The 207,515-nt window shown below is 52.9% G+C and carries 191 protein-coding genes and 5 pseudogenes; 105 read left to right on the forward strand and 91 right to left on the reverse strand.

Going from position 1 to position 207,515, the window contains the following annotated elements; genetic code table 11:
* Nucleotides 1-193 precede the first annotated feature (193 nt).
* Entirely contained in the window at nucleotides 194-838 is a 645-nt protein-coding gene (locus KQI10_RS07525) for a hemolysin III family protein (RefSeq protein WP_253285203.1), read from the reverse strand.
* A 359-nt stretch (nucleotides 839-1,197) separates the two neighbouring features.
* Between KQI10_RS07525 and KQI10_RS07530 the strand changes: the two genes are divergently transcribed.
* Together KQI10_RS07530 and KQI10_RS07535 are read left to right on the forward strand one after the other, a co-directional pair.
* Nucleotides 1,198-2,460 carry a diaminopimelate decarboxylase gene (locus tag KQI10_RS07530; RefSeq protein WP_216566796.1) on the forward strand — a complete coding sequence of 421 codons (1,263 nt, stop codon included), beginning with the start codon at nucleotides 1,198-1,200 and terminating at the stop codon, nucleotides 2,458-2,460.
* 154 nt (nucleotides 2,461-2,614) lie between these two features.
* The gene (locus KQI10_RS07535; protein WP_216566797.1) at nucleotides 2,615-3,028 is read left to right on the forward strand and encodes a CBS domain-containing protein; all 414 of its coding nucleotides are present in this window, start codon (nucleotides 2,615-2,617) and stop codon (nucleotides 3,026-3,028) included.
* Between the two features lie 67 nt (nucleotides 3,029-3,095).
* On the opposite strand, the gene KQI10_RS07540 is transcribed toward KQI10_RS07535, so the two are convergent.
* From KQI10_RS07540 to KQI10_RS07560, 5 genes are read right to left on the reverse strand one after another with little or no spacing between them, the layout of a single operon-like run.
* Nucleotides 3,096-4,862 carry a hypothetical protein gene (locus KQI10_RS07540; protein ID WP_216566798.1) on the reverse strand — a complete coding sequence of 589 codons (1,767 nt, stop codon included), beginning with the start codon at nucleotides 4,860-4,862 and terminating at the stop codon, nucleotides 3,096-3,098.
* Between the two features lie 4 nt (nucleotides 4,863-4,866).
* Entirely contained in the window at nucleotides 4,867-5,043 is a 177-nt protein-coding gene (locus KQI10_RS07545; protein ID WP_216566799.1) for a DUF6472 family protein, read from the reverse strand.
* Nucleotides 5,044-5,045: 2 nt separating this feature from the next.
* Nucleotides 5,046-5,561, reverse strand: coding sequence for a phosphodiesterase (yfcE, locus tag KQI10_RS07550; protein ID WP_216566800.1), 516 nt, complete (start codon nucleotides 5,559-5,561; stop codon nucleotides 5,046-5,048).
* Between the two features lie 15 nt (nucleotides 5,562-5,576).
* A complete protein-coding gene (locus KQI10_RS07555; protein WP_253285204.1) occupies nucleotides 5,577-6,578 on the reverse strand; it encodes a sensor histidine kinase in 1,002 nt (333 codons plus the stop codon).
* The gene (locus KQI10_RS07560) at nucleotides 6,568-7,242 is read right to left on the reverse strand and encodes a response regulator transcription factor (RefSeq protein ID WP_216566801.1); all 675 of its coding nucleotides are present in this window, start codon (nucleotides 7,240-7,242) and stop codon (nucleotides 6,568-6,570) included. Before KQI10_RS07560 ends, KQI10_RS07555 begins: the two co-directional genes overlap by 11 nt.
* A gap of 237 nt (nucleotides 7,243-7,479) precedes the next feature.
* Between KQI10_RS07560 and KQI10_RS07565 the strand changes: the two genes are divergently transcribed.
* From KQI10_RS07565 to citF, 7 genes are all read left to right on the forward strand, one after another.
* Complete coding sequence (locus tag KQI10_RS07565; protein ID WP_216566802.1) at nucleotides 7,480-9,072, forward strand: peptide chain release factor 3; 1,593 nt, start codon at nucleotides 7,480-7,482, stop codon at nucleotides 9,070-9,072.
* A 5-nt stretch (nucleotides 9,073-9,077) separates the two neighbouring features.
* Nucleotides 9,078-9,644, forward strand: coding sequence for a DUF5662 family protein (locus KQI10_RS07570; RefSeq protein WP_216566803.1), 567 nt, complete (start codon nucleotides 9,078-9,080; stop codon nucleotides 9,642-9,644).
* The gene (locus KQI10_RS07575) at nucleotides 9,641-11,449 is read left to right on the forward strand and encodes a DUF6020 family protein (protein WP_216566804.1); all 1,809 of its coding nucleotides are present in this window, start codon (nucleotides 9,641-9,643) and stop codon (nucleotides 11,447-11,449) included. Before KQI10_RS07570 ends, KQI10_RS07575 begins: the two co-directional genes overlap by 4 nt.
* Nucleotides 11,446-12,561 carry an acyltransferase family protein gene (locus KQI10_RS07580; protein ID WP_216566805.1) on the forward strand — a complete coding sequence of 372 codons (1,116 nt, stop codon included), beginning with the start codon at nucleotides 11,446-11,448 and terminating at the stop codon, nucleotides 12,559-12,561. Before KQI10_RS07575 ends, KQI10_RS07580 begins: the two co-directional genes overlap by 4 nt.
* A gap of 186 nt (nucleotides 12,562-12,747) precedes the next feature.
* Nucleotides 12,748-13,026: a citrate lyase acyl carrier protein gene (gene citD / locus KQI10_RS07585; RefSeq protein WP_216566806.1), complete on the forward strand. Its 279-nt coding sequence runs from the start codon at nucleotides 12,748-12,750 to the stop codon at nucleotides 13,024-13,026.
* Complete coding sequence (locus KQI10_RS07590) at nucleotides 13,023-13,910, forward strand: CoA ester lyase (protein WP_216566807.1); 888 nt, start codon at nucleotides 13,023-13,025, stop codon at nucleotides 13,908-13,910. Before citD ends, KQI10_RS07590 begins: the two co-directional genes overlap by 4 nt.
* Nucleotides 13,894-15,300, forward strand: coding sequence for a citrate lyase subunit alpha (gene citF, locus KQI10_RS07595; RefSeq protein WP_216566808.1), 1,407 nt, complete (start codon nucleotides 13,894-13,896; stop codon nucleotides 15,298-15,300). The genes KQI10_RS07590 and citF overlap by 17 nt, the downstream gene beginning before the upstream one ends.
* A gap of 136 nt (nucleotides 15,301-15,436) precedes the next feature.
* Here citF and KQI10_RS07600 read toward each other — a convergent pair whose 3' ends face one another.
* Nucleotides 15,437-16,126: a phosphatase PAP2 family protein gene (locus KQI10_RS07600; RefSeq protein WP_216566809.1), complete on the reverse strand. Its 690-nt coding sequence runs from the start codon at nucleotides 16,124-16,126 to the stop codon at nucleotides 15,437-15,439.
* The gene (locus tag KQI10_RS07605; protein ID WP_216566810.1) at nucleotides 16,123-16,881 is read right to left on the reverse strand and encodes a 1-acyl-sn-glycerol-3-phosphate acyltransferase; all 759 of its coding nucleotides are present in this window, start codon (nucleotides 16,879-16,881) and stop codon (nucleotides 16,123-16,125) included. Before KQI10_RS07605 ends, KQI10_RS07600 begins: the two co-directional genes overlap by 4 nt.
* Before the next feature lie 181 nt (nucleotides 16,882-17,062).
* Here KQI10_RS07605 and KQI10_RS07610 point away from each other — a divergent pair, with 181 nt between their 5' ends.
* Together KQI10_RS07610 and KQI10_RS07615 are read left to right on the forward strand one after the other, a co-directional pair.
* The gene (locus KQI10_RS07610) at nucleotides 17,063-17,737 is read left to right on the forward strand and encodes a response regulator transcription factor (protein WP_216566811.1); all 675 of its coding nucleotides are present in this window, start codon (nucleotides 17,063-17,065) and stop codon (nucleotides 17,735-17,737) included.
* Complete coding sequence (locus KQI10_RS07615) at nucleotides 17,734-18,795, forward strand: HAMP domain-containing sensor histidine kinase (protein ID WP_216566812.1); 1,062 nt, start codon at nucleotides 17,734-17,736, stop codon at nucleotides 18,793-18,795. The genes KQI10_RS07610 and KQI10_RS07615 overlap by 4 nt, the downstream gene beginning before the upstream one ends.
* 925 nt (nucleotides 18,796-19,720) lie before the next feature.
* On the opposite strand, the gene KQI10_RS07620 is transcribed toward KQI10_RS07615, so the two are convergent.
* Nucleotides 19,721-19,939: a hypothetical protein gene (locus KQI10_RS07620; protein ID WP_216566813.1), complete on the reverse strand. Its 219-nt coding sequence runs from the start codon at nucleotides 19,937-19,939 to the stop codon at nucleotides 19,721-19,723.
* Nucleotides 19,940-20,637: 698 nt separating this feature from the next.
* Here KQI10_RS07620 and KQI10_RS07625 point away from each other — a divergent pair.
* Nucleotides 20,638-20,877 (forward strand): annotated as a pseudogene (locus tag KQI10_RS07625) (ATP-binding protein); the annotation flags it as partial.
* A gap of 22 nt (nucleotides 20,878-20,899) precedes the next feature.
* A pseudogene (locus tag KQI10_RS07630) lies at nucleotides 20,900-21,004 on the forward strand (hypothetical protein); the annotation flags it as partial.
* Between the two features lie 78 nt (nucleotides 21,005-21,082).
* Here KQI10_RS07630 and gdhA read toward each other — a convergent pair.
* The 9 genes from gdhA to KQI10_RS07675 form a co-directional block, all read right to left on the reverse strand.
* A complete protein-coding gene (gene gdhA, locus KQI10_RS07635; protein WP_216566814.1) occupies nucleotides 21,083-22,417 on the reverse strand; it encodes an NADP-specific glutamate dehydrogenase in 1,335 nt (444 codons plus the stop codon).
* Nucleotides 22,418-22,588: 171 nt separating this feature from the next.
* Nucleotides 22,589-23,713, reverse strand: a complete 1,125-nt coding sequence (locus KQI10_RS07640; protein ID WP_216566815.1) for a cysteine desulfurase family protein — start codon at nucleotides 23,711-23,713, stop codon at nucleotides 22,589-22,591.
* Between the two features lie 7 nt (nucleotides 23,714-23,720).
* On the reverse strand, nucleotides 23,721-25,070 hold the full coding sequence (mnmE, locus tag KQI10_RS07645) for a tRNA uridine-5-carboxymethylaminomethyl(34) synthesis GTPase MnmE (RefSeq protein WP_216566816.1): 1,350 nt from the start codon (nucleotides 25,068-25,070) through the stop codon (nucleotides 23,721-23,723).
* 3 nt (nucleotides 25,071-25,073) lie between these two features.
* Nucleotides 25,074-25,670 carry an NUDIX hydrolase gene (locus tag KQI10_RS07650; RefSeq protein ID WP_216566817.1) on the reverse strand — a complete coding sequence of 199 codons (597 nt, stop codon included), beginning with the start codon at nucleotides 25,668-25,670 and terminating at the stop codon, nucleotides 25,074-25,076.
* Nucleotides 25,671-25,802: 132 nt separating this feature from the next.
* A complete protein-coding gene (locus tag KQI10_RS07655; protein ID WP_216566818.1) occupies nucleotides 25,803-29,588 on the reverse strand; it encodes a S8 family serine peptidase in 3,786 nt (1,261 codons plus the stop codon).
* Between the two features lie 72 nt (nucleotides 29,589-29,660).
* Nucleotides 29,661-29,861, reverse strand: a complete 201-nt coding sequence (locus tag KQI10_RS07660; protein ID WP_216566819.1) for a hypothetical protein — start codon at nucleotides 29,859-29,861, stop codon at nucleotides 29,661-29,663.
* A 301-nt stretch (nucleotides 29,862-30,162) separates the two neighbouring features.
* Nucleotides 30,163-31,185, reverse strand: a complete 1,023-nt coding sequence (locus tag KQI10_RS07665; protein WP_216566820.1) for a prolipoprotein diacylglyceryl transferase family protein — start codon at nucleotides 31,183-31,185, stop codon at nucleotides 30,163-30,165.
* 2 nt (nucleotides 31,186-31,187) lie between these two features.
* Nucleotides 31,188-32,306, reverse strand: coding sequence for a phosphodiester glycosidase family protein (locus tag KQI10_RS07670; RefSeq protein ID WP_216566821.1), 1,119 nt, complete (start codon nucleotides 32,304-32,306; stop codon nucleotides 31,188-31,190).
* Nucleotides 32,306-32,950, reverse strand: a complete 645-nt coding sequence (locus KQI10_RS07675; RefSeq protein WP_216566822.1) for a hypothetical protein — start codon at nucleotides 32,948-32,950, stop codon at nucleotides 32,306-32,308. Before KQI10_RS07675 ends, KQI10_RS07670 begins: the two co-directional genes overlap by 1 nt.
* A 417-nt stretch (nucleotides 32,951-33,367) precedes the next feature.
* On the opposite strand from KQI10_RS07675, the gene KQI10_RS07680 reads away from it, so the two are divergent.
* Complete coding sequence (locus tag KQI10_RS07680) at nucleotides 33,368-34,183, forward strand: IS982 family transposase (protein ID WP_216566823.1); 816 nt, start codon at nucleotides 33,368-33,370, stop codon at nucleotides 34,181-34,183.
* A 137-nt stretch (nucleotides 34,184-34,320) separates the two neighbouring features.
* Here KQI10_RS07680 and KQI10_RS07685 read toward each other — a convergent pair whose 3' ends face one another.
* From KQI10_RS07685 to KQI10_RS07710, 6 genes are read right to left on the reverse strand one after another with little or no spacing between them, the layout of a single operon-like run.
* A complete protein-coding gene (locus KQI10_RS07685) occupies nucleotides 34,321-35,079 on the reverse strand; it encodes a protein phosphatase 2C domain-containing protein (protein ID WP_253285206.1) in 759 nt (252 codons plus the stop codon).
* Nucleotides 35,076-35,504: a protein phosphatase 2C domain-containing protein gene (locus KQI10_RS07690; RefSeq protein ID WP_216566824.1), complete on the reverse strand. Its 429-nt coding sequence runs from the start codon at nucleotides 35,502-35,504 to the stop codon at nucleotides 35,076-35,078. Before KQI10_RS07690 ends, KQI10_RS07685 begins: the two co-directional genes overlap by 4 nt.
* Nucleotides 35,505-35,527: 23 nt before the next feature.
* Nucleotides 35,528-36,283: a VWA domain-containing protein gene (locus KQI10_RS07695; protein WP_253285207.1), complete on the reverse strand. Its 756-nt coding sequence runs from the start codon at nucleotides 36,281-36,283 to the stop codon at nucleotides 35,528-35,530.
* A gap of 17 nt (nucleotides 36,284-36,300) precedes the next feature.
* Entirely contained in the window at nucleotides 36,301-37,620 is a 1,320-nt protein-coding gene (locus tag KQI10_RS07700) for a protein kinase (protein WP_216566825.1), read from the reverse strand.
* Between the two features lie 48 nt (nucleotides 37,621-37,668).
* Nucleotides 37,669-38,871 carry a leucine-rich repeat domain-containing protein gene (locus KQI10_RS07705; RefSeq protein WP_216566826.1) on the reverse strand — a complete coding sequence of 401 codons (1,203 nt, stop codon included), beginning with the start codon at nucleotides 38,869-38,871 and terminating at the stop codon, nucleotides 37,669-37,671.
* Nucleotides 38,872-38,912: 41 nt separating this feature from the next.
* Entirely contained in the window at nucleotides 38,913-39,422 is a 510-nt protein-coding gene (locus KQI10_RS07710) for a hypothetical protein (RefSeq protein WP_216566827.1), read from the reverse strand.
* Nucleotides 39,423-39,820: 398 nt separating this feature from the next.
* Between KQI10_RS07710 and KQI10_RS07715 the strand changes: the two genes are divergently transcribed.
* Entirely contained in the window at nucleotides 39,821-40,165 is a 345-nt protein-coding gene (locus KQI10_RS07715; protein ID WP_216566828.1) for a TnpV protein, read from the forward strand.
* A gap of 166 nt (nucleotides 40,166-40,331) precedes the next feature.
* Here the strand turns inward: KQI10_RS07715 and KQI10_RS07720 are convergent, their stop codons facing one another.
* The 4 genes from KQI10_RS07720 to KQI10_RS07735 all read right to left on the reverse strand — a co-directional run bounded on the left by KQI10_RS07720 (nucleotide 40,332) and on the right by KQI10_RS07735 (nucleotide 43,525).
* Entirely contained in the window at nucleotides 40,332-40,475 is a 144-nt protein-coding gene (locus KQI10_RS07720; protein ID WP_216566829.1) for a FeoB-associated Cys-rich membrane protein, read from the reverse strand.
* A 67-nt stretch (nucleotides 40,476-40,542) separates the two neighbouring features.
* The gene (locus KQI10_RS07725) at nucleotides 40,543-43,020 is read right to left on the reverse strand and encodes a ferrous iron transporter B (RefSeq protein ID WP_216566830.1); all 2,478 of its coding nucleotides are present in this window, start codon (nucleotides 43,018-43,020) and stop codon (nucleotides 40,543-40,545) included.
* A 17-nt stretch (nucleotides 43,021-43,037) separates the two neighbouring features.
* Entirely contained in the window at nucleotides 43,038-43,259 is a 222-nt protein-coding gene (locus KQI10_RS07730) for a FeoA family protein (protein ID WP_216566831.1), read from the reverse strand.
* A 53-nt stretch (nucleotides 43,260-43,312) separates the two neighbouring features.
* Nucleotides 43,313-43,525, reverse strand: a complete 213-nt coding sequence (locus tag KQI10_RS07735; RefSeq protein WP_216566832.1) for a FeoA family protein — start codon at nucleotides 43,523-43,525, stop codon at nucleotides 43,313-43,315.
* A gap of 387 nt (nucleotides 43,526-43,912) precedes the next feature.
* Here KQI10_RS07735 and KQI10_RS07740 point away from each other — a divergent pair, with 387 nt between their 5' ends.
* Nucleotides 43,913-44,476, forward strand: a complete 564-nt coding sequence (locus tag KQI10_RS07740) for a hypothetical protein (protein ID WP_216566833.1) — start codon at nucleotides 43,913-43,915, stop codon at nucleotides 44,474-44,476.
* Between the two features lie 44 nt (nucleotides 44,477-44,520).
* Here KQI10_RS07740 and KQI10_RS07745 read toward each other — a convergent pair whose 3' ends face one another.
* The 3 genes from KQI10_RS07745 to murC are packed head-to-tail and all read right to left on the reverse strand — an operon-like array spanning nucleotide 44,521 to nucleotide 47,386.
* Nucleotides 44,521-44,946, reverse strand: coding sequence for a DUF1934 domain-containing protein (locus KQI10_RS07745; RefSeq protein WP_216566834.1), 426 nt, complete (start codon nucleotides 44,944-44,946; stop codon nucleotides 44,521-44,523).
* A gap of 2 nt (nucleotides 44,947-44,948) precedes the next feature.
* Nucleotides 44,949-46,010 (reverse strand): D-alanine--D-alanine ligase family protein, encoded by a 1,062-nt coding sequence (locus KQI10_RS07750; protein WP_216566835.1) that lies wholly within the window; start codon nucleotides 46,008-46,010, stop codon nucleotides 44,949-44,951.
* The gene (gene murC, locus KQI10_RS07755; RefSeq protein WP_216566836.1) at nucleotides 46,007-47,386 is read right to left on the reverse strand and encodes a UDP-N-acetylmuramate--L-alanine ligase; all 1,380 of its coding nucleotides are present in this window, start codon (nucleotides 47,384-47,386) and stop codon (nucleotides 46,007-46,009) included. Before murC ends, KQI10_RS07750 begins: the two co-directional genes overlap by 4 nt.
* A gap of 383 nt (nucleotides 47,387-47,769) precedes the next feature.
* Between murC and KQI10_RS07760 the strand changes: the two genes are divergently transcribed.
* On the forward strand, nucleotides 47,770-48,330 hold the full coding sequence (locus KQI10_RS07760; protein WP_216566837.1) for a zinc dependent phospholipase C family protein: 561 nt from the start codon (nucleotides 47,770-47,772) through the stop codon (nucleotides 48,328-48,330).
* 39 nt (nucleotides 48,331-48,369) lie between these two features.
* Here KQI10_RS07760 and KQI10_RS07765 read toward each other — a convergent pair whose 3' ends face one another.
* The 6 genes from KQI10_RS07765 to KQI10_RS07790 all read right to left on the reverse strand — a co-directional run bounded on the left by KQI10_RS07765 (nucleotide 48,370) and on the right by KQI10_RS07790 (nucleotide 58,004).
* On the reverse strand, nucleotides 48,370-49,356 hold the full coding sequence (locus KQI10_RS07765) for a hypothetical protein (RefSeq protein WP_216566838.1): 987 nt from the start codon (nucleotides 49,354-49,356) through the stop codon (nucleotides 48,370-48,372).
* The gene (locus KQI10_RS07770; protein WP_216566839.1) at nucleotides 49,353-49,847 is read right to left on the reverse strand and encodes a dihydrofolate reductase; all 495 of its coding nucleotides are present in this window, start codon (nucleotides 49,845-49,847) and stop codon (nucleotides 49,353-49,355) included. Before KQI10_RS07770 ends, KQI10_RS07765 begins: the two co-directional genes overlap by 4 nt.
* 8 nt (nucleotides 49,848-49,855) lie before the next feature.
* Complete coding sequence (thyA, locus tag KQI10_RS07775) at nucleotides 49,856-50,686, reverse strand: thymidylate synthase (RefSeq protein WP_216566840.1); 831 nt, start codon at nucleotides 50,684-50,686, stop codon at nucleotides 49,856-49,858.
* Nucleotides 50,683-52,329 (reverse strand): beta-galactosidase trimerization domain-containing protein, encoded by a 1,647-nt coding sequence (locus tag KQI10_RS07780; protein ID WP_216566841.1) that lies wholly within the window; start codon nucleotides 52,327-52,329, stop codon nucleotides 50,683-50,685. Before KQI10_RS07780 ends, thyA begins: the two co-directional genes overlap by 4 nt.
* A gap of 166 nt (nucleotides 52,330-52,495) precedes the next feature.
* Nucleotides 52,496-56,215, reverse strand: coding sequence for an SH3 domain-containing protein (locus KQI10_RS07785; RefSeq protein ID WP_216566842.1), 3,720 nt, complete (start codon nucleotides 56,213-56,215; stop codon nucleotides 52,496-52,498).
* Nucleotides 56,216-56,276: 61 nt separating this feature from the next.
* Complete coding sequence (locus KQI10_RS07790; RefSeq protein WP_216566843.1) at nucleotides 56,277-58,004, reverse strand: SH3 domain-containing protein; 1,728 nt, start codon at nucleotides 58,002-58,004, stop codon at nucleotides 56,277-56,279.
* A 292-nt stretch (nucleotides 58,005-58,296) separates the two neighbouring features.
* On the opposite strand from KQI10_RS07790, the gene mnmA reads away from it, so the two are divergent.
* On the forward strand, nucleotides 58,297-59,379 hold the full coding sequence (mnmA, locus tag KQI10_RS07795; RefSeq protein ID WP_216566844.1) for a tRNA 2-thiouridine(34) synthase MnmA: 1,083 nt from the start codon (nucleotides 58,297-58,299) through the stop codon (nucleotides 59,377-59,379).
* A 188-nt stretch (nucleotides 59,380-59,567) separates the two neighbouring features.
* On the forward strand, nucleotides 59,568-59,663 hold the full coding sequence (locus tag KQI10_RS11960) for a putative holin-like toxin (RefSeq protein ID WP_371818387.1): 96 nt from the start codon (nucleotides 59,568-59,570) through the stop codon (nucleotides 59,661-59,663).
* Nucleotides 59,664-59,870: 207 nt separating this feature from the next.
* Here the strand turns inward: KQI10_RS11960 and KQI10_RS07800 are convergent, their stop codons facing one another.
* The 15 genes and pseudogenes from KQI10_RS07800 to KQI10_RS07865 form a co-directional block, all read right to left on the reverse strand.
* On the reverse strand, nucleotides 59,871-60,422 hold the full coding sequence (locus KQI10_RS07800) for a DUF4368 domain-containing protein (RefSeq protein WP_253285208.1): 552 nt from the start codon (nucleotides 60,420-60,422) through the stop codon (nucleotides 59,871-59,873).
* Between the two features lie 9 nt (nucleotides 60,423-60,431).
* Nucleotides 60,432-60,506: pseudogene (locus KQI10_RS11825) on the reverse strand (hypothetical protein); the annotation flags it as partial.
* A 41-nt stretch (nucleotides 60,507-60,547) separates the two neighbouring features.
* On the reverse strand, nucleotides 60,548-60,859 hold the full coding sequence (locus tag KQI10_RS07805) for a hypothetical protein (protein WP_216566845.1): 312 nt from the start codon (nucleotides 60,857-60,859) through the stop codon (nucleotides 60,548-60,550).
* 772 nt (nucleotides 60,860-61,631) lie between these two features.
* On the reverse strand, nucleotides 61,632-61,829 hold the full coding sequence (locus tag KQI10_RS07810) for a hypothetical protein (RefSeq protein ID WP_216566846.1): 198 nt from the start codon (nucleotides 61,827-61,829) through the stop codon (nucleotides 61,632-61,634).
* A 43-nt stretch (nucleotides 61,830-61,872) separates the two neighbouring features.
* Nucleotides 61,873-62,076, reverse strand: coding sequence for a DUF4177 domain-containing protein (locus KQI10_RS07815; protein ID WP_216566847.1), 204 nt, complete (start codon nucleotides 62,074-62,076; stop codon nucleotides 61,873-61,875).
* 32 nt (nucleotides 62,077-62,108) lie between these two features.
* On the reverse strand, nucleotides 62,109-62,654 hold the full coding sequence (locus tag KQI10_RS07820) for a helix-turn-helix domain-containing protein (protein ID WP_216566848.1): 546 nt from the start codon (nucleotides 62,652-62,654) through the stop codon (nucleotides 62,109-62,111).
* A gap of 320 nt (nucleotides 62,655-62,974) precedes the next feature.
* Nucleotides 62,975-63,331, reverse strand: coding sequence for a hypothetical protein (locus tag KQI10_RS07825; RefSeq protein ID WP_216566849.1), 357 nt, complete (start codon nucleotides 63,329-63,331; stop codon nucleotides 62,975-62,977).
* A 23-nt stretch (nucleotides 63,332-63,354) separates the two neighbouring features.
* Nucleotides 63,355-64,158 (reverse strand): DUF3169 family protein, encoded by an 804-nt coding sequence (locus KQI10_RS07830; RefSeq protein ID WP_216566850.1) that lies wholly within the window; start codon nucleotides 64,156-64,158, stop codon nucleotides 63,355-63,357.
* Nucleotides 64,148-64,366, reverse strand: a complete 219-nt coding sequence (locus KQI10_RS07835; protein ID WP_046433092.1) for a helix-turn-helix transcriptional regulator — start codon at nucleotides 64,364-64,366, stop codon at nucleotides 64,148-64,150. The genes KQI10_RS07830 and KQI10_RS07835 overlap by 11 nt, the downstream gene beginning before the upstream one ends.
* 144 nt (nucleotides 64,367-64,510) lie before the next feature.
* Nucleotides 64,511-64,888, reverse strand: a complete 378-nt coding sequence (locus KQI10_RS07840) for a TnpV protein (protein WP_216566851.1) — start codon at nucleotides 64,886-64,888, stop codon at nucleotides 64,511-64,513.
* Nucleotides 64,889-64,999: 111 nt separating this feature from the next.
* On the reverse strand, nucleotides 65,000-65,251 hold the full coding sequence (locus KQI10_RS07845) for a kinase to dihydroxyacetone kinase (protein ID WP_216566852.1): 252 nt from the start codon (nucleotides 65,249-65,251) through the stop codon (nucleotides 65,000-65,002).
* Nucleotides 65,248-65,685 carry a nickel insertion protein gene (gene larC / locus KQI10_RS07850; protein WP_216566853.1) on the reverse strand — a complete coding sequence of 146 codons (438 nt, stop codon included), beginning with the start codon at nucleotides 65,683-65,685 and terminating at the stop codon, nucleotides 65,248-65,250. Before larC ends, KQI10_RS07845 begins: the two co-directional genes overlap by 4 nt.
* Nucleotides 65,682-66,437, reverse strand: coding sequence for a nickel pincer cofactor biosynthesis protein LarB (gene larB / locus KQI10_RS07855; RefSeq protein WP_216566854.1), 756 nt, complete (start codon nucleotides 66,435-66,437; stop codon nucleotides 65,682-65,684). Before larB ends, larC begins: the two co-directional genes overlap by 4 nt.
* The gene (gene larE, locus KQI10_RS07860) at nucleotides 66,427-67,179 is read right to left on the reverse strand and encodes an ATP-dependent sacrificial sulfur transferase LarE (protein ID WP_216566855.1); all 753 of its coding nucleotides are present in this window, start codon (nucleotides 67,177-67,179) and stop codon (nucleotides 66,427-66,429) included. The genes larB and larE overlap by 11 nt, the downstream gene beginning before the upstream one ends.
* A gap of 27 nt (nucleotides 67,180-67,206) precedes the next feature.
* The gene (locus tag KQI10_RS07865; RefSeq protein ID WP_216566979.1) at nucleotides 67,207-67,545 is read right to left on the reverse strand and encodes a metal-sensing transcriptional repressor; all 339 of its coding nucleotides are present in this window, start codon (nucleotides 67,543-67,545) and stop codon (nucleotides 67,207-67,209) included.
* Nucleotides 67,546-67,949: 404 nt separating this feature from the next.
* On the opposite strand from KQI10_RS07865, the gene KQI10_RS07870 reads away from it, so the two are divergent.
* From KQI10_RS07870 to KQI10_RS07900, 7 genes are all read left to right on the forward strand, one after another.
* Nucleotides 67,950-69,053 carry an ABC transporter ATP-binding protein gene (locus tag KQI10_RS07870; protein WP_216566856.1) on the forward strand — a complete coding sequence of 368 codons (1,104 nt, stop codon included), beginning with the start codon at nucleotides 67,950-67,952 and terminating at the stop codon, nucleotides 69,051-69,053.
* Nucleotide 69,054: 1 nt separating this feature from the next.
* Entirely contained in the window at nucleotides 69,055-69,948 is an 894-nt protein-coding gene (locus tag KQI10_RS07875) for a carbohydrate ABC transporter permease (RefSeq protein WP_216566857.1), read from the forward strand.
* A gap of 9 nt (nucleotides 69,949-69,957) precedes the next feature.
* A complete protein-coding gene (locus tag KQI10_RS07880; protein ID WP_216566858.1) occupies nucleotides 69,958-70,821 on the forward strand; it encodes a carbohydrate ABC transporter permease in 864 nt (287 codons plus the stop codon).
* The gene (locus KQI10_RS07885; RefSeq protein WP_216566859.1) at nucleotides 70,818-72,416 is read left to right on the forward strand and encodes an ABC transporter substrate-binding protein; all 1,599 of its coding nucleotides are present in this window, start codon (nucleotides 70,818-70,820) and stop codon (nucleotides 72,414-72,416) included. Before KQI10_RS07880 ends, KQI10_RS07885 begins: the two co-directional genes overlap by 4 nt.
* 85 nt (nucleotides 72,417-72,501) lie before the next feature.
* Nucleotides 72,502-73,296, forward strand: coding sequence for a hypothetical protein (locus tag KQI10_RS07890; protein WP_253285210.1), 795 nt, complete (start codon nucleotides 72,502-72,504; stop codon nucleotides 73,294-73,296).
* A gap of 60 nt (nucleotides 73,297-73,356) precedes the next feature.
* The gene (locus tag KQI10_RS07895; RefSeq protein ID WP_216566860.1) at nucleotides 73,357-73,758 is read left to right on the forward strand and encodes a GtrA family protein; all 402 of its coding nucleotides are present in this window, start codon (nucleotides 73,357-73,359) and stop codon (nucleotides 73,756-73,758) included.
* A 172-nt stretch (nucleotides 73,759-73,930) separates the two neighbouring features.
* Nucleotides 73,931-74,956 carry a DUF5692 family protein gene (locus KQI10_RS07900; RefSeq protein WP_216566861.1) on the forward strand — a complete coding sequence of 342 codons (1,026 nt, stop codon included), beginning with the start codon at nucleotides 73,931-73,933 and terminating at the stop codon, nucleotides 74,954-74,956.
* A 57-nt stretch (nucleotides 74,957-75,013) separates the two neighbouring features.
* On the opposite strand, the gene KQI10_RS07905 is transcribed toward KQI10_RS07900, so the two are convergent.
* A complete protein-coding gene (locus tag KQI10_RS07905; protein WP_216566862.1) occupies nucleotides 75,014-75,670 on the reverse strand; it encodes a GDSL-type esterase/lipase family protein in 657 nt (218 codons plus the stop codon).
* 123 nt (nucleotides 75,671-75,793) lie between these two features.
* On the opposite strand from KQI10_RS07905, the gene KQI10_RS07910 reads away from it, so the two are divergent.
* The 7 genes from KQI10_RS07910 to KQI10_RS07940 all read left to right on the forward strand — a co-directional run bounded on the left by KQI10_RS07910 (nucleotide 75,794) and on the right by KQI10_RS07940 (nucleotide 82,451).
* Entirely contained in the window at nucleotides 75,794-76,153 is a 360-nt protein-coding gene (locus tag KQI10_RS07910; protein WP_216566863.1) for a NusG domain II-containing protein, read from the forward strand.
* A gap of 420 nt (nucleotides 76,154-76,573) precedes the next feature.
* The gene (locus KQI10_RS07915; RefSeq protein WP_216566864.1) at nucleotides 76,574-77,548 is read left to right on the forward strand and encodes a biotin--[acetyl-CoA-carboxylase] ligase; all 975 of its coding nucleotides are present in this window, start codon (nucleotides 76,574-76,576) and stop codon (nucleotides 77,546-77,548) included.
* A gap of 6 nt (nucleotides 77,549-77,554) precedes the next feature.
* On the forward strand, nucleotides 77,555-78,097 hold the full coding sequence (locus tag KQI10_RS07920) for a biotin transporter BioY (RefSeq protein WP_253285211.1): 543 nt from the start codon (nucleotides 77,555-77,557) through the stop codon (nucleotides 78,095-78,097).
* A gap of 105 nt (nucleotides 78,098-78,202) precedes the next feature.
* The gene (locus tag KQI10_RS07925; RefSeq protein WP_216566865.1) at nucleotides 78,203-79,258 is read left to right on the forward strand and encodes a glycosyltransferase; all 1,056 of its coding nucleotides are present in this window, start codon (nucleotides 78,203-78,205) and stop codon (nucleotides 79,256-79,258) included.
* Nucleotides 79,255-80,334: a glycosyltransferase gene (locus KQI10_RS07930; protein WP_216566866.1), complete on the forward strand. Its 1,080-nt coding sequence runs from the start codon at nucleotides 79,255-79,257 to the stop codon at nucleotides 80,332-80,334. Before KQI10_RS07925 ends, KQI10_RS07930 begins: the two co-directional genes overlap by 4 nt.
* Entirely contained in the window at nucleotides 80,331-81,425 is a 1,095-nt protein-coding gene (locus KQI10_RS07935) for a glycosyltransferase family A protein (RefSeq protein WP_216566867.1), read from the forward strand. Before KQI10_RS07930 ends, KQI10_RS07935 begins: the two co-directional genes overlap by 4 nt.
* Nucleotides 81,426-81,428: 3 nt before the next feature.
* The gene (locus KQI10_RS07940; protein WP_216566868.1) at nucleotides 81,429-82,451 is read left to right on the forward strand and encodes a glycosyltransferase family 2 protein; all 1,023 of its coding nucleotides are present in this window, start codon (nucleotides 81,429-81,431) and stop codon (nucleotides 82,449-82,451) included.
* A gap of 76 nt (nucleotides 82,452-82,527) precedes the next feature.
* Here the strand turns inward: KQI10_RS07940 and KQI10_RS07945 are convergent, their stop codons facing one another.
* The 25 genes from KQI10_RS07945 to KQI10_RS08065 form a co-directional block, all read right to left on the reverse strand.
* Nucleotides 82,528-83,580, reverse strand: a complete 1,053-nt coding sequence (locus KQI10_RS07945) for a zinc-binding dehydrogenase (RefSeq protein ID WP_216566983.1) — start codon at nucleotides 83,578-83,580, stop codon at nucleotides 82,528-82,530.
* 24 nt (nucleotides 83,581-83,604) lie between these two features.
* Nucleotides 83,605-85,218 (reverse strand): mannitol dehydrogenase family protein, encoded by a 1,614-nt coding sequence (locus tag KQI10_RS07950; protein WP_216566869.1) that lies wholly within the window; start codon nucleotides 85,216-85,218, stop codon nucleotides 83,605-83,607.
* Nucleotides 85,219-85,255: 37 nt separating this feature from the next.
* The gene (locus KQI10_RS07955) at nucleotides 85,256-85,648 is read right to left on the reverse strand and encodes a hypothetical protein (RefSeq protein ID WP_216566870.1); all 393 of its coding nucleotides are present in this window, start codon (nucleotides 85,646-85,648) and stop codon (nucleotides 85,256-85,258) included.
* A gap of 66 nt (nucleotides 85,649-85,714) precedes the next feature.
* Nucleotides 85,715-86,692, reverse strand: a complete 978-nt coding sequence (locus tag KQI10_RS07960; protein WP_216566871.1) for an ABC transporter permease — start codon at nucleotides 86,690-86,692, stop codon at nucleotides 85,715-85,717.
* Nucleotides 86,689-88,194 carry a sugar ABC transporter ATP-binding protein gene (locus tag KQI10_RS07965; RefSeq protein WP_216566872.1) on the reverse strand — a complete coding sequence of 502 codons (1,506 nt, stop codon included), beginning with the start codon at nucleotides 88,192-88,194 and terminating at the stop codon, nucleotides 86,689-86,691. The genes KQI10_RS07960 and KQI10_RS07965 overlap by 4 nt, the downstream gene beginning before the upstream one ends.
* A 74-nt stretch (nucleotides 88,195-88,268) precedes the next feature.
* Complete coding sequence (locus KQI10_RS07970; protein WP_216566873.1) at nucleotides 88,269-89,300, reverse strand: sugar ABC transporter substrate-binding protein; 1,032 nt, start codon at nucleotides 89,298-89,300, stop codon at nucleotides 88,269-88,271.
* Nucleotides 89,301-89,344: 44 nt separating this feature from the next.
* A complete protein-coding gene (locus KQI10_RS07975; protein WP_216566874.1) occupies nucleotides 89,345-90,190 on the reverse strand; it encodes an alpha/beta hydrolase in 846 nt (281 codons plus the stop codon).
* 313 nt (nucleotides 90,191-90,503) lie between these two features.
* Nucleotides 90,504-90,923 (reverse strand): hypothetical protein, encoded by a 420-nt coding sequence (locus KQI10_RS07980; protein WP_216566875.1) that lies wholly within the window; start codon nucleotides 90,921-90,923, stop codon nucleotides 90,504-90,506.
* 37 nt (nucleotides 90,924-90,960) lie between these two features.
* Nucleotides 90,961-92,085, reverse strand: a complete 1,125-nt coding sequence (locus KQI10_RS07985) for an ROK family transcriptional regulator (protein ID WP_216566876.1) — start codon at nucleotides 92,083-92,085, stop codon at nucleotides 90,961-90,963.
* 245 nt (nucleotides 92,086-92,330) lie between these two features.
* On the reverse strand, nucleotides 92,331-93,692 hold the full coding sequence (gene mgtE, locus KQI10_RS07990; protein ID WP_216566877.1) for a magnesium transporter: 1,362 nt from the start codon (nucleotides 93,690-93,692) through the stop codon (nucleotides 92,331-92,333).
* Nucleotides 93,693-93,998: 306 nt separating this feature from the next.
* The gene (locus KQI10_RS07995; RefSeq protein WP_216566878.1) at nucleotides 93,999-94,238 is read right to left on the reverse strand and encodes a hypothetical protein; all 240 of its coding nucleotides are present in this window, start codon (nucleotides 94,236-94,238) and stop codon (nucleotides 93,999-94,001) included.
* Between the two features lie 13 nt (nucleotides 94,239-94,251).
* A complete protein-coding gene (locus KQI10_RS08000; protein WP_216566879.1) occupies nucleotides 94,252-94,611 on the reverse strand; it encodes an arsenate reductase family protein in 360 nt (119 codons plus the stop codon).
* 142 nt (nucleotides 94,612-94,753) lie between these two features.
* Nucleotides 94,754-95,272: an NUDIX hydrolase gene (locus KQI10_RS08005; protein WP_216566880.1), complete on the reverse strand. Its 519-nt coding sequence runs from the start codon at nucleotides 95,270-95,272 to the stop codon at nucleotides 94,754-94,756.
* A gap of 63 nt (nucleotides 95,273-95,335) precedes the next feature.
* Nucleotides 95,336-98,197, reverse strand: coding sequence for a pyruvate, phosphate dikinase (gene ppdK / locus KQI10_RS08010; protein ID WP_216566881.1), 2,862 nt, complete (start codon nucleotides 98,195-98,197; stop codon nucleotides 95,336-95,338).
* A gap of 247 nt (nucleotides 98,198-98,444) precedes the next feature.
* Entirely contained in the window at nucleotides 98,445-98,990 is a 546-nt protein-coding gene (locus KQI10_RS08015) for a DUF2284 domain-containing protein (RefSeq protein ID WP_216566882.1), read from the reverse strand.
* Nucleotides 98,987-99,418 carry a low molecular weight protein-tyrosine-phosphatase gene (locus KQI10_RS08020; RefSeq protein ID WP_216566883.1) on the reverse strand — a complete coding sequence of 144 codons (432 nt, stop codon included), beginning with the start codon at nucleotides 99,416-99,418 and terminating at the stop codon, nucleotides 98,987-98,989. The genes KQI10_RS08015 and KQI10_RS08020 overlap by 4 nt, the downstream gene beginning before the upstream one ends.
* A gap of 161 nt (nucleotides 99,419-99,579) precedes the next feature.
* Nucleotides 99,580-100,779, reverse strand: coding sequence for a tyrosine-type recombinase/integrase (locus KQI10_RS08025; protein ID WP_216566884.1), 1,200 nt, complete (start codon nucleotides 100,777-100,779; stop codon nucleotides 99,580-99,582).
* Between the two features lie 85 nt (nucleotides 100,780-100,864).
* On the reverse strand, nucleotides 100,865-101,296 hold the full coding sequence (locus KQI10_RS11965) for an excisionase (RefSeq protein WP_371818388.1): 432 nt from the start codon (nucleotides 101,294-101,296) through the stop codon (nucleotides 100,865-100,867).
* A 3-nt stretch (nucleotides 101,297-101,299) separates the two neighbouring features.
* On the reverse strand, nucleotides 101,300-102,631 hold the full coding sequence (locus KQI10_RS08035; protein ID WP_371818392.1) for a VapE domain-containing protein: 1,332 nt from the start codon (nucleotides 102,629-102,631) through the stop codon (nucleotides 101,300-101,302).
* Nucleotides 102,609-103,244, reverse strand: coding sequence for a CHC2 zinc finger domain-containing protein (locus KQI10_RS08040; RefSeq protein ID WP_216566885.1), 636 nt, complete (start codon nucleotides 103,242-103,244; stop codon nucleotides 102,609-102,611). Before KQI10_RS08040 ends, KQI10_RS08035 begins: the two co-directional genes overlap by 23 nt.
* A 15-nt stretch (nucleotides 103,245-103,259) precedes the next feature.
* Nucleotides 103,260-104,735, reverse strand: a complete 1,476-nt coding sequence (gene mobQ / locus KQI10_RS08045; protein ID WP_216566985.1) for a MobQ family relaxase — start codon at nucleotides 104,733-104,735, stop codon at nucleotides 103,260-103,262.
* A gap of 2 nt (nucleotides 104,736-104,737) precedes the next feature.
* The gene (locus KQI10_RS08050) at nucleotides 104,738-105,037 is read right to left on the reverse strand and encodes a DUF3847 domain-containing protein (protein ID WP_021632987.1); all 300 of its coding nucleotides are present in this window, start codon (nucleotides 105,035-105,037) and stop codon (nucleotides 104,738-104,740) included.
* A gap of 304 nt (nucleotides 105,038-105,341) precedes the next feature.
* Complete coding sequence (locus tag KQI10_RS08055; protein ID WP_216566886.1) at nucleotides 105,342-105,653, reverse strand: hypothetical protein; 312 nt, start codon at nucleotides 105,651-105,653, stop codon at nucleotides 105,342-105,344.
* 345 nt (nucleotides 105,654-105,998) lie between these two features.
* The gene (locus KQI10_RS08060) at nucleotides 105,999-106,742 is read right to left on the reverse strand and encodes a DUF2089 domain-containing protein (protein ID WP_154040654.1); all 744 of its coding nucleotides are present in this window, start codon (nucleotides 106,740-106,742) and stop codon (nucleotides 105,999-106,001) included.
* Nucleotides 106,743-106,840: 98 nt separating this feature from the next.
* Nucleotides 106,841-107,059 carry an LLM class flavin-dependent oxidoreductase gene (locus KQI10_RS08065; protein ID WP_118586058.1) on the reverse strand — a complete coding sequence of 73 codons (219 nt, stop codon included), beginning with the start codon at nucleotides 107,057-107,059 and terminating at the stop codon, nucleotides 106,841-106,843.
* 35 nt (nucleotides 107,060-107,094) lie between these two features.
* On the opposite strand from KQI10_RS08065, the gene KQI10_RS08070 reads away from it, so the two are divergent.
* The 16 genes from KQI10_RS08070 to KQI10_RS08145 all read left to right on the forward strand — a co-directional run bounded on the left by KQI10_RS08070 (nucleotide 107,095) and on the right by KQI10_RS08145 (nucleotide 124,706).
* Nucleotides 107,095-107,646, forward strand: a complete 552-nt coding sequence (locus tag KQI10_RS08070; protein WP_216566887.1) for a hypothetical protein — start codon at nucleotides 107,095-107,097, stop codon at nucleotides 107,644-107,646.
* 15 nt (nucleotides 107,647-107,661) lie between these two features.
* Nucleotides 107,662-108,510 carry a helix-turn-helix domain-containing protein gene (locus KQI10_RS08075; RefSeq protein WP_216566888.1) on the forward strand — a complete coding sequence of 283 codons (849 nt, stop codon included), beginning with the start codon at nucleotides 107,662-107,664 and terminating at the stop codon, nucleotides 108,508-108,510.
* Between the two features lie 456 nt (nucleotides 108,511-108,966).
* The gene (locus KQI10_RS08080; protein ID WP_216566890.1) at nucleotides 108,967-109,230 is read left to right on the forward strand and encodes an autorepressor SdpR family transcription factor; all 264 of its coding nucleotides are present in this window, start codon (nucleotides 108,967-108,969) and stop codon (nucleotides 109,228-109,230) included.
* A gap of 3 nt (nucleotides 109,231-109,233) precedes the next feature.
* Nucleotides 109,234-110,055: a YhfC family glutamic-type intramembrane protease gene (locus KQI10_RS08085; RefSeq protein ID WP_216566891.1), complete on the forward strand. Its 822-nt coding sequence runs from the start codon at nucleotides 109,234-109,236 to the stop codon at nucleotides 110,053-110,055.
* The gene (locus KQI10_RS08090) at nucleotides 110,045-111,076 is read left to right on the forward strand and encodes an SdpI family protein (RefSeq protein WP_216566892.1); all 1,032 of its coding nucleotides are present in this window, start codon (nucleotides 110,045-110,047) and stop codon (nucleotides 111,074-111,076) included. Before KQI10_RS08085 ends, KQI10_RS08090 begins: the two co-directional genes overlap by 11 nt.
* 111 nt (nucleotides 111,077-111,187) lie before the next feature.
* A complete protein-coding gene (gene greA / locus KQI10_RS08095) occupies nucleotides 111,188-111,664 on the forward strand; it encodes a transcription elongation factor GreA (protein ID WP_216566894.1) in 477 nt (158 codons plus the stop codon).
* A gap of 3 nt (nucleotides 111,665-111,667) precedes the next feature.
* On the forward strand, nucleotides 111,668-113,605 hold the full coding sequence (gene lysS, locus KQI10_RS08100; protein WP_216566895.1) for a lysine--tRNA ligase: 1,938 nt from the start codon (nucleotides 111,668-111,670) through the stop codon (nucleotides 113,603-113,605).
* Nucleotides 113,606-114,336: 731 nt separating this feature from the next.
* Nucleotides 114,337-115,161, forward strand: a complete 825-nt coding sequence (locus tag KQI10_RS08105) for a ParA family protein (protein WP_216566896.1) — start codon at nucleotides 114,337-114,339, stop codon at nucleotides 115,159-115,161.
* Nucleotides 115,162-115,168: 7 nt separating this feature from the next.
* Nucleotides 115,169-116,068: a ParB/RepB/Spo0J family partition protein gene (locus KQI10_RS08110; protein WP_216566986.1), complete on the forward strand. Its 900-nt coding sequence runs from the start codon at nucleotides 115,169-115,171 to the stop codon at nucleotides 116,066-116,068.
* A 182-nt stretch (nucleotides 116,069-116,250) separates the two neighbouring features.
* Nucleotides 116,251-116,910 carry a hypothetical protein gene (locus KQI10_RS08115; protein ID WP_216566897.1) on the forward strand — a complete coding sequence of 220 codons (660 nt, stop codon included), beginning with the start codon at nucleotides 116,251-116,253 and terminating at the stop codon, nucleotides 116,908-116,910.
* Between the two features lie 79 nt (nucleotides 116,911-116,989).
* A complete protein-coding gene (locus KQI10_RS08120; protein ID WP_216566898.1) occupies nucleotides 116,990-121,210 on the forward strand; it encodes a SpaA isopeptide-forming pilin-related protein in 4,221 nt (1,406 codons plus the stop codon).
* A gap of 133 nt (nucleotides 121,211-121,343) precedes the next feature.
* Entirely contained in the window at nucleotides 121,344-121,964 is a 621-nt protein-coding gene (locus KQI10_RS08125) for a hypothetical protein (protein ID WP_216566899.1), read from the forward strand.
* On the forward strand, nucleotides 121,961-122,899 hold the full coding sequence (locus tag KQI10_RS08130; protein WP_216566900.1) for a hypothetical protein: 939 nt from the start codon (nucleotides 121,961-121,963) through the stop codon (nucleotides 122,897-122,899). Before KQI10_RS08125 ends, KQI10_RS08130 begins: the two co-directional genes overlap by 4 nt.
* On the forward strand, nucleotides 122,896-123,441 hold the full coding sequence (locus tag KQI10_RS08135) for a hypothetical protein (protein WP_216566901.1): 546 nt from the start codon (nucleotides 122,896-122,898) through the stop codon (nucleotides 123,439-123,441). Before KQI10_RS08130 ends, KQI10_RS08135 begins: the two co-directional genes overlap by 4 nt.
* Nucleotides 123,442-123,467: 26 nt before the next feature.
* A complete protein-coding gene (locus KQI10_RS08140; RefSeq protein WP_216566902.1) occupies nucleotides 123,468-124,367 on the forward strand; it encodes a hypothetical protein in 900 nt (299 codons plus the stop codon).
* 9 nt (nucleotides 124,368-124,376) lie between these two features.
* A complete protein-coding gene (locus tag KQI10_RS08145) occupies nucleotides 124,377-124,706 on the forward strand; it encodes a hypothetical protein (RefSeq protein WP_216566903.1) in 330 nt (109 codons plus the stop codon).
* Here KQI10_RS08145 and KQI10_RS11715 read toward each other — a convergent pair.
* Nucleotides 124,693-124,992, reverse strand: coding sequence for a hypothetical protein (locus KQI10_RS11715; protein ID WP_253285213.1), 300 nt, complete (start codon nucleotides 124,990-124,992; stop codon nucleotides 124,693-124,695). The genes KQI10_RS08145 and KQI10_RS11715 overlap by 14 nt on opposite strands.
* 562 nt (nucleotides 124,993-125,554) lie before the next feature.
* Here KQI10_RS11715 and KQI10_RS11720 point away from each other — a divergent pair.
* From KQI10_RS11720 to KQI10_RS08310, 34 genes and pseudogenes are all read left to right on the forward strand, one after another.
* The gene (locus KQI10_RS11720; protein WP_253285214.1) at nucleotides 125,555-125,899 is read left to right on the forward strand and encodes a TnpV protein; all 345 of its coding nucleotides are present in this window, start codon (nucleotides 125,555-125,557) and stop codon (nucleotides 125,897-125,899) included.
* On the forward strand, nucleotides 125,827-132,282 hold the full coding sequence (locus KQI10_RS08150; protein WP_371818389.1) for a DEAD/DEAH box helicase family protein: 6,456 nt from the start codon (nucleotides 125,827-125,829) through the stop codon (nucleotides 132,280-132,282). The genes KQI10_RS11720 and KQI10_RS08150 overlap by 73 nt, the downstream gene beginning before the upstream one ends.
* A 74-nt stretch (nucleotides 132,283-132,356) precedes the next feature.
* Nucleotides 132,357-132,512 (forward strand): hypothetical protein, encoded by a 156-nt coding sequence (locus KQI10_RS08155; RefSeq protein ID WP_216566905.1) that lies wholly within the window; start codon nucleotides 132,357-132,359, stop codon nucleotides 132,510-132,512.
* 9 nt (nucleotides 132,513-132,521) lie between these two features.
* A complete protein-coding gene (locus KQI10_RS08160) occupies nucleotides 132,522-133,121 on the forward strand; it encodes a metallophosphoesterase family protein (protein ID WP_216566906.1) in 600 nt (199 codons plus the stop codon).
* A gap of 156 nt (nucleotides 133,122-133,277) precedes the next feature.
* Nucleotides 133,278-133,583: pseudogene (locus KQI10_RS08165) on the forward strand (DUF3848 domain-containing protein); the annotation flags it as partial.
* 39 nt (nucleotides 133,584-133,622) lie between these two features.
* Complete coding sequence (locus KQI10_RS08170; protein ID WP_216566908.1) at nucleotides 133,623-134,567, forward strand: DUF3991 domain-containing protein; 945 nt, start codon at nucleotides 133,623-133,625, stop codon at nucleotides 134,565-134,567.
* On the forward strand, nucleotides 134,564-135,286 hold the full coding sequence (locus KQI10_RS08175) for a YodL domain-containing protein (protein WP_216566909.1): 723 nt from the start codon (nucleotides 134,564-134,566) through the stop codon (nucleotides 135,284-135,286). Before KQI10_RS08170 ends, KQI10_RS08175 begins: the two co-directional genes overlap by 4 nt.
* Nucleotides 135,287-135,299: 13 nt before the next feature.
* Nucleotides 135,300-136,223: a ParM/StbA family protein gene (locus KQI10_RS08180; protein WP_216566910.1), complete on the forward strand. Its 924-nt coding sequence runs from the start codon at nucleotides 135,300-135,302 to the stop codon at nucleotides 136,221-136,223.
* Nucleotides 136,224-136,240: 17 nt separating this feature from the next.
* Nucleotides 136,241-136,498, forward strand: coding sequence for a hypothetical protein (locus tag KQI10_RS08185; RefSeq protein ID WP_216566911.1), 258 nt, complete (start codon nucleotides 136,241-136,243; stop codon nucleotides 136,496-136,498).
* A gap of 86 nt (nucleotides 136,499-136,584) precedes the next feature.
* Nucleotides 136,585-136,890, forward strand: a complete 306-nt coding sequence (locus KQI10_RS08190) for a hypothetical protein (protein WP_216566912.1) — start codon at nucleotides 136,585-136,587, stop codon at nucleotides 136,888-136,890.
* Nucleotides 136,891-136,996: 106 nt separating this feature from the next.
* Nucleotides 136,997-137,320, forward strand: coding sequence for a hypothetical protein (locus KQI10_RS08195; protein ID WP_216566914.1), 324 nt, complete (start codon nucleotides 136,997-136,999; stop codon nucleotides 137,318-137,320).
* Complete coding sequence (locus KQI10_RS08200) at nucleotides 137,320-138,741, forward strand: relaxase/mobilization nuclease domain-containing protein (protein WP_216566915.1); 1,422 nt, start codon at nucleotides 137,320-137,322, stop codon at nucleotides 138,739-138,741. Before KQI10_RS08195 ends, KQI10_RS08200 begins: the two co-directional genes overlap by 1 nt.
* Nucleotides 138,680-139,462: a PcfB family protein gene (locus tag KQI10_RS08205; protein WP_216566916.1), complete on the forward strand. Its 783-nt coding sequence runs from the start codon at nucleotides 138,680-138,682 to the stop codon at nucleotides 139,460-139,462. The genes KQI10_RS08200 and KQI10_RS08205 overlap by 62 nt, the downstream gene beginning before the upstream one ends.
* Nucleotides 139,463-139,464: 2 nt before the next feature.
* Entirely contained in the window at nucleotides 139,465-140,364 is a 900-nt protein-coding gene (locus KQI10_RS08210; protein WP_216566917.1) for a hypothetical protein, read from the forward strand.
* Nucleotides 140,365-140,378: 14 nt separating this feature from the next.
* Complete coding sequence (locus tag KQI10_RS08215) at nucleotides 140,379-140,570, forward strand: hypothetical protein (RefSeq protein ID WP_134106819.1); 192 nt, start codon at nucleotides 140,379-140,381, stop codon at nucleotides 140,568-140,570.
* Entirely contained in the window at nucleotides 140,557-142,383 is a 1,827-nt protein-coding gene (locus KQI10_RS08220; RefSeq protein WP_371818390.1) for a VirD4-like conjugal transfer protein, CD1115 family, read from the forward strand. Before KQI10_RS08215 ends, KQI10_RS08220 begins: the two co-directional genes overlap by 14 nt.
* Nucleotides 142,370-142,720 carry a glutamyl-tRNA amidotransferase gene (locus KQI10_RS08225; RefSeq protein ID WP_216566919.1) on the forward strand — a complete coding sequence of 117 codons (351 nt, stop codon included), beginning with the start codon at nucleotides 142,370-142,372 and terminating at the stop codon, nucleotides 142,718-142,720. Before KQI10_RS08220 ends, KQI10_RS08225 begins: the two co-directional genes overlap by 14 nt.
* A 56-nt stretch (nucleotides 142,721-142,776) precedes the next feature.
* Nucleotides 142,777-143,613 (forward strand): hypothetical protein, encoded by an 837-nt coding sequence (locus KQI10_RS08230; protein ID WP_216566920.1) that lies wholly within the window; start codon nucleotides 142,777-142,779, stop codon nucleotides 143,611-143,613.
* Between the two features lie 171 nt (nucleotides 143,614-143,784).
* Nucleotides 143,785-144,150 (forward strand): PrgI family protein, encoded by a 366-nt coding sequence (locus tag KQI10_RS08235; protein ID WP_216566921.1) that lies wholly within the window; start codon nucleotides 143,785-143,787, stop codon nucleotides 144,148-144,150.
* Entirely contained in the window at nucleotides 144,143-146,482 is a 2,340-nt protein-coding gene (locus KQI10_RS08240; protein WP_216566922.1) for a VirB4-like conjugal transfer ATPase, CD1110 family, read from the forward strand. Before KQI10_RS08235 ends, KQI10_RS08240 begins: the two co-directional genes overlap by 8 nt.
* Nucleotides 146,483-146,515: 33 nt before the next feature.
* Complete coding sequence (locus tag KQI10_RS08245) at nucleotides 146,516-147,301, forward strand: class B sortase (RefSeq protein WP_216566923.1); 786 nt, start codon at nucleotides 146,516-146,518, stop codon at nucleotides 147,299-147,301.
* Between the two features lie 29 nt (nucleotides 147,302-147,330).
* Entirely contained in the window at nucleotides 147,331-149,142 is a 1,812-nt protein-coding gene (locus tag KQI10_RS08250; protein WP_253285215.1) for a CHAP domain-containing protein, read from the forward strand.
* A 222-nt stretch (nucleotides 149,143-149,364) separates the two neighbouring features.
* Nucleotides 149,365-149,568 carry a helix-turn-helix transcriptional regulator gene (locus KQI10_RS08255; RefSeq protein WP_216566925.1) on the forward strand — a complete coding sequence of 68 codons (204 nt, stop codon included), beginning with the start codon at nucleotides 149,365-149,367 and terminating at the stop codon, nucleotides 149,566-149,568.
* A 5-nt stretch (nucleotides 149,569-149,573) separates the two neighbouring features.
* Nucleotides 149,574-152,684 (forward strand): hypothetical protein, encoded by a 3,111-nt coding sequence (locus tag KQI10_RS08260; RefSeq protein ID WP_216566927.1) that lies wholly within the window; start codon nucleotides 149,574-149,576, stop codon nucleotides 152,682-152,684.
* A 5-nt stretch (nucleotides 152,685-152,689) separates the two neighbouring features.
* The gene (locus KQI10_RS08265; protein WP_216566928.1) at nucleotides 152,690-155,122 is read left to right on the forward strand and encodes a phosphoadenosine phosphosulfate reductase family protein; all 2,433 of its coding nucleotides are present in this window, start codon (nucleotides 152,690-152,692) and stop codon (nucleotides 155,120-155,122) included.
* 13 nt (nucleotides 155,123-155,135) lie between these two features.
* On the forward strand, nucleotides 155,136-159,320 hold the full coding sequence (locus KQI10_RS08270) for a hypothetical protein (protein WP_216566930.1): 4,185 nt from the start codon (nucleotides 155,136-155,138) through the stop codon (nucleotides 159,318-159,320).
* 15 nt (nucleotides 159,321-159,335) lie between these two features.
* Entirely contained in the window at nucleotides 159,336-161,627 is a 2,292-nt protein-coding gene (gene pglZ, locus KQI10_RS08275) for a BREX-4 system phosphatase PglZ (protein WP_216566932.1), read from the forward strand.
* A 17-nt stretch (nucleotides 161,628-161,644) separates the two neighbouring features.
* Nucleotides 161,645-163,078 carry a BREX system Lon protease-like protein BrxL gene (gene brxL, locus KQI10_RS08280; RefSeq protein ID WP_371818391.1) on the forward strand — a complete coding sequence of 478 codons (1,434 nt, stop codon included), beginning with the start codon at nucleotides 161,645-161,647 and terminating at the stop codon, nucleotides 163,076-163,078.
* 1 nt (nucleotide 163,079) lies between these two features.
* Nucleotides 163,080-163,277 (forward strand): hypothetical protein, encoded by a 198-nt coding sequence (locus KQI10_RS08285; RefSeq protein WP_253285216.1) that lies wholly within the window; start codon nucleotides 163,080-163,082, stop codon nucleotides 163,275-163,277.
* 10 nt (nucleotides 163,278-163,287) lie between these two features.
* Nucleotides 163,288-164,415 carry a cysteine desulfurase family protein gene (locus KQI10_RS08290; RefSeq protein ID WP_216566935.1) on the forward strand — a complete coding sequence of 376 codons (1,128 nt, stop codon included), beginning with the start codon at nucleotides 163,288-163,290 and terminating at the stop codon, nucleotides 164,413-164,415.
* Between the two features lie 10 nt (nucleotides 164,416-164,425).
* Nucleotides 164,426-165,403, forward strand: a complete 978-nt coding sequence (locus tag KQI10_RS08295; RefSeq protein WP_253285217.1) for a YafY family protein — start codon at nucleotides 164,426-164,428, stop codon at nucleotides 165,401-165,403.
* A gap of 206 nt (nucleotides 165,404-165,609) precedes the next feature.
* Nucleotides 165,610-166,224 (forward strand): LexA family transcriptional regulator, encoded by a 615-nt coding sequence (locus KQI10_RS08300; RefSeq protein ID WP_216566936.1) that lies wholly within the window; start codon nucleotides 165,610-165,612, stop codon nucleotides 166,222-166,224.
* Nucleotides 166,225-166,683: 459 nt separating this feature from the next.
* Nucleotides 166,684-166,926 carry a hypothetical protein gene (locus KQI10_RS08305; RefSeq protein WP_216566937.1) on the forward strand — a complete coding sequence of 81 codons (243 nt, stop codon included), beginning with the start codon at nucleotides 166,684-166,686 and terminating at the stop codon, nucleotides 166,924-166,926.
* A 542-nt stretch (nucleotides 166,927-167,468) separates the two neighbouring features.
* Nucleotides 167,469-168,032, forward strand: a complete 564-nt coding sequence (locus tag KQI10_RS08310) for a hypothetical protein (protein ID WP_216566938.1) — start codon at nucleotides 167,469-167,471, stop codon at nucleotides 168,030-168,032.
* 69 nt (nucleotides 168,033-168,101) lie between these two features.
* On the opposite strand, the gene KQI10_RS08315 is transcribed toward KQI10_RS08310, so the two are convergent.
* Together KQI10_RS08315 and KQI10_RS08320 are read right to left on the reverse strand one after the other, a co-directional pair.
* Nucleotides 168,102-168,749, reverse strand: a complete 648-nt coding sequence (locus KQI10_RS08315; RefSeq protein ID WP_178846433.1) for a helix-turn-helix domain-containing protein — start codon at nucleotides 168,747-168,749, stop codon at nucleotides 168,102-168,104.
* A complete protein-coding gene (locus KQI10_RS08320; RefSeq protein ID WP_216566939.1) occupies nucleotides 168,715-169,413 on the reverse strand; it encodes a DUF3990 domain-containing protein in 699 nt (232 codons plus the stop codon). Before KQI10_RS08320 ends, KQI10_RS08315 begins: the two co-directional genes overlap by 35 nt.
* Nucleotides 169,414-169,647: 234 nt before the next feature.
* Here KQI10_RS08320 and KQI10_RS08325 point away from each other — a divergent pair, with 234 nt between their 5' ends.
* The 4 genes from KQI10_RS08325 to KQI10_RS08340 all read left to right on the forward strand — a co-directional run bounded on the left by KQI10_RS08325 (nucleotide 169,648) and on the right by KQI10_RS08340 (nucleotide 173,244).
* A complete protein-coding gene (locus tag KQI10_RS08325; protein WP_016413784.1) occupies nucleotides 169,648-170,124 on the forward strand; it encodes a hypothetical protein in 477 nt (158 codons plus the stop codon).
* The gene (locus KQI10_RS08330; protein ID WP_016413785.1) at nucleotides 170,125-170,337 is read left to right on the forward strand and encodes an excisionase; all 213 of its coding nucleotides are present in this window, start codon (nucleotides 170,125-170,127) and stop codon (nucleotides 170,335-170,337) included.
* A 112-nt stretch (nucleotides 170,338-170,449) separates the two neighbouring features.
* Entirely contained in the window at nucleotides 170,450-171,727 is a 1,278-nt protein-coding gene (locus tag KQI10_RS08335) for a tyrosine-type recombinase/integrase (RefSeq protein WP_216566940.1), read from the forward strand.
* Nucleotides 171,728-171,852: 125 nt separating this feature from the next.
* Complete coding sequence (locus tag KQI10_RS08340) at nucleotides 171,853-173,244, forward strand: zinc-ribbon domain-containing protein (protein WP_216566941.1); 1,392 nt, start codon at nucleotides 171,853-171,855, stop codon at nucleotides 173,242-173,244.
* A gap of 28 nt (nucleotides 173,245-173,272) precedes the next feature.
* On the opposite strand, the gene KQI10_RS08345 is transcribed toward KQI10_RS08340, so the two are convergent.
* Nucleotides 173,273-173,590 carry a helix-turn-helix domain-containing protein gene (locus KQI10_RS08345; protein WP_294614683.1) on the reverse strand — a complete coding sequence of 106 codons (318 nt, stop codon included), beginning with the start codon at nucleotides 173,588-173,590 and terminating at the stop codon, nucleotides 173,273-173,275.
* Nucleotides 173,591-173,762: 172 nt separating this feature from the next.
* Between KQI10_RS08345 and KQI10_RS08350 the strand changes: the two genes are divergently transcribed.
* The 11 genes and pseudogenes from KQI10_RS08350 to KQI10_RS08400 all read left to right on the forward strand — a co-directional run bounded on the left by KQI10_RS08350 (nucleotide 173,763) and on the right by KQI10_RS08400 (nucleotide 182,268).
* Nucleotides 173,763-174,074, forward strand: coding sequence for a helix-turn-helix domain-containing protein (locus KQI10_RS08350; RefSeq protein ID WP_216566943.1), 312 nt, complete (start codon nucleotides 173,763-173,765; stop codon nucleotides 174,072-174,074).
* A gap of 286 nt (nucleotides 174,075-174,360) precedes the next feature.
* Nucleotides 174,361-175,323 carry an AAA family ATPase gene (locus tag KQI10_RS08355; protein WP_216566944.1) on the forward strand — a complete coding sequence of 321 codons (963 nt, stop codon included), beginning with the start codon at nucleotides 174,361-174,363 and terminating at the stop codon, nucleotides 175,321-175,323.
* Between the two features lie 28 nt (nucleotides 175,324-175,351).
* On the forward strand, nucleotides 175,352-175,678 hold the full coding sequence (locus KQI10_RS08360) for a hypothetical protein (protein ID WP_216566945.1): 327 nt from the start codon (nucleotides 175,352-175,354) through the stop codon (nucleotides 175,676-175,678).
* Complete coding sequence (locus KQI10_RS08365; protein WP_216566946.1) at nucleotides 175,675-176,187, forward strand: recombinase family protein; 513 nt, start codon at nucleotides 175,675-175,677, stop codon at nucleotides 176,185-176,187. The genes KQI10_RS08360 and KQI10_RS08365 overlap by 4 nt, the downstream gene beginning before the upstream one ends.
* A gap of 4 nt (nucleotides 176,188-176,191) precedes the next feature.
* Entirely contained in the window at nucleotides 176,192-178,144 is a 1,953-nt protein-coding gene (locus KQI10_RS08370; RefSeq protein ID WP_216566947.1) for a recombinase family protein, read from the forward strand.
* A gap of 12 nt (nucleotides 178,145-178,156) precedes the next feature.
* Nucleotides 178,157-178,999, forward strand: coding sequence for a hypothetical protein (locus KQI10_RS08375; RefSeq protein WP_216566948.1), 843 nt, complete (start codon nucleotides 178,157-178,159; stop codon nucleotides 178,997-178,999).
* Nucleotides 179,000-179,006: 7 nt separating this feature from the next.
* Entirely contained in the window at nucleotides 179,007-179,381 is a 375-nt protein-coding gene (locus tag KQI10_RS08380; protein WP_216566949.1) for a hypothetical protein, read from the forward strand.
* On the forward strand, nucleotides 179,378-179,641 hold the full coding sequence (locus KQI10_RS08385; RefSeq protein WP_216566950.1) for a hypothetical protein: 264 nt from the start codon (nucleotides 179,378-179,380) through the stop codon (nucleotides 179,639-179,641). The genes KQI10_RS08380 and KQI10_RS08385 overlap by 4 nt, the downstream gene beginning before the upstream one ends.
* 6 nt (nucleotides 179,642-179,647) lie before the next feature.
* Nucleotides 179,648-180,397, forward strand: a complete 750-nt coding sequence (locus KQI10_RS08390) for a metallophosphoesterase (protein WP_216566951.1) — start codon at nucleotides 179,648-179,650, stop codon at nucleotides 180,395-180,397.
* Nucleotides 180,398-180,735: 338 nt separating this feature from the next.
* Nucleotides 180,736-181,224: pseudogene (gene metG, locus KQI10_RS08395) on the forward strand (methionine--tRNA ligase subunit beta); the annotation flags it as partial.
* 309 nt (nucleotides 181,225-181,533) lie between these two features.
* Nucleotides 181,534-182,268, forward strand: coding sequence for a VTT domain-containing protein (locus tag KQI10_RS08400; protein WP_216566953.1), 735 nt, complete (start codon nucleotides 181,534-181,536; stop codon nucleotides 182,266-182,268).
* A gap of 117 nt (nucleotides 182,269-182,385) precedes the next feature.
* Here the strand turns inward: KQI10_RS08400 and KQI10_RS08405 are convergent, their stop codons facing one another.
* Together KQI10_RS08405 and KQI10_RS08410 are read right to left on the reverse strand one after the other, a co-directional pair.
* Nucleotides 182,386-183,387: an ATPase P gene (locus tag KQI10_RS08405; RefSeq protein WP_216566954.1), complete on the reverse strand. Its 1,002-nt coding sequence runs from the start codon at nucleotides 183,385-183,387 to the stop codon at nucleotides 182,386-182,388.
* A gap of 243 nt (nucleotides 183,388-183,630) precedes the next feature.
* A complete protein-coding gene (locus tag KQI10_RS08410; RefSeq protein WP_216566956.1) occupies nucleotides 183,631-185,106 on the reverse strand; it encodes a carbon starvation protein A in 1,476 nt (491 codons plus the stop codon).
* A gap of 598 nt (nucleotides 185,107-185,704) precedes the next feature.
* Here KQI10_RS08410 and KQI10_RS08415 point away from each other — a divergent pair.
* The 3 genes from KQI10_RS08415 to KQI10_RS08425 all read left to right on the forward strand — a co-directional run bounded on the left by KQI10_RS08415 (nucleotide 185,705) and on the right by KQI10_RS08425 (nucleotide 190,945).
* Entirely contained in the window at nucleotides 185,705-188,302 is a 2,598-nt protein-coding gene (locus KQI10_RS08415; protein ID WP_216566957.1) for a hypothetical protein, read from the forward strand.
* A 157-nt stretch (nucleotides 188,303-188,459) separates the two neighbouring features.
* Entirely contained in the window at nucleotides 188,460-189,806 is a 1,347-nt protein-coding gene (locus KQI10_RS08420; RefSeq protein ID WP_216566958.1) for an MATE family efflux transporter, read from the forward strand.
* Nucleotides 189,803-190,945 carry a glycoside hydrolase family 3 N-terminal domain-containing protein gene (locus KQI10_RS08425; protein WP_216566959.1) on the forward strand — a complete coding sequence of 381 codons (1,143 nt, stop codon included), beginning with the start codon at nucleotides 189,803-189,805 and terminating at the stop codon, nucleotides 190,943-190,945. Before KQI10_RS08420 ends, KQI10_RS08425 begins: the two co-directional genes overlap by 4 nt.
* Before the next feature lie 107 nt (nucleotides 190,946-191,052).
* Here the strand turns inward: KQI10_RS08425 and sfsA are convergent, their stop codons facing one another.
* From sfsA to KQI10_RS08455, 6 genes are all read right to left on the reverse strand, one after another.
* Nucleotides 191,053-191,730: a DNA/RNA nuclease SfsA gene (gene sfsA / locus KQI10_RS08430; RefSeq protein WP_216566960.1), complete on the reverse strand. Its 678-nt coding sequence runs from the start codon at nucleotides 191,728-191,730 to the stop codon at nucleotides 191,053-191,055.
* Between the two features lie 12 nt (nucleotides 191,731-191,742).
* Nucleotides 191,743-192,300: a chromate transporter gene (locus KQI10_RS08435; RefSeq protein WP_216566961.1), complete on the reverse strand. Its 558-nt coding sequence runs from the start codon at nucleotides 192,298-192,300 to the stop codon at nucleotides 191,743-191,745.
* Nucleotides 192,297-192,857 (reverse strand): chromate transporter, encoded by a 561-nt coding sequence (locus tag KQI10_RS08440; RefSeq protein WP_216566962.1) that lies wholly within the window; start codon nucleotides 192,855-192,857, stop codon nucleotides 192,297-192,299. The genes KQI10_RS08435 and KQI10_RS08440 overlap by 4 nt, the downstream gene beginning before the upstream one ends.
* Nucleotides 192,858-192,936: 79 nt before the next feature.
* Nucleotides 192,937-194,550 carry a CTP synthase gene (locus tag KQI10_RS08445; protein ID WP_216566964.1) on the reverse strand — a complete coding sequence of 538 codons (1,614 nt, stop codon included), beginning with the start codon at nucleotides 194,548-194,550 and terminating at the stop codon, nucleotides 192,937-192,939.
* 181 nt (nucleotides 194,551-194,731) lie between these two features.
* Nucleotides 194,732-195,316, reverse strand: coding sequence for an ANTAR domain-containing response regulator (locus KQI10_RS08450; protein ID WP_216566965.1), 585 nt, complete (start codon nucleotides 195,314-195,316; stop codon nucleotides 194,732-194,734).
* Between the two features lie 25 nt (nucleotides 195,317-195,341).
* Complete coding sequence (locus KQI10_RS08455) at nucleotides 195,342-196,538, reverse strand: glutamine synthetase family protein (protein ID WP_216566966.1); 1,197 nt, start codon at nucleotides 196,536-196,538, stop codon at nucleotides 195,342-195,344.
* A 415-nt stretch (nucleotides 196,539-196,953) separates the two neighbouring features.
* On the opposite strand from KQI10_RS08455, the gene KQI10_RS08460 reads away from it, so the two are divergent.
* The 4 genes from KQI10_RS08460 to KQI10_RS08475 all read left to right on the forward strand — a co-directional run bounded on the left by KQI10_RS08460 (nucleotide 196,954) and on the right by KQI10_RS08475 (nucleotide 206,847).
* Nucleotides 196,954-199,041: a glutamine synthetase III gene (locus KQI10_RS08460; protein ID WP_216566967.1), complete on the forward strand. Its 2,088-nt coding sequence runs from the start codon at nucleotides 196,954-196,956 to the stop codon at nucleotides 199,039-199,041.
* A gap of 229 nt (nucleotides 199,042-199,270) precedes the next feature.
* Nucleotides 199,271-200,845: an asparagine synthase B gene (gene asnB, locus KQI10_RS08465; RefSeq protein ID WP_216566968.1), complete on the forward strand. Its 1,575-nt coding sequence runs from the start codon at nucleotides 199,271-199,273 to the stop codon at nucleotides 200,843-200,845.
* Nucleotides 200,846-200,877: 32 nt separating this feature from the next.
* On the forward strand, nucleotides 200,878-205,371 hold the full coding sequence (gltB, locus tag KQI10_RS08470) for a glutamate synthase large subunit (protein WP_216566969.1): 4,494 nt from the start codon (nucleotides 200,878-200,880) through the stop codon (nucleotides 205,369-205,371).
* 6 nt (nucleotides 205,372-205,377) lie between these two features.
* A complete protein-coding gene (locus tag KQI10_RS08475; RefSeq protein ID WP_216566970.1) occupies nucleotides 205,378-206,847 on the forward strand; it encodes a glutamate synthase subunit beta in 1,470 nt (489 codons plus the stop codon).
* A 90-nt stretch (nucleotides 206,848-206,937) separates the two neighbouring features.
* Here KQI10_RS08475 and KQI10_RS08480 read toward each other — a convergent pair whose 3' ends face one another.
* Nucleotides 206,938-207,282 (reverse strand): hypothetical protein, encoded by a 345-nt coding sequence (locus KQI10_RS08480; RefSeq protein ID WP_216566971.1) that lies wholly within the window; start codon nucleotides 207,280-207,282, stop codon nucleotides 206,938-206,940.
* Between the last annotated feature and the right edge of the window lie 233 nt (nucleotides 207,283-207,515).

Here is a 207,515-nt window from a genome sequence, read left to right on the forward strand (position 1 = left end):
CGCAGCGAATCTTATCTGACGATTGCCAGTGGCAATCGCTCTATGAAATCATCGGCTTTGCCGACAGCGCCTCCCTTAGGCCGCATTCTTTCCCCCTTTCTTGGCGGGACAAGAAAGGGGCCCCGGAGGCACCCAGCCAATGGGTGCCTCCGGGGCCTCTGTTTGAAGCAGGAATGTTAAGTCCCAACACTCTTCACACCGCGTACAGCAGCACGCACAGAAAATGCAGCAAACTGCCGATGTCCACGAAAATATGAAACACGGAGTGCATCCATTTTTTCTTGCTGCCCACCCCATAGAGTACCGCGCCGATGGTATAGGCGATGCCGCCGGAGAGCAGCAGCCAGAAGCCCGCCGGGGTAAGCACCTGCCAGATAACTCTCACGAAAGGAATGATTGCCCAGCCCATGCCGATGTAGCAGATCATGGAAAACACCCGGTAGGCCCGCAGGTCGATGGCCGTCAGCACCGTTGCCACAACGGCCATGGCCCACTCAAAAACGGACAGCCACCAGCCCAGCTTCGGGTATACCGGCCGGATGGCGGACAGCGCAATGACCGTATAGGTGCCGCAGATCAGAAAATAAATGGTACAGTGGTCAATGACCTGCATGACCTTCTTGCCCATGCCGGGTCTCAAGCCGTGGTAAACGCTGGACACGCTGTAAAGGGCGATCATGCAGAATCCATAAATGGCGGAGCAGACCACGCCGTAGATATTGTTGTGCAGGGCCGCGAAGGTCACGCACAGGCTCAGCGCCGAAACGCCCATGGCCCCGCCTACAATGTGTGTCACGGTGTTCATGATTTCCTCGCCCATGGAATAGTTGGGCAACATACGGTCTGCCAATTTTGTTCTTTTGAATATCATCATACAACCCATCGGAAACGGCCGGGCGTTTCCGTCCTTTCTTCGTTTTCTACAGTATAGCATATCGGCGTTCAAAATGTGCCTACGCCCTCCATTTCTACCCTCTACACCCCGGAGAGGTCCGATTCTCCCGGCGGTAGAGTACCGTATTCCCGCCCGTGCGGGACATTTCGGCGCTTTGAAAACTTTTCCCGCCCACAGAGACTTCCGGACTGTTCATTTCTCCAAAAAGCGTTCCGGCCTGGGGTTGTTTGTTGACAAACCGGAATAGATTGTATAAAATTCGAATAGTCGAACATAAAAATACATTTTTGGAGCGCACGCATATGAAGAAAACCCCGTTTATCACCCTGGAGAAGGCCCGGGAGATCATCCATCAGATCCCCACTCCCTTTCACCTGTACGATGAGGCCGGCATTCGGGCCAATGCCCGGGCGCTGAAGGCCGCCTTTGCCTGGAACAAGGGTTTCCGGGAGTACTTTGCCGTAAAGGCGACACCCAACCCCTATATTCTGAAGCTTCTCCACGAGGAGGGCTGCGGCTGCGACTGCGCCACCTACACGGAGCTTCTGCTGGCCGAGGCCGTGGGCATTACGGGGCATGACGTCATGTTCTCCTCCAATGTGACCCCGGAGAAGGATATGCGCAAGGCACTGGAAATGGGCGCTTATGTAAATCTGGACGATGCTACCTATGTGGATTTTCTGGAAAAGCTGGGTCCCATTCCGGAAACGGTCTGTCTGCGCTACAACCCCGGGGGCTCCTTCAGCCTTGGCAACACCATCATGGACATGCCGAGAGACGCCAAATACGGCATGACCGAAGATCAGATGGCCGGTGCCATCAACCGGCTTATGAAGCTGGGTGCCAGGCACTTCGGCATCCATGCCTTTCTTGCCTCCAACACCACCACCAATGAATACTATCCGGAGCTTGCCAGCCAGCTGTTCCGGCTGGCCGTCCGGCTGAAGAACGCCACCGGAGCGGACTTTCGGTTCATCAATCTCTCCGGCGGCATCGGCGTGGATTACCGTCCGGAACAGCCAAGCTGCAATATTCAGGTCATCGGCGACGGCGTCCGGAACCGGTTTGAGCAGATCATGGTTCCCGCAGGCATGGGGGATGTGGCTATTTTTACGGAGTTGGGCCGGTATATGCTGGCGCCCTACGGCCACCTGGTCTCCACGGTGCTGCACCAGAAGCACATCTATCGGGAGTACATCGGTCTGGACGCCTGCGCTACCGACCTGATCCGTCCCGCCATGTATGGCGCCTACCACCATATTACGGTGCTGGGTAAGGAAGACGCCATTTTGGACCATGTGTACGATGTCACCGGCGGTCTGTGCGAAAACAACGACAAGTTCGCCATTGAGCGCAGCCTGCCCGCCATTGAACGGGGCGATATCGTCGTCATCCATGACACCGGCGCCCACTGTCACTCCATGGGCTACAACTACAACGGCAAACTCCGCTCCGCTGAGGTGCTGCTCCGCGAGGACGGCTCCTTCAAGCTGATCCGCCGGGCAGAGACCCCCATGGATTACTTCGCCACCTTGGACTGCACGGAGTTTACCTTCCACAATTAACAGCTCATTTTTGTTGATACTGCACAATTGTTAAGAAAATAATATCCCATTTCCATAGGCACTTTGTCAACAATTGTTCATACTTTTTCGGTTCCGGTGTGCTATAATGGTAACGATGGCGGGAGGGAAAACCGCCCTGGAAAAGGAGATCGGAATGAACAATATCTTGTTTTTTTTGCTGCCGAAGGCCATGTGCGCGTTTCTGGATGAAGACAGCACCATCCGTCAGGCCATGGAAAAAATGGAATCCGCGGGCTATTCCTCCATCCCCATTCTCAACAAACGGGGCGAATACCGTGGTACCCTCACCGAGGGCGATCTGCTGTGGGCGCTGAAATACCTGTGCTTTATGGATATGCGCCAGGCGGAAATCCACCGCATTTCAGAGATCTCCCGCCGGAAGGACAACGTCCCCGTCCGGGTCACCACCTCCATGCACGACCTCATTGACCGGGCCTCCACCCAGAATTTCGTCCCCGTTGTAGATGACAAGGACGCTTTCATCGGCATCGTCACCCGCCGCTCCATTATCCAGTACTGCAAGCAGACCCTTTTCCCGGAGGACTGAATACGCAAAATCGGCCCGCTGCAAAATGCAGCGGGCCAATCGTATACATGCGACCGTTCTCCAAACCCTAGGTCAGGTACTGCTCCCACAGCAGCACTTCCTCCGTGTTTTTCATGCTGAAGGCCTCCCGGATGCCGGTACATATCCGGCGGAGCTTGGCCTGCATGATGGGGGAATCAAAGATCTCCCGGCTGCCGGCGGTGCAGGCGCACTCGAAAATTCTGGCCCGATCCTCGGCGGGGAAGGTCATGGCGTAGTCATCCACAAAGGCCCGGTCCGGACCGGTGAGCAGGGCCTTGTAGGGGGTCATGTCCGCGTTCACGTCCAGACTGTAGGCAAAATCCTGGGGATTCAGATCGTTCCAGTTGTCATAGGCGCTGGAACGGTTCATGACCTGGGTATCGATCAGGTGACTGAACTCATGGAACAGGGTATGTATCAGACTATCCTCGTCCTGAGGGGCCAGAGCGATGTAATAATGGGTGCCGTTCTGGAACTGGAGGCCCTCAGCACTGTCCAGGCTGCCGGATTCGGCGGTGCCCCGGATGGAATCCACGATGCAGACTGTCAAATCATCCCAGTCCTGCTTCAGTGCCTCCAGGAAGCCATCCGGAAAAGCGGCCAGGGTGCTTTCCAGATCGGCAAGCGCCCACCGGGTCTTGTCCACCCGGTAGGCCGGGGTGAAATCATAGTCCCAGGGAGCTGCCTCCGCCGCCTCATCGAAGACAAGTACCGTAATTCCGTAACGCCTGCCCAGAGTCTGTGCCTGGGCGCGGCAGGCTGCCTGTCCCGCATCGTCCGGGTCATCCCGGGTGTAGTAGGGCTCCAGGCAGCTTTCCTCGCTCTCCGGCGGGAATGCCGTGTAGTTCCATTTCAGGATCCACCAGCCATTTTCAGAGGCACTGTGGGCCGTCAGATAGACATTTCCATCAGACGTGACCCGGCACTGTCCTGTCAGGTCAATGTCCGGCAGCAAAACGCTGCTGCGCAGCACCCCGGCAGACAGGTCATACAGTCCCACCGTGACCCCCGTACTCCCGGAAATGGCGGTATACAGGCCGTTGATCTCCGGCAGAAAACCCAGCACCTGCTCTCCTTCCCGCAGCAGCACACGGCTGGCCTCCCCGCCTTCCGGCAGAAGCACCATCTGTCCATCCACCAAAAGAACGCCCAGACCGTCTCCCATGGCGCAGGCATCGGAAACGGCCAGCTCAGGATACAGCGTACTGCCGTCGGCGGCGGACAGGAGCAGCGTGCTGCCCGCGCCCTCCTCGTCCGTCAGGCGCAGCATGAGCGTCTTACCAAGATCGGAAACGGAGCCATCGGCAAAGTCCATATTCTCCCGCAGCAGAGAGGCCAGACCGGAAGCAAGATCCAGCTTTTTCAGGCAGCCATCCGTCAAATAGTACAGTGCCCTGCCGCTTTCATCCATTCCGGGCACACCGATGACCGGGTCCGGAACGGAAATGGTCTGCAGCAGCGTGAAATTCTCGTCCAGTACGGAAACCGCGCTGCCATCAAAGAGCCACACGCCGTCCCCGCCGGAGCGAAGCACCGTCTGGGCGTCCATCTTGGCCTGGGGCGTCAGGTTTGGGCCGGAAAGCCGGGTCAGGACACCGCCGCTTTGCAGCAGCAGGTCCTCCCCCATGGCCCAGAGTTGGCAAAAGCTCTCGGCTTCCGTAGGAAACACCTGCATAATGCCGCTGGTCTGGGTCTCCAGGCTGTGGCCCGGCACGTGCAGAGCATCTTCCCCGGTAGCCTGTGTGGTTTCCGCGGGCTGACTGGCGCAGCCCGTCAGCAGCAGAACGGCAAGCAAAGCGGCAAGAAATTTCATAAAATCACTGTCTCCTGGCAAGGGTGTAGTCGTCGCCCTGACGGTAGTAAGGGCAGCGCTGGGACTGGGATGAGAGGATCCGGTAAACCTCGTCCTCGTCCAGATCCATCATACAGTAGTACTCGTCGTACTCCTCATCATAATCATAATACCAGCAGCTGTCGCATTGGGTCGAATCCATGGTCATCCCTCCAAAACACGGAAAGAAAAGTTTCCGTCCTCATAAATGAGATAGCTGTGGCTGCCGTCCTTGGGGATGGACACGCTGCCGGGGTTCAGGCAGCGAATGCCGCCTGCCTCCTCATCCAGCTTCACATGGGTGTGGCCGGAGAGGAATACACTGTCTCTGGGCAGCGGCGGCAGATTCTGCGGGTTGGCATGGTGGCCATGGGTCAGATAGAAGGTCTTTCCATCCACCAGCAGCTGGGAAAAGTCCGCCATGCAGGGGAAGGGCAGCACCATCTGGTCCACCTCCGCCTCGCAGTTGCCCCGGACAGCGATGATTTTCTCCGCCAGTGCGCTGAGCATGGGAATCACCTTTTTCGGGGCATAGTCTCTGGGCAGATCATTTCTGGGGCCATGGTACAGCAGGTCTCCCAGCAGAATCACCTTATCGGGGTTTTCCTTCTCGATCTCCTCGCACAGTCTGCCGCACCAATAGGCGCTGCCGTGAATGTCGGACGCAATTAAAATCTTCATTGTTTTTATCTCCTTTTATTCAATTCCAATTTCCCGCCTGTCCAGCTTCAGGAACACCGCCGTGCCCTTTCCGGGTTCGGACTTCACAGACAGTTCGTGGCCCAGGCGGTCGCAGACCCGTTTGCACAGGTACAGGCCGATGCCGCTGGCCTTTTTGTCCGAGCGGCCGTTATAGCCCGTAAATCCCTTTTCAAAAATTCTCGGCAGGTCCTCCGGAGCAATGCCGATGCCCGTATCCCGGATCACCAGGGTGTCCGGCGTCTGGGTATATATGGAAATTTCCCCGGCAGGGGTGTATTTCAGAGCGTTGGACAGCAGCTGCTCCACTATGAAGCTCAGCCATTTTTCATCGGTCAGGACGATATACTCCATAGGCTCCAGCCGCAGCCCCAGTTTCCGGTCAATAAACTCTCCGGCGAATTTCCGCACGGCGCCCCGGACGATAGGCTCCAGTGGCTGCCGCTTGAAAACATAGTCCCCGGTTTCGGCATCCAGCCGCAGATAGGTCATGGCCATATCCACGTACTGTTCAATGCGGTTCAGGTCCCCCCGCAGCCGCCGGGACAAAGCGGAATCCTCCTTCTGAAGCTTCAGCCCCATAGAAGCGATGGGCGTCTTGATCTGGTGGGCCCAGGCGGAAAAATAGTCCGTCTGGGTGGCCATCCGCCGGGCATCCTCCGTCCGCAATTGGGTGAGCCTGTCCATTTGTATCTCCAAAAGCCGGGTGTAGTCCCGGGCCTGCCGGTTTTCCGGCTCCGGGAGTTGATCCGGCGTCAGCTCTTCCATCTCCGCCAGCCGCCGGAGCGCCTCATGTCTCCGCCGAAACCGGCGGTAGTCCCGCAGGAAAGCCAGCGCTTCCAGACACAGGCACAGCGTTGCGGGATAGGCCGCCGCCCGCCAGGGCACATGGTACAGAGCAAACAGGCCCAGAAAAATACCGCCAAAAAGGGCAATGCGGGCAAAGGCGCCGGCCCGCTCCCGCAGGTATGGGGCAATCAGGTTTTTTTCAGTCTCCAAGCTGATACCCCACGCCGAATTTCGTGACGATAAAGCCCGGCAGCCCCGCGCCGTCCAGCTTTTTGCGCAGACGGTTCACATTCACCGTCAGGGTGTTTTCGTCCACAAAGCTGTCCGACTCCCAGAGCCGCTCCATGAGTTTTTCCCGACTGACCACCGCTCCTTTGTTTTCCAACAGGCATAGAAGGATCTTGTACTCATTCCTGGTCAGCTCGATCTTCTGCCCGCCGAAGCGCAGCGTGCTGTCCAGAGTATTCAGTTCCGCTCCCCGGTGCCGCAAAGCCGGAGCCGCGGGGCGGAAATCGTAGCACCGGCGCAGGATAGCCTGAACCTTGGCAACCAGAACATTTCTGTCAAAGGGCTTGGACACAAAGTCATCCCCGCCCATGTTCATGGCCATGACGATGTTCATGTTCTCTGAGGCCGAAGACAGGAACACAATGGGCACATTGGAGGTCTTTCGGATCTCGTTGCACCAGTGGTAGCCGTTGAAAAAGGGCAGCATGATATCCAGCAGCACCAGATGGGGCTGGAACGCCTCAAATTCCCCCAGCACATTTCGAAAATCCCGGGCGCAGCGGGTCTCCAGTCCCCATTGGGTCAGTTCTTCCGCCACAGCCTGGGCAATGGCGTCCTCGTCCTCCACGATCAGAACACGGTACATTTTCTCCGCCTCCTTTGGGGGTATCTTACCGCAAAAATGTGAAAAAAGCAAGGCTGCCGCTGTATTAGCATAAAAACTTTAGGATTCCTCTTGTATCTGTGGAAAACCTGTGGTAAAATAAAGTGATTTACTATGAAAAAACGAACCTATGGAGGCAATTATGTATTCGGGAATCCCCCATTAGCCCTCTGCGGTGTTGAAGAATGAAAAATTGAATGAAACGTGGAGGAAAAACCAATGTCAAGCTTACAAGAAGAAATCAGCCGCCGCCGAACCTTTGCCATTATCTCGCACCCCGACGCCGGTAAAACCACCCTGACCGAAAAATTTCTGCTCTACGGCGGAGCCATTGCCCAGGCGGGTGTCGTCAAAGGCAAGAAAAATTCCCGGGCCGCCACCTCCGACTGGATGGAAATTGAGAAGCAGCGCGGTATATCCGTGACCTCTTCCGTCATGCAGTTCCAGTATGAGGGCTTCTGCATCAACATTCTGGACACCCCGGGCCACCAGGACTTCTCCGAGGATACCTATCGGACCCTTATGGCCGCGGACTCCGCCGTCATGGTCATTGACGGTGCCAAGGGTGTGGAGCCCCAGACACGGAAGCTGTTCAAGGTCTGCGCCATGCGGCACATTCCCATTTTCACCTTTGTCAACAAAATGGATCGGGAAACCCGGGACCCCTTTGACCTGCTGGATGAATTGGAGCGGGAACTGGGCATCGAGACCTACGCCATGAACTGGCCCATTGGCTCCGGCAAGGATTTTCAGGGCGTTTATGACCGGGGGAAGAGTGAGCTGCTGTTCTTCTCCGGCGTTTCCGGCAAGAACAAAGCAGGCACGCACGCCGTAGACCTGTACAGCCCTGAGGTAGCCCAGCTGCTGGACAGCGAGGCCAAGCATCAGCAGCTCATTGACGATGTGGAGCTGCTGTCCGCCGGACGGGAACTGGATTTGGAAGAAGTGCGCCAGGGTCAGCTAAGCCCGGTATTCTTCGGCTCCGCCCTGACCAACTTCGGCATTGAGCCCTTCCTGGAGTCCTTCCTGAAACTGACCCCGCCCCCTCTGGCGAGAGTTGCCGACTGCGGCACCATTGACCCCTTCAGCCCGGATTTCTCCGCTTTCGTCTTCAAAATTCAGGCCAACATGAACAAGGCCCACCGGGACCGGCTGGCCTTTATGCGCATCTGCTCCGGCAAGTTCCAGCGGGACGCGGAATACTTCCACGTCCAGGGCAACCGGAAAATGCGTCTTTCCCAGCCCCAGCAGATGATGGCCGCCGAGCGGGAAATTGTGGAGGAGGCCTACGCCGGTGACGTGATCGGCGTATTTGACCCCGGCATCTTCTCCATCGGCGACACCATTACCGTTCCGGGGAAGAAATTCTCCTATTCCGGCATCCCCACCTTTGCCCCGGAGCACTTCGCCCGGGTCTCCGCCAAGGACTCCATGAAGCGCAAGCAGTTCGTGAAGGGCACGGAGCAGATTGCCCAGGAAGGCGCCATTCAGATCTTCAAGGTGCCCAATTCCGGCATGGAGGAGGTCATCGTCGGTGTGGTCGGCACGCTGCAGTTTGACGTGTTCCAGTACCGGATGAAGAACGAGTACGGCGTAGACCTGCGCATGGAGGGTCTGCCCTATGAGGAGATCCGCCTGATTGACAGCTATCCCGGGGACCTGACGGACCTGAATCTGGGCTCCGACGCCGAGCTGCTGGAGGACTACAGGGGCAGAAATCTGCTGGTCTTTACCAGCTTCTGGGCAATTGACTTCACCTGCCGGAGAAATCCGGGGCTTCAGGTGTCTGAGATCGTGGTATCGGAAGGATAAGCGCTATGGACTTCTGGGGGCATTTGAAAACCATATCCCACCACCGCTGGCTGGTCTGCAAGGGCTGCTTCCGGGTGGGGCTGTACCGTCAGGGACTGACCCATGACCTGAGCAAGTTTTCTCCCACGGAATTCTGGCAGGGGGTCAGATACTACCAGGGCTACCGCAGCCCCAATGCCGCCGAGCGGGAAGACAAGGGCTACAGTGAGGCCTGGATGCACCACAAGGGCCGCAACAGGCATCACTATGAATACTGGACGGATCTGAGTCCTGTCACAAAATGCTACGCGCCGGTGCCCATGCCCCGAAAATACCTGGTGGAGATGGTCATGGACCGCCGGGCGGCCTGCATGACCTACGAAGGCAAAAAATACACCCCCGCCTCTCCTTACAACTATTTCGCCAAAAGCCGGGAACGCCTGCTGATGCACCCGGAAACGGAGCGTCAGCTCAGCTATCTGCTGGAAATGCTTCGGGACCAGGGGGAAGACGCGGCCTTCCGGTACATAAGGTCATCTGTGCTGAAGGGAACGCCCTTCCCATGGGAGGCGGAGCAAGGAGCGATTACATGAAGCGATTTGACCGTAAACAAATCAAACCGGCCCTGTTTCTTCTTTTCTGGGCCTGCCTGATGTTTGCCGAAGAGCTGGCGCGGCTGGCGCTGGCCCGGGGAGCCGCGCCGGAGGACGGCGTATTCCGCCATATAGCCTACTCTCTGCTGTATGGCGGCAGATGGGCCAAAGTCGGGCTTCTTGTCCGTTTTTTGATTTTGCTGGCTCTGGCAGCCCTTCAACTGCGGGGCATTCAGAGGGCTGAGAAAAGGTTCTGGGCTCCGGCACTGATTCTGGCCCTGTTCTTCACCCAGAACACCCTGATCTACCTGTCCCCCACCCAAAAGCTGCAAAGCCTTTTGATCGTGCCTCAGATCGGGCTGCCGGAAAATGTTCTCTTCTGGGCAACCATGACCGCAAGCTACTACAGCCTGACCCTGCTGTTCTGCGGCTGGATGCGAAAGCCTTTCGGAGTGCGAACGCTCTTTCAGCCGAAACGGCAGCTTCTTTGGGCAGGCATCATTCTGCTGTGCTGGCTGCCCCTGCTGATTCTGCGCGCCCCCGGCTCCATCTATCTGGACACCACCGTGCAGATTATGCAGTATCAGGGCTATATGCCCATTCAGGCCTCCTCTCCGGTACTGCTGACCTTTGTCTACGGCTTTCTCATGACCTTGGGTCAGCACCTTGGCGGCAACAATCTGGGACTTTTCTTCTGCGTTCTCTTTCAGGTCGCACTCGGCTTGTACGCCCTGAGCTTCGGCTGCGAGGAAGCCGCTTCCCGTTCCGGAAAAAAGTACATTGGCCTGATTCTCAGCCTGTTCTTCGGTCTGGCCATGGTGTATCCGTCTCTGGCCCAGGGTGCTTTGAAGGACGCCGTTTACAGCCCGCTGTTTTTGCTGCTGGTGATCTTCTACTGCCGCGCCCTGGAGGACGGATCCAAAAAGAATCTGATCCCGCTGGTCATCCTTGCCCTTTTGTGCGGCGCCACCAGAAAGGGCGGCATGTACCTTTCCGCTCTGATTCTGCTGTGCCTGGCCTGTCAGAAAAATCTCCGCCGGTTTGCGGTCATCTCCTGCCTGACGCTGGTGGCCGTGCACGGTGTGGTCAACTGGGCCATCTACCCGGCGGTTGGCATTGAAAGCCCGGATGAGAAAGAAAACTACAGCTTCTTCTACCAGCTGACGGGCTACTATTGCAGCAATCACCCGGATTGGGTCACCGAGGAGGAAAAGCGGATCATCTCTCAGGTTCTGGACTATGATACCGTGGTCACAAAATACAATTCCAAAGTCGTAGACGAGATTAAATCCACATACCATGCGGATAATGCCGCCCGGGTGCGCAGCTATCTGCTGCTCCAGGGAAAGCTCTTCCTGAAGCATCCGCTGACCATGCTGGAGGCGGTGGTATACGCCAGAAACTGGTCCTTCTGTCCCTTTATATGGGAAGTGGAAAAGTTCATCGGTGAAGTTCAAATTGGGTTTGACTATGTTGACCCCCAGCTCACGGGCTTTTCCAGGTGGCTGGAAAGCGATACCATGCACCGCATTGAGGCCGATCTCTGGGAGTACGAGCATGCTTATCCCGCACGGCTCTTCCTGCTCTCCGGCCTTTACAACTGGCTGGCGCTGATGCTGGGCCTGGCCGCCTGGTATTCCGGCAGCAGGGAACGCAAGGTAATGGTGTTGCCCACTCTGCTGGCCCTGGCCGGGCTTCTGCTGACCCACGTCAACGGCTCTGTCCGCTATGCGGGGCCTGTGATTTACTCTGTTCCGTTTCTGCTGATCCTCCTGAAAACCAGAGGCAAAGAGGCCCAGACATGAAAAAAAGAGATGTTGGGCTGGATATTACCAGAATCTTCGCCTTTTTCAGCGTGGTATGCATCCACTCTCTGCTGTACACCGGATTTTATGAAACACCGGTTGCCGGGAAACGGATGTATCTTCTGATCATGCTCCGAGGAATCTTCAATACCTGTATTCCCCTGTTCCTGATGCTCAGCGGTTGGCTGCTCAGCGGACGTGTCATTGATCTGGAGCCGAAAGGCAGTCTTCGGCGCTATGTTTCCGGCTGCAAAGGTCTTGTCTGCACCTACCTTCTCTCAGGATGCGCCCTGCTGCTCTTTATGCGCGGCTTTCTGCGCATGCCCCTCCCCTTCCGGGAAGCCGCGGCCTATATTCTGCGCTATGACGAGTACGCCTGGTACGTCAATATGTATTTGGGGCTCTACCTGCTGATGCCGTTTCTGAATACTCTCTGGCGAGGGCTTTCCGGCAAATCGGCACGAAAAAAATGCGTTCTCTGTCTGCTCCTATTGACTGCCCTGCCGGGCCTTGCAAATGTCTATGATCTCCGCACCCCTGGCGTTCTGCTGCAGCCCTGGAATTACACCGGGCAGACCCAGCTCGTGCCCAACTGGTGGACAGCCCTTTACCCCGTAACCTTCTATTTCCTTGGGGCCTACCTTCGGGAACACGGAAATGTCCGCCAGATGCACACCGGAAAAGCACTGTTGGTATTGCTGCTCAGCATAATCGTTTGCGGCGCTTATAATATCTGGCGCTCCTGGAACGGCAGCTTCGTTCGAAGTCTCTGGAACTGCGAAGGCAGCTGGCAGACGATCCTGTGCGGCGTGCCCGTGTTTCTGTGCATCAATTCCATCCGCTTTCCAGAACCCGGGAAACAGCTTGGGAGACTTCTCGGGCTTCTGTCCGAGTTGACCTTCAGCGCATACCTGTTGTCCTGGGCCAGCGATCAGGCCGTTTATCAGGCGCTCTATCCCAGACTGCTGAGCGCCTTCGGTGTTCTCGCCCGCCCCATATCCATTGCCGCTTCCGCCGCTCTGGCTCTTTTGGGCGCGTTCCTGATCCGGCTTGTGCAAAAGATGCTTTTTGCCCTGCTCCGCGGAATTCGGAAAGCCCCTGCTAATGTATGACCCTCCGCGGAAGAAAACAGCATCGATTCTCTTCATACTTGTCTTTTTCCCAACATCCCCATTCTTCTGTGCAATAGAAGAACGGGGATGTTGCTTTCCACAAAAAGTTGGTATTCGCCCTTTTCTTTTTCATGGAAATGTGCTAAAATATCCGGGATAGCACAACAATGGAAAGGAGCTTTTACAATGGATATCAAACGGGAAGCCATGGCCGGAACACTGGAATCCAGTGACATCTGCGTTACCGTGCAGCCGGCTGCGGAAGGAATCCGGATTGATCTGAATTCCACCGTGGAAAATTATTACGGCGACTCTATCCGCGAAACCATCGGTGCTGTTCTTCAGGAGTTGGGGGTCCGAAACGCGCTTGTCAGCGCTGTGGATCACGGTGCTCTGGACTGCACCATCCGTGCCCGGGCGACCACCGCCGTCAAACGTGCCAGCAGGGAGGAACCGCAAAAATGAGAAGAACCATGTTGTTTCTGCCGTCCAACAATCCCAATATGATCTGCAACGGCGGCCTGCTGGGTGCGGACAGCCTGATTTTTGACCTGGAAGACGCCGTTGCGCCGGACCAGAAGGACGCCGCCCGGGAGCTGCTGAAAAACGCTCTGGGCAGCCTGAACTTTGGAAAGTGCGAGATTATTGTCCGGATCAACGGCCTGGATACTCCCTATTGGGAAGAGGATTTGGAGTATATCCTGCCCTTGAAGCCGGATATGATTATGCCCCCCAAGGTCAGCGGCGGGGATTACATCCGCACTTTGGATCAGAAGCTGACGGAGCTGGAAGCGAAGTTCGGCATTCCCGCGGGCAGCACCAGAATCCTGGCTCTGCTGGAAACGGCACAGGGTGTGGAGAATGCCTATGAGATTGCCCGGGCCAGCAAGCGGATGATGGGCCTGTTTCTGGGTGCCGAAGACCTGTCCGCAGACCTGCGCTGCAAGCGGACCAAGGAAGGCTCTGAGATTCTCTATGCCCGGGGTCGTCTGGTCTGCGCCGCCAGAGCCGCCGGAATTGAAGTCTACGATACGCCCTTTACGGACGTCCAGGATCTGGATGGCCTTGAGAAGGACGCCGAGTTTGCCAAGGGTCTGGGCTTCTCCGGCAAAGCCTGCATCAGCCCCGCCCATGTGGATACGGTGAATCGGGTTTTCTCCCCCACCCCAGCTGATATTCAGTACGCCAAGGATGTATTTGCGGTGATTGCCGAAGCCAAGCGGCTGGGCAAGGGTGCCATTTCCCTGCGGGGCAAAATGATCGATGCCCCCATTGTGCAGCGGGCCAGACTGGTGCTGGAAGCCGCGTCTGAAATCGAAGGAGTTGATTACTTTGCGGAAACTGTGTAATTCTCTGAAAGAGGCCATTGAAAAGTCCGGCCTTCGGGACGGCATGACCATCTCCTTCCACCACCATCTGCGCAACGGCGACTATGTGCTCAACATGGTTCTGGAGGAGATCGCGGCGCTGGGCATCAAGGATCTGACAGTAAACGCCAGTTCCCTGTTCGACTGCCATGAGCCTCTGCTCGGACATATCGAAAACGGAGTCGTCACCGGTCTGGAAACGGACTATATGTCCTCCGGAATCGGCGGGCCCATCAGCAAGGGCGTTCTGGCAAAGCCCGTGGTATTCCGTTCCCACGGTGCCCGGCCTGCCCAGATTCTGGACGGCACCAGCCATATTGACGTAGCCTTTGTGGCCGCGCCCGCCTCGGATCCCATGGGCAACTGCTCCGGCAAATACGGCCCCTCCGCCTGCGGCAGCCTGGGCTATGCTTTTGCCGATGCCATGAAGGCCGACAAAGTCGTCGTCGTAACGGACGATTTGATGGACTATCCTCTGACGGACGCATCCATTACAGAAGATTATGTTGACTACGTTGTAAAGGTCGATGCCATCGGAAACCCCAAAGGCATCGTCTCCGGCACCACCCGGATGCCCAAGGACCCCATCGCCTTGAAGATAGCCGAACTGGCCGCTCAGGCCATTGACGCTTCCGGCCTGCTGAAGGACGGCTTCTCCTTCCAGACCGGCGCCGGCGGCGCTTCTCTGGCTGTGGCGGATTACGTCAAACGGATCATGCTGAAGCGGAATATCAAGGGCAGCTTCGCCCTGGGCGGCATCACAGGCTATATGGTGGACATGCTGGAAGCCGGCTGCTTCCAGGCCATCCAGGATGTACAGTGCTTTGACCTGCAGGCCGTGCAGTCCATCCGGGAGGATCCCCGGCATATGGAAATCACCGCCGCGCAGTACGCCAGTCCCAAGGCAAAGAGCTCCGCTGCCTCCAATCTGGATGTGGTCGTTCTGGGCGCTACGGAGATCGACACGAACTTCAACGTCAATGTCCATACGGATTCCAACGGCTGCATCATCGGCGGCTCCGGCGGCCACACGGATGTAGCGGAGGAAGCCAAGCTGACGGTGATCGTCGCGCCCCTGAGCCGGGCGAGAATGTCCATTGTGGTGGACAAGGTTCTGACCGTCTCCACCCCCGGCTCCAGCGTGGATATGCTGGTGACCCAGTACGGCATCGCCGTAAATCCCGCCCGTCCGGATCTGGAAGCCGCTATGAAGGCCGCCAGGCTCCCCGTAAAGGACATCCGCCAGCTGCGGGACATGGCCGTGGCCCTCAACGGCCCCGCCAAGCCCTACGCCCGCACCTCTGACCGGGTCGTTGCCAACGTTCTGGCAAGAGACGGCAGTCTGCAGGACGTCATTTATCAGGTCAAGTAAAAATCATGTGGCTGCCGCATTCCTGCGGCAGCCACATAATTGTTCCCCCGGATATCCAAAAAGGGCTGCTGCTAAATGGAGACCCTGTAGGGGCGGTTCACGTCCCTACAGGGTCTTTTGCAACAGTCCTTTGAATCTATGCCGTCTTCTTCGTGCTTCCGGTAAACTTCGCTTTCCAATACTTGCCGAAGACCAATACTTCCGCCAGCAGTCCCACAGGCAAAGCGCAGAGAACATCAATGGCAGAGTGCTGTTTGACAAACATTGTGGAAACGCTGATAAGAATGACACTGAAAACAGCAAATGCCTTCCAGAGCTTTCCGGCGCTCTTTTCCTTCAGCCAGCAGGAGCCGATGCCCAGCGAATAGGCCACATGCAGCGACGGGCAGACCCCGGTGGGTGTATCGAACTGATAGATACAGGCCGCCAGGTGGGTAAAGATATTATCCCGGACAAATTCCGTGGGCCGCAGGTCCTGGATGCTGGGATAGACGATATAGACCGTCATAGCCACCACCTGAGTGATGATGATAAACTTCTGCAGATTGCAGAAATTCTCAATATCATACAGCAGAAAATACCCCAGGGAAATGACAATCAGCAGATACCAGAAACAATAAGGAATGAAGAAAAATTCATTGAAGGGGATCAGATCATCCAGCCGGCTGTGGATCAGGTGGCAGGAGCTGTAGGGAATGAAGTTCTCGGTCAGATAATAGAAAATGAAATAAACGATCCAGCCGCCCAGCAGCTTCAGGTGGGAAAACTCCGGATCGTTCAGCTTGGAAAAGCGGAATTTCCGGTAGTCAACAACAGGTTTTCTCATAAAATCGCCTCAGCAGAATGATTGGTTTTGTAGTCCTTCTTGGGGATATTGGGATAGGGAACCACGATGTGCTCCGGCAGGCTCTCCGCCTGGGCGGTGATGCTGTCCATCAGGGCCTGGCAGATGCGGCGGCGCTCGTCGGCAATGGGGGCCGTGGGGTCGAACTGAATGGGCTTGCAGAAATAGACCTTGCGGAGCTTCGGGGCCAGATACATGGGCACGAAATTCAGGGCCTTGCCCGTGCGCTTATAGTAGAGCTTGGCCACATCCACGAAATTCTCCTGGAAGGCGCAGAGGATCTGATTGTATCCCTTTTTGCACTCCGGGAAAATAATGATATGCTGCCCCGCCTGGAGCTTTTTCACAGTGTCCCGGAAGGTATTGATGACCCGGGTGTCGTGGTACACGGCGATGGTATCGCCGCAGCGCATGACGCAGGCGGCAAAGGGGGCAATGATATAGCTGATGACACGGAACAGGGGCTTCAGGGCCTTGGGTTTGTCATCCCAGAAGTCGTGGTAGGCGTAGTCCGGCACTTCCTTTGTCTTCATCATCTGCCCGGCGCACCAGATGGAGCGCTTGCCCGGAAAATACAGCTCCGCAACGATAGGCCCGTTGGCCTGGGAGTGATTGCCCACCACGATGGACGGCTCCTCCGGCAGGTTCTCCACCCCTTCAAGGGTGGTTTTGGGGTAGAATACCCAGATAATCTTCCAGCAGATCCAATAAAAAGCCTTTTCGATCCAGTTTTTCAAGGCCATACCTCCGCATACTATTTTTCTGCGGAAATTGTACAGCGGAAAGCTAAACTGCGCCTAAACTTGAAAAGTTTACAAAGAATGGGTATACTGTATTTGTTTCGTTTCGGTTTAGAATGATACCATATGCTTAGTAAAAAAGCAAGCGCAGTAAGGAATACTTAAGGGAGGAATTGCCGTGTTTCATATTCTAGTGGTGGATGATGACAAGAATACCCGCCGTTTGATGCAGGCGGTTCTGGAGGGCGACGGCTATACGGTCACCACCGCCTGCGACGGTGAGGAGGCTCTGGCCGTTATGGACCGGGAGCATGTGGATCTGGCGGTGCTGGATATCATGATGCCAAATATGGACGGCTATGAATTTACAAGAACGCTGCGTGCCGCCAATAATGAACTGCCCATTCTGATGGTCTCCGCCAAGCAGCTTTCCGAGGACCGGAAAAAGGGGTTTCTGGTGGGCACCGACGACTATATGACGAAGCCAGTGGATACGGATGAAATGCTGCTGCGCATCAAGGCTCTCCTGCGGCGGGCCAAGATTGTCTCCGAGCGGAAAATTGAGATCGGCGACGTGGTGCTGGACTACGATTCTCTCACAGTCTCCCGGGGCAAGGAGCGCCAGGAGCTGCCCCAAAAAGAGTTTCTGCTGCTGTACAAGCTGCTGTCCTACCCCGGCAAGATCTTCACGCGGATTCAGCTCATGGACGAGATCTGGGGCATGGATTCCGATACGGGCTGGGAGACGGTAACGGTGCACATCGGCCGTCTGCGCAAGCGCTTTGAAAGCTGGCCGGAATTCGAGATCATCTCCGTCCGGGGTCTGGGCTATAAGGCGGTGAAGAAAATATGAAACGAAAGCAGCCGGGCCGCATGACCCTGACGCTGATCCTCTCCGCCTGCGTTTTTGTGGTGATCCTTGTAACGCTTCTGATCATCGGCATTACCCTGGTGATCGTTGACCGCTCGGGCCTGCTGAGCCGATGGATGGAGCATTCCAGCCTGCTCTCCTTCTTTCTCATCATCGGGGCCATGAGTCTGGTAGGCGGCACGTTGATGGCGCTTCTGCTGGGCACCTTTCCCCTGCGCTCCGTCAGCCGGATGACCCAGGGACTGCACCGACTGGCCTCCGGAGACTACAAGGTCCGCATTGAGCCAACGGGAATCATATGCAGCATCCCCCCGATCCGGGACATGGTAGACTCCTTCAACGCCACAGCAGCGGAACTGGAGGGCACGGAAATGCTGCGCTCCGATTTTATCAACAACTTTTCCCACGAATTCAAAACTCCCATCGTCTCCATTGCGGGCTTTGCCAGTCTGCTGAAGCAGGGAGACCTGCCCCGGGCAGAGCAGCTGGAATACCTGGACATCATTGAAAGCGAAAGCAAGCGGCTGGCGGATATGGCCACCAATGTGCTGAACATGACCAAGGTGGAAAACCAGACCATTCTGACAGACGTGACGGAATTCAACCTCTCCGAGCAGCTGCGTACCTGTGTATTGCTTCTGGAACGGAAATGGGAGAAGAAGAATCTGGAAATGAATCTGGAGCTGGAGGAGCACACTATTTCGGGCAATCAGGAGCTGCTGCGGCAGGTCTGGGTAAATCTTCTGGACAACGCCATCAAGTTCTCCCCCGAGGGTCAGTCCGTGGAGATTTCCGCCGCGGAAGAAGAAAACGCAGTGGCGGTCTCCATCTGCAACACCGGCTCCTACATCCCCCAGAATCAGCAGGAAGCCATCTTTCGAAAATTCTACCAGGCAGACCACTCCCACAGCACCGAGGGAAACGGCATCGGTCTGGCAGTGGTCAAGCGGGTGGTGGAGCTCCACGAAGGCACCATCCGGGTAGAGAGCAACCCATCCTTCACAAAATTCACCGTCACCCTGCCGAAGGCTGCGATATAAAGCAAAAACCCCAAGCCTTCCACTGGAAGGGAAAAGTGGCCCGCTGGCCGGATGAGAAAGATATTGGGAGAGCAAGATATGAACAGGAATGAGTTTATCGCACATCTAAAAGAAAATGGGATACAACCGGAAATCGTTTCTTTCGATAGCAGTACGAGCGATGGTTATAACATTCGAAGAAACAAATTCCGCTGGGAAACGTTCATAAGAGAGAGGGGGAAAGAGTATAATTGCATTGGATTTCCTTCGGAAAGCGATGCATTGCAGCATGTGTTGGATGAACTTGTAGCTATATACGCCAAAGACATAGTAAACCACAAAAGATTTTAGGACTATTCCCAACAAAGCACCGTGGCAACACAAAGGTGCTTTTCGACGGGACTGAAACGGCGTGCCGCGTTTTTTGCGGCACGCCGTTTCTAGCTGTCTGAGAGCTTATCATTGTGGGGTAATGCGCACTACTCCGTGCAGTGCTGTGGTACTTGTCAGAAGCACTCCTGAAACCTATAAGGAATTGGAGGAATCCCAATAAACCTGGCTTAGGGATTAAAGCGCATACTATTTCCTTTTAAAAATCAATGACGTAATTGAAAAAAATATCGCGTTAATTATTATCAGGCAGATATGGAACATAAACAAAATACCAGCAATGGGCTTATCACAGCCTACTACAATAAAGATTGCTGTATTAAATAGCCCAAGAATTAAAAAGAAAACAGATACCAACAGTTCAAAGTAAAGGTACCGTGGAATAGTACGTTGGTTTATGTGAAAAAATTTCCTCATCCACCTTTTGGGAATGATGTAATGCTTTGGATAATATCGAGATTGAGAATTTATTCCGATTTCCTTTATCATTCCAACTGTCGAATTTCTACAATTAAAAAAAGACAGAACCGTAACGCCTAGGTAAAAAAAGATGAATTCAGATTCCACCATTGATCCTCACATCCTTACCAAGTTTTCCATATAGGTGCATCTGGAAACCATCCTTTTGATTTTCCTTGCGCGTTTCGCATGCGATTGTCTGCTTTGCGCTTTTTGCAGCGTTGCTAAGAACCATTTTTTCGTTTGCACCAGAATCACCGATTCGTCCAGAAATAACACCCATACCTACAGATAACACAGCTTCATCCAATTTCATAGCTTTGTCATTTACATAGCGATCTTCAACATAGGATGAAAACGCCCCTGCTTCTTCTATTATACCAGAAACGAAAGCGGTTTTGAAGTCCTTTGGCAGCCCAAAACGGCGTGCCGCGTTTTTGCGGCACGCCGTTGGTATTAGGTGCTATTGGATCAGAACGCCGGGTAAACCAGGCCGACGAAGACAACATAGACCACACAGGCAAGCCTCTCCCGTTTTGGCACCCTTTCGCAAAATCGATCATGCAATAACTTTTTGGATCACACATTTTCACGGGATCTCCGGGCGTCACAGCTCCAAAAATAATTGGTTTTCAAAAATTTTTGTTGCTGTGGCAACGCTGTCAGGAACGCTTTCGGACTATACTGTTGGCGTGATGAGGCACCGCACCAAAGCCTTCTCCTTGGAGAAGGTGGCTCGCCGCAGGCGAGACGGATGAGGGGCGGTACAACCTTCCCTGAGGAACAACCACACATTCCCGCCCACAGGGGGTGCCGACGGTATGCGCGCGTCCATTTTTCCCGACCGCTCTGGCGTCATACCCCGCGGGGCGATGTGGGCATCGCCCCCTACGGTGCAAACGGTGATTTTTTGATTATAGTGCCGTGCCCTCTTGCTCCGAAAGCCCATAAAATTTCTTTATTTATCCCGAATCTTCAACACCCAACATTCAGAAACAAGCGGAGGAACCAACCATGATTCGTCAGATCATTCACATTAATCAGGAAAAATGCAACGGCTGCGGCCTGTGCGTCACTGCCTGCCATGAAGGGGCTATCGCCCTCATTGGCGGCAAGGCTTACCTTGCCCGGGAGCACTACTGTGATGGACTGGGGGACTGCCTGCCCGGCTGCCCCACCGGGGCCATTACCTTTGAGACTCGGGAAGCTCCGGCCTATGACGAAGCGGCCGTGCTGAGGGCCAAGGCAGAAAAGGCTGCCGCCTGCCTGACCGGGGAAGGGGTCCTTCATTGTGGTCAGCGGCCACGATCTGTACGATCTCAGGAGTCTGCCGGGACAGATGAAGGACAAGGGTATCAACGTCTATACCCATGGCGAAATATGACATGTACCCCTGATGCCGGATGTCCAGCATCAGGGGTACAAATCATTTCCCGGGGAATACCCTATTCATTGAGAATTACACAATGCCCTGTGCGTTCATGGCGTCGGCAACCTTCAGGAAACCGGCGATATTGGCACCGGCCACATAGTTGCCCTCCATGCCGTATTCTCTGGCGGCATTGTCCACATTGTGGAAGATGTTCACCATGATGTCCTTCAGTTTGGCGTCCACTTCCTCAAAGGTCCAGCTGAGGCGCTGAGAGTTCTGGGTCATTTCCAGAGCGGAGGTAGCCACGCCGCCGGCGTTGGAGGCCTTGCCCGGGCAGAACAGAACGCCCTGAGACTGCAAATACTTGGTGGCATCCAGAGAGGTGGGCATATTGGCGCCCTCACAGACGGCGAAGCAGCCGTTTGCCACCAGAGCCTTGGCATCGTCCAGCAGCAGCTCATTCTGGGTGGCGCAGGGCAGCGCCACGTCGCACCTGGTAGTCCAGACGCCCTTTCCCTCGTGGTACACAGAGTTGGGACGGGCCTTGGCGTACTCCGTCAGGCGGGCGCGCTTGACCTGCTTCACGTCGATCAGGGTTGCCACGTCAATGCCGTCAGGATCGTAGATCCAGCCGGTGGAGTCGGAACAGGTGACGGGCTTTGCCCCCAGCTGCCAGGCTTTCTCGATGGCATAGGTTGCCACGTTGCCCGCGCCGGAAACCGCAACGGTCTTGCCCTTCAGCTCCTTGCCGTTGCACCGCAGCAGCTCATCCGTCAGGTACAGCAGGCCATAACCGGTGGCCTGGGTCCGGGCCAGACTGCCGCCGAAGCTCAGGCCCTTGCCGGTGAGCACACCCTCGTACTGGCCGGTCAGACGCTTGTACTGACCGTACAGATAGCCGATTTCCCGGCCGCCCACGCCAATATCACCGGCGGGCACGTCCTCATTTTCGCCGATATACTTGTACAGCTCCGTCATGAAGCTCTGGCAGAAGGCCATGACCTCCCGGTCGGACTTGCCCTTGGGGTCAAAGTCCGCGCCGCCCTTGCCGCCGCCAATGGGCAGACCGGTCAGGGAATTCTTAAAGGTCTGCTCAAAGCCCAGAAACTTCAGAATGCCCTGATTTACACTGGGATGGAACCGCAGTCCGCCCTTGTAGGGGCCGATGGCACTGTTGAACTGCACCCGGTAGCCGTTGTTCACCTGGACCTGCCCCTTATCATCCACCCAGGGGACACGGAACATGATGATCCGCTCAGGGGTAACCAGCCGCTCCAGGAAGGCGTTCTTCCGATAGGCGTCCTCATTCTTTTCAATAACTACCTGCAGGGATTCCAGGACTTCTGTAACGGCCTGCAAAAATTCCGGCTGCCCAGGGTTCTGAGCGGCAAGCCGCTCCAGGATCTCATTTACATAGCTCATTGACAAATGTACTCCTCTCATAGCTTTTTCTGGAGGTCATTGTAGCAGATTGCAAGTCGGATTTCAACCATTTTTGCAATAAACTTTTTATGAATCTGCAAAAATGCCGCATTGCACGGACTGATTCCCGGAATGCGGCTTTTGAGGTGGAATTATTAATCCAGCATTCTGTCATATCCGCGGCAGAATGTTCTCCCGGATAGTCCATACCAAGGCATCGATGTCCTCCTGGGTGGTCTCCCGGCTCAGGGATACCCGGAAAGCGGAATCGATGGCTTTCTCACTGACGCCCATGGCGGTGAGCACATGGCTCCTGTGGCCCTTGGCGCAGGCGGAACCGGCGGAGACGCAGATGCCCGCATCCTGCAAAATGTTGATGGAATTCTGGGTAGGCACCCCGGGAATGGAGACGCTGAGGATATGGGGTGCGTCATGGGCGCCGTTCAGCTGCACGCCGGGCAGGGCTTCCAGCTGGGCGCAAAGATTTTCCAGCAGCCCCCGCTCCCGGGCGATGTCCTCCCGGAAGGTCTTGCCGCCCGCTTCTGCCGCGGCAGCGAAACCGAAGAGGGCCGGCGTGCCCTCGGTGCCGCTGCGGTAGCCCCCCTCCTGACCGCCGCCCTGAATAAGGGGTGGGAAGGACTTGAGCCTTGGGGAGATGTATAAAGCCCCCGCCCCCTTGGGGCCGTGGATCTTGTGGCTGGAAACGGAGATCAGGTCCGCCCCCAGAGTCTTCGCCTGAAAGGGGATCTTCAGAAAGCCCTGGACGGCGTCCGTGTGGAAGATGGCGTCCGGGCACAGCCTGTGGGTGAGCTTTGCCATCTGGGCAATGGGCATGACGGAACCGGCCTCGTTATTGACCATCATAACGGACACCAGAATGGTGTCCTTCCGCAGCGCCGCTTTCAGGGCGTCCGCAGAGATGTTTCCAAGCGCGTCCGGCTGCAGATAGGTCACCTCAAAGCCCTGGGCTTCCAGATCCTTCATGCAGTTTAAGATGGCGTGGTGCTCCATGGCGGTGGTAACGATATGTTTCCCCCGCTTGCCGAAGCGCTTTGCCGTACCGTAGACCGCCCAGTTGTCTGCCTCAGTGCCGCAGGAGGTGAAGAACACCCGGTCCGGTTCCGCTCCCATAGCGGCAGCTACGGCGTGCCGGGCGGTGCGAAGCTGCCGGGCGGCGCTGATGCCGAAATCATACAGTGCGGAGGGGTTGCCCCAATCCCGGGTCAGTGCCCCCGCAACAGCCTCCACAGCTTCGGCACAGGGTTTTGTGGTGGCGGAATTATCGAGATAGATCATGTTTTCCTTACTTTCCAACGCAGAAGCGTTCAAAAATTCTTGCGGTGATGTCCTCCCGGACGGTGGCGCCGGTGACCTCGCCGATTGACTCCATGGCGGCCTCCACATCCAGCAGCAAAGCGTCAGGGGTCACCCCCAATTTCAGCCCCCGCAAGGCGGAGAGCAGGCTTTCGTAGGCCCTCCGGCAGGCGTCATACTGCCGGGGATTGGTAAGAATGGAGCCGTCACAGGGCACTTCCCCGGCAAAGAGGTCGTCAATGCAGTTTCGCAGCAGATCCAATCCCTCGCCAGTGCCGGCGCTGATGGGGATCACCTGCATGAAAGGCAGCTCGGCAGGTTCGACAACGCTGCCAAGATCCGTCTTGTTGATGAGCGCAATGGCCTGAGGCGCTTCCAAACACAGGTCAATGATCTCCCGGTCTTCCCGGTCCAATGGCTGGCTGCCGTCGCAGACAAAAAGGGCGAGGTCCGCCTCTTCCAGCGCCTTCCGGGAGCGGTCCACTCCCATGGCCTCCACGGTATCGGCGGTCTGTCGGATGCCTGCGGTATCGATGAGCCGCAGCCGGGTGGAACCTGCCAGTACCGTCTCCTCCACCGTATCCCGGGTAGTGCCGGGAATATCGGTAACAATGGCCCGGTCAAAGCCTGCCAGAGCGTTCAGCAAGCTGGATTTGCCCACGTTGGGCCTGCCAACAATGGCGGTCTTCACGCCCTGCCGCAGAATGCGGCCCTGGCCGTAGGTCTGCAAAAGCGCGTAAAGGGCCTTGGCGTCACTCCGCAGGGACGCGGCGTAGTTGGAAAGGCCGAAGTCCTCAATGTCCTCGTCCGGGTAATCCAGAACGGCGTGGAAATGGCTGCACAAATCCGTCAGGCGGTCATATACCGGCAGCAGCACCTTTTGCAGTCTGCCCCCAACCTGCCCCGCGGCGTTGGCGGCGGCGTCGGCGGTCTCCGCCTCGATCAGATCGATGACTGCCTCCGCCTGGGTCAGATCCAGTTTTCCATTCAAAAAGGCCCGCTTTGTAAATTCTCCCCGGCGGGCAGGCCTGGCCCCGGCGGCATAGAGACTTTGCAGTCCCGCCGCCAGCACGGCAGGAGATCCGTGACAGTGAAACTCCACGGTGTTCTCGCCGGTATAGCTGTGGGGCGCCCTGGAAACCACGGCCATACACTGGTCAATGGCCCGGCTCTGGATATCAAACAGTTCCCCCAGGATCAGCTTCCGGTCCGGGACGCTTTGCAAAGGGCGGGAAAAGACCTTTTCCGCAATTTCAATACAGTCGTCTCCCGACAGCCGCAGAATGCCGATGGCGGCCACCTGATTTCCCGTGGAGACGGCAGCAATGGTATGTGACATGCTTTATTCCTCCAAAAATGACAGGGAATCCCCTGACACATAGCGCATGAGCTGGTAGGCGCACATAATGGCCAGGTTTTCTTCCCGCAGGATCCGGGCTGCCTCGGCCCGGTCCGCCAGAATTACCTGAATTTCCTCGCTGGCCTCCTGATGGCAGCTGGTAGGGTTCCCCTCGCAGCGGCCGAAAACTGTGGCGCAGCTCTCGTCGGTCATTCCCGCGGTGGTGTAAAAGGGCCGGCCAAATCCGTGGTCCTCTGCGGGATGAAGCGTCATGCCGGTTTCCTCAAACAGCTCCCGGACGGCAGCCTCCCGAATGTCTTCCCCCGGCTCCACCAGCCCGGCAGGCAGCTCATAGATGTAATCTCCGATGGGATACCGGTACTGCCGGATCAGCACCACCCGATCCTCAGGGTCTACCGCGAAAATCACCACACCGTCCGCCCGGTTCTCATGGGTGACGGCCTTCAGCTTCTCCGTTTCTCCGGTGCGGGAGGCCATATAGTAGTCAAAATGTCCTCCGTTCCGCCGAACGGCATCCAGCTGATAAAGGGATAGAAATTTGCTCCCCGCGAGCTTGTGAACAGACCCAATCTGTGACATACAGGGGCCTCCTTTGCACTTTCTAAATTAATATGATAACAGTTTTAGAAGGAAAAAGCAAATATTTTTCACCAAAGCGTAAGAAAGCACCGGCCAGAGCTTCCCTTCGGAGCTCCGGCCGGCCTTAATCGCCTAATTTACAGTAACCGTAAACTTTGCAGTCTTATTGGTGCCATCAGTGGTTTTGACCGTTATCGTAGCTTTTCCCGTGTGCATATCACTGCTGATGACCAGCCAGTGGACATAGCCGCCATAGTAGCTGTTATAGCTGCTGGAAGTAGACACCTCGATAGGATTGACCACTCTGGAATTGCTGCTGGTGACTACGAAATCACCGAACTTATAGCCGGAAGAACTTGATGACACCACCTGATCAGAGACAAAAGTCAGATAATAGTTACCACTGTTGTCCCTCCGCAGACCATTGATGAACTTCACAAAGGTGGCACCTCTGACCAAGTTGTAAGTTCTGAGCGCCACAACTCCCGATCCATCCAGTGCTTCTGCATAAATTGTTGCCTGCAGATTCCCGTAACGGCTCAATACGGATGTCACACCGGACCTCACACTCAGCTTGCCACTGTTGCAGCTAACCATACCGTTGACCGCACTGGACACATTCACCAGCTGTCCATTACGAATGGTGGTCACAATCCAACTCCACTGAACCTTGCGGTTTGTCGGCGCACCATAAAGACTGCCGAAGGAAACCGTATGGCTATACGTCTTTCCGACGGCCATAGTGTCCAACCCAACGGTACCTTTCTCAGCAGAGGAAGTCAACGACATACTAGACACGGGCACTGTCACCTTCACAGCAATAGTTGCCTTTTTTCCGGAACCGTCCTGGGCAGCTGCCGTAATCGTTGCGGAGCCCGCCTTATGCGCCGTCACCAGGCCGTTATCAACAGATGCAATCGCAGGGTTGCTGCTAGTCCAAAGAATGGGCACGCTATTGCCCTCCGCATATGCATTCAGAGAAACCTGATTCTCCACGCCATCTGTATTCTGCAAATCCACATTGAACATTCCAACGCCAGTCAAAATTCCCTGCCTATTATAAACAAGACCAGGGGCATTGCCTGGAGCATTACTTGCATATACACCAACACTGGTGCACTTAGGTGCAATCATAACGCTAAATCTTCTGGAAATGCCGCTGCCATCCTTTGCCAGAGCTTGCACAAGGAAATGATCAACACCTTCCTCTACCATCTTCGGCAGTGTTACCTTGCCGCTGGCAGAGATTGTCGTCCCCTTAGGCGCATCGACTACGCTCCAATACACGCCTTTCTCACTGGCAGTTGCTGGATAGGCATTGGCCTTATAGGTTGCGGAGGTACCCGGTGCCATTCCCTCCTGACCGGAGATTACCAGTTCCTCTACTTGCTGTTTCACCGTAACGGTGCATTTCACAGTTTTTCCACTACCATCCAGAACCTTGCAGATGATCGTTGCGGTTCCCTTCGCAACAGCCACAACTCTCCCGTCTGCATCCACAGTTGCAACCTTCTGATTGCTACTGGACCAAATGAACTCTAGGTTGCTGACCGCCACGCGATCATTGTTTGTATTCACCGCTGTAGTGACACGCAGAGCTGCTGAATCGCCCACAAACATCGTGTGCTTGTAAGTATCCAAAGTCAGTGTCTTCACCGGAAAGCATCGCTCAACGCGGAACGTAAATTCCGCATATTTGCTCGGATCCGTCGTGCTGGTTGCTCGAATCTGCACACGTCCGTCAGAGGTTGTCTTTGTGCTGACAGCACCTGTCTTAGCATTGATGGTCACACCGGCAGCCATAGAAGACACAATGGACCAGGTCACGCTCTGGCTTGCCTTGTCCACAGGATACACCGTTGCTCGGAACTCACCTTTCTTTCCAGCCACCACCCGGTCTGGGCCGGTAATCTCCATGCCCGTGATTTTCCAGGTATTACTCACCTTGATTTTTTGGGTCAGCACCTTCCCCGCCATGCCCAGGCCATTGACCTGCATAGTCTTAAGTGTGATGGTCTGCCCCGCATACCGTGACAGGTCAATTGGTTCAACATACACCTCACCAACAGCTACAGAGCCATTTTTGACCGCAGGTGTTTTCCCATCCAGCGTGAAAACAAAGAAATGGTTAACATCCTCAATGGTCGATACGATAGCAAGTTTACTTTCGCAGGGAACCATATTCTTTAATGTACCATCCTGAGAACTCGCAATCAATTCATTGTTTTCGTCCAGTACCCAAGCAATGGGGGCCGCGGGCTGTTCAGACAGCATCTTCGCGACATTGACAATGCCGACCCCCAGGTCCTTCCCCCCCCTAGTTGCCGTAGCCTTCATCCGGGATTCGATCTGCTTCGGTGTTGCGTCATAATGTACGCTCTTGTACAGCGCCACAGCACCCGAAACTGCAGGCGCTGCCATAGATGTGCCGTCCTTCAGGCCAAATGAGCCATCGTAAGTGGAAGAATAGATGGCAGTGCCAGGTGCGGCGATATCCGCCCAGGGACCGAAGTTGGAATACTGCGCACGAGTGTTGTTGGCGTCACTGGCCACAACACCAATAACGCCATCAAAGGCCGCCGGATAGGACACCTGGTTCATACCATCGTTACCCATAGCAGCAACAACACAAACTCCTTTGTTTATCGCCTGAGTAACAGCTCGCTTCAGATCTTGGGAGAAACCAGGACCGCCCAGGCTCAGGTTAATAACTTGAGCCCCGGCAGCAACCGCCTTATCAATGCCCTTCGCTACATAGTAATCACTGGTTTTCCCATTTCCATTGAAAACGCGGACACTGATAATCTCTGCGCCAGGCGCAATACCCGCACCGCCAAGACCGTTATTGACGGAAGCGGCAATAATACCTGCAACGTGGGTACCATGCCCCGCACCATCACCGGTTCCATATCCGATATCATATTCCGTTACCTTGCCTGACAAATCCGGGTGATTCGCCATAACGCCGGTATCGACCACAGCGACTTTCACGCCATGGCCCATTGTAACGCCCCAGGCACCATAAGTGTCCATAGTATCATGCATGTACTGATAGTTATCATTCCACCAGGAATGACTGCCGTTTTTGTCCGCAGGCTGCAGCAGTGCTGGGTCAGGCTGATCAAAGACCTCATTAATCCAAGTGTTCCAGTCCATGTGCTGGGGAGTACTGCTTTGGATACTGATGCCATCTTGAGAAAGGCCAATAGAATACTGTTCGTTGGGATCCAAGCTGATGATATAGTTGGGGTTGGCTGCGGGCAGCGGCAGTTCCATATCCTGGGCCGCCTCTACAGCCTCCGCCACTGTGGCCGTGGTCAGACGGATCAGGCCCGTGCCGTCAAAGTAATCCACCAATTCCGCACTGTAGGCCGCGGCATAGATTTCCGCAATTTCTCGGGTTTCTGCATGGATGGTCATGGTGTCCGTCTCGTAGTCTGTTCCGGCAGCCATCACCGTCAGTTCATCCAAAACCGCCTCGTCGATCAGTACCTGCTTCTCCGCCAGAGCACTTTCGGATAACACATAGCCATCCGGCAAGCCCTGAAATCCGAAGGGAAGTTCAACAGTCTCATCTTCCTCCGGTTCTTCAGTTTCCTCAGGCTCTGTCTCTTCGGTGGTTTCCTCGGTCTCCCCCGTGGGGTCTTCAGAGGGCGCTTCTGTAGGCTCCTGTACCTCGGTGGGCTCGGAAGTTTCCTCCGGCTCCGTTTCCTCTTCCGGTTCCGTTGTCTCTTCCGTTGGGTCCACAGATTCCTCAGAAGGCTCTGTAGTCTCCTCTGTAGGTGCTGTCGTTTCCTCCGAAACTGTGGTTTCCGGCTCTGTGCCGACTGTTCCTTCCGCGGAAGTCAGCGGTGTACAGCTCAGCAGAAGAGCAGCTGCCAGAACCAATGACAGCAGTTTCTTTGTCCATTTGTTCATGCTCTTTTCCTTCCTTCTATCGTTTTTCAGCCCCCGGATGTCGTGTGATCAAGGAGGCCAATAAGATACACTTTAATACAGCTCTTTCGTGTGGTTGATCTCCAACAGCGGCCATCCGTTGTCCATCCCCCTCTGGATCACTGTCTGGGGATCCTCCTCTGTAGCATACAGCGCCGCGGGAGCGGCAAAATCCACCAACTCAATACCATAAAGCGCAGCAATCTTCTCCGCTTCCTCCCGAGTCTGGACAGACGCGATCAGCTGGCCATCCATAGGCTCCGTTTCCCTCTCAGTATTCATCGATGCCGACGGTTTCGCAGCATCCAAGGTAATTGTCGCCGACGGTGTTTTCTCCTGGCACCCGGTCAACCCGATCGTTGTCAGAACACACAACAGCGCCGCTGCTATTCGTTTGAACATTGCATTGCCTCCTTTACACGGTCGTCCGTTATGCATTTATCCTACTATTTCTTCGTCAAAAAATCAACATTTATTTTCAAAAAACAAAATAAGAATCCCGCAGAGCGTTTTTCACTCCCGAGATTCTTATGATATGCCGTTTTCTTGCATAATTTCAGCGGAAATCTCCCTGTGTGAGGCTTTCATATACCGTCGGCATACTTCTGGGAATCTCACGACTGCGGGCAGCGGACCAGAGGATGGTGCCCAGTACCAGAACCAGCGCCATACAGATTCCCATGCCTGTATAGGCAAACATGGCCTCGCTTCCGTGACGCTGGACATAATACTCCATATAGCCCGCACCCCCCAGAAACAGCAGCCCGGTGACCCACAGTGCCAGAGTTCCCAGTTTGCTGCCCCGGGCCTTCAGGTAGCGCACCGTGAAGCAGACAAGGGCCAGCACCACCGCGCACAGGCCAAGCACCTGCACCACGCTGACAAAACCGTTGGCCCGGAAGAAGTACGAATCCGTCCGGGTAGAATCCAGCACCGCCTGGCTCCCGCCATAGTACAGGCAGAACAGCCAGAAGATATCCCCGGGGCGGCGGTGATACTCCCGTTTCCGTGCGAAATAAACCACGAGCAGAATTAGGAAGATCACCCCGGCGGCGGCAGATTGCAGCACAAAGGTGTTCAGTCGGTATTCCGCCGCGCCGGTGGCCGCGCTGATCACCTCGCTGCCCAGCAGCGCGCCTTTCGGCAGAATGCCGCCCCGGTCCGCGCTGTTCGTAAAGCAAGCCAGTCGTCCCAGGGCAATGGCTCCGGCACCTGCCAGGCTCATGGCATCCAGCATGGCCCCCAGATGCCGCCCGCGGCGAAGCGCCGCCAGCAGCAGCGCCGCCAGAAAAATGCCCGCAAAGGCTCCGGCCAACAGGAAACCGCCCCGGCTGTAGTCCGTCAGAGCCTGGCGAAGACTTTCAAAGCTGCCGGGCCGGAAATACCAGTAGGCAAGTCTGGAAAACACCATGCCGAACCCCAGACTCAGGGGCACCGCACAGAAGCCGCCTACGGTATCGGCCTCGTCCCAGAGATAGAGGAACAGAAACAGCAGCAGCCCCACGGCACAGGCCATGGTCAGAATTGCCGTGCTCCAATAAACCATATAAGGGCCCCAGATAAACGCGATTTGCTCCATGGTCACTTCTCCTTCGGCTTGGCCGTTCCGAAATAAATGATGTCACTGATGAGCCGCTGATTTCCGTAGCTGACATTGTTGAGGACTTCATTGTTCATGACAACCGTAGAGGTCTGGCCGCCATCCAGGTTATAGGCCCGGATGCAGCCCGTTTCCTGACAGATCTTTACCAGTTCCTTACCCGTTGGCATATGTGTGTGGGTTCCCTCGTAATTGCATACCACCACCAGATAGTGCAGCCGGTCCATTTGGCACAGCGCCTCCCGGGCGTAATTGCCGGTCAGTTCGCCTACCATGTACACCGGCAGTTCCTGGGCCTCATAATTCTCCACCAGAATGGGGCCGAAGGCCAGGGAGAAGGAGATCTTGTTCTCATCCACATACGTCTGTGCTTCCTGAGCATTGGCAAATTCCTGCCTGCGCTTCAGGATCAGGTCGCCGTTCTCGTCCACATAGCACACATCCGTAATGCCGTTGTTCATCCGGCAGACTTTCCCGTTGGCCACAACATTGCCGGTAATGCGGTAATTATAGAAGTCGCCGGAGAATGCCATAACGGCATTGACCTGTTCCGCCATTTCCGAAGTAAGGGAAAGTCTGCCCGAGCAGTAACCGTCCCCGGAGAAATGCCGCCGGAACTGAGAGGGATCCATGATCTTGACCTCGGAATAGGTCACCGCCGTATTGTTTACAACTTCTTTCCAGCTGACAGCAAAAATGGTATCGTCCAGATAGTAGTGGATGGTGCTGCCCTCCATGATCTGCCGATCGGTAGAGAAAAACAGCTTCTGCCCCTCCAGCACATCCGCTGCCCTGTCAAGAACGCCCCGCAATTCCTCAGGGTCCGATGCCTCGCCGAAGCAGCTCTGTTCCGGTTCCGGTGCCACCGCAGCGTCTTTCTCGATCCAGTAGTGTTTTTTCATCTGGGTAACGTTTGCCAACGCATCGCTGAGCCGATTGTTCACTTCCATCCGGAAGGTATCGCCCACACGGAGTTCCTTGGCAGGGGCATCTGTCTGCTGCTCTCCCGGCACCAGCAGCAGTGTCCATAGGATCGGCGCCGTCAGCGTCAGGGCCGCAAGGCAGAGCAGCGTTCCGGAAAAAAACTTCAATGCTTTCATTATCCCTGCCCTCCGTCCAAATCTCCGGAAAGCAGACTCCGCAGCTCCTTACCTGGAATGATCTTCCAGTCTTCCCCGTCATAAGCCAGCTTCAGTGCAATGCTTTTTTCACAGACCGCCGTGGTCTGCTCCGCAGCCGTTCTGGCCGCCTGGACAAGGACCTCGTCCAATATCTCCTGGCGGTAACCGCCATCCGTATTATACACCTCGGAAACATTCTCGGCCTCGTCCACCCGCTGCCGCAGGCACGTCTGGGTCAGCTCCCCCATCTGCCGGATGACCGCATCCATATCCGGATAGGTGATCCGTGCGTTCACGGTCAAAAAGCTGCCCTGGGCATAGGGTTTTCCCTCCAGGGTCGCTTCCAGTCCGCCCCAATACCTGTCCCAAAGGATCTTCTTCGCCCCGTCCTGATCTGAAACCATATTCAGTTCCGGCGCTCCCAGAAGCTCCACGGAAGCCCCCTCCAGATCCATACCGCACAGCTTATCCAGAAAGTTCTGCGCGCAGGCCATGACCCTGGGGTCCTCCTTCAGCATCATCGTCTGCCGCCCCCGGGCCGTCAGGGCCAGCATCAGCGTCACCGCCGCCCCGGCCGCCGCCAGGATGCCGAAAAATGCCGCAAGTATTCTTCTCTTTCTCATAGTCTCTCCCACCGTGTCCCAGCTTTTCCGCCCGGCAGTCTCAGACGGTTCAAGGCACACTCCTTGGGTTATTATACACGGCCAATTGCGTTACGTCAACCGAATTCCGGGGGATTTGAAAAAGGTTTTCTCTGCTGGCCTGTACAGGATCAAAACCCGGCTGCAAAGTCTGAGAATGTAAGGTGTGAAACAAGCCAAACTCATTACGCTATATCGCACCGTTTGTGACAATCCAGGGAAGCTCTGATTTAATCGGCAAGAGCTGGCAGCGAGAGATTTTGTTTCCGGACAATGTACGGAAAACGTGGGAATACTGTATGTATTTCCCGTTTTTCGTACCGCAGACTGGGGACAGAAAATCCACTGTCCAGCCGCTGACGATTTATTCAGAGATTCCCTAACATAATCGAAGAAAGAATGCAACGCCTTAGCAACAATCGTTTCCCCAAATTTTCGGATGAGGAGTGTATCACGGCATACCTGTGGGGCAAATTGGAAGGACGGTTGACGCAGAAAGACGCTTATAACTTTATCCGTGATTACTGGCATGACTGGTTTCCAGACTTGCCCAGTTATCAGGCATTTTGCAGGCGGCTGAATAATCTTGCCCCAGCATTTCAGGCATTGTCTGAAGTTTGGTCAGGGATACTTTGCGCAAATTTCGAGAAATCTGTACAGTATATCGTGGATTCCTGCCCAATTATTCTTGCGAAACAGGCACGGTCCGGTGCGGCCAAGGTAGCCAAGGATTATTGTGATAAAAGTTATAATTCGTCCAGAAAAGAGTATTACTATGGGGTAAAACTCCACGCATTTGTCATCCGAAGACCGGGGGCCTTGCCCGTTGCGGAAACGCTTATGATCTCAAAGGCTTCTGTCTTTGACTTGACTGCCGCAAAAGCGATGTTTCTGAATGCCACACCAACCCACAGCGGTTGGCTGCTGGCGGATAAGGCGTACTGCGATTCTGAATGGGCAGATTTGCTGAAAACACAATATGGAATTAAAGTCATAACACCAAGAAAGCAGAAGAAAGGTGATACCTTGAAGTCCGGTGATGCATATTCAACTGCAGTCAGCTCACGCCGGCAGCCCATTGAATCTTTCTTTCATTGGATGAATTCCAGGTTTCACATCCAAACGGCTTCTTTTGTACGTTCCAGCGCGGGCCTTTTGTTCCATGTGTTCGCTACCATTGCCACAGCTATGGTTTTCAAACTTTTTAACTCTTGATTCGCATTGATAATTATGGAAATAAAGCTAAGAAATGAATTGTGGCTTTTTGTTCCTGGATGATGGCTTTAAATGCCAAGGTAATTGCCAGAAACCAGGATTATCGGCTGAGCTGTAAATCTTATTGTAGCACTTTGTTATCCATCTTTACCCTCTATTGAAATAGAAATGGCGTAAGGTTGCTGAGAACCGTCTTCAGCTGAATCATGTTCATGGGAATAAAGTTGAACTGCCTGCTTTAAAGTTTCCTGCGCAGCTATATACCGCTCACCAGCTGATATTTGCGTTTCCTTAGCCTGCTCAACCGCATTCCGAGCTTCAGCTTCTTTTTGATTGCAGTTTTCAAATGTCTTCTTCGCTTTTTGCAGCGCATCACAAACATAAACATATCGCTCGGCTGCGAGTGTAACCTCGTGCTCCGCTTTCTCTTTTTGCGCCAACGCATTTTTATATTCGCACTGTGCCTTTAGGAGTGCCACAAACCCGATTGACAACTTGGCAGATACAATTCCCGCAATGGAAACATCATCACCGCTGCCTCTCCTAGACAACCCTGGCAGGAATCCGCTAACTTCATTCTCTCCAACTTGCCGACCATGTTCCGCAAAAATCGATAGGATCGAGCGGTATAGAACGTATAACTCCTCCTCGTCAGCATAGGAGTCATCAATTCCATCCGTTCCCATCAATGTTGCGGCAGGGCATTTTGTTTTGAATGCATAGCGGAATTCATTAATTGCATCCGAATCACAGATAGATGTTGTAATATTTGACTGGCAGTTTTCATCCCACGGAATCGGTTCTTCAATGGTTCCATCTGTAGAAATAGTTACACATTTTCCATCGCCAATTTGAATTCCGAACCAGAACGATTCCGTTTGGCAAGCCGCTATCAACGTTGTACCATAGGCTTTTTCGGATTTGCGGCCAGATAAATACCTTTTTGATAGCGATCTGATGCATTATCCATCTCAGCCTGAGTAAACGGGTGCTCAGCCACATCTGCATACACAGCAGCATACCATTTAGAAAGGATACTTTTTGCAAGCTGCTCTAAATAGGCTTCTGGGCTTTCCGCAATACCAACATTGCAGTCAACTACTGTTTCAACAAATTCTTTAATCGAGCCAATCGCCGCCTCAACGGCATAACGGGAGCCTTTGTCTGTGCGGGGATAATCATCGCTGCCATGGCCGTCTGCAACAACAACAATGGACATACAGTCATCAGTATAGTGCCCAGATGAATCCTGACAAACTTTATTAGCCTTGATGTGATTATACCCCTGGGCAGAAAAAGCAAAATCATATATAGAGTTCATAATCGGGTCCTCCCGCTTATACCTTACCACTGTCCCCAATCACTGTCGTCAACTGTAATCGGTGCTGCTGCGGTATCGCTTGTCAAATCATTTTTCACTTCATTTACAATCTTTGCGGAGTCTTCCTCGGCTGTTGTATCAACATCGGATGTTTGTTTGCTATGACTCTGGAACTCAGACGCACGAACGCTAACCTTTCGAATCAGTGCCTTCAATGTGTGCTTGTCATTTACAGGAATTACAGATTCAGGCGTACCTGTAAAAGCTGCAAGAACAGATTTATCTGCATCATCGCCAATTGCAATAGCAATTTTAATGGCATGTTTGAACCAGTTGTTTTGCTTCAGCTGCTGCAGTCCCTTCTCCCAATTATCAGTTGGGCCGCCGTCGCTCACCAACAGAATAACGGGGGCATACGCCCCTGTCTGGGATTCCAGGAAAGCGTTTCTTGACAGTTTCTTGTCCAGTTCTTGACATGCGGCACCCAGATCAGTCAATCCGCCAGTCTGTAAATCGTTCCAGATTACATCCCCAATGCCAATGGGGCCAGAGGCAGGGGTAATCCACGAACAGCCGCTGGCAAACTGCATAATTGCAATTCTAATTTCCGCATCATCATTTGCAGAAGAAATTTCAGGCAAATCTACCGCAATCGCCTCCTCCATCGCTGAGTTGACAGCACCAATTTTTTCACCATACATGCTTCCAGAAGTATCAACTACATAGAAGAGCGTCATAATCTTTCGGGGGGACGGAGTAACCTGATCAAGCAGTGACATAATTCATTACCTCTCTATCAAAACTTTATTGCTGCGGCAACCTGTCCATTGCCGTGGAAATCAAATTGGAAGCCATCTTTGAGCGGAACAACGTTGCCAGGTGAAAGCGGTCTTTGCGTGTTATCTGGAAGTGTAATAATCCACGTTGTCTGCGAAGTATTGCGAATGCCCGTTAATCTGGGATCTTTCGGATTAGAAACGACCTCGCCAACAACGGTTTCAATATCTTCCAGCGTCGAATCAATATGCCATAAGTACAGCTTCATCCCAACATGAAGCGGAAGCTGGTAGTTCTTCAAAAGCAGAGTAGGCACCTGAGGAATCATTTTCTTGCACTCGATACATTTGCTGGGAGCAGCCACCTGATAAAAAGTCTCTTCCTTGCAAATCGGACATGTGCCAATTTCTGCACGGAGTCTGAAAAATGCGTCAAGCCATTCCTTTTCCAGCACTCTGGGCTTCCGCTTGTGCATGACATCCTGGCTAAATGCCCGAATGAATAAATCTTTGATGTACTGCGGATATACGCTCCAAAATAGTTTCAAATTGCAATCTGTACCTGGGATTGGTCGATTTCTCTTATCCACTGGATCATAAACAAAAATCGGTTCAGTACCGTAGTATTTCTTTTCCAATGCCTTTGTCATACACGGAGGGGTGGAGTAGCCCCCTTCCAGGGGATGATTGATGAACAGCAGACGGAACAGTACCACAGCCAGAGAAAACCTATCAGACTGCTTATCGGGATCAGACTCCAATGTTACAATTTCGGGAGCCATCCAACGCTGCTTGCCCATAATCCCCATATTGGTTCCGTATGGGGAAACATTGTCATTATCACAAATCAGGACATCACCCGTTATAGGGTTTATGAAAAAGTTGCCGTTGTTGATATCCTGATAACTGTATCCTCTGTTATGTAATTCCCGAAAGCCCTGTATAATATTGATGGCGGCAGCTGTGACGGCGTGAAATGATTTAAAGGAGACCTGCTTTTGCTTTCGAGAGCCAACAAAGAAATTGGTCAGCTCTTCATAACCATTGGGCCGGATATCCATGATATAGCCAAAGGTTCCATTATAAACTTCTGTAATTCCTTGGGGCCAAAGAAATGCTTTTGTCGGTGCGCCTTTCAAAATGTTGTTTTCCAGGTTCTTGTAAAAGGCCGCTTCGTTTCCCTTGAACACACCGTTGTGATACCATTTTAGTGCATACTCTTTTCCGTTATAGCTAACCTTGTATACGGTGCCTTGCCCGCCTGAACCAAATTCTGCCAGAACGGTAGCTGTGTCACCGTTTTTCATTTTTATGGTATCACCAACTTTTAGTGTTGCCATTTTCTGTATTTCCTTTCTTCTCCCAGATTTTAAGAACTGAATTGGTTATCAAGCTCTGACAACAGTTAGTCCTTCTTTTCGTGCGTATTCTACTGCTTTTGAGCCAGCATAGCAGGCAGCAGTAACTGTACCACTTGAACGCCCAAAGACTCTCCATCCAAATTCTTCAACTGTTGATGGAATTCTAATATTGGTAAATTTACACCCAGAAAAGGCGAAATTACCTAATTCTCGCAAGCCTTCATTAAGGACAACGTTGGTAATCTTACAATTACAGAATGCACCCTCCCCTACCACCTTCATTGAAGGTGGTAATATAATACTTTCCAATTCTGCGCAGCCCTCAAATGCATGTGCAGAAATCTCTGTTAAATTATCTGGCAGCATTACCGTTTTAAGGTGCCAGCAATTCATAAATGCATCTACCGGAATTGTTGTAATACCATTGGGCAAATCAATTGACTCTAAGCCAGACTCAGAGAATACACCTGTAACGCTCTCCCATGAGTACTCTTTGTGCCTTCCTTGTTTTATCGTAGTCAATGTTGTTGGCAGTGAAACCTTTTTTAACAGAGGGCATTTACAAAAAGCCCCTATTTCCAGCACTTTCGTTCCCTCACCAATAATTGCTTCTTGTAAATTGTCACAATTCTGGAACGCATGCACTCCAATCGTTTTAATGCCAGGTGCTATCACCAGCCTCTTTATCCCCTTGCAGGAATCAAATGCATTCGCGCCGATACATACAATTTGCTTTCCGTCAATAACATTGGGTACAAGCATGTCTTCCTGCTCAAAGCCAACAAACTTTGTAAGCTCTGCTTTCCCATTCCCCAAATCTTTTACTTCATAATCGCTTACGTTCCCTTTGATAACAGATGGCGTAGTTATTGGTTTATGCGTATGTCCTGTAACACTTGGATAATGAACACTTGTCGGCGTAAAGTGCATCGACTGTGATACACCCTTTCCGAGACAGACATCAATCCATGCATTCAGTCCATCAATAATACATGATTCCTGAAGTCCGTAATCACGCTCAATCTTCTGCACATACTGTACATACTGCGTATCAGAAATCGTACCCTTGGATTTTATTGTCAGGGGTACGCCACTTTCGTAGATATCCAGAAGGACGTTCATCTCTCTTGTCTTTCCTGGATACAGGTCCAATATAATTGAACGCATCAATGCTCTGCTTTGAAGACTATCCTTGGAATAGCTTAGCACCCTTTGCAAATCTATTTCCATACAAGGTCCCTTTCTCTATACTGATGTCTAACTTCTTAATCTTAGGACTTCCTGGTAATCAAACGCAAGACACCGAACACAAGGTTCCCATCAGGCACAAACACTTTCAGCGTTTCCTTTCCAAACTGGAATTCAACACAATTTGCGTATGGATTCACTGAAATCAGGTCATCCACTTTTTTATCAAATCCCTCAGAAGAACTTGTAAAGATAATTCTCCTGTTTGTGATATACAGAACGCCCTTTAGGGCGGTGTACTGTACATCGTCCACACTTGTAGTATCTCCACTGCCAAAATAGATACGGTTTCCTCGGAACAACCCTGGTGTGCTGACACCTGCATTCTTCCGAATCTTCCGTTGCTTTACAGTTCTTTTTTCATATAGAGCCTGATCCGCATAATGGCAGTATTCTTGATTCTTTAAAAAGAGATTTGACATTTGGAGAATTGGTAATTTTCCGCAGAGAATTTGATTCTTAGCAGCATCAGGCAAAACACTGGGGACTGCAGGAGTAGTTACTTTTGGTTGAAAAAAATCTGTGAAGCTCATGGAGGATTACCCCTTTGATAATCGATTCTATGCAGTTAGGTATAGCTATTCGAAAATATCAACCGATTGACTATATCCATACATAGCCGTCTATACCCAGTTATTCAAGTATAACTACATTGTAATATAAAATTTGGAAAAAGCAACAAAAATATGCACTGATACATCTCCTGCTGTTTTACTTTTTTATAAAAGTCAGGGCAATTTGATATATCCTTCTAAACGTACAATAACGTTACTGTTGTATTCTAACGGGTGCCGTGAGGGGGATTCTAAGAAAGCGATGCTTGCATTTGTCCATAGCCAGTCGGATTTGTTTTATGGCTTGTAGTACATTTGCTGGTTTCAAAAAATGAAGTCACAATATGTATACCATCAAAAATAATGGAGGGACAAATATGGAAATCACCTATACGCTTATCGGGGACTATTATCGCCCCAATCCGGTCGCACCGGAAAGCCCAAAGGTAGGCCGTTGGGGAATGTTGCGTTTCAACTATTTAAGGAAACACCGTGAGGCACTTTATACCATCATGCTTATGGAGAACACGCTGAACTCCCATCTGGAAGAAGTTGATCGTCAGGCGCGGGAAATGGAACAACTGCTTATTTCTCAGCTGGCACAGCAGGAGGGTATTACCGAGCAGTTGAAAGTGGAAAATCAAATGGAATGGATTGCCCGGATGAACAGCATTCGGAATCGGTCAGATGAAATTGTCTTGAACGATCTCATCTATGCCTAAAAAAAGTGAATCACGAAAACCGCCATGGTGCGCACTGATTCTGTCAGTTGCACCGTGGCGGCTTTTGTCATTTCTCACATAAATAAAAAATTATCAGAATTCATATTAAAAAACAGCCCGCTTCACAAAATGTAAAGTGAAGTGCTCAGCCGGGTTTGTTTTTCTTTCAGCACTTATGACTGCATCCGCCGTGGCAGGAGGCGCAGTCGCCGCCGCAGGAGGATTTGCCCTGCCTGCGGTCCTTGACCATGCCTCTGATGATCAGGCCGACCACAGCCAGCAGGACGGCAAGAACCAGAACAGTTCCCATAAAAATCAAACCTTTCTAAAAATAGAACCACTGGGGACGGCGAGCCGTCCCCAGCATTTGTAAGGATTTACACCTTAGCGGTCAGCTTATCGGCTTCCTTGTAAGGACGGACCAGCATGTAGACCATGAAGGCCAGCACTGCCAGCGCGGCGATCAGACCGATGACATTGACATTGCCGGTGAACAGGCCGCCGAACTGATTGATCATCAGGCTGATGCAGTAGGCAAAGCCGCACTGATAACCGATGGCGAACCAGGTCCACTTGGTGTTGTTCATCTCGCGCTTGATAGCGCCGATGGCCGCGAAGCAGGGGGCGCACAGCAGGTTGAACACCAGGAAGGACATACCGGAAACAGAGGTGAAGGTAGCGGCCAGGGTCTCATAGACATTGCCGGCAGCGCCGTACAGGATGCCCATAGTACCGACGATATTTTCCTTAGCGACCAGGCCGGTGATGGAAGCCACAGCGGCCTGCCAGTTGCCCCAGCCGAGAGGCGCGAAGATCCAGGCAATCAGGCTGCCGATCCGGGCCAGGATGGACAGGTCCATCTCCTCCTCAGTCAGCATCCGGAAGCCGTCGGCGGTAAAGCCAAAGTAAGTGGTGAACCACACCAGAATGGTGGACAGCAGGATAATGGTACCGGCCTTCTTGATAAAGGACCAGCCACGCTCCCAGGTGGAGCGGAGAACGTTGCCCAGAGTGGGAATGTGATACGGAGGCAGCTCCATAACGAAGGGTGCGGGATCGCCTGCGAACATTCTGGTCTTCTTCAGGATGATACCGGAGATGACAATGGCGGCCATTCCGATGAAGTAAGCGCCGGTGGAGACCCAGGGGCTGCCGCCGAAGATAGCGCCGGCAATCATGGCGATGAAAGGAACCTTTGCGCCGCAGGGGATGAAGGTTGTGGTCATAATGGTCATACGGCGGTCACGCTCGTTCTCAATGGTACGGGAAGCCATGATACCGGGCACGCCGCAGCCAACGCCCACCAGCATGGGGATAAAGGACTTGCCGGACAGGCCGAAGCGGCGGAAGATCCGGTCCAGAACGAAGGCGATACGGGACATATAGCCGCAGGCCTCCAGAATCGCCAGCAGGAAGAACAGGACCAGCATCTGAGGAACAAAGCCCAGGACAGCGCCCACACCGGCAATGATACCGTCATTGATCAGGCCGGAAAGCCAGTCGGCACAGTTCAGGCTGTCCAGCAGGTTGCCCACCAGCACAGGCACGCCGGGGACCCACACGCCGTAGTCGGCGGGATCAGGCTCGGTGCCGTAGGCATCCAGAGCATGTTCAATATCCTTATAAGAAGCGGTCTCGGTGGAAACGGCCAGAGTCTCCTCGTCTTCGACCTCGTAGTCGATGGAGGAACCGGCAGGAACAGCGGCACGCAGAGTATCGATAGCCTCAGCGGCAGCGGCCTCATCGTAATCCTCGCTCTCGGAATCCAAAGCGGCTTCAGTCGTCTCGTCACCGTACTCGGCAGCCAGGGCAGCGATGATCTCGTTGGTGTCGCCGTACTCATCGGCCGCTTCCTCATAGGCGGAGGTGCCGATGCCAAGCAGGTGATAGCCGTCGCCGAACAGGCCGTCATTTGCCCAGTTGGTAGCGGAGGCACCCACGGTGACCATGGCGATGTAGTAAACAAGGAACATAACCAGGGCGAAGATGGGCAGGCCCAGCCAGCGGTTTGTCACGATCTTATCGATCTTATCGGAGGTCGTCAGGCTGCCTGCCGCGCTCTTTTTCTTATAGCAGGACTTGATGATATCCGCGATGTACACATAGCGTTCGCCGGTGATGATGGACTCGGCATCGTCATCGGACTCCTTCTCGGCGGCCTGGATGTCGGTCTCGATGTGATCCAGAGTTTCCTTGGGAATGTTCAGCTGAGCCAGAACCTTGTCGTCGCGCTCGAAGATCTTGATGGCGTACCAGCGCTGCTGTTCCTCGGGCATAGCATGCAGGACAGCCTCCTCGATGTGGGCAATGGCGTGCTCCACAGGGCCGGAGAAGGTGTGCATGGGAACGGTTTTGGGGCCGGAGGAAGCCTTGATTGCGGCCTCCGCAGCCTCCTGAATGCCGGTGCCCTTCAGCGCGGAGATCTCAACGACCTGACAGCCCAGCTGACGGCTCAGCTCCTGGACGTTGATCTTGTCACCGGCCTTCTTGACCAGGTCCATCATGTTGATGGCCACCACAACAGGGATGCCCAGCTCGGTCAGCTGGGTGGTCAGGTACAGGTTCCGCTCCAGGTTGGTGCCGTCGATGATGTTCAGGATGGCATCGGGGCGCTCGCCGATCAGGTAATTACGGGCGACCACTTCCTCCAGAGTGTAGGGGGACAGGGAGTAAATGCCGGGCAGGTCGGTGATGATCACATCATCGTGCTTTTTCAGCTTGCCTTCTTTTTTCTCAACGGTAACGCCGGGCCAGTTGCCGACGAACTGATTGGAGCCGGTCAGGGCATTGAACAGTGTGGTCTTGCCACAGTTGGGGTTGCCCGCCAGAGCAATCCGAATGGTCTTGTTTTCCATTTAAGTTGTGAACCTCCTTACTCTACTTCCACCATTTCGGCGTCAGCCTTCCGGATGGACAGCTCGTAGCCACGAACGTTCAGCTGGATGGGGTCACCCAGGGGAGCGACCTTACGGACGGTAACTTCCACGCCCTTTGTCAGGCCCATGTCCATGATACGGCGGCGCACAGCGCCCTCGCCATGGATCTTGACCACCCTGGTCGTGGATCCGATGGGAACTTCTCTCAAAGTTTTCATTCTATTTCCTCCTAACTGCTTATTTACATACCATAAGAAGTTATCAAAAACGGTCAGATCATGATTTTTCTGGCCATTTCTTCACTGATAGCAATGCGGGATTCCTTCACATTGACGATCACATTCCCGCCCAGACGGCTGATGACCTGCACATTTCCGCCTACCACAAAGCCAAGGTTTTCCAGGTGCTTCTTCACTTCCGGAGTTCCTCCCACACGGCGGATGATATTTACGGCGTCATTGTCCGCAAAAGTCAGCGGCATCATATTGTCCCCTTCTTTCTTTGCATCGACTTACATTTCGATTAGCGCAGGCTAATCGAAGGGCCATAAATTAATTAGCTCTCGCTAACTGTCATAGATGATACAACGGAATCCCCCAGTTGTCAACCGGTTTGATAGGGAGAAGGAAAAGTTTGGCGGAAACCTCCAAAAAAGAAGTTAGCTTACGCAAACTATTTTGTATATAATTGGAAAGCGTGAACAAACGGGTGAATTGGACTTCTACCGGTCAAAAAAGTTTACCATCCATAATCGTGTTCCATAATTCGACTGACTTCGCCCTCCATCTTCCTGTATAGTATGGATTCACCAGGATCGGCTGTTATTCGCTGCAGTTCCCTCCTGAATTATCCTAAGGAAAGAGGCATTTGTATGTCGACCGAAAAATTTGATTTTAACGGCACCGCGCTTATCAGGAAGCTGAAAAGCACCCTGGAGCGTCTCGACCCCGGCTATGCCGAGGAATACCAACTCTATACGCAGGCGAAGCTCCGGTTATCCGACAGCGCCTTCACAGAAGCACTGGACAGCCGGCTTGCGGCCAAGCTGCTTTATGTTGCCTGGCAAGGAACCTGCTGGAATCTGGAATGCAGCAGGAATCCTGCGAACAAGCTCCGGATCCAAGCTGATTATGAGGAGCTTCACGGAGAAAGCCGTTTGGCAGTTCTCCCGGGGGTGCGTCTTGCCGAAAGGGCCATCTGCACCGCCATCCGGCAGTTCTCGCCGGAGCAGCAGGCGCTTGCCATGCAGGTTCAGGATTTCTACGCATACCTGGAAACCGTAGGCTTTAAGCTGGCGCACCTTTGGGGCTTCCAATGGGGCAACGTTTTCTTTCCGGAGGTCATCCCCGGATATGTGCCGGACATCCACTTCACGTTCAAATACAGGCATATGGTGGAACAGGATCTGGACATGATTTTGGCAGACCCGGCATAAAAAAAGCCCTGCCGGGCACAAACGTGCCTGACAGGGTGGCAAAATTATTCTTTACTCCGGATATCCAGATGGTAGTCGATCACGCCGGCCTCGGTGTTCTCAATGCATATCTCATAGACCAGATCTACCATACCGCCGTCCGGCACCAAATCGTAAAAGACCCTTGTGGCTTTGACCGTCATCAGCAAAGCGCCAAATTCCAGCTGGTACAGGGAATCATGGGGCACATTTTCCTGAAAGACCATGGCGGAGGACAGTTTCCCGGACCGCAGCAGCGTCACCTTTCCGGGTTCCACCCGGAAGGTGGTCGTCACGCCTTCCATACCGGTCAGCGCGCTTTCCTCATAGGAAATGTCCCAACCCCCGTTCCGGAATTCCATGGTGCCGTCTGTGACCAGTTCGATGACCTCCGGCTCCTGATTCCCATAGGTCTGCCGTCCCTGAATGCGCAGGACAACATTCTGCTTCATGCTCAGGCCTCCAGCGCCAGCTTCAGCAGCTGATCGATCAGAGCGCCATAGGGAATGCCGCTGGCCCCGAAGAGTTTGGGGTACATGGAGATGGAAGTGAAGCCGGGAATGGTGTTGATCTCATTGAAGACCACTCTCCCCTCCTCCGTCACGAAGAAGTCCACCCGGCTCATGCCCTGACAGCCGATGGCGCGGTAGACCTTTACGGCCATATCCCGCACCTGCTCGGAGGACTCCTCAGAAATGCGGCCGGGGATATAGGCAATGGAGGTATCCGTAATGTATTTGGCATCGTAATCATAGAAGTCCGCGCCGGAATCGATCTCACCGCAGACAGAGGCCATAGGACTCTCGTTGCCCATAACGGCAACTTCGATTTCCTTACCCTGAATGTACTCCTCCACCAGCACCTTATCATCAAACCCGGCGGCCGCCTCCAGTGCCGCCGCCAGAGCCTGACGGTCTCTGGCCTTGGAAACGCCTACGGAGGAGCCGGTACCGGCAGGCTTCACGAACATGGGATACCGGAACTTCACTTCCAGACTGTCCAGAGTTCCCTCCAGTCTGGTCCCCAGGTCCCGGCGGCGCACCAGTGCCCAGGCAGCCTGTGGGATTCCCGCGTTATCCGCCACCAGCTTGGTCAGGGTCTTATCCATGGAAACCGCAGAGGCCGCAACGTGGGGGCCAACATAGGGAATGCCCGCCAGCTGCAGCAGGCCCTGAATGGCGCCGTCCTCACCATTTTCGCCATGCAGCACAGGGAACACCACATCAATGCGCTCCCGCACCACGCAATCGCCCTCAAAATTCAGCAGACCCTGACCCCGGATGGGGGAAATGGCCGCCTGCCGGTTCTCCGGGCAATGCTCCCACTCGCCGCTGGGCAGCTTGGAATAGTCCCGGCTGCCATAGAGCATCCAGCTGCCGGACTTGGTAATGCCCACAGGGAAAATGTTGTATTTCTCCGGATCCATATTGTTGAGTACCGATTCGGCGCTGCGTAGAGACACCTCATGCTCCGGGCTTCTGCCGCCGAACAGCACGCATACGCTGAGCTTTTTCATACCTTTTCCTCACTTTCCGCTCCTGCCAGCAACGCTTCACCGGCCCGGAAAATATCACCCGCGCCCATGGTCAGCACAATATCGCCGGGCTGAATGATGCTCCGCAGGCAGGCGGTCACATCCTGCAGCGTCTCGCAGTAGACACTGCCCGGAATCCGGGCTGCCAGATCCGCGGAGGAAATGCCAATGGTATTGCTCTCCCGGGCGGCATAGATCTCCGCCAGAACCACCACATCCGCTTTTTTCAGCTCCCGGATGAAATCATCCATCAGGAGCTTGGTGCGGGTATAGGTATGGGGCTGGAACGCCAGAACCACCCGGTGATCTCCCAGACTCCGGACAGCTTCCAGCGTGGCCCGCAGCTCATCAGGATGGTGGGCGTAGTCGTCATAGACCTTGGCGCCGTTATACTCGCCCTTGTATTCCATCCGGCGGCCCGCGCCGTGGAAAGCCTTCACACCGTCGGTCACCTGCTGTCCGGGGATGCCCATATACCAGGCAGTCGCCGCCACAGCCAGAGCGTTCATGGTGTTGTGCTTGCCCAGTACGCCCAGATCCATATGGCAGTAGGGCTTGCCGTCGCAGAGCACGTCAAAGTGTCTCCAGTCCGCGCTGATGTTTGCCGCACGAACCCGGTTCGTCTCTCCCAGGCCAAAGGACACATAGGGGATGCCCTCCAGAGCCTGAACTGTATGCGGGTCGTCGCCGTTGGCAATGACCCCGTCGGAGGCCATTCCGGCAAATTTATGGAAGGACTTCTGGATGTCCGCCAGATCCTTGAAGTAATCCAAGTGATCCGCCTCCACATTCAGCACAACAGCCAGTGTGGGGTAGAAATTCAGGAAGGAATCGCAATACTCGCAGCTTTCCAGCACAATGGTATCGCCCTTGCCTACCCGGTGGCCCGCATGGAGCAGCGGCAGGTAGCCGCCGATCATGACTGTGGGGTCCCTTCCCGCCTCCATAAGGATATGCGTCATCATGGAAGTGGTAGTGGTCTTGCCGTGGGTTCCGGAAATGCAGATGGCGTTTTTATAGGACTTCATAATCTCGCCCCATGCCTGAGCCCGCTCAAAAACGGGAATGCCCGCGGCACGGGCAGCGGCGATCTCCGGATTATCGTTATGGGCGGCGGCAGTGCGGATGATGCAGTCTGCCCCCTCTATATTCTTGGCACTGTGACCGATATCCACATGGATGCCATGGGCGATCAGCTCATCCGTAGACACGGAGGAACTCATATCCGAGCCGGAAACCGTCATTCCCATGCCCTTCAGCACCAGTCCCAGCGGCCGCATGGATACACCGCCGATACCAACCAGATGCACATGGCATCCGGGCTTTAAGTAGGCGGATATCTCCTTATTCTTGTTCATGTATCTATCCCCCGAACGAGAAAAATTACTGACTTTTCCTATTATACTACGTCCGGGGGATTATTACAACCACAATTTTTTCCGATTACCGTACAAACACCGTGCTGATCCACACAAGCCATGCCGCCTGAACCGTTGCCAGCAGAAGCGTCGCAAATTCATACAGGAACTCTTTCATATCGGTTTTTCTCCCCTCTTTTTTCGCTTGCAGGGCTATTATAGTTCCCCTGTTCTGTCGAATAAACGCAAAGAAGGGCATTGCTTCCAAAAATTCCGTGAAATTTACCGAGGACTTAAGAAAAAGATAATACTTTGTTGTTCACACTTTTTTCCGGGTCTGTGCTATAATGGGCGGCAGAAACAATGAGCAAAGGAGGCACCCCATGCGCGGAAAAAGCCACCGTCAGATAGGCGCTTATCTTGCAGGCGTCTATTTTCCTCATATTCCCCCCGTGTACCGCCGGGCTTTTCTGCTGGGCTGTATTGAGCCGGACCGAAACTTCGCCACCTACTTCAAAGGCTCCATCCGTGCCCAGTGGCTCCGGGGACACAACTATGAGAACGCCAAAAAATACATGTCCCGGATCGCACGGCACCTGGAAAACAAGCCCAGTTGGAACTGCCTGGACTACTACACTGCCGGAAAGCTGATCCACTACACCGTTGACGCTTTCACCTATGCCCATAATGCCAGCTTTCCCACAGATCTGCGCGAGCACAAGGTCTACGAGGCCGCCCTGCAGGATTATTTTCTGGAGTTCCTGAAATCTCACAACACGTCCCCCCGGAAGCCCTATCATTCCGTGATGGACACCATTCAGAAGAATCACTGCGAATACCTGCGCACCACTCCCAACATCCTCCGGGACGCGGCCTACGCCTTCTCCGTCAGCTGCTGCGTCGCCCAGATGCTCTCCCGCCGTCCGGCGGCGGCAATGGCATAAATAATATCCCTGCCCTCAAGATGGGAGCAGGGAATTTCTTTATTCCTCAATGGGATTATAGTCTGTATTTCCATAAGCTGCGTAGGCCTGGGCCATGAAGGTATCATGATCCGTGTTCCACTGTTCAAAGGCAGGATCCTGGCGATGATCCGTCAGTAGCTTCAGGTCTTCCAGATAAGTCCCCAGGTACTTCGTCGCCTTTTTAGCACCCCAGAAGTTCAGGTGATCACCCTTGTCTGCCGTATCGATGGACCAGTCAATGCCAATTTCTTCGGTATGCAAATCCATATCCAGATAGGGCAGTCCGTTTTCCTCGGCGAATGCCGCCAGAGCCTTGCTGCGGGGCATATCCATATTTTCAGTGCTCGGTATGCTGAACAGCACCAGCTGGCTGTCTTTTTCCCGGCAAAGCTCCATGATTTTACGGACATACGGAAAGGTCGACGGATTGAGCTGTATGCTCTCATCCGAAGGCACCATATAATGCGACGCATCCGCCGGCTCGATCAGCTTACATAGATAGTACCCCTTCTCCGGTGTAGTGCAGGTATAGTCTACCCGGTGAAGCATCTGCTTTAGTGAAACATCCTTCCAATTGCTGTGATACCGCAGCAGCGGGAATATCCGTTCCAGCCTCAGCTGTGCGTCATAGTTGGGATCCACCGGACGGAAAAACAGGTGCGTCTCCAGCAGCACCACCTTGGGAGACTGTCGTTCCATAAACTGTTCCATCAGTTCCAGCGCCTTGGGCAGGGATTTTCCCGCCGTAGCGCAGACGTAAGAGGTATAGCCGCACTCGTTCCAAAGCACCGCTGGAATCATACCGAATTTGGGCACGCTGTCCCCCAGGACCAGCACATCCAGACTTTGCTCCGGTTCTCCTAAAAAGGCATTGCTGATAAAATCCTCAACCCCCGCCTCCCGGGTATTGTCCTTTGGCAGAAAAACCCAAGAGAAAGCCTCGATGAGCAGCACCAGTATCACACAAAAGAGCACCGCAGAGCCAAAATGCCGAAAGCGCTTCACTGATTGCCCACCTCAATTCTCTCGTACAGGCAGAATTCAAAGCCTATGCCGTTCTCTTCCCCGCTGTCCAGGGTTTCCGCCAGTCTCCACTCCGGGCTTTCGTCCAGATCAGGAAACCAGGTATCGCATTCCACATGGGTTTTCAGCTTTGTAACATAGGCTCTGTCACAATAGGGCAGCAGCTGCCGGTATACGCTCCCCCCGCCGATAACCATGGCCCGGGGGGCTTTTTGCGCCAGCTCCAGAACTTTTTCCACATTTTCGCACAGGGTAAAGCCCGGATAGTCCCCGCCCTGCCTTGTGAGAAGCACATTTTCCCTGCCGGGCAGGGGCTTTTTCCCGGGGAAATCCTCCACCGTCCGGCGTCCCGCGATGACCATGCAGCCCCTTGTGGTCTCCCGGAAAAATTTCCGGTCGGCGCTGAGGGCGATGGGCTGGGTACCGTCCTTCCCGATGCCCCAGTCTTCATAAACCGCTACAATCAGTTCCATAGGCCGCCTCAGATCGCCATGGGGATCTCAAAATTGAATGGATGATACCGATAGTTTTCCAGGCGGAAAGAATCCTTGGTAAAGGCATAGAAATCCGTAACGCTTTCATCCATGGAGAACTTCGGCGCCTCAAAACCGTCCAGTTCCAGCATGGCCTTGACGGTGGGAATGTGCCGGTCGTAGATATGGCAGTCGGCGATCACATGGACCAGCTCGCCCACCTTCAAGCCGGATACCTGGGCCATCATATGGGTCAGCACGGCGTACTGCACCACATTCCAGTTGTTGGCCGTCAGCATATCCTGGGAGCGCTGGTTCAGAATGGCGTTCAGCGTGTCCCCCGTCACGTTGAAGGTCATGGAATAGGCGCAGGGGTACAGGTTCATTTCGTGCAGATCTTCAAAATTATAGATATTGGTCAGAATTCGCCGGGATGCCGGGTTGTGCTTCAGATCATACAGCACCCGATCCACCTGGTCGAACATTCCCTCTTTATACCGGTGCTTCAGCCCCAGCTGGTAACCATAGGCTTTGCCGATGGTACCGTCTTCTCCTGCCCACTCATCCCAGACGTGGCTGCCCAGATCCGCAATGCGGTTGGACTTTTTCTGCCAGATCCACAGCAGCTCATCCACGGCGCTTTTCCAGTAGGTCCGGCGCAGAGTCATAATGGGGAATTCCTCCGCCAGATTATACCGGTTCACCACGCCGAACTTTTTAATCGTATGGGCCGGGGTGCCGTCTGCCCAATGGGGACGGACTTCCAGCTTCTCATCGGAAAAGCCGTTTTCCAGAATGTCCCGGCATGTGGCCTTGTAGAGTTCATCTGCTCTGCTCATAGGTCTCCCTCCAAAATCTTTACATCCCAGCCCTTCAGTTCCAGCGGCTCCCCCTCGTCCAGATGCTTTCCGGAGAACAGCTCCGTCCCCGTGGCCGGACTGGGCACCACCCGGGACGCCGGACTGTAATGCAGCAAAAAAGTAACGCTTTTTCCGTCCTTATTTGTGCCGCGCTTCTGGACCACAGGCCATGCGCTTTCCGGCACGGGAATATGCCACATGGCCAGAAGCCGCAGCAGCACCGGCTCAAAGCCATCCTCGCTGTAGCAGCCGAAATAGGCCGCCTGTCCTCTGCCAAATCGGCTGCAGCAGGCCGCGGGTATGCCCCGCCAGGCAGGGCTGTCATAAATTGCCAGACCCATGGCGTCCTCCGGCTCCAGCAGCTCCATATAATCCGACACCTCGGAAACATACTCCGGCAGGCAAACCTCCTCCGGAATGGTAAACTCCGAACAGGACATGCTGAAGACATCTGTCATTCCGTAGGGCCGCCGTGCAGTGCGTACACGCCCCTTTTCATCCGCGAAAAAACTGCGGAAGGTGGAGAGCAGACAGCCCCCCTGGGTCACAAAGTCCCGCAGGGCCCCGATCAGCGCTTCCGAGGCGCAGTACAGGCAGGGCGTCACCACCAGGGCATATCCCGAAAAGTCCCGCAGGCTATCCGGGATCAGGTCCACCTCTATATTCAGGCGGTAAAAGCTGTCGCACACCCATTGCAGGTAGTCGTCGTAGCTCTTTTCCCCCAGTTTGGGCATACGTCTGGCGCTTTCCGGGCTGACCAGCACCGCCACACGGCTGCGCTTGCGCAGCCGCGTAATATGGCTGCCCAGCCGCGCAAACTCCCGGCCGACCCTTTCGATTTCATTGTATATTCTTCCCGGAACACCATCGTAGCCGATGATTCCCTGACAGTCGCTGTCCGGGGTTGAATGCCATGGCCGGTAGCACACCCCGTCCGCGCCGGAGGCCACATGGTGAAACGCCGCCAGCCGCAGCTGGCCCGGGTAGGGCAGCTGTCCCAGGCTGCCCCGACTCTGGGTCTGTGCCACCAGAAAATTTCCGCCCCGGGCGCATCTTGCCATGTCGCCCTGAAAATTCAGGGAAGAACCCGTATTTTTCAGACCTGCCGGGTGGAAAATACCGCAGCCAAAGTGCTGGGCACCGGTCTGAAGAAAGGGATCCGCCGCGCTTTCCAGCGGCGAAAGGGCCGTCACGGAACAGCCGCGCTCCTGCAAATACGCCGTCTGGAACCTGGCGAGCGCGCTTCCAGACGGCTGTCTGCCGTCCACCTGGAAGGCCGTCGCCTCATACTCTGCCCCAAGGGCCTTCAGCTTTTCCAGCAGTCCCAGATTGGAAGAAAAGATTTCTTCCTCGGATGCGCCCTTCAAGCGTTCCGGCACCGGCCATCCGGGCACGGCAATAACAGCCTCCAGCGCCGTTTCCCGGCACAGCCGCAGCACCGTTTCCAATTGTTCCAACGCAAAGCGGCCCGCTTCCGGCTCCCAGCTCTGCCAGCCGGCGCCCTCAAAGCAGACAACATTCATCTCCGCCGCCTCCATGGCGGCCAGGTCCTCCCGGATCTGTTCCGGCGGGACGTTTTCTATATGATATACCGCACCGTAATACAGTCCGGAATGCTCCATGTCCTCAGCTCCCGCGTGCGCTCCTGCGCGCATAGAATTCTGCGCTACATTCTAGCACAGTTTTCACAGCTTTTCCACAGTTTTTTTCACAAAATATCCGTCCGCATAAAAAATGGTGCCGACGCGCCCGAAGGCGCGCCGGCAAATGGAATGGAATGGAGTGGTATCAAGGAGTAGGAATGGTGCCGTCTGCCAGCACATACTGCATGGCGATCCAGCCCAGGCTGGTACGGCCCCAGGTTTCGCCGCTGTATTGCTTCTGCTCCAGGATCTCGACCCGGGAGTTTACCATGACCTTGCCGACCAGGGCGTTGCCCACGCCGGGAGCGGAACGGACATTGGCAGTGTAGAAGCAGCGGGCAATGGTACCGGCAGTGCCGGAACCGGTGACGCTGGTACCGGTGTAGGTCACATAGCTGGTGCAGATCCAGCCCTGATCGCAGCGGCCCCAAATCATGCCGCCTTTCAGAACGTGCTCATAGATGACCACATTGGTGTACAGGGGCAAGGTCGCGGTCTGGGTATAGCCCTGACCCGCGCCGTTGCGGACGGCCAGATTCTTGGTGTTGACGAAACCTACGCCGATGGCGCCGGTGGGTACGGTGGTCAGGATGGAGTTGCCGGACAGGCTGCCGCTGGGAACCGTGCTGGTGGTGCCGTTATTGGCCTTGGAGCTCAGATCCACATACTGCATGGCGACCCAGCCCTGGTCGATGCGGCCCCACAGGGCGTTGTCCACAGTCTTCTGCTCATAAACAGTGACCGGGGTGCCCCGCTTCAGGGTCGTGACCTTGGCATTGGCAACGCCGGCGGCGGAACGGACATTGACCTCGTCCGCATTGACAATGGTGCCGGTAGCAGCGGTGGTCGTGCCGCCGTTGTTGGTGCTTCCGCCATTGTTGGTATTGTTATTGCCGTTATTATTGTTATTGCTGTTATTATTGTTGCTGCCGTTGTTGTTATTGACGCTGGCAGTCAGGCTGGTGCCCGCCAGGTTGATCCAGTAGTAGTTGGGCATACCGGAGGCGGACTTTACGGAGATCTGGCCCCAGGCGGTCTTGCCGTCAACCAGAGTCCGCTCGATTACGGAGATCTTCTCATTCTGCCGCTTAGACAGGGTAGACTTGGTGGTCAAATCGCCGGCCGTAGTGTACAGGTAGATAATATCTTCGCTGACGGTGGCCTCCACGGCATTCTGGTCGATGTTTGCCAGATCAATCCAGCCCACGATGCTGCCGTCGGTAATCTTGCCTCTCAGGGTGGCCCCGTTCTTGTACCAATCGGTGACTGTGACGGTCCGGTTCTTAGCCAGCTTCAGCAGAATGGTGTTGTTATTGGCCGCAGAGTAGACAGGGGTCTCCGCCTTGGTCGTGCCGGTAATGGGGGTATTGCCCACAGAGACGCCGGTGACGACATTGGATTCAGGCACATCCAGCTTCAGGTTGTGCATCTGGACCCAGCCCTGATTGCTGCTGAGCTTGCCCCAGACGTAGACACCGTCGGTCCACTGGGCATCCACCTTCACAGCGGTATTGACGCCCAGCACATCCTTCACAGTGCTGTCAGCGGAGTGATTCGTGTAAACGTTCAGCGTTGTAACGGAGACGGTGCCGCTGAGGGTAGGCAGGGTCACGTTTGCAGGCTTCTGGGTACCGTCGTCGAAAGCGCCGCCCTGGGCCCAACCGGTGACGGAGCCAACCGTGGTCTTGAACCAGATCTCATTGTTGATAATGGTACGGTCGGAGATGACGAAGGTGTTGCCCCTTACCAGCTTCAGCAGCTCGGTGCCGGGCTTTGCCACAGCTTCCTTGTAGACGGTCATGGTCTCAGCCGTGACCTCGCCCAGAGCGCTGACGCCTGTATAAGTCTTTACAGGGTTGTTGGAACCGCTGCTGCCGTTGTTGGTGCCGTTCTTGATCTCATTCTCGGCGCCGGCATCCAGCTTGACATAGTCCATGTATACCCAGCCTTTGCCGTCCACCAGGCCCCAGCCGTTTTCCAGCTTGGTAATGGCCACGCGCTTGCCCACGCCGATGGTGGTCACCAGGCGGCCCTGGATCTTGGCGGCGTCACGGACGTTGACGGCCACGGAGCAGTTGACAACAGTGCCGTTTTCCTTGGCTGCGGCGGTACTGTTATTGGAGCCGCTATTGGTATTGTTCTTCTGAATCTGGACATAGGTCATGCAGATCCAGCCGGTCTTACCCTTGTAATTGATCCGGCCCCAGCTTGCGCCGTTGTAATCGCCGATCTCCAGCAGCTCCACATTGGTGCCGGTGGGCAGGGAGCCGATCTGATTCAGGACGCTGATCTTGGGTTCGCTGCGGACCCGCAGGTTGATGGAACTGGTGACGATGCCGGTGGCAATTACGCCGGGATTGTCGCTGGGCGCGGGGTTGGGATCGGAGGCCAGATGGATGGTTTTCAGATCCACATAGCCGGCGTCGGACAGACCCAGGCGCTTGGCCTCGTCCTTATCCAGATAGCCCCAGGCCACGCCGTTCTTCTCGGAAAAAGGAGAGACTTCCTTGCCCGCGGTATCCGTCTGGTAGTAGAAGGTGACTTTGGTTTTCTTAGGCAGCGTGCCAACGGTGCCCTTGCTGGTGTCCGTATCCTTGTAGACGATAATGGTGGAAGCGCTGACCACCGTACCGGTGTCCGCGATTTTCTTCGCTACGGGGTCCGCACTGTCCAGAGCGGACAGCTGGCTGCCGAAGCCGAAAGCGGTGGTCTCGCTCAGGTAGCTCTGATTCAGCAGAATCCACTCATTGGCGGTTCTGCTGACCCGGCCCCAGCGCTCTGTACCCACCGTCTCCACACGGTAGACCTCCAGAGTCGTGCCGTTGGCGACGGAGTACTTCACGGCGCTGGTGCTGCTCGTACCGGCCCGGACATTAACCTGACCGTCCGTCAGGATCTTCACGATTTCCTGCAGGCCGCCATAAGCGGTGGTCAGAGGCACGGAACCGGGATTCACTTCCACGTCCGCGGGGTTCACATAGTATGTACCGGTATTCGTGCTGCCGCTGTTGACGTCCTTCAGATTGGTAACACGGTAGCGGCCGTTTTCCAGTTCATTGGCATAGTCAAAGGTCGTGCCCTTGGCCAGCAGCAGCGCTACGGTGTCGCCGGTGGAGGCGGAATAGGCATTGACCAGGTCCTTATTGATCCGGCCGACCTTCGCCTGAGCGGTCTGCATGGGGGTCAGGACCTTCTCCGTAAAGCCGCAGGTGGTGCAGCTATGCTCGGCGACGCCGTTCTTCTTCTCGGTGGGATCGGTCACATACCGCCAGGGGCCAAACGTATGAGACGCATAGCTGTGGTGGTTTTCAGCAGCAGTGGCCACATACATAACCTGCTTATAGCCGCAGCCATTACCGGCGACACCGTTGGCGTCCTCCAGGCTGCATGTGTATTCGCTCACCACATAGGTGATGCCGGGAACCGGAGAGACGGACTTCGTAGAGGAAACCTTGGTATTATCCACAGTTCCATCATGACTGTGGCCGTTTCCCTCGGTCTCCGTCAGCAGGGTATAGCTGGCATCGCCCTTGACGCAGGCAAAGGTCTTGGTTCCGTTGCTGTTCACGGTGACCTTGCTGTAGTCGTGGCCGGTAGGGGCCTGGAAATTGTCATAGACAACCTGGCCGCACTTGGTGCAGGTATACTTGGTATAGCCCGCCGCAGTGCAGGTGGGCGCCGTTACGGACGCCTTGCTCAAATTCAGCGTCGTACCGGCATGGGTGTAGTCATGATCGCAGAGCGGGGAAACGCTCACGGGATTCACGACGGTGCTGCCGCCGTCCGCCATCGCGGCTACAGGCATGGCAATGAGCATTGCCAAAACCAGCAGTCCCGAAAGGGCGCGTTCAAAACTTTTTTTCATGATGTTTGTCCTCCAATCCATTTTGCTGTTATTCCATTATTCCATTTAATTCCATTGGGCTTCAGCCCATTTTGACGTAGCTCATACAGACCCAGCCCTGGGCTGTCTTACCCCAGGAGGTCCCGGAGACCTTTGTCTGCTCTGTAATCTCGATCTTTGTGCCGGGCGTCAGCTGGCCCACTCTTGCGTAATTCGTTCCGGGTCCGGAACGGACATTCAGGTTCGTGCTGCTGGTGACGGTCCCCGTTCCCGTCCAGTTCTCCTCGCCGGAGGCCTGTGCGGAAAGGGACACGTAGGTCATGCAGACCCATTGGCTTGTCTGAATTCGGCCCCATTTCACACCGTCCACGGTTCGGTACTCATAGATGGACACCGCCGTACCGGGGCTCAGGGTCTTGATCCTCGCGTAGCCGGTGCCGGGGCCGCTGCGGACATTCAGTCCGGTGGTGGTTTTCACTGTTCCGGTGTTCTGCACCGCCGTGGTGCCGTCGCCGCTGACGGAGGAATTGGATTCGCTGCCGGGCTGCGGGGTTTCCGTTCCGCTGCTTTCCAGCCGGACATAGGCCAGGCAGATCCATTGGCCGTCCCCGATCCGGCCCCAATTCAGGCCGCCGGAGGTTTTTCGTTCATAGACCGTTACGGTCTCGCCGGAATTCTTCCGGCCCACAATACCGTATCCCGTTCCCGCGCCGCTGCGGACATTCACATTGCTGCCCGTTACGGTACCGGAGGTCTTCTCGGAACTTCCGGTATTGGAACCGGAGTTCAGCGTCACATAGTCCATGCAAATCCAGCCATTGGACATCCGCCCCCATTGGGATGCGCCTACCCATTTGGTCTGGTATATCTCCGCCTTGGTTCCGGCTGTGGCCCGGGCCAGAATGGTGTAGTTCGTGCCGGGTCCCTTGCGGACATTCACATAGGAGGTGCACTTGACGGTGCCTTCGGCAATGACGGTGTTCGTTCCATCGCTGCCCTCCGGATCCGAGCCGCTGACCCAGCCGGAAGAACCATTGGAAGAATACTGGGCATAAAGGGTAACGCCCGCGGTGGAGCTGTCCAGGGCCGTTACTCTGGTGCCGCCGCTGCGCTGGGTGTACCAGCCTGCGAAGGTGTAGCCGCTGAGACTTGGATCCGCCACCAGAATCTGGGTGGATCCGTTTCTGCGGTAGCCCTGCATCTTATCCTCGCCCCCACTTCCCGGGGTGCCGCCGTTGGCATCGAAGATGGTGTATGTATAGGTGCCGCTCTTCTTGCCGTAGACGCCGTTCAAATAGATGTCCGCCTCTGCCATGCGTCTCTGGAGCAGGCCCGGATCCGGGGAAGCTCCATTGTTGGCCCAAAGGCTCATGCCGAAGAGGAATTTCTCTTCGGCGGCGCCGCTTGTAATGGCGTCCCGCAGCCGTCCGGAGGAATTCATCCAGCCGGTACCCACATTATAAGAGAAGCTCGCCAGCGCGTCGAATTGCTGCTGGGAAAAGCTCAGGTTCCACTTTGCGGCGAAGGTGTTGATTTTCGTCTCCACCGTTTCCAGATGGGCACGCAGGGCCTTGTCTGCCTCTGCTTCCGTAATGGTCTGGCCGGGACTGCCTGCCGTACCGTAGCCGATGCTCCACTGGCCGCCGCTGACATAGGCGCTGGCCCGGAAGCCCTCCAGCTGTTTCAGTACGGTGATCAGGTTTTCGCTGACCGTCTGCTTTGCGTCTGCGGAGGCGCTTGTTACCGTGGCCGGAAGCATCACCACCAGCAAACAAACCGCCAGCAAACCGCAGAGGAATCGATTCTTCATGGGACACTTCCCCTCATGGTTTCTAAATTTACTGGTATTATAACAGAGATGATTACAAATTGCAACCCCTAATTTCAAAATAATTACATATTTGTAACCCTTTTGTTTCTTCGTTTTTCTTTTCGATGTCTTTTTTCGAGGATTCCGTCCATTATCTTCCAATTTCCGCCAAAACAATAACAATTTTGTAATTTTCAAATTGCATCGCGGCGCCGATCCGCCTTGACTTTTCCTCCCCCGCTTGCTATACTCCGAAAAAAAGCTATGTACAGCACCGGGAGATCTTTATATTATGGAGAAAGCACTGATTGGCATGAGCGGCGGCGTAGACAGCTCCGTGGCCGCATTTCTGACCCAGCAGGCGGGCTACGACTGCGTTGGAGCCACCATGCGGCTGTTCAGCAATGATGTTCTGGGGGAGGATCAGCAGAGCACCTGCTGTTCCCTGGACGATGTGGAAGACGCGAAAAGCGTGGCCCGCCGGATGGGGATGCCCCACTATACCTTTAATTTTCAGGATACCTTCCGGGAGACGGTCATGGATAAATTCGTCCGCTGCTATGAGCGGGGCGACACCCCCAGTCCCTGCATTGACTGCAACCGCTATCTGAAATTCGGCGCTCTGCTGCGCCGTGCCCGGGAACTGGGCTGCCAGTACGTGGTCACCGGCCACTACGCCCAGATCCATCAGGACCCGGAGAGCGGCCGGTATCTATTGTATAAGGCCGCGGACAGAACCAAAGATCAGACCTACTTTCTCTACTGTCTGACCCAGGATATGCTTGCCCATACCCTGTTTCCTCTGGGCAGTCTGACCAAGCCGGAGGTCCGGGCCATTGCTGCGGAGCATGGCTTCGTCACAGCCCGGAAGCATGACAGTCAGGATATCTGTTTCGTACCGGGCGGAGACTACATCGCCTTTCTGGAGCGCTACACCTGCAAGCACTATGCTCCCGGCGATTTTCTGGACGAAGCCGGCCATGTTGTGGGGCAACACCGGGGGGCTGTCCGCTATACCATTGGGCAGCGCAAGGGCTTAGGGCTTGCCATGGGGGAACCGGTCTATGTGTGCCGGAAAGATATGCAGGCCAATACCGTTACGGTAGGCCCCAACAGCGCCCTGTTTTCCCGGGGGCTCCGGGCAAATGACTGGAACTGGTTCCCCTTCCCGGAACTGACCGCCCCTGCGGACGTTACCGTCAAAATCCGCCACAGTCAGTTTGAGCAGCCCGCCCGGGTCATTCCGGAAGCGGACGGCTTTGCCCGGGTGGAGTTCACCGAACCCATGCGGGCCGTGACCCCCGGTCAGGCGGTGGTCCTCTACCAGGGCGACATGGTTCTGGGCGGCGGCACCATTACGGAGGCCATTCGATAAAATGAAAAACCGGGACACGACCGCCTTTGCAGCACGCCGTGCCCCGGTTTGTGTTTATTTCCCCTTGCAATCTGTCAAATCCTGTGTTACTCTGTCTGTGGTGCTGTCAGTACCCCGATAGGCGGTTCCCCCATTCGGGGGTAATCCACTTCTTTTGCCCCCTTGAAATAGGAAGGGGGTGCGCACACATGGTTTCATGGCCGAGTCTCATTGAGTTCTGTACATTCCTTGTGGCTTTGATCTCCCTGATAATTGGGATTATTGATCATAATGACAAGAAGTAACCGCCCTCTCCAAAGCAACGGTTACTTCTTAGCCTGAATCTTTGGGGAGCCGTCTACTGGCAGCACCCTTTGTGCCTATACTATACCCCACATCCGTGGTTTTGTCAACATCCCCGCCCATCGGGGCACCCTCCGTAAGGAAGGTGCCCCAAGGTGGCTCTTGTATCTCAGTTTAATAAGTTTTCGGAAACGGTGTAACCCTTGCGGCTATGCCGTTTTCTCTTTGTTGCGCTGGGTGAGGTGCTGCTGGAAGGCTTCTTCCATTTCCTCTGGGGTTAGCTCGTGGAGGATACCCACGCCGCCGTAATAGATGTCCAAAAGCTGCACCCGCTTGCTGTCAAGGTATCTGGGCGCATACACCACGATTTTGTCCACGAACTCGTGGATCAGCTCCGGGGTCAGGGTCTTCAGCTCTGTGACCTGTTTGACTTTCTGGATGAACCGCTGCAAGCTCTCGGTCTTATCCGTTTCGATTTCCAGATACGCCTGCATCTCCGGGACGGCAGCCTTCAGCGTTTTCTGCTCCTCCTCATAGGACAGGGACAGAGTGGCGTAGCGCTCGTCAGATAGCTTTCCGCTGGCGTTGTCCTCGTAGATTTTCTGGATCAGGGCATCAATCTCCGCAATGCACTTCTTCGCCTTGATCAGTTCCCGGCGCTTGGCGGCAAGCAGCTTCTTCTTGTCCTCCGTGTAGCAGTCCATCTGCTTGCGGGCGAACTCCTTCTCAAAGGCCTGCACATTCAAGAGAATACGCTGCATACTCTCCAGAACGATCTGCTCCACGACTTTTTCACGGATATAGTGGGCGGTGCAGACCTCGGAGTTCTTGCGGTAGGAGGAGCAGAAGAAATATGCTTGTTATTCCTGTGGACAGCACCTCTCGGTCATAGCGACTTCTTGAAATTGTCATTTTGTCTCCGCTGATTAACGGCGGTCATCGTCTCCTTGGCTTCGCTGCGCCTGTCCTCGGAATAGGGAGCGGTCAGCCGGACGGAGAATCGTCGGCGGTCTATCTCGAAGGTCAGGCAGCCGCACTCGTCATCGTCCGTCAGGCGACAGTGGGAGGGATATTTTGCCGCATACGCCGCCAATCGATTTTTCAGGTCGGTGTTGTAAGTACGGATGGTGACAGCGCTGCCGGTTTCGTCAAACCATATCTCGGTCAGCTTGTTTTTCTTCTTGATTCCTGTAATCATTTTGAATTTCACCTCATTTCGGATCGCATTTGTAGAAGGCCCGTTTTTACCGGAAAAAGGCCCGTTCAAGACCGGCAGAATTTAAGGATTTTCTAATGGAAACGCCGTAGACGATGCCGGGGCCGTCCAGCGTTTCTGCAAAAGGAACTCTGCGAAAATCTGCGGTCTTGACCGTAAAACAGCTTTCCCCATAAATAGGAGAAATCACGGGTGTAAAACGGAACTGTTTCTTGAAAAATTTGCAGATTGTTTGCCGTTTTCTCCGAATGTCGTTTTTCTATTCCTGCCCCGGAATCTCACCGCAGCGTTGCCTCGCTCACTCCCTGCCGGAGAGGTCATCGCAAGGTCATATCCCATTCGGACGGTCATTCAGTTTTCAATTTGCCCCTCAATAGGTAGGCAGCAAGAAGGCTCATTTATTAACCCCCTCAATAATAATCAACTGGGAACTTTTTTGCCGTTTGCACGAAAAAATTTTGTAAACTTTTTGTGAACGGCGGCTATAACGACAAAAAGAGCCGGTACACAGCACATCAAATCAGCGGGAGATGATCTCTCGCCATATCTTTGATGAAACTATGTACCGGCTCTGTTATTCAGAAACCTTCATTGTCTGCTTTTTCCGCCCCGCTGGCAGACTCAGCAACAGGAGCGGCGCAGCCGCAATCTCTTTTACGGCGGCTGCCTTGTGTTTCATTTCAGATATTCAGTTGTGGACTCTGCTATGAGAGCAGAATATAGTATAGCATATAGAACGCTTGTTCGTCAATGGCTATTTCAAGATTGCTGTTTTTTCTGCACGGATATTTTCAATGCTCCCGCACTCAACACAGGTATCGCAAAGCACTTTTAAGTGCCTGCGTTTTAATTTCTTTTCGTCGCACAGCGGAGTAAATTCGGCAAGCCAAGTTCCTGCCATCAAGTAACCTGTCACCATTTTTCCGCCGCATTTGCTGCAACAGTTATCCATTTTCTCGCCTCCATAGATTTTCTCTCGTCATATAACTTAACAGTTATGCCTTTTCTTTTCTGAAAGTAATGACAAACGCACCTTTTATCCGTGTGGATGTTGCCATATAATCGTATGTTACAAGCTCCCAGCCGTCAGAAGCTCTCTCGTTTATCATCTTATCCAGCATCAAAATGTCCTCTGCATTCGCTTTGTCCGAAAACCATTTTGTGCTGACCGTTAAAATCTCTGTTTTGTAAGTATACATAATTATCTTCTCCTTTTGAAACTGTTGTGATGTTAGGTATTTTTCGTTTCGTTTTCCTTGTCCGGCGTTGCCCGATATGCGTGATCCTCCACATATATCATCATGCGGTTGCGCAGTACCACATAGAAAAGTATGGCAAGCATACTGCCGATTGCACCTAGAAGCTGATATGCATCGCTTCCTCGCAATTTTTGCACTGTCCATACGATAATGCCAATCCACGCCACAACGCGCAGTGCAATCGTTGCAATATGTTCTTTCAGCCATTTTTTCTTGAAAAACGCTATCTTTTCTTTCAGCGTAAATGTACTGTTATCCAGTGCAGTCACAAGATTACTGTCGGCAGCTTTCTTGAAGTCCTCTGTGGCAAGCCGTTCTCCGCTTACAAGTTCGTTGATGCTGACACCGAATTCTTTTGACAGCAGCGACAGCATTTCCACATTGGGCATATAGTTACCGTTCTCCCAACGGGAAATGGTTTTGTTGGTCACGCCAAGATTTTCTCCGAGCTGCTCCTGCGTCAAGCATTTCTCTTTCCGCAGAGCAGCTATAAATTTTCCTATCTTAATTTGATCCATTTTTATGTACCTCCGAAGAAAAGTATAGCGCATTTTCCGTAAGAATTCTTCCCCACAAACAGCGAATGTGTTGCCCACAAGTAGTGCGGGGTAAGAAATGCAACTATTTTTTCCTCCCGACACAAACAAAAGTCACGGCAAAGCATATTCCTATGCTCAAACCGAACAGAAGCCCCACAACTATGTTGTGCATAGCCACGCCAAAGCAAGCGCCTACACCAATCCCTACGCATAAGCCGCTTATGATTTTCAAAATCTTATCTTTCGTCATTTTTTCGCCTTTTCTAAAGCTCATCACTATTGCAACGATGGCAAGCTGCTCAGTCCAATACGATGCCCTTTTTCTTTCCGTTCTTCTTTCTCGGATACTGCCGAATACGGGTGACGAAATCCAGATTGATAATCTCCAGTTCGCCTGTTTTCTTCTCTATGACCATACCGCCGTCATCAATTTCTTTTATCAATCCTTGTACGCTACCGTCATTTGAAGTAATCGTATAAATAATGCATTCTTCTCCGATAAACCGTTTTGCCAATTCTTTCATTTCAATGTTCTCCTTGTTCTGCAATTTTTGGTTCAAAATATGTCTGATTGCTGCCAATCTCCTTCGCTGCATTATCCGTGGGATAATCACAAGAAGGAACAGGGCAAGCAAAATGAGGTAAAGACTGTTCATTTGCGTATTCCTCCCAATTATATTTAGGAGATTTTATTCCCAGCTTTGGAGTAGCGCATTGCCTCCTTGCAGTACACTGATATATTAACGACCCAGACAAGGCATACCATAAGCGAAGGCAAAAATCCTATATCGAACAAGAGCGCACAGACCGCAAGCACAATCGCCAAAACCGTGCAGACCACATTTGTTGCGGAGTATGCTTTGAACGCACATTTGCCAATCATAATTTTCTCGGCTTCATCGCAGTCGTCAATCCACTTTTTTTGAAACCGCATATCATAGACGGATGCTTTCTTTTCGGGATTTGTCTGCTTTGCGGTGTCCACACACTTTTGCTGAATAATAATCGCTTCAGCCATAATTCCGAAAAAAGCTGCAATGCCAATAAAAAATATAATGGTTCTTTTTTTGTCGTCGAATATTGCAAAACCTCCCGAATAGGACGCCGCAATCAGAAAATAGGAGACAATAAGGGCTGCGCTTGTAATCCAAATCACTAAAGACAGTTTTCTGTCAACCGTGTCCGAGATGTCCTCATCCTCACCATCCCACGCAGCAACCAGTTTCTTTGCGCTTCGATAAATAGGGATGCAGACCACAGGCACGATAAGCGCCAGCACCAGCATTAGCCACGGGGCGAGGTATGTTCCGAAAAACGCTCCCGTTTCATTTATAATGCCGACCAATTTATCTATCCCGCCTTTTGCTGCACCATAACCAGAGTAATAGCCGATTACGCCGCCGATAACCGTACATACGACCGCAAAGAGTAAAAATTTAGGCAGAGCTTTTCGATTTGCTTGCCTGATTTCGTCATTTTTCATTTTCAGTTTCCTCCTGTAAATAGAAGACTTCTTCTACCGTAACGCCGCAGACCTTTGCAATCGTCAGAGCAAGGGTGACCGACGGCGAATAATCGCCCCGTTCAATCAGGCTGATCGTTTGCCGTGATACGCCGCATAAGCGTCCCATTTCCTGCTGATTGACATTCAGTGCAGCTCTGCGTTCCTTCAAACGATTTCGCAGTATCATACAGTACCTCCGTCCGACAATTTTCTTTGTCTTTTTGACAAACATCATTGTCAAAATGCATTATACTATTGTCATTTGGATTTGTCAAGCGGCTTTGAAAAATCGGAGGATAAAGCTCGTTGCCTTACCCTCCGATTACAGTTTTTACTTATAGATAATCTCTTCGCTTACGACTTCCGCTGCCCGGTTTCTGACATTGTTCATCTTGCCTATCCACGCCGTTGTATCAGTAGCCTTTAGCTCCTCGTTAATATTCTCGGATTCTGCTATCTGCTTTACCAGCCGAGAGAATAGTTCCTCCGCCTGCCGGTTAATGTCAGCAAGATAGCTGTTCAACTTACCGCTGGTGAGCAGGGAGGTATATAGTGCCCTGCGGTGGCTTTTGAGATAACGCCGGTGCCGCTGCCCCCAGATACCGATGTGTACCTCCGGTTCCTCCGGCAGTTTCAGACAGGGCAGATAGTAGTCCCCTTGCAGTTCAAACCAAAGCCCATTCTGTTCGTTATAAATATACTTCTCCATTTTGTAATCCTCCAATATGATTGATTTACCTACAATTCAATCATTCCGGCTGATTACAAAAGCCAAAGGAGGCACTTCCTTACGAAGTGCCTCCTTCGGCGGGGGTGTTTTTTACCCATGCAGGTTCCGTGCCTGGCGGTCCATATCCTCTACAACGATGTCGTAAATCTCCCCCAGAGAGGCGCAGTATTCCAGCACCTTCCAGGGCTCATTGGTGTGGTAGTGGATCTTGATGGTGTCCTCGTCTCCTACAGCCAGCAGGCAGTCGCCCTTGAAGTTCTCCACAAAGTAGTCGTTGATGGCGTCCTCGTCCAGGTCCTCACCATCGATGAGCAGTTGGGTGTCATAGCGGTATTCAATCATTTTTGTTCATCCTTTCCTGATAGCATTTCCCGGGCCTGGCGCAGGGATATCCCCTGTTCCAGAGCGATCCGGCGAAGGTCTTCGTATTCCGGCTTTTCCCGCCGGACGCCGTACCCCTCCACGGCCTTGCCCCGAACGGGGCCATAGGGGGTCTGTCTGGTCTCCTCCTCCCGGCGGAGGATGTAGCGGTCGTGCCGGGTCTCCCGGACGCCGATGGTCGTGGTGTGCAGAAACAGCAGCTTCACCATTTTCTCCCGGCTCTCCGGGCGGCACAGCACATTCAGCATGACCCCGGGGCGGTTTTTCTTCATGCCGATGGGAATGGTATACACATCCAGGGCACCGGCATTCAGAAGCACCTCACTGGCAAAGCCCAGCTCCTCCCCGGTCATATCGTCCAGGTTGCAGCTCAGTTCAAAAATCTCGTCCGTCATTGGCGCTTCTCCATATGGTTCATCATGGAGGCCAGATATCCGGCCCCAAAGCCGTTATCGATGTTCACAACGGACACGCCGCTGGCACAGGAATTGAGCATGCTCAGCAGCGCAGCCACGCCGCCGAAAGCCGCGCCATAGCCCACGCTGGTGGGCACGGCGATCACCGGGCAGTCGCACAGCCCGCCGACTACGCTGGCCAGGGCGCCCTCCATACCCGCAATGGCAATGACCACGGCGGCATCCATCAGCACCTCACTGTTGCTGAGCAGACGGTGGATGCCGGAAACGCCCACATCATAGAGCCGGACCACCTCATTGCCCAGAAATTCCGCCGTCCGGGCCGCCTCCTCAGCCACCCGCTGGTCGCTGGTGCCGCCGGTGGCGATGACAATCTTTCCCATGCCCCAGGGTCTGGCGTTTTCGCCCAGAATGCCGATGCCGCAGTCTTCATAATAGGTAATGGGCAGCTTTTCTTTCACAAAGGCCGCCTTTTCGGCGTCCATCCGGGTAATCAGCATATTTTTCTGTCCATTCTCCCGGAAGCCGGCCAGAATGCCCGCAATCTGCTGAGCCGTCTTTCCCGCGCCGTAAATCACCTCTCCGGCCCCCTGGCGCAGCTTGCGGTGCAGATCCACCTTAGCGTAGCCCAGATCCTCAAACGGCTTTTGCTTCAGGTGCAGCAGCGCCTGGTCTACCGATACCGTTCCCTGCTGAACGCCCAGCAGAATATCCCGAATCTCACCGTCCATCGCGCGCCTCCATATCCAGAAGCACGCCGCTGTAGCGGGTCTTCAGCACAGCAAGGATCTCCTCCCGCCGGTCCAGAAACGCCTCCTGCTGTTCCTTCGGCAGCTGAACCCGGGCGCAGGAGCCCAGCAGCCGCACCCGCAGGTCCGAAAAGCCCAGACCCATCAGATAGCTTTCGGCCCACTCGGTCCGCGTCAGCTTCTCCTCCGTAATGGTCTCGCCGGTGGGAATTCGGGTGGCCAGGCAGGCATAGGCAGGCTTGTCCCAGGTAAAGAGTCCGGCCAGCCGGGATTTCTCCCGGATCATTGCCTTGGTCAGCCCCGCCTCCCGCAGGGGAGAACGGACCTTCAGCTCCCGCAGGGCCTTCATGCCCGGCCGGTCATCCGCCTGGTCGGACGCGTTGGTACCGTCCAGCAACACGGAGAAGCCGTCTGCCCGGGCGGCGCGCCAGATGCTGCCAAAAATGTTCTGCTTGCAGTAATAGCAGCGGTTGGCGGGGTTGACCGCCACCTGAGGGTCGCAAAGGGCATCCAGCCGCAGCACCGTAACCTCGACCCCCAGCTGCTTTGCCAGGCGCATGGCATCCTCGTATTCGAATTCCGGCTGAAAGGCCGTCTTGACATAATATGCCCGCACCTCTGCCCCGGCCTGCATGGCCGCGCAGAGCAGATAGGAAGAATCCACCCCGCCGGAAAAGGCCAGGGCGGTTTTGGGGTTCTCTTTGAAAAATGCTTCCAGTGTCATTGCCTTGTCCTCGCTTGGAGCGTTTGTTTATTTCATGAATTTATCAATGGCCACGCACAGGTCGTCAATGGCCTCTTGGTCTCCGGCGGCTACGGCGTCTACCATGCAGTGGCGCATATGGTCCTTCAGAATGACCTTGCCTGTGTTGTCCAGAGCCGAACGGACCGCCGCCAGCTGCACCAGCACCTCGGAACAGTCGTAGCCCTCCTCCACCATGCGCTTCACCTTTTCCAGATGGCCGATGGCTCTGGAAAGCCGGTTGATAACGGCCTTCTGGTTCTCATGGACGTGGCTGTGGCTGTGGGGAATGCCGTGGGCATGGAGATATTCATGGTCGTGCTCGTGATCGTGGTCATGATCGTGCATATGCTCATGGTCATGGGAATGCAGCTCAGACATAGACGGTTCCTCTTTCCTCATGTTTCGAACATTATACCCCCTTTTGTTCAATTGCGCAAGGGGAAGAATTTTAGGGCGGTGCGGTTCGGCACCGTCCCAAGGGACGTTGGCAGTTCAGCCGCACAATATTGGCGCGCAGGCGCTTTGTCTGTGCAATTGTGGCGGCTTTTGCTTTTTTTCCTTGCAATAGGACAGGGTGAGGGGTATAATGGGAGCATCGTTGAATTGACAATGGACAATTGACAGTTGAGAAGGTTTCGTGTGGGAACCGCGCAAAACCTGTTTGAATCCGTTCCGCTTATGACACCATCGTTGTCAATTTGTATTCCGGCCAAACCCGAATGAATCTGTACCGATAAGGATGGACTGCTATGAACGTTACGTTACAGCACCTGACCAAGCGATTCCCCAACCGAAACAAAAAACAGGGCGGCGAGGTGGTCGCCGTGGACGACTTTACTTACGAGATCCCGGATGGGAAGCTGGTGGGACTGCTGGGGCCCTCCGGCTGCGGCAAGAGCACGACCCTTTACATGATCTGCGGACTGCAGGCCCCCACCGCCGGAAAAATCTTCTTCGGAGACAAGGACGTGACGGATCTGCCCACAGAGAACCGGGGGGTCGGCCTGGTGTTCCAGAACTACGCCCTGTACCCCCATATGACGGTTTTGCAGAACATTCTCTTTCCTCTTGAAAACCTGAAGGGCAAGGACCGGCCCGGCAAAGCGGAGATGGTCCGCCGGGCCACGGAGGCCGCCAGGCTGGTGCAGATTGAGGGCCTTCTGGACCGGAAGCCCAGTGAGATGTCCGGCGGCCAGCAGCAGCGGGTGGCCATTGCCCGCGCGCTGGTAAAGATGCCCTCCGTACTGCTGCTGGACGAACCCCTTTCCAATCTGGACGCCCGTCTGCGTTTGCAGACCCGGGAGGAGATCCGCAGAATCCAGCGGGAGACCGGCATCACCACCGTCTTCGTCACCCACGACCAGGAGGAGGCCATGAGCATCTCCGATGAGATCGTGGTCATGAAGGAGGGCGTGGTCCAGCAGACCGGCAAGCCCCAGGCGGTCTATGACGATCCCGCCAACCTGTTCGTGGCGAAATTTCTGGGAACGCCCCCCATCAACCTGTTTGACGGACGGGTCGAGGGCGAATGGCTGTATCTGGGTACGGACAAGGTTCTGCCCGTGCCGGGCCTTTCTGACGGTTCCGTCACCGTTGGCATCCGTCCCGAGGGCTTTGTGCCGGAGGAAAACGGCCCCCTCTGCTGCGGCCTGAACCGGCTGGAGGTCATGGGCCGGGACGTGAGCTTCCTGTGTACCCACGCGGGCTGCCAGACGGATACTTTCCGGGCCATCCGTCAGTCCGACGGCACCGAGGGTACCCACGGGAATGCCGTCCGCTTCCGTCTGAAGAGTGCCAAGGTGCTGCTTTTCGACCCGGAAACCGGCGCGCGGCTGCGGCCCCGGGAGGCATAACATGGAGAAGAACAACCCAAAGGGCTTTTTGTATCTGCTGCCCGCCTTTCTGTTTCTGGGCTTCTTTCTGGTATACCCCCTTATTGACGTGTTCGTCTATTCCTTTCAGGAAAACTACAACTTTGCCTCCCAGACCTATACGGGAGTGGGGCTTTACAACTACGCCTATGTGCTCCACGACCCCTACTTTCTGCAGGCGCTGAAAAACACCTTCCTGCTGGTGCTGATTACCGTACCGCTGTCCACCGGGCTGGCTCTGCTGATCTCCCTGTGCCTGAGTTCCATTCAGAAGCTGCGGGAGCTGTTTCAGACCATTTTCTTTCTGCCCTACGTCACCAACACCCTGGCGGTGGGCCTGGTGTTCATGATTCTCTTCCGGAAGACTGCCTACTCCGACGGCTTTGTAAACCTGATTCTGAACGCTCTGGGCTTTGCCAGCGTGGATTTTCTCTCCGGCCCCTACTGGGCGAAGATGCTGGTGCTGTGCCTGTACACCGTCTGGATCGTCATGCCCTTCAAAATTCTGATTCTGACCTCGGCTCTGGCCTCCGTGGACCAGACCTACCGCAACGCCGCCCGGGTGGACGGGGCCTCCAAGGGCCGCATCTTCTGGCGCATCACCCTGCCCATGATCTCCCCCAGCCTGTTCTATCTGGTAATCACGGGCTTTATCGGAGCATTCAAGGCCTATTCCGACGCCGTAGCCCTCTTCGGTACGGATCTGAATGCCGCGGGTATGAACACCATCGTGGGCTACGTCTATGATATGCTCTATGGCAATGCCGGCGGCTACCCCTCCTACGCCTCCGCCGCGGCCATTTTGCTGTTTGCCATTGTGCTGACCATTACCTGCATCAACCTGCTGGTAAGCAAAAAGCACGTCCACTATGTCTGAGGTGCCGCCATGGATTACGCTTTGATTGAAAAAAACGCGAAGCGGCGGCAGATTGCCTACCTTGCCGCCATCGGACTGGTGCTGGTGCTGTGGGCGATTCTCGTGCTGTTCCCCTTTTACTGGATGCTGCTGACCTCCGTCAAAAGCTACGGCAGCTACAGCAGCGAGTTTGTGCCCAAGCTCTTCACCCTGCACCCCACTCTTGAAAATTTCGCCAGCGCCTTTTCCCAGGTGCCCCTTTCCGGGTACTTTCTGAATACGGTCATTTTCACGGTGATCACCACGGCGCTGATGCTGTTTGTCACCATTCTGGCCGCCTTTGCCTTTTCCCGGCTGCGGTTCCCCGGACGGGATCTGATTTTCGTGGCCTTTCTGGCGCTGATGATGATTCCCTCGGAGCTGGTAGTCATTACGAACTTTGTGACCATTACCCAGTGGGGCCTGCGGAACACCTTTCTGGGACTGATCCTGCCCTCGGTAACGTCCGTGTTCTATATCTATCTTCTGAAGGAGAACTTCTCCCAGGTGCCGGACGAGCTGTACTACGCCGCCAAGGTGGACGGCACCTCGGACTTCAAGTACCTGTGGAAGGTGCTGCTGCCCATCTGCCAGCCCACCGTGGTCACCATCGCCATTCTGAAGATCATCGAGTGCTGGAACAGCTATGTCTGGCCCCGGCTCATTACGGACAAGCAGGACTATTTTCTGGTGTCCGTGGGTATTCAGGAGATCCGGGAAAACGGCTTTGGCCGGGAGAACATCCCCGCCATGATGGCCGCCGTCACGGTGATTTCCCTGCCGCTGATCGTTCTGTTCCTGATTTTCCGGAAAAAGATCATGGCCGGAGTGGCCAGAGGAGGTACCAAGGGATGAAAAAAACACTTGCCCTGGTGCTGCTTTTTGCCCTTTTGCTCACCGGCTGCCATGGCCATCTGGTTACCGATTCCGGCGAGACTACCCGGCAGTATACTCTGCCGGAGAGCTTTGATACCTCCCGGAATTATGAGCTGGTTTTCTGGTGCAAAAGTGATACCAATAAGTACCAGACGGCCACCTATCAGCAGGCTATCGAGGATTTTCAGGCCCTTTACCCCAATATCCACATCACGCTGCGGATTTATACAGACTATGCCAGAATCTATACCGATGTGATTACCAATATTGCCACGGAGACGACCCCCAACATCTGCATTACCTATCCGGACCACATTGCGACCTATCTGACAGGCGAGGATACTGTGGTTCCTCTAGATGCGCTGATAGAGGACCCTCGCTATGGTCTGGGGGAAAGTGAGCTGCGCTTTGACGGCCCTACGAAGGAAGAGCTGGTGCCTCAATTTCTTTCTGAGTGCGCCATCTCCGGCACTACCTACGCACTGCCCTTCATGCGCTCTACAGAGGCGTGTTACGTAAACAAGGACTATGTAGAAAAGCTGGGCTTTACGCTGCCGGAGGTGCTGACCTGGGACTTTGTCTGGCAGGTCAGCGAGGCAGCTATGGCGAAAAATGCCGATGGGACCTTCAAGCTCAACGGCCAGAAGGTTCTGATCCCCTTTATCTATAAGTCTTCGGACAATATGATGATTCAGATGCTCCATCAGTTGTCCGCACCCTATGCCCGGGCGGACGGTACCGTGGAGCTGTGGAACAGTCAGAGCAAGGGAATCCTGGAGCAGGTCCGGGACCACACCACGACTGGTGCGTTTTCTACCTTCAAGATCAGCTCTTACCCGGCGGACTATCTGAATGCGGGCCAGTGTATTTTCGCGATAGACTCCACGGCCGGCGCAACCTGGATGGGCTGTGACGCCCCCCTGCTGGATATCAGCGAGGAGGCATTGGTGCAGTTTGAGACCGGAGTGTACCCAGTTCCCCAGTACGACACGGAGAATATCAGCATGATTTCCCAAGGGCCTTCTGTCTGCGTGTTTTACAAGGATGACCCGCAGGAGGTGCTGGCCTCCTGGCTGTTTACCCAGTTCCTGCTGACCAACGATGTACAGATTCGCTATGCCCAGACGGAAGGCTATGTGCCCGTTACGGAAAAGGCGCGGCAGGATAGCCTCTATCAGGACTACCTGAATCGGGCGGGCGAGGATACGAACACCCATTACAGTGTCAAGATCAATGCCACGAGGCTGCTGTTGGAAAACAGTGAGAACACCTTTGTGACCCCGGTGTTCAACGGTTCGGCATCTGTACGGCAGGCCTCCGGACAACTCATTGACGAGACGGTCCGGGCGGTGCTGCGCAAGCTTCCTACAGATGACGAGGGGCTGGATGCCATTTATGAACGTGTCGCCTCTCTGAATCATCTGGATCAGATTCAGCGGGTGGAGGGCACGGCGGACCTGGGTCCGCTGCCTGCCCAGGCGCGGCTGCTGCTGATTGGTTTGGGGCTGTGCTGGGTCGGCATTGGGGTGGCTTTTCTGCGGGAAAAGCGGAAAAAGAGCACCTCTAACCATTGATTTTTCCCGGCGTAGCCGTTATAATGGGTGCAGGTCCGGTCGGAAACCGCCGCCGGACACCACATCATCCGATAAGGAGAAATGAATGAAAATGAAAAAGCTCATTGCCCTGCTGCTCGCTGTCAGCATGATCGCTGTGTTTGTCGGCTGCGCCAAAAGCGACGCCCCTGCCGCAACCACCGAGGCGGCTACCACTGCCGAGACCACCGAGGAGGTGACCGCTCCCGCGGAGGCGGAGGCTGACGTTATGACCCATGCTGAATTCCTGGCCGCTCCTGAGGAGTCCCCTGTCTGCTTCGAGACCTATGTGCAGGCCCATCAGTCCTGGTGGGACAATGCCATCACCGTCTATGCCCAGAGCGAGGACGGTGCTTACTTCCTGTACAAGATGGAGTGCTCCGAGGAGGACGCTGCCAAGCTGGTTCCCGGTACCAAGATCCGCGTCAACGGCTATAAGACCAGCTACCACGGGGAGATTGAGGTCGCCGAAGGCGCTACCTTTGAGATCCTAGAGGGCTCCTACATTGCCCCCGCCCACGACATCACCGGCGGTCTGGCTGCTTCCAACCTGATCGACTGGCAAAACGAGAAGATCGCCGTTAACGGTCTGACCGTGGTTGCCGCCAACGACGATGGCGCCGCTTTCCTGTACAACTGGGACGGCTCCGGCGCCGCGGGCAGCAACAGCGACCTGTACTTCAACGTATCCGACGGCACCAACACCTACACCTTCACCGTTGAGAGCTATCTGTGCGGCGAGGGCACCGATGTGTACACTACCGTCACCAACCTGAAGGTGGGCGATGTCATCGATGTAGAGGGCTTCCTGTACTGGTACGATGTCGCACAGCCCCATGTTACCTCCGTCACTGTGAAGTAATTTCCGCAAAAAACTGCCCCGGATTATCCGGGGCAGAAATTTTTCCAGGGAGGAATCTCTATGAAAGAATTCATCCGTGTCCTGAAATTTGCCTTTTTCTCCGTCAGCGCCGGTCTGATCGAAATGGGCACTTTTGCCTTGCTCAACGAATTCACGCACTTTCCCTACTGGCCCTGCTACCTGATCGCGCTGTGTCTGAGTGTGCTGTGGAACTTCACGCTGAATCGGAAGTTCACCTTCCAGTCTGCCGCCAACGTGCCCGTGGCCATGGCAAAGGTGGCCGCCTATTACGCGGTATTCACGCCCCTTTCCACCCTTCTGGGCAGCTGCCTGACGGACGGTCTGGGCTGGAACGAATATCTTGTGACCATTGTCAACATGCTGCTGAATTTCTCCACAGAGTTCCTCTATCAGCGGTTCTTCGTCTTTGGCAAGTCTCTGGACAGTGCGAAGCAGAAGTAACGAGGCTTCCCCTCCGGGGGAGTCTTTTTTACGTTTTTCACAAATCGTTCTCAAATTATCGATTTAGAATTGACAATCTATTCAATACCTGTTATACTGATTTCGAAAGGCCCCTTCCATTTGCGTCACGGCTTCGGCGGGAGGGGAAAATAGAAAAACAGGAGGCAAACGTATGTTATTCCAAATCTATGGGGACAAAGCGGGCTGCCAGCTTCTGGGCTGGCTGCTGGTGTTCCTGGGGCTGATCCTCACCAACGAGATTGCCCGGCGCACCAAAAAAGGCGGTATTTTCTTCTTTCTGGCACTTCCCGGCGCACTGACTGTGTACTTCATCGCCGTAGCCATCGGCGCTTCCATGGGCGCGGGTTGGGCTCTGAACAACCCCACCTACCTCTACATGAACAGCTGGTTCCACTACGCCAAACTCTATGCCGCAACCATTGGCTGCATCGGCTTTATGGTGATCAAATATCAGTGGGGCATCGGCAAAAAAAACTGGTTCAAGCCCTTCCCCTTTGTCATCGTTGCCATCAATATTCTCATTGCCGTAGGCAGTGACTTTGAGTCCGCCATCAAGGGTGCGCTCAGCGCAGACGGCTGGTGGCTGTCCAGTGAAAACGTGTGGCTGTACGGCGGCTGGTGGAACTGGCTCAACGGCTTCGCCGGTTTGCTGAACATCTTCTGCATGACCGGCTGGTGGGGCATCTACTCCTCCAAGAAGAAGGACGATATGCTCTGGCCCGACATGATCTGGCTGTACATTCTGGCCTATGACGTCTGGAACTTCCAGTACACCTATCTGAATCTGCCCACCCACGCCTGGTACTGCGGCCTGGCTCTGCTGCTGGCCCCCACCGTGGCCGCCTCCCTGTGGAACAAGGGCGGCTGGATCCAAAACCGTGCCAACACCCTGGCCATCTGGTGTATGTTCGCCCAGGTATTCCCTCTGTTCCAGGACCGCAGCGTGTTCACCACCATCCCCTTGCTGTACGCTGACGGCTTCATGGATGCCGCTGTCCGCCCCACCGCCGCAAATCCCACGGCTCAGGGTGTGATTTCCGTACTGTCTCTGGCCATTAACGCACTGGCCCTCGCCATCATCATCCGCCGGGCCATTCAGCAGAAGAAGAATCCCTATAAGAACGAGATCTTCACCGACACCCGCGATTTCCAGCTCGCCATGGAGCGTGCCGAATAATCGTCCAAATGTAAAAAATCCCGGATTTCCGTCTGGAAATCCGGGATTTCTGCCTGTTTACTTCACGTATTCCGGCACCAGCTGAGCCAGCTTTTCGGCCAGCTGGGCATGGCCCCTGCGGGTCAGGTGCATGAAATCCACGGAGTTGAACTCGCAGAATGCCGCATCCAGGAAGTGAACACCCAGCAGCTCCGCCGTGGCCGCATAGTACCTCGCCAACTCCTGAGAAGTCTCCACAGCGCCCTTGCCCATTTCGTCCGCCACATCAGAGGACTCCATGCCCCTGCCAATGGGGGGCGGGGCGATGATCAGCACATTGGGCTTCTTGCCGGGAGCCCAGCAGTCCACGGTCATGGCCTTGCGCACCAGCCGCTCCATGCCCTTGGCGACCACGAAGGGTGTGGTATTCATGCGCTGCTTGGAATCGTTGGTGCCCAGCATGATAACAAGCAGGTCCACATACTCGTGGCTCTTCAGCAGGGCATATACGTAGGGCAGCACCGCCATGTTCTCATTGATAGGATCCTCAAAAGAAGTCGTCCGGCCGGACAGCCCCTCCTCCGTCACAAGGTAATCGTCTCCCAAAGCCTTCTGCAGACGGCAGGTCCAGCGCTCGTCCTCGTTAAAACGGATGCCGCCATCGGCGCAGTCCCCTGGGTCCGCACAGTAGCCGTGGGTATTGGAGTCGCCAATGCAGAGAATGTGTTTCTTCACGGAAAATACCTCCCTGATATTTTTCTTCCAGTATAGTCAAATTCGATCAAAAAAGCAAGACAATTCCCATTGCCTTTTGCCCCGGAACTTGCTATAGTAGAGAAAACATGCAAGGAGAACACCATGAAGACCAAATACTGGATCATTCTGCTGGCCCTGGTGCTGGTTCTGAGTCTTGGCCTGAGTTTCTGGCTGCTGCGGCCCAAAGCGCCGGAGAAAACCGTCACTGTCGTACAGGACGGCATCGTTACCCAGGTGCTGGAGCTTTCCGAAAATCAGATACTGGAACTGACCGGGGCCAACGGCGGCACCAACACCGTTGAAATTCGGGATGGCAGGGTAGCCGTCACCCACGCCAGCTGTCCCGACCACGTCTGCATGGCCATGGGCTGGTGCGACAGCGGCCTGCCCATCGCCTGTCTGCCCAACGGCCTGATTCTGTCCTTTGCCTCTGACAGCGGTACCGACGCCGCGGCGGGCTGAGGATTTCCAGAATTTACAGCTTGCTTTTTGATTACAAATAAGTTACAATTCCTTCGTCCTCGCGAGACAGAATCTAAACAGGGAGGCTGGAAGAATGCGTTTTAATTTCTGCTCTATCTGGCAGATTCTTTGCCAGATCGGCGGCTTTGGCTGCTGAAAATTGATATTTCGCGCCCCGGGAAACCGGGGCGTTTTTCTCTTTTCTAATTGTAAACCACATAAAATTTCAGGTTGACAGGAACTGTGCGGTGTGGTAACGTAAGCGGGAAAGTCATTGTACGAATTGACAATAGACAATGAACAATTGACAATTATGGAGTCCCTTCGGGACAGTATTGAAATTTCTGGCATCTCCGTCGAAACAGCTGCCTAATTGTCAATTGTCAACTGTCAATTGTCAATTGATTCCGGAGGTGTCCCATGGCAACGAAAGATCAGATTCTCTCCCTGCTGCTGTCCTGCCGGGGGAGCTTTCTCTCCGGCGAGGAGTTGGCCCAGAGTCTGGGCGTAAGCCGGGCGGCGGTCTGGAAGGGCGTAAAGGCGCTGAAAGAAGCGGGCTTTCCCATTGACGCCCAGCAAAACCGGGGCTACCGTCTGGAACCGGGGCTGGATATTCTCTCGGCTCCCGGAATTCTCGGACAACTGGACAAGGGACATCCCTATAAGATTGATCTGCGTCCTGCGGTGACCTCCACCAATGCCCTTTTACGGGAGCAGGCGGCCCTGGGGGCTGCCGAGGGCACGGTGCTGATCTCCGGCTCCCAGAGTCAGGGCCGGGGACGGCTGGGCAGAAGCTTTTTCTCCCCGGCGGATACCGGAGTCTATCTCAGCGTTCTGCTGCGGCCCGGCCTTGAAGACCCTTCCGGCGCTGCCCGATTGACCACTATGGCCGCTTTGGCCGCCTGCGAGGCCGTTTCTGAAATCGCGGGACAGCAGGCCCAGATCAAATGGGTCAACGATGTGTTTCTGGACGGCCGCAAGGTAGCCGGAATTTTGACGGAAGCCTCCGTATCCCTGGAGGACGGAAGCCTTGACTATGTGGTTCTGGGCGTGGGCTTCAACCTGTATGCCCCCGCGGACGGCTTTCCCGCTGAAATTGCCCATACCGCCGGGGCCATTCTCTCCGCTCCTCTGGACAACGGCAAAAACGCGCTCTCCGCCGCGTTTCTGAACCGTTTCTGGGCACTGTACAGGTCTCCCGAGGGCTACGAGGAACGTTACCGGCAGCACTGTATGGTGTTGGGCCGGGATATCTGGGTTATTTCGCCCAGGGGGCAGCACCCCGCCAGGGCTTTGGATCTGGATAAAAACTGCGGACTGATTATAGAATACCCGGATGGCACCCGGCAGACCTTAAGGGCCGGTGAAGTCCGTATTCGGGAAAAGAAAGGATAGATCAAAATGCAAACAAAGAAAATGAAGACTCTGGACATGGTGTATATCGCCCTGTTTGCCTGCCTGATGGCCATCTGCTCCTGGATCTCCATTCCCGGAGAAGTTCCCTTCACTCTGCAGACCATGGGCGTGTTTTTGGCAATCGGTCTGCTGGGCGGCAAGCGGGGTACGCTGGCCGTGCTGGTGTACATCCTCATGGGCGTCGTCGGACTTCCCGTGTTCTCCGGCTTTTCCGGCGGCATCGGCAAACTGGTCGGCGTGACTGGCGGCTATATCGTGGGGTTCCTGGCCTCCGCCCTGGTGATGTGGGCCATGGAAGCACTGCTTGGTAAGAAAAAATGGGCACTGGCTCTCTCCATGGTGATCGGACTGCTGGTCTGCTACGCTTTCGGAACCGCCTGGTTTATGGTGCTCTACACCAGCTCCAAAGGCGCCATCACCCTGGGCGCCGTGCTGGGTATGTGCGTCATTCCCTACATCATCCCGGACGTTATCAAGATTGCCGTTGCCCTGCTGCTGACAAACATTCTGAAGCGGTTTGTCAAGTGATCTTTTTTCTCCTGAACCGTGCCGTTTTTCGGCACGGTTTTCTCTTTCTTTTTCACTTCTTTTGTGGTATAATCAGGAAAATGTTGGTTTAGAAAGGGAAAAGTTATGGAAACCCAGAAGAAAATTCTGCATTTTCTGCCCCGAAACACCTTCAGCGGAGCAGAGAATGTGGTCTGCCAGATCATTGCCATGTTCCGGGGCGAGATCAACATGGTCTACTGCTGCCCCGACGGTCCCATCCGGGAGGCCCTGCGGGAGCGGGACATTCCCTTTCTTCCCATGAAGACCTTTTCCGTCAGCGAGGTCCGGCGGCTGATCCGGCAGGAGAAGCCAGATCTCATTCAGGCCCACGATATGCTCTCCTCCGTGGTCTGCGCGGCGGCCTGCGGGAAAACACCCCTTGTGTGTCACATCCACAACAATAATTTCAATTCCCGTGGCCTGACCCCGAAAACCGCCCTGTTCCTTCCTGCCGCAAAAAAGGCGAAGCACATCTTCTGGGTCTCCCCTTCCGCCATGGAGAGCTTCTATTTCCGCAAGGCTGTGGCCGCAAAAAGCTCCGTGCTGCGCAACACCATCGACCCCCAGACCCTGCGGCAGCGGGCCGAGGCAGCGCCGGATCAGAGGAAAAGCCATGTAGTCTTTATCGGGCGGATGTCCGAGCCGAAGAACCCTCTGCGGATGCTGAAGGTTCTGGAAAAGCTATCCATCCTTGTGCCGGATCTGGACGCAAAGGTCATCGGCAGCGGAGAGCTGGAGCAGCAGGTCCGCGCCGCATGGGAACAGAGTCCAGCCAAAGCCCACATTCAGCTTCTGGGATTCCAGTCCAACCCCTATGGGCTTCTGCGAAACGCCGGGCTGATGCTCATGACCTCTCTCTGGGAGGGGACGCCCATGTGCGCTTTGGAAGCCATGGCCCTTGGGATCCCCATTGTCAGCACCCCGGTGGATGGATTGTGCGACCTGGTGGAGCCGGGAAAGACCGGTTTTCTGGAATCCGCCGACGATGCTCTGGCCCAGAGCTGCGCCCGCATTCTGCGGGATCCCGCTCTGCGGCAAACCCTTTCCGGGAACACGCGCGCCAAGGCAGAACAGCTTCTGGATCTGGAGCGATACAAACAGCCCTTGCGGGCTGTATATGAGTCAGGAGGCACCCTATGAGAATTGTGCAGATTATCCCCACCTTCGGCGTGGGCGGCGCGGAAACCATGTGTGAAGGATTGTGCCGTCAGCTGCAAAAGGACGGCCATGAGGTCTTTGCCGTCAGCCTTTCCGGGGACAGGACCATGATCACGGACCGCATGGAACAGGCCGGGATTCCCCTTTTCTATCTGGGCAAAACCCTTGGTTCCGGTTTTCAGTGCGTGGGCCAGTTGAAGAAGCTGCTGCGGGAGCTGCATCCCCAGGTGATCCACACCCACCTGCACGCTCTGAAATACGCGGCGCTGGCCTCCCGCAATATTCCCATTGTCCATACCGTCCACAACCAGGCGGCGCAGGAAGCCGTGTTTCTGGATCAGCAGATCGGCAAATACCTCTTCCGCCGGGGCAAGGCCCAGCCCGTGGCCCTGACCCGGGAGGTGCAGCACTCCGTTGCGGAACTCTATGGTCTGCCGGAGGCAAAGATTCCCGTCATCACCAACGGCATCGACCTGTCCCGCTGCGGCGAAAAAAGCGACTACGCCCTCCACTATCCCGTAGAACTGCTGCATGTGGGCCGGTTCTTCCCCCAGAAAAACCATGAAGTGCTGGTTCAGGCAGCGGCCATTCTGAAAAAACGGGGCTGCAATGTACGCATCCGCTGCTGCGGCGATGGTCCCCTGCTGGAAAGCATTCAAAAGCAGGTACTTGAGGCGGGGCTTTCCGGGCATATCGTCTTTGAGGGCGTCTGCGGCGATATTCCGGACCGCATGACCCAGACGGACATTTTCCTGCTGCCATCCAAATGGGAAGGCATGCCTATGACCATCATCGAGGCAATGGGCACGGGGCTTCCCGTGGTCGCCTCCAGAGTCGGCGGCGTGCCGGATATCATCACAGACGGGGAAAGCGGTCTTCTGATCCCGCCTACGGCGGAAGCCCTGGCTCAGGCCATTGAGCGGCTCGTCAAGGACGAAACTCTGCGGGAGCACCTGGGCACACAGGCCCGGCAGGAGGCCCGGCGGTTTTCCATCGAAGCCATGGCCCAGGGGTATGAGGCCCTTTACGCCCATCTGACGGAGGGCGCTGCCCTATGAAGCCCCGGAAGCTGATCACAGAGGGCTGCCGTTCCCTTGGAAAACTTTTCAGCCCTGCTCCCGCGGGTGCGGACAAGGCTCTGGAAGCCATCTGGCCGGATTCCGGCGGCGGCTGTCTTTTGGACCGGGGGACAGATTGGCTGGATGCCCAGGTGGATCTGAGCATCATCATTCCCTGCTACAATAACGCGCCCTATCTGAAAGCCTGTATGGACTCCGTTCTGGGGCAGGAGACTTCTTACAGCTTTGAGGCTGTAGTCGTTGACGACGGGTCCACAGATGAAACACCGGCCATTCTGGCCCCTTACCGGGAAGACCCCCGGGTCAAGCTGCTGCGTCAGGAAAATAAAGGCCACTCCGGGGCCAGAAACGCGGGTCTCTCCCTCTGCCGGGGCCGCTACATTCTCTTCCACGACAGCGACGATACCCTGCTGCCCGGCAGCATTGACGCACTGCTGCGCTGCGCTTTTGAAAATAACGCGGATATCGCTCTGGGCGGCTACGTCCGCAAGGATCCTTCCGGCAATATCACCCCCGGAAAAGCCTTCCCCGCCGGAGCTGTCACCGACCGGGAAACCGTCCCCGGCATGACCTGCGGCAAGGCATTTCGCCGCAGTTTGTGGGGAAATCTCCAATTCCCCACGGGCTACTGGTATGAGGACTCCGTAATCTCTCAGATTCTGCTGCCTATGGCAAAGCGTATTTACGCCATCGATACCCCGGTTTTTGCCTACCTTCTGAACCCGCAAGGGGTTTCCGCCGCCTCTCAGGGGCGGCCCAAGGCCTTGGAAAGCCTGTATATCACCCGGCGGCTGCTGAAGGAGCGGGCGGCCTTTGGCTTAAACTATGACGCGGATGCCTATACCCACTTTCTGCACATGGTCCTGCTGACCTACCACCGGACGCGGCTTCTGGGTAAAAATGTTCCCTATGGGGTCTATCTCTGCCAGCGGCAGCTGCAAAAGCAGTATTTTTCCGGCCTGACCGCCCACCGATACGCTTCTCTTGCCCAGGCTCTGGAAAAAGGGAAGTTCCGGCGGTATCTTTGGCTGTGTGAAACGCTCTGGCTGCGAAACCGGATGGGAGGGTAAGCCATGAACTTTTACATTGCGGTGCCCGTGTATAACGCGGAAGCCTTTCTTGCGGACTGTGTGAACTCCGTGCTGGCCCAGACCGTGCAGGATTTTGAAATTGTCCTGGTGGACGACGGCTCCCCGGACGGCTCCGGGGCCCTGTGCGATACCTTCGCGGCCCAGGACGGGCGTGTGCATGTCATTCATCAAAAAAATACAGGCCCCTACGGGGCACGCCGGACGGCGATCCGCTTTCTGCTGGAGCATGGCAGCCCTGAGGACCGGGTGGTCTTTCTGGATGCGGACGACAGTCTGAAGCCAAACGCTCTGGAAGTGATCCGGCGCTGCGTTGAAGAAACCGGTGCCGATCTGGTGTTTCTGGGAGAAGATCAGGTTTTTGAAGGCCAAATTCTGCGGCCGTTTCCGGTGGATTCCGCCTATACCGGCACAGTCACGGACCGGCGGCTGCTCTATAAGATTGTCTTTCAGGACGGCTGGTACAATCCCCTTTGGAAAAAGGTTCCGGCCCTTTCTCTGCTGCCCCGGGAGGATCACCCGGAATTCTACCCCGTTCGCTTCGGAGAAGACCTGCTGCAAAGCATTCCACTGTATCGGGACTGTCAAAAGGCCGTTTTTCTGCCGGACAGCCTGTACAATTACACCCAGAATCCCAACTCCGCCACCAACGGCCTTGGCTACGAAAAATACAAGGTCACCTCTCTGGTGCTGGAAACCTGCTGGAATTTTCTGCGGGGACAAAATGTCTGGACCGAAGCGGACTTTATCGAATATATGACCTGGCTCCGCAGGCTGACACGGTTTCAGGTCTGGCTGGTGGCAAAATTCTCCACAACCATACCCAACCGCTGTAAACTTCTGCGGCAAATCGCCGAGGACGCTTTCTACGCCAAAATCATTGCCACAGCCCCCGGAAAGGATCTCTGCCTGCGCCTGATGCAGAAAAAACACTTCCGCACCCTGTGCCTGCTGGGTACAGGAATGCGGAAGGCGGGAGATCTGCGGAGAAAGGCGAGGAAAGATTGACAATCTCCCCCCGGCCCAGGGTTACATAGGAAATCCCTTCCTTTTCCAGTATACTGGAAAAGGAAGGGATACTTTTTTATTCCTGTGTCGGATCCACGTCGATCAGGACCTTCATGGTCGTCTCCCGGTTGGCTTCGATGTACTTATAGGCGTCCAGATATTTTTCGAAGGGAAAATGGGCGCTCTGCAAAGGCTTCAGCTGGACCTTTCCCTCCTCCACAAGGCGGATGGCCTCCACATAGTCCTCATGCCGGTACATCATGGTGGTGTCCAGATCCAGCTCGTGGTCGTTCAGCGTGAACAGATCCGCACTGGCCATACCCGCAAATACCGCCACCAGAATGAGCTTGCTGCCCTTCCGGGCACACCGGATGGCCTGATTGATGGTCACATTGTTGCCCGCACAGTCGTAGATCACGTCTGCCTTATCCGGGCCAAAGGCATCTGCCAGAGCCTTGCCGAATTCCACGTTTTTCGTGTTGACCGCGTGGTCCACACCGCACTGCTTTGCCAGCGCCAGACGATGGTCGGAAACATCCGTAATCAGGACGCTTTCCGCGCCCATGGCCTTGCAGGTCTGGGCCAGCAGGATGCCGATGGGGCCGCAGCCCAGGATGGCCACCCTGGCCCCCTGCAGCTCCGCAAATCGCCGGGCCGCATGGACCGTCACCGCCAGAGGCTCAATCATGGCGCCGTCATCATAGGACATTTCCTTGGGCAGCGGAGTCACCTTGCCCTGATCCACACAGAAGTACTCGCTGGCGGTGCCGGTGGTCTGGAAGCCCATGACCTTCAGTTCCTCGCACAGGTTATACTTTCCATGGCGGCAGGGGTAACACTTCCCGCAGACCACCTGGGGTTCAATGGTCACCTTCTGGCCGGGGACAAAAGCGGCCACGCCCTCGCCCACCGCCGCCACCTGGCCGGACACCTCGTGCCCCTGGGTCACAGGATAAGAAGTGCCGCTGTGCTCGCCGTAGTACACATGAATATCGCTGCCGCAGATACCGATGCGTTTGATCTTCACCAAAACCTGCCCGGGCCCGGGCGCAGGGATCTCAATATCCCGAAAAATAATCTCCGCTTCCTGCCCATCCCTGGCGGGACGAGTCATAACCTGTTGCTTCATGGTTGCCATATACTCAGCTCCTTTTCAGTCGATATGTTTCTCGATCGTCTTTAAGGCAGCCCCGGGAGCGGCAATCATTTCCGTAAAATAGCCCTCTATCTTTTCACCCAGTCCGGCCTTATAGAGATCAATTCCGAAGATGCTCTCGTTGGAAAGGTAGGGCCTCAGCTCCCCGTGATAGCTTCCGGGGCTGCCCAGCTTTACCTGCCGGAGCGCTTCGTGAATCTCCGGAACCAGAGGATCCGGAGCCAGCTCAAAGGGCTTTCCCTGATCGTCCAAACCCATAGCATAGCGGAAGAAGCCCGCAATGCCCAGTGGAATCGCTACCAGAGCGGACGCCGTGCCGTCTTTTGCAACATAGGACTTGATGGTCTCGCCGAATCGGACGGAGAGGCCCTGAGAGGCGTCCGTTGCCAGCCGGAGGTTGGTGTCGCCCAGATAGAGGTTCTGGAAACGCTCGAATACCTCATCCGCAAAGGCCTTCGGCGACAGGATCCCCGGATCCGGAACCACCGGCATTCCCTCATCAAAGACCACGCGTCTTGCCATTTTCAGCGTCACAGGCAGATCCCGCAGCATATCCGCAAAACGCTCCTGTCCCAAAACGACCCCCAGAGGCCCAACCGCCGTATGGGCGGGGTTCAGGCAGACCGTTACCTTCATGCGCTCAGACTTGCGGACCGTCTCAAAGTCGCCCAAGTACACGCCGAAGCCCTTCTCCAAAGCCGGGCGTCCGTTGGGGAACCGGTCCTCAATGACCAGGTACTGGGGCCGCTCGGCGTTGGCAAAGGGGGCTATATAGGTCCGCTTGCCCGTGACCACCGGCTGCATATCCGCAATGCCCATGTTCTCCAGATCCCGGGCAATCTCCTCGGAGGGGCGGGGGGTGATCTTGTCGATCATCGTCGAGTCAAAGGCCACGTTTTCTTCCCGTTCCAGCCAATCCAGAAACGCCTGCTCTACAAATCCGCCAGACTTCCAGGCCCGTGCCATGGTCAGGACGGATTCCCGCAGCAGCTTACCGTTTCCGGCGCAGTTGTCCATGGACACCAGCGCCACCGGCGTACCGCCCGCCCGGAAGCGCTCGTGCAGCATGGCCGTCAGGACGCCCATGGCACCGACCGCCCTGTCCGGACCGCCCGCAATATCCGCCGCCACATAGCCAAGCCAGCTGCTGTCCGGATTTTTCAGGGCATAGCCCTTTTCCGTAATGGTGAAGGATACCAGCTGCAATGAGGGAGCCCGAAAGATCTCCTTCAGCCGCGCCCACTGGGCGGCATCCGTACACTGGGCCTTGACTGCCTCCGCAAAGGCCCCCAGCACCCGCACATCCCTTGTGCCGTCCGGATTCAGGATGACCTGCAAGCCCAGATTGTCGTAGGGACGGTAGATTTTGTCCACCACGTCATAGTCAAAGGTCTCCACGCAGGTAATGCCTCTGTCCAGCAGCCCCTGCTCCAGCAGCCCGTCCGCAATACCGCCGATGAACACCCGGAAAATATTGCCGATGCCGAAGTGTACCCATTTGGGGGCCTCTACGGCTTTTTTCTGGGCAGCGGGGACATCGTAAGAAGGGAACAAAATACCGGCAGATCTCCACACTGCAGCATTTTGAATTCCTTCAAGTGTTAATTTCATTGCCATTCTCCTCTCCGTTATCAACGAAAGGCTTTTCTCATGGCCAAAATTCTCGGTACGCCCGGTTCAGGCGCAGGTTAAACACAACCAAAACCACCAAAATCGGAGCAATGCCAACCAGCCCAAGCCAATACGGCATAGCACGTTTCACCACGATCACCGGCCATAGAAAATTAAAGATTCCCAATATGATCAGCAACGGGCCGATCAATATCAATCGCGGAATCAGGAATTCAAAATACTGTTCCGGCGCTATGCAGTCCTCTGCGGTGCGTTCCTTGGGAATCAGAAGACCGTTCTTAAAAAAACACCGTCTGCTTTTCAGACAGCCCCCGGTATAAACCGCATAGGCTCCATAGCCTAAGGTACACAGTAGTACAAAGACGTCCAGCCAGGAAAATGAATAGCCCAATACTGTAAATGATTCCATAACAACTCCAATAAGTTCAAAGAACACAGCCGGGCCGGAAAGCCCGGCATTTGTCCAACGTATATCTTACAAACTCTTAGCGTTCGCCCGCATAACCTGTTTCGCTCGGTCGAGCATAATAGCAAACAGCAGCACCAAGCCCTTTACAACCATCTGATGGTACTCACCTAGACTGACCATGACCATACCATTGTTCAGGAAACCAATGGTGACCACACCAATAATAGCGCCGAAAATACCGCCCGTGCCGCCTTCTGCGGAAATTCCGCCCAGCACCAAACCGCAGATAACGTCAAATTCAAAGCCAGTACCGGTACTGGGCTGTCCGGAACCGATACGGGACAGCCAGATAACGGAAGCAATACCGGTAAAGAAGCCGTTAAGCGTGTAGGAAAGGATGCGCACGGCCTTTGTATTGATACCGGAGAGCTTTGCGGCCTCTTCATTACCGCCCAGATAATAGAAATACCGGCCAATATAAGTTCTCTTCAAAATAATTCCTGTGATGACTGCAATTACAATCATGATGATCACAGGGACGGGAATCCCCGCAAGATATCCCTGACCAAGGAACTTGAAGCCATCCGTGAGACCATGAACCGCCTGACTACCGGTCATAATATAGGCAGCACCTTTCAGAACATACTGCATACACAACGTTGTAATAAACGGCATCAAACCAAAGAAGGAGATCAGCCCGCCATTGATCGCGCCAAACAGCGTTCCCGCCGCAACAGTGATCAGGCACGCCGGTACAACGCCCACACCCCACTTGACCATCATCATGGCGCAGAAGCAGTTCAGGAACGTAACCATGGAACCGATGGACAGATCAATGCCGCCGGAAAGCATGACCGTAATACATCCGCAGGCTGCAATTCCGATCATAGAGACCTGCCGGAAGATGTTCAGCACATTGCTGACCGTCATAAAATAGGGAGACATACAGGAGAAAAACACCAGAATGATGACAAGCAGTGTAGCGATAGGCGCAATACTGCTCGTTAAGTAGAATCTCCCAAGTCTTTCAACAGATTTTTTCATGATGCAACCTCCACTTTTTCTCCGGACGCCAGCGCCAGAACATTTTCCTGGGTAAACTGCTCCCTTTGTAATTCTCCGGAAAGCTTTCCTTCATACAGAACAACAATCCGGTCAGACACACCCAGCAGCTCTTCCATATCCGAAGAGATCATAATGATGCATTTCCCTTCCGCAGCCAGCTGTCGGATCAGCTTGTATATTTCCTGCTTTGCCCCAACATCAATGCCCCGCGTAGGTTCATCAAAAATCAGGGTATTGCATTCCGCCGCCAGCCATTTTGCCAGAACGACTTTCTGCTGATTGCCGCCGGACAGATTTTTGGCAAGCTGCTTCATGGTCGGTGTTTTGATCCGCAGCGCCTGTCGCTGATCCTCCGCCATTTGCTTTGCCTTTCTGCGGTTGATAAAGGTCAATTTTGAAATTGCCGGAAGAGACGGCAGAGCAATGTTCGATTCCAAGTCAAAAGACAGCAGCAAGCCTTTCCCCTTCCGGTCCTCCGGGATCAGGCCGATTCGGTTACGCACCGCATCCTTGGGTTCCCGAATCTTTACAAGCTTTCCATCCAGGAAGAGTTCCCCTGATTCCAGCTTCCGGTAGCCATAGATCAACTCCGTCAGTTCCGTGCGCCCCGCGCCCACGAGGCCGCCGATGCCAAGGATCTCGCCATGACGAACCTGGAAGGAGATATTCTCGTCCCCGCTGCCTGTGAAGCCTTTTATTTCAAAGCCGACGTCTCCGAGATGGCTTTCTCTGGGTGGGAAAGTCTCCTTCAATTCACGCCCCACCATATAATGGATTAATTCGGCCTTATTTGTCGATTTCGTATCCAGGTCTGTAATATACTGACCGTCCCGCATAATGGAAATACGCTGAGATATCTGAAATACTTCTTCAATTCGGTGAGAGATGTAAATAATTGTGACTCCCTGCCTGCGCAGATTTTCGATGATCTTAAACATCGTCTGCACCTCGTCCTCCGTCAGCATCGCGGAGGGCTCGTCCATAATCAAAATCTTCGCGTTCTTTGCCAGCGCTCTGGCAATCTCGATCATCTGCTGATAGGCAACAGAGAGGTAACGGACCTGCTGCGTCGGATCAATATTAACACCCAGCTGGTCAAAAAGCGCCTTGGCCCTTTTCCGCATCTGCTTATGACTCACCAGGCCATTTTCCAGGACCTGCGTCCCCAGGAATACATTTTCGGCAGCTGTCATTCCGGGAATCATCATCAGCTCCTGATAAATGACAGCGATTCCCAGTTCCTTGGAAAGCTTCGTGTTCATCGCCGGGATCAGCTTTCCGTCCACATAAATCTCACCGGAATCCGGCGTTACAGACCCGGCAATCGTTTTGATCAGCGTGGATTTTCCCGCGCCGTTCTCGCCCATGATCGCATGGACCTCTCCCTTTCGGAAGGCCATGGAGACACCGTCAAGCGCTTTGACACCAGGGTAGGTCTTTACGATATTCTTTACTTCCAAAGAAATTTCATTTTCTTGCATGGTTACCCTCCTTTGCATGGAATGGGGCAGATCACCTGCCCCATTCCCGCAGTATTAAAACACTTGATCCTTCATTAACCCGCGGAGCTGTCCAAAAACTCCTCTACGTTTTCTCTGGTAACGGACAGGTTGGGGGAATAATAGGTCTTGTCCTCAGGCAGGTTGTCGTTCACCAGGTCCAGCAGAATCTTGACCATATCCGCGCCCTGCTCGGTGGGGCCGCCCAGAGAGGTGGACTGAATAATTGCCGAACCGGCCGCGATTTCCCGGCACAGCTCAACCGTACCATCGATGGAGATGATGGCGAACTTGCTTTCGTCAATGCCCATGCCTCTGGCAGCCTCCAGGCAGCCCAGGGCCATGGAGTCACCCCAGTTCAGAATGGCTTCAATATCGGGATGGGCAGACAGCATATTCTCCGTCTCGGTCATGGTATCGGCTGCGGTAAAGACATCCGCCCACGCGACGACTTCATAGTTGGGATGTACGGATTCCAGGCCCTCGATCTGGCCCTTGGTACGTCCGCCTCTGATAAGACTGTCCTCGGTACCATAGGTCATAGCGCCGATGATTGCCTTGTGATCCTCGCCGTAAACCTCATTGAACCACTCGCCCAGAGCAACGCCGCCCAAATAACCGGCACCGTAGTTGTCATTCACATACAGAACATCTTCATGCACGCCTTCAATGGGGGACGCATCCAGGACGATCTTCACACCTGCAGCCTGGGCAGCGGCCACGGCGTCTTCAACACCGCCGGTGGTACAGCCATTGATAATGATAATGTCGCAATTGCTGTTGACGAAGTTCTCAATCTGAGTTGTTGCCTTGACCGGGTCCTCATCATGAACAACGCAGGTGAAGCCCCAGCCCAGCTCTTTCAGCTCGGATTCGATTTCCGCAACCTGTGCGGCCCAGGTAACGTTGGACAGGGAAGAAATCGTCATGCCAACATTGTGTGTCGTACCGGAGGCGGTGCCCGCATCCGCTGCGGCTGCCGTGGTGTCCTTGGGTGCTTCCGTCGCCGCCGGGGTTCCGGAGCTGCCGCATGCCGCCAGGCAGAATACCATAGTCAATGCGAGAATGAGTGCCAATGCCTTTTTCATAATGTTTCCTCCTAATTTTTATATTGGTGGGGTCTCCCCAATATTTACTTGCAAATAGAATCCGCGAATTTCAGGATTATTTCCTTGATTTCTTCCTGAACGAAGTGTGCGTCTGCATGCTCTGCACCGTGAATGAGATAATACTCATTGCGCACACCGTTTTTCTCCAAAGCCTCATAGAGCAGCTCTGCCTGGGAATAATGCACCTGGGTATCGGCATCGCCCTGCAGGATCATCATCGGGGGAGAATCCGGCGTAACCATATTCTGCAAAGCAGGATACATACCAACATCTCTTGGCAGGAAGTCCTTCGCAGGATCTCGGTTTTCCGGGGAATCATTCGCCGGGTTTTTCGTCATATCCACGCCGGGATAATAACACACACCGCCCTGAACCGCACTGGACACACCCAGATTTTCGCCCACATCCCACTCGGTATGTTTTCCGGAAAGTGTGATCAAGCCGCTCAGGTAGCCGCCAGCGGATTCCCCCATCACCACAATTTTGTCGGCGTTGATTCCAAATTCTTCTGCATGGGCTCTCAAATAGCGAATGGCCGCCTTGACATCCTCCGCCTGCATTGGGAAGCGGGTCCTGGCTGTAACGCTGTAATCCACACTTGCCACCGCATAGCCATGCTTTGCAAACCATGTCAGCTCCGGAATCCAGACCGATCTGTCCATCTCTGTCCAGCCTCCGCCGCAGATGAAGACCAGCAGCGGGTAGACCTCCGTCAGCGGATCATAGTAAAAATGTCTGCGGGGACGAAGCAGGCTCAGCTTCAGCGGCGTGTAATGGGAGCTGCACCAGTCCCAGCGATGACCGTATTCGATCTCTGTCGCCAGGCCGATGATCCGCTCTGTCACATGTACGTCAATTTCCTTTTTCATTCATTTTCCTCCTTTTCTGTTTCGCAATCAGTTAGTTAAAGTGTTTTACTAACTATTATATTAAGTATGGTCACCAGAAAAGTCAACAACTATTTTTCTATTTTCCCAGTATTTTTATATATTTGTACAAGTAGTGCAAAATATTTCCTATTCAAGTCCATCAAATTCCGCTATAATTAGATATTTTGCCTAAATATCATAGCATCCTTTTCTCCTGTTCCAAAGTTATCACTTCACAAAAAATAGAGGCGGTCAAGAAACCGCCTCCACTTGGAATAGCAATTATTAAGAAATCGGCGCACCGTGCGCATATTTACAGTCGAATCGCCAAAAAGCTTCTCTGGAAAGAGTCTGAAATCGTCTCGTAGGATGCATAGCCTATCTTCCCCCGGCGAAATGTTTTCTCCCACACAGCACATATCGCATCGATCAGCTCAGAATGCAAAGGTTTTTCCGTCAGAGCCAGCGCCGGCATTACATAATAAACCGTAAAAACATTCAGATCTGCCTGGACATAAGCAGGAATTTTCCCTTTTGTTGAAAAAGCCTCCTGCACACTCTCCACCAATTGCGCAGCCGTGGCTCTGGGACCATCTCGTTCCGCAGCATCCAGCAGCATATCCAATACCGGTCCATAGGTCTCGCGGAAATACTTCATCTGTGCGACATAACTCTTCTTATTGATTCCTTTCAGCATGGCATTTACGTCTGTGTACATTTCAGCAAACCGCATATGGGCTCTCCTGTTCTGTCTGTTCCCGATTTTATGCTTACAGTTCCCGGATGAATTGCTCTACGAAATACAGCCCGCACCCCACCGCGGCGGCCTCGATTTTCATGCGGCAGAGTCTGATATGCCCTACGCTGGAGAACTCCAGATTGTCCCGCAGGGCGACTTTTTCCTTCAGGCGGTCCAGGTACGGAGGCAGGAAACTGCCCACATAGCCGCCGATGACCACAGGCATATCCAGGAACATCACGATGTTCTCCACCAGGATGGACAGGTTGTCCAGATATTCATCCAGCGCGCGGACCATTTCCGGATCGCCCTGCTCTACCCGGGCAAAGAAGGTTTCCAAGGTGTTGTCCACCTTTTCCGCCAGAAGTTTTGCCGAACCGTAGGCGTCAAAATGCCCCCGCTTGCCGCAGTAGCACATCCGTGCCTGGGGGCCGGGATCAATGCAGACATGGCCAAGCTCACCGCATCGGCCCATAAGGCCCCGGGTGATGTTCCGGTTCACCACCAGCGCGCCGCCGACGGTATTGCTCAGGGACAGGAAGACGAAGGTCTCCAGCCCGTTCTGGGTATAGCACTCCACCATGCACGCGGCGTCCGCATCGTTGAAGCAAAGCAACTGACAGGACATATCCGACTGGAATGAAAATGGTTTTTCCGGCGTCACCTTCAGAATGTGGGATATCCGCAGGCTCTTCCTGTCCGCGCTGACTATGCCCGGCATGGAACAACCGATGCCGATCAGGCATGCCGGGTCGATCCGGTTCTCCTCCAAAAAGCTGTGGATCTGTGCATTGACGCGATCGTTGTATCCGGGTTCATTGGCAAAAACCAGCTTCGTCCGCTTATGGGCCACCACCTGACCGCTGAGGTCCACCAGGGCCAGGCTCACATGATTCTGGGTAATGTCCACACCCAGGGCCAGCTTATCCAACACCGGCACATAATACAGCGCTCTTCTTCCGCCCAAAGACTCCGCAGCGCCATCCTCTGCTACCAGCCCGGCCTCCATAAGCTCCGTAATGATTTGCCCGACTGTGGGCAGGCTCAGCCGCAACTGGGCCGACAGCTCCGGCTTTGTGATCCGCCCGACCCGAAGTACCTGCCGATATACCGCAATTTTATTCTGCCGCTTTACTTCCGCATTGCTTAATTTCACATGGGTCACCTCTCCATCGTTCCTGCTTTGAAAAACTGTTTTTTAAAGTAATTTAATTATAAGCCATACAAGCCGAAATTGCGAGAACTTTTTTTGATAAACATATAAGAATTTCTTGCATATTTGCATACATGTATCTTAGCTGCCGCTTCAACAGAATATCCCTCTCCCATAAACGCAGCCCCGGCACACAAAAATACACCGGGCCCGGGGCTTAGGCCTTCCGGGTCCGGCGTGTTCCGTTCTCACAGGTGCAGCAGTGCTTTCGCGATGTTAAAGTAAATCAGCAGCGTGGTAGTATCCACGATGGTGGTAATCAGTGGGGAGGCCATAACCGCCGGGTCCATTTTCAGCTTCTTGGCAATCACCGGCAGGACGCCGCCGATGAGCTGGGAAAGAAGCACCGTGCACACCAGCGTCAGGCAGACAACCATAGCCACTCCGAAGCCCACGCGGTCCAGCAGCATGAGCTTGGCAAAGTTGCAGACTGCCAGAGTTCCGCCGCAGAGCAGTCCCACTCTCCATTCCCGCCAGAGAATGCGGGGCAGATCCCTGGGCCTGATATCACCCACGGCCATGCCGCAGATGATGGTGGAGGTACTCTGGCTTCCGGCATTGCCGCCGGCGTCCGTCAGCATGGGGATATACGCAGTCAGAACTGCCACCGCTGCCAGGGCACTTTCAAAGCTGCGGATGACCATGCTGGAAAAGGTGGCACTGATCATCAGAAACAGCAGCCAGGGGGCACGGTTCTTATAAAGGTCCCACATGCTCTGCTTGAAATAGGGCTTCTCAGAGGGCCCCATAGCGTTCATGATCGCCATATCCTCATTGTTTTCCGAGCGAAGGATCGTAATGGCGTCATCCACGGTCACAATGCCCACGAGCCTTCCCTCCCCGTCCGCCACAGGCAGCGCCAGGAATCCGTATTTCTCAAACAGACGGGAGACGTTCTCCTGGTCTTCCGTAGTCTGCACAGAAATAACAGGACTTTTCATCAGCTGAGATACCGGCGTTTCCGAATCCTTCGCAAGCACCAGTGCCCGCAGGGACACTGCCCCCAGCAGCCTGTGATCCTGAGTCGTGACATAGCAGTTGTTGATGGTCGCCTTATCGATGCCGCTTTCCCGGATGGACTCCAACGCATCAGAAACGGTCATATCCGGCTTCAGTTCCATAAACTCCGTGGTCATGACGCCGCCGGCGGAATCCTCAGGGTATTTCAGCAGTTCGTTGATCATCCGCCGGGTATCCGGCTCTGCCTGGGCAAGGATCCGCTGTACCACACCCGCAGGCATTTCCTCCACCAGATCCACCGCGTCATCCGTAAAAAGAGCCTCGATTACGTCCTTCAGCTCCGTGTCACCCAGACCGTCGATCAGCTTTTTCTGGATCTCCGGAGGCAACTCCGCAAACAGATCCGCGGCTTGATCCTTCCGGCAGAGCCGGAACAAAATGGGCATCTTCTCCTCAGGGAGCTCCTCGAATACCTCTGCCAGATCCGCGGCCGGGATGTTCCGCAGGATCTCCCGCAGGCTCTGGTATTTCCGGGCATCGTCCAGGTTCTCCAGAATGTTCTTCAGGGGGGTGTTTTCGTTTTTTACCATATGTGTGCCTCCTTTTTCAGGCGGCAGGCGCTTCTCAGGCTCTACGGTCAGGCACTTCCGGAAGCGGCTGCCGAAGTTGTTTTCTTTTGGGCATAAACGTTTCTTTTTCGACTATACGGATCCACGGCAACCACCTCTTTACATCGTTATAGTGAAAAGCCAAAATCTTTCCCGTGCATTCTAACATCCAGCTTTTTCCTTGTCAACACGGCACAGAAATTTTACATTTTACAAATCCTCGCCTTACAAAAAAGGAGCAGCCCGTCTTTTTTCGTGGCTGCTCCCTCGTTTCTATTCAAGAAAAAATCACGCTCTGGAAGGATCGTTTTCGCTCTGCCAGGACAGGAATTCCGGTCTGGGGTTCTTTGCCCGCTTTTTCAGCTGGTGCAGATGGATCTCGTACAGCTCCCATTCCCCTCCGGCGGCATCCGACCGCAGTCTTTCCGTCACGTCCCAGCAATCAGAGCAGAGGTCAATCTTTCCGTCCCCCACCGAGTAGAACATATCAAACAGCTTTTTCTTCACGCCGCAGCAGGCACAGACCATAGAAACGCTCCTTTCATTTTGTCACTTTCAGCCGTTCCGCCCAATCAGCCTCCTTGAAGCCGGTCAGAACAAAGTCCCTGCCGATCAGCAGCGGACGCTTAACCAACATGCCGTCTGTGGCCAGCAAACGCAGCATCTCCTCTTCGGTCATCCCGGGCAGCTTGTCCTTCAGTTCCAGAGACTTATAGAGCAGTCCGCTGGTATTGAAGAACTTCTTCAGGGGCAGGCCGTTGCGCTTATGCCACTGGTCCAGCTCCTCGTAAGTCGGGTTCTCGGTTTTGATGTCCCGCAGCTCGTAGGGAATCCCGTTTTCATCCAACCATTTCCGAGCCTTCTGGCAGGTGGAACACTTAGGATAGCAGACAAAAAGCATGGCTTTCACACTCCCGTGGTTTTTTGTTTTATTGTACCACAGAATGGATGCCATGGCAATGATCGATGCGTGCTGTATTTCTCTTATTTTGCAACGGAATTACGCCATGTACTGCTTGCGCACAGCGGAGCCCATGAAAAAATCAGGGTGCGTCCCAATAGAAGGACAGCATCTCCAGTATCCGTGCCTCCCGCTCCAGCATCCGCTGATCCTTGGGGCCGTGATTCTTTTCCCGATTGGTGCGGATGGCGGTATCCGGGTCTACATATTCCAGCGTAAAGCGTTCTTCCGCCTCGTAATCGTCCAGCTTTTGGGGCTCCGTCTCAGGCAATACCTCGCAGAGATAATAGTAGTTGTCCTGTATAAAAAACTCCACATCTTCCTGGTCAGACTTCTGTACCCGGTGAACCAGGCCGTATTCCCGGATGGAGTCCGGAATAACCCGCAGCCCGGATTCCTCCGCTACCTCCCGGCACAGCGCCGCCACCGGAGTCTCTCCGGGTTCAATACCGCCGCCGGGGAACTTGTAATAGTCGTATTTCAGGCTGTGGACCATGGCGACCTTCCCACCCCGCAGAATAATACCCCGGGCGGAGGGCCGCACAAAAGCACGGCCATTAGGGTCATAATCCCTGGTATCCATTTCAAACAAAAGTCGCATACATTCCTCCAGACGCGCAAATCGGGCGGTCCGAAAAGGGGACCGCCCGAAGAAAATCAGGGTTTACTTATTCCGGTTCTCCAGATAGGCCTTCTTGGCGGCAGCCAGACCAGCCTTGGCGCCGGCGAGACCGGCCTTGGCGGCATCGGCTACGTCAGCAGCTACAACCGCGGCGGCTTCCTTGGCGTTCTCGGCGAATTCCTTGGCAGCCTCCTTGGCGGCTTCCTTTGCCTTTTCCCGCTCGGCAGCCTTGCTCTCCTCGGCCGCCTTGTCAGCAGCGGCCTGAGCGGCCTCCTGCTTGATGGCAGCCTGGGCGGCGGCCAGACGGGCGATGGGCACACGGAAGGGGCTGCAGGACACATAGTCCAGACCCAGAGTATTGCAGAACTCCACGGAAGCGGGGTCGCCGCCGTGCTCGCCGCAGATGCCGCAGTGCAGGCTCGGACGGGTCTTCTTGCCCAGGTCCATGGCAATCTTCATCAGTTTGCCGACACCGTTCTGGTCCAGCTTGGCAAAGGGGTCGTTTTCGTAGATCTTGGCCTCGTAGTAGGCGTTCAGGAACTTGCCCGCGTCGTCACGGGAGAAGCCAAAGGTCATCTGGGTCAGATCGTTGGTGCCGAAGCAGAAGAACTCGGCTTCCTTGGCGATCTCGTCGGCAGTCAGGGCCGCACGGGGAATCTCGATCATGGTGCCGACCTCATAGCTCAGCTCCATCCCGGCAACCGCAATCTCCGCGTCAGCGGTCTCCACAACGACCTTCTTCACATAGGCCAGCTCCTTGGTTTCACCGACCAGAGGGATCATGATCTCAGGCTTGATATCCCAGTCAGGATGAGCCTTCTTGACATTGATGGCGGCCCGGATGATGGCCTTGGTCTGCATCCTGGCGATCTCGGGGTAGGTGACGGTCAGACGGCAGCCACGGTGACCCATCATGGGGTTGAACTCGTGCAGAGAAGCAATGATTGCCTTAATCTGCTCCACACTCTTGCCCTGCGCGGCAGCCAGCTGCTCAATCTCGGGCTGGGTAGTGGGAACGAACTCGTGCAGAGGGGGATCCAGGAAACGGATGCACACAGGGCTTCCCTCCAGGGCCTCATACAGCTTCTCGAAGTCGCCCTGCTGATAGGGCAGAATCTTTTCCAGCGCGGTCTCCCGCTCTGCAACGGTATCGGAGCAGATCATCTCCCGGAAGGCGGCAATACGCTCGGGGTCAAAGAACATATGCTCGGTACGGCACAGGCCAATGCCTTCCGCGCCCAGCTCCCGGGCCTTTCTGGCATCGGCGGGGGTATCGGCATTGGTGCGGACCTTCATGGTGCGGTACTTGTCGGCCAGAGCCATGATGCGGCCGAACTCGCCGGCGATCTCGGCATCAACCGTGGGGATAACGCCCTCATAGATATTGCCGGTGGAGCCGTCGATGGAGATAAAGTCACCCTCATGGTAGATCTTGCCACCCAGAGTGAACTGCTTGCGCTCCTCATCCATGTTGATGTCGCCGCAGCCGGAGACACAGCAGGAACCCATACCACGGGCAACAACGGCAGCGTGAGAGGTCATGCCGCCACGGACGGTCAGGATGCCCTGGGCGACCTTCATGCCGGTAATATCCTCAGGAGAGGTTTCCAGACGGACCAGAACCACCTTTTCGCCTCTGGTGGCCCACTCCTCGGCATCCTCCGCGGAGAACACCACCTTGCCGCAAGCGGCTCCGGGAGAAGCGCCCAGACCGCGGCCAATGGGGGTAGCGGCCTTCAGGGCGTTGGTATCAAACTGGGGATGGAGCAGGGTATCCAGGTTCCGGGGCTCGATCATAGCCACGGCCTTCTTCTCATCGATCATGCCCTCGTCCAGCAGGTCGCAGGCGATTTTCAGAGCGGCCTTGGCGGTACGCTTGCCGTTACGGGTCTGGAGCATATAGAGCTTGCCGTTTTCCACGGTGAACTCCATGTCCTGCATATCCCGGTAGTGGTCTTCCAGCAGGGCGCAGACCTTGGTGAACTGCTCAAAAGCGGCGGGGAACTTGTCCGCCATCTGGGCAATGGGCATGGGGGTACGGACGCCGGCCACCACATCTTCGCCCTGGGCATTGGTCAGGAACTCGCCCATGAGCTTCTTCTCACCGGTGGCGGGGTCACGGGTAAAGGCAACGCCGGTACCGGAATTCTCGTTCAGGTTGCCAAAGACCATGGGCATGACGTTGACAGCAGTACCCCAGGAGTAGGGAATGTCGTTGTCACGGCGGTAAACATTGGCGCGGGGGTTATCCCAGGAGCGGAACACGGCACGGATGGCCTCGTACAGCTGGACCTTGGGGTCGGAGGGGAAGTCCACACCCAGCTTGGCCTTATACTCGGCCTTGAACTGGCCGGCCAGTTCCTTCAGGTCCTCAGCGGTCAGCTCCACGTCATAGGTAACGCCCTTCTTCTGCTTCATCTCATCAATGAGCTGCTCAAAGTACTTCTTGCCGACTTCCATAACGACGTCGGAGAACATCTGGATGAAACGGCGGTAGGAGTCATAGACAAACCGGGCGAAGGCGGGATCGGGATTGCCCTTGATCATGGCATCGACAACATCATCGTTCAGGCCCAGATTCAGAATGGTATCCATCATGCCGGGCATGGAGGCACGGGCGCCGGAACGGACGGAGACCAACAGAGGATTGGTGAGATCGCCGAACTTCTTGCCGTTGATCTGCTCCATCTTATCCACGTACTCCATGATCTGGGCCATGATCTCATCATTGATTTTCTGGCCGTCCTCGTAGTACTTGGTGCAGGCCTCCGTAGAAATAGTAAAGCCCTGGGGAACCGGCAGTCCGATTCTGGTCATTTCCGCCAGATTCGCACCCTTGCCACCCAGAAGCTCTCGCATGGAACCGTCACCCTCGGTGAACAAATAAACATACTTATGAGACATACAATACCCCTTTCAAAATACACGGGCGGCATCGCAATTCGATACTTTTTGCCCGATATTTACACATTTGAATTCTCTAAGTGCCAAAACAGTATATCACGGTATGGCGGGATTTTCAATAGAATTTCCAAATTCCCGGAAGATTTCACGGTTTGTACAAATTTGATAAATTATTTTGTCAATACCGCCGATTTTTTATACATATAAGAGCCCCTTCGGTCTCAGAAGGGGCTTTCAAAGCCGATATTCATTCCGCGTCCCGGAACAGAAGCAGGGAGACCCACGTAACGATATTCTGCCCGTACTGAAATTCCAGCCCGTTTTCCTCCAGCGTGGGGATGATGTTGATGCCCTGGCTCTCCACGCAGGGGTGCATTTTTTCAGGATGGCGGCAGGGCTTCCCATCCAGAATGGCACAGCGGCCGCAAATAGCGCAGGCCTCGGTGGACAGGATATAGGGTTCAAGGCCGTGGGTGCGGAGAATATCCCCGACCTGATCCGTCAATTCCTCATGGCCGCGCCGTGTGGCCAGCGTGGCCTGCATATCAGCAATGTCCGCCACCTCCGTCAGGCTGGAAATCAGCAGCGCCTTATTGTAGCGCAGGCACTTTTCCCTGCATTCCGCCACGGTCCCCACGCCGGGGGGACAGGCCCAGCTTTTGCCGTACATGGTACACTCCGTCTGACAGATGTGCCGCACCCGGTCCGAGAATTCCAGTTTTTTCGGGTCGATCCAGGCATAGACGTACAGCGGCAGCTCCGCCAATGCCTGCTCTATGGCCTCATAATTCATGTAAAATCCTCCAGTATGTTCCGACAGCCCTCCGTAAGGTCCGTATATGTCTTCTCAAAGTCCCCGGTGTACCAGGGGTCCGCCACATCGTGAGAAAGCAGGGGCCGGATCTTCTCCGGATCCCGGGGCAGGAGTCTTTCCAGATAATCCCAGTTGCTGCGGTCCATGTAATAAATGTGGTCAAAGTGCCGGTAATCCTCCATGGTCACCTGCCGTGCCCGATGTTCCCCCACCGGAACGTCCCGTTTCCGCAGTTCCCGCCGGGCAGGCCCATAGATGGGATTGCCAATCTCCTCCCGACTCACCGCCGCCGAGTCGATCTCAAAGTTCCCGGACAGCCCCGCTTTGTTGACCATATCTTGCAGAATGTACTGCCCCATAACACTGCGGCAGATGTTGCCGTGGCAGATGAATAAGATTTTTGTCATTGCTTATATATCCCTTCAAAAGCCTCCAAGCCTTGATATTTCAAGGTTTTTGGCGCTTCTTTCATTTTTGCTGTCATGCCGGAAACCTACGCATATTCCCGTAACTCTACGCAGATTTTCGGGCAAATGGTGTAGTAATTGGTGTAATGGCTGCGATTGCTTCAACCTGATTTTCTCTGCGGCTCCGGTGCGGCAAACCCTCTAAAATCAATGATCTTTGCCATCTGCTCGGCGGCGCGGTCATAGCTCGCATGGGTGTAAACATTCAGTGTGACGCCCACATCGGAATGTCCCATGACATACTGCAAGGTCTTGATGTCCATGCCAGCGTTCGCCATGTTTGTACAGAACGTGTGCCGGAATACATGGGGCGTGATGTGCGGCAGAGGCTTGTCCGGGTGCAGCTTTTGATATTTCTTCATCGCCCAGCGCATTTCATTCTCGATGTGCAGGGCAACCTTCGGACTGTCGTTCTTGTCCAGCAGAAGAAAACCGCTGTACCCGTCGATGATCGTCTCCGTTTTCACGCGCTTGCGGCGGGAGAGGATATTTTGCAGGCTTCGGTAAACCTCGTCTGTCATGGGAATGTAGCGGCAGCCGCACTCGGTTTTGGTTTTCTCCACATAATACTTGCCGCCGCGCTCCCGGACGAGCTGGTGATCTACCCGGATTTTCCGCCCGGTAAAGTCCAGATCAGCCTTTGTCAGCCCGCAGAACTCGCTGACGCGCATCCCGGTTCCCAGCAGCACCACAAACTCGTCGTAATACTTGCAGTAGGTCTTGTCCTCCCGGATGAAATCCATCCAAAGCGTCTGCTGTTCCTCTGTCATGGCAATGCGCTTCTGTGAATCATTGGAAACTACATCGACCAGCTTGAAGTCAAAGGGATTCCGACGGATCACATCCTCATTGTACGCCATCTGGAAAGCCGGTTTGACAACGCCCCGAACGCTGGTGAGGGTGCTGTATCCCTTTCCGTCCTCGTGTAGCTTCATGATCCATTTCTGCGCGTCCGAAACCTTGATGTCTCGGATGGAACGGTAGCCAAAATCTTCTTTCTTCACCAGATTCAGCACGAAGTTATAGCCAACCTTGGTATTGTAGCGCACGCCCTGTTTGATGCTGATGTAGCGTTCCAGCAGTTGAATGACGTTGATTTTGCCAGCCGCATAATCAATGCCATCGTCGAGCTGCTTCTGGATTTCCTTTTCTTTTTCCCGCAGTTCTTTCAGATCGGAGGAATACACTGTCTGCCGTTTGCCGCGAATGTCTGTGTACCGATATTGATAAATCAGGTCTTTTCTCTGGCTCTCTCCTGTCCGCAGGATGCGTCCCTTGTTGTCTTTTCTCTTTTCGGACATTGTCAAACTCCTTTCCGTGATGGAAAGAGCCTTGATATGACACACTTATTGTATCATATCAAGGCTCCGATTTACACCACAAATTTCAAATAGAATACGCCTGCTCGATGAACTGATCGAACAGGCGGCGTTTAATCAGGCGCTTGTTGCCCACCCAGAGGACGAATTTGCACCGGTCCTCGTTGGTGATCTCGCGCAGTTTGTTAATACCAATGCCGGAGTAAGCCGCGGCTTCCTCCAAGCTCAGATTGCTCTTTTCCCAAATCGGGATTTCCTTCATAGGCAGTTTACCCTCCATGCAAAAATAGCCAGACAGGGTGAGGCGGCAACGAAGTCCGGCAACGGACTTCCAAAAACCTCGAAACATACCCGGTCTGACGGTTGATTTACGATTATCCTTTTCTTCTATTTTTCTGTTGTTTTGGTTGTCAAAGGCAGAAAAAGCCTGACAGAGCAGGGATTGCCTCGGCAACCAGCCTGACAACGGAGTAACAACAGGATTTGCAACCAGCCGCACTTTTCAGAACGGCAGCTCCATCTGCTCTGTGATCTCCACAAAGCCGTCCGGGATTTCTGTATTTTGGTTGCCGCTGCCCGTTGCAGTCTTTTCTCGCTCCCAGCCTTTTTGCCTGCCGTACCCGGCAAAGCTGCGAGGATTGGAGAAATACGTCCAGCCGGTCACACACTGGTTCATAATCTCGTTGATCTCGCGGATCTCCCATTGCTTCGGCTCATCAAAAGCATGGTTCAGCGCCTCCTTGTAAAGCTGCTTGGAACAGACGGTATCGCCCGTGTAGCTGTCCAGAAACGCCTGAATCATGCCCGCTTTCGTGTCCTCCGGCATGAAGTCCTTCTGATGTTCCTTGAGATAACGTACCATTTCCGGGCTGAACGTCAGCTTCCAGCCGCCTGCCCGGTAGATGGTCATTGCCTCCGCCCACACCTGCTGCAAGTAGGATCTGGATGCGGCTTCATCCTCCAAAATGTGAACCTCTGCCTGTTCCGGGCAGACCTGCACGGGCAGGAAACGCCGGTTGCCGGAGCGGTCGAGGGGCAGGAAGTCCATTGCGTTTGACGTGCCACCGAATACGCATTGCCGCAATCGGTCTGCCGGATGGGTTTCATATGGGATTTTGTAGACCTCCTTCTGACGGCTCAGAAACGACTTGATTTCCTCAATGCTCTTGGCATTGGCGGTAGCAATCATCTCGGACATTTCAATGATCCAGTGCCCTTGCAGCTTGCGGTACACATTTTCATCGTCCAGCTTCCGCAGATCGTCGGAGAACCACTCGTCCTTTCCTGCCAGCAGACGGAAGAATGTGGACTTTCCCGCACCCTGACCGCCCACCAGACAGAGCATGACTTCAAATTTGCAGCCGGGATGAAATGCCCGATGAATCGCGCCCAGCAGGAACAGTCGTAATGCTTGAAAGGTGTATTCGTCTGCTTCCGCACCGAGAAAATGGTGCAAACAATAGCGGATGCGCTCCGTGCCATCCCATGTAAGGCTGTTCAGAAAGTCCCTGACAGGGTGATAGCTGTTCTGATGGGCGGCAAGATCGGCGGCATCTATGATTTTCTTCTCACTTGTCAGGTCGTAATTCTCTTCCAGATACAGCCGGATGTACTTCATATCCGTGTCGGTCATGGAGGCGCTGGGGCTTCGGTCGTAGCCGATGGGCTTGACAACGTCGGTGCGGTCGGTCAGCAGATTGTAGGCAATCGCGCCGGAGAGCAGCGGATCGTGCTGAAACACCGTCAGGCAATTCTTGATACTGTTGCGGACACCGCCTTTTTCCGTGGTGTCTAACATGGCTTTGACTTCTTCAACGCTCATCGGCTGTGCCATGCTGCCTGCCTGCATTTTGAGCTGCTGCTTCATCTGCGGCGGCAAGCTCTGCCATTCGCTGCTCAATTTTCCTCACTTCCTCTCCATATTCGATCACAACGGATGCCCGCGCCTGTATATCCCCGCACAGCAGCTCGTCCAGCAGATATTCAACCAGCGAGAGCTTCTGCAATGCCTCCACAAAGCGCGGGTGATAGCCGTTCTCTGGCGTTTGCGGGGCATAATCCTCTTTCCAGCGGCATAACAGCTGGTAATAGTCCAACAGCACACGGGAGCAATAGCGTTCCATGTGCTGATAATTTTGCTCGTCGGTATTCTGTTGTCGTGGCCTATTTGTCTTGCCCGCGCTATCCTCATACGGAATGGCAAAATCCTGTGCCAGCAGAATTGCTGCCTCCTTGCTGCCGATCCCGCGAAGCTGGGAAACGAAGTCGATTACATCCCCGGTAGCCCCGCAGCCAAAGCAGTAATACCGGCGATCCAGCTTCATGCTGGGCGTACTGTCATCGTGGAATGGGCAGCGGCACATTCCGTTTCGCTCCACCCGGATGCCGTATCGCTCCGCAGCCTGCCGGGTGGTCACAGACTGCTTGACGGTTTCAAAAATATTCAATAGGCAATGCCCTCCTTAGCGTTCCATTTCCTGCTTTTTCTGCCGCATCGCGGTGTTCTGGCGTTCCTGCTCATGCTGAACCTCGTAGATGTTGTAATGGATCGCCCAGAGCTTTTTTGCGTCGGCATGGAGCGGCGAAAGCTCCGTCTGAATGTCTTTGTATTCCTGCTCCAACTGCTCCCGTTCTCTGCGCCATGCGGTGATGGGCAGCTTGCCATCCTTGAAATACGACTTTAATTTGCGCTCTGCCATGTAGAACGTCCGCAGTTCATCGTCGTGTTCGGATTTGTATTTCTGCCGGGATTTCTCAAATCGGATGGATTTCAGCTTGTCCGCAGCGGGCTTGCCGGACTTGTAGTAGTCCACCATCCGCAGCAGTTCGTCCAGTTCCTTAATACGGGATTGCTTTGCCGATGCCGACTTTTTCAGCGCGTCGATCTTATCCTGCATGGCGTGAAGTGCGTTATCCAGATCGTCCACAGTGTAAAGGTTTTTGGATTGCAGAAAGCTAAACGCCTCGGCGTAACGCTGCAAGTTGGCGTTCTTCGCTTTATTGCTGTACGCGCCCTTGTTGCGATTGGCGCAATGCAGTGCCAGCAGATCGTTCAGCGTGGGCGGCTGGGGCTTGGCAAGCTCGGCTTTTACGTCCTTCAGCCAGCCGATCAGCGCGGCGATTTTCTCTTTGGCTTCCCGCAGCAGCGCGTTGGTTTTCCGAATGAAGCGGTTGAGATCGCCCTTGTCGGTGCGGATGCCCTTTGCCTCCATCGCCCGGACGGTGGGACCTTCGTGCTGGGTGGGGATCTGCTCCACACCCTGACGGGCAAAGCTGCGGTGATCAATGCGGCAGTCTAAGCCCTTTTCGGCAAACTTGGCGTTGCAAAGGTCAGCCCATGCCTGCCGCCATGCTTCCAGCGTTTCGGGCTTTCCCCAATCTGTCGTGGGAACAGCGTTGAACACATAATTGCCTGCCTCGTCCAGAACACGCTCGCCGTGTTCGTCCAGCACATATTCCCGCCGCTGCTTATTGCCCCACCTACCGTCCGGCTCAATGGGACGGATGGGACACATGACATGAAAATGCGGATTGGAAATGCCGCCATCCTCTTTGTCGGGAGAATGAACGGCGAAGTCCACCACCATGCCCCGGCCCACAAACTGCTCCAACAAAAATTGCCTTGCAAGTTCGATGTTCTCCTGCATGGAAAACTCGTTCTGCAAAGCAATGTCAAAGCTGTATGCAAGCTGCGCTTTCTTTCCCCGTTCCACTTTCTCCACCTCGTTCCATAGGGTTTCCCGATCAGAGAAAGAGGGTGGGGCATGGGGCGGCAGCAGGATTTCCGAACAGATCACGCCGCCCTTTTTGGTGTAGTCGCTGTCCTCGCCGTAGTACGCGCTGTGCAGCTTTTCCCCAGCGCGGTAGGCGGCAGCAGCCACAGCGGATTGCCCCACGCTGCGCTTGATCTGCGTCACATGAAAATGAAATAGTGCGATACTCAGTCACCTCCTGCATAGTTGCTGACAGCTTCCGTGAGAAGCCTTTGCACATCTGGCAGAGCAAAGACCTGTTCGGCAAGGGCGTAAAACCCGGTTTCGCCCAACTCTTTCGTCTGCGGTGCGACACTCTCGATGGCTGCGCCACGGGTGATGAGCCGGTGCGCCCGCTTGCGCCGATCTCCTTTTTCATAGTAGGCGGCTCGGTTTTCAAGGCGCTGAATTTTGTGCTGTTCCTGCGCAAGTTGCCGCTCCACCTTTTCTTTCTCGGCTTGCAGCTTTTCGATTTCTTTTTCTTGCATGATTTTGACCTCCTGACGGTTAAAGATGGATGCAAAAAGACCGCCTACGTTTTCAGTAGACGGTCTGCGTGATGATATGGAATTTTCAGGCTTTGCGGTGGAAATAGACTGCGCCAGCAGACTGTTTCCGCTGCAAAGTGTGCTGGGATAGACGCGCAAGCGTCGCAAGGGGTGCAGCCCCTTGTTCGGAACAAAGTGACGCAAAACAGCCCGGACATTTGGCTGTCCGGGCTGTCTGCCTCGCAGAGCGCACATACTCCCATCAGGAGAGTATAGAAGTGCGCCCTTGTTACCAAGGGATTTTTTAGCATCCCAATTCTCTAAGAATGTTCTTGCAATACATGATTTCTGTTTCAGAAAAAAGTGCCGCGTACTCCGGCTTGCATACCGATTCTTCCATTGATAAGTCCAAGCGCCCGCAAGACCACAGTGTAGATAGCCCTTCTGATAAATTCCCCGTTTTTTGCGCACTTGCAATCAGCCGCCGTGCGGTTTCGACACCTCCGTATTGCGCTAACATCTGGTTGAACCGTGTAGGGTTATATTTACACTCTTTCTTTGCTTGTATCATTTTTTCACGCAGTTCTTCTTCAAATGTTCTTGTCAATACCTCCATGTGATAACCGCTCCCATTTTATATTTTTCGCTCAAAAACTTTTCCGCAATCCTGACATAGAAATTTAGTCTTTCCCCTTTTTCCGTTTATTCCGCTGGCTGCACCGATTATCGTGCCAAGAGGGTTAAACAAACTCCCCACAGTTCCACCGACAACAGCTCTTCCAACGGAAAATTTTGTTTTGGTTGACACTGGAACAATGTTTGTGCTTCTGCAAAAAATATTCGGGCAGCAAATCCTTCGCGCCATTTTCGCGTCCTCCCAATAGGCACAGTATGATTTAGTACTTGTTCTTAAATAAGAGGTTGTACCAGAAACTAACAAAAGCAATGAGTAAGAATTGTATCATAAATCGTTATGCTCCTCAGTTAGAATTAACTCGCCACGTCCATTCTTAGCAATCCCCGCCCACTCTAAAATTGCAGCCATTACAAACACGGGATCAAAAACCGATTCTCCGATTGTTCGACCGCGGTGAAGCGCTATTGTACCGACAACGGTATTTTCCTCACAACCGGGTTCACCGAGCTTATAGTTTCTTCCATTGCCTTTCTTTGCTCTGCCGCCTTGTTTTATAAGGAGTTCTACAATATCGTCAAACACCTTATAGTCGTAGGCTGGCTTAACAGGCAACTTATCACTTGTAAAAGTTGTTCCGTCTGACTCTGCGTAGATCTCACAAGGAAGACCTCTGGCTGTGTATACGGTGATGTGACCACCGTGCGCTTTCAGCTTTGCTTTGATGATTTCGGACGCGAGTGTGCTTGTATAGTCCACATCCATGCGGCTTACATCAATTTCCTTTGGCATTACCTTCTCCGTTCCACCGCCAAGATTTAAGGCGGCAAGCAATTCATCCAGTTTCTTTTTTGCAGTTGGATAAGATATTTGCATATCAGACTGTACCTCCTTCAGGTTTCCTCTGTCTTTCAAAAAAGTAATCAAGAACTCGAATTGCTCCTTGTCGAGCCGATCAAAAGGGCTAAGGTCGAACGTGTTTCTTAGCTCCATGCCACAATCAGGGCATTGTAGCGTGCTAACTCGCAGTGTCCCATGACAGGCGGGACATTTTGAAATAAGCCGGTTCATGTAAATCACCTCTTCGCTTACATGATACAATTAGAAAACGATTTTGTCAATATAGTGCTTAATTATTTTTATTACTATATTGCTTTTTGGAATGTGTCTCACCGCTTCTGCCACACAATGTCATACCCCAGCGCGTCCGCCAGCTCTACCGCTTCGCCGTAGCGGAGCGAGCCGCGCTTGAGCTTACCGGAGAGATTGGGGACGCTGCGGCTCCAGCCGTATTCATCGGAGAGATAGTCCACCACCTCGGTCATGGTCATGCCGGTGCGGACGATGTAGGACTTGATCTCATTGCGATAGGTTTCAGATTTTCTCATATTCAAACTTTCCTCCTGTTTTTTCGATGCGCTCTATGGTAAAATGGGTTTGTCAAACCGTGACATCCGTTCGCCATAGGGCGCTGGTTTTTAATACATGGCTTTTCGCTGGAAATGCCGCCGATGATACGTTGGTCACAGGCGGCACCTTCCGCTTTTGTCGTTTGATGTGTCTTTGCGTGAAACGGCGAAATATCATGTTGAACGACAAACGTCGTTCACTGCTGAATAGCGCTCTATTCCGTGCGGATAACCACACAGAGCAGAAAACTATTTCGCTGTTTTCACTTGCTTTGATTTTTATATTCGATTTTGCCGCTCTTTCCGAACGTCGTTCCTGCCCGGAGGATCGCTCCCGGCGTTTCGTCCCCGTTGGTACGCTCACGCTTTCGCGGTCATGGCGGTTACTTCGCTGGGGGACATATCCTGTTCGGACGGTCATGCAATTTTCAAGGTTCAGGTGCGATTGCAAGACCATTTTAGCGAAAAATATAGCCCTCTCCCGTATATCCAAGAGGTCGGAAAACGCGCCGAAAAACGCAGATTTCCACGCTTATGGACAAAACCGGAAAAGGGCAGAAATTTGAAGAGAGGACACCGCTATGCAGCCAAAACTCACCATTCAGGAACGGCTCAAAGACCTGCGCGTGGAGCGCAGTCTGACGCTGGAACAACTATCTGCGGAAACAGGTATTTCAAAGTCCGCGCTGGGAAAATACGAAGCCGACGATTTCAAGGATATCAGCCCGTTCAGCATGGTGGAGCTGGCGAAGTTCTACGGCGTGTCCACCGATTACCTGCTGGGGCTGACAGAACAAAAAAATCACCCAAACACAGAACTGGACGCTCTGCATTTGGGTGATGATGCAATCGAAGTCTTGAAAACGGGCAAATTCAACCACCGGCTGTTGTCGGAGCTGATCTGCCACAAGGATTTCCAGCGGTTTTTGCTGGATGCTGAGATTTACGTTGACCGGATCGCGGATATGCGAGTCAACGATATGAATGCCGTGCTGGAAGCTGTTCGGCAGATGGCATTGATGAAAAATGGTGGCGATGCAAACGACCTGTACCTGCGGACGTTAGAAGTGGCGCAGATTCGGGAGGACGAGTATTTCGGAAGTCTGATTGCGGACGATCTAAAAGGTATTCTCCGCGACATTCGGAACGAACATCGTCCCGACACCATGACTGCGGATGAAGTCTCCCTCGCAGCAACCGTACAGGGGCAGTTGCAGGATGCGATGAATTTTGAGGGCAGTTCCGAGGAAAAGCAAGTCCGTTCGTTCCTCGCTACCTTTGGCATTGATTATGACAAGCTCACCAAAGAGCAATTCGTCTCGCTGATTGAAATACTCAAGCTGTCCAAATACTTGAAAAGTCCAATCAACCAGCGAGGGAAAGCACGACCACAGTTGCAGCACGGGAAAGGCAAAAAGAAACGCAGATAAAAATGAAGAGGACATATCCGGCACCGTGGATATGTCCTCTTCATTTTATTCAGAATGTGTAATTTGGGATTGTCACATCAAAGCTCTTTCGCAAATGGTGTAATTGTGGTGTAGTAAGCGCCATTCGAGCGACGAAAACCGTTGATATAACAGGCTTTTTCGAGGCTTCTTAGGATACTCCCGTGGCAGATAAATAAGATTTTTACCATTGTTTGTTTCCTTATATATTACCTGTAATCGCAAAAGTGTTGTGCTCGTTTCGTTTTGGACTCAGTATAACATTTTAACGGAACAATATCAACCGTTCGGAACAGTGCTTTGTGATTTTTCGGAATAATATTCTGTCTGTTTGCTATTCTCAGATTCCTTCACAGCCCCTTGACAATTCTATCATTCCATGCTATCATTTATTTAACAATTAAGTTAATTGTTAAATAAGTTTCAGGAGGTGTGCTTATGGGGCTGCAGCAAACTCTGAAAGCCCTGGCGGACCCGACTCGGCGGGAAATTCTGAATCTGTTAAAATCCGGAAAGAAAAGCGCCGGAGAAATTGCGGAGCATTTCGATATTTCCGGAGCGGCCATCTCCCGGCACCTGTCCGTGCTGAAGGATGCGGACCTGGTTTATGACAGCCGGGAGGGAAAATTCATCTATTACACGCTGAATACATCGGTGCTGGAAGAAACACTGCTGTGGATCGCGGACCTGAAAGGGGAGTAAATCATGGAACACTACGCTACCAAAATCATTGCCTGCTGCATCACGCTGGGCATCTGTCTGATTCTGCCCATCGGAGGCCTGATCTTCTACGCGCAAAAGCACAGGGGGGAGGGTATCGTCTCTGCCTGGATTGTGGGCGCATTGGGCTTTTTCGTGCCCCAGATGCTCATCCGGTTGCCCATTCTCACAGCCCTGTCCGCAAATGCCGGATTCCTGAGTTGGACGCAGAAGCATCTGCTTCTCTATACCCTGGGGCTTGCCCTGACCGCGGGGCTTTTCGAGCTGGCAGGCCGCTGCGCCGGTGCGGGGCTGCTGCGAAAAAATCTGACCTTTCCCCGCGCCCTGGCCGCAGGCCTGGGCCACGGTGGAATAGAGGCGATTCTGCTCATCGGGCTGACCTACATCAATAACCTGGTATATCTGTTTCTGCTGCAAAGCGGCGGCTTCGATGCTTTGGCTGCGCAGGCAGCCGCCGCCGGGGCAGATACCGCCCAGCTGACCGCTGCTGCCGCAGCCCTGAAGAGCACCTCTGCCGGGCTCTTCCTGTTGGCCGGGCTGGAGCGGGTCCTGACCATGGTCTGCCAGACCTGCATGACCGCCATGGTCTTCTACGGTTTCCGGAAAAAGGATTCCCGGTGGATCCTGGGCCGCCTGGGCATTCATTTTCTGCTGGACAGCCTCACTGGTATCCCTCAGTTTCTTTCATCCCAGGCCCTGACCTATTCCCTTGTCTACCTGGTTCTTGCCGTCATGGCAGCTCTTTGCCTGTGGATTCTGAAAAAAATCTCGCTTGCCTGGAGAGAGGAGCCCAACCATGTACAGTAAGAAAACCCGCGTACACTGCTACGCCTTTACCCTGCTTCCCGCACTCATCGGGCTTGTGCTATGGAGCACAAATCCCCAGACTGTCTTTCCGTTGGCTGTGCTGTTCACCCCCGTGCTTCTGGCACTGACACTGGCTCTGTGCCTGCATCTGACCGAAAAGCTGGAAAAGGACCGGGAGAAAAACAAAAAGGTCAACAGCATTGTTATCTGGATCATCCCTGTGCTGTCCAACATCACCTTCTGGATTTCCTATGCCATTATGGTCCGGCACATGGATCTGCCCATCATGCGCATTATGGCTTGGCTGCTCGCTGCCATGTATCTGGTGCTGGGCAACTATATGCCCAAATGCCGACCCAACAATACCGTCGGCATCCGGGTAAAATGGACCTTTTCCAGCGAGGAAAATTGGAACGCCACCCACCGTCTGGCAGGTCCCAGCTATATGATCTGCGGTTTTTTGATGATCCCCGTAAGCTTTCTGCCGGAAAAGACGGCCATGCCTCTGCTCCTTATTCTGCTGCTCCTCGGCAGTATCATCCCCCTGGTCTACTCCTATATCTTTTACAAAAAGCAGCAGCGTCAGGGCGTGACTTTCCGGCCCCGGCCCAGGTGGGAGAGGAAGGTCAATCAGTCGGCAATCACCATTGGGGCAGTGATATTGGTGTTTGTAGCCGTGATGCTCTTTACCGGCTCCGTGAAATATCAATTTCTGGACACCGCAATGCAGGTGGACGTGACCTACTACGGCTCCACCTCCATTCCCTATTCCGAAATTTCTGACGCCCAGCTGCGCAGTGAAAATGTTCCCGGCTCCCGCACCTGGGGCCTGGGCTCTTTCCGGCTGCTGGCGGGTCTCTTTGAAAACGAGGAATTGGGGAGCTTCACCCGCATGACCTACTATAACCCCCGCAGCGCCATTGTCCTGAAAATGGAGTCAGGCAAGACCTATGTCCTCAGCGGCAGGGACCCGGCGGAAACCGCCGCCCTTTATCAGCAAATATTGGAGCATATCGGATAAAATATAGCCTATATTTTTGCGAAACCCCCGGGAATCTTCTTGACTACCCGGGGGTTTTCCTCTATAATATTCGAAGCTATGGAAATTTTCAGCTAAGAAAGGATTTTGAATATGGCTAAGGAATATAAAATCACAAGCCTGCGTCTGGCAGACCTGGAAAAGGAACTGAACTACCTGAAGACTACCCGTGAACGGGAAGTGGCCGCCATGATCGCCGAGGCCCGGTCCTACGGCGACTTGTCCGAAAACTCCGAGTATGATGCCGCCAAGAACGAGCAGGCCAAGCTGTACGGCCGGATTGCCGAGATCGAGGACGTGCTGTCCCACGCCGTCATCATCGAGGACGAGAACGAGGCCACCGGCCGCGTGGGTCTGGGCTGCACCGTGGTCGTAGAGGACGAGAACGGCAAGCGCTTCGAGTACCGCATCACCGGCTCTCAGGAAGCCAACCCCATGGAAAACAAGCTCTCTGACGACTCTCCCTTCGGCCGCGGCATTGTGGGCAAGGCTGCCGGGGAGGACTTTACCGTTAACGCCCCTGCCGGTTCCTTCCGCATGAAGGTCATCAGCGTTTCTCGTGAGGGCTAAGCCATGGCAAAGTTTGTACCACAGGCAGAAATGCCCCTGTCCGACCAGGTGAAGGTTCGCCGGGACAAGCTGGAAGCCCTCCGGGCCGAAGGCCGGGACCCCTATGTGCAGACCAAGTATGAAGTGACCTCCTCCGCCAAGGAGATCAAGGAAAACTATGAGGCCCTGGAGGGCAAGACCGTAACTCTGGCGGGCCGCCTGATGAGCAAGCGGGGCATGGGCAAGGTGTCTTTCTGCGATTTGCAGGACAACACCGGCAGAATTCAGCTTTATGTCCGGTTTGACGCCATGGACGAGGCGGATTTTGCCCGTTTTAAGAAAAATGACATTGGCGACATCGTGGGCGTAGAGGGTGACGTGTTCAAGACCGAGCGGGGGGAAATCTCCCTGCGGGTCCACAAGGCCACTCTGCTCAGCAAGAGTCTGCTGCCCCTGCCTGAAAAGTTCCACGGCCTGACCGACCGGGAGACCCGCTACCGTCAGCGTTATGTGGATTTGATTGTCAACCCCGAGGTCAAGGATACCTTTGTCAAGCGCAGCCTCATCTTGCGGGAACTGCGGCACTTCCTGGACAGCAAGGGCTTCCTGGAAGTGGATACCCCCATCCTGACTCCCTTTGAAATCGGCGCCTCCGCCCGGCCCTTCTATACCCACCACAATACTCTGGACATTGACATGGTGCTGCGCATCGAGACCGAGCTGTACCTGAAGCGGCTGATTGTGGGCGGCATGGACCGGGTGTATGAAGTGGGCCGTATCTTCCGGAACGAGGGCATGGACCCCACCCATAACCCGGAATTCACCTCTATCGAACTGTATCAGGCCTATACCGATTTCCGGGGCATGATGGATCTGGTGGAAGAGATGATGAAGACCGTTGCCATGAAGGTCTGCGGCACCTTGCAGATCACCTATCAGGGCAAGGAGATTGACCTGTCCCATTGGGAGAGAATGACCATGGTAGAGGCGGTCAAGAAGTATTCCGGCGTAGACTTTGCCGCCGTGTCCTCTGACGAGGAGGCCATCGCTCTGTCCAAGGCCCACAAGGTGGAGCTGCCGGAGATTCCCACCAAGGGTGCGATTCTTGCGGAGTTCTTCGATGCCTTCGTAGAGGAGAACCTGATCCAGCCCACCTTTATTTACGATTACCCTGTGGAAAACAGCCCCCTGGCCAAGCGGAAGGCCGACGACCCCGCCTTTACCGAGCGTTTTGAGTATTTCATCAACGCCACGGAGTTCGGCAACGCCTTCTCTGAGCTGAACGACCCCATCGACCAGAAGGGCCGGTTTGAAAAGCAGGTGGCAGAGCGGCTGAAGCTGGACCCCGCCTCCAAGGCTCAGGTGGACTACGATTACGTCACCGCTCTGGAATACGGTCTGCCTCCCACGGGCGGTCTGGGCTTCGGCGTAGACCGTCTGGTCATGCTGCTGACCGACTCCGCTTCCATCCGGGATGTGCTGCTGTTCCCGACAATGAAGCCGTTGGACTCTGACAAGAAGGTTTCCAAGGAAGTTTCTGCTCCTGCGGAGGCTACTCAGACTGCTCCTGTTGTGGAGGAAAAAATTGATTTTTCCAATGTTCAGATCGAGCCTCTGTTCCAAGATCAGGTCGATTTTGACACCTTCTCCAAGAGCGATTTCCGTGCCGTAAAGGTCAAGGAATGCGAAGCCGTGAAGAAGTCCAAAAAGCTCTTAAAGTTCGTTTTGGACGACGGAACCGGCGTAGATAGGGTCATTTTGAGTGGAATTCACGAATATTATGAGCCGGAAGAACTGGTTGGTAAGACCTGCATTGCAATCACCAATCTGCCTCCAAGAGCGATGATGGGTATCGACTCCTGCGGTATGCTCATCTCCGCCGTGCATCACGAAAACGGCGAAGAAAAGCTCCATCTGCTGATGGTCGATCCTCACATTCCGGCAGGCGCAAAGCTCTATTGATTGCCCCCTGATCGAGCTAAAAAAGCCTCTCGTACACCAATCCGTACACCAATTTACACCAAGGGTGCACCACGGATGCCGAGAAAAATGTGCGATTGAATTTCAGCCTCGCAGAAGTGATTCTGCGGGGCTGTTTTTTTGAAAACTATATATTCAGATATGAGACTCGGTGAGAAATCACCGGGTCTTATTTTTTGCGCTCACTACGCCTACTAAACAGGTGCAGTGGGCGCTTTTTTGTTTTCTGGAACCGGCACAAAAAATTTTTTTGAAAAAGTGTGGGAATCTCGCAAAAAAATTCGGCAAAGAGAAAGTGAGAAGGCGATGAGCCTTCCGTGGACCTTGAAAACCGAATACACATTCATCAGATACATTCCTGCGCGGAGGCGAAAACCTCAGCCGAATGAAGGTGCGCCATGACCCTCCTGTCCATCCGGGTGATAACGGAAAGCAAGGAGACGAGCGTTTCCGAGCCATTCAGAAATATCCGACAGCTACGGATACGGCCATAAAACGCAGCAGGGATAATGATACTTCTCTACGGAGCTGGCGGAGAACCCGGCAGGGGTGAGATTCCCATGGACCCGATTCGCTATCGGGCGTCTGATGACTTCCTTTTCTGCATTTTGGGTTCGAGGAAAAATGAAATGCAGCGACGAAAGCCCCAAAAGGTATTTTGAGGCTTTCGTGGATCAGAAATGATTCAAATAAAGAGAAAGGAGGAAAACCCCATGGAAAACTGTAAGGTGATCGCCATCACGAATCAGAAGGGCGGCGTTGGCAAAACGACGACCACAGTCAATCTCGGTGTGGGACTTGCAAGCTCCGGGAAACGGGTCCTGCTGGTGGATGCTGATCCGCAGGGCAGCTTAACCGTGAGCCTCGGCATAAAGAACCCCGACGAGCTGGATGTATCGCTGTCGTCCCTTATGCAGTCGGTCATTGATGATGAGCCGCTTGCGGAGGGTGCAATTATCCGGCACCAGGAGGGTGTGGACTTGCTTCCCTCGAACATTGAGCTTTCCGGTATGGAAACGGGCCTGTTCAATGTTATGAGCCGCGAGTATGTTCTGAAGAATGCCATCGACGGCATGAGAAAAAGCTACGACTACATTCTGATTGACTGCATGCCCTCGCTGGGTATGATGACGGTCAATGCGCTGGTTGCGGCAGACAGTGTGATTATCCCGTCTCAGCCGAACTTCCTGTCAACCAAAGGTCTTAACCTGCTTCTGCGCTCCATTTCAAAGATCAAGCGGCAGATCAATCCAAGACTGAAGATTGACGGCATTTTGCTGACGATGGTGGATAACCGCACCAACAACGCCAAGGCGATTATTTCCTCGCTCCGCTCCACCGTGGGAGAGAACATCCGCGTGTTCCGTTCCGAAATTCCTTTTTCGGTAAGAGCTGCGGAGTGCAGTCTTTCCGGAGAAAGCATCTTCTCCCATGACAGGAACGGCAAGGTCGCAGCAGCGTATGAGGCACTCACAAAGGAGGTGACAGAGCTTGAAGAGCGTGCAAAAAATCGATCTGGGCCTGACCGGGTACGATGAGCTTTTCATGAATGACGCGGAGCGAAAGGAAAATAAACTCCCGCGCATTTATGATATCCCCCTCTCGGAGATCGACGATTTCCCTGACCATCCCTTCAAGGTGAAGCTGGATGAGGACATGGATCAGCTTGTCCAGAGCATCAAGGAGCGCGGGATCATCACCCCTGTCACCCTCCGACCAAAGGAGGATGGGCGGTACGAGATTGTGTCGGGGCATCGCAGAAAGAAGGCCTGTGAGCTTGCCGGCTTTGACACCGTGAAGGCCGAGGTGCGGGAAATGACCCGCGACGAGGCCATTATTCTAATGGTGGAATCGAACCTGCAGCGCTCTGTGATACTGCCCAGTGAAAAAGCTTTTTCGTACAAGATGAGGCTTGAAGCCATGAAAAGGCAAGCGGGCAGACCTTCAAAAGAAAATGCGTCGCCAGTGGCGACTAATTTTCTGCAAGGTCGATCTGATGTTGAACTCGGAGAACAGGTTGGCGAAAGCAAGGATCAGGTGCGGCGCTATATCCGCCTCACGGAGCTCATTCCGGAGCTTCTAGATTTGGTTGATGAGGGACGCATTGCGTTCCGACCGGCGGTGGAGCTTTCGTACCTGCAAAAGGAGGAACAGAGTGCCCTGCTGGAGCAAATCGCCTACGCAGATGCCACGCCGTCCCTCGCCCAGGCCATTAAGCTGAAGCGATTCTCCCAGGACGGAAAGCTGAACAACGAGGTCATCGAGTCGATTATGAGCGAGGAAAAGCCGAACCAGAGGGAGAAGATCAACATCAAGTACGCCGAGGCCAGAAGGTTTATCCCTGCCAGCATTCCCTACGAAAAAACCGGTGAGTATATTCTAAAAGCGCTGGAATATTATCACCGGTATCAGGAACGGCAGAAAAGTCGGAATGACGCAAGATAGGTTCTTCGCCAAGGGGGCAGTCTACCCTTTTGACGCTGCGTCAGCGCCGTTCCCCCTCTCACACTCTCCCCCCCCATTTACCGGCAATACCAGCTCAAAAGGAAAATATACAGGCGGCACAATTGAAGAAAACCAAGTGCATTCGTACAATATGAGAAAAAACAGTCATTGGAGGTCATCCCATGAAAAAGAATCTCATGTTGTGCGCGCTCCTGCTTTCCGTATTGCTTTCCGGATGCGCCGCAGAGCCCTTGCAAGGGCAAGCGGCAGCAAACACCACGAAGGCTCCCACGCCGCAGGAAGAGACATCTGCTTTCTTTGAGCCGGTATCCACAGAACCAAGCACTCCCGCCGAAACCCCGACAGATGCTGCCGATCCAGCAGCTTGCACACCAAATGAGGACAAACACGAAAGCGGCCCTGCTATTTCTTCTGAGCCGGTAAGCGCACCCACGGAATCGAACGCGCCGGCATCGGAAGAAGCCAAGCAGCCACCCGTGCTTCCGGAGAAGCCGGAGGAAACAGAAAGCCCCACAGAGGAACCACCCGTTCCTGTGATAAGCGAGCCGGAACCGACTCCGGAGACTGAACCTGTATTTGATATCGAGCACTGGATTTCTTACGCAAAAAGCACGGCGGTGAGCTTGGGACTGACCTTGGATAGCTCGGCAACCGACTGCTGGGACAATCCGATCACCGCAAAGCCGACCTGCATCTACCTGGAGCGAGACATTAACTCACGCCTGAACAGATATGCGAAGGATGGGGAGATAACTGCTGTTTGGATCTGGTACGAGTGCATCGGCACAAGCAGCTACCTGATCTATATCGGGTACGCATAAGCATCAACAAATCAATACACCGAAATGAGCATCGTGGAAGCACGGTGCTTTTTTCATGCCTTGAAGGAGGACAGAACGAATGAAGAAGATTCTCAAAAGAGGAATGTCGGGGCTGCTTGCAGTCCTCATGGCATTCACCGTGCTTGCGGGCTTTGGCACGACCACGGCCTTCGCCGCAAGCGAAACAGCGGAGTCCTATATGATTTCCTTCCCCCGTGACGGGGACGCTGCTCAGATTTACTCCGAGGACGCATGGGGACACTCCGCGAAAAACTATATGAACGGCTGGGCAACAGGCTCCAGCAACTATACTACCCTGCATTGCATGGATTCCTTCGACGGGAAGGTGTGCTACTGCATCGAGCCCGGCCTATCCCGAAATGTCGGCGATACCTATCACGGCTTCGGTGAGGATTTCTGGGATAACTATCCCAGCCAGTACAACAACACCATCGAGCCGGACGATATTAAGCTGCTGCTGGGGCGTATCATGCAGTATGGCTATCAGGGCAATCTCTCCACCTCGTGGAGATCGCAGAACGATTCCGATGCGGATAAGCTGGCCCACGCCTTCGCTACCCAGCTGCTCGTTTGGGAAACGGTTGTGGGCGAGCGCGATGCGGACTTTGACCATGTGAGCACCGGCGGCTATGATGAGATCCTGTCGCTGGTTTCCCCCAATCATCCGCTGTATAGCCGAATCATGGATTATTACGACAGCATCGAGTCCAGTGTGCAGAGCCATGCCGTTTGCCCCAGCTTTATGAGCAGAAGCAGCGGCGGCGCAAAGACCATTGAGCTTGCGTGGGATGGCAGTCAGTACATTGCCGAGCTCACGGATACCAACCGCGTGCTGTCACAGTTTACCTTCTCCGCCAGTGAGACAGGCTTCCATTTCAGCGTGTCGGGCAATACGCTCACTATCACCACCGATACGGCTCCCACCGGCAATGTGACGATCTCCGCAAGTCGAAGTGCATCCCGCTGCGGCGTTCTTGTTTGGACGGACTATAAGTACGGCCCCAACGGCGGCGTTCAGGATACCATCACCTATACGGCCTCCGTCAGCGACCCCGTAAGGGCATTTGTCAAGCTGAAGGTCAGCTATGGAGGCGCTAAAATCATCAAGACCAGCGAGGACGGCAGGGTGGACGGCATTACCTTCACCATCACCGGCGAGGGCGTCAATCAGAGCGTTACCACCGACCGAAACGGTGAAATTCACATCGACAATCTGATGCCCGGTATCTATACCGTCACTGAACAGAGCTACGACAAGTATGTACCCCAGGAAAGCCACCGTGTTACCGTGCTCGCCGGGCAGACGGCGACGGTTTCCTTCAACAATATACTCCGCCGCGGTGATCTGACCGTGACCAAGACCTCCGAGGACGGACTGAACCAGGGTGTGAAGTTCCACCTTTTTGGAACCTCCCTTAGCGGCCTTCCTGTAGATGAATACGCCGTCACCGATGAAAACGGTGTGGCGACTTTCCGGGATGTGCTCATCGGCACCGGCTACACACTGGAGGAGATGGACACCGCCATTCGCTATGTGATTCCCAACAGCCAGAGTGCCGCAGTGGAATGGAACAGTGTAACCAATAAGAGCTTTTCCAACATCCTCAAGAAATTCAATGTCACCGTCACCAAGAGCGACTGTGAGAGCGGAATGGCGCAGGGCGACGCTTCGCTTGCCGGTGCTGCCTACGGCATCTATAAGGGCGAGCAGCTTGTGGATACTTACTACACCGACGAGAACGGCCAGTTCACCACTGGCTATTATGTCTGCGGCGACGACTGGACGATTCGTGAGATCAGCCCCTCCGAGGGCTATCTTCTGGACGGCACCGTTTATCCTGTCGGTGCAGAGGCGGCCAATTACACCGTTGAGCTGAACGCTGCGCCTGCTGTGGCTGTTGCCGAGCAGGTGCAGAAGGGCAATATCGCCATCATCAAGCACACCGACAACGGCGACACACAAATTGAAACGCCCGAAGAAGGCGCGATTTTTGCCGTCTATCTGAAATCTGCCGGCAGCTATGAGGCGGCAAAGGATACGGAGCGGGACTATCTGACCTGCGATGAAAACGGCTTTGTCCAAAGCAAGGACCTGCCCTACGGCGTGTATACCGTGCATCAGGTCTCCGGCTGGGAGGGCCGTGAGCTGATGAGCGACTTTGATGTGTTCATTGCCAAGGACGGCGAGACCTATCGCTACCTCATCAACAACGCTAACTTCGAGTCCTTCATTAAGGTCATCAAGGTGGACGCGGAGACCGGCAATACCATTCCCTATGCGGGTGCGGGCTTCCAGATCTTCCGTCCGGATGGCTCCAAGGTGGAAATGACCTTTACCTATCCGGAGGTTACCACCATCGACACCTTCTACACCAATGACTCCGGCATGCTCATCACGCCGGAGAAGCTGGAGTTTGGCAAGGGCTACTCCCTCAAGGAGGTCTCCGCTCCTTACGGCTATGTGCTCAGTCATGAGGCGGTCAAGTTTGATGTGACCGAAGATAATTCCACCGAGGAAAGCGGCGTGACAATCGTTGCAGTGAAGCTTGGCAACTACGCGCAGAAGGGCATCATCAAGATTTCCAAAACCGGCGAGGTGTTTGCCACCGTCACGGCGGCGGACGGGGTCTACCAGCCGGTCTATACGGTGCAGGGTCTTGCAGGAGCAACCTATGAGATCAAGGCAGCGGCGGACATCTACACCCCGGATGGTACGCTGCGCTGTAGTGCCGGCGAGGTGGTGGATACGGTGACCACCGGCGCAGATGGCATGGCGGAGAGCAAGCCGCTGTATCTGGGAAAATACGAAATCACCGAGATGAAAGCCCCCGACGGCATGGTCATTAACAAGGACGCCCATACCGCAGAGCTTGTCTATGCCGGGCAGGAGATTGAGATCACCGAAACCGCTGCCAGCTTCTGCAATGACAGACAGAAGGCGCGGATTTCTCTTTCCAAGGTGCTGGAGCAGAACAAGCAGTTCGGTATCGGTATGAATAACGAGCTTTCCGCCGTGACCTTCGGCTTCTATGCCGCCGAGGAGCTTACTGCAGCAGACGGCTCTGTCATTCCTGCGGACGGACTGATTGAGATCCTGTCTCTTGACGAAAACGGAAAGGCTGTGCTCAAGAGCGATGTTCCCTTCGGCAGCTACTATGTCAAGGAAATCAGCACCGACAGCCACTATATGCTCTCTGATGAGAAGTACCCTGTGACCTTTGCTTATGCCGGCCAGGAAATTCCCACGGTGGAGCTTGCCGTCAATGACGGAAAGAGCATTACCAACGAGATGATCTACGGAGAGATCCACGGCATGAAGAAGGATGAGGACGGCAAGTCGCTGGCCGGAGCTACCATCGGCCTGTTCATCACAGACGGCACAGAGCCTATTCTGACCACTGTTTCCGCAGAGGACGGTAGCTTCTCCTTTACAGGTATCCCCTATGGCGAGTATGTGGTTCGTGAAATCGCTGCGCCGGAGGGCTATGTAATGGATGACACGCCTTATGCTGTGAAGGTAGATCAGAACGGCGCTGTGATCGAGATCGAGATCACCAACAAGCTCATTCGCGGCAGCGTTCAGCTGACCAAGGTGGATAAAGACTATCCCGATCATCACCTGAGCAGCGCAGTCTTTGAGGTATACCGTGGCGGAAAGCTTGTGGGCCAGATGGAGGAGCTGTCCGACGGCGTCTACAAGCTGGATGATCTGCCCTACGGCGATTACACGCTGAAGGAAACTGAGGCCCCCAAGGGCTTCTTCCTTGATGAGAAAACCTACAGCTTCTCCATTAAGGAAGATGGCAAAACGGTCATCGTGGAAAATGAGACCGGAAAGGGCTTTGTCAACCAGGCACAGACCGGAGGCATCCGCATTGAAAAGACTTCGGAGGACGGTGTGCTGAAGGGCTTCACCTTCCGCGTGGAGGGCTCGGATATCACCGGCAATGCCTTCAGCAAGGACTTTGTGACCGATGAAAATGGTCAGATTCACATCGAGGGGCTACGCATAGGTGATTATGTGATCTCCGAGGTGTCCAACAAAGCCAACGAGAAGTATGAGCTTCCCGCAAATGTCACCGTAACCGTTCACGAAGGAAAGACGGTCGTTGCCAAGTTCCATAACAAGCTCAAGCCTGTTACGGATATCCCCAAGACCGGAGATACCACCAATATGCCTCTTTGGGCAGCACTTGCCGGTATCTCTGCAATCGGTGCAGGTGCAGCGGCCTTCTTTACCTTCCGCAAAAAGAAGGAGGTAGGCAAGCATGAACGCTAAGGTCATTATCGGCATCGGTCTTGTGGTGTTTATTATCGCAGGGCTGATCGTTCTTCGCCTGAAGAACAGGAAGTAAAACGGCAAGGGGCGGCATCTTTTTACAGATGCCGCCCCGCTTATAAAAGGAGACGCTATGGAAGAGACAAGAAAAATCGGAGATTACTCCGTAAAGTATTCCATGTATATCGGGCACAAGGATATTGCGCTGGGTGAGAATCCCAACGCCGACAAGGATGAACGGTATATGTGTTGCTTCGTAGAGACCAACGCCATTTTCGAGCGCTATTCCGGAGTGCTGGTCAGCGACGATTTTGCAGAGATTGCAAAGGTGTTCGGCCAGCGCGTAGCGGATGCAGCCGAGGAGATTATTCAGGAAAACGAGAGAGCCTGTCAGGAAGTCGGCATGAATGAGGAACTCACAACAAATAGTTGTAAGTCCATTTCCTATGAGGATTCCATCGAGAGCAAGGTGGTTGTCATCAAGGGCAGCATTCTCCGGCCTGAGTTCCGCCACGCCAATCACCAACTTATGCTGTGTACCGGTGGCTTCGGCGCGCAGGCCAATGCGCGAGGCCGTACCTGCTACTGCATTTCTCTGTACGACGGGAGAAAGACCTCTTTTTATCGCACGGATTTTCTTGGTGTCATGGAGGAAAAGCGCCTTCCCGAATGGGCGCAGAAGGGCTTGGAGAAAGCGAAAGAGATGCACGCGAAGGAAAAGAAACCGACTAAAGAAAGAGGTGACGCAAGATGATCGAGTATGAAAAAAGAGCAATGATCGAGGCGGAGGACAAATATACCTTCCGTCAGAGCACGCAAATTTCCATGCAAACCGGACTGATCGGCCACCTCCGGGCTGATATGGACACGGACGGCAACGGCTTTTTCAGCAGTTGGTTTGACTTCCGGGAAGAGCTGAAAACCGACGAGTTTAAGGCGGAGTTTGACGAGGTAATCAACTCTCTGCGTGAGGAAGGCGACATTCTTCATAACCGTAGGGCGCTTGTCAAGTACTGCTATTGCACACCCCAAAGCCGGATGCAGGAGGAGCCGGGCTACTATGGCGTTCGTGTGGATACCGAAAAGTATGCCTACCTTCTGCGCCTGAACCCGGACAGGGGCGAATACAACCTATACTGCTATTGCTATCGCCGGGATTGGCTCGATCAGCACCTGAAGGACGCAGAGAAAGGAATCCGTTTTATTGACAGCCATTACAAGGAGCTGTTTCGCATTCCGGATGGCGGCAAGGTGAAAATCCACTATTCGTGGAATGAAGACCAGATTCGCACCTGCCGGTATATCGACGATTACCATGTGGAGATCGGGAGCAACCTCTATCACATTTGCGAGTTTGCCGAGCGCATGGAATACGGCGGCCATACCTGCGAGCCGATTCGGGACAACCTGCCCGAGCAGTGCTACAGCGTCCTTTCCGGCAGCGACGAAATCATTATCATCAAGCGCGGTGAAAAGGGCTACTTCAAGACGGACATTCCCGTTACCGACAAGGACGAAGCCCGGAGCATCGTGAATGAGTACAACACAAAGCTCGGCGTCAGCAAGGCGCAGGAAGAAGCCATGAAGGCCGGCTCTATGTTCGGCTTTCAGGTGCCCGCCGCAGACCCTAGAAATTACGATGCGGACGGAAAACCTGTGATGCCGAAGGACAGAGGTGATGCACGATGAGTAAGGACGATTATCGCATCTGGTCCAATGCTGACCTTGACTATGAGGAGTGGAAAGACTGGATGGAGGAAGAATATCCGACGCTTTCCGAGGACGAGCGCGTCGCCATGATGTATGAGGAAAATGGGCATTATCTTGAGGACGAACGCCTGAATTTGGACATCCAGCTTTCGCAGCCGATACTGGTTGTTGCCGATCTGGGGCTTTGGAATGGCAGGCGCACGGGATACAAAGAAATTCCCAGCGGCAATATCCGTGACTGCCTTTACTCTGATTACGACTACACCACATGGTATGTGGACAAGAGCGGAGATCTTCGGTGCGATGACACCCACCATGACGGTACAAACCACTATCTCTATCGGGTATATAAGGACAATGTTTCCCAGGCGCAGAAGGACCGGCTCAAAGAAAAAATCTACAACGGCACAGCCACTAGGGCAGATATTGCCCGTGTCACCCGCAGGCTTGGCGATGAGATCGGGAAGGTGTACGGCTGGAGCTTTCCTACCCGACAGAGAGAACGAGGTGAGGCACGATGAACCACCGCGGGAAGGAGGAAAAGTATTTGAGCGTTGATACGAGCAAAGAGATAGATGTGTTTTATCCAGACCTGAACGACGGCAAGATTCAATGGGTGCACTACGATACTACGCAGTCGCTGGTTGAAATCTGTGTTTTTAATAAAGAAACGATACGGGCGGTGAATGCCGCTTGCTGGGATGCTACTGAGGCCTTTCAAATGATTCGCGAGGTCAGCAATCGTTTCCTGCTGAGGCCAGGTATGGACGGCTATGAAGATACCATAATCCGCATGAGAAGCGACAAGCCCGCAGCTATTGGCTGCAGCTATCTTACTCTGGATCGATTGGAACAGTTCTTGGAGGCTGGAGAGCTTCTAAACAGTTACTGTATGCGGAAATTTGGGTGCAAAGCAAATTTCTCTGACTTGCGCAAGGTTGACTTGGGTCACAAAACGCTGGAAAGAGGACATACATTGCGGGTCTACGCGAATCTGGAGGATTGCCATATTGGGGTTTATTTGGACGGAAAGATTCTGGGTATGCGGCAGTTCGATTCGCTGCGGGAGATGAATTATACAGTGCTTTCGGAGCTTTCCTTCAATGACCTTACACAGCTGCCGGAATGGGCTGTTGCGCAACACACTGATATGAAAAAGCAGGTTAATCCCGTAGCGCGAATCGATTATTTGGACTTTCGTGGCAAGGTGGTCGAACACACCGAATATATGGATGAGACAGCTTTTCTGACCGATCTAAAAAATCAGCTGGACTGCGGTGTGCCGCTGTGCGTCGTTCTCTACCGAGACCAGAACGGCAAGACCATTTCCCGTGCGTTTCTGAACGACCTGGATACACTGCCAAAAGTACTTTCTGTTGAGGACAATCCTTACAGAAAGCTTCCGGCAATGGCTCCAAAGAAAAAAGAACACGAACCTGCGAGATAAGGAGAAGCTATGGATAAGAAGAAAGCCATCTGCGAGTATCTCCGTAAAAATCATATTGGCAAAGAAAATGCCATCCACAGCAAGGAGCTTGAAAAGCTGTTTCTGCTTGACGGACGAAATATTCGCCGCAAGATCAGCGCCTTGCGGCAGGATGGCTTTCCTATTTGCAGCGACGAAACGGGCTACTATTACGCAGATAACCAGAAAGAGATCAATACCACCGTCTGTCGGTTAAATGAGCTTGTGACGAAGGTATCCAACGCCAGAACCGGGCTTCTATTTGCATCGATCCTCGGAGAGAGTGAGCAGACCGTTGAGGTCACGATCAAAGTAAGATAAGGAGGGAGTTCCCATGCCGAGCAAATACAGAATCATTTTGGAGATGGCGTCCCAGACTGCCAGGGATATCGCCTCCAATGCCGACCGATATACCAATTTTCTGATTACGGCGGCAAACAACTACAAGTACAGCTTTAAGGAGCAGCTGCTCATCCATGCGCAGAAGCCGGATGCAACGGCGTGTGCGGAAATCGACACATGGAATAAACTCGGCAGATGGGTAAACAAGGGCACGAAAGGCATCGCGCTGCTGATCGACAGAGATGTTCCCTACAAGCTGAGACATGTCTTTGATATCTCCGACACCAACAGCCGCGCCGGAAGGAACATCACCCTTTGGCAGATGAAACCGGAGTACGAATATGCGGTATCGGAAAGCCTTCAGGCCAGCTTCGGCGATGTGGAGGAGCCGCGAGATTTCCCGCACCTTCTCATGGATATTTCCGGTTATGCCGTGGAGGATAATCTTTCAGATTATCTCATGGAGCTGAACGCTGTCAAAGCCGGCAGCTTTCTGGAGGAGCTGGACGACGCAAGCCTTGAAGCGTGGCTGAAAACCACGCTGAAAAGCAGCGTCGCTTTTATGGCACTCTCCCGTGCGGGGTATGAGCCGAGGCAGTATTTTGATCGGGAGGATTTCAGCCACCTCTTTGACTTCAACACCGTGGAGGTTATCTCCGTGCTCGGTGCCGCAGTCAGCGATATTTCTGAGATGGTCATCCGTGAAATGGGCGAAACCGTCAAGGAGATGGAGAAGGAGGAAAAGCGGAAGATTCGCACATTTGCGCAGACCGGTTCTTCTGCGTATCATAAGAACCGAACAGAAAACAAGGAAAGGAGCAACGAATATGGAACTGGCCTATACGATGCAGGGGGATTATCTGATTCCCGATCTGACCGTGCCGGAGAGCCCGAAGCTTGGGAAGTATGGAATGCTGCGGCGGACATTCCTCCGCGAGCACCGGGATGGGATCTACACCGGGATGCTGCTGAACGGAACACTGAACGGCCATCTGGAGGAGGTGGACCGGCAGGCGCAGAAGATGCTGGACGACCTGACCGAGCAGATGAAGGCGCTGAACGGAGTGACGGAGCAGCTGAAGGCAGAGGATCAGATGCAGTGGGTGCAGATGATGAACTCCATTCGTCACTCGGCGGAGGAAGTGATTCTGAACGACCTGATCTACGCGTAACCCTCCCCACAGTTGAACAGCAGCAGGAAATTATCGCAGAAGCGGAGGAAGAAAAATCCTCCGCTTTTGCTATTTCTCAGGAGGACATCGACGCCATTCTGACGCGGGGCAGCGGCATCCATCAAGGCAAATTCCGTATCTATGAGCAGTTTCTCAAACAGGATTCTTCCGAGAACAATATCACCTTTTTGAAAAACGAATATGGCACCGGCGGCGCGTATCCTGCAATTTCCGGCAGAAATCTCGATGAAAGCCACGACGCTAAAGGAATCAAAATCAGCAGAGGCAGAATCTCTCAGCCCGATGCAGAATTGCTTTTGCGGTGGAATAAGGTCGAGAAGCGGATCGGGGAATTGATCCGTGCCGACCGCTATCTGAGCCAGGCCGAAAAGGACGACTATCCCGCCTACCGGGAGCAGGCAGAGGTGCGTAAGGAACGATGTGAAATCTCTGATGAGTTCCGGTCGATTGTCTATGATTACAATGACTTCGTGACGCAGCTTGGTGAGGAAAGCAAAGCATTGAATCTGTACTATCTCTCAAGCTGCTGGAGTGCGTTCAGCGTGGGCGATAAGAAAATGCACGCCCGTATTGCGGCGGGCGACTTCATCCTCCCCATGATGCGCGAAGCGATGAATGCGATCATTGCGGACAACACCCACCTGACCGCACGATGCGAGGCTATGTTGGAAGCGTTGAACAGCGATGTGGCGAAGTCCCTTGAACCGACCTACGATGAGCTGAACCCTCCACCGGAACCCCGGAAGGAATACCGCTATCATCTCGGTGATACGGTCTATATCGGCACGCAGGAATACGAGCTGCTGTCTTTTGACGAGAAGAAGGTCGTCCTCTTTGATACACAGTTCCCGCTGTTTAACAAAGAGCTGTCTCGTGAGGAGTTCGATAACCGGCTCAAAGAAAATCCGCTGAATGACAAGCTGCTGCAAGTCGTGGAAGAACCCCCTGTCGCAGACAATACGAAGGCGAGAATATCCCTTGACACCGGCAGCAACAAGGTTCACTGGATCTACTTCAATCCCGATGCAGATGCAGGCGGACAGTATGTTTCCGGCGATCTTGATTTCTCTGTTTTTGAAGAGCTTGTTGAGCAGTATGACATTGCCAGCCATCCGGAAAACGCCGCCGACTTCCGAAATAACCTTGAAGAAATGTCGGATCAGTTCCTTGCGGACATCAATACTCCGTTCTTCATGGAAGCTGAAAATGACTATGAGATGGACTGCGATTATATCGAGTTCACGCCGGAAAACCTCCTGAAGATTCACGAGGATATTCTATCTTTAGAGGCAGACCGGGAAGCAGCGCGAGAGACTGACCGATATGAGGCGGAGTTTGGTGCGGACGGCACACGGGTATTCAGAGAAACGGAAGATTTGGCAGAAGACGATTCCAAAATTGAGAGCCTAACGGACGAAGAATTGGATGCTCTGCCCATCAGCACCGTCAAAGACGGCGAGGTCGTGACCTACCCCAATGCGGAGGCCTTGCTGGATGACCGGAAAGAATCGCTCGCCCCGCCTCTACAAGTGAAAAGGCCTTCCAAGATCGCGCCTCATGTGCTGCACCCGGAGATCAACACCGAGTACCGAACCAACTTCCAAATCGAGAGCGATGATATCGGCGTGGGCACGCCGCTGGAACGGTTCTATCACAATATCCGTGCCATTCAGCTTCTGAATAAGCTGGATGCGGAAAACCGGTTGGCGCCCCCTACCGAGCAGCGCGTACTTGCCGACTATGTAGGTTGGGGCGGTCTCTCTGAGTTCTTCAAGGAGGACAATCCCCATTATGCCGAGCTGAAGGATGTGCTTTCCGATGAGGAATATGCGTCGGCAAGAGAATCCACGCTGACGGCCTTCTATACGCCGCCCGTGGTGATCAAGGCGGTGTACAGTGCCCTGGAGAACATGCACTTTCAGACCGGCAATGTGCTGGAGCCCTCCTGCGGCATCGGCAACTTTATGGGGCTTGTTCCCGAAAGCATGTATGACACGAAATTCTACGGCGTGGAGCTTGACAGTATTTCCGGGCGAATTGCGCAGCAGCTTTATCAGAAAAACAGCATCGCAGTGCAGGGCTTCGAGAATACAAACCTTCCCGACAGCTTCTTTGACGCTGCAATCGGCAATGTCCCCTTCGGGCAGTTCAAGGTGCCCGACAAACGCTACGATAAGCACAACTTTCTCATTCACGACTATTTCTTCGCCCGCACTTTGGATAAGGTGAGACCCGGCGGCGTGATCGCCTTCATTACCTCAAAGGGTACGCTGGATAAGGAAAATCCCAATGTTCGAAAGTATATCGCGCAGAGAGCCGACTTGCTCGGCGCTATCCGGCTGCCGAATGATACCTTCAAGGCTGCTGCCGGCACAGAGGTCACATCGGACATTATCTTCCTCCAAAAGCGTGACCGATTGGTGGATATTGAGCCCGATTGGGTGCATCTGGCCACCGATGCCAATGGCATCCGGATGAACGCCTATTTTGTGGACAACCCTGAAATGGTGTTGGGCGACATGCAGATGGTCAGCGGGCCTCACGGCATGGAGTCCGCCTGTATTGCTTATGAAAATGCAGAGCTTGGGGACCTCTTGCGGGATGCCATCCAGAACATTCATGCCGAGATTACTGAATTTGAAATCGACGATCTTGAAGCGGAGGATGAGGACCTTTCTATTCCCGCTGACCCTGATGTACGCAATTTCAGCTTCACGGTGGTGGACGGTAAAATCTATTACCGTGAAAACAGCCGCATGAATCCCGTGGATGTTTCTGCAACCGCCGAGAGCCGTATCAAGGGCATGATTGCTATCCGAGATTGTGTCCGGACGCTGATTGAGTACCAGACGGAGGACTATCCCGATGCCGATATCAAGGCAGAGCAGGAAAAGCTCAATCGTCTCTATGATGATTTCAGCAAAAAATATGGGCTTATCAGCGCAAGAGCCAACAATTCGGCTTTCAATTCCGACAGCTCCTACTGCCTGCTTGCCTCGCTGGAGGTGCTGGATGATGAGGGCAACTTCCTCCGCAAGGCAGATATGTTCTCCAAACGAACCATCAAGCAGAAGGTAACGGTGCAATCGGTTGACACGGCTTCCGAGGCCTATGCGCTGTCCCTTGCAGAAAAAGCAAGAATCGATATGCCGTATATGTCAAAGCTCACCGGCAAAACCGAGCAGGAGCTGTTCGAGGATTTGAAGGGTGTTATTTTCCTCAACCCCATGCACATAAGCGAAGAGGACGGCAAGCCGAAGTATCTCCCTGCCGATGAATATCTCTCCGGCAATGTCCGTGAAAAGCTCCGTTGGGCAAAGCAGAGTGCGGAGCTCTACCCCGAGGATTACGGAGAGAATGTCCGTGCTCTTGAGGCGGTGCAGCCGGTTGACCTGACGGCAAGTGAGATTTCCGTAAGGTTGGGCGCAACATGGCTGCCTCCGGAAATCATTGAGGAGTTCATGTTTGAACTGTTCAGCACCCCACGCTACTGCCAGTGGAACATCCATGTTCACTACGCACAGTACACCGGCGAATGGAATGTGGAGGGAAAATCCTATGACCGCAGCAATGTAAAAGCCCACAACGCCTACGGCACCGGCAGAGTCAACGGCTATAAGATCATGGAGGAAACCCTGAACCTTCGTGATGTGAGAATCTTCGACTACATCGAGGACGGAAACGGTAGGAAAACGGCTGTGCTCAACAAGAAAGAAACCGCCATCGCACAGGGCAAGCAGGAGCTTATTAAGCAGGCCTTTGCAGACTGGATATGGAGCGATCCAGAACGCCGGGAGCAGCTAACCAAGCTGTATAACGAGAAGTTCAACAGCATTCGCCCCCGTGAGTATGACGGCAGCCACCTGAATTTCGTGGGAATCAATCCGGAGATCACGCTGAGGCCGCATCAGGTCAATGCCATTGCCCATATCCTCTACGGCGGTAACACCTTGCTTGCGCATGTGGTGGGGGCCGGGAAAACATTCGAGATGGTAGCGGCTGCGCAGGAGAGCAAACGGCTGGGATTGTGTCAAAAAAGCCTGTTCGTGGTTCCCAATCACCTGACAGAGCAATGGGCGAGCGAATACCTCCAGCTCTATCCCTCCGCCAATATTCTTGTCGCCACCAAGAAGGACTTCGAGACCAAGAACCGCAAGAAGTTCTGCGGGCGCATTGCCACCGGCGACTACGATGCGGTCATCATTGGGCACAGCCAATTTGAAAAGATCCCCATGTCCCTGGAACGACAGCGTGCTATCCTGCAGCAACAGCTGGATGAAGTGCTGGACGGCATTTCTGAATTGAAGAAAAATCGTGGGGATAATTTCTCCATCAAGCAGCTGGAGCGAACCAAAAAAACGGTCAAGCAGAAGCTGGACAAGCTCAACGATCAGTCCCGCAAGGATGATGTTGTGACCTTTGAAGAGCTGGGCGTTGACCGTATCTTCATCGATGAGGCGCATTACTATAAAAACCTCGCCGCATTTACAAAAATGCGGAATGTGGGCGGCATCAGCCAAACTGAGGCCATGAAGTCCAGCGACCTGTATATGAAGTGCCGGTATCTGGACGAGCTGACCGGCGGCAGAGGCGTTGTGTTTGCCACCGGCACACCCATCTCCAACAGCATGGTGGAGATGTACACCATGCAGAAGTATCTCCAGTACGGAGCGCTGCGCAGGAATGACCTTCTCCACTTCGATGCCTGGGCCTCCACCTTCGGTGAGACGGTGACAGCCATCGAGCTCTCTCCGGAGGGCACGGGCTACCGCGCCAAAACGAGATTTGCCAAGTTCTATAATCTACCGGAGCTCATGGCAATGTTCAAGGAGACCGCAGATATTCAGACAGCCGATATGCTCAAACTCCCTGTTCCGGAGGCCCATTACCACAGCGTTGTCTTGAAGCCATCGGAAACGCAAAAGGAAATGGTGGCCTCTCTTTCGGAACGAGCCGAGCGTGTCCGCAATAAGATGGTGGATTCCAGCGTGGACAACATGCTCCTCATCACCAATGACGGCAGAAAACTTGCCTTGGATCAGCGGCTCATGAACGATATGCTCCCCGACAGCGAGACAAGTAAGGTGGGCGCGTGTGCGGAGAATGTTTTTGATATTTGGCAGCGCACCGCCGATCGGAAATCGACACAGATGGTATTCTGCGACTTGTCTACGCCCCACGGCGACGGCAAGTTCAATGTGTACGATGATCTCCGAAACAAGCTGATTGCCAAGGGCGTTCCGGCAGAGGAAATCGCCTATATCCATACGGCAAACTCCGAGGCGCAAAAGAAAGAGTTGTTTGGCAAGGTGCGCTCTGGTCAGGTGCGGGTGCTCATCGGCTCTACGCAGAAAATGGGAGCCGGCACCAATGTGCAGACGAAGCTTGCGGCACTTCATCATTTGGATTGTCCGTGGCGACCGTCTGACCTGCAGCAGCGGGAAGGACGAATCATCCGCCAGGGCAACGAAAACAAGGAGGTCGATATTTACACCTATGTCACGGAGAACACCTTCGACAGCTACCTGTATCAGTTGGTAGAATCCAAGCAGAAGTTCATTGGGCAGATCATGACCAGCAAATCCCCGGTGCGCTCTGCGGAGGACATTGACGAAACCGCCCTGAGCTATGCGGAAATCAAGGCGCTGTGCGCCGGCAATCCCCACATCAAGGAGAAGATGGATCTGGACATTGATGTGTCCCGTCTGAAGCTGCTCAAGGCCAACCATCTGAGCCAACGCTATTCGCTGGAGGATCAAATCCTGAAGGAGTTTCCGCAGAAAATCAAATCGTTGGAGCAGCGCATTGAGGGCTATCGGGCGGATATTGACCAGCGAAAAAGAAATACCGAGCCCAACGAGGACGGCTTCTCTCCGATGTTTATGCCGGGCGGCACGGTAAGGGAAAAGAAGGCTGCCGGCGATGCTATTCTCGGGCTTTGCAAGTCCATGACAAGCCCCGACCCGATTCCCATCGGCCAGTACAGAGGCTTCGATATGGAGCTGTCCTTCGACACCTTCAGCCGAGAATATAAGATCACACTGATTCATCAGCTGCGGCACACTGTCACGCTGGGTGCGGACATCTACGGCAACATTCAGCGACTGGAAAACTCCCTCAGTTCTTTTGAGGAACGAATGGCAGCGTGTGCCGAGCAGCTGGAGAACACCCGGGTTCAGCTTGAAAACGCAAAGGCTGAGGTACAGAAGCCATTCCCCCAGGAGGAAGAACTTGCAGCGAAAACCGCCCGCCTGAACGAGCTGAACGCCCTGCTAAACCTGGATAAGACGGAAAATGAGATCGTGGACGGTGAGCGAGGTGAGGAGGAGCCGCAGCGCACTTCAAGTGATAGGGAAAGATAAAATCGAATTTGCACAATTGCGGTGGCGAGCATTTGAGGATACAATAAACACAGAAAGGAATCGAGGTGCTGTAAATGTTTCGCCATAAAGCAGAGAAACGAATTGTTGAGTTGTCCCTTGACGAGGTGCGGCTGATGCGGGAAGCGCTTCTTACTTTTCGCAATAAGCTTCTTTCTGCCGGAAAGCCGACAGAGGATGTGAATGAGCTGATTATCAAGGTAATGAAATGAGGTGAGCAATTGGCAAATTTTTATATTTCCGATCTGCATATCGGACATGAAAATATTCTGCGGTTTGATAACAGACCGTTTGCGGATGTCAATGAGATGAATAACAAGCTCATAGAAAACTGGAACGCCAGAGTACGCAGCGATGACACGGTATACATTCTTGGCGATTTCATCTGGGCAAAAGAAAGCGAGTGGCCGTCCATTGTCGGTTTGCTTGGCGGCAACAAGGTGCTGATACGGGGCAATCACGATCCCAAGCAATTCAGCGCTGCCACAAAGCGTATGTTCCAAGAAATTACGAACTTGAAGGAAATCAAGGACAGCGGCAAGCATGTTGTGATGTGTCATTATCCGATTCCCTTCTTCCGTGCCAGCTTCGCTTCGACAGCGTTCATGCTCTACGGGCATGTCCATCAGACGATTGAATATGAGTATATCGCAAAGCTGCGCCGTGAGGTAAAGGCGAACTCTACCGGTTACGGCACGCCGAACGGTAACTTCATCAATGTCGGTTGCATGATGCCGTATATGGATTACACGCCGAGAACGCTGGATGAGATTATAGAAGGAGATGCAAGGTATCATGAAGAAAATCCTGACGCTCTTTGAGCGGGTATTTGATACATACATTGTCTCCACGTGGATGATCTGATTTCGACCCAAAACCAAATAATCTTTACGCAGCCGCTTGGTTTCCAAGAGAAATCAAGCGGCTTTTTCTATAGAGCGTGTTATCCCAAAAACATAAATGAAGGAGGAACCAAAATGACAAACGAAGAACTGAACACCGCTTTATACAAGAAGGTGTTCGCAGAACAGGAGAAGTACCGGGAGTGGCTGCTTTCCCAGCCGCCCGACGAAATCCTGAACCACTGCTACGAATACACGGTGCGGGAGGACATTGTGCTGGCGCTGGAGGAATACGACTTATCCAATAAGCAGTGCAAGGCACTCCTGAAGTCGCCCAGTCCCCTTGCGGATGTGTTCAAGGGCTTTGAAAAGCGAGAGACCGACCACATGGACAACATCCGTGACACCATCGAGTGCCGAGCCAATGCGGTCATCCGGGCCGATTTTCTGAGAGACCGTCGTGAAGCGAGGTGATGCCCTATGAGCTATATTGCCGCGGAGGATGTTGCCAAGGCCAAGGAAATGGACCTTTTGACTTACCTCCGCAATTATGAACCGCAGGAGCTCGTCCATGTATCCGGAAACACCTATTGCACCAGAGAACACGATTCCCTGCGAATCAGCAATGGCAAGTGGTGCTGGTTCTCACAGGGCATTGGCGGCAGATCAGCGCTGGACTATCTCATCAAGGTGAAGGGCATCCCTTTTATGCAGGCAGCAGAAATTATTCTCGGACGGGAGGCAGAAAAGCCTCCCGTTTTCTATCGCCAGAAGGAACGAAAGCATACGAATTTGCTGATGCCGGAGCTGTCCGAAACGACAGAACAGGTGGAGAAATATCTTTATAGTCGAGGGATTCACCCGGTTATTATCCGCTATTGCCTGGATAACAGGCTGCTCTTTGAGTCGGCAGATTACCACAATGCGGTGTTTGTCGGGCATGACAAGGACGGCAAAGCGAGATATGGCGCTCTGCGCAGCACCGTCAGCAGCTACAAAGGGGAACTGACCGGCAGCGACAAACGCTTCTCTTTTTTCTTGGAGGGAAAGCCGAATGCGGAGCACATTCATGTATTTGAATCCGCCATTGACCTGCTGAGCTTCGCAACCTTGGCGCTGCTTGCCGGGCGCGACTGGAAAAGTGAAACCTGTTTGTCTTTAGCCGGTGTGTTTCAGACCAAACGAGAGAATGTTGTGCCGGTGGCCTTGAGCAGATTTCTTGACGAACACCCATCCGTCCGCAAAATCCATCTTCATTTGGATAACGATGCCGTCGGACGAGGTGCTGTGAAAGGAATTGTTGGCGGGCTGCAAGGAAGGTATCAGGTCTATGACGAGCCGCCCGCCCATGGAAAAGATGTAAATGACGAGCTGAAAATCCGTGTAGGACTTATGAGAGAAAGAAAGGAGTGGGAACGCACATGAAGATTGCAATTTATCAGATCAACCCGGACCGGGACGAGAACAATGTGGCCTTCTTGAGCTATGAAAATCTGGAGCGCTTTCAGGGCTCTGCCGCGCTTCGCAGCGAGATCTACGACAAGGTGTTTGAGGGCGAGGTGGAATGCGGCACCCTGGAAGAAGTGTACCAGATGTTCAACCTTGACCATCCGGACGGATACCGGGGCAGGTCCCTTTCCGTTTCGGATGTGGTTGAGGTCGTAGGCGAGGAAAAATCCACCTTCCATTTCTGCGACAGTATTGGCTTTCGGGAAGTGGATTTTGACCCGGATATGACCGAGCCCCTGAAAGAGAAGAAAATCAAAGTGGTGCTCTGTGAACCGGGCAAGGTTGCCAGAGTTGCAGAGATCGGGACGGAGCTTTCCGATTTGCAGAGGGTGGTCGGCGGGCTGATCGAGCCCTATTATCCCTTTGAAGAGCAGGTCTGCATCGTCTGCAACGATGAGGGTAAGTACAACGGCATGCGGCCCTGTCGAGCCATCTACGGAGAAGGCAGGGAGATGATGGACATTATCTTCGGCCCCTTTTTCATCTGCGATTGCAGCACGCCGTACTTTGGCTCCCTCAACAAGGAGCAGCTGGAACGCTACACGAAGCAGTTCCAGAATCCGGAGCGCTTCTTTCGGGTCGGCGGGGAAATCAAGGCCGTCCCCTATAAGCCCGAAAAGGACCACGAGCGCTGATGGAGGTAATACTATGAAGATGATCGACGATGTAATCATAATCGGAATCGACAGCGGCTATGGCAATATCAAAACCGCAAACTGCTGCTTCCCGGCAAGCGTTTCCGCCTATGACAAGGAGCCGGTGTTCAAGGAGAATCTGCTTGCCTATGAAAGCAAGTTCTACCTGATCGGTGAAGGGCACAAGGAGTTCCTTGCGGATAAGACGCGGGATTTGGACTACTATGTGCTGGCGCTTGCGGCCATCGCGCGGGAACTGAATATCCGAAAAATGACCTGCGGCAAAATCAGAATTGCGGCAGGTCTTCCTCTTACTTGGGTCAGTGGTCAGCGGGACGAGTTCAGGGACTATCTCTTGCAGAACAAAGCCGTAGACTTCTCGTTCCGAAATGTCTCCTACCATGTGGAGATCGTAGGCGTGGATGTGTTCCCACAGGGCTTTGCGGCGGTGGCAGACAGGCTTTCTGACTTTCGGGGCGTAAACATGATCTGCGATATTGGGAACGGCACCATGAATATCATGTCCATCAATGACAAAAAGCCGGTTTCCGGGAATATGTTTACGGAGAAATACGGTACACACCAGTGCCTGCTGGCTGTGCGGGAGAATGTCATGCGTGCGTATCACACCACCGTGGATGAGGCGATTATCAACCGGGTGTTCCGTTTCGGTACGGCAGACATCAAGGAGGATTATCTGAAAACCATTACTGACACGGCCACCGATTATGTGGAGGGCATTTTTCAGAGACTTCGTGAGCACGAGTATAATCCGGAGCTGATGAGGCTGTATGTTCTCGGCGGCGGCAGCTGCCTGATCCGCAACTTCGGCGTGTACGATGCGTCCCGTGTGACCATCAACGATGACATTTGTGCTACGGCGAAGGGGTATGAATATCTCGCAGAGCTGAATGCCCGCAAAGGCATTTCACGATGAGTTACAAGAGAATCAGTGTGCGTTTCAACATGGATGTGGATGCCGAGCGAAAAGCTTGGGAGATCATCCATGAAAAAAGAAATGGACTTGTCGGCAAAGAGGTTATCAGCGCAATCAATACTTCGAGCGAGCTTTCCAATTTGGAAAAGATGATCAGAAAAGTCGTTTCGGAAGAATTGAAGAAGGCCATGTTTATTCCTCCTGAGCCGGCTGCCCGTAATCCTGAAACAGAAGAATCCGAAACTGATATACTGAATTTTCTTGAGACCTTTTGATGGCTCCAATTTGGAGCCATTTTTTTCTTACGCAAACAATCGGTGGCTCCAAAACGGAGCCACTTTGGAATGGAGGTGAAAACGATATGGAAAACAAAAAGCGCGCATTATCATGGCGGGAGTTCGTGGAGTCCGGCTTTGACGGTCGTGAATATCAGTTCCCCGATTTCGAGGGTACTTTTGCAGCAACGATCGCCTGTAAACGCTGGGATAGGAACAAAAACCTGTTGGCATATCTTGATTTCGATGACGGAAGAAAGATCATGACATCAGCGTGGAGCGAAAAGAACTACTTGGGTTTGGCAGACATTCCTCTGAATACCTGCGTAAGTGTTTCGTTCCAGTTCTCTGCAAAGGGCATTTCGTACCTTAGAAGTGTCGAGGTAATTTGAATCGTGGGATTGGTGGCATTGTCTTAACAAGCAACGAATCTGTCCGTACAGATTCCGCTTGTCTGGGGCAATGCCCCTGAAACCCCAGTAGAAAGGATGAGATTTTTTGAGAAAAAGAAATTGCAGAGTGGAGGTCTGCTTCACAAAGGATGAGCTGTCCATGCTCTCCAAAAAGGCAAAGAAAGCCGGTATGTCCATCGGCGGCTTTATTCGCCACAGCGTTGCCGACAAGGAAATTAGGGAAGCACCGCCTGCGGATATTCCCATGCTGCTTCGGGCCATGCGACAGGCAGGGTACAATCTGGATCAGACCTTGAAGAGATTCAATTCCACCAATGTTCCGGATATGCCTCAGTTCAGAAAGGATTTGGAGGGCATCCGAGCCGCCACAAAAATGGTGTCTGATGCGTACACCTCCGAATATCAGTAATGGCGGTTACATCAATCTGGCCCATTAAAGGACGGGTGGATAAGGTCATCAATTACGCCCGCAATCCGGAGAAAACCCATGACAAGGAAAGGCTCTCGGAGCTTCATGAAATCGAGGGCGTGGTGGAATATGCCGCCGACGAAATGAAAACCGAGGAAAGAGCCTATGTCACCTGCCTCAATCTCCACAGCGAAGAAACGGCGGCGCAGGAGTTCATGGAGACAAAGCGGCTGATGCATAATGAGGGCGGAAGATCCTGCTATCACGGTTATCAGTCCTTTAAGGCGGACGAGGTTGACGCAGCCACGGCGCATAGCATCGGGGTTGCCTTGGTTCAGGAGCTATGGGGCGACCGTTTTCAAGTCGTAATCGCCACCCATTGCAACACCGGGCATTATCACAACCACTTTGTGATAAACTCCGTTTCCGATGTGGACGGAAAGAAATTCTACAATTCGCCGGCGGATTACAGACGGATGCGGGAGGTCTCCGATCGGCTGTGCCGGGAAGCGAAAATTTCCGTGATAGAGTATCCTGCCGACCGCAGAGCCAATTACGGAGAATGGCTTGCCGAGAAGAACGGCAAACCCACCATGCGCAGCAGGATACGCGAGGATATTGACAGGGCGATCCTCGCCTCGACTACGGAGCGTGAGTTCCTGCGCATGATGAAGGAAATGGGCTATGAGGTGATTACCAAAACACCGAAGGGCTCGCCGCGAGTCCACCCCATTGTAAGAATCGTGGACGGCGGGAAGAACTTCCGCTTGGATAAGCTGGGTGAATACTACGAGCTGGATTCCATCAAGCAGCGGATTCAGAACAACTACCGCCGCAAGACGCTGTTCCCCGAGGTTGCAGAGGATACAAAAGCGCCCTATTACCAATACAAGGAGAAAGCAAAGAAGGCCTCCGGCCTTCACGCCCTGTACCTATATTACTGTTATGAGCTTCATATCATCGAGCACAAGCCGGCATCTGTAAAAAAGGTGTCGGCTTTTTTGCGTGAGGATGTGACGAAGCTTGACAGATACATTGCTCAGGCGGATTTCCTTGCCAAAACAGGAATCGAAACTGTGGAAGCTCTTGACGGCTATAAAGCTGAAAAGGAAAAGCAGGTGGAAGCTCTGACCCGGCAGCGCACGGGACTGAAGAATGAACTGAAGCGGCACATGAGAAAAGAGGATTCTCAAAGTGTCGAGGCAACCAGAGCCCGGATCGCGGAGCTGACCGCAGAGCTGAAAACCTGCCGGAAGGAAATTGCGCTGTGTACCGACATCGCTGATCGGTCGGTGCAGATCCGGAAGAATCTTGAGCAAATCGAGCAGCAGAAAATTGAGAGAAAGGAGAAAGCAGAAAATGAGTTACTCGTCAGGAGAAGCAGCCGAGCAGGTCGTGAGGATGTCTCTGAACGGCGTTGAGGTGGCTGCAAAAATCAGCGGTAAGGCGGCTGAACGTTTGGCAGTTCTGCTTTACGCGGTGCTGAAGGATCAGAAAAAGACACGGGGTAAAACCCGGCTCAACAGTATGCTCCGCAGTGGAAAGGAGCTCAAGGTTTTTGCCATTGGAGACAGAGATTTGGAGAAGTTCTGCCGTGAGGCAAAGAAATACGGCATCCTGTATTGCGTTTTGAAGGACAAGACAGCAAACGACGGACACACCGATGTGTTTGTCCGTGCAGAGGATGCCAGCAAAATCAACCGCATCTTTGACCGCTTCGGCATTGCCACCGCAGACATCGGCTCGGCGCGTACCGAAATCGTCACGGCACAGGAGGAACAGAAGAACGCGGGCATTCCAGTCCCCGACCGCAGCACAACGGAAAAGGACAAGGAGGAAGCCTTCCTGGATGCGCTTCTTGCCCCTGCGCCCAATAAGGAGGAGGCGCAAATGCAAAACCCCACGCAAGGCCCGGCTGCGAAATCCCGTCCGTCCGAGCCTACATCAAATCAGCGCGAGAAAACCGTCAGGGGTATCTCTGATCCTACGGAACGCTCCCGCCCATCTGTCCGGCAGGAAATGAAGGAGATCCGGGAGGAGCAGAGACAGAGGACGAGCTCCGCGCAGAAAAGCAAGGATGAACCCAACAGAACCTCTGAGCACAGGCCTGTGCCGAAAAAGAAAAAAGACAAGGAGAGATGACCATGGCAAACTATGATGATATTTTCAATGCCTCCGCGCAGAAGGGTACGGAGGATAAGAGCTTCGTTTCCTTCAACAAGGAGGAGTGGGCTGCACAGAAGAAGCAGGAGCGCGAGAGCGCTTTTGCCATGATTGATGAGACTGCACAGCACATGGCAAATGACGGCAGCCTCTTCCAATCCTATCTGGATGTGCAGGCGCGTTTTGACCGCTACTCTGTGGGCAATGCGGTTCTGATTACCGCCCAGAAAGCCGATGCCACCCAGCTTTCGGATTTTAAGGGTTGGAAGAACAACGGCGTATTCATCAAAAAGGGCGAAAGCGGGATCGTATTGCTGGAGCCCGGCGAGGAATACACCAAGGAGGACGGCACCGTGGGTGTCAGCTACAATTCCAAAAAGGTGTTCGATATTTCTCAGACGACCGCAAAGACCAAGGACCGCCCCGCAATGAAGCGGGACGAGCGGCTGCTTCTGAAAGCCATCATCCACAATGCACCTTGCCCCATCGAGATCAGCCAAAAGCTGCCGGAGAACATCAACGCGGTATATCGTCCCGACGACAAGAAAATCTATGTTAGACCTGGGCTGGAGGCCGGTGACATTTTCCGCGGCATTTCTCAGGAGCTTGCTCACGCGCATCTGGATAGCGGTGCGTATAAGCGCAGTGATCATGCCTTTACCGCCTACTGCGTGTCATATGTGCTCTGCAGCCGGTACAATGTGCCAAAGGATATGTTCCGCTTTGACAGACTTCCCGAAGGATTCTCTACGATGGATGCCCGCAGTGTGAGAAACGAGCTGTCCAAGATCAGAGATGTGGCCAATGAGATCTCGTCCGACATGGTGAAGGTGCTGGACAAGAGCATGAAGCCCAAGGAACGCAGGGATGAAGCAAGATAAGGAGGTACCCCAATATGGCTGAGGAAAAGAAAGTCGTCACGCTGGACGATTTTGAGCAGCGTCTGATGGTCAGCGGACTGATGGATTTTCGGAACGATCTTCTCCGGGACGAAAAGCCCACAGAAGACATTAACGATTTGATCCTGAAGGTCATTGATGCCCCAACAAAGAAAGAGAAACGGAGAGCCGACCGTGAGGCAAGATAAGCTCTCCAAGCAGAATGTGATCCTTTATCTTTGCGGCATAATTCCGGTTGTGTGGCTCGGCCTGTTGATTGCTCCCTGCTTAAAGGATGGATTGCCCGGACTGGTTCAGCAGTTCGGATCGGTGATGCAAAACCCATTCAAAATACAGATTTGTAAGGACAGTGTAAAAACTGTCCTCACTTTGCTTTTGGTGTACGGGATCGCCATCGGCGTCCATCTTTCCACGGAGCACAATTACAGACGGCGAGAAGAGCACGGATCGGCCAAGTGGGGCACGGCTGGTTCGGTCAACAAGAAATATGCCAACAAGGATAAGACGGAAAACAAGCTGCTGACGCAAAATGTCGCCATCGGCCTGGACGGAAGAAAGCACCGCAGAAACCTGAATGTACTTGTATGCGGCGGTTCCGGTGCAGGTAAAACACGCTTCTACGCCAAGCCCAACATTATGAATGCGAATACTTCTTTCGTTGTGCTTGACCCCAAGGGTGAGCTTCTCCGGGATACCGGCCATCTGCTGGAGGAGAAGGGCTATGAAATAAAAGTCCTTGATCTTATTGATATGGAGAAAAGCCATTGCTACAACCCGTTCGTGTATATCAGCAGCGATGATGATATTCAGCGGCTTACCACAAACCTCTTTAAGAACACAACGCCCAAAGGTTCGCAGACACAGGACCCGTTCTGGGATCAGACGGCAGCCATGCTGCTCAAGGCCCTTGTCTGCTATCTTCATTATGAGGCTCCACCCGATGAGCAGAACTTCTCTATGGTCATGGAGATGATCCGAGCCGGCGATGTGAAGGAGGACAACGAGGAATACCAATCCGTTCTCGATGAGCTGTTTGAAAGATTGGAGGAAAGGAACCCGGAGCATATCGCCCTCAAGTATTATCGGGCGTATCACTCCGGCAGCGCTAAGACGCTGAAATCCATCCAGATTTCCCTTGTCTCCCGTTTGGAAAAGTTCAATCTGGATTCGCTGGCCGGCATTACCCAATGCGATGAAATGGATTTGGGGCAAATCGGTGAAAAGAAAACGGCGGTATTCGCCGTGATTCCCGATAATGACAGCTCCTTCAATTTCATCGTGGGTATGCTTTATACCCAGCTGTTTCAGCAGCTCTACTATCAGGCCGACTCCGTTCACGGCGGCAGGCTTCCGGTCCATGTGCATTTTGTCATGGACGAGTTCGCCAATGTCGCCCTGCCGGATGAGTTTGATAAGCTGCTGTCCACCATGCGAAGCCGTGAGATTTCCGTTTCCATCATCATTCAGAACCTTGCACAGCTCAAAGCCCTGTTTGAAAAGCAGTGGGAAAGCATTGTGGGTAACTGCGATGAGTTTCTGTACCTGGGCGGCAACGAGCAGAGTACCCATGAGTATGTTTCCAAGCTGCTGGGCAAGGAGACCATCGATACGAATACATACGGACGGTCTCGCGGCAGAAACGGAAGCTATTCCACCAATTATCAGATTGCCGGGCGAGAGCTGATGACACCTGACGAAGTGCGTATGCTGGACATCCGGTACGCACTTCTTTTTATACGCGGAGAGCGCCCCATCCGGGATCTCAAGTATGACATCCTTCATCATCCCAATGTGGCGCTTACGACAGACGGTTCCGCACCGGCCTATACCCACGGCGAGGATACCCGAAGTATCGCTTCCATGGCGTTCAGCTTCGACAAGAAGGATGTCAAGAACGCTGAAAAGATGGAAGCGGAAAAACACGAATTCTTGCTCTACTCGGAAGAGGAGCTGGAAGAACTACTTGATGAAAAGGAGAAAAAAGACAATGAAGAAGCTTGATGTAAAGAAGAAAACCAACAAGCCGGAGATCCCCGGCAAGGTCAAGAAGGGCTACCGCATTTATGCCGCGGCTGTTCTTGCCATTACGCTTACCATGAGCATGGGCGTGACCGCCTTTGCCGCAGGCGACCCCATTACCGTCGTCAACAACCTCAGCGACTTTATCTTCGGCCTCATCCGTGCGGTCGGCCTGATTCTGCTTGGCTGGGGCATTGTGCAGGTCGGTCTCAGCTTCCAGTCCCACGATCCGAGCCAGCGTTCCAACGGTTTCCTGACTTTGGCCGGCGGCGTCATCATCACCTTTGCCAAGGAAATCCTCAACCTCATTGTTGGCTGATCCGGTTTCCGCAAAAGGGGCAGTCGCAAAGACCGCCCCGAAGGGAGGTGTAACGAATGTCGGATAACTGGGTTGTGCAGAACCTCGAAAATGCGTTGGAAGTCTGGAACGATAAGCTGTCGGAAATTTGGCAACTGATCACGCAGTCACCGGAGACATTCAAGGGCGGCGATATCTGGTCAATCGTTTGCAGTATCCATGGAGCGCTGCAAGCCATCGGCTATGCGCTGCTAGTGCTGTTTTTCGTGGTGGGAGTTGTGAAAACCTGCGGCTCCTTTGCAGAGCTGAAAAAGCCGGAGCACGCGGTGAAGTTGTTCGTCCGTTTTGCGATTGCTAAAGGCCTGATTACCTACGGCATGGAGCTGATGATGGCGATTTTGGAGATTATTCAAGGCGTGGTCAGTACGATCATGAATTCTGCCGGCTTTGGAAGCCCGCAGGCAACGGTGCTGCCGCAGGAGATCATCACGGCGGTGGAGGATTGCGGATTCTTTGAGTCTATACCCTTGTGGGCGGTAACGCTTATCGGTGGCCTGTTCATTTGGGTGCTGTCCTTCGTGATGATTCTGAGTGTATATGGTCGCTTTTTCAAAATGTATATGTACACCGCACTTGCGCCGGTTCCTCTTTCGGCCTTTGCCGGAGAACCTACGCAGAACATCGGCAAGAGCTTCCTGAAAAGCTATGCGTCGGTATGCCTGGAGGGAGCGATCATTGTTCTGGCCTGCATCATCTTCTCCGTGTTTGCGTCCAGCCCGCCTGTTGTTGATCCGAATGCAGCTCCGGCTTCTATGGTGTGGAGCTACATCGGCGAGCTGATTTTCAACATGCTCATTCTGGTCGGCGCGGTGAAAATGGCAGACCGGCTTGTGAAGGAGATGATGGGTATCTAAGTATGTCAAAGCGTGTACTGAATCAATGGCGCGGATATACCGTGGCTGATTGCGATTGCAAATATTGTCTCTATTACGGCGGCAGAAAGAAAGGCGAAGTAAATTGCCTTGCAGAGGAATGCGTCTGCAAGGGGGAGCTTCAAGAGGCTCTGCGCCGGGAAAGGAATGAAAATGGAGGTCAAAATCAATAGAGAGATTCGGAACTATACCGAGTCCATGTTTTTCGGACTGTCGCTCAGACAGTTTGTTTTTTCTTTACTGGCTGTTGGCGTTGCGGTGCTTTTGTATTTCGTCTTGAAGCCCCATGTGGGAACAGAAACGGTTTCGTGGATGTGCATCCTCGGTGCTGCTCCCTTTGCGGCAATGGGCTTTGTGAACTACAACGGCATGACCGCAGAGCAATTTGTGTGGGCTTGGCTCCGCAGCGAAATGCTGGAGCCCAAGCAGATCAAATTCGAGCCGGTGAATATCTACTACGAGGCGTTGAAGGACGCAATCGATGAACACGAAAAGGAGGCCTACAAGCGCAATGATTAAGAGTATCAAAGCGATCCTTGCACAGGACAAGGAAAAGTTTAAGGTTCCGAGAAAAGTGCAGGACCTTATTCCGATCAAGAACATCTGGCCGGATGGCATTTTCAAGGTTGGGAATAAGTTCTCTAAGTCCTTCCGATTCTCGGACATCAACTATCTGGTGGCGAGCCGCGAGGACAAAGAGAGCATGTTTCTGACATACTCGGAGCTTCTGAACAGCTTGGACAGCGGAGCTACCACGAAGATCACCATCAATAACCACAGACTGAACAGGTCGGATTTTGAGGAATCCATCCTGATGCCCATGAAGCAGGACGGGCTGGATGAGTACCGCAAAGAATATAACGATATGCTCCTGGACAAGGCGACCGGAGCAAACGGCATTACACAGGAAAAGTATATTACCATCACCGTGGCCAAGAAGGACATCGAGGAAGCACGGGCATATTTTGTGAGAATCGGAGCGGATTTGACCGCCCATTTCGCAAATCTGGGCTCTAAGTGTGTGCCCCTGAACGCCGTTGAGCGGCTGCGCATTCTCCACGACTTTTATCGCCCCGGTGATGAGGCGGCATTCTCGTTTGATATGAACCGGAAGGCGCGTCTGGGGCATGATTTCCGTGACTACATCTGCCCGGACAGCATAGAGCGTGCTGCGGATCATATCAAGCTGGGCGAGAAATATGCCAGAGTGCTTTTCCTCAAGGACTACGCCAGCTATATCAAGGACAGCATGTTCTCGGAGCTGACCGAGCTAAACCGCAATCTCATGCTCTCCATTGATGTGATCCCCATCCCTACCGATGAAGCCGTCCGTGAGGTGGAGCGCCTCTTGCTGGGCGTGGAAACGAACATCACCGGCTGGCAGAGAAGGCAGAATCAGAATAACAACTTCTCCGCTGTGGTTCCCTACGACATGGAGCTTCAGCGCAAGGAATCCAAGGAGTTTTTGGACGACCTGACCACCCGTGACCAGCGCATGATGTTTGCGGTGGTCACAATGGTGATCACCGCAGACACCAAGGAGCAGCTGGATCAGGATACGGAAACGGTGCTGTCTACGGCGAGAAAGCACATGTGCCAGATGGCGACGCTGAAATATCAGCAGACGGATGGACTGAATACGGTGCTCCCCATCGGTACGCGAAAAATCAATGCCTTCCGAACCCTCACCACGGAGAGCCTAGCGGTACTGATGCCCTTTAAGGTGCAGGAGATCATGGATAAGGGCGGTATTTACTTCGGCGAAAATGCCATTTCCCACAATCTCATCATGTGCAATAAGGCAAATCTCCTGAACCAGTCCGCATTCCTGCTCGGTGTCCCCGGCTCCGGTAAGTCGTTCTCGGCAAAGGAGCTGATTACCTTCCTCATTCTGAACACTAACGATGATATTCTAATCTGTGACCCCGAGGGAGAATACGCGCCGCTTATTGAAGCTATGGGCGATCTCGGCTCGGTGATCCGTGTGTCTGCCGGCGGCAGAGACAGATTGAACGCCATGTATATGGTGGACGGGTACGGTGAAAACAACCCCATTGTCGTAAAGTCCGAGTTCATCATGTCCCTCATCGAGCAGATCGACAAGAAGGGCGTCGGCCCGCAGCACAAGTCTATCATCGACCGCTGCATCACCAATGTGTACCGCAATGCGGCGGACACCGGGACGATCCCTACCCTCTGCACCCTCCGCGATATGCTGCTGGAGCAGCCTGAGCCCGAAGCGAAGCAGATCGCGCTGTCCCTTGAGCTCTATACCACCGGTTCTCTGGACATCTTCGGCAAGCAGTCCAATGTGGATCTCGACAAGCGTGTCGTGGTGTTCGACATTCACGGTCTCGGTTCCCAGCTCAAGCCCACCGGCCTGCTGGTGATTACGGACACCATGCTCAACCGCGTGACGCTGAACTGGAAGAAGGGCAAGCGCACCCATGTCTTTATTGACGAGTTCCATGTGGTGTTCGAGAACGAGTTCTCGGCGCAGTTCTTCAACTCCGCATGGCGACAGTTCCGTAAGCGCAACGCATACCCCACGGCAATCACGCAGAATGTAGAGTATCTGCTGGATTCTGTTCAGGCCAGCACAATGCTTTCCAACTCGGAATTTGTGGTCATGCTGAATCAGGCTGCCTCCGACAGAGGCCAGCTTGCCAAGCTTCTGAACATCTCCAATGAGCAGATGAGCTATATCACCAATGCCGACGCCGGCTGCGGACTGATCAAATACGGCTCTGCGCTGGTACCCTTTATCAATCGGTTCCCGCAGAACACCAAACTCTATCAGCTTATGACTACACGCCCCGGTGAGGGCAAATTTGCAAGAGGACGGGATTAACCCCGTCCTCCATTCTTTTGGGAGGAATACAAAATGAAAAAGAAAACCCTTGGAATCATCATCGTTTCCGTACTCGGCGCGGCAGTGATCTTTTGCAGCGCCATGTTTACGCATCAGTATCTGGATGCCAAGAACAGCAAGGCGGCATTTGACGATCTGACAAATCTGATTACGGAAATCGACGAGCCGCAGAAGGCCACCGAAGCGGAGGAATCCGGCCTGAACGCAGAAGATTTGGCGCCGGCAGAGGCAGCACTTGCCCACGAAAAGTATGATGCTCTGTTTGAGCAGAACAACGACTTTATCGGTTGGATCAAGATTGAGGGTACAAATGTCAATTACCCCGTCATGCAAACCCCGAACAAGCCGGACTTCTATCTGAAGCGCAGCTTTGATAAATCGTACAGCGACTACGGCGTTCCCTATATTGATGAGGCCTGTATGACCGGGATTAGTAACAACCTTGTGATTTACGGCCATCACATGAATGACGGCTCGATGTTTGCCGACCTCTGCAAATACACCGACGCCGATTTTTACAAGGAGCATCCGACGATTGCCTTTGACACGCTTTCCGGCCTCGGCAAATATGAGGTCGTTGCTGTCTTCAAATTCAATACGAACCGCGAAACCTTCAAGTACAACGAATACACGCTGATGGACGAGGCGCAGTTTGCCGAGTTCATGGAGAATATCCGCGCAAGACAGATCTATGACACCGGGGTTACTGCCGAATACGGAGATCAGCTTTTGACCCTTTCCACCTGCGAATATACCTATCCCAACGGTCGCTTCGTTGTCGTAGCGAAGAAGGTGTGACTTGTCTGCTCTGAAGGGAGGCGATGGCTTTGGGCAGGATAAAAACAAGAGAGAGCGTTAAGGATATCAAGATTCTTGATAAAGCGGCGGTTGTCTCCGAGCGCATGAAGACGGCGCTCGTCCGCTCCAAGGATCAGGCGGAAAACCTGATGGACGATGGGCAGATTTCCCCCTCCGAATATGCGGAGGACAAAATCCGCTATGCCGCTGAGGATGTGACCGATCAGGTTTGGCACGAGGTTTCCGGCCAAACGAAAAAAGCCATTGAAAAAGGCAAGGAGGCACACCGGGAGCACCGCAATGAAAAGCGCATCCGCAAAAATGAAGAACGGGTTCGCCGCTATGAGGAGGAGCTGCGTAGGGGCGCGCCAAGCAGAACGCCGCGAGAGGCGGCTGCACGGCAGGCAGCGCGGCAAAATACGGAGGCCACACGGACAAGCATCCGGAGCAGACGAAACCAGGCCATCAAATCTGCGGAGCGTACCGAACGCACCATCAAGCAGTCTGCTCGCTCTACTGGGAAACAGACCGTAAAAGCCGGTGCAAAGGGAACGGTAAAGTCAACGCAGAAGGCCGTAAAGACTGCGGAGAAAACCTCCAAGGCTGCTATCAAAACCGCAGAGGCAACAGCGAAGGCAACGCAAAAGGCAGCGGCAGCGGCTGCAAAGGCCGCGCAGAAGGCGGCGGAGATTGCCCGTCAGACTGCCATAGCTGCCTACAAAGCGGCTGTTGCGGCGGCAAAAGCCGTTGCTGCGGCAATCAAGGCCATAGCAGCGGCGATGAAAGCGCTGGTTGCGGCCATCGCTGCCGGAGGCTGGGTTGCGGTCGTGGTCGTCGTGGTTATCTGCCTTGTTGCCTTGATCGCCTGCTCCTGCTTTGGTATTTTCTTTTCAAGCGAGGATACCGGCTCAGAAAAGACGATGCGGCAGGTCATTCAGGAAATCAACATGGATTACCAAAACGAGCTGGATGCCATTAAGGATTCCGTTGAATACGATGCGCTTGAAATGTCCGGTTCTCGGGCCGTGTGGCCGGAGGTGCTGTCAATCTATGCTGTCAAAACGACCTCCGATCCGGATAATCCCCAGGAGGTAGCAACGATTACTCCGGAAAAGGAACAGCTTCTGAAAGACCTGTTCTGGGAAATGAATGAGATCACCCATCGGACGGAAACAAGGACAGAGACGGTCATTGTGGAGACGGATGACGGCAACGGCAATATCCTTGAGGAAGAAACGCAGGAGACGATTACGACGCTCTATATCACTGTTAGCCATAAGACAGCAGATGAGATGGCTGCGCAGTACGGTTTCAATGAGGATCAAAAGCAGCAGCTTGCAGAACTGCTTGCGCAGGACAGCAGCATGTGGGCGGCGGTGCTTTACGGAATCTATGGAGTGGATGACCAAATCGTTGCCGTGGCGCTGTCGCAGGTAGGCAATGTGGGCGGAGAGCCCTATTGGTCATGGTACGGCTTCGGCAGCCGCGTGGAGTGGTGCGCCTGCTTCGTCAGCTGGTGTGCGAACGAATGCGGCTATATCGACACCTGTGTCATTCCCAAGTTCGCCGGCTGTGTCAACGGTGTCCAATGGTTCCGGGAGCGTGGGCAGTGGGCGGATAACGCCATGGAGCCCTCGCCCGGCATGATTATCTTCTTCGATTGGGACAACAAGGGCAGCTCCGGCCCACAGGACGGTCAGGCTGATCATGTTGGCATCGTCCAGAAAGTCGAAAACGGCATCGTCTACACCATCGAGGGCAACTCCGGCGATAGCTGCCGCGTCAATCAGTACCCGGTTGGCTATTATGAAATTCTCGGATATGGCGTATCGAATCCGTAAACCGGGTTCAGAAATTATCGGAGACCGAGTTCAGAGATGAGCTCGGTCTCCATCTTTTGTGCGCTCAAATGTCGATCAAAACCGACAGCTTGCGAAAAATATCGAGAAAATACACCGATATCCTTGAATTATTCGAAGTCTTGTGATAAAATATCCATTGATAACCTGTAAAAATAGGCGTATTGCGCCCTGATTGGGATAAATGAGAAAGGACGATCGGCTATGCGCGTGAGCTATGACAGACTTTGGAAACTGATGAAGAACAATAAAATGACAAAACGCGATCTTGCTCAAGCTGCCGGATTCAGTCAATACATGATGGGGCAATTTACCAAAGCCGAATATGTGTCCTTAAAAGAAATCGCAACCCTGTGTGGTATCTTCCATTGCAATATTGAAGACATTGTTGAGATAATTGAGGATTAAAACATATGGCAATACGAATAGAGTGGGATGAATTTGAGATTGCCCTTCTTATAGAAGCGTGTGAAGAGGTCCTTCGTAAGGGAAAACCCAAATCGGAAGTAGTCAAGACCGTTTCTTCCAATTTACGCAAGCGTGCTATAAGTAAAAATATAGCAATAGACGATGTTTTTCGCAACGAAAATGGCATTGCGCTTCAAATGCAAAAGATGGCTTATTTGCTTACCCATGGTGAAAAAGGCATGCCTGGCGCAAGTAAATTGTATGCTGAGGTTGCTGAACTTCGAGAGGAAAACCCTAAAAAGTTTGAGGAGATACTCAAGAGAGCAAAAGAGGAGATTGAAATGACAGACTTGTCACAACAGAATATCGATAAAAAAGCTCTCTTTGCCCAGTGGTTAAACGAGCATCCGATTAAGAAATATACTCCATCCGCAATCATAGATGCATTAGACGTGGCCTCTCGCTATTGCGTTTCGAAAAAGGTTTGCAAGGATGGCTTTTGGAGTATGCAAAACAAGGCAGAATTCAATGCAGCTACATCCAAATTGCTTTCTTTTAGACTTTTTAGACTAAAGTATAGGTCTGCGGCAGCCAAAATGGATAAGGCCATTCCGCTTTATAAAGCATTTTTAGATTCATATGTAGCGTCGCGGGAAGAAAACACAGCTGAGTTTGAAGGCGAAGCATTGAATGAACCGGATAGCATGTTATCAACTGCCGCTGCAAATTCTGATGATATAATTCGTCTTGATTTTTCTGATATTGGAAGCTTGATCTTTTCCAAGCCAGTCTGTTTGAACTATAAAGATCATACCTTTACCGATTTTAATAGCTGGGCAAGTCTTTACGCAAAAGTTGCATTCTTGTTGAAACAGGACTATCCACAGATTATAGTGGACGGAGGATCTCTTTCAGAAGGGGCTGCACCGGAGTTTTCAATGAATTCGAAAGCATTGAGAAAGCCTAAGGCAATAACTGATGGCCTGTTTATTGAGACGAACCATTCGGCAACAGAAATCGCTTCAAGGATTGCTACGCTCCTGCGTTTGTGCGGCGTTGACCTTAACAAAGTGTCTATTACCTATACGCTCAAAAAAGAAGCCGAGCAAAAGAGAACGTCTCAAGCCAGGAGTGAGAATGAAAAGCTTTATGAAAAGCTCTATTCAATTTCACGCATTTATGATGATCCTGCCGGACTTTCTCTCAACAGAATTACTGGTTTATTAGGCCAGAGTGATGACCGTGAACTCGTTCAGGGCATACTGGACCATGCACCGTGGGCTCATAGAATTGAAAATGGGATATACTCATTTGCTTCTGCCGATACTATAAGCGCGAGGAATGAGAAAAAAGCAGGAAAAGATGACACTATTTCTGATTCCGCATTTTATGATTATCTTGACAAAACTTTGTGTATGGCGGAGCCGACATGCCGAAGTTATGTTTCTGCTATTCGTTCAGCTGAAAAATATGCAAAGGATTACGGATTCACTTCATATCGCATATATGATGTGACAACAAGCGATGCGGTTGCTCTTTTAAACGCCTTGATGAAAGATGATGGCTTTGCCGCATATAACATCCGGCAGCACAATCGCTTCAGAGCTGCTTTCACGAAGTTTGCTGAAATGGCGGGTCAGAGTATTGCAGTCAAAAAGACAGGTGCTCAGCTGCAAAACAAACCGCAGGAACAGCCAATTGCCCCTTTTGACAAAGAGAAATACATTGAAATACTAATGTGTCGATATCGCAATGGTATTACCTTTGACTCAATTGATTTTGATAACTTCCGCGAAACATATGAAGACCTTTATGACAGCAGCATTGACGCAGATGATGACACGCTTGAAAAACAACTTCGGCTCTGCGGTGTGTTCTATAATAATCGCCTGTTTCCTGCAGAAGGAATAATGGATGACGAAACAAGGGAAAAACTGTTTACCTATATTGAGAACAGTTTTTCATCCGGCAAAAAGGTTCTGTATTATAAAGCTGTTTTTGAAGATTTGGCAGATGCCTTTGCAAACTGCTATTCTCTTGCGGATGAGCATATGCTTCGTGTGTTTATCGAGTTCACTGCGGATCCTGATAAATATTATTTCTTCAAAGACTATATGTCAGTCGAGGCGAATGTAAAAATCGATGACACTGCCGAGGTTGAAGACTTTCTCTTGTCTGCTGGCAAGCCGATGAAAGTTGAGGATGTTTGCACGGCTCTTACGCACATTCCAAAGGAGAGAGTAGACAGTATTATCAAATTTGACAGTCGCTTCCGCAGAAATGCCAAAGGTGAATACTTCCATGCGGACATTTTTGAAATCTCAGAGCCGGAGCTTGAGAAGATCGCTGCAATTATTGATGGCTCTATCGCCGAAAATGGATACGCAATCTGGACAGATATATGGAATATAATTCAGGAAACAATGCCCGTTTTCCTTGAAAACAACTTGTATCTTTCCGCTCTCGGTGTGCGGAATGCTATTTCTGCGCACTATTTGGGCAAATTTAATTTCAACGGTGCAGTAATTAGCAGACCAGAAGACCGCTATGAAATGCGAGACATCTATCAGCTCTATGCGAAACATCATCCGACTTTTACGGCTGATGACATTTATAATCTGTCCAAAGAGCTTGACACAGTAATCTACTTTGAAGCTCTTTCCGAGGTGTCGGTACGAGTAAGTCATGATCTGTTTATCTCGAAGGAGATGATATCCTTTGATACAGATGCAGTTGACAGAGCCATCAACAGTTTCCTTTCGAAAGACTACATTCGCATTCGTGAGATAGATTCATTCCTCGTTTTTCCGAATGTGGGTTATGAGTGGAATGAATACCTGCTCGAAAGCTTTCTGCTTTCCTATAGCAAAAGATTCGCTCTTGTTAACAATGGACTGTCATTGAACAATGTGGCCGGCTTTGTTGTGAAGGAAGACGGACAGATAAAAGAATTTGTTGATGCATGTGCGGCCTTCCTTGCCGATGGGCGCATTGAATTGAAAAAGGTAGATGCTTTGAACTATCTGGCGGATATGAATATAATATCCCGCCGCAGCTACAAGGACATCGACCTAGCCCTGCGTCGGGCAGCACAAATACGCAGAAGGAAGGAATAACATACATGTACTCTTACGAATGGGACAGCTCAACAGGCGGATATGTTTTGACGCCGACCCCGCTCGCCTTCTCTAAAGAGCCACGTCCCGTGTACTATAAAGAACTTGATATACTTGGGTTCGACAAGTATTGGGAATACGACAAAAACGACTGTTTTCCTTACATGTGGGCGGAAGTTAACAGCTATTATTATCGCGGAAGGCTTGTAGCAAAAACGAAGGGTGGCAGTTTCTTTACTGCACCTGAAATCGAAATAATTGACAATCCAGAGCCTGCAGGGCATCCTCTAAGGTTTGTAGATATACCTGCAATGGTCGAAAAAAACATTGCCATCCTTGAACAGCTTGTTCAGGATACCATCAAAAAAATATACAACACTTATGTTGAATATAAGAGTGTTGTGGATGTATTTTATGTTGCTTTTTCAGGCGGTAAAGACAGCGTTGTTGCGCTAGATTTGGTTCAGCGAGCTCTCCCACATAACAGTTTTAAAGTTCTGTTCGGCGATACGGGAATGGAATTCCCGGATACATATGATGTCGTTAATAAAACGAAAGAATACTGTGAGGGACAAGAGATTGAATTTTTGCGAGCAAAATCGAAACTTGCCCCCCAGCAAACTTGGAAGGTATTTGGCCCGCCAGCTGTAACAATTAGATGGTGTTGCAGTGTCCATAAGACAACACCTCAGATTACACTACTTCGAGATATCCTCGATAAGCGAGATTTTACCGGAATGGCTTTTACCGGCATTCGCGGTGATGAAAGCGCATCTAGAAACGAATATGATGGAATTAGCTATGGGGGTAAGCATACCGGTCAATATAGCTGTCATCCTATTTTGGAATGGAATACTGCAGAGCTGTTTTTGTATATTTACCAAAACAACCTTATTCTAAATGAAGCGTATAAAAAAGGAAATACGCGCGCTGGGTGCTTGGTTTGTCCCATGTCGCAGGGCAAACATGACTTTATGAAGCATCAAAGTTATCCGGATGAAACAAACGCGTATATTGAATGTATAGCATCTACTAGTGGAAAGAAGCATTACTCCCCTAATGAGTTAACTCATTTTGTAGAGTCTGGTTACTGGCGAACTAGAAAGAGTGGGAGAGAACTAAACTTTGGCCAAGACCTCCATACTTTTGAACTTGTGGACGGCAAGAATGTAATCACCATTTTCAATAAAAACATCAGGTGGAAGGAATGGGTAAAAACCATCGGGCCTCTCACATTATTCGACGACAACAGATACTGTATAGAGTATGAGAATCATCAATATTTTTTCCGAATCAAGGATATGCCCGATGGCGGAGAACAATTTATATTCCAAAGCTTTGGAAACGGAAAAGATGATGTCAAATTTATCTCCCTTTTTAAAAGCTCAATAATTAAGAGCGTTTATTGCATAAACTGTGGGTATTGCGCTGCGGAATGCAAAAAGGGATGCATTGACATGGCGAACGGATTGAAAATATCTAGTGATTGTGAGCATTGTCACAGTTGCCACGATATTTACTCCCATTGCTTGAGATATAATTCCATAAAGAATAGGATAGGAGCCAAAAGCATGACTGGACTTGATAGATATTATAGCTTCGGAGTCAAAGAAAATTGGCTTCGCGTTTACTTTGATTATGAAGGAAGCGCAAATTTTTGGAACACAGACGGAGATGGAGAAATTCCAAACAAAAAGAAGGACGCTTTCCTAAATTTCGTTAAGGATGCAGGAATGGTTTACGAAGATAAGACTCTCAAAGGAAAAGAAAGTAAATACATTAGGTTTAAGCCAAACTCCTTTGCTGAAAAGATGTTTTCACTAGGAATAGATAGCGAAAGCATGTGGGCTTACTTGATGTGCAACCTTGTCTATGCATCAGATGCGGAGGAATTCCGTTGGTTTATAAAGAATATTCCGTTTAATGAATCGGTGACTCTTGATGCTATAACTTATAGGCTTGAAGAAATAATGGAGAACGACAAGTCTGGTCTCGGAAAACGCAATGTTCGTGATGCGTTAAAAGTCTTCATTTTGAAAACGCCGTTCGGCTCAAAATTGGGGCTTGGAAAGATCGCTGATTACGATGAAAAAATTTCAGCAAATGGTAAGGAAACAATCTCACTCAATTACTTTGTTAGAGGAGCATGGGAAAACCCTGACGAAAAAGTAATACTTTATGCTCTGTATAAATTCGCCGAAGCTTGCGGCAACTACAAACAATTTACCCTTACGAGATTGCTTGACACATCCATCGAAAGCGAAGGAATCAGCCCTACGCAGATTTTTGGATTGAACCGCGACACCATGGAAAAGATTCTAAACGGATTGACCTTCAACTACCCCGATTTAATTGAAGCACGATTTACTTTGGGCCTCGATAATATCACCTTAAAGAGCGATAAGAGCGCCGAGGAAATACTGAACGAGCTGTTCTGAGGAGGAGACGGAGATGAGTTATAGAGAGTATTTCAATATTGATCCCGAATATTTTCCCCAGGTTGATAAAAAGCTTATAGAAGAGAAACCGGATCTTTGGAAGAAGTTCTGGCCGCACCCCACTTTCGTTCAACTGCTCAAGGCCATGGTGGATGTTTTGGAACGGAAGCAGAAGCTGTCTATGTGGGTGGACGGTGCTTACGGTACCGGTAAATCTCATGCGGTATTCACTCTGAAGAAGCTCATCGAAGCTTCCGATGAAGAGACGACCGCCTATTTTGAGAAATATGGACTGGATAATTTCCTCTGCAAGAAGCTCTTGAACCAGAAAAATGAGGGAAAAATACTTGTCTGCCACCGCTATGGGTCTTCTGATATTCAAAGCGATACGGACTTAATAGTTGCTATGCAAGAAGGCATTGAGAAAGCCTTGACGGAAGCGGGAATCGAAAATACAGCAAATACATCTCTGAAGAATTCTCTGATTCGTTTCTTCGAAAACGAGGAGAACAGGCAGAGCTTTGATATCTATGCCAAAGGGACATACAAAACGGCGCTCGGAGGAGATACTTCAGATAGTGTCCTAAAAAAGCTGAGAGAGTACGATGAAGAAGCTCTTAGAAGCCTTATCAATAAGATTTTCAAGGTTCCGGCAGTTCGAAACGGATTCTCCATGAATACCGGCGAACTTTGCGATTGGATTCGTGAGGTTATTGAGAAGAACAATCTCAAAGAGTTTGTATTTATTTGGGATGAGTTCTCCGAATACTTTGAAAACAATATGCACCATCTGACCGGCTTCCAGCAGATTGCAGAGCTGGCAGCAAGTGCACCATTCTGCCTGCTGATCGTCACGCATAAGGCAGAGGGCTACTTCTCCGACGGAGACCCGGATAAGAGAAAAATTCTTGACCGTTTTGTTTCTCCAATTCATATCTCACTGCCCGAAAACATTGCCTTTGAGCTCATGAATCAGGCAATGAAGAAAACAGAGGATGAAGATAAGGCGGCAAAGTGGGAAAAGAACAGGGCGAGCCTTGACAGACGTTCTCAAACCAGCCGCGCAGCCGTCAGGAAAGCAATTAATCTTACCGATGAAGATCTGACTAATGTTCTCCCGATTCATCCGTATGCGGCTCTTTTACTCCAGCATATTTCGATCTACTACACATCTACAGCGAGAAGCATGTTCAACTTCATTAAGAACGATGAAGGTGAACAGGTTCATGCCTTTCAGTGGTTTATCGACAACTATGATTTCAAATCTCGCAATCCTTTCCTCACCGCGGATATGCTCTGGAACTTCTTTTATGAGACCGGCAGCCAGAAACTTGCCGACGGAATCAAAGAGGTTCTCAGTTGCTACACCCCTAAGCTTGACAAGGAACTGCTTGAAGATGAAAAGAGCGTCTTGAAGGTAATCCTGCTTCTGCAGGCAGTCTCTGAGCGAATGACCGGCAATCGGGATATTTTTCTGCCAAACAACAGAAATCTTGAACTTGCTTTTGAGGGAACAGACCTTCAGTTTACTGCGCCCAAAATCGCAATGAAGATGCTAAACGACCATGTTATCACAAGGACACCGTTGACCGGCGATGTATTCTCTTATTGCTGCAAAAACAATGGGCCGAATGTCGACTCTACGCCGTTTATCGCTCAAGCCAAGCAAAAATCTACTAAGGACATGACCTTTATGGCCGGCAGTAATCTGCGCAGTACGATTGAATTTACTGGTGCGTTAAGGCTTCGTTACTCGCTTGCTTATGCCACACTTTCTGACTTCGACAGCGAAATCAAAAAGGCAAATAATCCAAGCACAGCTGGAAATAAGCTTTATGTTGTAGCAACTATAGGCAGAGACTCTTCCGAGAGTGGTGCACTGAAAAAGAAAATTGAAAACTTCTTTGAGAGCAATCGCGAAACAAATGCTGTGGTAGTGGACAGTTCTTCCGTGCTCCTTGGTGAGAGCGAATATACAGAATTTGTCGAAAACTATGCAATGGCACTTGCAATTGCAAATAGTGATATAGATCAGCGCAAGACATACGAAGGATATGCCATAGAGGTTCTTTCCAATTGGGCAAAGCGCATTAAGAACGGTGCCTTCTATGTCTACTCTCGCTATGCTCCGAATGGAGAACGTGTTGCGAATATAGCGGATCTGTTTGAAAAACTGATGGATATCGACAAGTTCCATTATCCGCAGTGTTTGGAGGGCACTTTTACAAGTGTCCTAAACACCATGTATGATGCCAATTCTCTCGGTGCTGGAGCAACTTGCGGAATTACAGAGGAAACCAAAGGCACTTTCCGATCCGGCAATGAGGCCACAAAACTTGAAAATGCATTGAAAGGCGCTTGGAAAGTCCCGGAATACTGGAAAACCTCACACATTTATATTGCAAATCTGAAGAGAGCCGTTACCGAGATAGTTGATGAGGCGTTCGACAAGAGTGATAGAATTTCTATTGCTCGGATTTATGATGTTCTGAAAGCGGAGCCGTATGGGTTTATGCCATGTAACCTTACTGCGTTTATTCTTGGTTTCATCTTGAAAGAGTATGCTAACGGCATTTATTCCTACAGTGATAATTTGACAACTGTACCGCTGGATACAGACAAGCTTGCATCAATGATTTCCGAAATCATTAAGCAGGAGAACACACCGGATAAACGCTATAAGGACAAATACATTGTTACGCTTACGGAAGCAGAACGCGCTTTCAACAAGGCAACTTGTACAGCTTTCGATATCCCTGAAATGTTCTGCGTGTCGATTACGGAAACCAGATCGAGAATTCGCGAGCAGATGAAGAGTTTCTCCTTTCCGATTTGGGTAGTCAAGTATGTTCTTGACGGCAATACCTTTAAAACGAGCAAAGATGTGGTTTCACGACTTATCGACAACTATTGCGGCATTGCTAATAACAAGAACATGGACGGAGAGAAATCGGACAACGATATTGCTCTCACCATCGGCCAGATTTGCATTGATAATCCTGGTGCAGCAGAGGACTTGAAATCTGTTTTGACAAAAGACAATTGCCGGAGCGGAATGATGGAGTATCTGAAGCTGTACGACGGAGGAAAGCTTCCTTCCCTTGCGGGTAAAATCGGTGACGGGGGGCAGTATATTAATCAGCTCCAGTACAAATTCAGTTCTGATGCAGCAAATTGGGTGTGGAACACGGATACTGTTAATGCAAAGATTGATGAACTGATTTGTGAATATGAGATTGTTGAAATCAGCAATCGTATTCTTACAAAGAACACAACCTTCGCAGACACCATCCGTGCATGGGTAGACAAGCTCAGTCAGATTTGCATCGCTTATTCTGTAATTAAAAATGAGCTTGGCGATGCAAAGCCATTTTATGAAATGCTATGCTCTCTGTATAAGCAAAGAAATCTTCTTGATTCACAGAAAAAGCCATTTCTTGCATTGCTTCAAGAGAATGCCAATACATTCAAGCAGTTCATGGCAGCGCAAAGCTCGCTCTTTATGAAAGCATGCAGTTATTATCTGGATGACTTGTCAGAAGAAGATGCTAAGGCAATTCTTGATGACGATACATACGGATTTGGCAGCTCTTATCTGTTGGAACCTGATAAATATACAAGCAAGGTGCAGAAGGCTGTCACCGCATATAAAAATGCGCAAAAATATACGCAGTTGAAGAAGCATTGGCTTGATTTGACTGGTACGGACTCTCCGTATGCATGGTCAAACAAATATGGTATGCCGATTCTGGCTATGGTCCCAGATGCTGAAATGTCCATAGCGCGTAAGGTGTTTGGCTTTATTAACTCTAAAACAAAAGATGAAGAATCAATCGCAACAGCCGAGGATTATCTTAGCAAAATAACCTATGCGGATAAACTCAGCAGCAAATCCGAACGAGATAAGGCATTCCGTGACGTCTTCCTTGGAGATTATACAATTCTCTTCGACGATGTTGATGAAGTGATTGACTATCTGAAAAGCCATGTTACGGAATCTCCCTATCACTGGATGGGCAGTAAAGAAGTTTCGGTGAAAATCAAGGAAATGGCAAATGCGAACTATGTGAAATCCGGTTACAGCGAAGCAAAGCAGGTCATCGACAATATGCCCGTTGATCAGCTTAAGGACTACCTCAAGAAATTGATTGAAGACAACATTGCTGTCGGCGTGGAGATAATCAAAGGGCAAAAATAATTTGGAGGTCGTTTTATGAACTTAAACGATGCAAAAAAGCGAATACAGGCTTATCTTTGTTCGAACAAAACCTGGCCTCTTCTTGTGGATGTCCAAACCAAATCAGACAAGTCAGAGATAATCGACTACTTTAAGGTCGGGGAAAACACTTTCCCTGATATTGAGAGCTTTTGTAACGATGACGGCGATCTGAAGGTTGACGAACTCTATGCGGCTGTCTCAGCAAATGTCGGTAATACCTTTATTACAAATGTTACTGGTTTCCTAAAGCTTCATGGCGAGTTAGCAACAAAAAGAGCATTGAAAACATTAGCTACCAGTGGTATATCCGGCCATGTAGTTGTGCTTACATATCAGTGCAAAAGCTACTTGAAGTTTTCGGATCCTAGAATTGTAGAAAACGGTAGGGTGGTTATTGTTGACGGCGCGTCAGATACTACGCCGGTTATTTGTTTTGTTAATCCTTCCATTTCAGCTGCGTTTGCCGGGTGCTATTCGGGCCTACAGAAAATTGGGGCGATCGTTGAAAACTGCCCACAAAACACTGCATACATTTCGACGATGGCGCTTAAGGACAGTTTCCCTGAGTCTATTTATCATATCTCTCAGTTGAATAACGGATATGACATTTTGGTGAGAAATGATCCAAGAACAAAAAGTGTTCCTAACAGCTTTGGCACGCCAGAGCAGTGGAATTATGCGCTTCAAAAAATGGGGCAAAACGGGAACTGGAGTCAGCTTATAGAGGGGGAGTTTGGCTCTGAGCTTAATCTCTGCCATGCAATAGCATCATACCAGAAGTATGACGACAATAAAAAATGGCTGTATTTTATCGCATTGTCTATAAGCGGAGCAAAAGAGAACGAATATCTGCAAATGGTGATAGATTCTGTCTCGACAGAGAAAGAGCTGATTAAAACTATTTTTCGTTTGATTTTGACGGTTGATAAATCGAACGCTAAATTCGACCAGTTATATAGACAGCGTAAGGATCTTCTAGGAGAACTTAAGGATTGCTTGTCAGAGATTGCAGAATATTGCAAAGTCCTTGCAACCAAGGGCGAAAATGCGATTTATTATCTTACTGACTTAACGATTCTTGAGAAAGAAAGGGTAATTGCGTGGCTTAATGTCTATGGTCAAAAGTATGATACTCTGAAACTAATTTCTGTTTTAAAAAAAGTATTTCCGGATCTGGCGAGCTATTTGACAAAATTCCGCTTTAAAAATAAGTTACTTGACGATTATTTTGACGCATACAAGTATCAAAAAGTAGTTAATCATATTCTCCCGTCCTTTGAGACGGTTGTTGATGAACAAGCCACAAAAATGGATTTTGTCACAGCATTAAAGCCCAGAGCGGCTATCGTTGAAAAACTTGATGTTACCAATTCTAGAGCATTTTTCCTTGATGCACTTGGTGTTGAATATCTTGGCTTTATTCAAGAAAAGTGTAGCGAGTATGGCTTATCTGCAGATGTATCCTGTGGGCGATGTGAATTGCCTTCAATTACCTCGCAAAACAAAGAATTTGTGGCTACACTTCAAAGCAAAGGGTGTGTTATAGCGGACATTAAGGATCTTGACGATATCAAACATCATGGCGAAGATAGTTTTGACTATGAAAAAGAGAAAAATCCGATTTACCTTATTCGTGAGCTTGAAATTATTGATGAGCTTTTGAAAAAAATCCAAGCAAGTATTTTTAATGGCTCATATAAAAAGGCTATCATCATATCTGACCATGGTGCAAGTAGATTAGCCGTTTTACATGAAACGGAAAACATCTGGAGCATGGCCACATCTGGGGAACACTCTGGAAGATGTTGCCCAGTAAATGAATTGAATAGTAAACCAAATGCTGCAATCGAAGAAAACGGATTTTGGGTTTTGGCTAACTACGATCGATTCAAAGGTGGACGAAAGGCAAATGTTGAAGTACATGGAGGAGCATCTTTGGAAGAGGTCGCTGTTCCAATTATAGAAATTACACGGAAGCAAACTAATATTGAGGCATTTATTCTTGATTCGTCAAGGGTGATTACACTTGCCGCTAAAGAACATGCAGCGCCTCGGATATATGTTGGTGTAAAGAGCAATAGCATTGGTATTATGCTGAACGGGCAATATTATGATGCTTTAGCTACATCAGAACCATATATTTATTGCGTCGATCTGGCTGACTATACAAGAAAAGGAACTTATACGTTTGAAATTCTCAATGGGAATGACATTCTTGCTTCCGGTCAAAAGTTTGAAATCAAGAAAATGGGAATGTCGGAAAACGCAGGCCTATTCGATTTTTAACTAAGGAGGAATAAAAAGTGACAAAACTGCGTGACTATTTTGATGAAATGGTCGTATACAAGGATCTCAGGAATAACAGCTTTTTCTCTTCTTTAGGGCTTCCTGCTTTCTTGAGAGATTACCTTTTGAAGACTTTTAGCGATGAATATGGAAACTTTGACATGCAGCAGGTATCTGCGTTTGTTAAAAAGTATATTCCCAAAAAAGAAGACTGGATGAGCATTAAGAACAGAATCGTCTATGAAAATCAGCAGGTTCAGCTCCTTACAAGAATCTCTATAGATATTAATATCAAAACTGGCGAAATTTCATTTGCAATTCCGGATTTTGGCGTATCTGAAAAGGAGACGATGATTGAGCCTTCTATTTGGGAAACCTATAAAGACGAGCTCGTCAAAAATGGTGAAACATGGGGCATTATTAAACTCGGCTATCGTCCACCAGACGATACGGTTAAGCCTAGGCTCTCAGGTAAAATCAAACTCGTCGGTTTTAAGAACTTCTGCCCATATACCGTTGACCTTGATTATTATAAGGAAATGCGGTCCCATTTTACGATTGACGAATGGATTGATGTTCTTCTTGGAGCCATCGATTATAATGCAGATGGATATGAGTCCGATCTGCAAAAACTGTCAATGTTAACCAGGCTCTTACCTTTTGTTGAAAAAAGAGTTAATCTAATTGAATTGGCCCCCAAAGGAACAGGAAAAAGCTATGTATTTGGTCATGTAAGCAAATATGGGCTTTTAGTTGACGGCGGAAAAATAACCAGAACTAAGATGTTCTATGATGCTAACCGCAGAAAACCTGGATATATTTGTGGTCCAGACTTTCTTGCAATAGATGAAGTGAAGCTTGTTAACTTTGGTGACGAGAATGAAATGCGCTCTATACTGCAGGGATATTTGGAATACGGAACATTTAATGCAAACGGATATAATGGAGAGTCTGATGCGGGGGTCGTTTTCCTTGGCAACATAAAAGAGGAAAAGATGAATGAATATGAATACATGCTTGGTGAACTGCCAACATTGTTTCAAGAGACCGCATTGCTTGATCGCATTCATGGATTTGTGAAGGGCTGGGATATCCCAAGAATGAACGATAGTTTGAAGGTTACAGGATGGGCATTGAACTCCGAGTATTTTTGTTCCATTCTACATGAGCTGAGAAACGATATGAGCTATAGCGCTATTGTCGAGAAGCTTGTAAAAGGACCAGATGATGCCGACACTCGAGACGCAAAAGCAATCAAGAAAATCGCAACTGCTTACCTTAAACTTCTTTTCCCAAATGTTCAGTCGGAAATGGATGTTGATAAGACAGAGTTTAGAGACTATTGCCTTATTCCTGCAATGAAGATGCGGCGCATTATAAAACTGCAGCAAGGATTCATAGATACAGAATACAAGGGTAAGGATGTTCCGTTCTTTACGGTGGATGACTAAAATGGGAAAAGAATGTATTGCGTGTGGTAAAAAGCCATTGGATAAAGACACCATAGGAATAAACAAAAAGATGTTGGGCAAAGACATAACAAATTTCTACTGTATGGATTGCCTTGCAGACTATTTGGGTTGCACAGTGGACGAACTATTGGAAAAAATTGAAGAGTTTAAAGAAGAAGGCTGCACCCTCTTCAAGTGAGGAAACACCTATGAAGCAATTTATCTATGCCGATAATGCGGCCACAACAAAACTGAATAAAGAAGCTTTCAACGCGATGATCCCGTGGCTGACAGATGAGTATGGTAATGCTTCACAGCCATATGCATTTGCACGAAAACCCAAAAAAGCACTTGCTGAATCACGAAAAATAATTGCTAAGTGCATCAACGCTCTCCCTGAGGAGATTTACTTCACCTCTGGGGGAACGGAAAGTGACAATTGGGCTATAAAAGGATCTGCATCTTCGGACCCAGATAAGCGTGCAACTATTACTTCGGCAATAGAACATCATGCTCTCTTAAATGCTTGCGCATCAATAGAACGGCATGGTTATCCAGTAACTTACTTATCTCCTGATTCGGAAGGAACGGTGGATCCGGAACAGCTAAGCGCCGTAATTACCGATAGAACAAGGCTTGTTTCTATCATGTTCTCAAACAATGAGATAGGAACGATCGAGCCGATTGCAGAATTGGCTCGAATCGCCCATTCCCATGGTGCAATTTTTCATACTGATGCAGTTCAGGCAATTGCACATACTCCCATAGATGTGAAGGCGATGGGTATTGATATGCTCTCGGCATCAGCGCACAAATTTAATGGTCCTAAAGGCGTTGGATTTCTTTATATCCGAAAAGGCGTTGAATTGAGGCCTCTTAACGATGGCGGTGCTCAAGAATTCGGAATGCGTGCCGGAACTGAAAATGTTGCTTCTATCGTGGGTATGGCAAAAGCACTTGAAATCAGCTGTTCCACTTTGAACGAAAATGCTGAGCATGTACTAAAACTTGAACATGCCCTGCTTGAACGCTTAAAGGAATCGGGGCTCGATTTTGTGAGAAACGGTGCCCGGAATCACATTCCCGGGAATATCAGCGTGTCATTCAAAGATGCAGACGGAGAGGCAATTCTTCATCGTTTGGACTTGATGGGAATATGTGTATCAACTGGTTCTGCATGCGATAGTGTTAGTACGCAAATCTCCCATGTCTTAAAGGCAATCAAACTGGAAGATAATTATGCTAGGGGAACGATTCGGATTTCATTTGGCAAAGAAAACACTTTTGAAGAAGCGAATATAATTGCAGAATCTCTGATTAGAATTCTGAAAAAATGAAAGGCGAAATATGGATATAGATGCAAAGCTCAGACCTTTATTTCTCCTTCAAATTCTAAAAGAGCGTACAGATGAAGACAACTATCTGACCACTACTCAGCTTTGCGATATTTTAAAGCGAGAATATGGTCTTGACACTCATCGAACAACGCTAAAAAGTGACATTGAAGTTCTGCAGCGGGCGGGTTACTCTATCGATGAGCGCCGGTCTACACAGAACCAGTATCGCTTTATTGAGAGAGAATTTGAAGTCGCCGAGCTGAAAACGATAATTGATGCTGTTGCATCATCGAAGTTTATTGCAGAAGGAAAAAGCAATGAACTTATCAAGAAACTCACATCCCTTGCTGGCAGCCACAAAGCAAGAGAGTTAAAGAGAAATGTGATCGTAGACGGGCGAGGCAAGATTGAGAATAAGCAGATACTTTATATTATTGATGCGATAAATGATGCAATTAACCAGCGAAAAAAGATTTCCTTTCAAAAGATTGAGTATAATATTAAGAAGGAACGCATCCTGCACCATGGCGGAGAGCGCTATACATTTAGCCCGTACTCGCTTGTATGGGATGGGGATAACTATTATATTGTAGGCTATTCTGACAAGTACCAGGCCATTGGCAGCCATAGAGTAGATCGAATTGCGGCGTGCCCATGCATCTTGGATGAATCAGCCGTGCCTCAACCTGTTGGTTTTGATGTAAGCAAATATATTAAAACGACATTCAGAATGTATAACGCTCCTCGTGCTGAAGTTGAATTACTTTGCGATAACAGCGTAATGGATGCAATCATAGACCGATTCGGTCCAGATGTTCAAACCTATGCCGGGGATCTTCAAAACTTCCGTGTAATCGAGGAAATTGCTGTGGGAAAAGTCTTTTTCAACTGGATATTTGGTTTTGAAGGGAAAGTACGAATCAAGGGGCCTGAAAGCGTTAAAAAGCAATACAGGGAAATGGTAATGTCGGCAATGAACTTGGTATGATAGATAATGTCCCATGAGTAATTACCACTGTCGAACAAGCAAGAATTAGGCGAGGTGTTCGCTGTAAGCGACATCTTGACGGTAAGACCAATTCAAATATGCAATAGGAGTGACACCATGCGGTCGCCCCTATTGCATTTCTTTTTTTGCCTGAGTATAATAACATTATGGGATTTCAAATCCCATATAGAAACAGAGGTGCTGATATGAGAACAAAGAATCAAGAGACTCTGGACAGGATATTGAAGTTCGTCAACAAGTATTATCAGGAGCATCACAGCTCTCCTACGATCAACGATGTTGCTGAAGGTGTCGGCGTTGCCAGATCCACTACACATCGCTACCTTCAGGAGCTGAGTGATCGCAACCTGATTGACTACAGCAGAGGTATCTTGTCTGCTCCCCAGAGCGCCAAAATGAAAACGGCCTATGTATCCGCCCCGTTAGTAGGTTCTATTCGCTGCGGCAATCCGGAGGATGAGGAAGAGTCGATTGAGGAGTATGTCAGCCTCCCGGTCTCTATGTTTGGCAAAGGAGATTTCTACATTCTCCGTGCCAAAGGCGATTCCATGGTGGATGCCGGAATCGATGAGGACGATCTGCTTGTTATCGAGCGTAATTGCCCTGCTCTCGAAGGGGATATAGTCGTTGCGCTGGATGAAGACAACCAGAATACGCTGAAGCGATATGCCGGCTACGACGAGGACAGTGGGTATTACATCCTCGAATACGAAAACGAGGAGCAGTACCCAGGCAAGACCATAAAGCTGAGAAGCTTTCAGGTACAAGGCGTTGCTCGGCACGTAATAAAATCACTCTAAACAATAATCTTGATTCGATGGGAGATGTGTTGTTTTGAATGCAAAAGATGTGAAATGCCCCATTTGCGGCACAGTCAACAGGAGTCTCGATTTAGATGAGACCGACGGATGGATGGAATGTGAGAGCTGCCATAATGCCGTTCAGATATTGGCGTACGCTAAAACCAAGCGCGTTCCGGTATATCAGATGGCAGATTGCAATCTCCTCGTTCCGTTGAGCAAGAAAAGATAGAAGGAGAATGGCGATGCTGGAGGATTGGACGATTTACTCTTGGTATTGCCCAAACTGTAAGACGCAGGTAGCGGGGCTAAAAAACAAGAAAAATCAAATCAGAGTTATTTGCACAAAGTGCGGCGTTGAAATGGTTCGCACAGTTGTGAGCAGGCGGCATGATGTGATTGATATGTACGCACCGGCAGGAATGGAACATAGCGACTTGGAATTGAGGGAGTATTGATATGACGATGTTAGAGGCTTTTGTGAAAGAGCGCAACGAAGCGCTGTTCAGCCTTGACCGCGAAAAGATCGAGGCATACATGATCAAGTATGGAGAAACGGAGATCACCCAGACCCCCGATAATGTTTTCTGGGCATCCGTGTACAAGGCCATTTGCGGTGTCAAGGACGCACCGGAAGCCATTGTAAGCAAGGCAAAGGCATGGCTGCACGAGCACGGCATGAGCCCTAATCTGGCGGGGTGATAATCCTCACTTGATCTGCTTGAAGATCATCGAAGCGAGTTTCTATAACAACTGAATCAACGACATCACAACGGAACGGTCGGGCTGAAACAGGGCCGCATTAAATCCGCTTCCAGGTCACTTGATCGTGGGCAGCAGCCCGAACATGAACCGGTAGTTATTCCAGACATACGTGAGAGGCCACCGGCAAGGTAAGACACTATAGTTCTATCTATAGGTCTGCCTTGTCGGTGGCCTTTTTTTGTTTTTTACCGACATCACAAATACATATTCGCAGCCTGAAGTACAAGGGCCAAGGATACAAATACGCTGATTTCAAACTCTTTTGAAAAAGCAGTATGGGTACCCTTAGATTTCTGCGCCCTTTTTCAGGCAGGCAGCATCGGGAGTCCTTTTCGCCAGCGTAGTTGTGTCCTTTGGACCGCAGCAGGCGGAAAGGACTTTTTATGTGCGACCAGTGGCTCTGCTATATCGCTGAATACCCGTGATCTCCGAATTTTTGACTTTCACCCAAATTCAAAAATTCAAAGGAGATCACAGTAATGAAAAGAACATTTTTGGTAAAGAAGGACCCCACGATTGAAGCACAGGACAATTGGCTGATCATGGATTATCGCCAGTATGCGGCATGGAGAGAAACGGATGAAGGCAAGAATCGGGAAATCGTCTTTGGAAAGTTTGAGGCTTGTAGTGAAGACGACTCTATCATTTTCATGGAGTGCAATGAAAAAGTCAGCAAAGAGTTGAAAAAGGATTGCCATCGCAAGCAGTACATCCGAAGCCGAGACGCCGAAACACCGTTCCAAGTCATGTCTTACAGCACCATGACCTTTCAAGAGTCTGAAATTTACGGAGAAGATGTTCTCGAAGATACAGAGTGCAATGTAGAGGAGTCGGTCATGCAGCGTATGGATATTGAGCGGGTCAGAACTGCACTGAAAATGTTGGCCCCGGAAGAGCGGGCCATCATTCAGGATTTTTTCTTCACAGAATCCCCAATACCGGTTAAAGAGCTTGTGGGAAAATACGCAATGCCCAAGACGAGCATCTATAGAAAAAGGGATGATGCACTGAAGAAGCTGAAGAAAATTTTAGGAAATGCGTAGGTCAAATTGGGATGACACGAGTGGTTTGACATAGAAAATGCACCTGCCGAAGCAGGTGCAGGAATGAAATCACATCATGGGGTTTTCCAATAGGTCTTCCACATTGCAGCCGAGAACACGGGACAACTTGTAGAGGATGTTTGCCTGCGCCTTGTCAATGCCATTGACCCGCTGTTCGTACATCTGAATGTTGCGCAGATTCACGCCGGATTGCTCTGCAAGCTCTGCCTGAGATAAGCCCCGGTTTTCACGAATGCGCTTCAGGTTGGAATCGCCTTCCGCTGCTTTATAGAGTTCCTCCATGGTATCGATGAAACTTGTAATGTCCATCTCGTGGTAAACGGAATACATCCCAATGATCTTGGAAAGTGGAATGCGCTCAAAGATATCCTTGAAACGACGGCCAGTAAACCATTGGTACTCTGCAACTGCCCAACCGGCCCAATATTCAGGGGAGCAGTCCTCTGCGTTGGTTGGTGCTGGCAGCTCCTTTGGACCGTATGCCTTTGTGATGACCGCACGGGCCAGCTCAACACCGGACATCCCTGCAACATAGGCGGGGTTGCCTCGTTCAAACTGTTCGGCGTAGCCGGTATTGATGAAGAGTGCTGTGATCCAATCCGGTTTTAGCTTGCAGTCGTTGATCGCATAGTCGAAGAAAGAGGAAAGACGATCCTTGGCATTATTCAAATAAGATTCGCTGTATGCGTGGGTCATCGCCAGCCATCTCCTCCCTCAAGATATCCAGCACGAAGATGTCGTCCCGGTAAGACTTGCTTTTCTTGATCTCTTTACGGTAAGTATCCCTCGCTTTGGTATCTCTATCCAAGAACTTGGGGTAATAGACGCTCTTGCTGACCGGATAAGCATTCACGAAGTGCAGCCGATCAAAGCCTTTTTGAGAAATGACAACCGTCTGCTCACCGAGCTTGCCCAGCTTTAGAGCCTTGTTCAGACTTCTGAGCGGTAAGGTGTTGGACACAAAGGACTCTGCATACTGGAAATAGGAATCGTCTGCCCGATAGCCGATCACAACATCGTAGCCGGTTAAATCAATTGAATAGTGACCAATAAGATAGTCCCTTGCATCAACGGCAACTTCGGAGTCCAGCTTGAAGGTGCGGAACTGAAGCAGAAGAGCCATCCAGTTCAGGACCGTATGCGTTCCGTCCAACAGATTCAGCACCTTCAGCCCTTCCGTGTCAAAGTTGTAGCTGTTGACAAAACCGTCTGTGTTCTTTTTGCAGGCCCACTCACGAGCCATTTCATCGACGCGGGTACAGTAGAAACCCATGCCATAGTCGTTGTGCGGATTACCGATATGAATATCCGGAACCTCGATGATGTGGTCGGTTCCATGAAGCAGTTGAATGACGCTCATAATATGAAGCCTCCATTATCATTGTAATGATACAGCCACATTATATCATCCTGGTGATAGTTTTGTCAATAGCGCATGAGAATTCATTCCAAAGAATATGACTTCTCCCTCCTAATTCTCCCTGTTCCGAAAAATAATTTGGAAACGAGCAAAAAACTGTGGGAATCTCGCAAAAAAATTCGGCAAAGAGAAAGTGAGAGGGCAATCTCATAAAACCCGGTAGGAGTGATTTACATGAACAACAAAATAAACATCAACCCCAGCTCGACAAAGTGGCTCGAAAAAGATGATCGGGTCGTCGCTGATTACTTTTGCGATTTGGGCTTCCGTTCCCTGAAGCAGATCCTTGATATGCGTGTTTTCGATCTGATGAATATGCAGGGTCTGAACGCTGTCCGAGTCGAGGAAGTGATCATCTGCTTATATAAGTGGCTGAATCCCAACACAGCTATCGATGAGGCTATCTATAACGGTATGATGTCACAGCCCTTCCTCTATACTCCGTGGAGAAAAGAACACAAAGACCTTGCTGCAATCAAAGTCGGCGACTTGGTGCTGACCCCCGGTATCAACATGAAAGCTATCCAGCATTTCTATGATGCGATCCGTAAGGCGTTTTTCAAATCGGAGGAATACAACTGGAGATGGTACAAGTTCCGAAACAGAAGTGAATATGTGACCTATCTCCGGAAACACGAGGAGGCGGAATAAATGACGCGAACAGAAAAAGAAAATCTCGTTCCTGTTTGGGAGCGCATTACCATTAGTCTGGAAGAGGCTGCCGCATATAGCGGTATCGGCGTGAGGAAGCTACGGGATATGACCGATAAGCCCGAATGCAACTATGTTATCTGGGTTGGAAACCGAAGGATGATCAAGCGGAAAAAGTTCGATGAATACCTTGAGTCGGCCTATTCTGTATGAGTCAAGTATGCGATTTGCTTGATATGGGCTGATTTGCAACATTGGAAAACGAGATGTCTCTATGTATCCTTAATGGTGCCAAGAGAAAAGCGAAAGCAAAGGAGTGAAGACTATGCAGTTTCAAAAGAAGGAAAAGCGGCAGACAACCGTTCGCTTTGATAGCCACCATGTCAGGCTACGCACCGGAGAGGTACAGAGAAAAACCGGCAGCTATATGTACCGCTGGACAGACAAGCTCGGAAAACGTAATACCATATACGCTGCAACATTGGAAGATCTCCGGGAGCAGGAGGAACAGATTCTTGTTGATCAGCATGACGGCATCAAAGCCAATATCAAAAATGTCACGGTGAATGATGTATATGAGCTTTGGTGCCAACTGAAAAGAGGCATCAAGGACAGCACCATGAAAAACTACATTTATATGTATGAGCTGTTTGTGAAGCCAACTTTCGGAAAGAAGAAGCTGGTACAGGTGAAAAAATCGGATGTGCGCCGATTCTATAACCAGCTCATCGACGATAAGGTTCTGAAGCCGTCTACGGTAGATGTCATCCATAATATCGTCCACCAAGTATTTCAGATAGCCGTTGATGACGATATGATTCGCAGCAACCCTGCGGCCAATATGCTTCGGGAAATCAAAATGGCGCACGGTTCGGAAATCGAGAAAAGAAAGGCTTTGACCCTTGAGCAGGAAGAATTGTTTCTTGGTTATCTGGCCAGAACTCCCAAATACCAGCACTGGTATCCTGTCTTTTATATTATGGCGAACACCGGGATGCGTGTGGGGGAAATCACTGGTCTGCGCTGGTGCGATGTGGATATGGAAAACGGCATCATCAGCGTGAACCATACGCTGGTGTACTACAACCACAGAGATGAGAAGGGCTGCTACTTCTCCATCAATACACCTAAGACAAAAGCCGGTATTCGGGAAATTCCCATGACCGAAGGTGTGAAGCAGGCATTCCTCATGGAAAAGGAGTTCCAAGAGGAGTGCGGAATGAAAAGTGTCAGCCACATTGAGGGGTATTCAGACTTCGTGTTTGTTAATCGGAACGGCGAGGTGCAGCATCAAGGCACACTGAATAAGGCTCTGCAACGGATCATGCGCGATTGTAACAGCGAGGTCCTTGAGAAAAAGGGCGTAGACTCCGATCCGGTTCTTCTACCTAAGTTCTCGTGCCATGTGCTACGGCATACATTCGCTACAAGAATGTGCGAGAGCGGTCTGAATGTAAAGGTCGTGCAGTCTGTGCTTGGTCACGCCGATGTAACGACCACGCTCGATATTTATGTGACGGTCACGAACGACCTGAAGAAACGAGAAATCACAGCCTTTGAAACATATTTGAAAACCGGAGCCAAGCAAATGGCAAATGTATAATATGGTTCTCTCCCCCTTGCGGTCGCAAAATCTGCGATTGCAGGGGGATTTCTCTTTTTGCACATTTCTCTTATTTTGAGGTTTTTCTTATACTGTTAGCAGTACGCAGGAAGGGCGGCAACAGTATGGAAAACAGTTTGGCAAATAAGAAACCTTGGCTTGTAGTTGACTGGTCAGAAAGAAACGGCAGCATCTCACCGGATGATGTACCCTATGGTTCTAAAAAACTATATTGGTGGCATGGCAGTTGTGGCCATGAGTGGCAGGCCAGCGCAAAGGCAAGATCAAGCGGTGAGAATTGCCCGATTTGCAGTAATGCCAGAATCGTTGCGGGTATCAATGACCTTGCGAGTTTGAAACCGGAACTACTGAAAGAATGGTCGCCGAAGAATACCATCCAACCAACAGAGATCGGTGTTGGCTCTCATAAGAAAGTGCTTTGGATAGGAGCTTGCGGACATGAGTGGAGCGCAGAAATCCGAAATCGCGTCAGGGGAGCTGGTTGCCCCTACTGTTCGCACAATGCAGTCCTTCAAGGATTTAACGACCTTGCAACTGTACTGCCGCAGGTTGCAAAGGAGTGGTCGCCTCGAAACGCACCGCTCAAGCCAACACAGGTAACGCCTTATGCAAATCGGAAAGTTTGGTGGAACTGCGAACAGGGCCATGAGTGGTTTACGCTCATATCTACACGGGCTTATGGAAGCAAATGCCCTTATTGCAGCGGAATAAAATTGCTGAAGGGATTCAATGATTTAGCTTCGCTCCATCCGCAGCTCGCATTGGAATGGTCACAAAAAAACGGCACATTATTGCCGGAGGATGTCAACGAGCGCTCCACCAAAAATGTCTGGTGGAAGTGCAGTACCTGCGGACATGAGTATAGGGCGGTAATCAAATCCAAAGTTCATGGGTTAAAATGCCCAGTATGCACGAGGAACGCTGTGTTGCCTGGTTATAGCGATTTAGCAACTACAGACCCGGAGCTGGCACAGGAATGGAATGCGGCAAAAAACACAAGAAAGCCCACAGAGATATCAAGACTGTCACAGTACCCGGTTTGGTGGAAAGGCATTTGCGGGCATGAATGGAAGGATAAAGTGTTTCACCGTGCAGTTGAAGGGGCTGGCTGCATCTACTGCGAGAAAGCATTTCTTAAGGAGCTGCCATATCTGCTTGTAACGATGTATGCAAAGCAATATGGGCTTGCGACACGCACAGACGACGAAAAACTGATTGGGGCACGGATCGATGCGGTTATCCCGGAACTGCGGCTTGCGTTTGCCTTTTCTCAAAAAGGCACTGATAGAGAAGCCAAAGTTGAGGAGGTTCTTCGCTTCCTGTGCAAAGCGAAAAGGATACAGTTATTTGTGATACGGCAGAAAGACCCGATTGCGCTTGCCACAGAAATCAAGCAAGCCTTCACTAAGGCAAACCTATTTATAAATTCGGATAGTCAAAGGGATGTTGCCCATCTTCGGAAGCGATACTTTGCTCAAAAGAACAATGGAAACTAAAAAGAGGAACTGCGACTTGCAGTTCCTCTTAGTTCTTTTGATTCGTTTTTACTGCATGGGCAAGCAGCATATTGAGTGCGTCTTGCTTTGCTCGCTCATCAGCTTTTCGTGATGCGATCAACAAGCTGAGTTCATATTCAGACAGTGTAGAGTCCTCGATGTCCTGCCTTCCCAGCAGGTAGTCAACCGTTACGCCAAAAATATCTGCCAGTTGGATCAGAATGTCAATGGAAGGCTGCCTGGAGCCGGTTTCATAACGGGAGTAAACCACGGAGGATACGCCCAATGCGGAGGCCACTTCTGCCTGTGTAAGACCCTTGCGAGTGCGAATATCCTTGATGTTCACAGGCACGACCTCCTTCCAATATACTATATTAAATTATACTACCGGAACGGAATGCAATGTACTACCGTATCGGTAAATAGCTCGTTGACCAGATACCGTTTTGGTAGTATCATATTCCGTAGGGGTAAATGCTTCGTGTCACTTCGCACCATCTCGGAATGCGGAGGAATACATGAACCTAAAAGAAATACGAGTCAGTCGCAGACTCAAAGTGCAAGAGGTATCAGACTATCTGAGCTGCTTGCCATCTGTTTACAGCCGTTATGAGAATGGCAAACGAGAGCCATCCATCGATATTCTTCTGAAGCTGTCCAAACTGTACAGCGTTTCTGTTGATTATCTAATTGGAAATGATGAGGTCATTGACACGAGCATAACCGAAAAAGAAGCTGCAATGATAAGCGCTATGCGTCAGGCGGACGAACGAGCCAGACAGGATGCAATTGCCTTGTTAGAGCTGCATACAGTGAATAAGAAAATCTAAACAGAGAGGTGCAAAGTGACAGAAGCTTTGCCCTCTGTATCTTGAAAGGGCACCGTGCAAGCGGTGCTCTTTCTTTTAAGGTCGCAAGGCAGCACGCACTTTTGTGAGCATCCCTTTTGCGAGGTTAAAAGCAGGAAAAGTGCGAGCTTGGACACCGTTTTTGCCAAAATGGCTCAGTGAAAAGCGGTTATTGCCGAAACGGCGATGGAAGCAGATGTGTCACCACCTTATAATAATAGTAGTGACTTATGATCCCTATCTGCTTTGAGAAATGTGCGAGGTTAGAATGGAAGGTTCCGTTTACCAATACTACGCAAATGTCCGAACTGAGCCGGTTGAATGGCTATGGTATCCCTATATACCGCTCGGGAAGCTGACGGTGCTCCAAGGCGATCCCGGTGAGGGTAAATCTACATTTGCGTTGAATGTCGTAGCAAGAATTACGACAGGACAGCCTATGCCGGATGGTGTTCCTGCTAAAGGAAAGCGTGTTGCGATCTATCAGTGTGCTGAAGACGGTATTGCAGATACAATAAAGCCCCGTCTCCAGCAGGCCGGAGCGGATTGTGAACGAGTAGCGTATATCATAGACAACGACATTGCATTGACACTGGAGGACGGTCGAATCGAAACAGCGATCAAGGACACACACGCCAGTGTATTTATTATCGACCCCATTCAGGCATTTATCCCGCCTGATGCAGATATGCAGAGTGCCACCAAGATGCGCTCTGTTCTGCGGAAGCTGGCAAATATTGCAGACCGCAACAAATGCGCTGTAATTCTCATCGGTCACATGAACAAAGGCGGCAGTAGTAAATCATTGTATCGAGGGCTTGGCTCTATCGACATTGCTGCTATTGCACGAAGTGTGCTCATGATCTCAAGAGATGAAAGCCGCCCTGACATTCGATACATGTATCCGATAAAATCGAGCCTTGCTCCGGAAGGACCTGCAATTGCTTTCTCGTTCAAAGAGCATGGCGGAATCGTATGGCACGGCAAATATGATCTGAATACCGCAGAACTCATGGACAGCATCACAGTAAAAACAACCAAGCGGGAACGAGCTCGTGCAAAACTGGTTCAGCTTTTGGAGCATGAGGATCGTCCGGCAAAAGAAGTATATGCCGGCCTTGCTGATATAGGCGTTGGAAGCCGTACTGTTGAGAAAGCAAAAAAAGAACTCCAAGTCACAACTTACCGTTCTGGCGGAAGTTGGTACTGGAGTTTGCCAAAACCCAAATAACCAATGATGTTTACCGGGAGATGAGATGATGGAGAACTTGGTTTGGAAAGCCTACTATCACAGTATGAGTGGGCATGAGATTCGGCCATTTAACATATTTGAACATGGGAGATTCAGAGAAGAAGTACGGAAGCTCTTGCTGAAATGCACAGAGAAAGAAGCATTCGCTGAGGAGCTGCGCCGTTCGCTTTTCTACTATTACTGCAGTAAATGTGAATGGGAAGTTGTCATCGGACCTTGGTGCGGAGATCGGGGCACGAAGGAAATCAAAGTCGATGTCTATATGCAGGTCATGAACAACTGGGATATCTTCGTGGATTATGTTTGGAACGAAGGAAAGAAGCAAAGACGATGAGTGTGAGCACAGATACAGAGCGGATTTTCCGAATCGGTGGCTATGTAAAGCGGGCAAAACTGAATCTGCGCAATGAGCGTGAGATAAGAGCCTTTCATCGAAATGCGATTGAAAGACGGTTTGGTGATTTTGAGGGTGGCACACTCGTGGATGTTTATATCGACATCACCGGTTATAAAGAAACGGCCAAGCGTCCTGAGATGCTGCGGCTTATGCGGGATTGTGCAGATGGAAAAGTGAATCTGATTTTTGCAGAAACCAAAGGATATTTGAGTGCAAACACACGAGAGTTCTGCTACTGGCTCCATTTCATCTTTAATCTGAAAGAACGGGTAGACATCATAACCGACGATGACCAGTTCAACATCAACACGATTCTCAACGCAGACAAGCAGCGTGAGGCACTGATAAAAATGGCTGAAGACTACATTTATCTGAATCCGCCTGACCACCAGAAGTGGTTGAATGGAGTGGTTTCTGCCATTACAAACTTACGGGAGGACGGATAAGGATATGGCAAAGGATGAAAACAAGGAATCGGAAATCCGAGGCGATGAGCAAGAAATCGTAGACCAGCGGCTTCCGGTGTGGCGTCCGCAGGATGCTGATCGAGAATATTACCGGTATGAAACGAAGAAGAGAATCCAGCATTATACGGTTCCGCCGCAGACTATTTTCCGTCCAGCAAAACCAACGCCTACCATTCGAGATGCAGAGCATAAGCGTGTTGCAGTTTATGCCCGTGTGAGTACGAAGAGCAAGGAGCAGGTCTCCTCCATCGAAAACCAAACAAAGTACTATACAGAGAAGATTGCCAAAACGCCCAACTGGGATCTGGCGGAAATATACAGTGACGAGGGCAAATCCGGCACATCGAAAAAATGGCGTCCAGAGTTCAAACGAATGCTGGAAGATGCGTCGAAGAAGAAAATGGATTTGATCGTTTGTGCCAGTGTGTCTCGTTTTGCCCGTAACATCTCTGACCTGATTGAGGAAGTGCGGAAACTAAGAACGACGAATCCGTCAAACCCGGTCGGCGTGTATTTTGAAACGGAGGACCTTTATACGCTGGACCCGAACATCAACGAAAGGCTCCAGATGCAAGGCCTTTTTGCAGAGTGGGAATCCGGCAATAAAAGTCGCCGCATGATCCTATCCTATGATCAAAGAATCTGCACTGGACAGTTTCCGCTATCCGATCTGCTCGGTTTACGGCACACAATAGAGGGCGGTTTCATCATCGAGGAAGAAGAGGCGAAGACGGTTAAGTATATTTTCCTTGCTACGCTGTGTGGGTACACAGCGGAAGAAATCGCAGAGGTGTTGACGGAGAAGCAACGGCCAACACTTCGAGGCCGTACTGAATGGACGCCCTCAATGGTGAAAGCAATTATGGAGAACGAACGGCGTTGGGGTGATCTTGAGGTTCGGAAAAGGGTCGTCATTGACTACAAGGAAAAAGTGACGGCGAAAAACGATGGTCTGAGAGAAGGAGCCTACATCCCCCATTACCATGAGGGAATTGTATCTCCTGAAATTGCAAGAGCAGCACATATGATGCGAGCCAGCCGATACAAGTTCGGAAGTGTCCCGGATGTTTATGTGATCGATAGTGGAGCACTGAAAGGCTTCGTCAGTATCTCCCCGACATGGAGCGGCATCGACAATCGGGCTTTTCAGGATATTTCACGCCAAGTTTACAACGAGGATGAGTTTTGCGAGCTTCAGCGTCGGGCAAATATCATGAACGGCAGAACACACAGCAATGTCGTTTCCATGACGCTGAATGATTACCGGGTTGCACCCGGTGTCATGTTCATGACCCGTAGTGATCCGCAGCTTACATTTTCGCAAAGAAGTATGAAATTGAATGCGGTCTGTTGGGAAAAACTTGGGCAGCAGAAATATGTAGAGTTCTTGTACCACCCGGTACTGGAAGTAATCGCAGTACGAAGCTGCAATGCCACAAACCCCAATGCGGTGCTATGGGACGAAACGAAAAAGTCGGGTCTTCAACTATGTACTTCCGCATTCTCAAACGCCGTCTATGATAAGCTCGACTGGATGAGAAAGTATAAATTCCGATTCAGAGGCGTGACCCGTGTCAGAGGGGGCGAAAGGATCATTTTCTTTTTTCTTGATGAACCGCAGATCTTGGTTGGAAAGGATAAAAAGAACCTTGATGCTATGGACACCTCGGATTCAACCGTAAAGTACATTCCCTATAAGGAAAGCGAGTGTGGCGAAGCGGCTGGTTTGACAGCCGGAATCGCTTACCCTGAGAACTGGCAGGAACAAGTTGGTGTCAGTTATGAGATCAAACAGCAACGAGGGCGTGTCCTTGATGCGGTGTCTTCAGCAGATATTCGCAACCATGGCACAAAAGTGGTGAACCCTTTTATAGGAGTAATCCCTACACACGGAGAGCTTGAAGATGAATTAGAACAAATCTATGAGGCAATGTAACCGGAGGACAATATGGATAACGATAATTTTTCCTTTCTCACTGATGCAGAAAGCTCGATAACGGGAGATAAAACCGAAGGGTACACGCCCAAGGAGCAGGAGCTGATTCATCAACTGGTTCAAGAACGACTGGGCAAGAAAAATGCCATCGAGTTTGAATCTCTCGATGACTATGTCGTTCCGCCCAAAATGTTCTTCTCCATGATCAAGAAGCCAGCAGTGAGTATTCGTGCAAACAGAATGGAATTTAGTATGTCAGCGATCCGGCTGTTTGAAGGAGTACAGCACGTCCTTCCTATGCTCAGTGAGAATAAAAAGCGAATGGTTGTGGCCATCTGTGCGGAAGAAGAAATCTCTTCGATTGAATGGGCAAGACTAAAGAAAGATAAGTGGGTCAACCGTTCTATATCCTGCCCGGAATATGTCCAAAGCATTTATAAGATGATGAACTGGAACAAGGAGTGTCGGTACAAGATCTATGGACGGCTTGCCAATTCTGAGCGAGGGCTGGTTCTGGTATTTGATCTTGCATCCGCTGTTATGTTTGATCCGCTGCCGGAGGAGTACTTTGACAAGCACACCGGCAAAATGAAGAAACGCATTGTTAAATACTATCCTGATGAGATCCGCATGAAGTTGGGCAGGAGTTATTCGGATTATGAAGCCCTTCAGCAACGAAGCAGCTTCGAATCACTATCCGGATACATGGACACCAGCGGAGGCGCTGTTCCCGCTACGGTTTCTGAAGAGCTGGCTGCTTCCATCAGTATGCAGGAGCAGGAGAAGAAACGGGAGACTTTGTTTGGCACGATTATTGGAAATGGAGGTGACGATGATGTCCGAAACAACGAATGAGGATAGAATGTACCCAATCGAAATGACGCTGCAAGGCGCTCGCTGCTGTATCAGTATCGGCAAGGGCGTTATAAAAGCCTTGGGAAAGCCGAGCCATGTCTCAATTAAAATTTCAGACAGCCATGATTCTTTGAGCGTTTTCCCCTGTGATGAGGATGATGTGATGGCTTTCCGAGTTCCGCTGAAACTGTTCACCGATCACAGATGCGTCATGAGGATCAACAGCAAGCAATTTGTTCATGGAATCATGCGGACAAACCAGATGGACACTTCAAAGACATATGTTTTATCCGGCGAGTTTCTGGAAGAGAAGAATACAGCAGTATTCTCGTTAGTTGAGGGCGTCAGTCTTCGTACACAAAAAGGGGTGGCGCAGTCATGAACGATTTCGTCAGAGAGTTTTTTGAGGATCAGCCTGAATTACTCAGGCGATATGAACGCAACGAGGCACGATATATCTTGCAGCTTCCGAAGAACTACGATACAATTAGCATTGACTTTGGAATTGATAAGAATGAGATGAAGCGGCTGGTGATTGCCCTTGCCGAGCTTGATCTGACCATTGATGAATGGCTCTGCTTTAAGATGAAAGAGCTGATTCTGGCCAACAGGCTATCCAAGGAAAACAGAGGCGAAGAATAAGGGATTATGCGCTACTATGTTATCTCCGATGTTCACGGATACTATACGCAGATGAAGTCTGCTTTGGAAAAGGCAGGCTTCTTTTCCGATACAACTCCTCATAAGTTAATCATGCTCGGAGATTTATTTGATCGAGGGCATGAGGCGAAACAGCTTCAGCAGTTCATATTGGAGCAGATGGAGCAAGACAAGATAATTCTCATTCGTGGAAACCATGAGGACCTATTTGTGGAGCTTGTGACCACGGATGCTGGGATGCCATATAGCTATCACAAATCAAACGGAACTTATGATACTGCACTCCAGTTAACGGGCTTTGATCCAGTGATGGCATCTATACGCCATTATGATTTTGCCGATGCAGCGAAAGACACACCGTTTTACAAAGAGATTATCCAAGCGATGCTTGATTACTTTGAGACGGAACACTATGTTTTCACGCATGGCTGGATACCAAGCATTCCGAACAGGGATAAAAGCTACAGCTATATTTCTTCTTGGAGAGAAGCAGACCGTGAGCAATGGAATCAAGCAAGATGGTTCAATGGCATGGATGCAGCACAGACCGCAGATGAGAATAAGACCATTGTTTGCGGACACTGGCATACTTCGTATGGCCATAGCAAATACGAACACAAGGGGACCGAGTTTGGAGAAGATGCGGACTTCTCTCCCTATTATGGTCCCGGAATTATTGCCATAGATGCCTGTACAGCGTTCAGTGGAAAGGTAAATTGTCTTGTGATAGAGGATTAACGGCGTGGCGTAGTACGGGATTGAACTTTGCATATCCGTTTATAACCACGCTTTAGACAGGCACAATATAAAGAGTGATTGTAAGCAGAGTATTGAAGTTTTTTCTGGATTCCTTACGGGACGACCTGAAACCCATTGAAATTCTGAGATTCTACTGTTATAATATTAACTACAATCTTTCGGAGGTGCGAAAGGTTGGAGTTGCACCACATACACCACTTGGAGCACCACTATGGTGTATGCTTTCAGCAGGGAAATGTACAGAGTTATCACACACGGGAAAATGTGACCTGTAAGCAAAGCACAGTATTAACAGGGATTCTACACAGCTATTCCATGTGAGGGATCTTATCCCCACCATGAAGCCCACGGACCTGCCCAAGGCGGAAAAGGGCGAGGAAAAAGCGGCTGAGACTGCCCCTGCGGCGGCTCCCGCCGTGGAGGAGAAGATTGACTTTTCCAAGGTGGAAGTCGAGCCGCTGTTCCAGGACTTTGTGGACTTTGAAACCTTCGCCAAGTCCGACTTCCGGGCCGTGAAGGTCAAGGAATGCGAAGCGGTGAAGAAGTCCAAGAAACTGCTCAAGTTCCTGCTGGATGACGGCTCCGGCAAGGATCGGGTGATTCTTTCTGGCATTCACGACTATTACGAGCCGGAAGAGCTGGTAGGCAAGACCTGCGTGGCCATCACCAACCTGCCCCCCAGAAAAATGATGGGCATCGACTCCGAAGGTATGCTGATCTCCGCCGTGCATCACGAAAACGGTGAAGAAAAGCTGCATCTTCTCATGCTGGATAATCATATTCCCGCTGGCGCAAAGATGTATTGATCTGCCCCGCCGCACGTCTGGTCACATCTTTCGTGAAAGTCCGGTTGCTGTTTGCAGCCGGACTTTTTCGTAGCGCCGCCGCATTTCCTTTTCCTTCTGATTCCCGCATTTGCGCAAATCCCGCCCTTTGATGGGTTTCTCCCGGAAAAAGTTCTTGAAGTCTGCCATTTCCCATGGTATAATCCTGTGCGAACGGAGGGAAATGCCTGATTTCCCCTGCTGCACTCTGATTTACCAGAATCAGGCCCGGTCTGGCCGAACCGGGCCTGTGTTTATCAACGCTCTTACCCCGTGAAAGGAGAAACGCCTGTGAAACAAAAGCAGTCCAAAAAAGCTGCCGCCACGCTGCTGGCGTCTGTATTGGTGCTCATTATCGCCATTGCCCTGGTGGTGGAACTGCTTCGTATTTATGTTCCGGATATCTGGGCCGCCTTTTCCAGCGGAGACGAAAACGCCCTGCAAGCCTGCTTTGACGGACAGAACACCGCCTACAGCGCCGGACTGCTGTGGCTGCTGTCCTTTGTGCAGATTTTGTCCGTGCTTTTACCCGCTATGCCGGTCCAGCTGGCAGCGGGCATCGTCCTTGGGCCCTGGCTGGGCACAGCCGTTTGCCTGACCGCCTGCATGGCTGCCCATCTGGCTGTCTTTCGTGCCGCCAGCCGCACCAAGAAGCGTCTGATCACCCTGGGCAGCACATCGCCGAAGCTGGAAAAGGTCAGAAACCTCCTGGCTTCCGCCAGAAACCGCACCTATTATACGGTGATTCTTCTGCTGGTCCCCGGGCTGCCCAATGGCATCATTCCCTATGCCGCCGCATACGCCGGTATGGGTCAGCGGCGCTACCTGCTGGCTCTGCTGCTGTCCCTGCCCCTGCCCACTTTCGCCACCTGTCTGGCCGGCAATCTGGCGCTCTCCGGCGACTGGTGGCTCAGTGTTGCCATTCTGGCGACCCTGTACGCCATCGTAGGCGTGCTCTTTCTCCTGCGGGACTCTCTGCCGGAAAAGATCCGTACTACGGCAAAGCGCCGGCAGAAAAACGCATAAGATAAGGCGTACCGCAATATGATATGCTCCCCATAGAGTAGACACTCGAAATAGCAAAAATTTTGAAGCTACACTATGGGGAGTATATCAAGCACTGCGGTACGCCAGTATTTTTGCTTATTTATACTCCTGCAGCAGGAACATGGGCTTAATGGTGACCACCTCGTCATATTCCTCCTGCTCTACCTGCACGTCGGCATTGAGCTTTTTCAGATCTTCCTTGACAACAGCCAGGGATTCCTTGACACTCTGGGCCCGCCCCTCCCGAAGGACACGGATCATGCGCTCCAGAACAATGGGGTGGGCATAGCGGGCGGGAACCGGGAAATCCTCCGGCAGAATCTTTTCCATCTCCGCGATGCTCTCCTGCCAGGCGGCGGTAACGGCCTTTTTATTGTTCTTCGCCGTAGGAATGACCTGGGTTCCGGAGAACAGGAACGCTGCCGCAAGGCCCAACAGTGTAAAATAGAGACCTGTGGTATCATGGTTAATCAGCTCATAAATACCATATGCTCCGCAAATCAGACCGCCTACGATAATCGCCAGGGCGACCCAACGATAGGCCGGACGGGTACGGTCAGAACCGCGCTTGCGCCGGGCGGTTACGGAAAGCTGTGCGGTCTGCTCCGGGTAGCTTGTCAGGAAGGCCCTGGCACCCTCCAGCTCCTCCCGGGCCTTCTGGGCCTTCGGTGTTAGCTCCTTCAGAAACTTGGCTTCCATGGCAGCCTGTTTTTCCCTCAGCCGTTTTTCCGCTTCCACGCTATGCGTGGGCAGGTCCGGGCAGATTTTGGAGATATGGGCGAGCAGAAGGTCCACATCCTGCTCGTATTTGAAGTTGCACTGCTTCACTGTGCCGTCGTCCAGCTCCACCACCAGATAGGGGATCGCGCCAAAGACGCCCTTGCCGGAGAAACCGCCCTTACTCATGGCAACCCGCTTGAAAATGCGCTTTACAGATTTCAGTGCGGCATAATAGACTCGGTCAAAGAAGAAGCTGTTTAAGTAAACTGCTTCATCCCCCACGCCGCAGGGGCCAAAGCGCTTACAGAATTTCTTGTCAACGGAAAGTGTGGGCTTGTCCAAAGTGGTCTTGCCCAGCTGTTTCGGAGTGAAGATCATGGAATACCTCGTTTCAATAGATACGGTAAATCGGAGTTTGCGGAGCAAACAAATTGACAATTGACAATGAACAATTGACAATTATGGCATCACAAGCGGGACAGATTTGCGTTCTTATTTTGAATCGTTTCCGAAGGAAACACCTTCATTGTCAACTGTCAATTGTCCATTGTCAATTATTCCGGCCTTGCCGGGAAGCCAAAAGGTGGGGAAGTCTCCTCCCCCACCTTCCTTATGGACTTGTTACTTGCCCAGAGTCTCGTACTGAGGCTTGACGTCCCGCTTCTTGATGGAATACAGGAAGATGCCCAGGAACAGAGCGGCAAAGACGATGCCTACGGGGTAAGCCAGAGCGGTATTGTAGCCGTCCTTATTCAGGAACTGGCCCAGGCACTCGTTGCCCAGCATGAAGTAGGTGATGGACACAGCGGTCATGAAGGTTGCGGGAACAGCGGTAATCCAGTAGTTCTTCTTCTCATAGAACAGGAACATGGAAGCACACCACAGAACGATCATAGCCAGAGTCTGGTTGGTCCAGCTGAAGTAACGCCAGATGATGGTGTAGTCGATCTTGCCCAGAGCGTTGCCGATGCCCAGGAACGCGCCGATGCCCAGAACGGGAACGCACAGCAGCAGACGGTTCTTCCAGACCTTCTGATCCAGATGGAACCAGTCAGCCAGCACCAGACGGGCAGACCGGAAAGCGGTATCGCCGGAGGTGATGGGGCAGGCGATAACGCCCAGCATGGCCAGCGCGATGCCAACGCCGCCCATGGTCTTCTTGCAGACGTCGTAAACAGCAGTGGAACCGCCGCCGCCCAGAGCCAGCAACTCTTCGCCGGTGTACAGAGCGCAACCAGCAGCAGCCCAAATCAGAGCAATGATGCCCTCGGAAACCATGGCGCCGTAGAACACGAAGTGACCCTGCTTCTCACTCTTCAGGCAGCGGGCCATCAGGGGGCTCTGGGTGGCATGGAAGCCGGAGATAGCGCCGCAGGCCACGGTAATGAACATGAAGCTCCAGATGGGGGTGCCCTGCGGATGCATATTGGTGAAGTTGTTCCAGATTTCGGGGATCTCATAGCCCTTGGTGAAGATACCCAGGCCAACGCCCACAGCCATGACAATCAGGCAGATGCCGAATACGGGGTAGATCTTGCCAATCAGCTTGTCGATGGACAGGAAGGTGGCGATGAAGTAATAGACCAGAATCAGAATCAGCCAGAACATCTTGCTGCTCAGAATGCCGGGGGCGTTGGAACACAGCAGCTGCAGCAGACCGGCAGGGCCGACTGCGAACACGGTGCCGACCATGACCAGCAGAACCACGGAGAACACACGCATAACGTTCTTCATGGTCTTGCCCAGATAGATGCCGGAGATCTCGGAGATGGACACGCCGTCGTTACGCTCGGACAGCATGCCGGAGAAATAGTCGTGGACGCCGCCGGCAAAAATCGTACCGAAGGTGATCCACAGGAAGACAATGGGTCCCCACAGAGCGCCGCTGAGGGCACCGAAGATGGGGCCAAGGCCTGCGATGTTGAGCAGCTGGATCATGAACAGCTTCCACTGAGGCAGAACCACATAGTCCACACCATCATTGATGCGAACAGCGGGGGTCTCTCTGTCGTCCGGTCCGAAGGTATTCTCTACGACCTTGCCGTAGAAGAAGTAACCCGCGATCAGGATTGCCAGGCAGAGCAAAAAGCTAATCATTTGGACTCCTCCTTGAAACATATAAAATATTTTGTATAGGAACATAAGTTCCCACTACTACGGCAACATTATCGCCGACTTTTATCCGGAAATCAAGGGACAAAGTCCACAAAAAAGCGCAACAATTTTTCACATAGTTCACAATGTAGTCACAGTTTGTCCACAATTCTCAAAAAACCAGGAGAAATGCTGTGCTTTGTGGAAGGAAAAGTTGGTGAAATATCGTAAAAAAAGATTCAAAAAGATAAAGCGCAGAAAATAATGCTTGACAAGGTTTTTTCGTCAGAAGGTCGAAAATTGGCAGGAGTATAGACCATTTTCCTGAAAACAGTGGGATAATCTGGAAAAAATGGATATGCGCTTTTTTAGGGCAATCATAGGTTCAGATAAGAAAAATACAAAAGTTGCAAACGTGAAATGCCCCGCCGCCCCGTTTCGCTTCCGGGTCTGCCCCGCTGCAGTCCGGAAAATCTTTAAGAAATCCATAAGATTTGCGCTGTTTTCGGAAAACGCGCCCTTGTTCACAGTTTATCTATTGTTGCCTTTCCCGGAGTATGGTATAGTATAGTTAAAGAAATACCCAGAAGGAGGGAACTCTATGAAAGTTTGGAAAGGATTCCGCGTGCTGCTCACCGCCGCGCTGGCCGCCGCGCTGGCGCTTCCCGTGGGAGCGGAAGCGGATACGGATTTTGTAAAGGCTGTCAACCGGCTGCCGAAGCCGGAGACTGTGAAAGCACTGTCCTCTGCGGAGCAGCAGGCACTGTATGCCCATATTGACACGCTGTGGGAGGATGGGTTCTATGCCCTGTCCAAGGACGCGCAGGAAAAGCTGGAGGCGACCCCCCAGTATACGGCTCTGGCGGCGCTGACAGAGTATCTGAACAATGCCCAGATCACCCAGCCTTCCTGGCTGGACAGCGGCATGCTGCGGCTCTCCGGCGAAGATTTGAAAGACGGCGAGGACTACTATTATGATAAGGACGCCGCGGAGGTGGTCATCACCGGCACCAAGCCCGTCACCGTCACCATGGCTGAGGGCGTAAAAGTTTCCACAGATACCCTGCGCATCCAGGGTGAGGCCCAGGTCGTGCTGCAGGATGTGCGCATCGAAGCCACGGAGGGCAAAAGCGCTTTGACCGCCGAGGGCGGTCTGAAGCTGACCCTGATCGGCGTTAACACCATGACGGCCAGGGATCACGCGGCGCTGGAGGGTCTGGAGGGCGTTACCCTCTCCGGCCCCGGCAGTCTGACGGTCTTCGGCGGTGCGGGCTCTGACGGCATTGGCGCCAAGAGCCTGACGGTCACCGGCGGCACTCTGACGGTCACCGGTGGTGACGGCGCGCCCGGCACGGAAGATGCCCCCGGCGGTGACGGCGGCAGAGCCGTCGGCACGGATGTTCTGAGCATTACCGGCGGCAGCGTAAAGCTCGACGGCGGCAAGGCCGGTTCCGACGGCGGCAGCGGCGCAGGCAATGACGGCGCCGCCACGGCCTGTGTTCCCACCGGAGAGGGCAAGCCGCTTGCACAGACTGTCGTCACCCTGACGGACAAGGACGGCAAAGCCGTTGAGGGCACCGCAGTCACGGCTCTGGCCCTGTCTCCTGACATGACCTACGGCGTGCAGGGCATCGTCACCGATGAAACGGGCAGCATCTACCTGTACCTGCCCCAGGATACTAAGGCCAACGCCGTCTCCGACGGCAGCGAGACCTATACGGGCACGCCCATCGCCTCCGGTGAAAGCGGCGTTATGACCCTGGCTCAGGGCAGCGGCACAACCCCCACGGACCCCGCCCCCAGCGGCACCACAGCAGCCCCCTCTACGGACGCCCCCACAACCGCGCCCACCACTGCGCCCACGACCGCGCCGACCACTGCGCCCACAACCGCGCCCACCACCGCGCCGAAGGCAAAGCAGGACGCCCCCATTCTGGAGGAGGAGCCCAACACCCGGACGGCCAGCTCCGTGACCCTGAAGAAGCCCACCGGCGGCATCGGCCAGGTGATGTATGCCTACGGTCTGACGGACCAGAAGCCGGACACCAATTGGGTGGACACCAACATCTTCCTGAATCTGAAGTCCGGCAAAACCTACTACTTCTACGCCTACTACACCGGCGGAGACCAGACGGAAGCCTCTCCCGTCAGCAAGCCTCTCGCCATCACCCTGAGCAGCGGCTTCGCGGACGGCTCGATTCGTGTCGTGGGCGGTGAAAAGACCTATGACGGCAAGAGCATGAGCCTGACGGTCACCGTTCCCGAGGGCGCCACCATCCGCTATCGGGAGGGCACCTCCGGCGATTACATTCAGGGTTCCGTCCCCACCTACACCAATGCGGGCACCTACCAGATCGGCTACCGGGTGACCCAGGAGGGTTACGACACGGTGGTCGGCTCCGTTACCATCAAAATCAACCCCGCCAAGCCGACCATCGCCCTGGCAGACCAGACCGTTAAGCATGACGGAAACACCCACCCAATGGGTGGAGCCAAAGTGACCGGCGTCAACGGTGAGAGCTTCAAGGGCAGCGTCACCTATACCTATTATACAGATGGCCAATGCACGCAGGGCGAGACCAGAACGCCTCCCTCCGCGGCAGGCACTTATTATGTCCGCGCCTCCATCCCCGCAGGCGGCAACTACACCGCCGCCGTCAGCAACACGGCCAAGCTGGTGATTGAGAAGACCGGTTCCTCCACCACCAAGCCCACCGCCGGCGGCAACACGAACAATTCCGGCAACACTGCCGGCAACGGCTACGCCATCACCGCCACGGCCGGTATCGGCGGAACCATCACCCAGTCCGGCAAGATATCCGTCCAGTCCGGCAAGAGCGCCAGCTTCACCATTGTCGCAGACAAGGAATACGAAGTAGAGGATGTGAAGGTAGACGGCAAGAGCATCGGTTCCGTAGGCGTATATACCTTCACGGATGTCAAGGCGAACCACACCATCGAGGCCACCTTCCGCCGCAAGGTCGCCGAGACCACAGCCCCCACAACGGAACCGACTACCGTGCCTACTGAGGAGACTACGGTGCCGACCACCGAGACCGTTCCGGAGACCACTGAGCAGATCAAGCAGCCCACCAGGAAGCACAGGATTCCCATCGTTGTGCCTATTCTGCTGGTTGTTCTGGCCGGCGGTGCCATCGGCGGTGCTGTGTACATCTACAAGCGGTACGATCAGGAATAAAGCATACCCAGCCGTCCCCGGATCCTCCGGCTCTATGCCCAAGGATCCGGGGCTTTTTCTCGCATTCCTCCAAAGGGGACCTATGGCAGAAAAATGTCATAGACAATCGAATTCTCCTGTGCTACAATCCCGGGTAGAACCTTCAGGAGGCTATACTATGGCACAAAAAACAGCCGCAAAACAAATTACGGAAGGGATCATCTGGAAGCAGATCCTCGTCTTCTTCTTTCCCATTCTGCTGGGGACTTTTTTCCAGCAGATGTATAACACGGTGGACACCATTATCGTAGGGCGATTCGTCAGCACGGAAGCTCTTGCGGCGGTGGGAACCACAGGTCCACTGGTAAATATTTTCAACGGCTTTTTCACAGGTCTCGGCTCCGGAGCAACGGTCATTCTGGCTCAGTTTTACGGGGCCGGAAACAGGCAGGGCGTCCGGGACACCCTGCACACGGGCGTGGCCCTGTCTCTGGTATTGGGTCTGGGCGTTACGGTCCTGGGCGTCGGCATTGGGCCTGTAGCCCTGCGGTGGATGAAGACCCCGGATGAATGTCTGGGGCTGGCCTCTCAGTATGTGCGCGTCTATTTTGCCGGCGCTCTGGCCTCCATGCTTTACAATATGGAGGCCGGCATTCTGCGGGCCATGGGAGACTCCCAGCGGCCGGTGATCTCTCTGATCGTCGCCTGCCTTGTGAATATCGTCATGGATCTGGTGCTGGTGGTGGGCCTGAAAATGGGTGTGGCCGGAGCGGCGCTGGCTACGGTGATTTCCCAGATCGTCAGCGCCGCCATGCTGCTGATTGTCCTGCTGCGGGAGAAAGAAACTCCCCTGCAACTGTCCCGGCTGCACATCCAGCCGAAGCTGCTGGGCAGGATTCTCGCCATCGGTGTGCCTGCGGGGCTGCAGCTGGTGATGTTCGATCTGTCCAATACGCTGATTCAGTCCGGCATCAACTCCTTCGGCTCCACGGTTATGGCCGCCTGGACCGCCTACACCAAAACGGACGCCCTGACCTGGATGGTCTCCGGCGCCTTCGGCGTGTCCATCACCACATTTGTAGGCCAGAACTACGGCGCCCACAAATATGACCGGGTGCGGCAGAGTGTCCGGGTTTGTCTTGGCATGAGCATTGGCACGGTTGGTTTCATCAGCCTGCTGATGGTCCTGTTCCGCCGGTTCATTCTGGGGATTTACACCACGGACGGGGCGGTGATTGAGGACGGCGCTTATATCATTTCCGTGATCGTTCCTTTTGCTGCCGCCTTTATGCCGGTAGAGATCTTTGCCGGTACCATGCGGGGCATGGGGGACTCCCTGCGGCCCACGGTCATCATCTGCCTCAGCGTCTGTGTGGTGCGGGTTGCCTGGATCATGACGGTGGTGAAGAGATACCATACGCTTCTGACGCTCTGCATCTGCTATCCCATAACCTGGGTGCTGTGCGCTCTGGTGTTCATTTTCAACTATTGCCGCTCCTTCCGGCCAAGATTGGAGCAAGTATGAAAAAGATATTGATTCTTGCCGCTGCGGCCATGCTGCTGGCAGGCTGCGCACGGGAACCGGAGTCCGTTCCCGCCGCTTCGACGAACGTGATTTCCCCGGAAACAACCGTCCAGACCGTCCCAACAGAAACGACCGCCCCGGAAGATCCCCTGCGGACGATCCTGAACGGTATGACTTTGGAAGAAAAGGTAGGGCAGCTCTTTCTGGTCCGATGCCGGAAGGAAACCGGAGTGGAGGACATCACCGCCTATCATCCCGGCGGCTATGTGCTGTTCGGCCGGGATTTTGACGACCAGACACCGGACGGTCTCCGCGCCCAGCTGGAAAGCTACCAGTCCGCCGCAAACATTCCCATGCTTATGGCTGTAGACGAAGAGGGCGGCACAGTCTGCCGGGTCAGCAGTCACCCCGCTTTCCGGGCAGAAAAATACCCCTCCCCCCGGGAAGCCTACGCCATGGGCGGCATGGCTGTGGCTCTGAGCGTGGAGTGGGACAAAGCGTATTTGCTGAATAGTCTGGGACTGAACGTGAATCTGGCCCCGGTCTGTGATATCAGTCAGGCCCCCGGTGCCTTTATGTACGCCCGTTCCTTGGGAGAAGACCCGCAGGCCACCGCGGAATTCGTGACAGGCGCTCTGGAACGGATGGCAGAAAACGGCGTTGGGGGTGTTATGAAACACTTTCCGGGCTACGGCGACAATGCCGACACCCATACAGGCTCCGCGGTGGATGACCGAAGTCTGGAAGTGCTGGAAAACCGGGATCTGATCCCCTTTCAGGCGGGCATCGGCAGCGGTCTTGGCGCCATCCTCGTCAGCCACAACATCGTCACCGCTCTGGATGGCGAGCGGCCCGCTTCCCTCTCCCCGGCGGTCATGGCCTATCTGCGGCAGAGCATGGGGTTCTCCGGGGTGATCCTGACGGATGATCTGTCCATGGGCGCTCTGGAGGACTATACCCCGGAAGAGGCCGCCGTGCTGGCCTTGCAGGCAGGGGCTACCATGCTGTGCAGCACGGATTTCGACACCCAGATTCCCGCCGTCCTGGAGGCGGTGCACAATGGACGTCTCTCCGAGCAGGCCGTGGAGGACGCCGTGTATAAAATCCTCACCTGGAAGCAGAGCCTGGGGCTGCTGTGAAGCAGGAACTTTTGTAAAGGGCGGTACAGGCTTGCCCATTTCTCGCGCAAGCCTGTACCGCCCTTCATCCGTCAGGGCTGCGCTCCGCCGGTTTAACAGTCTCGTTTTTACAGCACCACCGGCACCGGGTCGCCGATGGTCATTTTTTTTGGTTCTACCAGGCAGTCCACAGCCAGAACATGTACCCCGGCCGCGGCGGCCTCCCGGAGGGCTTTTCCGAAAGCAGGGTCTGTGCCGTCATTGGGATGAAGGTACCGGACAGGCCGCATCTGGATCACAAACAGCGCATAGCATTCGCAGCCCTCAGAGACAGCCCTTTGCAGTCCCCGCAGGTGTTTGGCTCCCCGCTCCGTCGGCGCGTCCGGGAAAGCGCAGACGCCGTTTTCTTCCAGTGTTACCCCCTTGACCTCCAGATAGCACTGCTTTCCGTCCTTTTGGAACGCAAAATCAAACCGTGAATCTCCGTGAACCGTCTCCGGGCGGAGCGCATCGATTTTCCCCAGTCCGCCCCCGGACAGCCACTCCCCCACTGCCTTATTGGGTGCCTGCGAATCCATGTTGATAAGGTACTGCCCTTTTTCCACGCAGATCAGGTCGTACTTTGTTTTCCGGGTCGATGCGTCAAAGCGCTGGCACCAGACCCTCGCCCCGGGTACCAGCAGCTCCCGGCACCGCCCCGTATTTTTCACATGGACAGTCTCCGAAACGCCGCAGATCTCCACATGGGCAATAAACCGGTTTGGCCGGTCCCGAAAGACTCCGGGGACCATATTTTCATAGAGCATAAGGCCCTCCTTTTACGGGAACATGGAAATCGCCAGATTCAGCACCCCTGCCAGCACCATAACGGCAATGGGACTCCATTTTGTCCGGCGCAGCAGCACAAAGCACAGCACAAAGATCCCGACCATTATCACGTTCGTTTCTTTCAAAGCAATGGTCCCGCCGCCCCAGAAAGCGTTCAGCAGGATAGACACGCCCGCCGAGGCAATCATCGCCACCACCGCCGGACGCAGAGTCCCCAAAACGCTCTGGAGCACGGAGAGATCCCGGTATTTCAGATACAGTCCGGCGATCAGCGTCACCAGAACGCAGGCCGGGAGAATGCACCCCGCCGTCGCCGCCAACGCGCCGAGGATCCCGCCGATTTTGGTGCCCACAAACGTCGCCGCGTTTACGGCTATGGGCCCGGGAGTCATTTCCGCAATGGTGACCAGGTCCGCGAATTCTGTTGTGGTCAGCCAGCCATGGGATGTTACAATCTGGGCCTCGATCAGCGGCATGGCGGCATAGCCGCCGCCGAAGCTCAGGGCTCCGATCTGCAAAAAGCTCAGGAACAACTGCCAATAGATCATGCTTTCTTCCTCCCTGCCAGCAGTGCCCGCAGGATTCCCAGACCGATACAGGTCAGAATCACGGTCACCACATTCACCCGGTACACGCACACGGCCATAAACGCCGCCAGCATGATGCCCACGGAGAGAACGCTCTTCTGCTTTACGACCTTCCCGCCCATGTCCCAGACCACGGAGGCAATGACTGCCGCCACCCCCGCCTGCATTCCGGCAAGAAGCCGGCTGACAACAAAGTTATCCCGGAAAAGCGCATAAAAAAAGGAAATGGCCGAAATGATGACAAAAGGCGGAAGGGTCGTCGCCGCAATAGCCACCAGTGCCCCCGACAGGCCCGCCAGCTTATAGCCCACAACAATCGCGCCGTTCACCGCAATGGCCCCGGGCGCGGACTGGGCAATGGCGATCAGGTCCAGCATCTCGTCCTCCTCAATCCAGTGCAGTTCATCTACAAATTTTTCCTTCATGAGCGTTACAATCACATAGCCTCCGCCAAAGGTGAAGGCGCTGAGATACAGCGTGGAAACAAACAGCTTCCACAGCACATGCTTTCTTTTCATGACTCTCCTCCCCACGGATTATTTCCACCATTCTACCAAAATCCCCCCGGTTTTGCAACCGGGGGATAATTTTGGTTTATCAGCTGTTCTCGGAACGCTCCAGGCTTGCTTTCACAAAGGACACGAACAGAGGATGGGGCTTATTGGGGCGGCTCTTGAACTCGGGGTGGAACTGGACGCCCACATAGAAGGGGCTGTCCCGCAGCTCCACGGTTTCCACGATGTAACCGTCCGGTGAGGTGCCGCTGATGGTCAGGCCGGCATCCACCAGGGTCTGGCGGAAGTCGTTGTTGAATTCATAGCGGTGGCGGTGGCGCTCATAGATGTGGGCCGCGCCGTAAGCCTCAAACATCTTCGTGCCGGGGACGACCTGACAGGGGTAAGCGCCCAGCCGCAGGGTACCGCCCTTGGCGACGGAATCATTCTGGTCCGGCAGGAAGTCAATGACCTTATGAGTGCTCTCCGGGTCAAATTCACCGGAGTTGGCGTCCGCCATGCCCGCCACAGACCGCGCAAAGGCGATGACGGATATCTGCATACCCAGGCAGATGCCGAAATAGGGCACATGGTTCTCCCGGCAGTAGTCCGCCGCAGTGATCATGCCATCGATGCCCCGGGAACCGAAGCCGCCGGGCACGATGATGCCGGCGCAGTCCCTCAGCACCTCTTTTACGTTCTCCCGGGTAATGGTCTCGGAATCGATCCACCGGATATCCACATTGGCTCCCAGATCAAAGCCCGCATGGCGCAATGCCTCGGCCACGGACAGATAGGCATCGTGAAGCTGGACATACTTGCCCACAAGACCGATGGTCACGTTCTTATCCCGGGTATCGATCTTTTGCAGCATCCGGTACCAGTCGGACAGATCAATGTCCGGAGCATCGATGTTCAGCTCCCGGCAGACGATGGAGGAAAAGTTCTGCTTTTCCAGCATAATGGGGGCCTCATACAGGCTGGGCAGGGTGATATTCTCAATGACGCAGTCCGGCTTCACGTTGCAGAACATGGCAATCTTGCGGAAGATGCTGTCCTCCAGGGGCTCATCGCAGCGCAGAACAATGATATCCGGCTTTACACCCAGACCTTGCAGTTCCTTGACGGAGTGCTGGGTCGGTTTGCTCTTATGCTCATCGGAACCACGCAGGAAAGGCACCAATGTCACATGGATGAACAGGCTGTTGGTGGGGCCCGCCTCCAGAGAGATCTGCCGCACGGCCTCCACAAAGGGCTGGGACTCGATATCGCCGATGGTGCCGCCGATCTCCGTAATAACCACGTCAGCATCGGTTTGCTTGCCCACCCGGTAAACGAATTCCTTGATCTCGTTGGTGATATGGGGAATGACCTGCACGGTAGAGCCCAGATACTCGCCCTGACGCTCCTTGTTCAGTACGTTCCAGTACACCTTGCCGGTGGTCAGATTGGAATACTTGTTCAGGTTTTCATCAATAAAGCGCTCATAATGGCCCAGGTCCAGGTCCGTCTCCGCGCCGTCCTCGGTAACGTAGACCTCGCCGTGCTGATAGGGACTCATGGTGCCCGGATCCACATTGATATAGGGATCCAGCTTCTGGGCCGCCACCTTCAGCCCCCGGGCCTTCAGAAGGCGTCCCAAAGAGGCCGCCGTAATGCCCTTGCCAAGGCCGGAAACAACGCCGCCGGTCACAAAAATATACTTGGTTTCTTTCATATGAGATCCTCCGCTTCTGGATAGTCTGTTGGTATATTGATGCCGGTTGAAATACGAATTGACAGTTGACAATTGACAGTTGACAATTAAGGAGTTTCCTCCGGAAACAAATCATAAAATTATTTCTATTCGTCCCGAAGGGACACCGCAATTGTCAATTGTCAATTTAATAAAGATTCAGTCATTGGTCATACGACCGGATAATGTTCTCCGCCACCTCTCTGCGGGACAGGCGCATGTCCATTGCCTGACGTTCGATATAGTAGTGGGCTTCACTTTCCGTCATGCGCAGCTGCTCGATCAGCAGCCACTTGGCCCGGTTGACTGTGCGGATATCGGCCATTTTTTCCTGCAGGGCCCTGCTTTTCTGATCCATCCGCAGGAGCTTCCCCCGCAGCGCCGTGGCCAGGCGGATGGCGCTTTGCAGGGTCTGTTGGGTCAGAGGCTTGCTCAGGGTCAGCACGCCCTCGTCCTCCACCTGAAAGCATACCTGGTCATAGGATTCCCCAGGCACCAGCAGTACCACCCCCACATCGTCCCGGGCCAGGTCCACCGCCAGTTGGCTGCCGAATTCATCCCGCATGGGGGCGTTCAAAATGGCAATATCCACGGTGCAGTCCATGACCATGCGCTTGGCCTCTCCGGCAGAGCCCGCCCGCATGGGCGGCTCATAGCTGCTGCCGGGCAGCAGAGTCTGCAGAAGCGCAAAGGTCTTGTCATTGGCCCCTGCTACAAGGACCTTATAGATATTCTTTCCGGATGGCATTCCTTTACGCTCCTTTCTGAATTTCTTATTTCCAGAACCCCTCCGGCAGCACACTGCGGATGAATTCGCTTTCGGAGGCGATATCCTTTGCCTCCTTCAGGCTGCCGGGCAGTGTCTCCAGCCCCGCCGTGACGCTGCGGTCCGCCGTATAAAAATTCACGTTCAGCGGCTCCGGCGGCAGCAGCTTCCGTTTCACTCCGTCCAGACCCGCGTAAATGACCAATGCGTAGGCCAGATGCGGATTCACCATGGGATCCGGAGACCGCAGCTCCATGCGCTTGTATTCTCCCTGGGCCGCCGGAATGCGGATGAGCTGGGAGCGGTTTCCCGGGGACCAGGTGACGAATCGGGGTGCCTTTCGTTCGCCCAGGCGGCGATAGGAGGCATCCGTGGGATTTAGGTATGCGGTCATTTCCCGGACGTGGGCCAGAATGCCCGCCATGAAATACTGACTCACATGCTCACCGTTGTCATGCCGGACAGAAATATTGATGTGCAGGCCGTTGCCAGCCGCCTCCGGAATGGGCTTGGGAGAGAAATCCGCGTACAGGCCGTTGCTGACGGCCACAGCCCTGACGACAGAGGTAAAGATCAGTGCGTTGTCCGCCGCCGTCATGGCATCGGAATAGCGAAAATCGATCTCGTTCTGCCCGGGGCCCTCCTCATGATGGGAGCTTTCCGGAGAAATGCCCATGCTCTCCAACGTAAGCACGATTTCCCGGCGGACATTTTCGCCTTTGTCCTCCGGGGCCACATCCATATAGGTAGCGTGATCAAAGGGCTGGGACGTGGGATTGCCGTCCGCATCCGTCTTGAACAGGTAGAATTCAAACTCCGCGCCGATCTGCACGGTCAGCCCCGCCTGCTTTGCCTCCCGCACCGCGTTTTCCAGCAGCAGCCGGCAGTCCATGGGGAAGGGCTGCCCGTCAGGGTAGCAAATATGGCAGAACATCCGCACCACTTTGCCCCGGCTGGGCCGCCAGGGCAGATCCGTCAGCGTGGAGGGAATGGGGAAGAGAAACAGATCCGATTCCTCCACTCCGCCAAAGCCCGTGACCGCGGAGGCATCAAAAGAAATGCCCTGGGAGAAAGCGCGTCTTAACTCCTGGGGCATGATGGCGATATTTTTCTGTTTGCCGGCGACGTCGCAGAAAGCCAGGCGGATGAATTTCACATCCTCCTGCTCCACATAGGAAATTACATCTTCTTCCGTGTACAGCATAAAAGATCCTTTCCGTCAAAAAAATGAAAAAAGGACGCTCACCGGACGGGGGCGCACGCCCAGTCTCAGCAAACATCCTTGTCTACTCAGCTGAATTATACTCGCTGCGGGCTGCTCTGTCAACGTTTTTTCGAGGGCAATCTCCACAAAAATCAGGCATTTACGGACAGCTGTCCTTGATATGTGGAAATTGCCATGAAACCGGGATTCCGGGAAAGCGTCCATTGGGCGAACCGCCAAAATGCAATTAGCTTATTGACAAATTGCATTTTGGGGTGTATGATGCGTCCATACAGACAAGGGAAACCGGTGTACACCGGGCTCCGAAAAGGCGACAAGGGTGTCGCTATGGCCTTGGCCATAGCCGCCCTTGCCGCCTTTTTTATTGGTATATTACAGAAAAGGGGATAACAACATGGTAACGGAAATCTTTTCTTCTATGGTTTTTGACGATGCCACCATGGAGGCACGTCTGCCGAAAGAAACCTACAAAGCACTCCAGAAGACCATCAAGCAGGGCAAGCATCTGGATCCCGGCGTGGCGACGGTGGTCGCCAATGCCATGAAGGATTGGGCCATTGAAAAGGGCGCTACCCACTTCACCCACTGGTTCCAGCCCATGACCGGCGTTACCGCCGAAAAGCACGACAGTTTCATCTCCCCCAAAGGCAGCGGCAAGGTCATTATGGAGTTCTCCGGCAAGGAGCTGATCCAGGGCGAGCCGGATGCATCCTCCTTCCCCTCCGGCGGCCTGCGGGCCACCTTTGAGGCCAGAGGCTACACCGCCTGGGATGCTACGTCCTATGCCTTTATCAAAGACGGCGTGCTGTGTATCCCCACCGTCTTCTGTTCCTACGGCGGTGAGGCTCTGGACCAGAAGACCGCGCTGCTGCGCTCCATGGAGGCCATCAACCGGCAGGCCATGCGGGTGCTGAAGCTCTTCGGCAATGAAGACGCAACCTCCGTCAAGACCACCGTTGGCCCCGAGCAGGAGTATTTTCTCATTGACAAAAGCGCCTTCGACAAGCGCAAGGACCTGATTTACACCGGCCGGACCCTGTTCGGCGCCAAGGCGCCCAAGGGTCAGGAGCTGGACGACCACTATTTCGGTGCCATCAAACCCCGGGTTGCCGCCTTTATGAAAGAGCTGAACGATGAGCTGTGGAAGCTGGGCGTGCTTGCCAAGACGGAGCACAATGAGGTCGCCCCGGCCCAGCACGAAATGGCCCCCATTTTCACCACCACAAACATCGCCGCGGACCACAACCAGCTGACCATGGAGATGATGCGCAAGGTCGCTCAGCGCCACGGGCTGGTGTGCCTGCTTCACGAAAAGCCCTTTGACGGTGTCAACGGCAGCGGCAAGCACAACAACTGGTCCATTTCCACGGACACCGGCGTAAATCTTCTGGAGCCCGGCGAGACTCCCTATGAAAATGCCCAGTTCCTGCTGTTCCTGTGCGCGGTCATTAAGGCCGTGGACGAGTATCAGGATCTGCTGCGGATCTCCGTAGCCTCCGCGGGCAATGACCACCGGCTGGGCGCAAACGAAGCGCCCCCCGCCATCGTGTCCATGTTCCTGGGCAGCGACCTGAGCGAGATCCTGGAGGCCATCGAAAAGGACGCCCCCTACGATGGCAAGGAAAAGGAAGTTCTGCGCATTGGCGTCCACACTCTGCCCAAGTTCCAGCGGGATGCCACAGACCGGAATCGCACCAGCCCCTTTGCCTTTACCGGCAACAAGTTTGAATTCCGGATGCTTGGCTCCGCGGAATCCATCTCCTGCACCAACACCATTCTGAACACCACTGTGGCCGAGGAGCTGCGGCAGTTTGCCGATAAGCTGGAGGGTGCCGAGAACTTTGAGAGTGCTCTGCATGACCTGATCCGCCAGACCATTATCGATCACAAACGCATTATCTTCAATGGCGACGGCTACGATGCCTCCTGGGTCAAGGAAGCGGAAAAGCGGGGTCTGCTGAATCTGAAGACCACTCCCGACGCTCTGGCCCACATGCTGGACAGGAAAAACATAGAACTCTTCAAGACCCACAAGGTTTACAGTGAGGCCGAGCTCACCGCCCGCCATGAGGTCAAGCTGGAGAACTACTGCAAGGTGGTCAACATTGAGGCCCAGACCATGCTGGATATGACCTGGAAGGATATTCTGCCCGCCGTCTCCGACTATACCGCCAAGCTCTGCGCCAGAGCCTCCGCCAAGAAGACCGTGCTGCCCGGTGCGGACTGCAGCTATGAAGAAAACATCGGCCGCAAGCTCAGTGCCCTGCTCACCGCCGCCTACAAGGCCGCGGGCAAGCTGGAGAAGGATCTGCTGGACAGCAAGAGTGCCCCGGATGCCGCCGCCCTGGCCGACATCTTCAAGAGCACCATTCTGGACGACATGCGGGAGCTGCGCATCAGCGTTGACGCCATGGAAACCATCATGCCCGCCGAAAGCTGGCCCTACCCCTCCTACGGTGAGATTCTGTTCGGGGTGAGATAAGGGCGATTGAAAATCGAACTTTGCACGGGAATGAATTGACAATGGACAATTGACAGTTGACAATTGTGGGAGTTTCCTTTGGAAACAATTCCAATTCATCCCGAAAGGGCCCTTATAATTGTCAATTGTCAATTTCATTCCATATACCTTTCTCCAATGTGGGAGAAAGCTCAAAACCGGATTGCAAAATCCGGTTTTGGCATACAAAGCATAGAAAGAAGGAATCCCCATGTGTTCCATCATTGGTTACATCGGGCACCGTCTGACGGCGGAGTCTGTGAAGCCTTATTTTGACCGCACCATCTCCCGTGGGCCGGATATGAGCCGGATCATCTCCATCCCCGGGGGCTTCCTGGGCTTTCACCGGCTGGCTATTATGGGGCTGACCGAAATGGGTATGCAGCCCTTTGTCCGGGAAAACACCGCCGTGGTCTGCAACGGCGAAATTTACGGCTTCCGGGCTATCCGGGAACGTCTGCAAAAGCAGGGCTATATCTTCCACAGTGACTCGGACTGCGAGATTCTGCTGCCCCTTTATGAACAAAAGGGCACCGAAATGTTCCGGGATTTGGACGCGGAGTTCGCCATGATTCTCTTTGACGGCAAATCCCTTGTGGCTGCCCGGGATCCTATCGGCATCCGGCCGCTGTACTACGGCTACGATGAAGACGGCCAGATCATTTTCGCCAGCGAGCCCAAAAACCTGGTAGGCCTGTGCGCAAAGATCATGCCCTTTCCCCCGGGACATTACTACAAGGACGGCAAATTCGTCTGCTACCGGGATATGAGCACCCCTGCCTATCACTGCACGGACGATCTGGAAACCGCCTGCTGCCGCATTCGGGAAAAGCTCACCACCGGCATTGAAAAGCGGCTGGATGCCGACGCCCCCGTGGGCTTCCTGCTCTCCGGCGGTCTGGATTCCAGTCTGGTCTGTGCCGTGGCCGCCCGGGTCAGCAAAAAGCCCATCAGGACCTTCTCCATCGGCATGGACATCGACGCCATCGACCTGAAATATGCCCGTCAGGTGGCGGACTATCTGGGCGCCGACCATACGGAGGTCATTATCACGAAGGATGACGTGCTGGAAGCCCTGCCCCATGTGGTGGCGCTGCTGGGCACCTACGATATCACCACCATCCGGGCCTCCATCGGCATGTATCTGGTATGCAAATACATCCACGAGCACACAGACCTGCGGGTGCTGCTCACAGGAGAGATTTCCGATGAGCTTTTCGGCTACAAATATACGGACTTTGCCCCCAGCGCGGAGGAATTCCAGAAGGAAGCGGAAAAGCGGATCCGGGAGCTGCATATGTACGACGTGCTCCGGGCAGACCGCTGCATCAGCGTCAACTCTCTGGAAGCCCGGGTGCCCTTCGGCGATCTGGATTTTGTGGAATACGTCATGGCTCTGGACCCCGAAATGAAGCGCAACCACTACGGCAAGGGCAAATACCTGCTGCGGCACGCCTTTGAGGGGGACTACCTTCCTTATGACATTCTCATGCGGGAGAAGGCCGCCTTCTCCGACGCCGTGGGCCACTCCATGGTTGACGATCTGAAAGCCTACGCCGAGGAACAGTACACCGACGCGGAATATGAGCACCGGCGCAAAGCCTACAGCTTTGCCCAGCCCTTTACCAGGGAAAGCCTGCTCTACCGGGAGCTTTTTGAACGGTACTATCCCGGTCAGGCGGAAATGGTCAGGGACTTCTGGATGCCCAACAAATCCTGGGCAGGCTGCGATGTGAAAGACCCCTCTGCCAGAGTACTTTCGAACTACGGCGACAGCGGAAAATAACTGTCAAAACTACAAATCAGGAGGCAATCTCCATGGATCAAACCCTTTATTCCGAAAACTTCGAGCACGACGCCTGCGGCATTGGTGCCGTGGTGAATATCGACGGCGCAGCCAGTCATTCCGTGGTAGACGACGCTCTGACCATTGTGGAGCGGCTGGAACACCGGGCCGGCAAGGACGCCACAGGAGAAGTGGGCGACGGCGTAGGTGTGCTGCTGCAAATCCCCCACAAACTCTTTGCCTCTCTGGGACTTTCTTTGGGTCAGCCCGGAGACTACGGTGTGGGCATGTTCTTTTTTCCCCAGGACGCCCTGCAGCGGCGGCAGGCCCAGAAGCTCTTTGAAGTCATCTGCGGCAAGGAAGGTATCGCTTTCCTCGGATGGCGGCAGGTGCCTGTGGTACCGGAGGTACTGGGCAAACGGGCCCTGGACTCCATGCCTGCCATCTATCAGTGCTTTGTCTCCCGTCCGGAGGACACCGCCAGGGGTCTGGACTTTGACCGGAAGCTCTATGTAATCCGCCGGGTCTTCGAGCAGAGCAGCGAGGGGACCTATGTCTGCTCCTTCTCCTCCCGGACGCTCGTGTACAAGGGCATGTTTCTGGTGAACCAGCTGCGCAAATTCTATCCCGACCTGCAGCAGCCCCAGACACAGAGCGCCATTGCCATGGTGCATTCCCGATTCTCCACCAATACGACCCCCAGCTGGGAGCGGGCTCACCCCAACCGGCTGATCCTGCACAACGGTGAGATCAATACCATCCGGGGCAATGCGGACCGGATGCTTGCCCGTGAGGAGACCATGGAGTCTCCCTGTCTCAGTGAGGAGGACATGGGCAAGGTGCTGCCTGTCATCGCCCGGTCCGGCTCGGACTCCGCCATGCTGGACAATACTCTGGAATTTCTCATGATGAACGGCATCCCGCTGCCTCTGGCCGTGATGATCACCATCCCGGAGCCCTGGCAGAAGGATGACAGCATGGGCCGGAAAAAGAAGGACCTCTACCGCTATTACTCCACCATGATGGAGCCCTGGGACGGACCCGCCGCCATTTTCTTCTCCGACGGCGAGATCATGGGTGCCGTGCTGGACCGGAACGGTCTGCGGCCCGCCAGATACTACATTACGGATGACCGCCGTCTGATTCTCTCCTCCGAGGTAGGCGTATTGGATATCCCTCCGGAAAAGGTCCTGAAAAAATCCCGCTTGCAGCCCGGCAAAATGCTGCTGGTGGACACCGTGCGGAAGAAGGTCATTACGGACGAAGACTGCAAAGACGCTTTGTCCCGGCGGCAGCCCTACGGCGAATGGCTGGATCAATATCTGGTGCGGCTGGAGGAGCTGCCGGTCCCCAACAAGCAGGTGGAAGCCTACAGCCAGCTCCAGCGGGACCGGCTGTACAAAGCCTTTGGCTATACCTATGAGGATGTGATGGATGCCATTCTGCCCATGGCAAAGTCCGGGGCGGAGAAGACCGCCTCCATGGGTACGGACATTCCTCTGGCTGTGCTGTCCGAAAAGCACCAGCCCCTATTCAACTACTTCAAGCAGCTCTTTGCCCAGGTCACAAATCCGCCCATTGACGCCCTTCGGGAGGAGATCGTCACAGATACCTCCGTTTACATCGGCTCCGACGGCAACCTTTTGCAGGAAAAGGCGGAAAACTGCCGGGTCCTACAGATCCGGAATCCCATTATCACCTCCGTGGAGCTGATGCAGATCAAGGCCATGGACCGTCCCGGCTTCCGGGTCGCCACGGTCTCCCTGCTGTACTACACCAACGCCTCCCTGAAAAGCGCCATTGACCGGCTGTTTGTGGAGGTAGACCGGGCCTACCGGGACGGAGCCAATGTCATCATTCTCTCCGACCGTGGCGTAGACGAATACCACATCGCCATTCCCTCCCTGCTGGCCGTCTCCGCCATCGAGCAGTATCTGGTGCGCACCAAGAAGCGCACCGCCGTCTCCATCATTCTGGAGAGTGCCGAGCCCCGGGATGTGCACCACTTTGCCACCCTGCTGGGCTACGGTGCCCGGGCCATTAACCCCTATCTTGCCCAGGACTGCATCAAAGAGCTGGTAGACCGGAATATGTTGGACAAGGACTGCCATCAGGCAATCCTGGACTACAACAAGGCCATTCTGGCGGGCATCGTAAAAATCGCCTCCAAAATGGGGATTTCCACCCTGCAATCCTACCAGTCCGCCCAGATTTTTGAGGCAGTCGGCATCTGCAAGGAGGTCATTGACGCCTACTTTGCCAATACGGTCAGTCCCGTGGAGGGCATCGGTCTGGCGGAAATCGCCGAGGGCGTCCAGTGGCGGCATAACCACGCCTTTGATCCCCTGGATTTGGGCGTGGACACCACCCTGGATTCCACAGGCACCCACCGTCTGCGCTCCGGCAGCGGCGCGGAGGATCACCTCTACAATCCGAAAACCATCATTGCCCTGCGGGAGGCTGTCCAATCCGGAAGCTACGAGCGTTTCCGGCAGTATACGGATCTGGTGGACGATGAGCGCAAACCCCACACCCTCCGGGGCCTGCTGGACTTCAGGTTCTCCGAGGACGGCGGCATCCCGCTGGAAGAAGTGGAGGACGCACGGGAAATCGTCAAGCGATTCAAGACCGGCGCCATGTCCTACGGCTCCATTTCCTGGGAAGCCCACTGCTGCATGGCCAAAGCCATGAACGCCCTGGGCGGCAAATCCAACTCCGGCGAGGGAGGCGAGGATCCCAGCCGCTACGGCACCGATACCAACAGCGCCATCAAGCAGGTGGCCTCCGCCCGGTTCGGCGTCACCAGCGCCTACCTGTGCTCCGCAAAGGAGATCCAGATCAAAATGGCCCAGGGGGCCAAGCCCGGCGAGGGCGGTCATCTGCCCGGCAGTAAGGTCTACCCCTGGATCGCCAAAACCCGGTACTCCACCCCCGGCGTCAGCCTGATCTCTCCCCCGCCCCACCACGACATCTATTCCATTGAGGACCTTGCCCAGCTGATCTACGATCTGAAGAACGCCAACCGGGACGCCCGCATTTCCGTAAAGCTGGTATCCGAGGCAGGCGTAGGCACCATTGCGGCGGGCGTTGCCAAGGCAGGCGCCCAGGTGGTCCTGATTTCCGGCTATGACGGCGGCACCGGCGCGGCCCCCAAGAGTTCCATCCACAATGCGGGTCTGCCCTGGGAACTGGGTCTGGCGGAAGCCCACCAGACCCTGATCCGCAACGGCCTCCGGGGCCGGGTCCGTCTGGAGACGGACGGCAAGCTCATGAGCGGCCGGGACGTAGCCATCGCCTGCATGCTGGGCGCCGAGGAATTCGGTTTCGCCACAGCCCCGCTGGTCTCCATGGGCTGCGTCATGATGCGGGTGTGCAATCTGGACACCTGTCCCGTGGGCATTGCCACCCAGAACCCCGACCTGCGCTGTCGGTTCCAGGGAAAGCCCGAATACGTTATGAACTTCATGCTGTTCATTGCCGAGCAGCTGCAGGAAATCATGGCAAAGCTGGGTGTCCGCACCGTGGACGAGCTGGTGGGGCGCACAGACCTGCTCCAGCCCCGGGAACATCGGATCACCCACCGGGCAGATACCATCCATCTGGACGCCATTCTTGCCCCTATGCCCCATGCGCACTATGAAGAAGCCGAAAAATATGACTTTAAGCTGGAATCCACTCTGGATGACAGTGTTCTGCTTCCCGCCTTCCGGCCCTATATCCGCAAGCGCAAGCCCCATACGGAGAAGGTACGGGTCTCCAGCGTCAACCGCACCTTCGGTACCATTCTTGGCTCCGTGCTGACGAAGGAATGCGGAGAACTTCCGGACGACACCTACCGCGTTGAAGCCGTCGGCGGCGGTGGACAGTCCTTCGGCGCCTTTATCCCCAAGGGGCTGACCATCTCTCTGGAGGGCGATGCCAACGACTATTTTGGCAAAGGTCTCTCCGGCGGTAAGCTCACTGTGCGTCCCCGCAAGGGCAGCCCCTTCGCCCCGGAGGAAAACATCATTATCGGCAACGTAGCGCTCTACGGCGCCACCGGCGGCGAGGCCTATATTGACGGCATCGCCGGCGAGCGATTCTGTGTCCGCAATTCCGGGGCCTGTGCCGTGGCCGAGGGCTGCGGCGACCACGGCTGTGAGTACATGACCGGCGGCCGGGTGGTCATTCTGGGCAGCACCGGCAAAAATTTCGCCGCGGGCATGTCCGGCGGCATCGCCTATGTGCTGGACGAAAACCACGAGCTGTATCTGCGTCTGAACAAGCAGATGGTCTCCATGGAGGCCGTCACCGAACATCACGACGCGGAAGAGTTGCGGAGCATGATCCAGAAGCATGTACTGGAAACCGACTCTCCGTTGGGACGCAGAATTCTGGATGACTTTGAAAACTTCCTGCCCAAATTCAAGAAGATCATCCCCAGGGATTACCAGCGGATGATCACCGCAACGGGTCAGATGGAAGAAAAGGGCATGTCCCACGAGAAGGCCGTTCTGGAAGCCTTCTATGCGGTAAGAAAGGGGTAATGGGTCATGGGAAAAACCACAGGTTTTCTGGAATATACCCGCGCCGCCAACACCTGGAAGCCGCCGCTGGAGCGGATCCGGGACTTTGAGGAATTCAAGCTGCCTCTGAAACGGGCAGAGCGGCAAACTCAGGCCGCCCGGTGCATGAACTGCGGCGTGCCCTTCTGCCAGAGCGGCGAAAACTTCGGCGGCATGTTCTCCGGCTGCCCTCTGCACAATCTGATTCCCGAGTGGAACGACGAAATCTATAACGGCAATTGGCGGCAGGCTCTGAACCGGCTGCTGAAAACCAGCAATTTCCCGGAATTCACAGGCCGGGTCTGCCCCGCCCTCTGCGAAGCCGCCTGCACCTGCGGTATGCAGGGCAGCAGCGTTACCGTCCACGACAACGAACTGGCCATTATCGAGGAGGGCTTCCGGCAGGGCTGGGTTCAGCCTCGGATTCCCGCCGTCCGCAGCGGAAAGCGGGTGGCCGTTATCGGCTCCGGCCCCTCCGGTCTGGCAGTCGCTGACCAGCTGAACCACCGGGGCCACAGCGTCACCGTTTTCGAGCGGGAGGACGCCCCCGGCGGGCTTCTGATGTACGGCATTCCCAACATGAAGCTGGACAAGAAAATCGTCCGCCGCCGAATTGACCTCATGACCGCCGAGGGCGTGGAATTCCGGGTGAACGCCGACGTGGGCAATACGGTGGATCCCCAACAGATTCTGAAGGATTTTGACGCGGTGGTGCTTTGCTGTGGCTCCAAAACGCCGAGAGATCTGAACATCCCCGGCCGGGAGACCCCCGGCGTCCACTTCGCCGTGGACTACCTGACCGCCGCCACAAAAAAAGTGGCAGGCAAAACAGAGGACTTTGCCATCACAGCAAAGGGAAAGCCCGTTGTCATCGTGGGCGGCGGCGACACCGGCAACGACTGCGTGGGCACTGCCATTCGCCAGGGCTGCACCGGCGTAACCCAGCTGGAGATGATGGGAAGGCCCGCGCAGGAACGGCTGCCCAACAATCCCTGGCCCCAGTGGCCCCGGGTGCTGAAAACCGACTACGGCCAGCAGGAGGCCATTGCGGTGTTCGGCCGCGACCCCCGCATTTACCAGACCACCGTCAAGGAGATCCGGCCCGGAGAGGACGGGAGCATCGGCTCCGTAGTCACCGTAAAACTGGAGAGCAGGCAGGCGGACGGGCGCTTCGCCATGGTGCCCATAGAGGGCAGCGAGGAAGAACTGCCCTGCGGATTGCTGCTGATTGCCGCGGGCTTTGTAGGCTGCCAAAGCTATGTGGCAGACGCCTTCGGCCTGACCCGGAACAACCGGGGCAGCATCCAAACCGTGAACTACCGCACGGAAAACCCCAAGATCTTCGCCGCCGGCGACTGCCGCCGGGGCCAGTCCCTGGTGGTCTGGGCCGTCACCGAGGGCCGCGCCTGCGCCCGGGAAGTGGATCTGGCACTGATGGGGTATACAAATCTGCTGTAAGGCAGAAAAGGCACAAAAAGAGTGAGGCATACCACACAGAAATGCGGAGATATGCCTCACTTTTTTCCTTTAGGCCGGAATTTACAGCTCTCAGCCTTCAAGCCACTCGGTCTGAACATCCTGTCCCCAGGCATCCGAGCCATAGCATTTGAGAGACTTGTTATTTGCACACTTCTTTTTTGCATAATCGATAACGATTTTCAAATCACCGACGCAAACCTTTGCGCAGTCATTTTCATCAAATTCGACAGTGTATTCCGCACCCTTCAAGAATTTCGGATGACAGAGGGGCACAGCACACAGGATATGATAGTCTTCATCAGTGCCATACACGCAAACAACGTCCGATTCTTTTTCAACAACGACACCCATCTGCCGTTCGCTGAACATTTGAACTTTCTTACCGAACAAGCCAAATTTGAATTTGTATTGCATGACGATTTCTCCTTTGTTAGGTTCCAATTTCTTGGACCGTCCTTCGACATGACACGATCAAGCTCCATGACGCACTTCCAATCGCAAGCCGTTGCAAATAGGGCCCTCATAGTATCTATTCTTTTACTTCTGATGAAAATCGTATCCGCTCATCAGCTGGGAGCCTCCGGCGGGGAGCTTCTTGTCCCGCCAAGAAGCTCCGCAAGAATGCGGCTTAAGGAGGCGCTGTCGGC

Origin of the sequence: Pseudoflavonifractor sp. MSJ-30, assembly GCF_018918045.1 — a bacterium.
Lineage (GTDB): Bacteria > Bacillota > Clostridia > Oscillospirales > Oscillospiraceae > Faecousia.

Bases quoted from the DNA above. Each gene is read 5' to 3' on its own strand.
- KQI10_RS07890 (WP_253285210.1), top strand. From the start codon at position 72,502: ATGAAAATGAAAAAGCTCATTGCCCTGCTGCTCGCTGTCAGCATGATC.
- KQI10_RS07790 (WP_216566843.1), bottom strand. From the start codon at position 58,004: ATGAAGAATCGATTCCTCTGCGGTTTGCTGGCGGTTTGTTTGCTGGTG.
- KQI10_RS07535 (WP_216566797.1), top strand. From the start codon at position 2,615: ATGAACAATATCTTGTTTTTTTTGCTGCCGAAGGCCATGTGCGCGTTT.
- KQI10_RS08450 (WP_216566965.1), bottom strand. From the start codon at position 195,316: ATGCCATCCGGAAAGAATATCTATAAGGTCCTTGTAGCAGGGGCCAAT.
- KQI10_RS07895 (WP_216566860.1), top strand. From the start codon at position 73,357: ATGAAAGAATTCATCCGTGTCCTGAAATTTGCCTTTTTCTCCGTCAGC.
- KQI10_RS07540 (WP_216566798.1), bottom strand. From the start codon at position 4,862: ATGAAATTTCTTGCCGCTTTGCTTGCCGTTCTGCTGCTGACGGGCTGC.
- KQI10_RS08085 (WP_216566891.1), top strand. From the start codon at position 109,234: ATGGAACACTACGCTACCAAAATCATTGCCTGCTGCATCACGCTGGGC.
- KQI10_RS07600 (WP_216566809.1), bottom strand. From the start codon at position 16,126: ATGAGAAAACCTGTTGTTGACTACCGGAAATTCCGCTTTTCCAAGCTG.
- KQI10_RS07930 (WP_216566866.1), top strand. From the start codon at position 79,255: ATGAGAATTGTGCAGATTATCCCCACCTTCGGCGTGGGCGGCGCGGAA.
- KQI10_RS07655 (WP_216566818.1), bottom strand. From the start codon at position 29,588: ATGAACAAATGGACAAAGAAACTGCTGTCATTGGTTCTGGCAGCTGCT.
- KQI10_RS07925 (WP_216566865.1), top strand. From the start codon at position 78,203: ATGGAAACCCAGAAGAAAATTCTGCATTTTCTGCCCCGAAACACCTTC.
- KQI10_RS08065 (WP_118586058.1), bottom strand. From the start codon at position 107,059: ATGAGAAAATCTGAAACCTATCGCAATGAGATCAAGTCCTACATCGTC.
- KQI10_RS08055 (WP_216566886.1), bottom strand. From the start codon at position 105,653: ATGGAGGTATTGACAAGAACATTTGAAGAAGAACTGCGTGAAAAAATG.
- KQI10_RS07830 (WP_216566850.1), bottom strand. From the start codon at position 64,158: ATGAAAAATGACGAAATCAGGCAAGCAAATCGAAAAGCTCTGCCTAAA.
- mnmE (WP_216566816.1), bottom strand. From the start codon at position 25,070: ATGTCACATACCATTGCTGCCGTCTCCACGGGAAATCAGGTGGCCGCC.
- KQI10_RS08265 (WP_216566928.1), top strand. From the start codon at position 152,690: ATGTACTCTTACGAATGGGACAGCTCAACAGGCGGATATGTTTTGACG.
- KQI10_RS08020 (WP_216566883.1), bottom strand. From the start codon at position 99,418: ATGACAAAAATCTTATTCATCTGCCACGGCAACATCTGCCGCAGTGTT.
- KQI10_RS07545 (WP_216566799.1), bottom strand. From the start codon at position 5,043: ATGGATTCGACCCAATGCGACAGCTGCTGGTATTATGATTATGATGAG.
- KQI10_RS07580 (WP_216566805.1), top strand. From the start codon at position 11,446: ATGAAAAAAAGAGATGTTGGGCTGGATATTACCAGAATCTTCGCCTTT.
- KQI10_RS08425 (WP_216566959.1), top strand. From the start codon at position 189,803: ATGAAAAAGATATTGATTCTTGCCGCTGCGGCCATGCTGCTGGCAGGC.
- KQI10_RS07750 (WP_216566835.1), bottom strand. From the start codon at position 46,010: ATGAAAAAGCTCAGCGTATGCGTGCTGTTCGGCGGCAGAAGCCCGGAG.
- KQI10_RS08355 (WP_216566944.1), top strand. From the start codon at position 174,361: ATGGAAGGTTCCGTTTACCAATACTACGCAAATGTCCGAACTGAGCCG.
- KQI10_RS07965 (WP_216566872.1), bottom strand. From the start codon at position 88,194: ATGCAAGAAAATGAAATTTCTTTGGAAGTAAAGAATATCGTAAAGACC.
- KQI10_RS07640 (WP_216566815.1), bottom strand. From the start codon at position 23,713: ATGATCTATCTCGATAATTCCGCCACCACAAAACCCTGTGCCGAAGCT.
- KQI10_RS08210 (WP_216566917.1), top strand. From the start codon at position 139,465: ATGGCAAACTATGATGATATTTTCAATGCCTCCGCGCAGAAGGGTACG.
- KQI10_RS08315 (WP_178846433.1), bottom strand. From the start codon at position 168,749: ATGACCCACGCATACAGCGAATCTTATTTGAATAATGCCAAGGATCGT.
- KQI10_RS07620 (WP_216566813.1), bottom strand. From the start codon at position 19,939: ATGAAATTGGATGAAGCTGTGTTATCTGTAGGTATGGGTGTTATTTCT.
- KQI10_RS08215 (WP_134106819.1), top strand. From the start codon at position 140,379: ATGGCTGAGGAAAAGAAAGTCGTCACGCTGGACGATTTTGAGCAGCGT.
- KQI10_RS08180 (WP_216566910.1), top strand. From the start codon at position 135,300: ATGAAGATGATCGACGATGTAATCATAATCGGAATCGACAGCGGCTAT.
- KQI10_RS07980 (WP_216566875.1), bottom strand. From the start codon at position 90,923: ATGCGGTTTGCTGAAATGTACACAGACGTAAATGCCATGCTGAAAGGA.
- KQI10_RS08025 (WP_216566884.1), bottom strand. From the start codon at position 100,779: ATGTCCGAAAAGAGAAAAGACAACAAGGGACGCATCCTGCGGACAGGA.
- ppdK (WP_216566881.1), bottom strand. From the start codon at position 98,197: ATGTCTCATAAGTATGTTTATTTGTTCACCGAGGGTGACGGTTCCATG.
- KQI10_RS08420 (WP_216566958.1), top strand. From the start codon at position 188,460: ATGGCACAAAAAACAGCCGCAAAACAAATTACGGAAGGGATCATCTGG.
- KQI10_RS07975 (WP_216566874.1), bottom strand. From the start codon at position 90,190: ATGAAAAAGGAAATTGACGTACATGTGACAGAGCGGATCATCGGCCTG.
- KQI10_RS07760 (WP_216566837.1), top strand. From the start codon at position 47,770: ATGCGCGGAAAAAGCCACCGTCAGATAGGCGCTTATCTTGCAGGCGTC.
- KQI10_RS07955 (WP_216566870.1), bottom strand. From the start codon at position 85,648: ATGGAATCATTTACAGTATTGGGCTATTCATTTTCCTGGCTGGACGTC.
- KQI10_RS08370 (WP_216566947.1), top strand. From the start codon at position 176,192: ATGGCAAAGGATGAAAACAAGGAATCGGAAATCCGAGGCGATGAGCAA.
- KQI10_RS08000 (WP_216566879.1), bottom strand. From the start codon at position 94,611: ATGCTTTTTGTCTGCTATCCTAAGTGTTCCACCTGCCAGAAGGCTCGG.
- KQI10_RS08320 (WP_216566939.1), bottom strand. From the start codon at position 169,413: ATGAGCGTCATTCAACTGCTTCATGGAACCGACCACATCATCGAGGTT.
- KQI10_RS08340 (WP_216566941.1), top strand. From the start codon at position 171,853: ATGGAAAACAGTTTGGCAAATAAGAAACCTTGGCTTGTAGTTGACTGG.
- KQI10_RS07770 (WP_216566839.1), bottom strand. From the start codon at position 49,847: ATGGAACTGATTGTAGCGGTTTATGAAGACTGGGGCATCGGGAAGGAC.
- KQI10_RS08380 (WP_216566949.1), top strand. From the start codon at position 179,007: ATGTACCCAATCGAAATGACGCTGCAAGGCGCTCGCTGCTGTATCAGT.
- KQI10_RS08435 (WP_216566961.1), bottom strand. From the start codon at position 192,300: ATGATCTATTGGCAGTTGTTCCTGAGCTTTTTGCAGATCGGAGCCCTG.
- lysS (WP_216566895.1), top strand. From the start codon at position 111,668: ATGGCAAAGTTTGTACCACAGGCAGAAATGCCCCTGTCCGACCAGGTG.
- KQI10_RS08480 (WP_216566971.1), bottom strand. From the start codon at position 207,282: ATGCAATACAAATTCAAATTTGGCTTGTTCGGTAAGAAAGTTCAAATG.
- KQI10_RS08390 (WP_216566951.1), top strand. From the start codon at position 179,648: ATGCGCTACTATGTTATCTCCGATGTTCACGGATACTATACGCAGATG.
- KQI10_RS07525 (WP_253285203.1), bottom strand. From the start codon at position 838: ATGTTGCCCAACTATTCCATGGGCGAGGAAATCATGAACACCGTGACA.
- KQI10_RS08385 (WP_216566950.1), top strand. From the start codon at position 179,378: ATGAACGATTTCGTCAGAGAGTTTTTTGAGGATCAGCCTGAATTACTC.
- KQI10_RS08070 (WP_216566887.1), top strand. From the start codon at position 107,095: ATGGTAAAATGGGTTTGTCAAACCGTGACATCCGTTCGCCATAGGGCG.
- KQI10_RS08050 (WP_021632987.1), bottom strand. From the start codon at position 105,037: ATGCAAGAAAAAGAAATCGAAAAGCTGCAAGCCGAGAAAGAAAAGGTG.
- citD (WP_216566806.1), top strand. From the start codon at position 12,748: ATGGATATCAAACGGGAAGCCATGGCCGGAACACTGGAATCCAGTGAC.
- KQI10_RS07530 (WP_216566796.1), top strand. From the start codon at position 1,198: ATGAAGAAAACCCCGTTTATCACCCTGGAGAAGGCCCGGGAGATCATC.
- KQI10_RS08170 (WP_216566908.1), top strand. From the start codon at position 133,623: ATGAGCTATATTGCCGCGGAGGATGTTGCCAAGGCCAAGGAAATGGAC.
- KQI10_RS07725 (WP_216566830.1), bottom strand. From the start codon at position 43,020: ATGGAAAACAAGACCATTCGGATTGCTCTGGCGGGCAACCCCAACTGT.
- KQI10_RS08410 (WP_216566956.1), bottom strand. From the start codon at position 185,106: ATGATTAGCTTTTTGCTCTGCCTGGCAATCCTGATCGCGGGTTACTTC.
- KQI10_RS08205 (WP_216566916.1), top strand. From the start codon at position 138,680: ATGAGTTACTCGTCAGGAGAAGCAGCCGAGCAGGTCGTGAGGATGTCT.
- KQI10_RS11960 (WP_371818387.1), top strand. From the start codon at position 59,568: ATGGTTTCATGGCCGAGTCTCATTGAGTTCTGTACATTCCTTGTGGCT.
- KQI10_RS08110 (WP_216566986.1), top strand. From the start codon at position 115,169: ATGAATGACGCGGAGCGAAAGGAAAATAAACTCCCGCGCATTTATGAT.
- KQI10_RS07840 (WP_216566851.1), bottom strand. From the start codon at position 64,888: ATGGAGAAGTATATTTATAACGAACAGAATGGGCTTTGGTTTGAACTG.
- KQI10_RS11720 (WP_253285214.1), top strand. From the start codon at position 125,555: ATGGAACTGGCCTATACGATGCAGGGGGATTATCTGATTCCCGATCTG.
- sfsA (WP_216566960.1), bottom strand. From the start codon at position 191,730: ATGCTCTATGAAAATATGGTCCCCGGAGTCTTTCGGGACCGGCCAAAC.
- KQI10_RS07870 (WP_216566856.1), top strand. From the start codon at position 67,950: ATGAACGTTACGTTACAGCACCTGACCAAGCGATTCCCCAACCGAAAC.
- KQI10_RS07805 (WP_216566845.1), bottom strand. From the start codon at position 60,859: ATGATTACAGGAATCAAGAAGAAAAACAAGCTGACCGAGATATGGTTT.
- KQI10_RS07960 (WP_216566871.1), bottom strand. From the start codon at position 86,692: ATGAAAAAATCTGTTGAAAGACTTGGGAGATTCTACTTAACGAGCAGT.
- KQI10_RS08310 (WP_216566938.1), top strand. From the start codon at position 167,469: ATGAAAAGAACATTTTTGGTAAAGAAGGACCCCACGATTGAAGCACAG.
- KQI10_RS07590 (WP_216566807.1), top strand. From the start codon at position 13,023: ATGAGAAGAACCATGTTGTTTCTGCCGTCCAACAATCCCAATATGATC.
- KQI10_RS07695 (WP_253285207.1), bottom strand. From the start codon at position 36,283: ATGTCACTGCTTGATCAGGTTACTCCGTCCCCCCGAAAGATTATGACG.
- KQI10_RS08225 (WP_216566919.1), top strand. From the start codon at position 142,370: ATGAAGAAGCTTGATGTAAAGAAGAAAACCAACAAGCCGGAGATCCCC.
- KQI10_RS08230 (WP_216566920.1), top strand. From the start codon at position 142,777: ATGTCGGATAACTGGGTTGTGCAGAACCTCGAAAATGCGTTGGAAGTC.
- KQI10_RS08350 (WP_216566943.1), top strand. From the start codon at position 173,763: ATGAACCTAAAAGAAATACGAGTCAGTCGCAGACTCAAAGTGCAAGAG.
- KQI10_RS07865 (WP_216566979.1), bottom strand. From the start codon at position 67,545: ATGCACGATCATGACCACGATCACGAGCACGACCATGAATATCTCCAT.
- KQI10_RS07815 (WP_216566847.1), bottom strand. From the start codon at position 62,076: ATGTATACTTACAAAACAGAGATTTTAACGGTCAGCACAAAATGGTTT.
- KQI10_RS07995 (WP_216566878.1), bottom strand. From the start codon at position 94,238: ATGGTCTGTGCCTGCTGCGGCGTGAAGAAAAAGCTGTTTGATATGTTC.
- KQI10_RS08075 (WP_216566888.1), top strand. From the start codon at position 107,662: ATGCAGCCAAAACTCACCATTCAGGAACGGCTCAAAGACCTGCGCGTG.
- KQI10_RS08120 (WP_216566898.1), top strand. From the start codon at position 116,990: ATGAAGAAGATTCTCAAAAGAGGAATGTCGGGGCTGCTTGCAGTCCTC.
- thyA (WP_216566840.1), bottom strand. From the start codon at position 50,686: ATGAGCAGAGCAGATGAACTCTACAAGGCCACATGCCGGGACATTCTG.
- KQI10_RS07745 (WP_216566834.1), bottom strand. From the start codon at position 44,946: ATGAAGCAGAATGTTGTCCTGCGCATTCAGGGACGGCAGACCTATGGG.
- KQI10_RS08295 (WP_253285217.1), top strand. From the start codon at position 164,426: ATGGATATAGATGCAAAGCTCAGACCTTTATTTCTCCTTCAAATTCTA.
- KQI10_RS07650 (WP_216566817.1), bottom strand. From the start codon at position 25,670: ATGTCACAGATTGGGTCTGTTCACAAGCTCGCGGGGAGCAAATTTCTA.
- KQI10_RS07780 (WP_216566841.1), bottom strand. From the start codon at position 52,329: ATGGAGCATTCCGGACTGTATTACGGTGCGGTATATCATATAGAAAAC.
- KQI10_RS08360 (WP_216566945.1), top strand. From the start codon at position 175,352: ATGGAGAACTTGGTTTGGAAAGCCTACTATCACAGTATGAGTGGGCAT.
- KQI10_RS08245 (WP_216566923.1), top strand. From the start codon at position 146,516: ATGAAAAAGAAAACCCTTGGAATCATCATCGTTTCCGTACTCGGCGCG.
- KQI10_RS08090 (WP_216566892.1), top strand. From the start codon at position 110,045: ATGTACAGTAAGAAAACCCGCGTACACTGCTACGCCTTTACCCTGCTT.
- KQI10_RS08130 (WP_216566900.1), top strand. From the start codon at position 121,961: ATGATCGAGTATGAAAAAAGAGCAATGATCGAGGCGGAGGACAAATAT.
- KQI10_RS08190 (WP_216566912.1), top strand. From the start codon at position 136,585: ATGGAAAACAAAAAGCGCGCATTATCATGGCGGGAGTTCGTGGAGTCC.
- KQI10_RS07920 (WP_253285211.1), top strand. From the start codon at position 77,555: ATGCAAACAAAGAAAATGAAGACTCTGGACATGGTGTATATCGCCCTG.
- KQI10_RS08305 (WP_216566937.1), top strand. From the start codon at position 166,684: ATGACGATGTTAGAGGCTTTTGTGAAAGAGCGCAACGAAGCGCTGTTC.
- KQI10_RS08005 (WP_216566880.1), bottom strand. From the start codon at position 95,272: ATGCGACTTTTGTTTGAAATGGATACCAGGGATTATGACCCTAATGGC.
- KQI10_RS07705 (WP_216566826.1), bottom strand. From the start codon at position 38,871: ATGGAAATAGATTTGCAAAGGGTGCTAAGCTATTCCAAGGATAGTCTT.
- KQI10_RS08415 (WP_216566957.1), top strand. From the start codon at position 185,705: ATGAAAGTTTGGAAAGGATTCCGCGTGCTGCTCACCGCCGCGCTGGCC.
- KQI10_RS08175 (WP_216566909.1), top strand. From the start codon at position 134,564: ATGAAGATTGCAATTTATCAGATCAACCCGGACCGGGACGAGAACAAT.
- KQI10_RS08060 (WP_154040654.1), bottom strand. From the start codon at position 106,742: ATGAACCGGCTTATTTCAAAATGTCCCGCCTGTCATGGGACACTGCGA.
- KQI10_RS07560 (WP_216566801.1), bottom strand. From the start codon at position 7,242: ATGTACCGTGTTCTGATCGTGGAGGACGAGGACGCCATTGCCCAGGCT.
- KQI10_RS08475 (WP_216566970.1), top strand. From the start codon at position 205,378: ATGGGAAAAACCACAGGTTTTCTGGAATATACCCGCGCCGCCAACACC.
- mnmA (WP_216566844.1), top strand. From the start codon at position 58,297: ATGGAGAAAGCACTGATTGGCATGAGCGGCGGCGTAGACAGCTCCGTG.
- KQI10_RS07935 (WP_216566867.1), top strand. From the start codon at position 80,331: ATGAAGCCCCGGAAGCTGATCACAGAGGGCTGCCGTTCCCTTGGAAAA.
- KQI10_RS08455 (WP_216566966.1), bottom strand. From the start codon at position 196,538: ATGCTGTACACGGAAGAAGATGTAATTTCCTATGTGGAGCAGGAGGAT.
- KQI10_RS08105 (WP_216566896.1), top strand. From the start codon at position 114,337: ATGGAAAACTGTAAGGTGATCGCCATCACGAATCAGAAGGGCGGCGTT.
- KQI10_RS08405 (WP_216566954.1), bottom strand. From the start codon at position 183,387: ATGATCTTCACTCCGAAACAGCTGGGCAAGACCACTTTGGACAAGCCC.
- KQI10_RS07825 (WP_216566849.1), bottom strand. From the start codon at position 63,331: ATGAACAGTCTTTACCTCATTTTGCTTGCCCTGTTCCTTCTTGTGATT.
- KQI10_RS08440 (WP_216566962.1), bottom strand. From the start codon at position 192,857: ATGAAAAGAAAGCATGTGCTGTGGAAGCTGTTTGTTTCCACGCTGTAT.
- KQI10_RS07800 (WP_253285208.1), bottom strand. From the start codon at position 60,422: ATGCAGCGTATTCTCTTGAATGTGCAGGCCTTTGAGAAGGAGTTCGCC.
- KQI10_RS07785 (WP_216566842.1), bottom strand. From the start codon at position 56,215: ATGAAAAAAAGTTTTGAACGCGCCCTTTCGGGACTGCTGGTTTTGGCA.
- KQI10_RS07730 (WP_216566831.1), bottom strand. From the start codon at position 43,259: ATGAAAACTTTGAGAGAAGTTCCCATCGGATCCACGACCAGGGTGGTC.
- KQI10_RS07820 (WP_216566848.1), bottom strand. From the start codon at position 62,654: ATGGATCAAATTAAGATAGGAAAATTTATAGCTGCTCTGCGGAAAGAG.
- KQI10_RS07845 (WP_216566852.1), bottom strand. From the start codon at position 65,251: ATGATTGAATACCGCTATGACACCCAACTGCTCATCGATGGTGAGGAC.
- KQI10_RS08155 (WP_216566905.1), top strand. From the start codon at position 132,357: ATGTTTCGCCATAAAGCAGAGAAACGAATTGTTGAGTTGTCCCTTGAC.
- larB (WP_216566854.1), bottom strand. From the start codon at position 66,437: ATGGACGGTGAGATTCGGGATATTCTGCTGGGCGTTCAGCAGGGAACG.
- KQI10_RS08255 (WP_216566925.1), top strand. From the start codon at position 149,365: ATGCGCGTGAGCTATGACAGACTTTGGAAACTGATGAAGAACAATAAA.
- KQI10_RS11715 (WP_253285213.1), bottom strand. From the start codon at position 124,992: ATGTCTCAGCTTGTAGGGAACATCTCTGTCGATCAGCAGCGCGATGCC.
- KQI10_RS08015 (WP_216566882.1), bottom strand. From the start codon at position 98,990: ATGAATTATGAGGCCATAGAGCAGGCATTGGCGGAGCTGCCGCTGTAC.
- KQI10_RS07885 (WP_216566859.1), top strand. From the start codon at position 70,818: ATGAAAAAAACACTTGCCCTGGTGCTGCTTTTTGCCCTTTTGCTCACC.
- KQI10_RS07900 (WP_216566861.1), top strand. From the start codon at position 73,931: ATGTTATTCCAAATCTATGGGGACAAAGCGGGCTGCCAGCTTCTGGGC.
- KQI10_RS07970 (WP_216566873.1), bottom strand. From the start codon at position 89,300: ATGAAAAAGGCATTGGCACTCATTCTCGCATTGACTATGGTATTCTGC.
- larC (WP_216566853.1), bottom strand. From the start codon at position 65,685: ATGACGGACGAGATTTTTGAACTGAGCTGCAACCTGGACGATATGACC.
- KQI10_RS07875 (WP_216566857.1), top strand. From the start codon at position 69,055: ATGGAGAAGAACAACCCAAAGGGCTTTTTGTATCTGCTGCCCGCCTTT.
- KQI10_RS07565 (WP_216566802.1), top strand. From the start codon at position 7,480: ATGTCAAGCTTACAAGAAGAAATCAGCCGCCGCCGAACCTTTGCCATT.
- KQI10_RS07710 (WP_216566827.1), bottom strand. From the start codon at position 39,422: ATGAGCTTCACAGATTTTTTTCAACCAAAAGTAACTACTCCTGCAGTC.
- KQI10_RS07615 (WP_216566812.1), top strand. From the start codon at position 17,734: ATGAAACGAAAGCAGCCGGGCCGCATGACCCTGACGCTGATCCTCTCC.
- KQI10_RS08375 (WP_216566948.1), top strand. From the start codon at position 178,157: ATGGATAACGATAATTTTTCCTTTCTCACTGATGCAGAAAGCTCGATA.
- KQI10_RS08330 (WP_016413785.1), top strand. From the start codon at position 170,125: ATGACGCGAACAGAAAAAGAAAATCTCGTTCCTGTTTGGGAGCGCATT.
- KQI10_RS08445 (WP_216566964.1), bottom strand. From the start codon at position 194,550: ATGAAAGAAACCAAGTATATTTTTGTGACCGGCGGCGTTGTTTCCGGC.
- KQI10_RS07680 (WP_216566823.1), top strand. From the start codon at position 33,368: ATGCAACGCCTTAGCAACAATCGTTTCCCCAAATTTTCGGATGAGGAG.
- KQI10_RS07675 (WP_216566822.1), bottom strand. From the start codon at position 32,950: ATGAGAAAGAGAAGAATACTTGCGGCATTTTTCGGCATCCTGGCGGCG.
- KQI10_RS07950 (WP_216566869.1), bottom strand. From the start codon at position 85,218: ATGAAATTAACACTTGAAGGAATTCAAAATGCTGCAGTGTGGAGATCT.
- KQI10_RS07700 (WP_216566825.1), bottom strand. From the start codon at position 37,620: ATGGCAACACTAAAAGTTGGTGATACCATAAAAATGAAAAACGGTGAC.
- KQI10_RS08145 (WP_216566903.1), top strand. From the start codon at position 124,377: ATGGATAAGAAGAAAGCCATCTGCGAGTATCTCCGTAAAAATCATATT.
- mgtE (WP_216566877.1), bottom strand. From the start codon at position 93,692: ATGGTAAAAAACGAAAACACCCCCCTGAAGAACATTCTGGAGAACCTG.
- KQI10_RS08240 (WP_216566922.1), top strand. From the start codon at position 144,143: ATGATTAAGAGTATCAAAGCGATCCTTGCACAGGACAAGGAAAAGTTT.
- KQI10_RS07670 (WP_216566821.1), bottom strand. From the start codon at position 32,306: ATGAAAGCATTGAAGTTTTTTTCCGGAACGCTGCTCTGCCTTGCGGCC.
- KQI10_RS08325 (WP_016413784.1), top strand. From the start codon at position 169,648: ATGAACAACAAAATAAACATCAACCCCAGCTCGACAAAGTGGCTCGAA.
- KQI10_RS07720 (WP_216566829.1), bottom strand. From the start codon at position 40,475: ATGGGAACTGTTCTGGTTCTTGCCGTCCTGCTGGCTGTGGTCGGCCTG.
- KQI10_RS08460 (WP_216566967.1), top strand. From the start codon at position 196,954: ATGGTAACGGAAATCTTTTCTTCTATGGTTTTTGACGATGCCACCATG.
- KQI10_RS08035 (WP_371818392.1), bottom strand. From the start codon at position 102,631: ATGGCACAGCCGATGAGCGTTGAAGAAGTCAAAGCCATGTTAGACACC.
- KQI10_RS07910 (WP_216566863.1), top strand. From the start codon at position 75,794: ATGAAGACCAAATACTGGATCATTCTGCTGGCCCTGGTGCTGGTTCTG.
- KQI10_RS07740 (WP_216566833.1), top strand. From the start codon at position 43,913: ATGTCGACCGAAAAATTTGATTTTAACGGCACCGCGCTTATCAGGAAG.
- KQI10_RS08365 (WP_216566946.1), top strand. From the start codon at position 175,675: ATGAGTGTGAGCACAGATACAGAGCGGATTTTCCGAATCGGTGGCTAT.
- KQI10_RS08290 (WP_216566935.1), top strand. From the start codon at position 163,288: ATGAAGCAATTTATCTATGCCGATAATGCGGCCACAACAAAACTGAAT.
- pglZ (WP_216566932.1), top strand. From the start codon at position 159,336: ATGAACTTAAACGATGCAAAAAAGCGAATACAGGCTTATCTTTGTTCG.
- KQI10_RS07735 (WP_216566832.1), bottom strand. From the start codon at position 43,525: ATGATGCCGCTGACTTTTGCGGACAATGACGCCGTAAATATCATCCGC.
- KQI10_RS08335 (WP_216566940.1), top strand. From the start codon at position 170,450: ATGCAGTTTCAAAAGAAGGAAAAGCGGCAGACAACCGTTCGCTTTGAT.
- greA (WP_216566894.1), top strand. From the start codon at position 111,188: ATGGCTAAGGAATATAAAATCACAAGCCTGCGTCTGGCAGACCTGGAA.
- KQI10_RS07915 (WP_216566864.1), top strand. From the start codon at position 76,574: ATGGCAACGAAAGATCAGATTCTCTCCCTGCTGCTGTCCTGCCGGGGG.
- KQI10_RS07810 (WP_216566846.1), bottom strand. From the start codon at position 61,829: ATGGATAACTGTTGCAGCAAATGCGGCGGAAAAATGGTGACAGGTTAC.
- KQI10_RS07570 (WP_216566803.1), top strand. From the start codon at position 9,078: ATGGACTTCTGGGGGCATTTGAAAACCATATCCCACCACCGCTGGCTG.
- KQI10_RS08115 (WP_216566897.1), top strand. From the start codon at position 116,251: ATGAAAAAGAATCTCATGTTGTGCGCGCTCCTGCTTTCCGTATTGCTT.
- KQI10_RS07940 (WP_216566868.1), top strand. From the start codon at position 81,429: ATGAACTTTTACATTGCGGTGCCCGTGTATAACGCGGAAGCCTTTCTT.
- KQI10_RS07690 (WP_216566824.1), bottom strand. From the start codon at position 35,504: ATGAACTCTATATATGATTTTGCTTTTTCTGCCCAGGGGTATAATCAC.
- yfcE (WP_216566800.1), bottom strand. From the start codon at position 5,561: ATGAAGATTTTAATTGCGTCCGACATTCACGGCAGCGCCTATTGGTGC.
- murC (WP_216566836.1), bottom strand. From the start codon at position 47,386: ATGAACAAGAATAAGGAGATATCCGCCTACTTAAAGCCCGGATGCCAT.
- KQI10_RS07660 (WP_216566819.1), bottom strand. From the start codon at position 29,861: ATGGATGGCCAGCTGATCGCGTCTGTCCAGACTCGGGAGGAAGCGGAG.
- KQI10_RS08200 (WP_216566915.1), top strand. From the start codon at position 137,320: ATGGCGGTTACATCAATCTGGCCCATTAAAGGACGGGTGGATAAGGTC.
- KQI10_RS07945 (WP_216566983.1), bottom strand. From the start codon at position 83,580: ATGAAGCAACAGGTTATGACTCGTCCCGCCAGGGATGGGCAGGAAGCG.
- larE (WP_216566855.1), bottom strand. From the start codon at position 67,179: ATGACACTGGAAGCATTTTTCAAAGAGAACCCCAAAACCGCCCTGGCC.
- KQI10_RS08235 (WP_216566921.1), top strand. From the start codon at position 143,785: ATGGAGGTCAAAATCAATAGAGAGATTCGGAACTATACCGAGTCCATG.
- KQI10_RS08300 (WP_216566936.1), top strand. From the start codon at position 165,610: ATGAGAACAAAGAATCAAGAGACTCTGGACAGGATATTGAAGTTCGTC.
- KQI10_RS08080 (WP_216566890.1), top strand. From the start codon at position 108,967: ATGGGGCTGCAGCAAACTCTGAAAGCCCTGGCGGACCCGACTCGGCGG.
- KQI10_RS08285 (WP_253285216.1), top strand. From the start codon at position 163,080: ATGGGAAAAGAATGTATTGCGTGTGGTAAAAAGCCATTGGATAAAGAC.
- KQI10_RS07880 (WP_216566858.1), top strand. From the start codon at position 69,958: ATGGATTACGCTTTGATTGAAAAAAACGCGAAGCGGCGGCAGATTGCC.
- KQI10_RS08125 (WP_216566899.1), top strand. From the start codon at position 121,344: ATGGAAGAGACAAGAAAAATCGGAGATTACTCCGTAAAGTATTCCATG.
- gdhA (WP_216566814.1), bottom strand. From the start codon at position 22,417: ATGAGCTATGTAAATGAGATCCTGGAGCGGCTTGCCGCTCAGAACCCT.
- KQI10_RS07715 (WP_216566828.1), top strand. From the start codon at position 39,821: ATGGAAATCACCTATACGCTTATCGGGGACTATTATCGCCCCAATCCG.
- KQI10_RS07835 (WP_046433092.1), bottom strand. From the start codon at position 64,366: ATGATACTGCGAAATCGTTTGAAGGAACGCAGAGCTGCACTGAATGTC.
- asnB (WP_216566968.1), top strand. From the start codon at position 199,271: ATGTGTTCCATCATTGGTTACATCGGGCACCGTCTGACGGCGGAGTCT.
- KQI10_RS07665 (WP_216566820.1), bottom strand. From the start codon at position 31,185: ATGGAGCAAATCGCGTTTATCTGGGGCCCTTATATGGTTTATTGGAGC.
- KQI10_RS07575 (WP_216566804.1), top strand. From the start codon at position 9,641: ATGAAGCGATTTGACCGTAAACAAATCAAACCGGCCCTGTTTCTTCTT.
- gltB (WP_216566969.1), top strand. From the start codon at position 200,878: ATGGATCAAACCCTTTATTCCGAAAACTTCGAGCACGACGCCTGCGGC.
- KQI10_RS08260 (WP_216566927.1), top strand. From the start codon at position 149,574: ATGGCAATACGAATAGAGTGGGATGAATTTGAGATTGCCCTTCTTATA.
- KQI10_RS08135 (WP_216566901.1), top strand. From the start codon at position 122,896: ATGAGTAAGGACGATTATCGCATCTGGTCCAATGCTGACCTTGACTAT.
- KQI10_RS08270 (WP_216566930.1), top strand. From the start codon at position 155,136: ATGAGTTATAGAGAGTATTTCAATATTGATCCCGAATATTTTCCCCAG.